We start from the raw sequence: 226,359 nt of genomic DNA on the forward strand, positions 1-226,359 counted from the left end.
CGACTTTCCAGCCGAGGCCGTACGCGTCGACATAGCTGCGGTAGTTCTGGATCGCGGGCGAGGCGGTGAGGGCGGCGCTCAGCTTGCCCCGGTCACCCACGGCGGTGACCTTGTAGGGCGGTGAGTAGACCTGGCCCTGCAGGATCAGGGTGTTGCCGACGCAGCGCACCGCGCTGGTGGAGATCAGCCGCTGATCCATGACCTTGATCCCCTTGGCGCCGCCCTGCCACAGCGCGTTGACCACGGCCTGCAGGTCCTGCTGGTGGATGACGAGATCGTTGGGCTGAGGATCCGGGACGCCGGGGATCTGCGGGGTGGCGTTCGGCGGGGCGTCGGTGAGGGTGACCGTAAGGCCGGCTCCGGAGAGTTTCCTGGTGCCGGCGGTCTCCTCCAGCTCGGCCAGCTTGCGGCGCTCGGCCTGGGTGCTGCCGTTGTCCCGCCGGGCGAGGGCGTCGACGTCGGAGCGTATTTTGCCGGTGCTGTCGTCCAGGGTGCCGTTCTTACGGCTGCGTTCCTGGATGAGATCGGAGAGCCGCAGCATCGATTCATCGCTGCGGATGTTGGTGCCCTGAGCCGTGTTGAAACTGGTCCAGAAGATGACTCCGGCCAGCGCGAAGACCGCGCCGGTCAACAGTCGCACGGGCCGGAACCGGGGGCGGCGGGACGCCGGGGTGGGGGAGTCAGCGGAATTGCTCAACGTACCCTTACTCCTTACGACGCCGCGGAAGGACTACGCTAACGGACGTGTGGGGGAGGGACGTGGTCCCCGTCGCTGTCCCGCCCCGGCGCCGTCCGTACACATCCCCGCGCGGTCACGCAGCGCATCGACAGGAGAGTTCCTCGTGCCGAAGTCACGGATCCGCAAGAAGGACGACTTCACGCCGCCGCCCGCGAAGCAGGCAGCCAGCATCAACTTGAACAGCGGCCGCCGGTGGGTGGCACCACTGATGCTGGCCATGTTCCTGATCGGCCTCGCGTGGATCGTCATCTTCTACGTGACCACGGGCGATATGCCGGTCGAGTCGCTCGGCAACTGGAACATCGTGGTCGGCTTCGGCTTCATCGCCGCGGGGTTCGTCGTCTCCACCCAGTGGAAGTGACCCGGCTGTCCCCACGCCGGCCCCCAGGTTGTCCACAGAGTTATCCACAGCCGGGGAAAACTCAGAAGATCTGTGGATAACCTCCGCCGTGTTGACGCCGGTGTGACTGGCGACGGGCGTCTGTTCGATCGTTCACACCCCCGCCTTCCTGCGAAAACGCAGGTCAGTCGGGGGTCGTACGCAGGTTCTCCACAGGTTGCGTATGATCCACCACTTGCTGTGGACAACTGACCGAGCCCGGCTCGGCCCAATGCGCCGGAGATCGCCGGGAACCGTCCACGGCCCTACGGGAGGACGTCCGCGGCGGCCTGCCGAGCGTCGGCCGACCGCGCCACTCAGCCGGTGAGCTGGATCGTCCGGATCCACACCATCGCGATGATCGCGAGCAGCACCAGGGCGCAGGTCCCGCGCTGCACCAGCGCCCGCTTCTCGCGGGGCGCGTGCACCATTCCGTACGCCACCACCGTGCCCGCGACCAGGCCGCCGACATGGGCCTGCCAGGCGATTCCGGACCAGGTGAAGGTGAAGAGCAGATTCAGCGCCAGCAGCGCGATGACCGGCCGCATGTCGTAGTTCAGCCGGCGCATCAGCACGGCGGTGGCGCCGAGCAGGCCGAAGATCGCGCCGGAGGCGCCCAGCGACGGCTGGTTCTGCGCGGCGAGGAGATAGGACAGCGCACTGCCGCCCAGCCCCGACAGTATGTAGAGCACGATGAAGCGGACGCGGCCGAGCGCGGCCTCCAGCGGTCCGCCGATCCACCACAGCGAGAGCATGTTGAAGGCGATGTGGATGAGCTGCTGGTGGAGGAAGATCGAGGTGACCAGCCGCCACCACTGGCCCTCGGCGACTCCGACGATTTGCGCAGCGCCGGGGTCATAGGCCCGCCCGACCAGGTCGAGATCGTTCACCAGCCGGTCGCCCGCGGACAGCGCCGCGAGCCATACCGCGATGTTGATGGCGACCAGGATCTTGGTGATCAGCCGGGGGTCCGAGGTGATCGTGCCGCCGGCCATGGTGCGCGGCTGGGCGGCACGCGGCGGGGGACCGGCGGCCGAGGCCCCGGCCCCGGCGGGCACCCGTCCGCTGACGCACTCAGGGCAGTGGAACCCCACAGAGGCGCTGATCATGCACTCGGGGCAGATCGGGCGCTCACAGCGGGTGCAGCTGATGCCGGTCTCCCGTTGGGGGTGCCGATAGCAACAGACCGCCTGGTCCTCCATGATGTCCCCTCGCCCCTTGTCCACTTCTGATCGGGCGTTCCCCCGCCCCGCTTGTTCACACGGACACTTGTTCACACGGACAAGCGGGGCATGAAAGTTCCCCGTACGGGCTTCAGCCCTCGCGGGTCTCCACGACGACCGACTCGATGACGACGTCCTGGAGCGGACGGTCGGTGCGCGGGTTGGTCGCGGTGCCCGCGATCGCGTCGACGACCTTCTTGCTGGCCTCGTCGGCGACCTCGCCGAAGATGGTGTGCTTACCGGTCAGCCATGCGGTCGGGGAGACCGTGACGAAGAACTGCGAGCCGTTGGTGCCCGGGCCGGCGTTGGCCATGGCCAGCAGGTACGGCTTGTTGAAGGCCAGGTCCGGGTGGAACTCGTCACCGAACTCATAGCCGGGACCACCGGTCCCGTTACCCAGCGGGTCCCCGCCCTGGATCATGAAGCCGCTGATCACCCGGTGGAAAACGGTGCCGTCGTAGAGCTTCTCCTTGGCCTTCTTGCCAGTGGCCGGGTGCGTCCACTCGCGAGTGCCTTCGGCCAGTTCGACAAAGTTCTTGACCGTCTTGGGGGCGTGGTTCGGCAGCAGCCGGACCACGATGTCGCCATTGTTCGTCTTCAGGGTGGCGTAAAGCTGCTCGGCCACGATCAACCTTCCATCGTTTTCACTTCCGTCTCCTGATCCTCGCACGGACGCAAGGTCGACGAGTAGCCGCGGAGGCGGCGCCGGGCGCGCCGATCCGCGTGGTTTCAACGAGAATCCTCCGTATGACCCAGATGCCCGGTCACGCATGCTGGCCGTGGTGTGAACGGGCATGATCTCCATAAACAGGCATGATCTTTCTTGGGATGGAAACACGAAACTGGGCAAATAGAGCGCGCGACGAAAACGCACGACTCTGAACCCGGGAGCTTGACCACGCCACCGAGGAGGAGGATCCCGTGACCCGCATTGACAGCGTGCGAGCCGCGACCGGCACAGCCAAGGGCAGCGTCCTGCACGCCGCGGAGGCGGTGGGGCCCTACGCCGGCACGGCCAAGGACACCGCATCGCGCTACGCGCACGAGGCCCGCGTACGGCTGGCGCCGAAGGTGTCGACCGCCGCGCACCAGGCCCGGTGCACGGCCGGTGCCCAGTACCACGCCCATATCGAGCCCAGGCTCAACCAGGCCCGCGGCACCCTGCCGCCGAAGGTGGACCAGGCCGCCACCCGGGCCGCCAAGCGCACCCGTAAGGCCGCCCGCCACGCCGCCGACTACACCGGTCCGCGGATGGAGCAGGCGATGGCCGGGGTGCGCGCCGCCGCCGGACCGGCGCGCGAGGAGGCCGCCGTCCGTACGGCCGCGGCCATCGCGGCGCTGCGCACCCATGTGACGGCCGCGGAGATCGAGAAGCTGGCCAGGAAGCACCGCCGCCGGACCCGGGCCGCCCGTGTCGCCAAGCGCGCGGCCTTCATCGGACTGGTCGGCGCGGGCGTCTTCGCCGCGTGGAAGTGGTGGGACAAGCAGGCCAACCCCGACTGGCTGATCGAGCCTCCGGCGGCGACCGAGGTGGGCGACCGCGAGCGGCTTTCGGCGGTGGACGGCAGCGACCAGAGCGCCCTCGACCCCGAGGTGCAGGCCAAGCAGGCCGAGGCCCGCAGGGACGACGAGCGCTGAACGGCGCCGCACACGGCGTCCGGCGCGGCCCTCCGCGAGGGGCGGGAGATCGGGTGATCTCCCGCCCCTCGTCCCGTCTCCGGCCCCGGATCAGCCCGGCCCGGGTCCGGTCGTCGGCCCGGCACGACCCAGCCCGCTCCGGGCCGTGGGGCTCCGGCTCAGCCCGCCGGGTCCTCCCCCTGGGAACGGCGCTGCCGGCGCTCCAGGAAGATCTCGGTGAAGACCGAGACCTTGGCCCGCAGCGCCCAGGGGTCGAACGGCTTGGCCATGTAGTCCACCGCGCCGGCCGCATAGCCCCGCGAGGCGTTCTCGGGATCGGCGCCCATCGCGGTGAGGAAGATGATCGGGATGTCGCGGTTACGGGAACGCCGCTTGATGTGGGCCGCCGTCTCATAGCCGTCCATTTCGGGCATCTGCACATCCAGCAGGATCACCGCGAAGTCGTCATGGTCGAGCAGCGCCTTGAGGGCCTCCTGCCCGGATGTCGCGGTCACCAGCTCCTGGTCGAGCGTGGCCAGCACGGCCTCCATGGCCAGCAGATTGTTCTGCTGGTCGTCGACCACGAGGATCTTCGGCCGCGGCCCGGTGCCCCGCTTGGGCGCCGCCGGTCCCTCCGGGACCGCGGGCTCGTCCTCCGGCTGCGGCACCGCGGCCGGGGGCTGGGACTCCACCATGGCCAGCTGCCGCTCCAGGACCAGGCAGCGCTCCTCCGCCAGCCGGCCCCGCAGCCGCACATCTTCCAGCTCCTCGGTGAGCCGCCCCACCTCCTGCCGGAGCAGATTCCGCTCCTTGATCAGCTCCTTCCGGTCCGGAAGCTCCCGCTCCAGCGCGTCCGCCCGGGCGCGCTCCGTCGCCCATGCCGCCTCGGCCTGGTTCAGCCGCACCTCGAGATCGGCGATGCGGTGCTTGCGGTCCAGCAGCGCCTCGCCCAGCACGTCCTGGTGCGCCATGGACACCCGCGCGTCCCGGTCGGCGTCGGCCAGCTGGATCTGCAGGATCTCCATGGCATGCCCGGGGGAGCGGCTGGTGCGGACCGCGGCCCGGTGCAGCTCCCGCACCAGTTGGATGGCGGCGGGGGTGGGAGCGACGCCCCGCCGCGCCGCGAGATCGGTGAACAGATCGAAGACGAACTCCCACGGCGGGATGCGGGTGCCGCTCAGAAACCGCGAGATGGTGCTCGGATCCCGGTGTCTGCGCACGGCGTATCTGCGCACCGAGATCCCCAGCCCCAGGAACAGCTTCCTCAGCTCCACAGCGAAGGCCCGGCACTCCTCGGGCAGGTTCTCGCCCAGCGGATGCAGCTCACCCATCGTGTCCCCCTGTACGGCGACCCGCGCCGATCAGACGACTCCCGGGCGATCTGCCCGAGTTGTGGAAAACACCCTGGAGCATCCCGCGGGTGTTGCGCCGGGCAATGACAGGAGTGGCAACACCGATATCAAGGGCGAAACAAACCAGCCAGGGCATCGATCACGATGTCCTGGCTGGTGACGAAGGTGGAGCCTAGGAGAGTCGAACTCCTGACATCCGCCATGCAAAGACGGCGCTCTACCAACTGAGCTAAGGCCCCGTCGCCGATCAGGATACCTGCTACCGGCCACCATTCCCGACCGGGTATCGCTCGTGCGTAGCGCTCTCCGTAGGATGCCACGCAAGATTCGCGGCAGCGAAGCGAAGGGGAGAGCGAGATGGACGCAACACAGCAGGATGCCACCGCGCGCGCACGGGAGCTTCAGCGCAGCTGGTACGGGGAACCGCTGGGGGCGCTCTTTCGCCGTCTCATCGATGATCTCGGTCTGAACCAAGCCCGTCTCGCCGCCGTGCTCGGGCTGTCCGCGCCCATGCTCTCGCAGCTCATGAGCGGCCAGCGCGCCAAGATCGGCAACCCCGCCGTAGTCCAGCGGGTGCAGGCGCTGCAGGAGCTGTCCAGCCAGGCGGCGGACGGCAGGGTCAGTGCCGCCGAGGCCGCCGAGCGCATGGAGGAGATCAAGAAGTCCGCGGGCGGCTCGGTCCTCAACTCCACCCAGTCCACGGCGACGAGCACGGGCGCCCCGACCGTTCGGCGAGTGGTGCGCGAGATCCAGTCGCTGCTGCGGTCCGTGGCGGCCGCGGGGGACATCATCGATGCCGCCGACTCCCTCGCCCCGACCCACCCCGAGCTGGCAGAGTTTCTCCGTGTGTACGGCGCCGGGCGGACCGCCGATGCGGTCGCCCACTACGAGGCGCACCAGAACTGACGGGCTGAACTGCTGACGAGTCGATGACGGGGCGGGCACGGCGCGATGGGTGAGATCTTCGCGGGCCGGTACGAGCTGGTGGACCCGATCGGGCGTGGGGGCGTGGGCGCCGTATGGCGCGTCTGGGACCACCGCCGCAGACGGTACGTGGCAGCGAAGGTGCTCCAGCAACGTGATGCCCATACGCTGCTGCGCTTCGTCCGGGAACAGGCCCTGCGGATCGATCACCCCCATGTGCTGGCGCCGGCCAGCTGGGCGGCCGACGACGACAAGGTGCTGTTCACCATGGATCTGGTGGGCGGCGGCTCGTTCGCCCATCTCATCGGGGACTACGGCCCGCTGCCGCCCCGCTATGTGTGCACCCTGCTCGACCAGCTGCTCTCCGGACTGGCCGCGGTACACGCCGAGGGCGTGGTGCACCGGGACATCAAACCCGCGAACATCCTGCTGGAATCCACCGGGACCGGGCGGCCGCATGTCCGGCTGGGCGACTTCGGCATCGCGCTGACCAAGGGCGAGCCGCGCCTCACCGAGGCCAACTACGTGATGGGCACGCCGGGTTACTTCGCGCCCGAGCAGATGATGGGCGACGACCCGGACTTCCCGGCGGACCTCTTCGCCGTGGGGCTGGTGACGCTCTATCTGCTCAACGGGCACAAGCCGGACGCGGAGGCGCTCGTCAAACTCTTCGAGCAGGGAGTGCCGAACGCGCCCACGGGGGTGCCGGAACCGCTGTGGCAGGTGATCGCGGGTCTGCTGCAGCCGGACCCCGAGGACCGCTTCCGCACCGCCACGGGAGCGCGGAAGGCGCTGGCGACGGCCGTCGACCTGCTGCCCGAGGCCGACCTGGACGACGACGCCATCGAGGTCTTCGACCATCTCGGGCCGCTGCCCGCCGGGTTCGACCACAACGGACCGACCCGGCCGCGCCGCCGCCACGCGAAGACGGACCCACCCCGAGAGAACGGCGCGAACGGCGCGGCGCCCTCCCGGCCCCAGCCCACCGCCGACGCGGACCCCACCGCCGACGCGGGCCCCGCCGCCGAGGCGTCCCCACCCCAGTCGGCCGCCCCACAGCCGTCCATGTCCGACACCGGCAGCTTCACCCTCCCGCCGCCGCTCCCCCGGAACGAGCAGCCAGGGACACCGCACACCGAGCCCCCGCCCGGCCAGGCCCCGCACACCGGGGCTCCCGGGGCTCCGTCCTCCGGCGTCCCGCACGCTGAAGCCCCGCACGCCCAGACGCCCCTGAGCCGGACCCCACCGCCCCAGCCCGCGGGCCCTCCGACACCAACGCCCCCGCCGCCGACCGCCCGGCCCGCGACTCCGCCCCCGCCGGTCCAGCGGCCGTCGATGCCGCAGTCGATGCCCCACCCACTGACCCCGCCGACCCCCTCGACGGCGGCCCCGCTGCCACCGGCACAGCCGCCCGTGCACCATCCGCACCACGCACAGCAGCCCGCACACCCCGTACAGCCGGTGCACCACGCACACCCGCATACGCCCACCCCCGCTTCCGCTCCGACCGCGGCTCCCTCGCCGACACCGACGCCAACGCCGACACCCACGCCGACTCCGACCCCGACACCAACGCCGCCCCCGCGTGACTTCCCTTCTACTCGTCCATACACCGCCGAGCGGCCGCGGGTTCCCTCGACGACGCGGCGACACCCCGGGCCGTCCCGGAAAGCGGCGCTCTCGATCCTGATCGTCGCGGCGGTGTGCTTCGCCGTCGGCGCATGGGCGCTGGTGGCCGCGGGCTGAGCACGGACGGGCCCGCGAGCTGAGCACGGACAGACCGCGAGCTGACGTCGCCCATGCGCCGCGACGGCGCCCCCGCCGACGTCATCGCCACTGGCGTCACACCCCCGGCGGCTCCCCCTGACGCACCACCCAGCGAAAGCAGCGCCCCCAACTACCACCCCGGCGGCGGCCCGTACCGCTGCGCCGCCGCCCGGCGCCGGGCGGCGAGCGTCCACACGCCGAGCCCGAGCACCAGGGCCGTCCCCGTGCCGATCCCCGCGTACCCCACCACCCGCAGCGCGGTCTTCTTCGAGTCGGCGGCTCCGGAGCCAGGACTCGCCATCCGGTCGTCGTCCGCGGCGTCCGGATGGCGCTTGGCCACCTTCCGGTCGGCCGCCGTGAGGCCGAACCCCGCCTCGACCGGGTCCTTGTCGTAGCTGGGCCCGCCACGCGCGGAGCCCGCGACCCGTACCCGCAGGACGACCGGCACCGGGCCGTTCAGATGCGGTGCCACCTGCGGAGGGTTGAGGGTGACCGCCAGGAAGTACCCACCGCTGAAGCTCATCGCGCGGACCGTGGAGCCGGTGTTGGCATACCGGTTTCCGTAGGCCACCGGCGCGGTGGCCACCTGGGTGCGGGGCGATTCGCCGTCCTGCGCGGCGGGGACGCCCCGCTTGGCGAGCCCGCGCGCCGGGTTGTACGCGTGCATCGCCAGGGCGCGGTCGAGCAGACGGGTGCTCTGGTCCTTGCCGTCGGCGGACAGTTCGGCGGCGGCGATGAGGCGCTGCCCCCAGTCGACGGGCACCCGGTAGAAACGCGTCTCCCCCGGCGTGATCTCGTCCTCCCACACCCCGCTCCCCAGGGTCGGCGCGTCGGTGAAGCCGCGTCCGCCGCGCCGCGGCCAGGGAGTGCCGTCCGGCGGCTTGGGGGACGGAGTGCTCCAACTCCCCTCCGGAGCCGCTCCCGTGGCCCCGCCCTTCACCGGTGGCTCCACCATCACCCGGAGCTCCACAGGCCAGCGCTCCGGGTCCGGTGACCCGTCCTGGCGCTCCACCGTCACCACATAGCGCCCCGCTTCATGGCAGGAGGCCGGGCCGGAGTCGATCTGGCGGGAGGCGTAGTCGGCGAGGGGATAGGCGACGCCATTGGTTTCGATCTTCGGAGCGGCGGTGCCGCAGATGCCCCCGTCAGGGCTCTCCAGCGTCACCTTCACGCCATCGCGGTACGAGGTCACGTCCGCACCCGGCCTGGGCGCGGCGACCGCTGAGACATAGGCGGCTGACTTCGTGTCGAGCGTCACGCCGTAGTACCGCTTCTCGCCCGGCCCGACGCTGTCGACATAGGTGCGGCCGGCCGCCAGGGACGGGGCGCCCGAGTCAGCGTCGGCGCCGGATATCCGGGTGCCGCGGGTCTCGTACGCCCGGGCTCCGGCGGCGCCGTCGGCGAGGGACGTCCCCGGTGCCGCGGCCACCGCGCACAGTGCCGCCACCGCGGCGAGACCGGCCCTGCCCTTGCGGCGGTCCTTCATCGCGCGTCACTCCTCGTCGTACCGGCCGGTCGGCCCGTTCAACTTTGCCTGTGCAAGCTATTCGTTTGCGAGAGTGAAACACGAAGGCCCCCCGTCATCCCATCCCCCGACGCCCCTGCCCCTTCCCCGCACGGCGCCAGTAAAGCCGACGGGGCCCCGACCGCTCCAGCGGTCGGGGCCCCGTACTGGGACTGTCTTAGGAGCTAGGAGCTCATACACCCGAACCTGCGGGCACGGAGTCGGTCGCCTCCGTCCACAGATCCTGCTCGGCGCGATCCGCCTGGATCTGGCGGTACACGAGGAGCCCGCCGATGGCGGCCAGTGCGACCAGGAGCAGCTTCTTCACCGCGCTACCTCGTCTCTTTCTTGACGTAGGGGACCTCTGGCGCCCGATGATACACACCGACCGATACCGATCGGTGACCTATGACCGGCATTGGCCGATGAGAAACCGGGCAGGAACCGGGGATCAACTCCCGGCCCCCCATACGACATCAGCCTGGACGAAGAAAATCTCCATCCAGGCTGATCGCGACGGTGGGGCTAACAGGACTTGAACCTGTGGCCTCTTCCTTATCAGGGAAGCGCTCTAACCGTCTGAGCTATAGCCCCGCGCTGCACCGAAAGATTAGCGCACGACCTGCCCCGTCCCAAAATCGGTAACGGCGGGCCGCTACTCGTCCTCGGCCAAGGTCAGCTCGACGCCACCCACGAAGCCCGCCGACAGGTTGTAGATGAAGGCACCGAGCGTGGCCAACGCGGTGGCCAACACCACGTTGATCACGGCGATGATCCCGGTGAACCCGAGGACACGCGGAAGCGACAGGAAAGACTCCAGGTCGAACCCGCTGCCCTCCTGCGACTCCGTCGCATCGCTGATGGTGCCGCCGACCGCGCTGAAGACGCCCATGGCGTCCATGACCATCCACAGCACCGCCACCGCGATCACGGTGCAGATCCCCAGCGCGATCGCGAGCAGGAAGCTGACCTTCATGACCGACCACGGATCGACCCTGGCGACCCGCAGCCGCGCCTTACGGGTCCGCGGCGCCTGACGGGCCCCCGCGGGCGTACGGGGGCGGCGGACGGCCGTGGCGGCCTGCTGGTGCCCCGACTGGGCGGCCTGGCCCGGCTGCCCGGGCACCGCGGAGCCGACCTGTCCGGCCCCGCCGCCGGGCGGCGGGGCGTAGGCCTGCGGCGGGTGGTACGGCTGCGCGGGCTGGGAGGGGGCCGGACGCTCGTTGGGGAGCGGGCTGGAGTACTGGGGCTTCGGATGCGGATCGCGCTGCGGCCGCAGCTTCCGGGTCTCGGTCACCGACGCGGGGGCGGAGTCCCCGGCCGGGCCACGGGCGCTTTCCCCAGCGGTGGTGCCGCCCGCCGAAGTCGGGGCTCCCGACCCCGGACGCCCTCCGGCGTCCGCACCGCCGCCCCCGGCACCCGTGGCTCCACTCACGACTTACTCCTCGGTCTCGTCGGCCGGGGGCGGTGTGCCCTCGACCGCCTCGGACGCGGCCTCCTCGGCTGGCGCGCTCCCGGTCGCGGAATCTTCCTCGACCTCTTCAGCCTCACGACCGGCCTCGGCGTTCCGGGCGATGCCGACGACGGCATCGCGCTTGCCCAGGTTGATCAGTTGGACGCCCATGGTGTCACGGCCCGTCTCCCTGACCTCATTGACCCGGGTACGGATCACGCCACCGCTGAGCGTGATGGCGAGGATCTCATCGGTCTCCTCGACCACCAGCGCCCCGACCAGGGAACCACGGTCCTCGACGATCTTCGCTGCCTTGATCCCGAGGCCGCCGCGCCCCTGGACGCGGTACTCGTCGACGTTGGTCCGCTTCGCGTACCCGCCGTCGGTGGCGGTGAACACGAACGTACCGGGCCGGACGACATTCATCGAGAGGAGTTCATCGTGCTCGCGGAAGCTCATGCCCTTCACACCGGAGGTCGCGCGCCCCATCGGCCGCAGCGACTCGTCCGTCGCGGTGAACCGGATCGACTGGGCCTTCCTGCTGATCAGCAGCAGATCGTCCGCGGAGGACACCAGCTCGGCACCGATCAGCTCGTCCTCGCGGCCGTCCTCCATCTCCCGGAGGTTGATCGCGATCACGCCACCCGAGCGGGGCGAGTCGTAGTCCTTCAGCGGGGTCTTCTTCACCAGGCCGGACTTGGTGGCGAGCACCAGATACGGCACCGCCTCGTAGTCCCGGATGGCCAGGATCCGCGCGATCTTCTCATCGGGCTGGAACGCCAGCAGATTCGCGACATGCTGGCCGCGCGCCTCCCGGCCGGCGTCCGGCAGCTCGTACGCCTTCGCCCGGTAGACCCGGCCCTTGTTGGTGAAGAACAGCAGCCAGTGGTGGGTGGTCGAGACGAAGAAGTGGGAGACGATGTCGTCCTGCTTCAGCTTCGTCCCGCGCACGCCCTTGCCGCCACGCTTCTGGGAGCGGTAGTCCTCGGTCTTGGTGCGCTTCACATAGCCGCCACGCGTGATCGTGACGACGATGTCCTCCTCGGCGATCAGGTCCTCGATGGACATGTCACCGTCGAAGGGCACCAGCTTGGTGCGCCGGTCGTCGCCGAACTTCTCGACGATCGCGGTCAGCTCCTCGCTGATGATCTGCCGCTGCCGCTCGGGCGAGGCCAGGATCGCGTTGTACTCGTCGATCTTGGACTGCAGCTCGTCATGCTCCTGGATGATCTTCTGACGCTCCAGGGCGGCCAGCCGCCGCAGCTGCATCTCCAGGATCGCGTTCGCCTGGATCTCGTCGATCTCCAGCAGGCCCATCAGGCCCCCGCGCGCGGTGTCCACCGTGTCGCTGCGCCGGATCAGCGCGATGACCTCGTCGATCGCGTCCAGGGCCTTGAGCAGACCGCGCAGGATGTGCGCCCGCTCCTCGGCCTTGCGCAGCCGGAAGCGGGTCCGCCGGACGATGACCTCGATCTGGTGGGTCACCCAGTTGCGGATGAACGCGTCCAGCGAGAGGGTGCGCGGCACACCGTCGACCAGCGCCAGCATGTTGGCGCCGAAGTTGGTCTGCAGATCGGTGTGCTTGTAGAGGTTGTTGAGGACGACCTTGGCGACCGCGTCCCGCTTGAGCACGATGACCAGGCGCTGGCCGGTGCGCGAGGAGGTCTCGTCGCGGACGTCGGCGATGCCTCCGACCTTGCCGTCCTTCACCAGGTCGGCGATCTTCTGCGCGAGGTTGTCCGGGTTCACCTGGTACGGCAGCTCGGTGACCACCAGGCACTGCCGGCCCTGGATCTCCTCGACCTCCACGACCGCGCGCATCGTGATCGAGCCGCGCCCGGTGCGGTACGCCTCCTCGATGCCCTTACGGCCGACGACCAGCGCGCCGGTCGGGAAGTCCGGGCCCTTGATCCGGTCGATCAGGGCCTCGAGCAGCTCCTCCTGGGTGGCCTGCGGATTGGCCAGGAACCACTGGGCGCCCTCGGCGACCTCGCGCAGATTGTGCGGCGGGATATTGGTGGCCATGCCGACCGCGATCCCCGCCGAGCCGTTGACCAGCAGGTTCGGGATACGAGCCGGGAGGACCGTCGGCTCCTGGTTACGGCCGTCGTAGTTGTCCTGGAAATCGACGGTCTCCTCGTCGATGTCCCGGAGCATCTCCATGGCCAGCGGGTCCATCTTGCACTCGGTGTACCGCATGGCCGCCGCGGGGTCGTTGCCCGGGGAGCCGAAGTTGCCGTTGGAGTCGACCAGCGGCATCCGCATGGACCACGGCTGAGCAAGCCGCACCAGGGCGTCGTAGATCGACGAGTCGCCGTGCGGATGGTAGGTGCCCATGACGTCGCCGACGACGCGGGCGCACTTGTAGAAGCCCTTCTCGGGCCGGTACCCGCCGTCGTACATCGCGTACAGCACCCGGCGGTGCACCGGCTTGAGGCCGTCCCGGACGTCGGGCAGCGCACGGCTGACGATCACGCTCATCGCGTAATCGAGGTACGAACGCTGCATCTCCGTCTCGAGGCCGACCGGCTCGACGCGGAGTGCGGCGCCTTCGGCGACCTCGTCGGGGGTCAGTTCATCGGGCGTGTTCGGGGTGTTCTCGTCGGCCATTGCTGGTCAAAGTCCTTCTGTCGTCTGCGGCTGGGGGCCGACTCAGATGTCGAGGAAGCGGACATCCTTGGCGTTGCGCTGGATGAACGAGCGCCGTGCCTCGACGTCCTCACCCATCAGGACCGAGAACAGGTCGTCGGCCTGCGCCGCGTCGTCCAGGGTGACCTGGCCCAGGACGCGGTGGTCGGGGTCCATCGTGGTGACCCGCAGCTCTTCGGCGTTCATCTCGCCCAGACCCTTGAAGCGCTGGACCGAGTCGTCCCTGATGCGCTTGCCCTGTTCACGGCCGACCTGGATCAGCGCGTCCCGCTCCCGGTCCGAGTACGCGTACTCGAAGTCGTCCCGGCCCCACTTGATCTTGTAGAGCGGCGGACGGGACAGGAAGACATGCCCCGCCTCGACCAGCGGGCGCATGAAGCGGAAGAGGAAGGTCAGCAGCAGGGTGTTGATGTGCTGGCCGTCGACATCGGCGTCCGCCATCAGAATGATCTTGTGATAGCGGAGCTTGTCGATGTCGAAGTCCTCGTGCACCCCGGTGCCGAAGGCGGAGATCAGCGCCTGGACCTCGTTGTTCTGGAGGATCTTGTCGACCCGGGCCTTCTCGACGTTCAGGATCTTGCCGCGGATCGGGAGGATCGCCTGATACTGCGGGTTACGGCCGGACTTGGCCGAGCCGCCGGCGGAGTCACCCTCGACGATGAAGATCTCGCACTTCGACGGGTCATTGGACTGGCAGTCGCTCAGCTTGCCCGGCAGCGACGCGGTCTCCAGCAGCCCCTTACGGCGGGTCAGATCCCGCGCCTTACGGGCCGCGACCCGGGCCGTCGCCGCCTGGATCCCCTTGCGGACGATGTCCGCCGCCTCATTGGGGTAGCGGTCCAGCCAGTCGGCGAGATGCTCGTTGACGATCTTCTGGACGAAGGTCTTGGCCTCCGTGTTGCCCAGCTTGGTCTTGGTCTGGCCCTCGAACTGCGGCTCGCCCAGCTTGACCGAGATGATCGCGGTCAGGCCCTCGCGGATGTCCTCACCGGTGAGGTTGTCGTCGCGCTCCCGGAGCAGCTTCTTGTCGCGCGCGTACTTGTTGATCAGGTACGTCAGCGCGGCGCGGAAGCCCTCCTCGTGGGTGCCGCCCTCATGGGTGTGGATGGTGTTCGCGAAGCTGTAGACACCCTCGGTGTACTGGGTGTTCCACTGCATCGCGATCTCGAGGGAGAGCATCCGCTCCTTGTCCTCGGCCTCGAACCCGATCACCGTGGGGTGGACCAGCTCACCCTTGCGGGAGTTGAGGTAGGTGACGAAGTCGACGATGCCGCCCTCGTAGTGGTACTTCACGGAGAGCGGCTTGCCCTCCTCGTCCACATGGGCCTCGCGCTCGTCCTTGAGCGAGATCGACAGGCCCTTGTTGAGGAACGCCATCTCCTGGAAGCGCCGGGCCAGCGTCTCGAAGGAGTACTCGGTGGTCTCGAAGACGTCCGGGTCCGCCCAGAAGGTGACCGTGGTGCCGGTCTCCTCCGTGGCCTCGTTCCGGGCCAGGGGCGCGGTCGGCGCTCCCGTCTTGTAGTCCTGGGTCCAGCGGTAGCCGTCCGTCTTGACCTCGACCGACACCTTCGAGGACAGGGCGTTGACGACGGAGACGCCGACGCCGTGCAGACCGCCGGAGACGGCGTAGCCGCCGCCGCCGAACTTGCCGCCCGCGTGCAGCACGGTCAGCACGACCTCCACGGCCGGCTTCCCCTCCGAGGGGACGATGCCCACCGGGATCCCGCGGCCGTTGTCCACGACGCGGACGCCGCCGTCGGCGAGGATCGTGACCTCGATGCTGTCCGCGTGACCGGCCATGGCCTCGTCGACGGAGTTGTCGACGACCTCCTGGACGAGATGGTGCAGGCCGCGCTCACCGGTGGAACCGATGTACATACCGGGTCGCTTGCGGACCGCCTCCAGCCCCTCCAGAACGGTGATCGCACTGGCGTCGTACGACGGCGGAGCCAGGGCCTCGCTGTCGGGCGTGGACGGGATGTTTTCGATGGGGTTGCCGGAATCGGCCACGAAGCGCCCTTTCTGGCACAGCACAAGCCGTCTCCGGGCAGGCAGGAGCGGCTGCGTCGTTCAACATGTGTCCGCAAGCGCTCGGTGCGCCGGCGGCGACGGTGTACGGCCCCAGTCTACCGGTAGCGCCGACAAGAATGGGGGCTTGCTGGCGCCTGAGTCCGCATGTGCCGCCCTGAACCGGCTGCCAGCGACTCCCCATATGCGGGGACGGGCTCCAAGAGGCTCACACCGCCACTCAGCGCTTCGAGCTGTCAACCACCGGCAACCGTGACCGGGGTCTCAGCAGTCACCCTGTTACCCCCGGTTAACACCGGGGCGCACAAGCCCCCGGTCAGCCGTAGGTATCGCCCGGGCCGGTGGAGCCCGGGGAGCGCAGCGGGCCGTAGCGGCGGGCCGGGCCGCCGGGGCCCAGGACCTTGATCATCTTGACGGTGCCATGACCCAGATCCGCGTTCAGCCGGGCCACGAGCTGCGGGGCGAGCAGCCGGAGCTGGGTCGCCCACGCCGTGGAATCACAGCGCACCGTGAGCACCCGGGCGTCCTCGTCGTACCGCTGGGGCTCGCAGTGCTGCGCCACCTCGGGCCCCACCATCTGGGGCCAGCGGCCCATCACCCCGCCGACCGCGGCCGGGGCCTCCCAGCCGCGCTCGGTGATCAGCCGGTTGATCGCCGCACCGAGCGGAAGCGGATCGCGGCCATCGGCGCGCGCGCCGGAGCGCAAGCCCCCTCTGCGCGCCTGCTTCTTCTGCTGGGCCGCGGCTCCCCGGGCGCGCGCCTGCTCCTTGGCGGCGCGCAGCGCCACCCGCGCAAGATCGACCCCCGAGGGCTCGGGCACCGGCGAGGGCCCCGCCGGCTGGTCCATTCCGTCGGTCATTCCGTCGGTCATACGCGCCGCACCTCGCCCTCGGACACCGCATAGCGCGTGCCGGACAGCACCTGCGGAACGTCATCCTCCACCGCCGCGGTCACCAGCACCTGCTCCCCGGGGGCGACCAGCTCGGCCAGCCGCTCCCGGCGCCGCTCGTCCAGCTCCGCGAAGACGTCGTCGAGCACCAGCACCGGCTCGCCCGCCTCGGTGCGCAGCAGATCGTAGGAGGCCAGCCGCAGGGCGAGGGCATACGACCAGGACTCGCCATGGCTGGCGTAACCCTTCGCCGGGAGCCGGCCCAGCTTGAGGACCAGGTCGTCGCGGTGCGGGCCCACCAGCGTGACCCCGCGCTCGATCTCCTGCTTACGGGCCTCGGTGAGGGCGGCCATCAGCAGCTCGTACAGCTCCTCGCGGCTGCCCGCGTCGGTCAGCCCCTCACCGGCCGAGCCGCGGTACTCCAGCAGCACGGGGCCGCCGCCCGGGGCGAGTTGCTCGTACGCCTTGTCGGCGAGCGGCTGGAGCACGGCGATCAGATCGAGCCGCTGGGCGAGCAACTCGGCACCGGCCCGGGCCAGATGCTGGTCCCAGACGTCGAGCGTGGACAGGGCCGCGTCGCCGCCGCCGCTGCGCGAACCGTGCCGCCGGGCCAGGGCCGCGGTCTTCAGCAGGGTGTTGCGCTGCTTGAGCACCCGGTCGTAGTCGGAGCGGACCCCGGCCATCCGGGGCGCCCGCGCGGTGATCAGCTCGTCGAGGAAGCGACGGCGCTCGCCCGGATCGCCCTTGACCAGCGCCAGATCCTCGGGCGCGAACAGCACCGACCGCAGGATCCCCAGCACATCACGCGGTCTGACCTGCGAGGACCGATTGATACGGGCGCGATTGGCCTTGCCCGGGTTGAGCTCGAGCTCGATCAGCTGCTGCCGGTCACCCTGGACGACCGCGGCCCGGACCACGGCCCGCTCCGCACCCATGCGCACCAGCGGGGCGTCCGAGGAGACCCGGTGGCTGCCGAGGGTGGCGAGATAGCCGACGGCCTCGACGAGATTGGTCTTGCCCTGGCCGTTGGGCCCGACGAAGGCCGTGACGCCCGGGTCGAGCGCCACCTCGGCCCGGGTGTACGAGCGGAAGTCGGCGAGCGAGAGATGCGTGACGTGCATAGTGGGCTGCGCCGACCTCCCCCGGCTGAACTGCTTGCACCACCCCGTGGGGTGGTTACTTGTCGCTGCTCTCGACCGCGTGACCGCCGAACTGATTACGCAGCGCGGCGATCATCTTGATCTGCGGCGAGTCCTCCTGACGGGAGGCGAACCGGGCGAAGAGCGACGCGGTGATCGCGGGCAGCGGCACGGCGTTGTCGATCGCCGCCTCCACGGTCCAGCGGCCCTCACCGGAGTCCTCCGCGTAGCCACGCAGCTTCGCCAGGTGCTCGTCCTCGTCCAGGGCGCGCACGGCCAGGTCCAGCAGCCAGGAGCGGATGACCGTGCCCTCCTGCCAGGAGCGGAAGACCTCGCGGACGTCGGTGACCGAGTCCACCTTCTCCAGCAGCTCCCAGCCCTCGGCATACGCCTGCATCATCGCGTACTCGATGCCGTTGTGGACCATCTTGGCGAAGTGACCCGCGCCGACCTTGCCGGCGTGCACGGCGCCGCCCTCGCCCTCGGGCTTGAGCGCGTCGAAGACCGGCTGGGCCTGGGCCACATGCTCGGCGGCGCCGCCGTACATCAGGGCGTAGCCGTTATCCAGACCCCAGACACCGCCGGAGACACCGCAGTCGACGAAACCGATGCCCTTGGCGTTGAGCTGCTCGGCATGCTTCTCGTCGTCGGTCCAGCGGGAGTTCCCGCCGTCCACCACGATGTCGCCGGGCGACAGCAGCTCGGCCAGCTCGTCGATGGTGATCTGAGTGGGGACGCCTGCCGGGACCATGACCCACACCACGCGCGGGCCCTTGAGCTTGTTGACGAGCTCATCGATGCTGTGGACATCGGCGACGTCCGGGTTCCGGTCGTAGCCGATGACGGTGTGGCCTGCGCGGCGAATGCGCTCGCGCATGTTGCCGCCCATCTTGCCGAGGCCGATGAGACCGAGCTCCATCAGTGATCCTTCATGCCGTAGTGCGTTGCGTTTCGCGGTGAGTCCGAGCCTACGCCCGCGGGTAGCCGCACAGATGTGGGCTACACCTGCTCATTCGCTCGCTCTCAGCCGCTGAGTCGCACCGGCATGATCAGGTACTTGTACGCCTCGTCCGCCTCGGCGTCCATGGCGGGCTTGCCACTGAGCAGCGCGGGCTTGGTCGAGGTGGTGAAGGACAGCTGGGCGACCGGCGAGTCGATCGCGCTGAGGCCGTCCAGCAGGAACGTCGGGTTGAAGGCGATCGAGATGTCGTCGCCGTCGAGCTGGGCGTCCACCCGCTCCACAGCCTGTGCATCGTCGCTGGACCCGGCCTCCAGGATCAGCACGCCCTGCTCGAAGGTGAGCCGCACCGGGGTGTTCCGCTCGGCGACCAGGGCCACACGCTTGACGGCCTCGACGAACGGGGGGGTCTCGATCACCGCGACCGAGTTGAACTCGGTGGGGAAGAGCGTGCGGTACTTCGGCAGGTCGCCCTCGAGCAGCCGGGTGGTCGTACGGCGCCCGGCGCCCTCGAAGCCGATCAGGCCCTCGCCCGCACCCGAGCCGGAGAGCGCGAGCGCGACGGTGTCACCGCTGGTCAGCGACTTGGCGGTGTCGAGGAGCGTCTTGGCGGGCACCAGCGCGACGGCGGAGATGTCGGGGGTCTCGGGCTTCCACAGGAACTCGCGAACCGCGAAGCGGTAGCGGTCGGTGGAGGCCAGCGTGACGGTGTCGCCCTCGATCTCGATCCGCACACCCGTGAGCACCGGCAGGGTGTCGTCACGGCCGGCGGCGATGGCGACCTGGGCGGCGGCGGCGGCGAAGACCTCACCGGGGACGGTGCCGGTAGCGGTCGGCATCTGCGGCAGCGCCGGGTATTCCTCCACAGGCAGGGTGTGGAGTGTGAATCGCGAGGAGCCGCAGACGACGGTCACCCGCACCCCGTCGCTGGAGATCTCCACAGGGCGGTTGGGGAGGGCGCGGCAGATGTCGGCGAGGAGCCGGCCGGAGACGAGGACCGTGCCGTCGTCCTCGATGTCGGCCTCCACGGAGACGCGGGCCGAGACCTCGTAGTCGAAGCCGGAGAGGCTGAGCGCGCCTTCCTCCGCCTTCATGAGGATGCCCGCGAGGACGGGCACCGGCGGTCGGGCCGGGAGGCTGCGGGCCGTCCAGGCCACCGCCTCCGCGAGTACATCGCGCTCCACCCGGATCTTCACCGTAAGCCGCCTCCTGCTGTTGCTGGCTCGCCCTGCTGGCCTTCGTCGTCGGCTGAGTAGCCGGAGACCAGTCTGACGCACGTCGCCGACAGTCGGTGCGGCTCGGGGTCAAGTCGGTGCGCGGGGTGTCGGGCGGCTCGGCCCGAGGTTGTGCACAGGCCCCACTTCGAAGCGATTTCCTCGCTATAACTCTGTGGTCGTAGTAGTAGGGCCTGTGGAAACCGTGGAAAACTGACTTTTCCCTGGTCAGCGGCGGTTTTTTGTCCACCGGGCCTGTGGGCGACGGCGGTGGACAACCAGGGTTGTCTGTGGATGCCGAAGAGTTCTGCACATGCGATGCACAGACATCGCCCGGTTCTCCCCAGCGCCGTCCCCAGTTTTACCCACCTTCCCCACAGCCCAACCCGCCTCCTTGGTGTGACGCCTTTCACTCGCGCCGGTGACCGTGGCCATTTCGTTGCCGAACAGTGGACAGCGGTGTGGAGAAGCTGTGGGCAACGGGTCTTCGGCTGTGGGTTGCCGGTGGACAAGCTGATGCGCGGCCTGTGGGCATCTCGATCATCCACAGTCTGTGGACTCCCGATAGCCACAATTCCACAGCCACCTGACCTCGGCGGATGCCCTTCCCGCCAGCCACCCTGTGGACGCGATCGGGACAACTCCCACGTCCCCAGGGTGTGGACGGTGGATAGGCCGCGTATCTGTGGAGAACCGGGCCGGCCGGGCCGAGAATCGAACAGCGCGTAGGGATGAACGACGAAGGGCGCCCCGGGAGTTGTCCCTCCCGGAGCGCCCTTCAGCGGTTCGCGGTGGCCCTGCGGGCCCCTCTCAGCCGTTCTTGATGCGGTTGGTCAGCTCGGTCACCTGGTTGTAGATGGAGCGCCGCTCGGCCATCAGCGCCCTGATCTTGCGGTCGGCGTGCATGACCGTCGTATGGTCGCGGCCGCCGAACTGCGCGCCGATCTTGGGCAGCGACAGATCGGTGAGCTCCCGGCAGAGATACATCGCGATCTGCCGCGCGGTGACCAGCACCCGGCTGCGGGAGGCGCCGCACAGATCGTCGACCGTATGCCCGAAGTAGTCGGCGGTCGCGGCCATGATCGCGGTGGCGGTGATCTCCGGGGCCGCGTCCTCGCCGCCGGGGATCAGATCCTTCAGCACGATCTCGGTGAGCCCGAGATCCACCGGCTGCCGGTTCAGGCTCGCGAAGGCGGTGACGCGGATGAGCGCGCCCTCCAGCTCACGGATGTTGCGGGAGATCCGTGAGGCGATGAACTCCAGCACCTCCGGCGGCGCGTTCAGCTGCTCCTGCACCGCCTTCTTACGGAGGATCGCGATACGCGTCTCCAGCTCCGGCGGCTGCACATCGGTGATCAGGCCCCACTCGAAGCGGTTGCGGAGCCGGTCCTCCAGGGTGACGAGCTGCTTGGGCGGCCGGTCGGAGGAGAGCACGATCTGCTTGTTGGCGTTGTGGAGCGTATTGAAGGTGTGGAAGAACTCCTCCTGCGTCGACTCCTTGCTCGCCAGGAACTGGATGTCGTCGACCAGCAGGATGTCCATGTCGCGGTAGCGCTTGCGGAACGCGTCCGCCTTGCCGTCGCGGATGGAGTTGATGAACTCGTTGGTGAACTCCTCCGAGCTCACATAGCGCACCCGGGTGCCGGGATACAGGCTGCGCGCGTAGTGACCGATGGCGTGCAGCAGGTGGGTCTTGCCGAGCCCGGACTCCCCGTAGATGAACAGCGGGTTGTACGCCTTGGCCGGCGCCTCGGCCACGGCGACCGCCGCGGCGTGCGCGAAGCGGTTGGACGCGCCGATGACGAAGGTGTCGAAGAGGTACTTGGGGTTCAGCCGCGCGGTCGGCTCACCGGGGCCGGACGCGGGCGCGGGCTGAGCGGCGAGCGGGCCGGGGGCGCCGGTCTGCGAGGGCAGGACGGGCGGTCCGCCGCGGGCGCGCTCGAGCGGGTCGGGCAGGTCGTGGCGCTGCTCGTACGGCGGGCGCTCGGGGCCCGGACCGGGGCGTTCGGCGCCCGGACCGCGGTAGTCGCCGCGCCGGTGCTGGTCGTACGGCTGCTGGTCATAGCCGGACGGAGCGTGCTGGGAGGCGTAAGGATCGCCCTCGGGGAAGCCGCCGAGCCGGGGCTGCTGCCAGCCGTAGTCGTCACGGGGCCGCGGCCAGGCGCCCGGTTCGGGGCGCGACTGCTGATAGCCGGGGTAGGCGGGGCGGGCCGACGGCAGGTCGTCCGGTGCCTGGCGGCCATAGCCGTCCCGGCCGTCGTAGCTCTCGTAGGACTCGCGCCGCTCGCGGCTCTCGTAGGACTCGCGCTGTTCGCGCTGGACCTGCGGCGGGACGACCGGTTCGCCGGCGGACTCGTCGACGGTGATCGCGATGCGGATCGGGCGGCCGCACTCCCGGCTCAGCGTTTCGCTGACGACGGGGGCCAGCCGGCCCTCCAGCACGCCCTTGGCGAATTCATTGGGGACGGCGAGCAGCGCGGTGTCGGCGACCAGCGCGAGGGGCTGGCACCGCTTGATCCAGTGCTCGTCCTTGGCCTCGACGCCTTGTCCGCTCTGTCCCGAGCCCTCTCCCAGCAGCCGCTCGAGCACGCGTGGCCACACTGCGGCAAGATCGGCAGGTACGTCAGCCACAGGGCACGCTCTCTCAGCTCGCTGGGTGGGGGACGCCGACAGGTCCCACGAATGCGTGGTTCTCGGGACGGGCGTGAAGGAATCGGAGCCCAGCCACGGTAGTCAGGCCGGGGTACGCGGTTCAAGTCGTTGTCCACAGGGTGTGTACAAATGTGCCATGCGATGTCGCCGGGCGTTCCCTTGCCCCTAGGCTGGGAGGGGAACCGCGCTGTCTTGGTGTCGGCCACCGGTTTGACCGGATGGCGTAACCGCGCGTACCGTAACCAGGTCGAGTTGTCGATGGCTGCTGCCGCCTGCCTCCGATGGGCAAGGATCACGGGCGAGATGACCTGTGGTCGTGAAGCGGTGCACTCGGGCGTATTGCGAGCTACTCGTGGGCGCACGGTGACAGCCAAGCGATAGACCGCCACCATCCGATTCATTTCTGGAGCCCCCGAGTGAGCAAGCGCACTTTCCAGCCGAACAACCGTCGCCGCGCGAAGACCCACGGCTTCCGGCTGCGTATGCGCACCCGTGCCGGCCGCGCGATCCTCGCGTCCCGCCGTAGCAAGGGTCGCGGACGCCTGTCGGCCTGAGCAGCCTGATCCAAGGTCCATGACGTGCTGCCTACCGAGCATCGGCTGAGGCGGCGCGAGGACTTCGCGGCCGCGGTACGCCGAGGACGCAGGGCCGGTCGCCCGCTCCTTGTCGTGCATCTTCGCACCGGCCTCACCAGCGGTGATACGGACCCGCACGCATCCGGGGAGAGTGCTCCTCCGGCGCGTGCGGGTTTCGTCGTAAGCAAGGCGGTCGGCGGCGCCGTCGTCCGCAATCTGGTGAAGCGGCGACTGCGTCATCTGATGCGGGACCGCATCGATCGTTTTGGCGCAGGTAGCCTTGTGGTCGTACGGGCGCTGCCCGGCGCGGGTGAGGCGGGTCACGACCAGCTGGCCCGCGATCTCGACACGGCAGTGCAGCGGCTACTGGGAGGGGTGCCGCGATGAAGTACCCGCTGCTGTGGTTGATCAAGCTGTACCAGTGGACCATCAGCCCGATGCTGGGACCGGTCTGCAAGTACTACCCGTCGTGCTCGCACTATGGCTACACGGCCATTGACCGGCACGGCGCGGTAAAAGGAACGGCGCTGACGGCCTGGCGCATCTTGCGCTGCAACCCATGGTCGCTCGGTGGCGTCGACCACGTTCCGCCCCGGAAGCGTCCGGTGTGGCACCAGCGGCTGCGGAACCGCCTCGGCGGGCATCCGACTGTGGAGCCTGCCGCACAGCCCGAGACCCAGCCCAACGCCCAAGGAGCCTGATTCGTGGACACGATCCTCGGTCCTCTTTATGACGTAGTTTCCTGGATCATCGTCCAGTTCCACTCGTTCTACAGCCTCATTTTTGATCGAGACAGTGGCTGGGCGTGGGGTCTGTCCATCGTTTCGCTGGTGGTACTGATCCGTATCTGCCTGATCCCGCTCTTTGTGAAGCAGATCAAGTCGACGCGGAACATGCAGGCGCTCCAGCCCAAGATGAAGGCGATCCAGGAGCGCTACAAGAGCGACAAGCAGCGTCAGTCCGAAGAGATGATGAAGCTGTACAAGGAGACGGGGACCAACCCGCTCTCCAGCTGCTTGCCGATCCTCGCCCAGTCGCCGTTCTTCATTTCGCTGTACCAGGTCCTCAACCACATCGCGAACAACAAGACGGTCGGCGTCATCGACCAGACGCTGCTGGACAGCGCCCGTAACGCCCATATCTTCGGTGCTCCGCTGTCGGTGAAGTTCATGGACTCGGCCTCGAAGGTCGAGTCCCTCGGCGCCTCGCTGACCGATGTCCGCATCGTGACGATCACCATGATCATCCTGATGTCGGCGTCGCAGTTCTTCACCCAGCGCCAGCTGATGACCAAGAACGTCGACCTCACGGTGAAGACGCCGTTCATGCAGCAGCAGAAGATGCTGATGTACGTCTTCCCGGTCATGTTCGCCGTCTTCGGCATCAACTTCCCCGTCGGTGTCCTCGTGTACTGGCTGACCACCAACGTCTGGACGCTGGGCCAGCAGATGTTCGTCATCCGCCGTAACCCGACCCCGGGCAGCATCGCCTTCAAGGCCCGCCAGGAGCGGCTGCGGGCCCAGGGCAAGCTGAAGGAGGAGCCGGCCGAGGTCGTCGCGAAGCAGGCGGCCGAGACGGCGCGTGCCAACCGTCAGCAGCCCAAGCGCCAGACCAAGGCGCAGCGCTCCACGACCGGCCACAGCAGGGCCGGCGCGCAGTCGGATTCCTCGGCCTCCATCGAGAAGTCCGCTGAGGCCAAGCCCGACGAGAAGCAGGGCGCGGGGCAGAAGAAGGGCGCGCAGGGCGGCAAGCCGGCCGGTGGCTCGGCTTCCGGCTCCTCCCGTGGCGCGAAGTCCGGCCAGCGCAAGGGCCAGCAGCGCCCCAAGCACCCGTCCAAGAAGTAACGAAGGAGTCCATCCGTGACGGAAGGCACCACCCCGGCCGCCGAGGGTGTCGACACCCTGTCCCGCCTTGAGCAGGAAGGGGAGATCGCGGCCGACTACCTCGAGGGGCTGCTGGACATCGCGGACCTCGACGGCGACATCGACATGGACGTCGAGGCCGATCGCGCAGCGGTGTCGATCATCAGCGACTCGACCAGCCGCGATCTGCAGAAGCTGGTCGGTCGCGACGGTGAGGTGCTGGAGGCCCTTCAGGAGCTGACCCGCCTCGCGGTGCACCGGGAGACCGGCGACCGCAGCCGGTTGATGCTCGACATCGCCGGATACCGGGCCCGTAAGCGTGCCGAGCTGACCGAGCTGGGCACCAAGGCCGCGGAGGAGGCGAAGGGCACCGCTCAGCCGGTGAAGCTGAAGGCGATGACGCCCTTCGAGCGGAAGGTGGTGCACGACGCTGTGGCCGCCGCCGGGCTGCGCAGCGAGTCCGAGGGCGAGGAGCCCCAGCGCTGCGTGGTCGTGCTTCCGGTCTGAAGCGGTTCCGCATCGTGATCCACACGGCCCCGTCTGTACGCAGACGGGGCCGAATCTTGTCAGCCTTACATCATCGTTCAGCACAGTGTTCGGTACGGAAGGACGGTCCCCGTGACGGAAGCAGCGGAGCTCCCCCCGGCGCCCCCCGAGGCAAGGGACGTATTCGGTGACCGCTTCCCGGAGGCCGTGCGCTACGGCGAGCTGCTGGCCGATGTGGGAGTGACGCGCGGGCTGATCGGCCCGCGCGAGGTGCCGCGGCTGTGGGAGCGGCATCTGCTGAATTGCGCCGTGCTCTCCGAAGTGGTGCCCGAGGAGGTCACCGTCTGCGATGTGGGGTCGGGGGCCGGGCTCCCCGGTATCCCGCTCGCCCTGACCCGGCCGGATCTGCAGATCACGCTTCTGGAGCCCTTGCTGCGGCGGACGAACTTTCTGCGGGAAGTGGTCGAGCTGCTGGGGCTGGAGCATGTGACGGTGGTGCGCGGCCGTGCCGAGGAGGTGCTCGGGAAGCTGACCCCGATGCATGTGGTGACGGCTCGGGCGGTGGCTCCGCTGGACCGGCTGGCCGGCTGGGGGGTTCCGCTGCTGCGCCCGTACGGCGAGATGCTGCTCCTGAAGGGCGACACCGCCGAGGAGGAGCTGAAACAGGCCCGGGCCGCGTTGGGCAAGCTGGGTGTGGTGGAGACCTCGGTACTGCATGTCGGTGAGGGAGTGGTCGACCCGCCCTCGACGGTGGTGCGGGTCGAGGTCGGGGAGAGCCCCGGGGGTGTGCGCTTCGCCGCGAAGAGGGCCAAGGCTGCTCGCCGGACGCCGCGCCGTCGGCCCTGAGTCGAGGGCATTGCTCCATACAAGCTGGCAAAACTACGCATACCGGAGTGTCGCGACCAATCGGCGAGCGCTCCCGTGCATCGTGTTTCACGTGAAACGTCGCTCCCTCCTGCATGGAATCATCAGTCGCGGTCGTGCGGCGGCCTCGCCCCGCGACCGCCGACCCCGTATGAACGTGGATTCATCCACAGGAGAACGGACCTCGCTGGTTCACGACCCCAAAAGCATGGCAGGCTCTGCTTATTGCGAGCCTGATGTCGAGGAGAGTGAATCCTTGCGGTCCGACGCCAACATCGCGGGGCCGATGACCGATCCGGTCCCCGGCCCCCGTACCGAATCGCCGGGGGAGGATGTTTCACGTGAAACGCCACCCCCGATGGACGACACCCCTATTGGCCGTGCCGCTCAACTGGCGGTAGAAGCTCTGGGCCGTGCTGGTGAGGGGCTGCCCCGGCCTGAGCAGACCCGGGTGATGGTGGTCGCCAACCAGAAGGGCGGGGTCGGAAAGACCACGACCACGGTCAACCTGGCCGCCTCGCTCGCCCTGCACGGTGGTCGGGTGCTGGTGATCGACCTCGACCCACAGGGCAATGCTTCGACGGCGCTGGGGATCGACCACCATGCCGAGGTCCCATCGATCTATGACGTGCTGGTCGACAGTAGGCCGCTGTCCGATGTGGTGCAGCCGGTCCCGGATGTGGAGGGGCTCTTCTGTGCCCCGGCCACGATCGATCTCGCCGGTGCCGAGATCGAGTTGGTCTCTCTGGTGGCCCGGGAAAGCCGGCTGGAGCGGGCCATCCAGGCATATGAGCAGCCGCTGGACTACATCCTGATCGACTGCCCGCCCTCGCTGGGGCTGCTGACGGTCAATGCGCTGGTGGCCGGCGCCGAAGTGCTGATCCCGATCCAGTGCGAGTACTACGCGCTGGAGGGACTGGGGCAGCTGCTGCGGAACGTGGATCTGGTGCGGGGCCATCTCAACCCCAAGCTCCATGTCTCGACGATCCTTCTGACGATGTACGACGGCCGCACCCGGCTGGCCTCCCAGGTCGCGGATGAGGTGCGTAGCCACTTCGGCGGTGAGGTGCTTCGGACGAGCATTCCCCGATCGGTGCGCATCTCCGAGGCCCCCAGCTATGGGCAGACCGTCCTCACCTATGACCCGGGGTCCAGTGGGGCGCTCTCCTATCTCGAGGCGGCCCGCGAGATCGCCCTCAGAGGCGTCGGCGTGCACTACGAGGCCCAGCACGTTCATGCCTTGCCCGAGCTCAGCCAGCACGACCAGCACAGTATGCAGGAGGGGATTCAGTGAGTGAGCGACGCAGAGGACTGGGCCGTGGGCTCGGTGCCCTGATTCCTCCCGCGCCGAAGGGGGCGGACAACGCCGCGTCCTCGGCGGGGGCGGGAACGGTCACGACGACCGGGGCCACCACCTCGCCGACCGCGGTCCCGGTGCTCACCCAGGAGCGCGGAGTGGCGGCGGCCAAGGTGGCCGCACTGTCGACGCACAGCGTTCCGCAGGAGCCCGAGCCCGCGCCGCGGGAGGCGGAGCCCGAGGCCGCACCGGCGGTGATGCCGGAGGAGGTGGCCGGGGCACACTTCGCCGAGCTGCCGCTGGACTTCATCACCCCCAATCCGCGGCAGCCCCGTGAGGTCTTCGACGAGGACGCGCTCGCCGAACTGGTCACCTCGATCCAGGAGGTCGGTCTCCTCCAGCCCGTCGTCGTACGGCAGTTGGCGCCGGAGCGCTATGAGCTCATCATGGGCGAGCGCCGCTGGCGGGCTTGCCGTGAGGCCGGGCTGGAGAAGATCCCCGCGATCGTCCGGGCCACCGACGACGAGAAGCTCCTGCTCGACGCGCTGCTGGAGAACCTGCACCGGGCCCAGCTGAACCCGCTGGAAGAGGCGGCGGCGTACGACCAGTTGCTGAAGGACTTCAACTGCACGCATGACGAACTGGCCGACCGCATCGGGCGCTCACGTCCGCAGGTCTCCAATACGCTGCGGCTGCTGAGGCTCTCCCCGTCCGTTCAGCGCAGGGTGGCGGCGGGGGTTCTCTCCGCGGGCCATGCGCGGGCGCTGCTCTCCGTGGACGACGCGGAGGAGCAGGACCGGCTGGCTCATCGCATTGTCGCCGAGGGGCTCTCGGTGCGTGCGGTGGAGGAGATCGTCACCCTGATGGGATCGCGATCGGGCGGTACGACGAAGACCAAGAGCCCGAGGGCGGGTGCGAGGGTGTCCCCCGCGCTCACGGATCTGGCGTCACGTCTCTCCGATCGGTTCGAGACGCGGGTGAAGGTCGACCTCGGTCAGAAGAAGGGAAAGATCGTCGTCGAGTTCGCCTCGATAGAGGATCTCGAGCGGATCCTCGGCTCGCTGGCTCCCGGTGAGGGGCCGGTGCTGGAGCAGCCGCTCTCCTCGGAGGGCGGAGCGGAGGACGAGGACGAGTGAGGCGCTGTCCGTGCGGCCATGCCGCACGGAAGGGCAGTGCGGGGCGGGTCGTGTTCCGACATGGTCGGAACACGACCCCCCGTTTTCCCACGGGCGGGTATGGGGCAAAATCCGCCCGGATACGATGCGATCAGGCAGGGCGGATCCAGGTGGAGGCGCCGCATGTGGAGGGCAGGGCCATGCGATCGGTGAGCCGCACCGGACTGGTGGCCACAGGATTGGGCCTGGGAGCTGTCGGCGGCTTCGTCGGCAGTCTGCTCAGGGAGCGTAGTGCGCTGTCAGCCGCCCGTGGCGCGGCTGGCCACGGAAGTGAAGGACTGGCTTCATGGGGCGTCGGCTCGTACCGCTCACGTTGGACAACCTCCCGGACATCCCCAAGCGCTGTCGCGCCTGTGTCTTCTGGGAGCTCGATCCGGTCAGCGGCGAGGCAGCCGTAAGGGCCGGCCGGCCGGAGCTGGAGAAGGAGGCATGGATCTCGGCCGTGCTGTTGGAGTGGGGATCCTGCGGCCGGGTGGTCTATGTCGATGAGGTTCCGGTGGGCTTTGTGCTGTACGCGCCTCCGGCGTATGTGCCGCGCTCCACGGCCTTCCCGACCAGTCCGGTCGCGGCGGACGCCGTCCAGCTGATGACGGCGTGGTTGATGCCCGGATACCAGGGGCAGGGGCTGGGCCGGGTGATGGTGCAGACCGTCGCCAAGGATCTGATGCGCCGGGGCTTCAAGGCGGTGGAGGCGTTCGGCGACGCCACCTGGAAGGAACCGGCGTGTGTGCTGCCCGCCGATCATCTGCTGGCCGTGGGCTTCAAGACCGTCCGGCCGCATCCGCGCTATCCCCGGCTGAGGCTTGAGCTGAGGACGACGATCTCCTGGAAGGAGGATGTCGAGCTGGCGCTGGACCGGCTGCTCGGCGCCGTCCAGAAGGAGCCCGCGCTTCGGCCGCTGTAGAGAGTTCCACGTGAAACACGAAAGGGGCTGCCCCATGGGCAGCCCCTTCGCGCATCAGCGCGACGCGTGGTTCGCTCAGCCGATGAAGTCGGCCAGGTCGCGCTCGATGGCGGCCTTGGGCTTGGCGCCGACGATGGTCTTGGCGACCTCGCCGCCCTGGTAGACATTGAGCGTCGGGATGGACATCACGCCGTACTTGGCGGCCGTCGCCGGGTTCTCGTCAATGTTGAGCTTGGCGATGACGATCTCGTCGGGGTGCTCGGCCGCGATGGCCTCCAGCGAGGGGGCGATCTGGCGGCACGGACCGCACCAGGCGGCCCAGAAGTCGACGAGTACCGGCTTGTCGCTCTTGAGGACCTTCTCCTCGAAGTCGGCGTCCGTCACGGTGACCGTGGCACCGGCCATGGCAATCTCCTTAGTGAGTTGGTGCAGGGGTGGGAAGCGAAGTCAGACGGTGGCGTCGCCCTGGCCCAGCGAGGCGAGGTACCGCTCGGCGTCCAGCGCCGCCGAGCAACCAGTGCCGGCCGCGGTGATCGCCTGACGGTAGGTGTGGTCCACGACGTCGCCCGCGGCGAAGACACCCGGCAGGTTCGTCCGGGTGGTGGGCGCATCCACCTTGAGGTAGCCCTCGTCGTCCAGGGCCAGCTGGCCCTTGAACAGCTCGGTGCGCGGGTCGTGGCCGATCGCGATGAACAGTCCGGTGACCGGCAGCTCCGAGGTCTCGTCCTTCTTGACATCGCGGAGGGTGAGACCGGAGAGCTTGCCGTCGCCGTGGATCTCCTCGACCGCGCTGTCCCAGACGAACGAGATCTTCGGGTCGCCGAAGGCCCGCTCCTGCATCGCCTTGCTGGCGCGCAGGGTGTCCCGGCGGTGGACCACCGTGACCGACTTGGCGAACCGCGACAGGAAGGTCGCCTCCTCCATGGCCGTGTCGCCGCCGCCGATGACGGCGATGTCCTGGTCCTTGAAGAAGAACCCGTCACAGGTGGCACACCAGGAGACACCGCGGCCGGAGAGCTCGTCCTCGCGCGCCAGACCCAGCTTGCGGTGCTGAGAACCGGTGGTCACGATGACGGTCTTGGCGCGGTGGACCGTACCGGCGGAGTCGGTGACGGTCTTGATCTGCTCGGTGAGGTCGACCGCGACCACATCGTCCGGGATGAGCTCGGCGCCGAAGCGCTCGGCCTGAGCCCGCATGTTGTCCATCAGGTCGGGGCCCATGATCCCGTCCCGGAAGCCGGGGAAGTTCTCCACATCGGTGGTGTTCATCAGGGCACCACCCGCGGTCACGGAGCCTTCGAAGACCAGCGGCTTCAAGGAAGCGCGGGCGGTGTAGAGCGCGGCCGTATAGCCCGCGGGCCCGGAACCGATGATGATCACGTTGCGGACGTCGCTCACGGATGTCTTCCTTGTCTCTGCCGACTGCCGGACTGCTGACTGGGCGGGCGGCTCCGGGTTCCCCCGGAATTCCGCTGCCACCCCACCCAACGGATCCTACGGGTCAGGCATTCCCGAGCGCTGTCAGGCAGGGCCCCGGGGCGCGCGGTGTGCCTCAGGGCCGCGGATAGGTCCGGGTCACCAGAAGCTCCCCGGGAGACGACGGAGACGCCGAGACGCAGGACGCGTCGATCACAAAGGCATCGACGAGCGAGCTGTCGGAGGGGTGCGGGAGGACGACGATAAAGGCGGTCTGGCCGTCGTAGGTGTCCTGCTGCGCCGCGAGAGCCGGTTCCTTGCGGCCGGTGCCGCTCTGTACACAGGAGGGCACATTCGGGTCGTCGTCGGCGCGCAGCGGCACATCGGGTGAGTTGCCCTGCCCGGTGACGCCGTTCGACGCGGTGGACTTCCGGTCGGCCAGCAGCTCGTGCACGCGGTCCTTGAGCGTGCCCGAGGAGAGGGTGGACTTCCCGGAGCTCTGGCTGGCATGGGCCTGGGTGCCGCTGTCGCCGTGATCGCCCGAGGAGCCGCCCTGGATGAAGAAGGAGCCGATGCCGATCACCGCCGCGGCGCATGCGCCGCCGAGGACGACCTTGGGCCAGCGGCGGCTACGGCCCGGGCGGGCGCCGGGTCCGGTGGACCCTCGTCCCGGTCCGGTGGCCCCACGCGGGCGCCCAGCGGGCCGATCCGCCGCGGTGGAGGACTTGGATGGGGGCTTCACGGTGTCAGAGGCCGGGATGCCATTGGCGGTTTCACGTGAAACCGGCGTGGGTGCCGGGTCCGGATCCGGAGTTTCACGTGAAACATTGGCCATCGCCTCGGGGGCGGTCGCGTCAAGGAGCGCTTCGGCGGCCAGCGCCGCGTCGATACGGCCCGCGATATCGGCGGGCATCCGCACCGGCCCTGGCAGGGTCCCGAGCAGGGAACGGATCTCTTCCAGGGACGTCGATACGTCCGCGCACAGCTCGCAGCTCGCGAGGTGAGTGCGCACATCGACGGCGCGGGACGGAGAGAGCAGACCCTCGGTGAGTGCGGAGATCTCCGCGACTTCAGGGTGCTCGTCCGTGTCCGTCGAGGATGTCACGCTCGCCCACCTCCGCCCTTCACGGCATCTGTGTCGTTCGGTCCTGCCGTCGGTGGGACGGACGTCCCCTGCGTCCGGTTCCTTCCCACGCCCGAGGGTGAGCTACCCCTCCCGCTGGGGTGGAGATGTGAGAGCAGTGGCAGCAGTCGTGCGCGGCCCCGGGCACAGCGGCTCTTCACGGTGCCGGTCGGCACGTCCAGGACCTTCGCCGCCTCCGCGACGGGATAGCCCTGCATGTCGACCAGCACCAGGGCCGCGCGCTGCTCGGGAGGGAGGGTGCGCAGCGCCCGGAGCAGTTCGCGGTGGAGATCACCGCGTTCGGCGGGAGCGGCGGCTGATTCATGGGGTTCCAGAAGTTGCTCGAGCCGCTCGGTGTCGTCCACGGGGGAGGTGCGACGGGAGGCGGCCTTGCGGGCCCGGTCCAGACAGGCGTTGACCGTGATCCGGTGCAGCCAGGTCGTCACGGCGGACTGGCCCCGGAAGGTGTGCGCGGCGCGGTAGGCGGAGACGAGCGCGTCCTGGACCGCGTCGGCCGCTTCCTCACGGTCGCCGAGGGTACGCAGCGCCACCGCCCAGAGTCTGTCGCGGTGGCGCCGCACTATTTCGCTGAAGGCGTCCGGGTCGCCGTCGACGTGCCGGGCAAGGAGCTCGCCGTCGCTCGCCCCGCCGATGGTGGCGTCGTCCAACGTTGAGCCCCCTGCCCGATCATCCGGCTCAGCCGGTGAACTTCACTTCGGTGATGGCCTGCTTGTAGCCGGGGTCGCTGTACGTGTCACCGGGCGCTTGGGGCATCGCGGTCATCCACACGACGACGTACCGGGCCGATTCCGGCCGATTCACGGTGAGCTTGGCCGTGGTGTCCGAGGTCGTGGTCGTTGCGAGCTTCTTCATTGAACCCAACGGTGCGGAGAAGGAAAGCGAATCCGCCGCGTACAGCGACACCGTGGTGTGGTCGCCGCCGTACTTTAGCCCGAGAGTGGCCGTCGTGGGCTTGTGGCCCTCACCAAGGTCGTACACCAAGCCCACACCCTTCTTGAAGGCCGGGTTGAGATCGGGGCCTTCGTCATAGGTCTTGCTGCGCCACACGGTGTCCGGGTTGTTGTCGTAGGTCAAGGGCACCTGGTTGGTGTGCTGGGGAAGCCCGTCGGGGTAGTACTCCACGGCGTCCTGAATCCTCAGCGGTTTGCTGGCAACCTTCGAGCCCTTGCCGTCGTCCTTCTCGCTGGAGGACTTGCCCGGGTCGGACTTGTTCTCCTCCTTGAGGAGCGTGTCCGCGAGCTGCCAGCTGCCGAGGCCGAGGGCGGCGATCAGAAGGGCGGAGACGGTCCACTTGAGGGCCTTGCCCGTGCGGCTCTGCAGCGGCGGCGGAGGCGGCATGGGAGCGGCCGGGCGGGCCGTGTGCGCGGCGCCGCCACGGTTCGGCGGCTGGCCGTATACGCCCTGTTGGTACGTCGTGCGCGAATACGCCGGCGAAGGGGTGTAGGCGGGCTCGGGCGGCCGGATGCGCGGCATGGCCGCGACGGCCTTGGCCAGCTCCTCGGGGGTGGTGCAGGGCTGGTCCTGACGAGAGGCGGTGGCCCCGTCGTTGACCAGGGCGCGCATCGCGAGCTCGGACAGACCGCGGTGCACTCCCGCGCGGACCTGGTCGGGGGCGATCAGGCCCACGCCCTTGGGCAGCCCGGAGAGGCCATAGGCATCGGTGTCGTACGGCCAGCGCTGAGTGAGCGCCGCGTACAGCAGCGCGCCGATCGCCTCGGTGTCCGTGCGCTGCGGGTGGTCGACGCTGATACCGCGCAGGGCGGCCATGACGGCGAGTCCCCGGATGCGGTACTGGCCGGACTCGGTGCGCAGCACGGAGCCGGGGTTCAGCCGCAGATGGGCCAGGCCCTCGCGGTGAGCGGCGGCCATGGCCTGGGAGACCTGGCTGACCAATTGGTACGCGTCGTGCGGCTCGAGCGGCCCGGCGGCCAGCACGGCGGTGAGTTCGGTGGCGTCTGGAAGCCACTCATGGACGACATAGACGAGATCGTTCTCCTCGACGGCGTCGAGGACCTGGACGAAGCGGGGATCGCCCAGCAAGGCCGCCGAACGGGCGGCGGCGAGCACCGGCCTGGCGCGCGGATGGTCGGCGGGCAGAACATGCACACCGACGGCACGCCGCAGTTTCTCGTCCACGGCACGCCAACTGCTGAATCCGTCCAGACGGGTGACGCACTCCTCCAGACGGTACCGTCTGGCCAACTTGTGACCGCTGTGCAGCTCGAGGGGGCTCGCTTCGGCCGCGGCGCCCACCTCTTCGGTGACCGCGGCCTCCGTCCCCTTACCGACCTTCTCTTTCGTCCCCGCCCCGTCGGCCGTGGCCTTGCCCGCCTCGGCGGTCAGCGGCTCCTCTCCACCGCTGTCGGCCACGTCGACGGCAGCCGTGCTCCGTTCCGCCACCGTCGTTCCTGCCTCCCCATCCGTTGCGCCTACTCCGAGCCAAGACAATTGTGCCCACAGTCCGCCGCTATGCACGACACACGGTGGCGGACGATGGTTGTGCTCAATGATCAGCGTCCGAGTCGTCCGCGCACCATACCGACCATGGCCGTCAGCTCCTCAACGCGCATCCGTTTCGCAGCAATGTAGAAGACCGCGATAAGAACGAGACCGCCGCCCAGCAAACCCGCTACAGAGCCGGCGATGCCCATTCCGAGGGTTTGCATGATGGTGTAGGCCGAGCCGCCGCCCAGGATGGCGGCGGGGATGCTGGCACCCGCGAGGCGGGTGTAGGTGCGGACGACGCGGGGGCCGTCCAGATCGCCGCCCAGCCGGTCGCGCAGCCGCTTCCAGGCCACTCCCACGCCGGTGGCGTAGGCCAGGCCGTAGGCGGCCGCCATACCGGCGACGGCCCAGCGGGCGGGGAGTACGACATAGGCGAGTGCGGAGCCGGCGGCGTTGACGGCGGCGACGATCACCGTGTTGTAGAAGGGGGTGCGGGTGTCCTCGTAGGCGTAGAAGCCGCGGAGGACGACGTACTGCACGGAGAAGGGGATGAGCCCGAGGCCGAACGCCATGAGGATGTAGCCCATGGCTTGGGCCGTTTCGGTGCCCGAGGTCCCGAAAAGCAGGGTGCAGAGGGGGATACCGAGCGCGATGAAGCCGAAGGCGAGGGGGACGATGGCGACGGCGGAGGTGCGCAGGCCCTGCGAAATGTCGTCGCGGACCGCTCCGGGGTCGCCGTCGTGGGCCGCCCGGGAGAGCCTGGGGAGCAGAGCTGCCATCACCGACACGGTGATGATGGCCTGCGGCATGTTCCAGATGAGCTGAGCGCTCGTGTAGCCGACGTAGCTCGCTCCTGGGTGGCCTCCGTTGTCGGCGTCCGTACCGGCCGCGGTGGCGAGCTGGGTCACCACGATGTTGCCGGCCTGGTTGGCGAGCACGAACAGCACGGTCCACTTGGCCAGTTTGGCGGCCTTGCCGAGTCCGTGGCCACGCCAGTCGAAGCGTGGCCGGAAGCGGAAGCCGGCTGCCCGGAGATAGGGGAACATCGCCAGGGCCTGGACGGTGAGGCCGAGGAGTGTGCCGATGCCCAGCAGCCGGATGCCTTCCGGCGTGATGGTCGTGACACCCATGTTGGAGTTGCTGGAGGTGCCGAACACCCAGATGAAGAGGCCGAAAGTGGCGATGACGACAATGTTGTTGAGGACCGGGGTCCACATCATCGCGCCGAACTTTCCCCGGGCGTTGAGGATCTGACCGACCACGACGTGCACGCCCATGAAGAAGATGGTGGGCAGGCAGTAGCGGGCGAAGGTGACCGCAACCTCGTTGGAGGGGGGATCGCTGGCGATGTCCGCAGAGAGCATCCGGATCAGTGCCGGAGCCGCGAACAGCGAAACCGCGACGAGGCTGCCGAGCGCGACCATCGTCAACGTGAGCAGACGGTTGGCGTAGGCCACTCCGCCGTCGTCGTCCTCCTTCATCGCGCGCACGAGCTGTGGGACGAAGACGGAGTTCAGGCCGCCGCCGACGGTGAGGAAGTAGATCATCGCGGGCAGCTGATAGGCGACCTGGTAAGCCTGGCCGAGGCTGGCGGCGCCGAGGCCCGCGACGATCACCATCTGTCGGACGAAGCCGGTCAGGCGGGAGACCAGGGTGCCTGCGGCCATCAGCGCGCTTGACTGCAGCAGACTCCCGGCCCGGCCCGCTGAGGGCTTCTTCGGCTCAGGCTCGGCCGCAGGGGCGGTCACGACGGGAGCGGCCACCGTGGGAGCGGCGGCCGTGGCATGGGCGGACTCGGATCTCGACGGTCCGGGAACCGGTGCCTGCCCCTGTGCGGGCGCCTGCCCGTGCGGGTAGTTCTCCGGGCCCTGCGGGTAGCCCTGGCCCTGGGCGGCCCGGGGGTCGTAGGGCTGCTGATCGCGGTAGAGATGCGCGAAGGCGTCCTGCTGCGGCTGCTGTGGCGCGCCGTAGCCGTCGCCGGGCCCCGGATAGCCGGGGCCCGGCTGACCGCCGGTGTACGGCTGCTGTGCCGCGCCCTGGTGGCCGGGGGCGGCGTCGGAGTGCCATGCGCGCGGGTCGGGGCCCTGCGGTGTGGGGGGCTGCTGGTAGTGCTGCTGCTGGTAGCCCCCCTGCTGGGGTGTGTGGGGGGCGTGCCGGTCGTACAGCGGATCCGTCAGCGGGTCGTGGGCGTAGCGATCCTGTGTCGGATACGGGTAGGGCGTGAAGCTGCCCGTCGCGTACGTATCGTCGAGATACGGATCCGGTGCGTAGTACTGCTGGCCGTACGACCTGCGCGGATCGGCCTGGGGGGCCTGGTGGGCGTCGCCCAGATACGGATCGCGCTGGTGCGGTTCCTGTCCGTAAGGGTCGTGGGAGCCGTGAGGGGAAGGCTGCGGCGGTGGTGGCACTCGGCCATCACCGTCATACGGCGCGTTCATCGCTACCCCACCTCATCGTCCGCTGCGGCCGACCGGCCCCGGCTTTGCTCAACGCTCCACTTTCTCACCCGAGCCGGACGGGCCAGCGCTTTGCGATCCGGTGTCCGCCGCCGGGTCACTCGGCTGCTCGGGCACGAGGGCGTGCGCGGGGTCACGCCGGTCGGTCTCCGGGGCCTCGCTGTCGTCCTCATCCTGCCCGTGCGCCGTCTCGGCGTCTTCCCCGTCTCCGCCGTCCTCACCGCTCCTGGCGGCCGCGCGCTTGCGCTGGACGTAGATCCGGACACCGGCGAGGACCAGCAGCAGCACACCGCCGGCGATCACGAGAATCACGGTCGACGTGATTTCGGTGACATTCACCTCGAACAGCATCTCGCGGCCGTAAGGCTGCCCGTCCGGGGTGTAGAGCTGGGCCGAGACCCACACCGGGCCGTTCGCGTTGGCCGTGGTCCCGAACTTCACGGACTGGCTGTGGCCGCCCTCCACATTGACCAGCTGAGGGTCGCTGATCGCCAGCCGGTTGCCCTGCTGGGAGCGGAGGACGAGCCGTAGCTCGACACCCTGCACCAGGTTGTTCTGCAGGGTCACCGGGACGGTCGCGCTCCGCCCGGAGAGGGTCATGTCCGTCTTGGGGACCAGGCGCACCTTCTTGGTGAGCCCGGACAGATAGGTCTGCACGTCGTGCCGGAAGCCGGCCGCGTTCTGTGCCTCGCTGCGCCATGAGGTCGACATCTCGCGCCTGATCGCGTTCCCGAAGGGAGTGACCACCCGGTACTTGGCGGTCAGAATCGGCTCGAAATTGTCCAGGGTCTTCTGGGTCTCCTGGATCCTGTCGAACGCCTCGGTGGGCAGTTCCCGCGCGCGCAGCGACCGGGGGTAGGAGCGGGTGCTCGGCACCCGCTGGGTGGCGCTCGGGTCGGGCTTCGCCTTCGCGGCCTGTCCCAGGCTCAGCGGCTGCGTCCACTGTCCGGAGAGGCCCTCCAGGGCCGCCGCCATCGCCTGCGCCTGGCTGGTGGTGGGCGTCCGCTGGGGGGCGACCACGATGCTGCGCTGCTTGTCCGGCGCCTGCAGGTTGAACATCTGGCTCTGGGCCAGGAATGTCTGGATGGCGAGGGTGGAGTTCTCCGCCTTGGACATGTCGCCGGTGAAGGCCGTCGACAGCCGTGCGTCGGCGACCACCGCCGTATTGCCGCCGCCGATCTGGCGGGCCGCGGTGGGGGTGTAGGGGAGCCCGCCGGTCTCGCGCAGGCTGTCGCTGCGGGCGATGACGTTGTGCGCGCCGGCGGAGGTGGCGACGTCCACGATCGAGGAGTCGATCGCGCCGTCCACGGGCCAGGCGAAGTCCGTGCGCGGCCTCACCCCGAGGATGGTCTCCACGGTCGTCGAGGCGAGCTCGGTGGCGCCCTGGAGGTGGCTGAGGGTGCCGGTGACGTTCTTACCGCGGTGGGCGAGCGAGGCGAGGTCGGGGTCGGCGAACGGCAGCGCGACCACCTGCTTGCCGTCCACGGCCTTCTGCAGGGCGTCGAGCCACTGCTTGGCGACCGTCTGGCCGCGGCCCGCCTTGGTCCCCTTGCCCGAGGGGTTCTGGACCTCGTACTTCTTGGTCATCGCGTCGACCGTGGCGAGCAGGTCGGGGTCGATCACCCAGGTGATGGGGAGGTTCTTCCCCAGGGCGACCATCTGCTGGAGACGGCCGCCGGGGGCCAGCTCCTTGGCGAGGCGGTCGTCCCGGAAGATCGGGGTGCGGTCCTCGTCGTTGTCCGTGCGCGCGGTCACATGCGTGGCGGAGATCAGCGGCCACAGATAGGTGAGCTGGGACTTCTTCGTGGCCGTGCCGGACTGCCAGGGCAGGAAGGTCCGCTCGATGCCCAGCACCTGGGGCCAGGGCTGACTGGAGGTGCCACCGGTGAGCGAGACGCCGAGCTGATAGACGCCGTTCTCCCCCAGGTGCAACTGGTCCACCGGTATGGAGAGGGAGAAGTCACGGCTGGTGCCGGCGGACAGCTTGCCGATCTTCTTGGCGTATTTGCCGTCCACCTCGGTGCCGTCGAGGCCCTCCGTATAGCCGGTGCGGTGGGCGGCGGTGTCGATCGCGCTGCGGCCGTCCATGGTCGGACCGACGCGGAGGCCCACCCGGGCCCCCGACACCGTGTTCTTGGTGTCATTGGTGACGGTGCCGCTGACGGTGAGGGTGTCGCTCTTCTTCGGTGCGGTGGGGGTCAGCGAGGTGATGGAGACGTCCACCGAGCGTGAGCCGGTGGCCTTGCTCTCCGCGTGGGCGGCGGGCGCCGCCGGAATCTGTGTCAGGCCCGCGAGCATCGGCGCCGCGGCGAGCAGGGCCGCTGTGCGCCGCAACCATCGTCGGGCGCGAGCGGAAGTTGTCCCCCGGAGGTCTGCCGCATCGGCCACGCGCTCGCCCGTCCCTTGTCGTCAGTAGGTCGTCAGTGGTCGTCGCAATGTGCGTCCACGAAATGGTAACGATGCCCGCTGTGGCGAAGTGCTGTGGATGGCTCCACAAGATCGTTACGCAGTGGTGGTCCGCGTCGGGTGTGGAGTCCGCGGGGCGCACGGCCACGTACCCTGTTCTGTTGTGCCGAACGCCAACAATGACAGCCGACCCCCGCAGCCGACCAATGAGCTCAGCCAGGTGCAGCGCCGCGCCGTGGGCGAGCTTCTGCGGGTCTCTCCCGTCGCCGACGATCTTGCCCGTCGCTTCCAGCAGGCCGGTTTCCGCCTGGCTCTGGTCGGTGGCTCGGTACGGGACGCGCTGCTCGGCCGGCTCGGTAACGATCTGGACTTCACGACGGACGCTCGGCCGGACGAGGTGCTGAAGATCGTACGGCCGTGGGCGGACGCGGTGTGGGATGTCGGCATCGCCTTCGGCACCGTCGGCTGCCGTAAGGACATGGCCGCAGGAAGCGGGTCGGATCAGAGCTTCCAGATTGAAATCACGACTTATCGGTCAGAAGCCTATGACCGGACATCCCGGAAGCCCGAGGTGTCGTACGGCGACTCCATCGAGGAGGACCTGGTCCGTCGGGACTTCACGGTCAACGCGATGGCGGTGGCGCTTCCGCAGAAGGAGTTCATCGACCCGCACCACGGTCTGGAGGATCTCGCCGCCCGGGTGCTGCGCACCCCCGGGACGCCCGAGGAGTCCTTCTCCGACGATCCGCTGCGGATGATGCGTGCCGCGCGCTTCGCCGCGCAGCTGGACTTCGAGGTGGCCCCCGAGGTGGTCGCCGCGATGACGTCGATGGCCGACCGTGTCGACATCGTCTCGGCCGAGCGGGTACGTGATGAGCTCAACAAGCTCATCCTGGCCGACCACCCCCGCGAGGGGCTGCGGCTGCTGGTGGAGACCGGGCTCGCCGACCGCGTCCTGCCGGAGCTCCCGGCGCTGCGCCTGGAGCGTGATGAGCACCACCGCCACAAGGATGTGTACGAGCATTCGCTGACGGTGCTGGACCAGGCCATCGACCTGGAGGCCGAGGGGCCCGATCTGGTGCTGAGGCTGGCCGCGCTGCTGCATGACATCGGTAAGCCCAAGACGCGCCGCTTCGAGAAGGACGGTCGGGTCTCCTTCCACCACCACGAGGTGGTGGGAGCCAAGATGACCAAATACCGGATGGCGAAGCTCAAGTACTCCAATGAGCTGATCAAGGACGTCTCGCGCCTTGTCGAGCTGCATCTGCGCTTCCACGGCTATGGCACGGGGGAATGGACCGACTCGGCCGTCCGCCGCTATGTCCGTGACGCCGGGCCGCTGCTGGACCGGCTGCACAAGCTGACCCGCTCGGACTGCACCACCCGCAACAAGCGGAAGGCGACGGCGCTCTCGCGTGCCTACGACGGCCTCGAGGAGCGCATCGCCCGGCTGCAGGAGCAGGAGGAGCTGGACTCGATCCGCCCGGATCTGGACGGCAACGAGATCATGAAGATCCTCGGCATCCCCCCGGGGCCGCAGGTCGGCAAGGCGTACAAGCATCTGCTGGAGATGCGGCTGGAGCACGGTCCGATGGAGCGGGACACCGCGATCGCCGCGCTCCAGGAGTGGTGGGACGCTCAGTCGGAGGGCTGAGCCCCTCCGGTTTCACGTGAAACATCGATCCGCTGGGCGTGGTCCCGGTCATGTTTCACGTGAAACCTGACCAGCAGCGCGGTGGCCGCATAGATCAGCGCCACGCAGATCAGCAGCGGGGCTGACCTGCCGTCTGGTGGCAGTATCACCGCGGCGACCGCCGCGGCTCCCACGAAGGCGACGTTGAACAGCACGTCGTAGAGGGAGAAGATCCGGCCGCGGAAGTCATCGGCGATGGCGGACTGCACGACGGTGTCGGTGGCGATCTTGGCGCCCTGGGTGACGAGCCCGAGGACGAACGCGGCGATCAGCATGGGGGCGGGCTCGAAGGGCAGCCCGAGCCCCGGTTCCAGAAGGGCCGCGCTTCCCGCGCACACCATCACCCAGGAGAGCCGGCCGTCCGGCCGGGAGGACGCAGGGGTCCTGAGCCGGGCCACCGCCCATGGCGTGATCACCGCCGCCGCGAAGAAGCCCGCGCCCGAGACGCCGACGGCCAGCCCCAGAAGCGCGAGCCCCTCGGACTCGGTGTCGGCCCATGCGTAGCGGCAGAGCATCAGCACCGTCACCGTGAGCGCCCCGTAGCAGAAGCGCATCAGCGTCATCGCGGCCAGCGCCACAGTGGGGTCCCGGCGTTCCAGTAGATGGCGTACACCCGCGACCAGACCCCGCGCGGTGCTCGTCAGGGCCGCGGGGAGACGGGGCTGAAGGGCCGCGGGATCCGGCCCCAGCAGGCCCGGTGCCATCGACAGAGCCGTGAGCCCGGCGATGAGATAGAGCGCGGCGCCCAGCAGGACGACCAGCGCGTCCGACGAGGTGCCTCCCGGGCCCGACAGCCGGACGATGAAGGCGAGGCTGCCCCCGGCCGTGGCGGCGAGCGTTCCGGCGGTGGGCGAGAGGGAGTTGGCCATGACCAGACGTTCCTGGCTGTCGACGACCCGCGGCAGGGCCGCCGAAAGACCGGCCAGCACAAAGCGGTTGACGGCCGTCACCGACAGGGCCGAGACGTAGAAGAGCCACTCCGGCACCTGGCCGAGGACCAGCACGGCGGTTCCGGTGGCCAGTCCCGAGCGCAGCAGATTGCCGTAGAGCAGCACCTGCCGCCGGCGCCAGCGGTCCAGCAGCACACCGGCGAAGGGGCCGAGCAGGGAGTAGGGGAGCAGCAGGACGGCCATGGCGGAGGCGATGGCCGCGGCGGAGGTCTGCTTCTCCGGGGAGAAGACCACATACGTGGCGAGTGCGACCTGGTAGACGCCGTCAGCCGCCTGGGACAGCAGGCGGATGGCCAGAAGGCGCCGGAAGTCACGCAGTTGCAGCAGTACGCGGAGATCACGCACAACAGGCATGACATCAGCCTCACACACCACACGGGCCTCCGGGTGTATTACCCGAAGGCCCGTGATCACGCGGCGGGAAGAATCAGCGCATGGCGCGTCAGCGCTCGACCTCGCCCTTGATGAACTTCTCCACGTTCTCCTGCGCCTCGTTGTCGAAGTACTGCACCGGCGGCGACTTCATGAAGTACGAGGAGGCGGAGAGGATCGGGCCGCCGATGCCGCGGTCCTTGGCGATCTTCGCGGCGCGCAGCGCGTCGATGATGACACCCGCGGAGTTCGGGGAGTCCCACACCTCGAGCTTGTACTCCAGGTTCAGCGGGACATCGCCGAACGCGCGGCCCTCCAGGCGGACATAGGCCCACTTGCGGTCGTCCAGCCAGGCCACGAAGTCCGAGGGGCCGATGTGGACGTTGTCGGCGCCCAGATCGCGGTCGGGGATCTGGGAGGTGACGGCCTGGGTCTTGGAGATCTTCTTGGACTCCAGGCGCTCCCGCTCGAGCATGTTCTTGAAGTCCATGTTGCCGCCGACGTTCAGCTGCATGGTGCGGTCCAGGACGACGCCCCGGTCCTCGAACAGCTTGGCCATCACGCGGTGCGTGATGGTCGCGCCGACCTGCGACTTGATGTCGTCACCGACGATCGGCACCCCGGCCTCGGTGAACTTGTCCGCCCACTCCTTGGTGCCGGCGATGAACACCGGAAGGGCGTTGACGAAGGCGACCTTGGCGTCGATGGCGCACTGGGCGTAGTACTTGGCGGCGTCCTCGGAGCCGACCGGGAGGTAGCAGACCAGAACGTCGACCTGCTTGTCCTTGAGGACCTGGACGACGTCGACCGGGGCCTCGTCGGACTCGTCGATGGTCTGGCGGTAGTACTTGCCGAGTCCGTCGAGCGTGTGGCCGCGCTGGACCGTGACACCGGCCGTCGGCACGTCGCAGATCTTGATGGTGTTGTTCTCGCTGGCGCCGATGGCGTCCGCGAGGTCCAGGCCGACCTTCTTCGCGTCCACGTCGAAGGCGGCCACGAACTCCACGTCGTTCACGTGGTAGTCGCCGAACTGCACGTGCATCAGACCCGGCACGCGGGTGTCCGGGTCGGCGTCCTTGTAGTACTCGACGCCCTGTACCAGCGAGGCGGCGCAGTTGCCCACGCCGACGATGGCTACACGAACCGAACCCATTCCGGTTGCTCCCTGTGTGTACTGGATGAGGCCCCGCGGCTGCCGGGCCTCACTTGGCGGTGTCATCGGACGGATCCGGCCGGGATCCACCCCGGTGCCGGGGCGGGCCGTCCGCATCTCCTGACTGGTCCTGCTCCTGCTGTGGCGGCCGGTCCTCATCCCGCTCGATCGCCCGGTCCTGCCCGGCGGTGCCGTCGCGCTGGTCGCGCCCGGACCGCTCGCTCTCGATCAGCTCGTTCAGCCAGCGGACCTCGCGCTCCACCGACTCCATCCCGTGCCGCTGCAGCTCGAGGGTGTAGTCGTCCAGCCGCTCGCGGGTGCGGGCCATGGCGGCGCGCATCTTGTCCAGGCGCTCCTCCAGGCGGCTGCGCCGCCCTTCGAGCACCCGCATCCGAACGTCTCGTGACGTCTGGCCGAAGAAGGCGAAACGGACGCCGAAGTGCTCGTCCTCCCAGGCGTCCGGCCCGGTGTGGGAGAGAAGCTCCTCGAACCGCTCCTTCCCCGCCGCCGTGAGCCGGTAGACGATCTTGGCCCGGCGGCCGGAGAGGGGCGCCGCGAGGGCGTCCTGAGAGGCGCTGCCGGATTCCTCGATCAACCAGCCGTTGGAGACCAGCGTCTTGAGGCAGGGATAGAGGCTGCCGTAGCTGAACGCCCGGAACACCCCGAGTGACGTGTTGAGCCGCTTGCGCAGCTCGTATCCGTGCATCGGGGACTCGCGCAGCAGGCCGAGGACGGCGAACTCCAGGACGCCGGAGCGTCTGCTCATTCCCCGCCTCCCCTCTCCTCCGAGCCGACTATGTCGAGCTGATGTATCGACTCGATACATCAAGACGATAGATCCGTGCCCCCGGCGGGACAAGAGGGCCCACGGTGAACGCCGTCACATCATCAATTCGTGGCATTCAATCTGACGGTTATGGAGTGAAGGTGGCGGCTGGGCGGGTTTTGACCGTGCGTACTCTGTTCGCCATGCAGACCTATGGGAACCAAGTGACGCCGCGATGCGTCCTCGTCCCGGATGCAGTGCGTCCGGTTGCCTGGTGCGACCGGACCGCACATTGGGGGGACCGGAAGCCATCTGCCGCTTTCAGGCGATAGCGCCTGCCCGAGGAGAAGTCGTTCCATGAGCGAGCACCGTCGCAAACCGCCGCAGCCCCAAGGCGGCGGACGAGCAGCGGCCCGGCGAGCCGGACAGCAGTCGTCCGGCCGCCGCGCAGCACCGACGCACAACGCCGCAGCCGGGTCGGACGCCACCCCCCAGGGGGAAGAGCGTCCTTACGGCGGCCGCGCGGCGGCCCGCCGGGCCGCACAACGCGGCGGCGGCCGTAGACGAGGAGCCGATCCGGGCGCGGGCGGCGTGGGCCACGGCGGTCGCGGTGGCGGCCGGCGGGGGGCCGGCGGCGGCCGCGGGCATGACTCGGGGGGCGATGGGCACCCCGGCAAGAAGCGCTTTATCGACTACCCGCGTGGGGGAAGGTCGGGTTTCCGGCGCTGGGTTCCGTCCTGGAAGCTGGTGACGGGAACCTTCCTCTTCTTCTTCGCGGTGCTGCTCGGCGCCGTCGGCATAGGGCTGTGGCTGGTGCAGGTGCCGACCGCCCAGGCCGCGTCCCAGACCCAGAAGAACGTCTACTACTGGGCGGACGGCAAGCAGATGGTGGTCTCCGGCGGTGGTGACCTCAACCGTCAGATCGTCCCCCTCAGCAAGATCCCCAAGTCCATGCAGAACGCGGTGATCTCCGCGGAGAACGCCAGCTTCTACCAGGACTCCGGCGTGGACCCGATGGGTATCGCGCGCGCGGTCGTCAACATGGCGCGGGGCGGCGCGACCCAGAGTGGGTCGACCATCACCCAGCAGTTCGTGAAGAACACCTACCTGGACCAGTCGCAGACGCTCACGCGCAAGGTCAAGGAACTGTTCATCTCCATAAAGGTGGGCGCGACCAAGGACAAGGACTACATCCTCGGGAGCTACCTGAACACCGCCTACTACGGACGTGGTGCCTACGGCTGCCAGGCGGCGGCCCGCGCGTACTACGACCGTGACTGCTCGGCCCTGACGCCCAGCCAGAGCGCCTTCCTGGCCTCGACGCTGAACGGCCCCAACCTCTACGACCCCAACGGCGGCTACGGCGCCGCGGCCACCAAGGAGGCCAACACCAAGCGGGCCAAGCAGCGCTGGGAGTGGATCCTGCGGCGTGAGGTCGCCGTGCACAGGTTGAGCAGGACCGAGGCCCAGGAGTGGATCGGCAAGGGTTTCCCGATGCCGCAGGACCCGAAGGTGGCCACGAACAAGCAGGGTCAGATCGGCTACCTCACCGACCTCGCCGACAACTACATCATCGCCAACACCGGCATCAGCAAGTCGAAGCTGGACAAGGGCGGCTATCAGATCCACACCACCTTCGACCGGAAAAAGATCAGTGAGCTGACCCGGGCGGTCGAGAAGGTCTCCAAGGAGAACATCAAGCCGAAAGACCGCGACGTGGACAAGCACGTCCAGTTCGGCGGCGCCTCGGTGGAGCCCAAGACGGGCAAGATCCTGGCCATCTACGGCGGCAAGAACGCGCTGGAGCACTACCGCAACAACGCCGACTACACCGGTGTCCAGGTGGGCTCGACCTTCAAGCCCTTCGTGATGGCCGCCGCGATGACCAATGGCGTCCGCGATCCGAAGGGCACCCGGGAGCAACCCGATTCCGAGCGCACCCTGGTCTCGCCGAGCAGTGTCTACAACGGCGACAACAAGTTGACCCTGCGGGACTACGACGGCACCGTCTGGCACGACAAGGACGGCAAGGAGTGGCACCAGCGGAACGACGGTGACGAGGACAAGGGCCCGGTCAGCCTGCGCACCGCGATGCAGTACTCGGTGAACACCCCGTTCATCCAGCTGGGCATGGACGTCGGCACCGACAAGGTGCGGGACTCGGCCCTGGCCGCGGGCCTCAGCAAGGAGCAACTGGCCTCGATCACCCCGACGTTCTCGCTCGGCACCTCCGCACCCAGCGCCATCCGGCTCGCCGGGGCGTACGCCACCTTCGCGGCCAGCGGCGAGCAGGCCGACCCGTACTCGGTGGAGCGGGTCGAGGACAAGAACGGCCCCATCTACGACCACAAGCAGGACGCCCAGCTCAAGCGGGCGTTCGACTCCAACGTGGCGAACAACGTCACCGACGTCCTGGAGAACGTGGTCCAGCACGGCACCGGCACCTCGGCGAAGATCGGCCGACCGGTGGCGGGCAAGACCGGAACCACCGACGAGAACAAGTCGGCCTGGTTCTCCGGCTACACCCCGCAGCTGTCCACCGCGATCGGCATGTGGCGGGTGGACGACCAGGCCAAGAGCCAGAAGTTCCTGTCCATGCGCGGTGTGGGCGGTCAGAAGACGATCCACGGCGCGTCCTTCCCGGCGGAGATCTGGGCCGACTACATGCGCGGTGCCCTGCAGGGCAAGCCGGTCAAGGACTTCCCCGCGGCCACCCCGATCGGCCAGAAGGTCTTCGGCGAGGACGCGAGCCCGAGCCCGACCAAGACGACGGAAAAGCCTTCCGAGTCCCCGTCGGAGTCCCCTTCGGAATCTCCGTCGGAGTCGCCCTCGGAGTCGCCGTCCGGCAGCCCGACCCCGACGGACACTTGTGACCCGCTGGACTTCGACTGCAACGACGACGGCGGGAACCAGAACGGCGGCAACCAGAACGGAGGCCAGAACGGCGGTCCGGGCGGTCCGACCACTTCGCCGACCTCGGATCCGCCGGGCGGGCCCGGAGGCATATTCGGCGGCCCGTCCGGGGCCCGGCGGGAGGACTAGCCCGTAGCCCCGTACGACCCGTTCACCACTCGCCGGCCGCGCCGGAGCGAACCCCGCTCCGGCGCGGCCGGCGCCGTTCCGGGCCCTGGACGGCCCTCTGCGCCCCTCGCACCCTGCTTCCCGCCCCGAGGACCCGCCGAGCCGTCCGCGGCGCGCTCAGCGCCCGCTGGGGCGGTCCTGACTCCTGCCGCCAGGCTCGTACGGCAGGATGGGGGCCATGAGCGTGCGCGAGGACCCACAGGCCGAGCCCGTCAGGCCGACCGCCGAGGACCCGCTGGCCGCGGCCGGCAGCGAGCTGATCGGTGGGCCGGCCGGGCGCCGGGCTCTGCTCGGCACGAGCTGGTGGACCCCGGTGCGGATTGTGGCGATCGCCGCCATCGGCATGTTCGCCCTGGGCATGGTGCAGAAGCTGCCGTGCTACGACGGCGGCTGGTTCTACGGCGCCACCGCCCAGTACACCCACGCCTGCTACTCCGACATACCGCACCTCTACAACGGCCGCGGCTTCGCCATCGACCTCGTCCCGTACTTCGACCGCATACCGGACAGCGTCTCGGGCGGGATGCAGTACCTGGAGTACCCGGTCCTCACCGGCCTCTTCATGGAGGTCGCCTCCTGGCTGACCCCGCACGGCGGCTCCGTCCAGGACCGTGAGCAGATCTACTGGCTGGTCAACGCGGGCATGCTGATGGTCTGCACCGCGGTCATCGCGGTCTGTGTGGCCCGTACGCACCGCCGCCGCCCCTGGGACGCGCTGCTGGTCGCCCTGGCCCCCGCCTTCGCGCTCACGGCCACCATCAACTGGGACCTGCTCGCCGTCGCCCTTACGGCCGCCGCCCTGCTGATGTGGTCCCGCAGCCGCCCGCTGGCCGCCGGTGTGCTGCTGGGGCTCGCGACGGCCGCGAAGCTCTACCCCGGGCTGCTGCTCGGTGCGGTGCTGGTGCTCTGCCTGCGGGCGGGGCGGCTGAGGGCCTTCTGGACGGCGACGGGCGGAGCCGCGGCCGCCTGGCTCGTGGTGAACCTCCCCGTGATGATCACCACGCAGGGCGGTGGCCTGCACATCCGCGAGGGCTGGAAGACGTTCTACACCTTCAGCCAGGAGCGCCCTGTCGACTTCGGCTCCCTGTGGCTGATCATCTCGCAGCGCACCGGGAACCCCCTGGAGGACGTCAACACCTACGGAACCCTCCTGATGGTCCTGGCCTGCATCGGGGTGGCGGCGCTCGCCCTGTGCGCCCCGCGCCGTCCGCGCCTGGTCCAGCTCTCCTTCCTGATCGTCGCGGCGTTCGTGCTCACCAACAAGGTCTACTCACCGCAGTACGTGCTGTGGCTGATCCCGCTGGCGGCACTGGCACGGCCGCGCTGGCGGGACTTCCTGGTCTGGCAGGCGTGCGAGGTCATGTACTTCCTCGGGATCTGGATGTACCTCGCGTACACGGGCAGCGGCGACCAGCACCGGGGGCTGCCCGCGGAGGGCTATCAGCTGGCGATCGCCGTGCATCTGCTGGGGACGCTCTATCTGTGCGCCCTGATCGTCCGGGACGCGCTGGTGCCGGAGCGGGACCCGGTGCGCAAGGACGGCGCGGACGACCCCGGAGGAGGCGTGCTGGACCGGGCCCCGGACGCGTTCGTGCTGGGACGGGCGCGGCGCGCTTCCCGGTACGAGAGCGCGGCGCTGGTGGACTGGGGCGTCCACCGGGAGTGAGCCCTGGACGGGAGCCCCTCCCGGCGGCGCGCGCTCAGCGGTCGAAGAGCCGGTCGAACTGCGTCGTGGTGTGCCGCAGATGCGCCACCAACTCGTCCCCCACCTGGGGTGCCTGGACCTCACCGGGCACGAACAGGATGGACACCTGCATATGCGGCGGCTCGGCGAACCACCGCTGCTTGCCCGCCCATACGAACGGCGAGAGATTGCGGTTGACGGTCGCGAGGCCGGCGCGGGCGACCCCCTTGGCGCGGGGCATCACCCCGTGCAGCGCCTTGGGCGCCTCCAGACCGACGCCGTGGGAGGTGCCGCCCGCGACGACGACCAGATGGCCGTCGGAGGCGGACTTCTGCTGGCGGTAGCCGAAGCGGTCGCCCTTCGCGACCCGGGTGACGTCGAGCACCGAGCCCCGGTACTCCGTCGAGTCGTGGTCGCCCAGCCACAGCCGGGTGCCGATGCGCGCCCGGAAGCGGGTCTGCGGGAACTGCTGCTGCAGCCGGGCCAGTTCCTCGGCCTTGAGATGGCTGACGAACATGGTGTGCAGCGGCAGCCGTGCCGCCCGCAGCCGGTCCATCCAGGCGATGACCTCCTCGACTGCGTCCAGGCCGTCGGTGCGGTCGAGCGGGAGGTGGATGGCGAACCCCTCCAGCCGGACGTTCTCTATCGCGGCGTGCAGCTTGGGCAGGTCCTGCTCGGTGATGCCGTGCCGCTTCATGCTGCTCATGACCTCGATGACCACACGCGCGTTCACCAGGCCGTAGACGCCGTCGACCGACGAGACCGAGCGGATGACCCGGTCCGGCAGCGGCACCGGCTCCTCACCGCGCCGGAAGGGGGTGAGTACGAGCAGGTCACCGCTGAAGAAGTCCTTCATCCGGGCGGCCTCGTAGGTGGTCCCGACCGCGAGGACGTCGCTGCCCATGCGGGCTGCCTCCTCGGCCAGGCGCTCGTGGCCGAAGCCGTAGCCGTTGCCTTTGCAGACCGGGACTATCCCTGGGAACTGCTGGATCACCGTCTGCTGGTGCGCCCGCCAGCGCGCGGTGTCGACGTAGAGGGTGAGCGCCATTGGCCGGTCCCGGAACCTTTCTCGTTGCCGCGGTGTATTGGAAGTATGGGAAACAGCGAATCGTGGTCAGCGGCGCGACATGTAGATGTCGAGTGCCTTGTGCAGGAGCTTGTTGAGCGGGAAGTCCCACTCGCCGAGGTACTCGGCAGCCTGCCCACCGGTGCCCACCTTGAACTGGATCAGACCGAAGAGATGATCTGTCTCATCGAGGGAGTCGCTGATGCCGCGCAGATCGTAGACGGTCGCGCCCAGCGCGTACGCGTCGCGGAGCATCCGCCACTGCATCGCGTTCGAGGGCCGGACCTCACGCTTGTGGTTGGCGGAGGCGCCGTAGGAGTACCAGACATGGCCTCCGACGATCAGCATCGTGGCCGCGGCCACGACCTCGTTCTCGTGCATCGCGAAGTACAGCCGCATCCGGTTGGGGTCCTCGGTGTTGAGGGCCGTCCACATGCGCTGGAAGTAGCTGAGCGGGCGGGGCCGGAAGTGGTCGCGCTCCGCGGTGATCTCGTAGAGCCGCTGCCACTCGGGCAGATGCTCGTAGCCGCCCTGGACGACCTCGACACCGGCCTTCTCGGCCTTCTTGATGTTGCGGCGCCACAGCTGGTTGAAGCCCTTGTGGACATCCTCCAGGGAGCGGTTCTCCAGCGGCACCTGGAAAACGTACCGCGGCTGGACGTCACCGAAGCCGGCCCCGCCGTCCTCGCCCTGCTGCCAGCCCATGCGCCGCAGCCGCTCGGCGACCTCGAAGGCGCGCGGCTCGATGAAGGTGGCCTCGACATCGCGCAGCCGCTTGACGTCGGGGTTCTGGATGCCCGACTTGATCGCGGTGGAGTCCCAGCGGCGGATGATGACCGGCGGGCCCATCTTCACGGAGAACGCGCCCTGCTGCTTCAGATGCGCGAGCATCGGGCGCAGCCAGTCCTCGAGGTTGGGCGCGTACCAGTTGATGACCGGGCCCTCGGGCAGATAGGCGAGATAGCGCTTGATCTTGGGCAGCTGCCGGTAGAGCACGAGGCCGGCGCCGACGAGCTGGCCCGTGGCGTCGAACCAGCCGAGGTTCTCCGAGCGCCACTCCGACTTGACGTCAGCCCATGCCGGGACCTGCATGTGGCTGGCCGCGGGCAGGCTCTGGATATACGCCAGATGCTGCTCTCGGCTGATCGTCCTCAGGGTCAGGCTCATGCGGGGCGCTCCTCGGCAGGTGTGTCCCCAGGGTCGGGGCTCCGGCTCTCGCGCCGAAGCCTACTGCGACCGGGACGCGCCCCGTTCGGGCCTGGGGCAACCAGGCTCCGGGCGGGCTCAGCCCAGCAATCCGCCGAAGAGCCCTCCGTGTGCCATGCCGAGGTAGAAGCCGACCCCCGCGGCACCGAGTCCGATGATCAGCACGAACCGCTCACCGGTGGTCGCGGAGATCAGTTGGCCCCAGGCGCCAGTGATCATTCCGACCAGCCCGGTCCATGAGCTGACCAGGTGGAGCTGGGTGAAATGCGCCGTGACGAAGGCGATCGCCCCGATCACCAGCGTGGTCACGGCGAAAGCGTTCTCAACGGGATGCGACTTGCCATCGGTGTCCAGGAAGGAGAGCAAGCCGTGATGGGGTCGTGCTGCCTGTGCCATGGGGCACCTCCAGGTAGGCACATAGAGCAAAGCGGCGAACTGTAATGCCGCTCACACCCGATGTGTACAGATTGCGGGCTAAGACGCCCGGATTTCAAGCGGGAGGCCGTAGCCGGGTACTGTGTACCGTCCGCGGTGGTGTCTGCACAGGCGCCGAAGCGGATACGCATCACGACCCTCCTGCCACGGAACGACCGTGGCCGCTGAGTCCAAAGGAGGTGGGTTCCACATGCGTCACTACGAGGTGATGGTCATCCTCGACCCCGATCTCGAGGAGCGCGCTGTCTCCCCGCTGATCGAGAACTTCCTTTCCGTCGTCCGTGAGGGCGAAGGCAAGGTCGAGAAGGTCGACACCTGGGGCCGTCGTCGTCTCTCGTACGAGATCAAGAAGAAGCCCGAGGGCATCTACTCGGTCATCGACCTGCAGGCAGAGCCCGCGGTCGTCAAGGAGCTCGACCGCCAGCTGAACCTGAACGAGTCGGTCCTCCGGACCAAGGTCCTCCGTCCCGAGACCCACTGACGCGTAAGCGTTCAGCGGTCATCGGGGCCGTATCGCAACGAGTAGCAAGCAGCCCAGCAGTACCCGCCGAGAGGTTCCCCCAATGGCAGGCGAGACCGTCATCACGGTCGTCGGCAATCTCGTCGACGACCCCGAGCTGCGTTTCACCCCGTCCGGTGCGGCGGTCGCGAAGTTCCGCGTCGCGTCCACTCCCCGTACCTTCGACCGGCAGACCAACGAGTGGAAGGACGGCGAGAGCCTCTTCCTCACGTGCTCGGTGTGGCGGCAGGCCGCGGAGAACGTGGCCGAGTCCCTTCAGCGCGGCATGCGCGTCATCGTGCAGGGTCGTCTGAAGCAGCGGTCCTACGAGGACCGTGAGGGGATCAAGCGCACGGTCTATGAGCTGGATGTCGACGAGGTCGGCGCCAGTCTGCGCAACGCCACAGCCAAGGTCACCAAGACCACCGGTCGCGGTGGTCAGGGTGGTTACGGCGGCGGCGGCGGCCAGGGCGGCGGAGGCGGTTGGGGCGGCGGCCCCGGCAACTCCGGCGGCGGCCAGCAGGGCGGCGGCGCTCCGGCCGACGACCCGTGGGCGACCGGCGCACCGGCCGGCGGCCAGGGCGGCGGCGGCGGTGGTGGCTGGGGCGGCGGCTCCGGCAACTCCGGCGGCGGCTACTCGGACGAGCCGCCCTTCTAGGCCCGGAGCGCTGTTTCACGTGAAACCACGTGAAACAACAGCGCTCGGTCTGGTCAGGGCGACCAGCACATACTTCTTGATCACACTGGAGAGAGACAATGGCGAAGCCGCCTGCTCGCAAGCCTAAGAAGAAGGTTTGCGTGTTCTGCAAGGAGAAGATCTCCTACGTCGACTACAAGGACACGAACCTGCTGCGGAAGTTCATTTCCGACCGCGGCAAGATCCGTGCCCGCCGGGTCACCGGCAACTGCACCCAGCACCAGCGTGACGTCGCCACGGCTGTGAAGAACAGCCGTGAGATGGCGCTGCTGCCCTACACCTCCACCGCGCGATAAGGGAAGGGTGACCCAGTCATGAAGATCATCCTCACCCACGAGGTCTCCGGCCTCGGTACCGCCGGTGACGTCGTGGACGTCAAGGACGGTTACGCCCGTAACTACCTCGTTCCGCGTGGTCTGGCGATCCGCTGGACCAAGGGCGGCGAGAAGGACGTCGAGCAGATCCGCCGCGGTCGTCGCATCCGCGAGATCGCCACGATCGAGCAGGCCAATGAGGTCAAGGCTCGGCTCGAGGGCGTCAAGGTGCAGCTGAAGACCCGTGCCGGCGACGCCGGCCGGCTGTTCGGCTCCGTCACCCCGGCCGACATCGCTTCGGCGATCAAGGACGCGGGTGGTCCGGACGTGGACAAGCGCCGCATCGAGGTGCAGTCGCCGATCAAGACCCTGGGCGCGCACCAGGTCTCGGTCCGTCTGCACGCCGAGGTTGCCGCCAAGGTCGGCGTCGAGGTCGTCGCCGCCTGACGACCGTGACGGTCGCCTTTGGCACCGTGCACCGGAGGGCCGCACCCTGTGGGGTGCGGCCCTCCGTCGTGCCGGGGGACCGGTGGCTCTGGTTTTGTCCGGGGACGCGCGTGCTGTGGTCCGGCGGGCTCAGCCTCGTACCGCGCCGGTGACGATCCAGCGGCCGGAGCGGGTGCGCAGCCACAGGGTCGCCAACCGGACCGACATCATCAGCGCCATCGTGCACCACAGCGCGGTCAGCCCGCCGCCGAACGAGGGGACCAGCAGCGCCACCGGGGCGAAGGCGGCGAGGGTGACGATCATCGCCGAGGCCAGATACGGCCCGTCGCCCGCGCCCATCAGCACGCCGTCGAGGACGAAGACCAGACCCGAGACCGGCTGGATGAGGGCCGTCACCAGCAGAGCGGGCAGCAGGGCGTCCCGTACCGCGGCATCGGTGGTGAACAGGGGGATGAACAGTGGCCGGGAGGCGACCACCAGCAGGCCCAGCGCCACGCCCGAGGCGATGCCCCAGTGCACCATGCGGCGGCAGGCGGCCCGGGCCCCCTCCTCGTCGCCCGCCCCCAGATAGCGTCCGATGATCGCCTGGCCCGCGATGGCGATGGCGTCCAGGGCGAACGCCAGCAGACTCCACAGGGTGAGCACGATCTGATGGGCGGCGATGTCGGTGTCGCCGAGGCGGGCCGCAACGGCCGTCGCGATCAGCATCACGGCGCGCAGCGAGAGCGTACGGATCAGCAGCGGTGTCCCGGCATGGACACAGGCCCTGATCCCGGCGGCATCGGGCTTCAGCGAGGTGCCATGGCGCCGCGCGCCCCGGATGACCACGGCGAGGTAGACGGCGGCCATGGCGTTCTGGGCGATCACCGTGCCCCAGGCCGAGCCCGCGATGCCCAGCCCGGCCGCGTAGACCAGGGTGACGTTCAGCGCGGCGTTGGCCCCGAAGCCGCCGATGGCGACATACAGCGGGGTGCGGGTGTCCTGGAGGCCGCGGAGGACCCCGGTGGCGGCGAGCACCACCAGCATCGCGGGGATGCCGAGGGCGCTGATCCGCAGATAGGTGATGGCGTAGGGCGCGGCGGTGTCCGAGGCGCCGAAGAGGTCGATGAGGGCGGGGGCGGTGGGAAGGGCCACGGCGATGACGGCGGCGCCGAGCAGCAGGGCCAGCCAGATGCCGTCCATGCCCTGCCGGATCGCTCCGGCGAGGTCGCCCGCGCCGACGCGGCGGGCGACCGCCCCGGTGGTGGCGTAGGCGAGGAAGACGAAGATGTTGACGGCGGTGGCGAGCAGGGCTGCGGCGACGCCCAGACCGGCCAGCTGGGTGGTGCCCAGATGGCCGACGACGGCGCTGTCGACCATGACGAAGAGGGGTTCCGCCACGAGTGCGCCGAAGGCGGGAAGCGCGAGTGCGACGATCTCGCGGTCGTGGTGGCGCAGGGTGCTCCGCGCGCTCGTGGGGGCCTGTGTCATGAGGGCAATGTAATCGTCCACAGGTAAGAGACACAAGCTATCTCCAGTCCTTACAAGGCGGCGTGCGGGACGATCTTCTCTGCGCCCTTTGTCGTGATCTTGCGCCGGGGGCGGAAGTTTTTCTTCTGCACAGCTTCTGGATAGAGAAACCGCAGGTCAGGGTTGGGCTCTCGGGGTGATTGTGTGTTTGTCCACAGCACTGTCCCCCGACCCGTGCACAGGTTCGCGCGACTTACCCACAGGATGGATCCCATCATCCACATGCCCTGTGGATAACCAAGTTGGCTGGCGGTCCCGACGGGCCTAACGTGGTCCGGCGCCCGCCACCCGATTCGGCCCTGGAATCCCCAGCCTCCGATGCGCCGTGTCCGGAAAGTCGGCCGCTCAGTTGTGTCATAGCCGTGCCGTAAGAAGGACGGGCACGGCGAGGTTCGCTTCGCGGACGGGAGGAGGTGACGGGGTGAGCGTTCCCGAGCCCATGGACGACCCCTGGGCGGACTCCGGCTCGTCCGACCGGTTCCCGTCCCCCCGCTTCCGCCGCGGTGAGGGCGGCGGCCGGGGCCGCGACGGTCAGCAGGACCGCGACGGAGGGGGCGGCTCGGCCTGGGAGGGCTCCGGCTTCGAGCGCGTTCCGCCCCAGGACCTCGACGCCGAGCAGTCCGTGCTCGGCGGCATGCTGCTCTCCAAGGACGCCATCGCCGATGTGGTGGAGGTCCTCAAGGGCAATGACTTCTACCGGCCCGCCCATGAGACCGTCTACCAGGCCATCCTGGATCTCTACGCCAAGGGCGAGCCGGCCGACCCGATCACGGTCGCCGCGGAGCTGACCAAGCGCGGTGAGATCGCCCGGGTCGGCGGCGCCTCGTATCTCCACACCCTCGTCCAGTCGGTCCCCACCGCCGCCAACGCCGAGTACTACGCGGAGATCGTCCACGAGCGCGCCGTGCTGCGCCGCCTCGTCGAGGCGGGCACCCGCATCACCCAGATGGGATACGCGGCGGACGGGGACGTCGACGAGATCGTCAACAACGCCCAGGCGGAGATCTACGCCGTCACCGAGCAGCGCACCAGCGAGGACTATCTGCCGCTCGGCGACATCATGGAGGGCGCGCTCGACGAGATCGAGGCGATCGGCTCACGCAGCGGGCAGATGTCCGGGGTGCCCACCGGCTTCACCGACCTGGACTCCCTGACGAACGGTCTGCACCCGGGCCAGATGGTCGTCATCGCCGCCCGGCCCGCGATGGGTAAGTCCACCCTGGCCCTGGACTTCGCGCGGGCCTGCTCGATCAAGCACAACATGCCGAGCGTGATCTTCTCGCTGGAGATGGGCCGCAACGAGATCGCGATGCGCCTGCTCTCCGCCGAGGCCCGGGTGGCGCTGCACCATATGCGCTCCGGCAGCATGACCGACGAGGACTGGACGCGGCTGGCCCGGCGGATGCCGGATGTCTCCCAGGCCCCGCTCTTCATCGACGACTCCCCGAACCTGTCAATGATGGAGATCCGCGCCAAGTGCCGCCGGCTCAAGCAGCGCAGCGATCTGCAGCTGGTCGTCATCGACTATCTCCAGCTGATGCAGTCCGGCGGCGCCCGGCGCCCCGAGAGCCGTCAGCAGGAGGTCTCGGACATGTCGCGAAACCTGAAGCTGCTGGCCAAGGAGCTGGAAGTGCCGGTTATCGCGCTCTCCCAGCTCAACCGAGGCCCCGAGCAGCGCACGGACAAGAAGCCGATGGTCTCCGACCTCCGAGAGAGTGGATCCATCGAGCAGGACGCGGACATGGTCATCCTGCTCCACCGCGAGGACGCCTATGAGAAGGAGTCTCCGCGCGCGGGTGAGGCGGATCTGATCGTGGCCAAGCACCGTAACGGCCCGACGGCCACGATCACGGTCGCCTTCCAGGGCCACTACTCGCGCTTCGTGGACATGGCGCAGACCTGATACGAGGCGAGTGGGGTCTCACGATCGACGTCGTCCGCTCATGTCGCGGGTCGGAGTCCCGCTCTTCGTGGTTTCGGCAAAAAACTTTGTCGATTCGCCATGGGTGGGGAGAGGTTGGTGGCGGACGCGACCCCACCACGTAAGGCATGGCCATGGACACACAGTTCTGGGATGACTTGTATCGCAGCCGCGACCGGCTCTTCAGCGGCGCGCCCAACGGAGTGCTCGTCACCGAGGTCACCGACCTACCGCCGGGGCAGGCGCTCGACGTGGGATGCGGTGAAGGCGCCGACGCAGTCTGGCTGGCCCGGCGCGGTTGGCAGGTCACGGCGGTCGACATCTCCCGGGCCGCCCTGGAACGCGCCGTCGCGGCCGGCACGGACGTCGAGGGCCGCGTGGCGTGGACACGCGCCGACCTGACCGGCACGCCGCCCCCGGCCGCCGCGTTCGACCTGGTGTCCGTCCACTACTTCCCGCTCGCACACCAGCCGGACCACACCGCGCTGCGCGGTCTGCTGGACGCCGTCGCACCCGGCGGCACCCTGCTCTTCGCCACCCACGCGCTCGCAGATCTGTCCCCGGACCCCGAGCAGGGCTTCGACCCCGGCGACTACTACCAGCCCGACGAGATCGCCAGGCTCCTCGACGACGACTGGAGCGTCCTGATCAACGAAACCCGCCCACGTACCGCTCCGGCCCCCGCAGGCACCCATCACACCCAGGACACCGTCCTGCGAGCGCGACGCCTGCGGTAACGGCGGTCGTGGCGGGGTCGATCTCGGCCGTCACCCGCCCGGGGGCGGGCCGGGTCAGGGCTGCGGCTGATGGCCCAGGGCCGCCGCCTTCTCCACGCGCCGGGCGAGGACCTGCTCATGGAGGTCCGTCATCTGCCGCAGCGCGTCCTTGCGGTCGCGCTTGGAGAGCCGGTCGATGTAGAGATGTCCCGAGAGATGGTCGGCCTCGTGCTGCAGACAGCGGGCGAAGTAGCCGGTGCCCTCGATCACCAGCGGGTTGCCGTCCTTGTCGACGCCGCGGACCACGGTGCGGTCGGTGCGCGGTACGTCCATCCGCGCGCCCGGTACGGACAGACAGCCCTCGGCGTCCTCGATGAGCAGCCGCTCGGCCGGATCGGGCTGGTCCAGGACGGGGTTGATGATGTGGCCGACATGCCGTACGCCGTTGTCGTCCGGGCAGTCGTAGACGAACAGCCGCAGATCGACGTCGACCTGATTGGCGGCCAGCCCGGCGCCGTCGGCGATGTACATGGTGAGGAACATGTCGTCGATGAGGGCGCTCAGCTCGGGCGTGCCGAACTCGGTCACCTCGCGGCAGGAGCGGCGCAGAATCTCCTCACCGACCTCGGTGATCCGGCGCGGTGAGCCGCGCTCGGCCTCGGGGGGCAGCGCCGGATACGAGCCGACGGGTTTCCCCTGCACCAGGACGCGCACCGCTGACCTCACCTTTTCCGCCCCCACTGATGGCCGCCCCCACTGATGGTCATGTCCGGCCAACGTAGCAGGGGCGGTTCGGCCGCGGCTCCGGCTCAGTCAGATCGCCTCGGCGAGCTCCTCCAGCAGCCGCCGCTTGCTGCGGGCCCCGACCAGCGACCGCACCGGCTCGCCCGCCCGGAACAGCATCAGCGTCGGCATCGACAGCACCCCGTACGCGTTGGTGGTGGACGGGTTCTCGTCCACGTCCAGCTGCACCACCTTCAGCCGGTGGCCCTCTTCCTGCGCGATCTCCGCCAGCACCGGCGCGATCATCCGGCACGGCGGGCACCACGAGGCGGTGAACTTCACCAGCACCGGCAGCTCGGCCGTCAGCACCTCTTCGCCGAAGGTGGCGTCCGTGACCGTGGCCACTCCCCCGGTGTGTGTCAGCGACATCTCATCTCTCCTTCGGAGTTGTTCGGAGTCGTTCGGACCCGTTGTGGTGACGGCGGGACGGCGGGGCTCACGGCCCGGGCGGCGTCAGCTCGCAGCGCGGCTCCGGGGCCCCTGCGGGCGCCGTCGCCGCGGCCTCCAGTGCCGCGCGGGCCAGCTCCGCCTGGGCGAGCTGTGTCCCGACCCGCTCCCGGATGGCGCTCAGCCGGCCGATGCACTCGTCCAGCTCGGCCAGCTTGCGCCGGTAGACCTCCAGCGAGGCGGGGCAGGAGTCACCGGCCGGATGGCCGGATCGCAGGCATTCGACGAACGGACGCGTCTCCTCCAGCTCGAAGCCGAAGTCCTGCAGCACGCGGATCTGCTGGAGCAGCCGCAGATCGTCCTCGTCGTACGACCGGTACCCATTGCCGGTGCGGCGCGCGGGCAGCAGCCCGAGCGACTCGTAATAGCGCAGGGTGCGGGTGGTGGTACCCGCCCGTTCGGCCAGCTCTCCGATCCGCATGTCCTGACGGTAGACCTTGACCCTGACGTCAAGGCCAGACCGCGGTGCGGTCCCGGGCGGTGCCCCGGCCGTTGACGATCGGCCGGCCGATGGCTGCCCGCTGTCGGACCTCCGCCGTACAGTGCCGACATGACCACACGCGACGCGGATGAGTTCACGGAACCGCTGCCCGCCACCCGCCGTGCACTGCTGCGGCGCGTCGCCCTCGGCCAGACCGAGGGCCGTGCCCCGTCCCTGGTGGGGGCCGTGGTGCGGGAGGGGCGGCTGGTGTGGTCGGGCTCGCGCGGCCGCGTGGACGGAGCCGCACCGGACGCCGACACCCAGTACCGCATCGGCTCCTTGACCAAGACCTTCGTGGCGGTGCTGGTGCTGCGGCTGCGCGACGAGGGGCTGCTGGACCTCGGCGATCCGCTGGCCGACCATCTGGACGTGCCGGAGGCCGAGGGCGCGACCGTGGCCCAGCTCCTGTCTCACACGGCGGGGCTCGCCGCCGAGGCCCGTGGCCCGTGGTGGGAGCGCACGCCAGGGGCGCTGCGGCCCGAGACGGCCGATATCTTCGGCGAGCGCCCGCTGGTCCACCCCGCGGGCCGCCGTCACCACTACTCCAACCCCGGTTTCGCGCTGCTCGGCGCGCTGGTCGAGCGGCTGCGCGGAGCGCCCTGGGGCGAGGTGCTCGCCCATGAGGTGCTGGAGCCGCTGGGGATGGGGCGTACGTCGCTCGCGCCGCGCGCCCCGCACGCCGGGGGTTGGGCCGTGCACCCCTGGGCGGATGTGCTGCTGCCCGAACCGGCCGAGGACACCGGGCGGATGGGCCCGGCCGGGCAGCTCTGGTCGACCGCCGGGGATCTGGCCCGCTTCGCCGCCTTCCTGCTGGACGGGGACGAGCGGGTGCTCGGCGCGGAGACGCTCGCCGAGATGCGGGAGCCCGCCGTCGCCCCCGAGGAGAGGGACTGGGACGGCGGCTATGGCCTGGGGACACAGCTCGTCCGCCACGGCGGGCGGTTCCTCCATGGCCACACCGGCTCCATGCCCGGCTTCCTGGCCTCGCTGTGGGTGAGTGCCGAGGACCGGCTGGCCGGGATCGCGCTGGCCAACACCACCTCGGGGCCCACGATCGGCGCCATCGCCGCCGACCTCATAGGGATCGTGGCCGAGCACGAGCCCCGTATACCCGAGCCCTGGCGGCCGCTGACCGAGGCCGATCCGGCGCTGCTGGCGCTGACCGGCCCCTGGTACTGGGGCCCTCGCGCCTACCATCTGCGGCTGCGCGCGGACCGCGGACTGGAGCTCTCCCCGGCCACCCAGGGAGGCCGGGCCTCCCGCTTCAAGGCCGAGCCGGACGGCACCTGGACGGGGCTCGACGGCTATTACGCGGGGGAGACGCTGCGGGTGGTCGAGGGAGAGGGCGGCGCCCCCGCCCATCTGGACCTGGGCACCTTCGTGTTCACCCGGGAGCCCTACGCCCCGGACGGCGTGGTGCCCGGCGGGGTGGACCCGGAGGGCTGGCGGGCGCTCTGAGGGGCGGGGGCGGGGGCGGGGTGCGGTGATTCGGGGGACGCGGGTTCCGGCGGTGCGCAGGCTCCGGCGCTCGTAGCCTGCCCCCGCCAGTGGTACGCACGGCCGGGGGCTGGGTCGGCGGTGCGGCGGGCGGCAGGTTGGTCTCCGGTACTCGGTACGCCGGTACTCCCGTGCTTCGGTGCGCCGGTACTCAGGTGCTCTCGTACTCCCGTACTTCGGAACTTCGGTACGGCGGCGCTCAGGTGCTCCGTACTCCGTGCCCCGTACGGGAGCGGCCTGGTCCGCCCTTCCCCCGCCCTCCCTCAGGAGCCCCGCCATGCGCTCGTCCACACTTCGCCTCAGCGCTTCCCTGCTCGCCCTCACCACCGTCATGGCCGCTTCCGGGACGGCCATCGCCCGGCCCGGAGGCCCGGCGGCCGGCCGCGACCGGCCGGAAACGGTCTGGTCGGCCGGGTGGGCCGCCCCCGTCCAGCGCCCCAGCTCGGGCTTCGAGAAGAACTGGGCCGAGAGCGGCTTCGCCGAGCGCACCGCCCAGACCTTGCGTCAGGTCGTCCGGGTCACCGGCGGCGGCACCGCTGCCCGGATCAGGCTGTCGAACCGCTATGGCACCGCGCCGCTGCGGATCGCGGGCGCGACCATCGCCCGTACCGCGCACGGCGCCTCCGTCCAGGGCGCGAGCCTGCGCGCGCTGACCTTCGGGCACCGGCGGCCGGTGGAGATCCCGGCGGGCGGTGAGACGGTGAGCGACGCGGCCCCGCTGCGCGTGGCGCCTCGTCAGCCGGTGACGGTCACGCTGTACTTCGACCGCCCTACTGGCGCCGCCACCTTCCACGCCCAGGCATACGCCCGCAGCTACCGCGCGGACGGCGACCACCGCGCCGATCGCACCGGGACGGCCTTCACCGAGACCACCCACTCCTGGTACTACCTCTCCGATGTCGAGGTCACCGGGGGCCCCGGCCACCCGGGCACGGTGGTGGCCTTCGGCGACTCGATCACCGACGGCTTCGGCTCGACCGACGACGCCGACCACCGCTGGCCTGATCTGCTGGCCGAGCGCCTCGCGGCCGCGGGCACCCCGCGTCCCGTCCTCAACTCCGGGATCGGCGGCAATCTGCTGCTGCACGACTCGGCCTGGTACGGGGACCGGCGGGCGCCCGCTTCCGGCGCGATGTCCTGGACAAGCCGGGCGTACGGTCGGTGATCCTGCTCGAGGGGCTCAACGACATCGGCTTCAGCGAGGTCGATCTGCCCACCTACAAGCCCAATCCGCAGGTGTCGGCGGAGGAGGTGATCGCGGGTTACCGGGAGCTGATCGCGCTGGCTCATGCCCGCGGTATCAAGGTCATCGGCGGAACGATCCTCCCGTTCAAGGGCGCTGAGTACCACACCCCGCGCTCGGAGGCGAAGCGCGCCGCGATCAACGAGTGGATCCGCACCTCGGGCGCCTTCGACGCGGTCGTCGACTTCGCGAAGGTCATGGCCTCGCCGTCCGATCCGCTGCGGCTGGACCCGGCGTACGACTCGGGCGACTTCAAGCACCCGAACGACGCGGGCTACCGGCGGATGGCCGAAGCCATCGACCTGGGGACGCTGTGAGACCGCCACGGCGATGAGGCCGGGTCATGTCAGCTCAGACAGGTCGGGCCCGGGCGGGCCGGGTCAGGCCAGCGGCAGCTTGAAGCCGACGTGGCTGGCCTCGAAGCCGAGCCGCTCGTAGAAGCGGTGGGCGTCGATACGGGTCGCGTCCGAGGTGAGCTGCACCAGTGCGCACCCCTCGCGGCGCGACTCCTCGACGGCCCACTCGATCAGTTGGGTGCCGAGCCCGCCGCCCCGCTCCTCCGAGTGGATCCGGACCCCCTCGACGATCGAGCGGGTGGCGCCGCGCCGCGACAGCCCGGGGATCACGGTCAGCTGGAGCGTGCCGACGGTGCGGCCGTCCCGGACCGCGACGACCAGCCGCTGCTGGGGATCCCGGTCCAGCCGCTCGAAGGCGGCGCGGTACGGGGCCGGGTCGTCCAGGGACTCCCGGTGGGCGCCGAGCGGGTCGTCCGCGAGCATGGCCACGATCGCCGGGATGTCGTCGGCGGTCGCGCGCCGTATCTCGAAGTCGCTCATGCGGTGAGCCTACGCCGGGGCCCGCGAGGCCCTGACGGGCGGCGGGGAGGGCCAGGGCCAGGGCCAGGGCCAGGGCCAGGCAGCATCCCCGGCTGGTGGCGATCCGCGTGCGGCGATCAGTACGCCGCGATCAGTACGCCGCGATCAGTACGTGGCGGTCAGCCTCTCGACGGCGGTGACCAGCGGTGCCAGCTCCGGCCGCCGGGCGGCGTCGCCCAGGGCCTCGCGCAGCGCCGCGTCGTGCGTCGGCCGCGCCTCCTCCAGGAGCTTGAGCCCCTCGGCGCTGACGTTGGTGTAGATGCCGCGGCGGTCGCTTGGACAGATGTAGCGGGAGAGCAGCCCGCGGTCCTCCAGCCGGGTGACCAGCCGGGTCGTGGCGCTCTGGCTGAGCACGACGGAGTCGGCGAGCTGCTTCATCTGCAGATGTCCGCCGTCGCCGTCATGCTGTCCGCTGAGGACGTTGAGCACGGAGAATTCGCGGACGCTCAGATCGTGCCCGGCCTGCAGCGCACGCTCGATATGCGTCTCTATCCGGCCGTGCAGGGAGGACAGGGCGCACCAGCCCTGGGCTAGGGCCTGCCCCGCGGGCGGGGCGACGGCGCAGTGCGTCTTCTCCGGCATGGAACCCCTCCTTGGTGGGTGAGCGGATTCCAGGATAGTCCAGCGATGAAAAAGACCGCGTATGCAATTATCGGCGCTTTGTCGCCCGCAGTCGACGCCCCCGGGCGGTCAGCCCCCAGGGCTTGATCACCGAGATCGCGGTGAGAAAGGTATAGACGCTCAGGCTGACCGACGGCGCCACGACCAGATCCGTGGTCGCCCCGACCGCCTGGCCCGCCACCACATCGGCCATCGCGGCGTTGATGCTGGCGCGCAGGGCGAACGCCGTGGCGGCGGTGGTGAGCAGCGTCAGCCAGAACTTCACGTACACCCACCGGTGGCGCGCCAGCCCCCAGGGCGTCCCCAGCGACAGCACGATCCCGCTGGCCAGCGCCAGCAGGCTGATCGGAATCAGCAGCCAGTCGCCCAGCACATTCATGGACCGGTACACCGCCCCGGCCTCTTCGGCCGAGTCGGCCACGGCCCCGGTGATCCCCAGGGCCAGCATCCCGAGGGTCAGTCCGAGCCATCCGACGGAGACGACGACATGCACGACGAGGAGGCCCCGGCGGATGGGGCGGGTGAGCTGCTGCATGCCCTCACCGTGGCGGCGCCGCGGCCCCCGCGGCGTCTGACGGCAGGAGTATCCACACGTACTCCCGGCGGCAGGCGAGGGCCGTGACGGCGGTGCCGGCCAGAGCAGGGCAGGGCCGAGGCGGCGGCAGGGCAGGACCGGGGCGGCGGGGCCCGGAGGGTTGCCTCTACGCTCGGCTGATATGACCAGACTGCATTTGTTCGATCTGGACGGCACACTCATCCACGGCTCCGCCGCCGCGATCGAGATCTCCCGGCAGCTCGGTCTGGAGCGGGAGATCGCCGCGCTGGAGCGGGGGTTCGCGGGCGGGGAGATGACGACGGCCCAGTTCGCGGAGCGGGCCTGCGCGCTGTGGGAGGAGCTGACGGAGGACCATGTGGCGGCGGCGTTCGAAGGGGCGCCGTGGCTGGCGGGGATCCGTGAGGTGTGGGCGGACATCCGGGCGCGGGGCGAGCGCTGTGCGGTGATTTCGCTCTCGCCGGGTTTCTTCGTCTCGCGGCTGCTGGAGTGGGGCGCGGACGCCACCTACGGATCGGCCTGGCCCGCCGTGCCGTTCCGGGAGCCAGTGGATCCGGCGGGGATTCTGACCCCGGCCGCGAAGGTCCGGATCGCCGATGAACTCTGTGCGAAGTTCGGGTTGACCAGGGATCACTGCGTGGCCTATGGGGACTCACTCTCGGACGCGGAGCTGTTCACGGTGGTGCCGGTCTCGGTCGCCGTTAACGCCGACCACCATGTGAGCGAAATCGCATCCCACGCCTATGCCGGTCGTGATCTCCGAGAGGCTTACGAATTGATGGGTAACCGCACGTAACTATCGGTAATTACGCGAGTTGGCAGGTGTAACGAGTGCGATGTGCTTGGGGCTTGTGAATTCATCCGGGGCCGGTAGGGTCGAGTCCGGTTCCGTGCGGCGTGCTGTAACGGGGTCAGAACGGGCATCCCAGGCCAACCAGCATAACGGGAACGCGGCCCCCGTTCTCCGGACTTCGGGCTATGTGCCCGGGGCGGGGAACGAGCGTGGCATGCTGCCCGGAAGAGAGTCACGGAGAGGGTCGGTACGACCATTCTCGCTTGAACCAGGGCACCAGGACGGGGAATTGCGGGCACATTCCGGCAGCGGAAGTGCGAAGACCGACAGAAAGATGTTCGAGGCGAGGCAACCATGGACGCTCCGACCACCACATCGTCGGCCGGCAGCGACGGCTCCGGCGGAAACAGTGGCGACTGGGGCTGGTTCACCCCGAGCAGGCGACCGGCCGAGGAGCAGGGGTCCCCGGACCGGCAGAGCGATGAGCGTGCGCCCAGCCGCCCGGTGAGTCCGATACGGCCGGTCGGCACCGGAGCCGACCGCCGTACGCCCGTGGAGCCGCCCCCCGCACCCGGTCCGGGGGCATCCGGTCCGCGAGCGGGCGACCGCCGGGTGGACGAGCGTCGAGTGGATGACCGCCGGGTGGACGAGCGCAGGGCCCCTGGCCCCGCGGCCCCTGGCCCCGCGGCCCCCGGCCCCCCGGCCCCCGGGCGCGAGGAGCATCAGCGTCCCGACGAGGCGGCCCCGGCCCCGCAGGACGTCCGGCCCGGCCCCGACTCGCCGTTCGCCGTACCCGAGACCGCCTCGCCCGACGCGATCCTGCTGCGCCGCACGATGGCCGAGGTACAGCCCGTCAGCGACAAGGTCACCTCGTACTTCTACGCGCTGCTCTTCGTCCAGCACCCCGAGCTGCGGCCGCTCTTCCCCGCCGCCATGGACGCCCAGCGCGACCGGCTGTTCAAGGCGATACTGACCGCCGCCCGGCTCGTCGACGACCCCGACATCCTCACCGACTTCCTCTCCCGGCTCGGCCGCGGCCACCGTAAGTACGGCACCCAGCCCGAGCACTACCCCGCCGTCGGCGAATGCCTGATCGGCGCGCTCACCCGTTACGCGGTCACCACCTGGAGCGACGAGGCCGAGGCCGCCTGGGTGCGCGCCTACACCGCGATCTCCCAGATCATGATCGACGCGGCGGCCGAGGACGAGCTGCGCGCCCCCGCGTGGTGGCAGGCCGAGGTGGTCGGGCATGAGCCGCGCACCCACGACATCGCCGTGATCACCGTCCGCCCGGACCAGCCGTACCCCTTTCTGGCGGGCCAGTACACCTCAGTGGAAACGCCCTGGTGGCCGCGGGTGTGGCGGCACTATTCGTTCGCCTCGGCGCCGCGCTCCGACGGGCTGCTCTCCTTCCATGTGAAGGCCATCCCGGCCGGATGGGTGTCCTCCGCGCTGGTGCACCGGGCCCGCCCCGGCGATGTGATCCGCCTCGGGCCCCCCGCCGGGTCCATGACGGTCGACCACTCCAGCGACAACGGGCTGCTCTGCCTGGGCGGCGGCACCGGTATCGCGCCGATCAAGGCACTGGTCGAGGACGTCGCCGACTACGGCCGCCACCGTCCGGTCGAGGTCTTCTACGGCGCCCGCAATGATCACGACCTGTACGACATCGACACCATGCTGCGGCTGGCGCGGAGGCATCCGTGGCTCGCGGTCCGCCCCGTCGTCTCCGACGGCCCGACCAACGGCCTCAGCGGTCGGCTGCCGGACGCCGTGCGGCAGTACGGCCCGTGGAACGCGTTCGACGCGTATCTCTCCGGGCCGCCCGGGATGATCCGCAGCGGTGTCGACGCCCTGGTGGGCATCGGCATTCCGTCCCACCGCATCCGGCACGACTCCATCGAGGAGCTCGCCGCCGCCGCGGAATAGGGCGCGGACGGCAGACGGCGAAACACCGACATGAGGCAGGCATTCCGGCGATTCCGGACGGCGAATCAGTAGGACGGGGACGAGAACCGTGGACAGTGCGGAGCACCTCGACGATCGCGCGTGGCGTCCGGGGAGCGACGGCGAACACCTTCTGCAGCGGCGACTGGACACGGTGGACCGCGCCGACCGCTTCTACGACGAACAGGTGCTGGACCACCTCAACGTCCGGATGCGGGAGTTCATCGACCGCCAGGAAATGTTCTTCCTGGCCACCTCCGACGGGCACGGGGAGTGTGACAACACCTTCCGTGCCGGCCCGCCCGGCTTTCTGCGGGTACTCGACGCGCGCACGCTGGCCTATCCCGAATACCGGGGGAACGGCGTCCTGGCCAGCCTCGGCAATATCCAGGAGAACCCCCACGTCGGCATTCTCATGGTCGACTTCTTCCGGGACCGGATCGGGCTGCATGTGAACGGCCGGGCCCGGGTGGTGGAGGACGCCGAGATGCGCGAGGCGCACCCCGGCCTGCCGGTGGACCCGGTACGGGGGCGGCGCGCGCTGGTGTGGGTCGAGGTGACCATCGAGGAGGCGTATATCCACTGCGCCAAGCACATCCCGCACCTCCAGAGGGTCCCGGCGCAGCGACGCACCGGCGGCGGCGACAACCGGCACCACGGCCCGTCCGGTGACCAGGCCCTGGAGCACGACCGGGAGCGGGACTGGGGGACGGACGACGTCAAGCGGAAGGGCGGCGACTTCTTCGGTGCCGCCGCCGAGGCGCGCGACGGCCGCAGGAACCCGCCTGCCCCGCCCACCACCGCCCCAACGACCCCACCGACCCCGCGACCGGCAGAGCTGCCCGGCCAGCCCGCCCCGGTGGCCCCGGCGGTCCGGGTGCTGCCGGCCCCGCCTGTTCCGTACGCCCCGGTGGTCCCGGGTACGCAGACTCTGGCCATGGCAGCCGTCTCGGGCCCTCAGACCCCGGTCACCCCGGCGGCCCCGGCCGTCCCGCACCTTCAGGCCCCGCCTGTCCCGTACGCCCCGGTGGTTCCGGGTGCTCGGCCCCTGGCCGCGCCGGCCGTCTCGGGCTCTCGGACCCCGGCAGCGCCGGTGGTCCCAGGTCCTCAGGCCCTGGCCACCCCGGCGGTCTCGGGCCCTCACATCTCAACCGTCCCCGCTGCCCCGGGCCTTCAGGCCCCAACCGCCGCCCCGGCAGTCTCGGCTGCCCTGGGTCCCCAGATCCCGGCAGCCCCGGCGGTCTCGGTGGGCCAGGACCCTCAGACCCCGGCGGTCCCGGTGGTCTCGGGACCCCAGGCACAGGCGGCTCCGGCCGCCCTGGGCCCCGCCCTAGCCGTACCGCCCGTCCCGGCCGCTCCACCGGCGTCGCGGCCGGTGGACCTTCCTGGCGAGGCCGCGCAGGCCGCCCAGGCCGTCTCGGCCTCGCAGGCCTCGGCCGCCCCACCCGCCCTGCGGCCGGTGGACCTTCCCGGCCAGACCGTTCCGGCCGACCCGGGCCCGCAGATCCCGGCCGCCCCCGCAGTCTCGGACGCTCAGACCTCAGGCGTCCCGGACCCTCAGACCCCACCGGCGGCGCAGGCCGAACCGGCTGACTCGGCTGGGCAAGCGCCGCAGCCCTCGGTGGCGCGCGCCGATCTCAGCCCGGCCATCCGGCCGGAGGTCCGCCCCGACGCGGGGCCCGAGACCTGGCGTGAGGAGGCCGAGCGGGTGCTGGCCGAGGCACGTCAGAGGGCGGCCCGGAAGACCCAGCAGCCGTTCGGCGGCTGGTTCCGCTAGGTCCTGCCCCGCGAAGACCCGCCCGGCAGTCCCTAGCCGAGGTCGTCCGCGAGCAGGGCCAGCACGCCCTCGATGTTGGCGTCGAGGTAGGCCCGCAGCGAGGGCGGCACCACCCCGACCGAGGCGATCCCCTCGCGGGTGAACGGGACGCTCACCACCTCGTACTCCCCGCACGGCTCGTCCACCTCCGGGCCGTGCCGCCGGGTGAGGTCCATCGAGGCGAGTCTGCAGACGAAGAAGTGCTGCACCTTCACTCCGCCAGAGCCGCCAGAGCCCTGGGCGCCTTCGGCGCCCTCATCGGGATGGGGGACGGTGTCCACGAACGCGGGCACCACATCGGTCACCTTCGCCCCCAGCTCCTCGTCCACCTCGCGGTGCAGGGCCTCGACGACGGTCGCGTCCTCGGGCTCCATCCCGCCGCCCGGAGTGATCCAGTACGGCGCCTGGCCGGGCTTGGTGCGCTTGATCAGGATCATCCGGGGCGCGGCCTCGCCCTCGAGGAGAATGGCGCGAGCGGTGCGCTTGACCACAGGTCGTTCGGTCATGCAGGACATCTGCCGCACCCTTGGCCCCGCGAAACCACTTACTCACCAGTCGACAGCCGCGCGCAACAGCCATTCGTGCGCCCGCGCGATATGCGGCAGCGCGAGCGCCCCCGTCCGCACCACCAGGAAATAGGTGCGCAGCGGCGGCACCGGCGGGTTGAGCAGCGCCACCACCTCCCCCGCGTCCAGCGCGTCCATGCACAGATAGCGCGGCAGGACGCCGAGCCCGGCGCCCTCCGCGACGCAGGCGAGCACCGCGCGCAGATCGGGCGCGATGATCGTGCCGGCGGTGACCGGCGGGGTGTCGAAGACGGCCGACCAGTAGCGGGTGACCAGCGGCAGGCTCTCGTGCACCTCGACGACGGGCAGCGCCTCCAGCGCGCGTACCCCCTTGACCTGGAGCACCGCGGGACCGCCGAGCCGGGCCGCCCAGCGCGGGGCCGCCACCAGCACATGCTCCTCGTCGCACAGCGGGGTGGCGGCCAGCAGCCGGCCCCGCGGCCGGGCGGTGGTGATGACCAGGTCGTGATGGCCCGCGCCGAGCCCCTCGAACAGCTCCTCGGCGCTGCCGAAGGCGCAGCGCACCGCCAGTCCCTGGGTGACGAGGGTGGTCAGCGCGGGCAGGGCGCGCAGCGCGGTGAACTCCGGAGGGCCCGCGAGATGCAGGGTGCGCAGCGCCGAGCGGTCGTCGTCGAGACCAGCCTCGGTGATCTCCACGAGGGCGTCGAGATGCGGCGCGGCCTTGTGGGCGAGTTCGTCCCCGACGGTGGTGGGGACGACGCCGCGCGCCGTACGGAGGAACAGGGGGCGGCCCAGCTGCCGCTCCAGGGTGCGTATCTGGCCGGTGACGGCGGGCTGGGAGAGCCCGAGCAGCCCGGCGGCGCGGGTGAAGGACCCGGCGCGGTGAACCGCGACAAAGGTGCGTAAGAGGGCCAGATCCATGGGGTTCCCCTCGCCTCGGCGCGCCCCGAACGCATGCCGACTATAAATATGCCGATAGGTCCATGTCGCTACTGTGATTGGACACTGACGCTGAGTCAACTAGCCTTGTTCGAGCGGTTCTCCACGAGAAGAACCGGGGCGTCTCAAGCCACGAGGGGGGAGGCTTGAGACGCCCGCACAGGCGTACCCGCCCGCTTTCAGCCACCCGTCGCGGCGCAGGCCGCGTCGAGCGCCCGCAGTACATCGGCGATCAGATCGTCCGGGTCCTCCGCGCCCACCGAGAACCGGATGAACCCCTCCGACACCGCGTCGCCGCCCCACCGTCCGCGCCGCTCCGCCGTGGAGCGCACCCCGCCGAAGCTGGTGGCGTCGTCCACCAGCCGCAGCGCGTCCAGGAAGCGCTCCGCGCACTCCTTGTCCGGCAGGGTGAAGGAGACCACGCAGCCGAAGCGCCCGCCGCGCATCTGCCCGGCCGCGATCCGGTGGGCGGGATCGGTCGGCAGACCGGGGTGGCGCAGCCCGGTGATCTCGGGGCGCTCGCGCAGCGCCTCGGCGAGGGCCAGGGCGGTCGCCGCCTGGCGGTCGACGCGTAGCTGGAGGGTGGCCAGGGAGCGGTGGGCGAGCCATGCCTCCATGGGGCCGGGGATCGCGCCCACCGTCTTGCGCCAGGCCCGCACCTCCGCGGCGAGCCGCGGATCACGGCAGGTCACATAGCCGAGCAGCACATCACCGTGGCCGGTGAGCGCCTTGGTGCCGCTCGCCACGGCGAAGTCCGCGCCGAGCTCCAGCGGGCGCTGGCCGAGCGGGGTGGCGAGGGTGTTGTCGACGGCGACCAGCGTGCCCCGGGCGTGCGCGGCTTCGGCGAGCCGGCGGATGTCGCAGACGTCCAGTCCGGGATTGGACGGGGTTTCCAGCCACAGCAGCTTCGTCCGGTCGTCCAGGGCGGCCAGCTGGGCGTCCTCGCCGGTCGGGGCGGTGCGCACCGTGACCCCGTAGCCCTCCAGCCGCTCGACCAGCGCCGGGAGGAGCTGATAGCCGTCCGACGGCAGTACGGCCGCGTCGCCCTGGCGCAGCTGGGACAGCAGCACGGCCGAGATCGCGCCCATCCCGGAGGAGAAGACGACCGTCTCGGCGTCGGTGCCCGGTGACTCCAGCTCGCTGATCGCCCGCTCCAGCAGGGACCAGGTGGGGTTGGCGTCCCGGCCGTAGGTGTAGGGGCCGACGGGGTCGCCGGGGAGGTGGTAGTGGGCGGCGAAGACCGGGCCCGGCAGCGTCGGCTCGTACGCCTCGGCCTCGGGCAGCCCGGCCCGTACGGCGCGGGTGCCATCGCCGGTCACGCGGACTCCTTCCCCGCGTCGGGGCCCTTGGCGGCCGACGCGCTCTTCTTGCTCTCGGCGCTCTGGGCGGCCCTCTCCGGGGTCTCCTCGGCGGCGCTCCCCGCGGCGTCGATGGCCTCGGTGACCGCGTCCAGCAGCCCGCCGCCGGCGGCCTCGATCATCTCCAGGCACTCCTCGAAGTCGTCCGTCCCGCCGAAGTAGGGGTCCGGTACATCGAGGCCGCCCAGCGCGTTCTGGTCCGCTTCCGGGTCGTAGCTCCGCAGCAGCCGTACCTTCGCGGCGTCGTGCGGGGTCGGCGCGAGCGCGCGCAGCTCATGCAGATGACCGCTGTCCAGGGCGATCACCAGATCGAGGTGGTCGAACCAGTCGGCCCGGAACTGCCGCGCGATGTGATCCTGCTCATAGCCGTGGGCGGTGAGCACGTCGATGGCGCGGCGGTCGGCCCCGTCGCCCTCGTGCCAGGGCCCGGTGCCCGCGCTGTCCACCTCGACACGGCCGTCCAGCCCGGCCTCCGCGGCGTGGGCGCGGAAGACGGATTCGGCCATCGGCGAGCGGCATATGTTGCCGGTGCAGACAAAGCAGACACGGTAGGGCGACGGGTCTCTCATGCCTCTCATCATCCCCGGCCGGGATCAGTCCTTGTCATCGGGCAGCACGACGTGCAGGGCCCACGCGACTATGGAGACGATCAGGCCACCGAGCACCGCGGTGCCGAAGCCGTCGACGTCGAAGCTCAGATCCAGCTTTCCGGCCAGCCAGGAGGTCAACAGCAGCATCAGGGCGTTGATCACCAGCGTGATCAGCCCGAGGGTCAGGATGAACAACGGAAAAGCCAGGAGCTTGACGATCGGCTTGACCACCACGTTCACCACGCCGAAGACCAGCGCGACGAGAATGAGGGTGAGCGCTTGGCGGCCGGTGTTGTCACCGGTGAGCGTGATGTCCTTGAGTAGCCAGATGGCGACGCCGAGGGCACCGGCGTTCGCGATCGTCTTGACGAGAAAATTCTTCATGGTTGAGATCGTCGCAGACAGGCCCCGCGGCAGGCAGGGGCCCCGTAGGCAGGGGTGGAGAGCGAATGAAGGCGTTCCGGCTGGATGAGCTGGAGGCGGAGCGGGCCGCGAACAACGGCGCGTATCTGCAGTTCCTGCGGGAGCGGAACATGTCCGTGGGGCTGTACGCGCTGGACGCGGGCCAGCCCGACCCGCAGTCGCCGCACAACCAGGATGAGGTCTACCTGGTGGTGAGCGGCCGGGCGTCGGTCACGGTGGGAATGGAGACGACGCAGGTGGCGCGGGGCAGCGTGGTGTACGTACCGGCGGGCACGGCGCACAAGTTCCACCACATCACCGAGGACCTGAGGGTGCTGGTGGTGTTCTCGCCGCCGGAGGGCTGATGCCGTCCGAGGACTGACACCGGCCGAGGGCTGACACCGGCCGGGGGGTGGTGCTGCCCGAGGGCTGGTGCCGCCTGAGGCTTGTCCACCGTGGAGCCGATGCGTGGTGGGACGGTCCCGTAGGGGTCCGCTCAGGGGAGGACGGGGGGCGAGGGGCGCCCGCGCGCTTCCGTCCCGTCCTAGCATCGAGGCAGGGAAGACCGGCCGTCGGCGTCCGGACCCACGGCTCGGAGAGAAAGCAGGGAGTTACGTGACCACGAAGGGGATATTCCGGGGCCTGCCGTGGTGGGTGACCTGGATCGCGATACCGGTCCTCATCCTCGCCGTGTTCGGCGGCCTGATCATGAGCGTGATCGGGTTTCTGGTGAGCTTCGTCTTCAAGGCGCTGCTGCTGGTGGCGCTGATCGCCGGGCTGATCTACGTCGTACGGAAGTTCACCGCCTGACCCGCCCCGCGGCGCTCGCCGCGTCGCCCAGGGCCTGACGCATCCCCGCAGGCCCTGCGGCCCCCACCGCGCGTGGATACGCCGCGCGAGGGATACCGCCGGGGCGGGAGCGCGGTCCGGCGCCACCCCTGCCGTTAGAGTGCGAGACCTCGGCGTTCTTCCTCTCGGCGTCTGCCTCGCAACAACACCCCGGGGGTGCCTGTTGACGACAGCGATCTTCGATACGGCCGGTGCGCCGGCCCCGATCTCCCGCCCACCGGGCCCACGTCGTCCGGCCCCGCGGGTCTCCCCATGGCAACACTGGCCATTTTCGTTCCCTCACACGAGGCAAACCGACTCCGCACAGCAATCGAGTCGCTACGCTCCAGAGTCGGCCATGCGCAAACAACCCGGGGCGGCGAACGATGCGTGACATGCGTGACACAGTTCAGGCGGAAGTGACGATGACCTTCCTGGTCTCGCAGGATCTCTCCTTCCGGATCCCGGTCGAGCTGTCCTACGACAGCAGCGACCCCTATGCCGTCGAGATCACCTTCCATTTGCCCGGCGACGCGCCGGTGAGCTGGTCCTTCGCGCGGGAGCTGCTGCTGGACGGACTGAGCAAACCCACCGGCGAGGGGGATGTGCGCATCGCTCCAGCCTCCCCCGAGGGGCTCTCGGACGTCTTCATCAGACTCCAAGTCGGCTGTGAACGGGCCCTGTTCCGGGCCGGGGCCGCCCCTCTGGTGGCCTTCCTCGATCGGACGGACCGGGTGGTGCCTTTCGGCCAGGAGCCGGCGGCCTGCGATCCGGTCGGCGATCTCGACGCCGAACTCCACCGCATCCTGGCCGAGGACCGGTACGCGGGCTGAGCGCCGGATACGCGGCGGCGGGCCGAAGGCCGGTGTGCCGCGGCTGAACCGGCCGCCATTACCGAACCGGCCGTCACCACCGAACCGGCCGGATAACCGAGCCAGCCGGGCGGCGTGCCCGGTGGCTGAGCGGCTCGTCGCCCAGCGGCTCGTCGTGTCCCCGCCCGGCGGCCCAGCGTGCCGTCCCCGATGGCTCGTCGTGCCCTCGCCCAGCGGCTGTGTCCCGGCCCGGCGGCTCAACGTGCCGTTGCCCGGCCGCTCAGCGCGTCTTGGCCCGGCGCCGCCGCCCGCGTCCGCCCCGGCCGGTCCTGGCTCCCTGGGCGCCGCCCGCGTCGGCCCCCCGCTCCGCGCCGCCGTCCGCCGCCGGGGCGCCGTCCGCCGCCGGGGCGCCGTCCGCCGCCGGGGCGCGGTCCGCGGAGACCACGAGCACGGCCAGCGCCGTGGTCACCGGCACCGAGGCGACGAGCCCGATGCTGCCCACCAGCGTCCGTACGATCTCCTCCGCGACGATCTCGCTCGTGGCGACCGTGCCCACACCGCTGTCCGCGATGGAGAACAGCAGCAGCAGCGGAAGCGACGCGCCCGCGTACGCCAGCACCAGCGTGTTCACGACGGAGGCGATGTGGTCCCGCCCGATCCGCATCGCCGCCCCGTAGAGCCTGCGCCGGGACGCGGTCGGGTCCGCGGCCCTCAGCTCCCACACCGCCGAGGTCTGGGTGACCGTCACATCGTCCAGCACACCCAGCGAGCCGATGATCACGCCCGCCAGCAGCAGCCCGCGTATCTCGATGTTCGGATAGAGGCCGTGCACCAGCCCGGTCTGGTCGTCCGTATTGCCGGTCAGGCTCGCCCAGGCGATGAACAGCGAGCCCAGCACCCCGATCAGCAGCAGTGACACCAGTGTGCCGAGCACGGCGACCGATGTACGGGCCGTCAGCCCATGGCACATATAGAGCGCGAGAAGCATGATCGCGCTGCCCCCGACGACCGCGACCACCAGCGGATTGGAACCCTGGAGTATCGCCGGGAGGATGAACAGCGTCAGCACCCCGAAGCTGATCGCCAGCGCCACCAGCGCGAACACCCCGCGCAGCCGCCCCACCACCACGACGGCGAGCGCGAACAGCCCCGCCAGCAGCGCCATCGGCATCGACCGGTCGACGTCGGACACGGAGTACTGCAGGTCCTTGGGCGCCTTGGGGGCGTACGCCAGCTTCAGCTCCTGCCCGGCGCTGAACTGACGCGAGGCGTTGGGCTGGACGATTTCGGGGAAGGTGCGACCTTTGTCCTTGCCCGAGGTGACCTCGATGGTGGCCTTCTCGCAGACGCTCTTCTTCCCGCCCTGCCCGGGGGCGCCGTTCTGGGCGGCGCTGTCCTGGCCGGGCTCGGTGGGCGCCTGCGGCTGGGCGTTGACATCGGCGCAGTTCACCTCCTCGACCTTCACCACCCGTCCGGCGACGGTCTGCTGGTCGAAGCCGAGACCGCTGCGGCCGCTCGCCTTGTGGTCGGGCGTGCCGCCCGGCCAGAGCACGATCAGACCGGCGACGACGGCGACCGCGAAGGGGATGAGCACCGTCGCGATGATCTTGCGGAGGCGGGCGGAGACGGGAGCGGCGGGGCCATGACCGTGGGAGTGGCCGTGTGAATGGCCGTGGCCGTGGTCGTGCGCCTGATCGGAGGGGCGGGGCTGCTCGGGCGGGTGGTCCTGCTGGATGGCGGTCACGGTCGCATCATCGCAAGAGGAGTGGGCCCCCTGTTCAGCACTGTGGATAAACCGTTAGCGTGGGCACGAACCTTTGCAATCGCGGGAGCTCGGAGCACCGGGCTGAGAGGGCGCTGACGCTGACAGCTGCGCCGACCGCTGAACCTGTTACCGGGTAATGCCGGCGTAGGGAGTGGGTCTCATGACTCAGCAGGATGCATCATCGCGCGCCGAGAAGGCCGAATTCGGCTGGCATAAGGGATATGTCGCGGGTTCGCGCCCGGACCTCCACGTCCCGGTCCGCCGAGTGCACCTCACCAACGGCCAGGATGTGACGCTGTACGACACCTCCGGCCCGTACACCGACCCCACCATCGAGACGGATGTCCGCCGTGGCCTGGCGCCGCTGCGGCAGAACTGGATCGTCGCCCGCGGCGACACGGAGGAGTACGCGGGCCGTCCCGTCCGCCCCGAGGACGACGGGATCAAGCACACCTCGCCCCGCGGGGGACTGCGCAACCTCGACGCGGTCTTCCCCGGCCGCCCGCGCCAGCCGCGGCGCGGCCGAGCGGGCGGCCCCGTGACCCAACTCGCCTATGCGCGGCGGGGCGAGATCACGGCGGAGATGGAGTACGTGGCGATCCGCGAGAACGTCTCCTCCGAGGTGGTCCGGGAGGAGATCGCGGCGGGCCGCGCCGTCCTCCCGGCCAATGTCAACCACCCGGAGATCGAGCCGATGATCATCGGCAAGCGGTTCCTGGTGAAGGTCAACGCCAATATCGGCAACTCCGCCGTCACCTCCTCCATCGAGGAGGAGGTCGAGAAGATGACCTGGGCGACCCGCTGGGGCGCCGACACGGTGATGGACCTCTCGACCGGCCGCAACATCCACACCACCCGCGAATGGGTGCTGCGCAACTCCCCGGTCCCCATCGGCACCGTGCCGCTCTATCAGGCGCTGGAGAAGGTCGACGGCAGGGCCGAGGAGCTGACCTGGGAGATCTACAAGGACACGGTCATCGAACAGGCCGAGCAGGGCGTCGACTACATGACCGTCCACGCCGGCGTCCGGCTGCCGTACGTCCCCCTGACCGCCCGCCGCAAGACCGGCATCGTCTCCCGCGGCGGCTCCATCATGGCGGCGTGGTGCCTCGCCCACCACCAGGAGTCCTTCCTCTACACCCACTTCGAGGAGCTCTGCGAGATCCTCGCGGCGTACGACGTCACCTACTCGCTGGGCGACGGGCTGCGTCCCGGGTCGATCGCCGACGCCAACGACGAGGCGCAGTTCGCGGAGTTGCGCACGCTCGGCGAGCTCAACCGGATCGCCAAGGAGCATGGCGTCCAGACGATGATCGAGGGCCCGGGCCATGTCCCGATGCACAAGATCAAGGAGAACGTCGACCTCCAGCAGGAGATCTGTGAGGAGGCCCCGTTCTACACCCTGGGCCCCCTCACCACCGATATCGCCCCCGCCTACGACCACATCACCTCCGGCATCGGCGCCGCGATGATCGCCTGGTGGGGCACGGCGATGCTCTGCTACGTCACGCCCAAGGAGCACCTGGGCCTGCCGGACCGCGATGACGTCAAGACCGGCGTGATCACCTACAAGATCGCCGCCCATGCAGCCGACCTGGCCAAGGGCCATCCGGACGCCCAGGCATGGGACGACGCGCTTTCCGACGCGCGCTTCGAATTCCGCTGGGAGGACCAGTTCAACCTGGCCCTGGACCCGGACACGGCCCGCTCCTTCCACGACGAGACCCTCCCGGCGGAACCGGCCAAGACGGCACACTTCTGCTCGATGTGCGGGCCCAGGTTCTGTTCGATGAAGATCAGCAGAAGCATCACAGAGCAGTTCGGCGGCGACGCCGACGCGACGCCCGAGGAGATCGAGGCGGGGATGCTCCAGAAGTCCAGGGAGTTCGCGGAGGCGGGCAACCGCGTCTATCTGCCCATCGCGGACTGAGGCGCGGACGCGTAGGCCGAGATCGCCGGTGAAGCCCGGCAAAGCAGCGCCTGCGGGGTGAAACAGGCGATACGCTGCGGGACGGGTCCGAAGCCGCAACTTGGATTTGCGACTTCGGACCCTCAGCGTGCCGCTACGCGGGCGGAAGCTCAGCCACGTAGATCGGATGTCCGCTGTCCGCCAGCCCGTTCTGACGGATGCAGCGGTGCTTCTGGAGGAACCGCAGACAGGCGTGCACCCGCTGCCGAGTGAGCCCCGTCTTGGCCGAGAGCGTCTCCAGCGAGTGGCCGATCTGTCCGGCTTCGGCCAGCGTGGGGAGGATGTAGACGGCCACCGCCCATACGTCCTCGGTGATGCTCAGCCGGTCCTTCCACTGTGCGAACAGGTCCTCCGTCCTGAGCCTCAGCTCCCGCTTGTCCGCCTCGGGCTCCTCGCCCGGTCGGCAGCCCAGCGCATCGAGGATCTGTGACCACGCCTGCTCGGACCGATGCAGGGAATCCAGTACCTCCGTATGGAAGCGTTCGGCCCGCGTCTCCAGTCGGACGATCGCGTCCATGAGCTCGCTCGGTGGAGTGGGGCGGGAGATCTCGGAGACTTCCAGCGCGTATGAGCCCTCGCGTTGGACGGTGGCGATCACTCTCGAGACCCACTGTTTGAAGGGCAGGCACGCGGGCTTGGTGCAGCCGTTCACGAGGAGGATAAGTCCTTCGAGATCGACGAGCTGCAAGTCTCGGCGCCATTCCCTACCTGCGGGAATGCTGAGACTGTGACTGGAAGTCACAGTCTCAAGAGACTCTCGCCGCTCCTCCGGCACATGATCGAGCAGAGCCTTCCGCGTCGTGGTGTAGCCGAGCTCTCGGCACACATCGGCAGCGGGGAACCAGTGCTCTCCGTTGGGCAGGGTCAACCTTCGGACCCGGGCCCCCGTGGCCGCGTAGACGAAATCGTTGACGTCCATGGCGTCGTGCCGGGCGGATGGGCCCGGCGGTGTGTTGTGTTTGCGCATCGCGCATCACCTCCACCGATGGACGCTAAACATCACCGCCCATCAATTCCCCCGAATAGGCGGAAGTTCCCTCGATCGGTGGATAATTGATCGATTTGAGGACAAACCGTGCACCAGCGCCAAGCCGGCTGGTGCTCGGCGCCGCTGGACCCCGAGCCCGGGATCCGGGGTCCGGCGGCCTCGCCAGGTGGCGACAGTGCCGCCCGGCACAGCAGTATGCGAGGCATGGGAACCGACGCGGAGCCGATGGCGGACTGAGGCGGACTACGGACATGGGCCGCACTTCACTGCTGAGCAGCGGACGCGGGCGCTTTCCTCTTCTTCCTGTTGGCCCGTTTCACGTGAAACATCCCTTCGAGCGTTGGTCCGTGCTCCGAGCCGTCCTTGGGCCGGTCCGGAGCGCGGGCCGCTGGGTGGTTCACGCGGTGAGTGCGGCGACGACCCGGTTGGTCATCTCCTCCTGGGTGGTCAGCGGCGTCGGGGCGTAGGAGAGGACGAAGCGGAGCGCCTGGTCGCGGGTGGCGAACATGCGGGTGCGGTAGCCGTATGTCTCGCCGGTCTTTCCCCAGAACGTCACGCCGTTCACCGTGGCCGTCTGCAGCCCGAGGCTGTAGCGGGCCGGGGTGCCGTCCAGCATCCGTACGGAATCCGGGGGCAGGGTGAAGAGCTTGTCCAGCGCGTGGGGCGGCAGCAAGGCGCCGGAGAACAGGGCTCGCTGAAAGCGGGACAGGTCGTCGAGGGTCGAGACCAGCTCGCCTTCGCCCCAGGCGCTGGACTGGTTGTACACGGTGATATCGCGCAGCGACCCGTCGGTCATCCGCAGATAGCCGTGCACATGAGGACCGTGGAGGCGGGGGTCCTGGCCCGGCAGCAGGGTCCGGGTCAGGCCCAGTGGGCGTAGGACGCGGGACTCGATCGCCTGGCCGTAGGGGCGGCCGGTCAGCTTTTCGATGATCAGGGCGAGCAGGACGTAGTTGATGCCCCGGTACTCCTGTGTGGTCCCCGGATCGAACTTCAGCGGGTCGTGCGTCACCGTTTCGACCCACTCCCGCGGTGTCCACCGGTCCCATCGATGCCGCAGGACCCCTTCCGGAGTGCTGTCGTCCGGCAGCCCTCGATGGTCGGGCAGTCCGCTGGTGTGGTTGAGCAGCTGGGCCACGGTGATGCGGCGGGAGAAGGCGGAGGGCAGCAGATCCGGGAGGTACCGCCCGATGGGGGCGTCGAGCTCCACCCTGCGCTCGGCCCACAGTTGCAGGACCACGGTGGCCACGAACGCCTTGGTGACGCTGCCCGCACGGAAGCGGTCGTCCGGGCGTACGGCACGCCCGCTCCCGAGGTCCGCCGCCCCGGCCGTGCCGTACCAGTGGTCGCCTTGGCGGTCGACGCGCAGTTGCGCGGAGGTGGCGGGTGGATGGGAGAGATCGCTGATAGCTGCCTGCAGGGCGGCTTCGTCGGGCGCCGTGGTCGACGCGGTGGTCCCCGCCGCCGCGCGGGCCTCGGTGTTCCCGGCCACGGCCAGCAGCGTTCCGGCCGCGCAACCACCCATGAAGGTACGTCGGGTCAAGGAAGTCATGGTCAGCCATGCTGCCGAGGCAGCCGTGCCCCGCCATCCGGGATGACCCCACGTGCACCCTCACGCGCGCCCGGAATGACCCCGGGGTGGCCCCGGACGCGGGCTAGTCCGGCTGGTGCTCAGGCCCGCCGTAGTCGGGGCTGGTGAAGTCCGGGCTGCTGTAGCGGGGGCGGGCCTTGGGGCCTTCGCCGTCGGTGCTGAAGCCGGGGCGGCTGTAGCCGAGGTGCGGGGTGCGGCTGACCGTTTCGGGGTTGGTCGGGACGTAGGCGGAGGGGGACGGGGCCGAGGGGTTGGCCAGGGCCTCGCGGAGGAACGGCAGGATGCCGCGCTCCAGCAGGGCCTGACGCCAGACCTCTCTGGCGCGGTCCACCTCCTCGAGCTGCTCGCTGCGCGCCTCGCCCCGGATCGCGCTGGAGCCGTTGCGCAGCGCGGTCAGGAGCAGTCCGACGGCGGCGATGAGGATGCCCGCGGCGGTCAGCGCGGCGAAGAACCAGCCCGCTGTGACCATCGGCTGGGCGATGGAGGGGGCCGGGTCGAGCACGTTGAGGACGTAGCCGACGATGAGGAAGATGATCGCGGCGGTTCCGGCGAGCACCGGCGCCAGCACCGCGAGCATGGCGACGAGCCCGGCCCCCGCGGCGTCCTGCATCGCGTCGGCGAGCCCCACCGTGCCGTCCGGGTGCTCGCGCTCGCTCACATTCCCGGCGAGCGGGAAGAGCGGCGCGGGCTCGCGCAGTTTGGCGCGAGTTTCGCGGTAGTCCTGATATTCGGCGGCCGCGCATGCCGCTATCGCGGCCGAGGCGCCGAGCGCCATCGTGCGCAACTGCTCGGCAGTGAGCCGCTGCCCGACACCGGTGAGGTCCGGGCGATGGTCGGCGGTGCGCAGTGCCTCGTCGAGAACCCGCTCGAACTCTGGGCGGTCCTCGGTCAGCAGGTGCGGAGCGCTTTTCATGGTGCATCCCCCGATGCTCCGTAGGGCCGTGACGCCGGCTTGCGCCGGGCGGTCGGGCGGAAACGGAGGAGAGCCTGCGACGGATAAGCCGATGGTAGAGCCGATCCGGCGCGGGGTGACAGCAAGTTTCGCGAATTGCTCCCGCGCCGGTGAAGCTCTCTATCTGCCCCGGGCAGCGTCCGCTGAACCCTCAGTCGGTCAGGGGAAGTTGAACGACCAGCAGTTTTCCGGCCATGGTGACGCCGCCGTCCATGGCCACGGCGAGATTGTCCGCGTAGACATGCGGGCCCTCGACGGCGGGCGTGCCGCCGTCCTCGCCGTCCTCGGATCCGACCTCGCCGAGCAGATACGGGATGGGGCTGTGGCCGTGGACGATGCGCTCCCCGCCGTAGGTGTCGAGCAATTCGCGGGCCGCCATGGGCCCGGCGTCCTCGTCGCGGAAGGCGAACCGCTTGGTGAATTTGCGGAACAGGTCCCAGCACTCGTCGGCGTCGCTGCGCTGCAGCGTCTCGGTGACGGTGTCGTTGACGGCCTCGATCGAGTCGCCGTAATCCAGATAGGCGGTGGTGTCGGAGTGGACCAGCAGATGCCCGTCCTCCTCCGCCATCGCGTCCAGCCGGGACATCCACTGGAGGTGGTGGTCCTCGAGCCGCTCCATGTCACTGCGCTGGCCGCCGTTGAGCAGCCAGGCGGCCTGGAAGGAGGCGGTTCCGGCACCGGAGTTGACGGGCGTGTCGCCGAACCGCTTGGCGCCGATCAGCAGCAGCTCGTGATTGCCCATCAGCGCCTTGCAGTAGCCGCCCGCGGCCGCGGCCTCGGCGGAGAGCTGCATGACCAGGTCGATGACGCCGATGCCGTCCGGGCCGCGGTCGGTGAAGTCGCCGAGGAACCACAACCGGGCGTTGCCCGCGGCCCAGTTGCCCTTGGGGTCGATCAGGCCCTCGGCGGCGAGCGCCTCGCGCAGCTCGTCGTGGTAGCCGTGGACATCGCCCACGACGTACAGCGGGCCGGGCCCCTCGTCCTCGGCGAGCGGGCCGTGCTCGGGCTCGGGCAGTGAGGTGAGCGCGACGGTGGGGCTGTCCTGCGGCGGGACGAGCGGAGTGTCCGGGATGGTGTGCCCGGGGCCCAGGACCGGGAGCCGCTCGGTCGGGGTGTACTCGGCGGGCGGCGGCGTGGCGGGCGCGGGCGGCGCATCAGGAGCCGGAGCCCCTGGTGCGGGCACCCCCGGTGCGGGCACCCCTGGAACCGGCGCCCCGGGCGCGGGAGCCCCTGGTGCGGGCGCGGGTGGTGGCACGGGCGCGGCGGGGCCCGGCGCCGCGGGCGCGGGCCCGGGCGGTACGGCTCCGGGCGCGCCCAAGCTGGGCGGGGTGAACGCCCCGTACGCGGGCGCGGGCGGGGCGGGCACCCCGTACGCGGGCACGGGTGGGATCGCAGCCGTGGTCCCTGCCGTGGCTTCCAGACCGGCCCCCTGAGTCATCGACCCCTCCACCATCACGCCGCCGTCCCACCTTGTGGACCTTGCCTGGTCGACGGCGGTCCGCGGTGTCGTCCGCCCATCATAGGAATGACCGTGAGGGCTTGTGACGCACCAGGGTGCCGTCAATCGGTGCTCGCTCCTGCTTGGTCGGACTTTTATCCCGGATTGGCCCGGTAGGGGAAGCCCATTGGGCTCAGGTCCTCCTCGGGTCATCCTTGAGTCGCCCTCAGGTCAGCCTCCGGCGCGGCTGCGCGGGGCGCTGACCGTCGTACGCGGCGGACGGCGCTGTGACGACGTCCGCACGATCAATTCGGTGGGTATGACCTGCTCGACGGGGTGGTCGGTATCAAGTCCCTCGATGGCGTCGATGAGCAACTGTACGACCGCCGTGCCGATCCGGCGGGGTTTGAGTGAGAGGGTCGTGATGGGCGGCTCGGTGGTGCGGTAGACGGTCGATTCGCTGCAGCACACCAGCAGCAGATCGTCCGGGACGCGCAGTCCGTAGCGGCGGGCGGCGGCGAGCAGATCGGTGCCGTTGGGGTCGAAGAGGCCGTAGACCGCGTCGGGCCGGTCGGGGCGGGCGAGCAGCCGGTCGGCGGCGACGGCACCGGCACAAGGGTCGTGGGCCGGGTACGCCTCATAGACCGGATCCTGTCCCACGCGTTCGCACCATCGCAGGTACGCCGTGGTGGACAGTCGGGTGTAGGTGTCGGTGGACGTCCCGGTGAGCAGTCCGATCCGGCGGGCGCCGGCCTCGGCGAGATGGTCGAGCAGTCCGATTACCGCCGCCTCGTGGTCGTTGTCGACCCAGGCCGTGACGGGGAGGGCGCCGGCCGGGCGGCCGTCGCTGACCACGGGGATGCCCTGGCGTAAGAGCTCGGTGACGACCGGATCGTGGTCGGAGGGGTCGATCACCACGGTGCCGTCGAGGGCGACGTTGGACCACACGTCGTGGCGGGAGGTGGCGGGGAGGATGACGAGGGCGTAGCCGCGGGCCAGCGCGGCGGAGGTGGCGGCTCGCGCCATCTCGGCGAAGTAGGCGAACTCGGTGAAGGTGAAAGGTTCATCCCCGTACGTGGTCACGGTCAGGCCGATGAGGCCGGACTTGCCGGTACGGAGGGTGCGGGCCGCTGCGGACGGGCGGTAGCCCAGCCGCTCGGCGACCTCGCGAACATGGCGGCGGGTGGCCTCCGGGAGCCGGCCCTTGCCGTTGAGCGCGTCGGAGACGGTCGTGATCGAGACCCCGGCGGCGGCGGCCACATCCCGGATGCCCGCCCGCTCTAACCGGCGGCCGGCCGACCGGCTCACCTGGTGCTTCCCTGCTGCTGTCATGGCCAGCCGATAGTAGGGCTCGGGTGGGAGGGTTGCGCGATTCCGCCATCGGTATTCGGAAGGCACGTTTCTGCATGAACGCCCCCATCAATTCCCTTGGAAGTGAAGCCAGTTGGAGGATTCACCGGGCCTCTGGTCGCCCCTGGCATATCCACGCCTGCTGATTGATACATGTCTCGAAGAGGTCTCAACTCACCTGCACGGGTGATGCGCGCCACGGCGCTCGCCACCGGCGCGCGCGGAAAAGTGGGGCGCTCCCCCCGGTGGGCACGCGGGCGCCGGGGGCGGGTACGCGGCGGCGCCCGGCGGGTACGCGAGACGGGGGAATCCTCATAAGGTGTGCAGTATTGCCGTGTGCGAACGCTGTGCACGGCCCGGGACAGGATGGGTCGAGGAGGACTGTCGGTGACCGAGAAGAGCCCCAAGCTGCGTGCCGCGCTGGATGGCATTCCGACGTACAAGCCCGGCAAGCCGGCCGCCACGGGGGGTCCCCTGGCCTTCAAGCTGTCCTCCAACGAGAACCCCTATCCGCCGCTGGCCGGGGTGCTGGAGACCGTGGCGGACGCCGCCGCGTCCTTGAACCGCTACCCGGACCTCGCCTGCACCGCGCTGATCGCCGAGCTCGCGGAGCGCTTCGAGGTGCCGCTGGAGCATCTGGCCACCGGGACCGGTTCGGTCGGCATGGCCCAGCAGCTGGTCCAGTCCACGGCGGGGCCGGGCGATGAGGTGATCTACGCCTGGCGGTCCTTCGAGGCATATCCGATCATCACTCAGATCGCGGGCGCGACCTCGGTACAGGTTCCGCTGACCGATGCCGAGGTCCACGATCTGGACGCGATGGCCGATGCGATCACCGACCGCACCCGGCTGATTTTCGTCTGTAACCCCAACAATCCGACCAGCACCGTCGTGCGCCGGGCCGAGCTGGAGCGGTTCCTGGACCGGGTGCCGTCCGATGTGCTGGTGGTGCTGGACGAGGCGTACAACGAGTTCATCCGGGACGAGCGGGTCCCCAACGGCGTCGACCTCTACCGCGACCGGCCGAACGTCTGTGTGCTGCGCACCTTCTCCAAGGCGTACGGCCTGGCCGGGCTGCGGGTCGGCTTCGCGATCGCCCATGAGCCGGTGGCGGCGGCGCTGCGGAAGACCGCGGTGCCGTTCGGCGTCAGCCAGCTCGCCCAGGACGCGGCGGTGGCCTCGCTGCGCAGCGAGGACGCGCTGCGGGAGCGGGTGGACGCGCTGGTCACCGAGCGGGGCCGGGTGTGGGAGGCGCTGACCGCCCAGGGGTGGACGGTCCCGGACTGCCAGGCGAACTTCGTCTGGCTGCGGCTGGGGGAGCGGACGCTCGACTTCGCGGCGGTGTGCGAGGCGGCGGGCGTGGTGATCCGTCCGTTCCCGGGTGAGGGAGTGCGGGTGACAATCGGCGAGCGCGAGGCGAACGAGATCTTCCTGCGGACCGCGGAGGAGTTCCGCAAGGAGCTCTGAGCCCGGCCTGAGCCCCTGGGCGCACAAGGGGCCCATCAGCCCCTCCGTAAGGTGCGCAGCATACCCAGACGTGCCCCATTCGCCCCCTCCCACCCCCTGTGGGAGGGGGCGAAGCCATGTGCGTATCATAGCTTGTGAATGTGAATACGTTCACAAGCTCGTTCGCGGGCAGGCACGACCGTAAGGAGAGATTCAGGTGAATCTGGCTCTGGCGCCGGAGACGCTGGCCCGATGGCAGTTCGGCATCACAACCGTCTACCACTTCCTCTTCGTGCCACTGACGATCTCCCTTGCCGCGATCACGGCAGGTCTGGAGACCGCCTGGGTCCGCACGGGCAAGGAGAAGTACTTCCACGCCACCAAGTTCTGGGGCAAGCTCTTCCTGATCAATATCGCGATGGGCGTGGTCACCGGCATCGTGCAGGAGTTCCAGTTCGGCATGAACTGGTCGGACTACTCCCGCTTCGTCGGTGATGTCTTCGGTGCTCCGCTCGCGATGGAGGCCCTGCTGGCCTTCTTCTTCGAGTCCACCTTCATAGGTCTGTGGATCTTCGGCTGGGACAAGCTGCCCAAGAAGATCCACTGCGCCTGCATCTGGATCGTCTCGATCGGCACGATCCTCTCGTCGTACTTCATCCTGGCCGCCAACTCCTGGATGCAGCACCCGACCGGCTACACCATCGACAAGGCCACCGGAAAGGCCCAGCTCACCGACATCTGGGCGGTGCTGACCCAGAACACCACCCTCGTCGTGGTCTTTCACACCCTGACCGCGGCCTTCCTCACCGGCGCCGCCTTCATCATCGGCATCTCCTCCTTCCATCTGCTGCGGGCCAAGCGCCGCCGGGAGCGCGGCGAGGAGCTGGGCGAGCAGCGGAAGAAGCAGATCGGGGCGATGCGGACCTCGCTGCGGGTGGGCCTGGTCGTCGCGGTCATCGCGGGGATCGGCACGGCGCTCAGCGGTGACCAGCTCGGCAAGGTGATGTTCGAGCAGCAGCCGATGAAGATGGCGGCGGCCGAGGCGCTGTGGGACACCCAGGCGCCCGCACCCTTCTCGATCTTCGCCGTCGGCGATGTCGGCAAGGGCCACAACAGCGTCGAGCTGGAGGTCCCCGCCGCGCTCTCCTTCCTGGCGCACAGCAACTTCACCGACGCCGTCCCCGGGATCAATGACATCGCCCAGCGGGAGGCCGACGCCTACGGCGGTCAGCCCGATGACTACATCCCCAGCATCTTCATGACCTTCTGGGGCTTCCGGCTGATGATCGGCTTCGGCATGACCTCGTTCGTCGCCGGGCTGATCGGGCTGTGGACGACCCGGCGCAAGCGGTGGCTGGCACCCGCCTTCCGTACCGGCGAGGACGAGGTGCCCCGGCTCATGCTCACCAAGAAGCGCGAGATGAGCCCGCTGCTGTCCACCTGGTCCTGGCGGATCGGCATCCTCACCATGGGCTTCCCGCTGATCGCCAACTCCTTCGGCTGGATCTTCACCGAGATGGGCCGGCAGCCCTGGGCGGTCTACGGGCTGATGAAGACCGCCGACGCGGTCTCCCCCGGCGTCAGCCAGACCGAGGTGCTGATCTCCCTCGGCGTCTTCACGCTGCTGTACGGGGTGCTCGCGGTGATCGAGGTGCGGCTGCTGACGAAGTACGCCAAGGCCGGACCGGACACCGACGAGAAGCCGCCCGCCAAGGACCCGAAGCTGCGGCTGCCCTCGGGCGGTCCGGGCGGTCCGGGTAGTCCGGACGGCGGGGCCGCCGCCGAGGACGAGGACGCCGACAAGCCGCTGACCTTCGCGTACTGACGGCCGGAGAGAATCATGAACCTTCACGACTTCTGGTTTCTGCTGATCGCCTTCCTGTGGACGGGCTACTTCTTCCTGGAGGGCTTCGACTTCGGCATCGGCGTGCTGACCAAGCTGCTCGCCCGCGACCGCACCGAACGCCGGGTCCTGATCAACACGATCGGGCCGGTGTGGGACGGCAATGAGGTCTGGCTGATCACGGCGGCCGGGGCGACCTTCGCCGCCTTCCCCGACTGGTACGCGGCGCTCTTCAGCGGCTTCTATCTGCCGCTGCTGGCCATCCTGGTCTGCCTGATCCTGCGCGGTGTCGCCTTCGAGTACCGGCACAAGCGCCCCGAGGACCGCTGGCAGCGCAACTGGGAGCATGCGATCTTCTGGTGCTCGCTGCTGCCCGCGTTCCTCTGGGGCGCGATCTTCGCCAATCTGGTGCACGGGGTGCCGATTGGTCGGGACGGGAACTACGCGGGCGGTCCGCCGGACCTGATCACGCCGTACGCCCTGCTGGGCGGGGCGGTCACGCTGGTGCTGTTCACGTTCCATGGCGCCGTCTTCGCCGCGCTCAAGACGTCCGGGGACATCCGGACGAGGGCGCGGCGGTATGCGACCGGGCTCGGACTGGCCACCGTCGTGGTCGCGGTGCCGTTCCTGGTCTGGACGCAGAGCGACAGCGGGAACGCCCGCAGTCTGGTGGCGGTCGTCATCGCCGTCCTGGCGCTCGCCGTGGCGCTGGTCATGAACCGGCGGGGGCGTGAGGGGTGGGCGTTCGGGCTGTCCGGGGTGGCCATCGCGGCGGCCGTCGCGATGCTCTTCCTCGTCCTGTTCCCCGACGTCATGCCCTCCTCGCTGAACCCGAAGTGGAGCCTGACGGCGGCGAACGCGGCCTCCAGCCCCTATACGCTCAAGATCATGACGTGGGTCGGGGCGATCATGATGCCGCTGATCATGGCCTACCAGGCGTGGACGTACTGGGTCTTCCGTAAGCGCATCGGTACCCGGCACATTCCCGCCGCCCACTGATGCTTCGGGTGGTGTGTTTCACGTGAAACCAATCGACCCCCGGCTGCTGCGGTACGCACGGGCCACCCGGTTCTTCCTGGCCGCCTCCGTGGCGTTGGGCCTGGCCGGAGCGGGTCTGGTCATCGCGCAGGCGATGCTGATCGCCGAGATCGTGGTGGGCGCCTTCCAGCGGGGCGAGGACGTGGGGGCGCTGACGCTCCCGCTGGGGCTGCTGGCGCTGGTCGCCGTCGGCCGGGCGGTCGTCTCCTGGCTGACCGAGCTGGCCGCCCATCGGGCCGGTGCGGCGGTCAAGTCGGAACTGCGGCTACGGCTGGTGGAACGGGCCGTGCGGCTCGGGCCGAGCTGGCTGGACTCCCAGCGGACCGGTGAGCTCACCACCCTCGCCACCCGGGGCATCGACGCGCTGGACGACTACTTCGCGCGCTATCTGCCCCAGTTGGGGCTGGCCGTGGTGGTGCCGGTGGCGGTGCTCGCCCGGATCGTCACCGCGGACTGGATCTCCGCGCTGATCATCGTCGCCACGCTGCCGCTGATCCCGCTGTTCATGATGCTCATCGGCTGGGCCACCCAGTCCCGGATGGACCGCCAGTGGCGGCTGTTGTCCCGGCTGTCCGGGCACTTCCTCGATGTCGTCGCCGGACTGCCGACCCTCAAGGTCTTCGGCCGGGCGAAGGCCCAGGCCGCCTCGATCCGCGCGATCACGGCCGACTACCGGCGGGCCACGCTCAAGACGCTGCGGCTGGCCTTTCTGTCCTCCCTGGCCCTGGAACTGCTCTCCACCGTGTCGGTCGCCCTGGTCGCGGTCGACATCGGAATGCGGCTGGTGCACGGCGAGATGGATCTCTTCACCGGGCTGGTGGTGCTGGTGCTCGCCCCCGAGGCGTATCTGCCACTGCGCCAGGTGGGCGCGCAGTACCACGCGGCGGCGGAGGGGCTGGCGGCGGCGGACGAGGTGTTCGCGGTGCTGGAGCGCGAGCCCTCGAACACGGGCGGTGCGCCGGTCCCCGATGCCCGGAGCGCCGCGCTCACGCTGGACGGGCTGGTGGTCCGCCACACCGGGCGCAGCGAACCGTCCCTCGCCCGGACCTCGTTCGAGATCCGCCCGGGGGAGACGGCCGCCGTCGTGGGCCCCAGCGGTGCCGGAAAGTCGACGCTGCTGAACGCCGTGCTGGGCTTTGCGGCACCGGACGAGGGCCGGGTGCTGATCGGGGGCCGCGACCTGGCCGCGCTGGACCCGGAGAGCTGGCGGCGCCAGATCGCCTGGGTGCCCCAGCGCCCGTATCTCTTCGCCGGGACGATCGCGGAGAACGTCCGGCTGGCCCGGCCGGACGCCGATGACGCGGCGGTACGGGCCGCCCTGCGGGACGCGGACGCGCTGCGCTTCGTCTCCGCGCTGCCGGACGGGATCGAATCCCGGCTCGGCGAGATGGGTGCCGGGCTCTCCGCGGGCCAGCGGCAGCGGATCGCCCTGGCGCGCGCCTTCCTGGCCGACCGGCCGGTGCTGCTGCTGGACGAGCCGACGGCCAATCTGGACGGTGAGACGGAGGCGTCGGTCGTCGAGGCGGTGCGGCGGCTGGCCGAGGGCCGCACGGTGCTGCTGGTGGTCCACCGCCCGGCGCTGCTTCCCCTGGCCGACCGCGTGCTGCGGCTGCCGGGGCCGGACCGCGGCCCCGGGGCCGCCGCCCTTGGTGGACCGGCCTCGCTGCCCGTGGCTCGGCGCGAGTCGGCGGTGGGCGGCGTGCGCCCGGGGCCGACCGTCTCGCTCCGGCCCGCCTCCGATGAGGGCGGCGCCCACCTGTCCGTCGCGTGTGCCGCCGGGCGCCCGCGTGCCGAGGTACACGGATCTGCGGTGCGCGGATCCGCGGCGGGCGCGGTCACGGAGGCGGGGTCGGCGCCGTCTCCGTCGGCCTCACCGGCCACGGATGGGCGTGCCGACGTGGCGCGGGTGCCGGGCCGTGGGGGCTCGGCAGCGGGTGGGCCCGCCATCGGTCTCGACGGCGGGCTCCTCCGCTCGGGGCCCGGTGCGGACCTTCCGCCCATGTGCTCCGCGCAGGACGCTGACGCGGGCTCGGAGCGATCACCGGCTGTCGTGTCCGGTGGCGCGCGGGAACCGGCGGCGGACGCCGAATCCGGCGGGCGGCTGGGCGAGGCGCGCACGGGGGCGGACGGCGCGGGCTCGGACACGCGGGATGGGTTGGCCGCGTCGCAGGGTCCGGCCGCGGGGGACGGCTTGACCGCGCGGGATGGCTTGAGCACGCGGGATGGCTTGAGCACGCGGGACGGTTTGACCGCGCCGGTCGGCCTGACCGCGCCGGGCGGCCCGGTCGCGTCGCGTAGCTCGGCTGCGTCGCGCAGCTCGGCCGCACGTCCGCGCCGGGGCGCGCTGGCGCGGGTGCGGGGCGCCGCGCATGGCGGGCGGGGGCGGTTCGGGCTGGCGCTGCTGCTCGGGAGCCTCGCCCTGCTGAGCGCGGTCGGGCTGATGGCCGTCTCCGGTTGGCTGATCTCCCGGGCCGCGCAGCAGCCGCCCGTGCTCTATCTGATGGTGGCGGTCACCGCGACCCGGGCGTTCGGGATCGGCCGGGCCGTCTTCCGCTACGCCGAGCGCCTGGTCTCCCATGACGCCGTGCTGCGGGTGCTGGCCGAGCTGCGGGTCGCCGTCTACCGGCGGCTGGAGCGGCTGGCGCCCGCGGGGCTCGGCCGGACGCGCCGCGGCGATCTGCTCTCCCGGCTGGTGGCCGATGTGGACGCCGTCCAGGACTACTTCCTGCGCTGGCTGCTGCCCGTCGGCACCGCGCTGACCGTCGGCGCGGCCTCGGTGGGCTTCCTCACCTGGGTGCTGCCCGAGGCCGGGGCCGTGCTGGCGGCGGGACTGCTGGTGGCGGGGGTCGCGGTGCCCGTCGTGTCCGGGGCGCTGGCGCGGCGGGCGGAGCGTCGGCTGGCACCGGCGCGCGGGGCCCTGTCGGCGCAGGTTGTCGATCTGCTGGCCGGGGCCGCCGAGTTGACCGTCGCGGGCGCGCTGCCGCGTCGGCTGGACGCGGTGCGCCGGGCCGATGGGGTGCTCACCCGGATCGCCCGGCGGACGGCGGCTGCCGCGGGCACCGGTGCCGGGCTGTCCGCACTGGTCTGCGGGCTGACCGTGGCGGCCGCGGCGTGGGTGGGGGTGCCGGCCGTGGCCGACGGCCGGATCCACGGGGTGTGGCTGGCGGTCGTGGTGCTGACCCCGCTCGCCGCCTTCGAGGCCGTCGCGGGGCTGCCGCTCGCGGTGCAGCACCGGCAGCGGGTGCGGCGGGCCGCGGAGCGGGTGTACGAGGTACTGGACGAGCCGCTTCCGGTGCGCGAGCCCGACGAGGCGCGGCGCGAGGAGGCGCCCGGTGCGCCGTATCCGCTGGTGCTGAGCGGGATCACCGCCCGCCACCCCGGGCAGTGTGCCCCTGCGCTGGACGGATTCGGCCTGGAGCTGCGGCCGGGCCGCCGGGTCGCGGTGGTCGGCCCGTCGGGGGCGGGCAAGAGCACGCTCGCCCAGGTGCTGCTCCGCTTCCTGGACACCGACGGCGGCACGTACACCCTGGCGGGCCGGAACGCCGCCGCCCTGGACGGGGACGCGGTGCGGCGGCTCGTCGGTCTCTGCGCCCAGGACGCCCATGTCTTCGACAGCTCGCTGCGCGAGAACCTGCGGCTGGCCCGCCCCGCCGCGAGCGATGACGAACTTCGCGCGGCGCTGGCCGCGGCCCGGCTGCTGGACTGGGTGGACGGGCTGCCGGACGGCCTGGACACGCTCGTCGGCGAGCAGGGCGCACGGCTCTCCGGCGGTCAGCGGCAGCGGCTGGCACTGGCCCGCGCGCTGCTGGCGGACTTCCCGGTGCTGGTGCTGGACGAACCGGCCGAACATCTGGACCTGCCCACGGCCGACGCGCTGACGGCCGACCTGCTGTCGGCGACCCGGGGGCGCACCACCGTCCTGATCACGCACCGGCTGGCGGGCCTGGACGCGGTGGACGAGGTGATCGTGCTCGACGGGGGCAGGGCCGTCCAGCGCGGGACGTACGGGGAACTGGCCTCGGCCGACGGGCCGTTCCGCCGGATGCTGGAGCGCGAGGCCGTGGAGGACGGAGTCCTGGTGGGCGCCGGACACCCGGGCCCTGCGCACATGGGCGGGCACCCGGGCGCTGGCTAGGCGGCTCTGTCCGGCGGATCCTCGCGGGCCCCGTGATGTCTGGCACTGCGGCCCCGGCTACGGCTGGGAGGCGCCTCCCCCGGCACCGCAGGGAGGCGCCCCGGCAGCAGAACAGCGCGGGCCACGGCCGCCAGCCCGCCGTGGGCTGCGGCGCTAGCTGTCGCGGGCTCCGGCACTAGACGGGTGCGGGGCGCGGCATCGGACGGCGCGGTCCGGGGCAACGGCTGCCGTGGGCTGCGGCACGAGTTGCCGTGGGCTACGGCACTGGACGGGCGGGGCGCGGCACCAGACGGGCGCTGGCCGCGGCACCGGCCGCAGCGGGCCTCGCGGTGTCAGTCGACTGATGTCGCAGGCGTCGGCCGACCGATGCACAGGCGACGAAGATCCACCGGACCGGGCCCAGCGCGAGCAGCGGCGTTCATCTGCGCCATTCATTAGGCTCGACGGCATGGCGGCCGCTGCGCCCTCCCCCGACCCCCTGGACTTGGCCGCGGAGGCGACCCGGGGTCTGCGTGGGCTGTCCACCGAGCTCACGGCGCGGCTGCCGCGGCTGCTGGAGGCGATGCGCTCGCTCGGCGACGGGCCGGACGCGCACACCGTCCTCGATCGGATCGTTCGCACCGCGGCCGAGCTGGTGGGCGCCCGGCGCGCCGCGATCGGGGTGCACCACGCCGACGGGGACGCCGCCGGAGGGCAAGGCGGCCTGGCCGATGTGGTCACCTACGGCGACAACGACAACGACAACGACAACGACAACGACACCGACCGGGAGCGGTGCGCGGCGCTGCTCGCCGACGCACGGCGCACCGAAGCGCCCTCGGCCGCCCAGCCGCCGGGCTCGTATCTCAGCGTTCCGCTGCGGGTCGGGGAGGAGGTCTTCGGCACCCTCTGCCTCGCCGGGAAGCGGGACGGCGGTCCGTTCACCGAGTCCGACCGGCATCTGGTCGAGGTGCTGGCGACGGAGGCGGGGATCGCCATCGGCCACACCCGCGTCCAGGGGGCCACTCGGCAGCGCGAGCGCTGGATTGAGGGATCGGTGGCCGTCACCCAGACGCTGTTGTCCGGCGGCGCCGGGGAGGGGCCGGCCGTGGTCGCCGAGAAGGTCCGGGAACTCGCGGACGCGGTGGTGGGGATCGTGCTGCTGCCGGAGGAGGGCGATGGCGGGCTGAAGGTCGCGGCGGTGGCGGCCGATGAGCGGTCGGGGCTGCTCGGCGCCGTACTTCCGGCCCGCTCCCCGGCCGTGCCGAGGCTGCTGGCCGGGCAGCCGGTCGTCATCGAGGATCCGGCCGCCGACCCGTTGCTCGGTACTGGCGTCCCCGGGCGCTACGGGCCGAGTCTGATGGTCCCGCTGAGCAGCGGGGACCGGGTGGTCGGCGTGCTGGCCACCGCGCGCGAGCCCGGCGCCCGGCCGTTCACCGACACCGAGCGCACGCTGGCCGCCCAGTTCGCGGCGCAGGCGGCGGTCGCGCTGGTGCTCGCCGAGGCACAGCGCGACCGGGAGCGGCTCGCGGTCCTCGAGGAGCGCGACCGGATCGCCCGCGATCTCCACGACCTCGTCGTCCAGCGGCTTTTCGCGACCGGGATGCTGCTGGAGCGTGCGGAGCGCCAGTCGGACGCGCCGGAGGTGCGGGAGCGGATCGAGCGGGCCGTCGAGGAACTGGGCGCCACCATCCAGGAGGTGCGGACGGCGATCTACGCGTTGCAGCAGTCCCCGCCGGAGACGCCGCCCGGGCTGCGCGGCCGGGTGCTGCGGGAGGTCAGGGCGGCCGCCGTGCCGCTGGGCTTCCAGCCGTCCCTGACCTTCGTGGGACCGGTGGACTCCAGGGTCGGCACGGCGACCGGCGCCCATCTCGTCGCGGCGCTGCGCGAGGCGCTGTCCAACGCCTTCCGGCATGCGCGGGCGGAGCGGATCGAGGTGGTCGTGGACGCCACCGGGCGGCTTGCGGACGGGCGACCGTCGGTGCGGCTGACGGTCGCGGACGACGGGGTGGGCGTGCCCGCGGGCGGGCGGCGCAGCGGTCTGACGAACCTGGTGCGGCGGGCCGAGGCGCTGGGCGGGTCGAGCGGCGTCGAGCCCGGGCTCGGGGAGGGTGGGCGCGGTACGGCGGTGGTGTGGGAGGCGCCGCTGCCGAGCGAGGGCGCCTGACGCTGCTGTGCGCCTGACGGCGGTCGTGTGCCTGACGCTGCTGTGCGCCTGACGGCGGTCGTGCGCCTGACGACGGCGGTGCGCCTGCGTCTGCCGCACGCCTAACGCCGCCGTATGCCTAACGCCGCTGTGCGCCTGACGGCGCCGTACGTCTGACGCCGCTCTATGCCTGACGCCGCCGTATGCCTAATGCGGCTGTGCGCCTGCGTCTGCCGTGCGCCTCGCCGCTGTGCGCCGCTGTCCGCCCGACGGCGGCTGTGCGCCTGACGCCGCCGTACACCTGACGCCGCCATAGGCCTGACACGTCGCCGCCGGGCGAGGGTGATGCCCGGCGGGCCGCTGTGTGTCCGACACGCTGCTGTGGGGCGCTGGTCGTCGCCCGGCCGGCCCAACGCCTCACCTACGCGGGCCAACTAGCGCGCCGTCGGAGTGCGGGTCGTGGTGGCCGACGGTGGGATGAGCCTCGCGGGCCGTTCGGACTTTCGTATCCCATCGCACTCCGCGACAGATGTTGGCCCGACCGCGGGGAAGGAAGTCATGACGTGAATAGCCAGAGTCCCACTCCCAAGCGATCCCGGACGCGCCGCCGGGTCCTCTTCGCCACCCTTGCTGCGGCGAGCCTCACCGGCCAGGTGCTGACCATGTCCCCCGCTGCTCAGGCGGACGACACCCTGGGCGGAGGCCGTCCCAAGCCGCCTCGGCCGCCGTCCATCATCCACGGGGTCCAGGAGTTCACCGCGGACGGCACCTTCACGCCTCCCGCGGGCGTCACCTCGGTGCACATCCAGGCGTGGGGAGCGGGCGGCGGTGGTGGCGGCGGTGGTGGCGGCGCCAGCGCCACGCTGACCGGCACCGGCGGCACCGGCGGTGGCGGCGGATCCGGCGGCTTCACCTGGTGTGTCATCCCGGTCACGCCTTTCGCCACCTACTCGGTGGACCTGGGCACCGCCGGCGGCGCCGGTGGTGCCGGTGGCGGTGGCCCCGCGGGCGGCAACCCGGGAGGGGCTGGCGGTGCCGGCGGGCCGGGCACCGCGACGACGCTGACCTCCAGCAGCGGCGTCCAGCTCGTCGCCGGTGGCGGCACGGGTGGCACGGGCGGTGGCGGCGGTACGGCCGCTCCGGGCATTCCGGGCAACGGCGGCACCGGCGGCACCGGCGCCTGCAACAGCCTCTCTGCGGTGAACCGCACCGGTGAGAACGGGGCGTCCGGTGCCGACGGCGGCGCGGGCGGCGACGCGGTCGACGGCATCGTCGAGCTGCCTCCGACGAACACCAGCGCGGGCGGCGACGGCGGCATCGGCGGCCCCGGTGGCAACACCCCGGGCAGCGCGGGCGCGCCCGGTACCGTCGGCGGCAACGGCTACCTGGTCTTCTTCTGGTAAACGCGGTCGTGCGAACCGCCGCCCCCCGGCCCCACGGCCGGGGGGCGGTCGCGTGCGCTTCAGCCCGCCAGGATCCGCTCGACGATCCGCTCGATGACGGCGGCAACGCCGTCCTCGGTATTGCTCGCCGTGCGGTGGGTGGTCGCGGCGAGCACATCCGGATGGGCGTTGGCCATCGCGTAAGAGGTGCCCGCCCACATCAGCATCTCCAGGTCATTGGGCATGTCGCCGAACGCCACGACCTCCGCGGCGGAGATCCCGCGCTCGGCACAGCACCGGGCCAGCGTGCTGGCCTTGCTGACCCCGAGCCCGCTGACCTCCAGCAGGGCGGACGGGCTGGAGCGGGTGAAGTCGCCGTGGGCCCCGGCCACCGAGCGGGCCAGCCGGAGGAAGGCGTCGGGCGCCAGCTCGGGGTGGTGGGCGAGCAGCTTGAGGACCGGCATGTCGGCGTGCGCGAATCCGTCGTGGAGCAGCTTCTCGGCGGGGGCGACGATCGCGCCCGGGTCGAGGTGGAAAGGCGGGTACTCCGGTTCGTAGAAGATCCCGCCGCTGCGCTCGACCGCGAAGGACGTGCCGGGGGCCGCCTCGCGCAGCGCCTCTACGACGGCGAGGGCCTGGTCGGCGGCGAGCGGGCGGACCTCGATCGGCAGCCCGCCCTGGTGCAGATCGACCACGGCGGCGCCGTTGGCGCAGATCGCCAGGCCGTGGCCGTGCACATGGGCGCTGACGACGTCCATCCAGCGGGCCGGGCGGCCGGTGACGAAGAACACCTCGATGCCCGCCCGCTCGGCCGCCGCGAGCGCCGCCACAGTACGGTCGGAGACCGTCTTGTCGTCCTGCAGCAGGGTGCCGTCGAGGTCGGTGGCGATCAGCCGGGGCCGGGCCGGGGCGGGGCGGGAACGCTCTGGGGCCGGGGTGTTCGGCCGCTCGGTCGCAGGAGTCACGGCAACCATCCTCCCGCATATGCCGCTCATCAGTGCCGGGGCTGCGCTCGGGTGGGTCCTCGGGAGCCTACGGCGCTGATATCGGTGCGGCGTTGTCACACCCACCGCTTAGGCTCGCCCTATGCGAGTGAGCACCGTGATCCTGCCCGTCTACCGCTGGTCCGAGCGCGGCCGGGAGATATGGCAGCGCGCCGAGGAGCTGGGTTTCCACGCGGCGTACACCTATGACCACCTGTCCTGGCGCAGCTTTCGCGACGGGCCCTGGTTCGGGGCGGTCCCGACGCTGACGGCGGCCGCGGCGGCGACCTCCCGGCTGCGGCTGGGCACCCTGGTCACCTCCCCGAACTTCCGGCATCCGGTGACGCTGGCCAAGGAGCTGATCACGCTGGACGACGTGTCCGGCGGGCGGATCACCCTCGGCATCGGCGCGGGCGGCTCCGGCTTCGACGCGACGGCGCTGCTGCGGGGCGCCGAGGAGCCGTGGTCGCCCCGGGAGCGGGCGGACCGCTTCGGCGAGTTCGTCGAGCTGCTCGACCGGCTGCTGACGCACGAGGTGGTGACGCACGAGGGCACCCACTACAGCGCCCACGAGGTGCGCAACATCCCCGGCTGTGTGCAGCGGCCGCGGCTGCCGTTCGGGGTGGCCGCCACCGGTCCGCGCGGGCTGCGGCTCGCGGCGCGATACGGCCAGGCGTGGGTGACCACGGGCGACCCGAAGATCGCCGAGACCGGCACCCCGGCCGATTCGGTGGCCGCCATCGCCGGCCAGATCGAGCGGCTGGGCCAGGCGTGCGCGGAGGCCGGACGGGACACCGGCGACCTCGACAAGATCCTGCTCACCGGTTTCACCCCGGAGGCCACCGGGCCGTTGAGCTCGGTGGACGCCTTCGTGGACTTCGCCGGACGCCATGCCGAGCTGGGCATCGACGAGATCGTGCTGCACTGGCCGATCCCCGATTCGATCTTCGCGGCCGACCTCGAGACCTTCGAGAAGATCGCCACGGAGGGCGCGGCACAGATCGCCGGATAGCGGGCGGCATGAATCGCCGGATAGCGGGCGGCACAGATCGCCGGATAGCGGGCGCGGCACGGATCGCCGGATAACCGAATAAAGGGCGCGGCGCAGATCGCCCTATAAGCGGCAGAATCGGGTATAGAGCCTTTGGTGTCGCGTCACTCGGGAGGCATCCCATGCCGCATACCCGCTATCCCCCGGACCGGGGGCTGACCACCCGCATGGTCACGACGATGTTCTTCATCGGGCTGCTCTATGTGGTCTTCATCGGTGTGCTGCTCGCCGTGTTCAAGGGCGCCTGGCCGCTGATCGTGATCATCGCGGGAGGGCTGTTCGTGGCGCAGTTCTGGTTCAGCGACCGGATCGCGGCGTTCAGCATGGGCGCCCGGGAGGTCACCCCGCAGCAGGCGCCCGAGCTGCACGGTGCGGTGGACCGGCTGTGCGCGCTCGCGGACATGCCCAAGCCCCGGGTGGCCATCGCCGACACCGATGTGCCGAACGCCTTCGCCACCGGCCGCAATCAGCGCAACGCGCTGGTGTGCGCCACCACGGGGCTGCTGCGGCGGCTGGAGCCGGAGGAGCTGGAGGGTGTGCTCGCCCATGAGCTCTCGCATGTGGCGCACCGCGATGTGGCGGTCATGACCATCGCCTCCTTCCTCGGCGTGCTGGCGGGCATCATGACCCGCGCGGCGCTGTGGGGCGGTCTCAGCCGGGGCAGCCGCAACAACAACGTGGGCATCGCGGTGCTGCTCATCCCCCTGATCAGCGCCGTGGTCTATGCGATCAGCTTTCTGCTGACCCGGCTGCTGTCCCGCTATCGCGAGCTGTCCGCCGACCGCGCCGGCGCACTGCTGACCGGGCGGCCCTCGGCGCTCGCCGCCGCGCTGACCAAGGTGACGGGGCAGATGGCCCGGATCCCGACCCGGGATCTGCGCAAGGTCGAGCCGTTCAACGCCTTCTTCTTCGCGCCCGCGCTCTCCGGGGAGAGCGTCAGCCGGCTGTTCTCCTCGCATCCGACGCTGGAGCGGCGGCTCGACCAGCTCGCCCGCATCTCCACCCAGCTCGGCCAGGCGGGAAGGGGCTGAGCGTGAGGATCTTGGACGCCATCCTGGGCCGCAGCAAGCCGGTGCGCCCCGACCTCGACCGGCTCTTCGGGCTCCCGGGGGCCGCGGTCAGCCTGGAGGCGGGGGCGGGGTTCACCCCGACCGGGCGGGGCTCGGTCTGTTTCGCGAGCGTGGAGGGCGGCGCCTTCTCCCAGCTCCAGCGGGATGTGCGGGAGCTGCTGGACGCGGACACGGACCGGGGCGGGGTGCCCGTGGAGTTCAGCCAGGACGCGTACGGCTACACCTGGCTGCTGGCCCGGCAGCCGTCGGACGATGTGCCCGCCCTGGTGAACGATCTGCACGCGGTCAATTCGCTGCTCCAGGACGGCGGGTTCGGGCCTCAGCTGCTGTGCTCGCTGATCGGCTTCCAGGACCCGGCAGGGCGTTCGCTCGCGTTGGTGTATCTCTACAAGCGCGGCACCTTCTACCCCTTCGCGCCGCTGCCGGGCGCCGCGGAGAAGCGGGACAACGCGCTGGAGCTCCAGATGCGGGCGCTGCTCGGGGACGATCTGCGGATCGAGGAGGACCTGAGCCGCTGGTTCCCGGTCTGGGGCGCACCGGGTCTCTAGCGGTCCGGTTCCCCGGCCGACGGACGGCCCGACCCCCCCCCAAGTGAACCGGCCCCAACTCCCCCCGGGCGAAGGGGAATCCACGGATCGGACAGGGCCTCAGGCATAGGAATGGGCTCGCGGGGCACCTTCTACCTTCGACATCGCATGCCGGAAGGTGACCTGACGCCCGGGGGAGGGCCGAATGAACTACTTGCGCGGCTTCATCCCATGGATCGCCCTCGCGGTCCTGTCGACACTGGGCTGGCAGTGGGGCGCCCTGGCCGGGCTGGTGCTGGGTGGCGCGATGCTGGTGCGGGCCCGTAAGGCGGGCATGGCGGCCGACGCCCTCATCCTGGAGTGCAGCACGGTGGCCTTCTTCACCGCGCTGACGATCTGGGCCTTCGCCCGGCCGGACAGCGTACTCAAGGACTACGTCGGGGCGCTGGCGCTGAGCTGGCTCGCCGTCACCGCCTGGACGACGCTCGCCGTGGGGCAGCCCTTCACCACCGGTGTCGCCCGCCGCCAGGCACCGCCCGAGGTGTGGGACACCTACGTGTTCAAGCGGATCAATGTAGTGATCACCCGCGCCTGGTCCACCGCCTTCACGCTCTCCGCCGCGGCCATGGTCGTGGTGATCTCCGCGGGTCTGGGCGTGGCCGCGGCGCTCGCGGTCCAGTTCGCGGGGTTCGTCCTTCCGGCCCTGTTCACCGCGTGGTACCCAGGATGGGCGCGGTCGCGGCTCACACCGGCCGCACACCGGGCATAAGCCCCCGGAATATCTGTGGATACCCGGGGTAACCCCCGCCCATCGGGGCCCGTCCCCTACGGGCGCGTCAGACCCGAGGACGAGGGGAATCCCACCGTCTGGAGTGACGCCGCCTGTGGCTCACACCACTACGGTCGAACACGTGACTGTGATCGCCACCGAAAGTCTGAGCAAGCGGTTCTCCCGCGTCACCGCGCTCGACCGGCTGTCCGTCGACATCGCACCAGGCGTAACTGGCCTGGTGGGTGCGAACGGCGCCGGTAAGTCCACGCTGATCAAGATCCTGCTCGGGTTGTCCCCCGCCAGCGAGGGCCGCGCTTCCGTGCTCGGTCTCGATGTGGCCAAGGACGGCAGCGCCATCCGCGAAAGCGTCGGCTATATGCCTGAGCACGACTGTCTGCCGCCCGATGTCTCGGCGACCGAGTTCGTCGTCCACATGGCGCGCATGTCCGGGCTGCCGCCCTCCGCCGCCCGTGAGCGCACGGCCGACACGCTGCGCCACGTCGGCCTGTACGAGGAGCGATATCGCCCCATGGGCGGCTACTCCACGGGCATGAAGCAGCGGGTCAAGCTGGCCCAGGCGCTGGTGCACGACCCCCGCCTGGTCCTGCTGGACGAGCCGACCAACGGCCTGGACCCGGTCGGCCGCGATGAGATGCTCGGTCTGATCCGCCGCGTCCACACCGACTTCGGCATCTCGGTCCTGGTCACCTCGCATCTGCTCGGCGAGCTGGAGCGCACCTGCGACCACGTCGTGGTCATCGACGGCGGCAAGCTGCTCCGCTCCAGCTCCACCAGTGACTTCACCCAGGCGACGGCCTCGCTCGCGGTCGAGGTGACCGACACCACCGACCACCCGGACGGCACCAAGGCGCTGCGCACCGCCCTCGACCGGGCCGGGCTCACCGTCCAGCCCGCCGGCCGCGACGCCGACGGGACGCCCGGCTCCGACCATGTGCTGCTGGTCGACGTCGCGAGCGAGGAGACGTACGACACGGTCCGCGACACGATCGCCGACCTCGGCCTCGGCCTGGTCCGCATGGAGCAGCGCCGCCACCGCATCGCGGAGATCTTCCGGTCCGACGACGATGCGGACGCCCCGGACGCACCGGACGGCACGACGAAGCCCGCAGGACCGGCCGGCGCAAGCGCACACGGGAACGGAGGTGCCGTCGATGCCGCCTGAGACCGTGACCCAGCAGCGTGCCGACGTCATTCACAACATCGGCTACCGCCATTACGACGGCCCGCGCCTCGGCCGCGCCTACGCCCGTCGCTCGCTCTTCTCCCAGAGCCTGCGCGGCGCCTACGGCCTCGGCCGTTCGGCGAAGTCCAAGGTCGCGCCGATGCTGCTGTTCGCCGTGATGTGCATGCCCGCCGCGATCATCGTCGCGGTGGCCATCGCCACCAAGGTGGACGAGCTCCCCGTCGAGTACACCCGCTACGCGATCATGCTGCAGGCCGTGATCGGCCTGTACACCGCCTCCCAGGCGCCGCAGTCCGTCTCCCGGGACCTCCGCTTCAAGACGGTCCCGCTCTACTTCTCGCGGCCCATCGAAACGATGGACTATGTGGTGGCCAAGTTCGCCGCCATGGCCTCGTCGCTGTTCATCCTCACCGGCGCGCCCCTGCTGATCCTCTACGTCGGGGCACTGCTCGCCAAGCTGGACTTCGCCGATCAGACGAAGGGCTTCGCACAAGGACTGATCTCCGTGGCTCTGCTCTCGCTTCTCTTCGCAGGCATCAGCCTGGTCGTCGCCGCGCTCACCCCGCGCCGCGGCTTCGGCGTCGCCGCCGTCATCGCCCTGCTGACCATCTCCTACGGTGCGGTGTCCGCAGTCCAGGCCATCGCGTGGGACCAGGGCAGCTCCGGCCCGGTGAGCTGGATCGGACTGTTCTCGCCGATCACCATCATCGACGGGGTGCAGACGGCCTTCCTCGGTGCCACCTCCTCCTTCCCCGGCGGGGTCGGCCCCGGCACCGGAACCGGGCTCGTCTACATCCTCGTTCTCCTCGGCCTGATCGCCGGCTCGTACGGGCTGCTGATGCGCCGCTACCGAAAGGTCGGCCTGTGACCACGATCGCCATCGACAACGTCTCCCGCTGGTTCGGGAACGTCGTGGCCGTCAACGACGTGACCATGAACATCGGCCCCGGTGTCACCGGGCTCCTCGGTCCCAACGGCGCGGGCAAGTCCACCCTCATCAACATGATGGGCGGCTTCCTGGCCCCCTCCACCGGGTCCGTGACCCTGGACGGCGACCAGATCTGGCGCAATGAGCAGGCTTACCGCCACATCGGCATCGTCCCCGAGCGCGAGGCGATGTACGACTTCCTCACCGGCCGCGAGTTCGTGATCGCCAACGCCGAGCTGCACGGGCTGCCCGATCCGCGTGGTGCCGCCCGTAAGGCGCTCGACACCGTCGAGATGGACTACGCGGGCTCCCGGAAGATCGCCACGTACAGCAAGGGCATGCGCCAGCGCGTGAAGATGGCCTCCGCGCTGGTGCACGAGCCCTCGGTGCTCCTCCTGGACGAGCCGTTCAACGGCATGGACCCCCGGCAGCGGATGCAGCTCATGGATCTGCTGCGGCGGATGGGCGCGGAGGGCCGCACCGTGCTGTTCTCCTCGCACATCCTCGAGGAGGTCGAGCAGCTGGCGGCGCATATCGAGGTGATCGTCGCGGGCCGCCACGCCGCCTCCGGCGACTTCCGCAAGATCCGCCGGCTGATGACGGACCGTCCGCACCGCTATCTCGTACGGTCCAGCGACGACCGCGCGCTCGCGGCCGCCCTGATCGCCGACCCGTCGACCACCGGTATCCAGGTCGACGCGAGCACCGGCGCCGACGGCGGACTGCACATCCAGGCGGTCGACTTCACCCGCTTCACCGAACTGCTGCCCCGGGTCGCCCGTGACCAGCACATCCGGCTCCTCACGGTCTCGCCCTCCGACGAGTCCCTGGAAAGCGTCTTCTCCTACCTCGTCGCGGCCTGAAAGGAGCCCATAGCGATGTCCTCGCTCTACCACCCCACCGTCGCACGGCTCACCTACCGGGCCCTGCTCGGCCGCCGCCGGGCGCTGATCCTCTTCTCACTCCCCGGTCTGCTGCTGTTGATCTCGCTCGCCGTACGGCTGCTCACCGGAGCCGACGACGAGACGGCCGACGCGATCCTCGGCGGCTTCGCGATGGCCACCATGGTCCCGCTGATCGGCGTGATCGCCGGTACGGGCGCGATCGGCCCGGAGATCGACGACGGCTCGGTCATCTATCTGCTGGCCAAGCCGGTGAAGCGGCCGACGATCATCTTCACCAAGCTGATCGTGGCGATCGGCGTCACGGTCGCCTTCTCCGCCATCCCCACCCTGCTCGCGGGCTTCCTGCTGAACGGCAACGCCAATCAGCTTGCCGTCGGCTACGCCGTCGCCGCCGCCGTGGCCTCGGTCGCCTACAGCGCGGTCTTCCTGCTGCTGGGCACCGTGACCCGGCATGCGGTGATCGCGGGGCTGGTCTACGCCCTGGTGTGGGAGACGTTCTTCGGCAGCCTGGTGGCCGGGGCCCGCAAGCTCAGCGTTCAGCAGTGGGCGCTGGCACTCGGGCAGAAGGTCGCGGACGGCGATGTGATCTCGTCGGATGTCGGCCTGACGACCGGCGTCATCCTGCTGCTGGCCGTGACCGTGGGCGCGACCTGGTACGCGGGCCGCAAGCTGCGCACGCTGACCCTCGCGGGGGAGGAGTGACCACCGGCGCGATCTGCGCGACCCGCGCGAGGTGACGCCCGGCGCCCGGGGGTTCGTGCACGTCTTACGGGCGGCGCCGGGGGCTCGTGCGCGCCTTATGGCGCCCAGGAGTTCGTGCGCGCCTTACGGCCTCCACCGCGCAGGGACGGCGGAGCGGCCGCCGGTTGTCTCCGCGGTGGCGGCGGTCGTCGTGACGGCCGCCGCCGCGGCGTGTCCGGGGGCCGCGTTGGCCTGGCCCAGGGCGGAGGCCACGGCCGCGGACGAACCGAGCAGAACGGTCGCCGCCACACAGGCCACCGTCCAGGGGGCCCGCAGCACCCTCCGCCATGGCCGCCGGGTGCCGCCTCCCGCCGTGGCCCGCGTGCCGTGGGTGGTCTTCGCCTCGGCCATGCCGCTCGTACCGCTCGTACCGCTCGTACCGCTCGTACCGCTCGTACCGCTCGTACCGCTCGTACCGCTCGTACCGCTCGCACCGCTCATGCCGCTCGCACCGCTCATGCCGCTCATGCCGTCCTCCGGTCCTCGTCGATGCCGATGACACCGAGAGTGGCGGCGGGAGTTGTCGGCCGGCCCTCCGTGGCCTGAGGGCCGGCTGTGAAGGCGTGAGGCCGCTCAGGCTCAGGCCGTTCGGCCCTCCGGGCCGCTCACGACCGGATCTTGCGGTCGCGTCCCGCGCCCAGGCCCAGCACCGCCAGCACCCCGCACACCACCAGCATCAGCGTGAGCGGCAGCCCCCAGCCGCCGATGGTCTGGTGCACCACGCCGAGCGCCAGAGGGCCCACCGCGGCCAGCAGATAGCCCCAGGTCTGCGCCATTCCGGACAGCCGCGCCGAGGTGTGGGCGTCCCCGGTCCGCAGCACCATCATGGTCAGCGCGAGCCCCACGGCCCCGCCCTGCCCGACGCCGATCAGCGTCGCCCAGACCCACGCCCCGGCGACGGGAGCCACCAGCAGGCCCGCGATACCGGCGCCCATCAGCGCCGCGACCGCGACGGCCAGCGTCCGCTGGGAGCGCATCCGCCCGGCGAGGGTGGGCACCACGAACGAACCGACCATCTGCAGCATGGTGCTGAACGCGAACACCAGCCCGGCCGTGTTCTTGCTCATGCCGTGGTCGGTGAAGATCGTCGGCAGCCATGCGATGCAGACGTACGCGATCGACGACTGCAACCCCATGAACAGCGTGACCTGCCAGGCCAGCGGGGAGCGGCCCAGCCTCGGCCCCGCGTCCGGCGTCGCCCTTACGGGCGTCGCCGCGGGCTCACCGTGGTGCGTTCCGCGCCGTGCGAGCACCGTCTGGGGTATCCAGACCAGCGCCGCGACCGCCGCTAGCAGCGACCAGGAGGCGAGTGAACCCCGCCAGCCGCCGAGCGCGTTCTCCAGGGGCACGGCGGAGGCGGCGGATACCGTCGCCCCACCGATCATCGAGGTGGTGTAGAGCGCGGTCATCCCGGCGGCCCGGTGCGGGAAGTCACGCTTGACCAGGCCCGGCATCAGCACATTGAGGAACGCGATCCCGCTGCCGACGAGGGCGCCCCCGGCGAAGAGCGCCATCACCGGCGGTGCCACGCGCAGCAGGATGCCACCGATCAGCAGCGCAAGCGCGCTCAGCAGCACCGCCTCGGTGCCCCAGCGCCGGGCGAGCCGGGGCGCGAAGGGCGAGGCCAGGCCCATGAAGATCAGCGGAATGGTCGTGACCAGGCTGCCCATGGTCGCGGACAACCCGAAGTGGCCGCTGATCTCACCGAGCAGCGGGGAGACCCCGGCGAGCGCGGCCCGCATGTTGAGCGACGCCAGCACGATGCCGATCAGGAGAAGGGCGGGGTGGGCCCGCAGGGTGCGCCGCGCGGCGGCCACCTCGGGGGTCGGCCGCAGATCCGTCTCGGCGTCCACGAGCAGGGGTTCGGCCTCGGGGCCGGGGGTGTGCGGGCGTGGCAAGAAGAGCTCCGTTCCGGTCGTGGTGGGGGCGGTGTGGTTGGGGTGGCCCGGGTCGCGGTGAGGCCCGCCGAGAGGGGCTCAGCCGGTGGCGAGCAGGGCTTCGATGGCGCGTTTCGGCGCCTCCAGCAGCGCCCGCGCCGCCGCCTCCGCGGCAGCCGGGTCGCCGGAGGCGATGGCGTCGACCAGGGCGCGGTGGTCGGCGGGGACGATGCTCGGCACCTCGCGGTCGCCGAGCGAGGCCACCAGCGAGTCGCGCACCGAGCTGCTGAACCAGCCGTAGGTCGCGCTCAGCGCGGCGTTGTGCGCGGCCTCCACCACGGCGGTGTGGAACTCCAGGTCATGGGCGGCGTGCAGCTCATGGTGGCCGTCCGCGGACCGCTCCCCTGCGTGCCCGAACGCCTCCAGCGACTCCAGCGCCGCCCGCATCCGCCGCAGATCGTCGGGACTGTGCCGGAGCGCCGCCAGCCGCGCGCCCTCCGCCTCCAGCGCGATCCGCAGCTCCAGCACATCCCGGATCCCGGCGCGCCGCACACCCCGCATGACCTCGGCCGGGTCGGTCGTGGAGACCACGAAGGTGCCCTCGCCCTGCCGGGACTGCAGCATCCCCGCGTGCACGAGGACGCGGACCGCCTCCCGGACCGTGTTCCGGCCGACCTGGAGCTGCTCGGCGAGGGCATGCTCGGTGGGCACGCGGTCGCCGACCTTCCACTCACCCTCGGCGAGCTGCGCCCGCAGCTGCTCCACCACGGTGTCGACCAACGACTGCCGCCCAGCCGCCCGCAACGCCATCCCTCTCGGCTCCCTCACTCGATTCACCCGGTTGCCCAGTCATCCTACAACTCCGACTGGAAAGCCCGGTGGGCAGGGCGCCACCCCGCCCACCGAGCTCCTCCGCTCCGCTACCCGCGCTGCCGCTTGGCGCGCCGCGCCCGCCGCTGGACCGACTCGGCCTTGAGCGTGGCGACGTCCCTGCGGACCTCGGTCATGTCGTCACCGAGATCGCAGAGCCGCTCGCTCATGGCGCAGATGACCCGCCCGTGCGCGTCGAGCCGCCGGTCCATCCCGTCCAGCCGAGCGGAGACCCTGGCCATCCACGGCGCCAGCTCGCGCAGCGTGGAACCGACATCCGCCAGACACGCCTCGACGGCGTCGAGGCGGCCGCCGATCGGCCCGGCCAGCATCCGCTCGGTGAGGATCCGTTCGAGCGGGAGCTGCTCCGTCCCGGCTTCCGCTCCGCTCCGGGTCGACTCCTCGACATCGAGGAGATAGGCGCGTACCCGCCTGGCGGTATCGCTGTCCCGCAGCAACATCGCGACGTTGAGCACCGCCCGGCGGGGGTAGAGGGTGAGGTGGGCGCGGCCCTGTGGATAACTCGAATCTGAAAGGTCCAAGTTGGACCTTTCAAAGACTTGCAGGTCAGCGCCTCGAAGGATGTGCATCCCGTTGCTGTGGAACTCCTCCCGGTGTCGTTTGGCCAGGCTCTTGACGGCTTCTTCCCCAACCTCGAAGTACTCCGCGACCATGCGCGTGGTGATATGCAGCCCATCCGGCAGCATGGTCAAGATCTTGACCTTGTCGAGGACATCCGTCCGTTCGATGACACTGTCGCGCAGCGCGCGCGACTCCAGTAGCGCGATCTCAGGTGGCATAGGTGTGCCTTCCGGTCTGAAATTCGGGTGATGGTCACGCCCCACCAGCCAGGGGCTAGGCCGCCCGTATCCAGGGACCAGGAGCGGAGGCTGCCGACCTCTTTCGGACCCAACCGCCGTGACATCGCTGCCCGTCGATCCGTCGCCCGGCCGAGGCTCCAACTCGCGTTGCCGCCGCGCATAACGCGTATATGGAAGAACGATCCGATCGCGTAAGGGTTACTCGCACCGCGTGCGTTGACGGACGTCGGCCTCACGCAGCGAGGGGCGGGCGCCATCGGGCGCCCGCCCCTTGTGACTTGTCGTCCACCGCTCAGGCGTGGACCGGCTCCGCCGGGGATTGCTCCGGGGTCGGCTTCGGGGGTGCTCCGCCGGGGCCGCCGCGGACGACGGCGAGGACCAGCAGGCCCGCCGCCAGGGCGGCGATGCCGGAGATCAGGCAGATGCGGTCGAGTCCGGCCGCGAACGACTCGTGGACGAGTGTGCGCGCCGCGTCCGCGTGGGCCGGGGGCGCGGTGGCGATGACGGCGTCGGCGTGGCCGCCGCTGATGGCCTCGGCGGCCTGTCCGGCCGCCCGGGCCGGGACGGTGCCGCTGTCGTCGACCATGTCCCGCACCCGCGTCGCGAACACCGTGCCCAGGACGGCGATCCCCAGGGCGTAGCCCAGCTGCCGGAAGGTGTTCACCGCGCCGCTGGCCATGCCCGCCCGCTCCGGCGGGGCCGAGCCGAGGGCCGCCGAGACCAGCACCGGCATGGCCAGGCCGATCCCCAGACCGGCCAGTGCCAGGCCCGGGACGAAGGCCGTCCAGTCCGCGTCCGGGGTCACCATCGCCGCGTTCACCAGCGCGCCCGCGCCCACCATCAGCAGTCCGCCGCCGAGCGCCCGCCCGGGGGCGACCCGGTCCAGCAGCCGTCCGCCCGCCGCGCCGACGACCAGCGAGACGCCCGCCATCGGCGTCACCGCGAGCCCCGCCTGCACCGGGCTCATCCCCAGCACCGACTGCAGCCACAGCCCGGCGTAGGTGAGGTACGGGAAGGCCCCCGCCTGCAGCAGCAGGGCCGCGGCCATCAGCACCGCGAACGTCGGGCGGCGCAGCAGCCCCAGGTCCAGCAGCGGCTGCCGCTTTCCGCGCTCCACCAGGGCGAAGGCGAGCAGCGCGATCGCGGCCGTCACCAGTGCGGCGACCGTGCCGGTGTCGGCCCAGCCCTCCTCACCCCCGCGCATCAGCCCATACGTCAGCGCCCCGGCGCACACCGTGAACGTGGCGGCGCCCGGCCAGTCGATCCGTACGCCCGGCGCGCCGCGCGACTCATCGATGGAACGGAGCGTGATCCACACCGCGATCGCCGTCAGCGGCAGATTGACCAGGAAGATCGCCCGCCAGTCGACGTACTCGGTCAGCACCCCGCCCAGCACCGGGCCGATCGCCGCGGCCGCCCCGCTCGTACCGCCCCACACCCCGAAGGCGATACCGCGGTCGCGGCCGGAGTATGTCGCCATCAGCAGCGGGGTGTTGGTGGCGAACATGGCCGCCGCCCCCGCCCCCTGGACGGCGCGGGCCGCGATCAGCACCCCGGCGTCCGGTGCCAGACCGCAGACCAAGGAGGAGACCGCGAACACCGCGAGGCCGACGACATACAGCCGCCGCCGCCCGAAGAGGTCCGCTGCCGAACCGGCCACCATCAGCAGCGCGGCCAGCGCCAGCGCGTAGATGTCCATCACCCACTGGAGGGAGGTGAAGGACGCGTCCAGTCCCCGCGCCACCTGGGGCAGCGCGGTGTTCACAATCGTGACGTCTATCAACAGCATGAAATTGCCGAGCGTGATGGCGGCGAGCGGCCACCATGATCTGCGCATGACTGACTCCGGGATTCGGAACGTGCCGGCAAACGTGCCGACAAGGGGACGCGAGGGCCGATCCCGATGACGGTCCGGCGGTCCCCGCGGCTCTTACGGTCGTCCTGACCGGTCCGCTCCTCCAGCCGGCACCGCCCCGGTGGCGATATCCGACGTCCGCTAGCTTTGTGCGGTGGAATCCGACGCGTACGACGACCTGGACCGGGCGCTGGTGCATGCCCTTCAGCTCGACGGCCGGGCCCCCTTCAGCCGGCTCGCCGAGGTGCTGGGCGTCTCCGACCAGACCGTGGCCCGCCGCTACACCCGGCTGCGGACGACGGGAGCGGTCCGGGTGCTGGGGCTCACCGACCCGGCGGCGGTCGGCGATGTGGTCTGGCTGGTGCGGGTGCGGTGCCTGCCGGACGCCGCGCTGCCGGTGGCCGAGGCGATGGCCCGGCGGACCGACACCTCCTGGGTGCATGTGCTCTCCGACGGCACCGAGGTCGCCGCGTCGACACGGGCGGCGTCCGGCCTGGACAGCGACGCCCTGCTGCTGCGCAAACTCCCGCAGACGCCACGGGTGGTGGGGGTGAGCGCGCACTGCGTGCTGCATGAGTTCTACGGCGGCGAGCGGGGCCTGGTCAACAAGACCGAGGCGCTGACGGCCGAGCAGGTGGGTCGGCTGCGCACGCCCGCCGCGGACCGGTCGAAGGGGCCGCGCGGACCGGTGGGCGCCGAGGACGGCAAGCTGCTGGACGTCCTCGCGCGGGACGGGCGGGCGCCGCTGGCCGAACTGGCCGCCGCCACCGGCTGGTCGCAGTCGACGGTGCGCCGCCGGCTGGCCGATCTGCGCGCCGACGGCACCCTGTACTTCGACGTCGACTACACCCATCGGATGTTCCATCAGAGTGTCACCACCACGATGTGGCTGTCGGTAAGGCCGTCGGATCTCGCCGCCACCGGGCAGGCACTCGCGGACCACCCCGAGGTGGCGTTCGCATGTGCGACCACCGGAACGAAGAATCTGATGGCGACCGTGGTCTGCGCCGATGTCCCGGCCCTCTACACCTATCTGACGACCCGCATCGCCGAACTGTCCTCCGTGCTGGACATGGAGACCGCCCCGATCCTCCGACGGGTCAAGGGTCCGGGGCCGCTGTTCACCCCGCCCTCCCGGGCGTCCCGGCGCACCTCCTGAACGACCCCCGCAGCGGCGCCAGTTGGAGGAAGCTCCGAAACTCTGCTGGTCGAACTCTGTTCATCTCTACGTCGGTGTAGATCTTGACGGTTGTCAGGGACCTGCCCAACTCTTGGCGTGCGCTGGATCACACCGCGCCGCCCCCCGCGCCACAAGCCTTTTGAGGGGGTGTCAGAGGTAAAAACGGAGGGAACCCGAATGCGTCGTCTCGTCACGAGTCTCGCGGCCACCGCTGTCACCGCGGCCACCGCCATCGCCCTGGCCGCACCCGCCCAGGCGGCCCCCGCGGACAAGCCGCAGGTCCTCGCCAGCTGGACGCAGACCAGCGCCAGCAGCTACAACACCTGGGTCGCGGCGCGGAACAACCAGGGTGCCTGGGCCGCCTACGGGTTCGACTGGTCCACCGACTACTGCAGCAGCTCCCCCGACAACCCCTTCGGCTTCCCCTTCCAGACCGCCTGCGCCCGCCATGACTTCGGCTACCGCAACCACAAGGCGATGGGCATCTTCGACGCCAACAAGGCGCGCATCGACAGCGCCTTCTACGAGGACCTCAAGCGGGTGTGCAGCGCCTACAGCGGTGCCACCAAGACGTCGTGCGACGGCACGGCGTGGACCTACTACCAGGCGGTCAAGATCCTCGGCTGACCCCTCCTGGACCGGGATCCCTCGGCGGCGGCCGAGGGATCCCGATCACCGCTGCCGGGCCCGGATGCCGGGCGGTCCGCCGAGGCGGCCGCGCCGGCATCCGGCCGGTTCACCGGTGCGCTGCCGTTACCGGCGCGCCGCCGGGAAGAGCCGTTCCAGCACCACGGCGATGCCGTCCTCCGCGTTGGAGGCGGTGATCTCGTCGGCGACGGCCTTCAGATCCTGGTGCGCGTTCGCCATCGCGACAGCGTGCTTCGCCCAGCCGAACATCGGAATGTCATTGGGCATGTCGCCGAACGCGATCGCGTCGTCGGCGGTCATCCCCAGCCGGCGCGCGGCCATCGAGAGGCCCGTGGCCTTCGTCAGCCCCAGCGGCAGCAGCTCCACCAGCCCGGTGCCGGCCATCGTGACCCCGACCAGGCCCCCGGCGGCCGTCCGGGCGGCGTCCGCGAGGGCGTCGTCGTCCAGCTCGGCGTGCTGGATATAGAGCTTGCTGATGGGCTGCGACCACAGCTCGGCCGGGTCCGTGAACGGCACCAGGGGCATCCCCTCGTGGCCCATCCGGTAGCCCTCGCCGAACAGCACCTCGCCGTTCAGCCCGTCGCGGGCCGCGGCCAGCGACAGCGGGCCGATCTCCGCCTCGATCTTCTCCAGCGCCAGCAGGGCCACCTGGCGGTCCAGCGTGACGGAGGTCAACAGCCGGTGCTCACCCGCGTGGTAAAGCTGTGCGCCCTGACCGCACACCGCGAGCCCCTGGTAGCCGAGGTCGTCGAGTATGTGCCGGGCCACCGGGACGGTCCGCCCGGTGACCACGATGTGCGCGGCGCCCGCCGCGGTGGCCGCGGCGAGCGCGTCACGGGTCCGCGCCGAGACGGTGTGGTCGGGGCGCAGCAGCGTGCCGTCGAGATCGGTGGCGACCAGTCGATAGGGGAGCTCGTCCGTCGCTCCGGCGAGTTCGTCCGTCGGTCCGGCGTTCGTCACCGTGCGACCGGTTCCAGGACCTCGCGTCCGCCCAGGAACGGCCGCAGCGCCTCGGGCACCCGCACCGAACCGTCGGCCTGCTGGTGGTTCTCGAGGATCGCGACGATGGTTCGGGTGACCGCGCACAGCGTGCCGTTGAGCGTGGCCAGCGGACGGACCTTCTTGCCCTCGCGCATCCGGATCGACAGCCGCCGCGACTGGAACTCGGTGGTGTTGGAGGTCGAGGTCAGCTCGCGGTACTTGCCCTGCGTCGGGATCCACGCCTCGCAGTCGAACTTCCGCGTCGCCGACGAGCCCAGGTCACCCGAGGCCAGGTCGACCACCCGGAACGGCAGCTCCAGCGAGGTCAGCCACTGCTTCTCCCAGTCCAGCAGCCGCTGGTGCTCGGCCTCGGCGTCCTCCGGGGTCGTGTAGACGTACATCTCGACCTTGTCGAACTGGTGCACCCGGAAGATCCCCCGGGTGTCCTTGCCGTACGACCCGGCCTCACGGCGGAAGCAGGAGGAGAACCCGGCGTAGCGCCGCGGCAGTTGGGCCGCCTCCAGGATCTCGTCCATGTGGTACGCGGCCAGCGGGACCTCGGAGGTGCCGACCAGGTAGAGGTCGTCCTTGTCGAGGTGGTAGACGTCCTCGGCGGCCTGGCCGAGGAAGCCGGTGCCCTCCATGGCCTTCGGCTTGACCAGCGCCGGGGTGAGCACCGGGGTGAAGCCCGCCGCGGTGGCCTGTGCCATCGCCGCGTTCACCAGTGCGAACTCCAGCAGGGCGCCGATGCCCGTCAGGTAGTAGAAGCGGGAGCCGGAGACCTTGGCGCCGCGCTCGGTGTCGATCGCGCCGAGCAGCTCGCCGAGCTCCAGATGGTCCTTGGGCGCGAAGCCCTCGGCATCGAAGTCGCGCGGGGTGCCGATCGTCTCCAGGACGGTGAAGTCGTCCTCGCCGCCGACCGGGACCTCGGGGTGGACGAGATTGCCCAGCTGGAGCAGGAGCTGCTGGGTCTCCTCCGCGGCCGCGTCCTGCTCGGCGTCGGCCGCCTTGACGGCGGCGGACAGCTCGCCCGCCTTCTTCAGCAGCTCGGCCTTCTCGTCACCGGCGGCCTTGGGGATGAGCTTGCCGAGCGCCTTCTGTTCGGCGCGCAGCTCGTCGAAGCGGACACTGGAGGACCTGCGCCGCTCGTCGGCGGTCAGGAGGGCGTCGACGATGCCGACGTCCTCTCCACGGGCGCGCTGGGAGGCGCGCACACGATCGGGGTCCTCACGGAGCAGGCGAAGGTCAATCACCCCACCAGGTTACCGGTGTGACCTCGGGTGCTCGACGCGATATTCCTTTGCGTCCCGTTTTGCCCTCTTTTGGGGCTGTGGGTAAACCGGGGAATTCCTGTGACGGCCGCCGTCAAGGAATGCACGCGCAATCCCCGAAAAGGGGCAAAGGGGCGGCATCGAGTCGACCTTCTTCCCTTGTGCACAGGGTGAGTTGAGGCCCGGTTGTCCACAGGGGTGAGGGGGATCCCCGAAGTTATCCACAGGCTGTGTGTGAGATCTGTGGATGTCGCGGTGATCGCTTGGGCCCCCCAAGTGCTCGGCGATGGATTCCCCTATCAAACCGCGTTCACACACCCCACAAGAGAGGAATCCCTCACTCCAAAGAGTTGCTCGAGGGAATTGGGGTGGCAGGTGAGCGATGTTCGGTGATGGGGGTGAGTGCGGCTTATGTCGTGATGCGACCGTCTCGCCGGATTGATGATGTCGACTTATCCCCAGCATGCCGCATCAGCCTGTGGATAACTTTTCCGCAGCGATTCCGACGATCCCCAGCACCCGGCGGCGGCGCTCAGCCCCGGACCCGGCTCCAGCCGCCCGGCCGCCCGCCACCGGAGTGCCCCCGGCGCACGCTCACGGCCAGTCGCTACGGCCGGTCGCTACGGCTGGGCTCGGCTCAGGCCCGGCCGTCCTGGCAGCGGGCCAGCCACTCCGCCGCCTCCGTGAACGCCTCGTCCGAGGTCCCGTGCCGCAGCTCCGCCAGGTCCTCCGCCGTCACACCCGCCCGGGGATATGAGCCCAGGAACCGCACCTTCGGGCAGATCCGCTTCAGCCCCATCAAGGCCGAGCCCACCCGCCGGTCGGTGATGTGCCCCTCGCAGTCCACCGAGAAGCAGTAGCGGCCGATGCCCTCGCCGGTCGGGCGCGATTCGATCCGCATCAGGTTGACCCCGCGCGCGGAGAACTCCTGCAGCAGCTCCAGCAGCGCGCCCGGGTGGTCGTCCCCGAGCCAGATCACCACGGATGTCTTGTCCGCGCCCGTCCGGGCGGCGGGCCGGGCGGGGCGGCCGGCCAGGACGAAGCGGGTCATCGCGTTCTGCGCGTCGTGGATGTCGGTGACCAGCGGCTCAAGACCGTACCTGGACGCCGCGAACTCGCCCGCGAACGCCGCGTCGTACCGCCCCTCCTGCACCAGCCGCGCGCCGTCCGCGTTCGAGGCGGCCGATTCCCACAGGGCGTCCGGGAGGTTCGCCGCCAGCCAGTTGCGGACCTGGGGCTGGGCGACCGGATGCCCGGTCACCGTCTTGATGTCCGCGAGCGCGGTGCCCGGCCGTACCAGCAGCGCGAAGCTGATCGACAGCAGCACCTCGCGGTAGATCATCAGCGGTTCGCCGGTGGCCAGCTCGTCCAGGGTCGCGGTGACCCCGCCCTCGACCGAGTTCTCGATGGGGACCAGCGCGGCCGCCGCGGCACCGGAGCGCACCGCGTCGAGTGCCACCGGCACCGAGACCATCGGCACCAGCTCCCGGGTGGCGGCCTCCGGCATGGACCGCAGGGCGGCCTCGGTGAAGGTGCCCTCGGGGCCGAGGTAGGCATAGCGGCTGGCCGACATCACGGTCGCTCCCTGTGATCAGACGAGACCGCCACGATACTCGCGTCCGCGAAGCCGGCGGACTCGCCGGTCACCTCTTGGACGCGGGCGACCGGGGGCGGCTCGTCCCCGTCTCCTATCCCTCCAAGAGTGCCTGACCCACATACTCTCCCGGGGCGCAGCCCGGGGGCACCGCGAACAGCGCGCTGGCCTCGTGCCGCAGGAACCGTGACAGATCGTCGCCCAGGTCCAGCTTCCGCTGCACCGGGACGAACCCCTTCATCGGATCCGCCTGCCAGGCGATGAAGAGCAGTCCGGCGTCCGGCGCCCCGTCGTCGCGGAAGCCGTCGTGGTACGAGAAGGGCCTGCGCAGCATGGCGGCGCCCTGGTTGGACGCGGGCGCCGCGACCCGCACATGGGCGGCGCCCGCGATGGCCAGCGCACCGTCCCCGTTGATCTTGTCGAGCCGGACCGGGGTGGTCTCCGTGCCGCCGGACAGCGGGGCGCCGTCGGACTTGCGGCGGCCGACCACCTTCTCCTGCCGCTCCCGGGAGAGATGGTCCCAGGTGTCCAGCAGCATCCGGATGCGCCGGACGACCGCGTAGGAACCGCCCCCCATCCACGCGGGCTCGCCCTTCTCCGGTACGAAGATCCGCCGCTCGAAGTCGTCGTCGGCCGGCTTGGGGTTGTTGGTGCCGTCGATCTGTCCCATGAGGTTGCGGGTGGTCATGGGGCGGTCGGTGGCGCCGGGGGTGCGGTTGAAGCCGTTCATCTGCCAGCGCAGCCGGGCCGTGCCCGCGGCCTCGCGCTGCAGGGCGCGCAGCGCGTGGAAGCCGACCAGCGCGTCATCGGCGCCGATCTGGATCCACAGATCGCCGTTGCTGCGCTTGGGGTCGAGGGCGTCCGAGGCGAAGTCGGGGAGCGGAGCGAGTGCCTCCGGCAGTTGGTCGTCGAGTCCCGCCTTGCCGAAGAAGGTCCGCCCGAAGCCGAAGGTGACCGTAAGGGACGAGGGACCGGCGTCCAGCGCGATCCCCGTGTCGTCCGGTGGGGCCTCGCCCGCCATCAGCTCCTGGGCCGTTCGCGACCAGCGGCGCAGCAGTGCGGCGGCCGCCTTACGGTTCGCACCGGGCGCCAGGTCGAAGGCGAGGAGATGGCCATGGGCCTGGAGGGGGGTGGTGATGCCCGCCTGGCGCCTGCCGTGGAAGGGCACGGCGGTCGCGCCCAGGGAGCTGAGGGGTTCGGGTGCCTCCCGCGTCGCCTCGGACGCGTAGGCTCCGGCGGCTCCACCGGCGACCAGTCCGGCCGCTCCGGCGGCGCCCGCCGAGCCCAGCAGACGCCTCCGCGAGATGCCGGACGAGGGTGCTTGCTCTGTCGTCATTGAGCGACTTTCACGTTCCTGGTCTCCGTCACCTGGTCGATGTCGGAGGTTCGTACGGTCAGGGAGAGCTGCCAGGTGCCGGCCATGGGGAGCTGGACGGTCTTGGCGCTCCAGTGCCCGGTCGAGAGGCGCTCGAGCGGGATGCGCAGCGGCCCGATCCCCTTCGACTTCAGCGTCAGCGACAGCTTGACCTCGGGGACGTCCACGGGACGGTCGGCCAGGTCGGTGGTGAAGACATGCAGCGCGTTGTCACCCGGCAGAGCGGGTTCGATCATGACAACGGCCTTGCCGCGGCCGCTCTTGGGGCCCGTGTTGTAGGGGACCAGCACGCTCACCGGGTCGACGTTCAGCTGGCCGCCGGGCTTCGTGGCCGAGGCGCTCGCCTGCTCGGTCTCGGCCCGGCCGGGCTGGGTGCCGCTCAGCACGGTGGCCACCGCGAGCAGCACGACGGCCACGATGGTCTCGGCGATCACCGACCGGCGCAGAGCGCTGCGCTCGCGGTCGGCGTCGCGCTCCCGCAGCGTGGCGGTCTTGTCCTTGGCGGCCCGCTGACGGGCGAGCTGGGCGGCGCGTTCGGGATCGTCGTCGGCGGCGTCCGAACCGGCGCCGTCACCGGGCCCGTCACCGGACTCGGTCTCGGCGTCGGCCGGGGTGCCGACCGCCGCGTCGGCCGCGCCGGTACGGACCGGCTGCGCGGCCTTGACCGCGGCCTTGGCCTCGGCCTTGGTCCCGGACTCCGCCTTGGCCTCTGCCGTGGTCTCCGCTTCCGAGGCCGTCGGAGCCGCCTCCGAGGTGCTCTCCGCCTCGGCCTCCGCGTCCGTCTCCTCCGCCGTGTCCGCCGTGGCATCCGTAAGGCGGCCGGTCCAGCGTCGCGAGATGGCCGCGATGCCCAGGAGCACCGCCACCAGACCCACCTTGACCAGCAGCCATCGCCCGTACTCGGTGTCGGTCAGCGCGCCCCAGGAGCCCACCTGCCGCCACGACTGGTACAGCCCGGTGACCACCAGGGCGACGACCGAGCCGAAGGCCAGCCGCGAGAAGCGGCGCACGGCCGTCCGCCCGATCGGCTCACCCGCCCGGAGCGTCACCGCGAGCGAGGCCAGGCCGCCGAGCCACACCCCGACCGCGATCAGATGGATCATGTCCACCGGCATGGCCAGTTGCCGCTGGAGGCCGACCGAGGCGTGCTCGGCCATCGCCCAGGTCGCGGAGAGGCCCACCGCCATCACCGTGCCGCCGAAGCCCAGCCCGAAGGCGAGGTCCTGGCGGCGCCGCGCGTCCGCCTCCCGCTCCCCGGTGCGACGGGTGTACGAGCCGAAGAGGACGGCCAGGAAGACCGCCGCCGCGCCGAGCAGCAGCAGCCGGGACAGCAGCGCCGCGCCCGGCTTGGTGGACAGCACATCGCCCAGCCTGCCGAGATCGAGGATCCCGCCGATCCCCTCGCCGTCGGTGTACGGCCCGCGCAGCAGCAACAGCAGCAGGCTGGCCGTGAAGACCGTCACCCAGCCACCCACGGCGATCTTCCGCACCGGTCGGGAGGACCGGCAGAGCCCGGCGAAGACACTGCCGCCCACCAGGGCCGCGAAACCGCCGTAGGCGGCGTACCGGCCGATCCCGTAGAGCGTGCTGACGGTGCTGTCGGACGCCTCGCCCGTGGGCACCTTCGCCGTGGTCTTGGACGGGGCGCCGATGGAGAAGGTGAACGCGCCGCTCACCGGGTGGCTGTCCTCCGAGACCGCCTTCCACGCCACCGTGTAGGTGCCGTCCGGAAGCCCGGAGTGCAGCCCGGCGGCGGCGGTCGACGACTTGCCGCCGACATGGGCGGTCTTCCCGGTGTCCACGCGCTTGCCCTTGGGGTCGAGCACGCGCACCGAGTCGCCGGAGAGCAGCACGCCCTCCGAGAAGTTCAGCGTGACCTCCCTGGGCGCGGTCTTCACCACCGAGCCGTCGGCGGGGTCGGTCGAGGTGAGCGCGGCATGCGCGGACGCGGAGCTCGCGCCTACGCTCAGCGCGCACAGCAGCGCGGCGAGCAGGGTGCCGCAGATCGCCATCAGGCGCCGGGCGGTCGCGGTGGTCCGGGAGGGGGCCGCGGTGGGCCCGGCGGGGGCCAGGGAGGTCAGCGAGGGCATCGGGTGTCAGTCCTTGGGGCGGTACGTCGTCGGCTCGACCGGGACTTTGATCTCGATGGGGGCGGATGTGGCGAAGTGCAGGGTGAAGCTGACCTTCTCACCGACCTTCGGCCGGTGGGAGAGGTTTGTCAGCATCAGATGATCTCCGCCGCTGGACAGCTCGAGCCGGTTGTCCGCCGGAACATCGAGCGAGCTCACCTGCTTCATCCGGGTGCCCTTGGTGGTGTGCAGGGTGACCTCGGAGGCGAGCGGGGTGGTGACGGACGTCAGCTCGTCGGCGCCGCCACCGGCGTTCCGTACGGTCAGATAGCCCGCCGCCATGTCGGTCATGGGCGGCTGGGAGACGTAGGCGCTGGTCACGGACAGCTTGGGGTCGCCCCCGCCCTTCCCGCCGCCGTCGTCGTCGCCGTCGCCCGAGCAGGCGGCGAGCGTGGCGCACAGACCGAGGGCGAGGACCACGGCGGCCGCCTTACGGACGCCAGGAATGCCAGGGGCTGCCGCCGTCACGGGTTCCGCCCCTCGATGATCTTCGGCAGGTCCTTGGCGTAACGATCCGCCGTGGCCTCCGTCGTGTAGATCCAGTGACCCTTGTCGTCCTTGGGTGAGAAGCCGACCACCTCGGCGCCGTGGCTGACGGTGATGCTGCCGTCCTTCTCCTTCTTCGGCTTCTCGATGAAGATGCCCAGCGGCCGCGCGGCGGCCTCGATGGTGTCGAAGTCGCCGGTCAGGCCGACGAAGTCGGTGCCGCCCTGGGCGTCCAGCCAGGAGCGCATCCGCTTGGGGGTGTCCCGGGCCGGGTCGGTGCTGACGAAGACGACCCGCAGCTTCTCCCGCTCGGCCTTGGGCAGCTTCTTCACGGCGAGGCCGACGTTGCTCATGGTCAGCGGGCAGACGTCCGGGCAGTGGGTGTAGCCGAAGAAGAGCAGGGTGGGCCGGCCCTTGGTCTCCTTGAGCAGGTCGTACTTCTTGCCGTCGGTGTCGGTGAGGGCGAGGTCCGGCTTGGCCTTCGCCTGGTCGAGGACGATGGCCTGCCCCGACCTCTGGCCGCCCTTGACCTCGGCGGCGGCCGTGTTGTCGCCCTTGCCGCCGCTGTCCGAGCCGCCGCAGGCGCTGAGGGTGAGTGCGGCGGCGGCGACGATGGCGGTGGCCAGGATTTTGGTGCGCATGGAGCTGTTCTCCAAAGAGAGAAGTGGTTCGGTGGCGCGCGGGGGCGGCGGACACGGGGGCCCGCCGCCCCTGCCGGGATCACGCGGTCGGTTCAGGACCGGCGGTCACCGGCGGTACACGCGTCTCGGTCGGGTGGCCGGCGGTCAGGCGGAGCGGCGGCGGCTGGCGACCACGCCGTAGGCGACACCGGCGGCGCCGATGACGATGCCCACGATGCCCAGCACCCGGGCCGTGGTGTCGCTGCTGTCCTTGTCGTCGGAGGAGTCGGCCGAGGCGGAGTTCTCGGCTCCGGCCTTCTCGGAGCCGCTGTCCTTGCCCTGTCCGGAGGCCGCGGCGGCGTCATGGCCGTCCGAGCCCTCGGCCGGGGCGACCAGCTTGAGCACCGGCGCCGGGTTCTCCGGTTCGGCGGCGCCCTCCTTGGGCTCCTCGATCCAGCGCACGACCTCCTTGTTGTCGTACGTCTGGAGCGCCTTGAAGGCGAGCTGGTCGGCGTCGTCGGGCAGCTGGCCGACCGACAGCGGGAACTGCTGGAACATCCCCGGTTCGATCTTGCCGCCGGACCAGGTGACCTTGGTGACCGCCTCGCTGATCTTCTCGCCGTGCATCTCCATGGGCTTGGGGAGCTTGGACTTGGTGACCTTGACGTCCCAGCCGGGCACCGGCTGCGGCATCACCGAGGCGAGCGGATGGTCGGCGGGCAGGGTCACCTCGAGCTTGACGGTGGAGGCGTCGTCGCGCTCGTTCGGCACCTTGAAGCTGATGGTGCTGTAGCCGCCCTTCTCGGCCTGGCCGGGCTGCACGCTGACGTGCGCGAAGGCGGGGCCCGCGGTGAGCAGCACCAGGCCGCCCGCGGTGAGGGCTCCGATGACCGGCAGACGGCGGAGACGCATGGCGTTCATGTCAACACTCCAGGGACAGGAATGATCAGATGGGTTGGCGCGCGTGCGGCGACGTCGCGGCCACCCTCCGGTCCCGCTGGAGGAGCGTCGCGTCGGTCAGGCCGCGAGGTCGCAAGCCGGCGGTCCCCGCCTGATCACGCTGTGCTGGAGGGCGAGGGCCGTCGTCCCGCCCTCGTCCCGCTCGGCCGTGCGCGGACGGCACGGCCCGCCGTAAGGCGCCCCCGAAGGGGTAAGGAGTACCCGTACGAGCTTCAGGGCGGCGCGCAGCGCCCGTACGAGCGCGGCCTCCGCGACCCCGCGCGCCCCGTCCACCGACAGCCGTACCGCCCGCCATACGGCCATCTCGCCCCGGCGCAGCAGCCAGCCGATGGTGAGCGCGGCGAGCAGATGGCCCAGGGTCATGGGCAGCGACGGCAGCAGGCCCGCCATTCCGGCCGCCTGCTCCGCCGGGGCGGCGGACGACGGCATGGCGTGCGGGCTGTGCGCGGCGGACGGGTCGATGCCCGCGTGCGCGACGATCCGATGCGCCGTGGCGGCGTCGAGCCGTCCGGGGCCCGACGCGCACAGCAGCCTGGCGGCCAGGCCGATGACGTGGCCCTGGGCGGCGTCGGCCCGCTGGGCGGCCTCCTCGGCGGCCGTCGCCCGGTGCTGCCCGAGCGCGAAGAGCGCGTGCAGCGCGAGCTGCCCGATGGCCAGCAGGGCCGCGATCCCGGGCAGCGACCGCTCCCGCCCGGCCAGCGTCAGCGCCACCGTGAACATCGCCGCGCAGCCCACGCCCACCGTCCACAGCGGCACGGTCGCGCAGGAGGCCAGCACATGCCCCGCCGCGGACAGCACGACACAGACCGCGGTGAAGACCGCGGCCCGCAGCATTCGCAGATCGGCGCCGGCACGGGCGACAGGGGAAGCCATGGCGGCGACATCATCCCACTGGGCGGGCGCGTTCCCTACGGCGGGTGGGGCGTACCGGCGCACACCAGGACAGGCCCATACACCGGTTCGCGCATCGAGCGCGTCCGCCGAATGAGCGGAGTCACGTTGATAAGACGCTTACGGACCATGGACCCAGGCAATACGTAACGGTATGTCGAGCCGCGGCCGGGAGGCTGGAGCATGAGCATCTGGTGGTCACTCCATTTGCCCCGCGAGGCGGCGAGCGTTCCGCTCGCACGACGACTGCTCCTCGGCACCATGGAGACGGCCGGAGTCGATCCGGAGATCTCCTACGATCTGTCGGTCGCCCTCTCCGAGGCGTGTGCGAACGCGGTGGAGCACGGGGGCCGCGACGGCACGGGCGGGGATTACCGAGTCACGGCCTATATCGACGGCGACACCTGCCGTATCGAGGTCACCGACTCCGGCCCCGGCTTCGCCGGACGCGGTGCCGTCCGCCGCGAGGGCCGCACCCGGAACGAGCGGCGTCCGGCGGGCGCGCCGAGACCACAGCAGCCGCGCAGTCCGGCTCCGCCCCAGGCGGAGCACGGGCGGGGGCTTTTTCTCATCGAGGCTCTCACCGACCATGTCCGCTACCGGGACCGTCCGGGGCGCGGTGGGGTGGTGGTGAGCTTCGACAAGATCCTCAAGTGGCGTGAAGGAGCGCTGCTGAGGGCGTCGTAACCGCGTCGCAGCCCTTCAAGGAACTCAGGGACCTCACGGACCTCGGGAACCCCAGAAGGCCCAGGAAAGCTCAGGGCGTCAGGTGGCCGTCTGTTCGGTCTTACTCGGGCTGTTCGGGCGGCAGGGCGCGGCACAGCGCGTCCAGCGCTCCCGCGAAGGAGTGCTCGGGCGGGGTCGCGTAGCCCACCACGAGCCCGTCGGGGTGGGGTGTGGTGGCGTCCGGGTGGCGGTAGCCGCCGAGGCCGTCGAGTGCCAGCCCCTGCCAGGCGGCGGCGCGCAGGGCGGACCGCTCGGTGCCGGGCGGCAGTTCCAGCACCGCGTGCAGACCGGCCGCGATCCCCGAGACGCGGACATGGGGCGCGCGTTCGGCGAGGGTGGCGACGAGCTGGTCGCGCCGGCGGCGGTAGCGCTGGCGCATACGGCGCACATGGCCGTCGTAGCCGCCCGATTCGATGAAGTCCGCGAGGGTCAGCTGGTCGATGACGCCGGTCCAGCCCTCGCGCTCCCCCTTGGCGGCCAGCACGCGGTCGACCAGCTGGTCCGGCAGGACCATCCAGCCCAGCCGCAGGGCCGGGGAGAGGCTTTTGCTGACCGAGCCGAGGTAGAGCACCCGGTCGGGGTCGAGGCCCTGGACGGCGCCCACCGGACGTCGGTCGTAGCGGAACTCCCCGTCGTAGTCGTCCTCCAGGACCAGACCGCCGCTCTCCCGCGCCCAGGCGACGGCCGCGGCCCGCCGCTCGGGGTGCAGTGGACCGCCGGTGGGGAACTGGTGGGCGGGGGTGAGCAGGGCCGCCCGTAGGCCGTCGAGGGCGGCCAGTCCATCGGTAAGGGCGCCATCGGCGTCCAGCGGAAGCGGGATCGTACGGATCCCGGCGGAGCTCAGAAGCGAGCGGTGGAACGCCAGGCCGTAGGACTCGACGGCCATCCGGGGACGCAGCAGCCGGGTGCCGCTCAGCAGCCGCAGGGCGTGCGCGAAGCCCGAGCAGACGACGATCCGGCCGGGGTCGGTGCGGACGCCGCGGGCGCGGGCGAGGTAGTCGGCCAGGGCGCGGCGCAGCTCTGGGCGGCCGCGCGGATCACCGGGGCCGAACGCCTCATGCGGCGCGGCGGTCAGCGCGCGGCGGGCCGAGGCGAGCCAGGCGGTGCGGGGGAAGGCGGCGGCGTCCGGCTGGCCCTGCAGCAGGTTGTGCACCGGCCGCGGGGCGGGCCGGGGCGTGCGATGGCCCCCGGTCGCCCCGGTCGGCCGCCCGCCGAGCCCCCGCCCGGCCGTGCGCCGCCGGGGCGTGGGCGGTGCGGGGCGGGGCGCCACTCGGGTCCCGGAGCCCTGGCGGGCGGTGAGCCAGCCCTCGGCGACCAGCTCGGCATAGGCATCGGCGACCGTGTTCCGGGCGATGCCCAGGTCGGCGGCGAGCGAACGGTAAGGCGGCAGCCGGGTGTCCGGGGCGAGCCGGCCGTCGCGGATGGCCTCGCGCAGCGCGGCCATCAGGGCGGTCCTGCGGCTGCCCGCGCGGGTGAGCTCCAGATGGAGGTCACTGCCGAGGATCTCCGCCGAATTGACCCATGAATCCGCCATGGAAATGCACCCTACAGAGGGTCGCTTAGCGGCCTAATTTCATTCCCATGACGACTACGACAGCGACAGCGGCGACGGCGGAGACGACGACCACAACGGCGACGGCGACGGTGGCGCGGCAGACCGGCCGGGTCGACTTCGCGAAGGCCGCCCCCAAGGCGTTCAAGGCGCTGATCAGCCTGGACGCGGCCGCCCGCGAGGGCCTGGACCCGGCCCTGGTGGAGCTGGTGCAGATCCGCTCCTCCCAGCTCAACAACTGCGCCTACTGCCTCCATATGCACACCGCCGACGCCCATAAGGCGGGCGAGAGCAACGAGCGCATCGCCCTGGTGGGGGTCTGGGAGGAGGCCGGTAAGGGCGGGTTCTTCACCGAGAAGGAGCAGGCCGCCCTGGCGCTCACCGAGGCGGTCACGCTGCTGCCGGGCGGTGTCCCGGACGAGGTCTACGAGCGGGCCGCCCGGCACTTCGAGGAGCGGGAGCTGGCCCAGCTCATCGCCCTCATCTTCACGATCAACTCCTGGAACCGGATCGCGGTGACCACCCGCAAGGTGCCGGGGCAGGGCTGAGAACGGACTGTGGGGAGCGGCGCCGCCGCTCCCCACAGGACCACGTGATCACACGATGAGCCGCCGCCTCACGCGGTGAGGCGGGCCATCCACGCCTCGACGTCGTCGGCGGTCCGCGGCAGCGCGGCCGACAGCACGCGGTTGCCGTCCTCCGTCACCAGGATGTCGTCCTCGATGCGGACGCCGATGCCCCGGTACTCCTCGGGCACGGTCAGATCGTCGGGCTGGAAGTACAGCCCCGGCTCGACCGTCAGGCACATGCCGGGCTCCAGGGTGCCGTCCACATAGGTCTCGGTGCGGGCCACGGCACAGTCGTGGACGTCCATGCCGAGCATGTGGCCGGTGCCGTGCAGCGTCCAGCGGCGCTGCAGCCCCAGCTCCAGCACCCGCTCCACCGGGCCCTCGACAAGGCCCCACTCGACGAGCCTGGTGGCCAGCACGTGCTGGGCGGCGTCGTGGAAGTCGCGGTACTTCGCACCCGGCCGGACCGCGGCGATGCCCGCCTCCTGCGCCTCGTACACCGCCTCGTAGATCTTGCGCTGCAGCGGGCTGTAGGTGCCGTTCACCGGCAGAGTGCGGGTCACATCGGCGGTGTAGAGGGTGGTGGTCTCCACGCCCGCGTCCAGGAGGAGCAGATCGCCGGAGCGGACCGGGCCGTCGTTGCGCACCCAGTGCAGCGTGGTGGCGTGCGGGCCCGCGGCGCAGATGCTGCCGTAGCCGACGTCGTTGCCCTCGACCCGGGCGCGAAGGAAGAACGTTCCTTCGATATAGCGCTCGGAGGTCGCCTGCGCCTTGTCCAGAACCTTGACGACGTCCTCGAAGCCGCGGGCCGTCGAGTCGACGGCCGCCTGCAGCTGCCCGATCTCGAACTCGTCCTTGACCAGGCGCTGCTCGCTGAGGAAGACCCGCAGCTCCTCGTCGCGCTCACCGGTGACCTTGTCGGTCAGCGCGGCCTCCAGAGCGGCGTCGTGACCGCGCACGATACGGACCGGCCCGGCCGCGGCCCTGAGCTCGTCGGCCAGCTCGCGGACGTCCTTGGCGGCCAGGCCCAGCCGCTTCTCGGCCTCCGTAAGGCTGAGCCGGCGGCCCACCCACAGCTCGCCCTGGCCGTCCAGCCAGAACTCGCCGTTCTCCCGGTTGGAGCGCGGCAGCAGGTACAGCGTCGCGGTGTGGCCGCCGCCCGCCTCGGGCTCCAGCACCAGCACACCGTCCTCGGTCTGGTCGCCGGTGAGGTACGCGTACTCGGTCGAGGCGCGGAAGCCGTAGTCCGTGTCGTTGGAGCGGGTGCGGAGATTGCCCGCGGGGATGACCAGGCGGTCGCCCGGGAAGCGCGCGGAGAGCGCGGCGCGGCGGCGGGCGGTGTGCGGAGCCTGTTCGACGGGCTCCAGGTCGTGCAGCTCGGTGTCCGCCCAACCGGACTGCATGTTCGCCGCAAGCTCGTCGGAAACGCCTGGGTAGAGGCCGTTCTTCCGCTGCTTGATGGGCTCCTCGCCTTCCGGGTTCTCCGGGGCTTCGGGAGTGGGCTCCTCGGTCACGTCTTCCTCCTCGAACTGGACCCCACCCATCGTATGTGCGGGGGCGCGGCGGCAGGGAGGGCCCGAAGCGCGGGGCGACCACGGCTCCAGCGGGTGCCGTGGTCCCCCTCGAGCCTCAGTCGAACTCGAGCCTCAGTCGAAGTGGGCCACGAGCAGGACGAGGTCCTCGGTGCCGTCCTCCGAGGGCCGCCCCACGGGGGCCGCCGGGCCGTCGGGGAGGACCGTACGGAGCACATGGTCGGCGAAGGCGTCCGGATCGCCCCGGACGCCCTTGGGAGCGCTCGCCGCGGCCGTGTGCAGCCGGGTGAAGGCCCGGTCCATCGGCTCACCGGTGCGGTGGAGCAGCCCGTCGCTGTAGAAGAGGAGGGTCTCTCCGGACGACGGTTCGATCTCGACGCTGGGCGCCTCCCAGCACGAGAGCATCCCCAGCGGTGCGGACAGGGTGGTCTCCACGAACTCGGTGCGCCGCTCCCCGGTGAGCAGCGGCGGGCAGTGCCCGGCCCCGGCCAGCACCACCTTGCGCGTCCCGGGCTCGCAATAGGCGAAGAGGGCGGTCGCGGAGCGGGCGGGCTCGGTGAGCCGCAGCAGCAGCTCCAGATCGGACAGGACGGCGACCGGGTCCTCGCCCTCCATCACCGCGTACGCCCGCAGCGAGGCCCGCAGCCGCCCCATCGCGACCACGGCGCTCGGCCCGGAACCGGTGACTCCGCCCACCGAGAGCCCGAGCGCCCCGTCCGGCAGCGGCAGCGCGTCGTACCAGTCCCCGCCGCCGTGCGGACCTGGGTGGTGGCGAACGGCCAGACGCACCCCGGGGACCCGGGGCAGCCGGGTGGGCAGCAGCTCCTCCTGGACGGTCGCGACGGCGGCGCGGGCGCGGGAGAGCTCGATCAGCCGGGCGATGTGCGCGGCGGCGTACTGGCAGTACAGGCCCACGAGATGACGCTGGCGCTCCCCGGGCTCCGCGGGCTCGTCGTAGAGCCAGGCGGCTCCGCCGAGCCGCCCGGAGGGGCCGTCGGCGCCCATGGCGGCGGCGATACCTGGCGGGGCGGCGGCGGCCGGTACGGCATCGCGCCCGTGGCCGGTGTCAGGAGCGCTCGCCGTGCCGGGGGCGCCGGGGGCCGGGCGGTCGCCCGCGCCCGCCGGGGAGCCGGTGCCGGACCCGTCCGTGTCGGGGGCGGGCGAGGGGATGACGGTGAGGCCGGGCGCGGTACAGGGGGTGGTCCGGAACGGGTCCAGCGGCACCGCGTAGCTCGCGGCGAAGCCGAGCCGTGCGGCCACCTCGCGGTGGCGCGGGTCGAGGTCGGCTTCCCCGGCGATATCGGGGTGGGTCACATCGGCACACCGCTCACCACCCGGCTCGGGCAGCCCGTCGAGGAGATGACCGGCGGAGGCGGAGCCGCGCGGGATGGTCTCGATCTGGCCGAGATCGGCGTGGCCGAGGCCGAGCCCCACGGTGGTCACCGGGCCGAATCCATCGGCCGGTTCGAGCGCCACCAGCCCGCGCCGGGCGCCGACCAGGGCCGCGCCCGCGCGCAGCAGTTCACGCAGCGCCTCGTCGAGCGTCCCGGTCCTGACCAGCCGCTCGGTGAGCTCATGAAGGGTGGTGAGATCCGAGACCCAGCTCGCGAGCCGGTCCTGGACAGCGGAGTTGGTATCGGTCAGGGGCGAGGGAACGGGGACCGGGACGGGGTCCGCAGTCTGCGTGGGCGAGGGGAGGGAAGGATCGATTCCAGCCACTTTCGGCGCGTGGGGCGAGTTCATGGCCCGCTGCCTTCACCCGCCGGGTCCGGCTCGCTCAATAGCATCGCAAACCCCCTGTCGTGCTGCGCCGCTACTGTGCCGCTACTGTCTCCAGATGTACACGGAGCGGAGATGCGATGTCCAGCATCGTCCCGGTGGTCTTGTTGGTGTCTGGGGGGAATTGAACTTGGCTGAAAAAAAGTCGTTAGGCTGTCCCTTCGAGGTCGACTGACGTCAGTTCGACAGCGCGTCGTCTCCATCGCGGCGGGTACACATTCGGAGATGGGGCAGGGGCAGTTCGGATCGCCCCGGAACCCCGCGGCCGGTCCAGGCGTCATAGACCACAACGGCCGCGCCCATCCCCGAGTGGCGAGGAACGCACCAACCGGACGGCAAGCGCCATGCGCGCGCCACCCCTCGCCACGTTCCACGCTCGGCCCGCGGCATGATGCGCTGCCTTGTACGCGCAGTGACTTGTGATCCACCTGCTGTGACGGGCCGAACGATGCCGTACAGCGCCACGTAGTGCCAAGTGAAGTGCCATCTGAAGTGCGATGTAGTGCGACGGACAGCCCTCGGCGTTAACGGAAAGGAACGAGCGCTCATGCGCGAGATCCTCGGAAGGCGACGCAAGTTCTCGCTGCGGCGCGGCGCGCGATCGCCGCTGCTGCGTGCGGCGCTCACCTGCGCCACCGAGTGGCAGTGGCCCGTGGTCCCGGGCGTCGGACTCCGGTCCGGCGGCGGACGGCCCCGGGTATGCGGCTGCCCTGACCCGGAATGTGCGGTTCCGGGTGGTCATCCGTTCGACCCTGTTCTCCTTGCCGCCACCACCGACCCGCGCATGGTGCGCTGGTGGTGGGGCAACCGGCCCACCGCGCCCCTGCTGCTGGCCACCGGCGGCCTCGCGCCCTGCGCGGTGAGCCTGCCGGCGGTCGCCGCAGCGCGGGCGCTGGCGGTCTTCGACCGGGCGGGGGTGCGGCTCGGCCCGGTGGTCGCCACACCCACCCGCTGGTCGCTGCTGGTGGAGCCGTATTCCCTCGAAGACCTCGGCGAGCTGCTGAACCAGCAGGACTGGGTGCCCAGCTCGCTGCGGTTCCACGGCGAGGGCGGCTATGTGGTGCTGCCGCCGTCGCAGACGGGCCTCGGGCGGGTGCGCTGGGAGCGGCCGCCGCTGCGCCGCTCCGGGCGGCCCTGGCTGCCTCAGGTGGCCACGGTGGTGAACGCCTTGGTCGAGGCGAGCACCAGCGCGCCCGACGGAGGCAGCCGGCTCGCCTATTGAGGGCGGGCCCCGGGTGCGGGGGTTCGGGGGCCGCTGAGCGCGAGGCTCAGGGGCAGGGGTGTGTGGGGCTCGGAGGCCGGGGCGGTGTTTGCCCGGGCTCCGAGCCCGCTCTTTTCCGGCGGTGGTACAGCGCTCTCAGGGCAGGATGCCGAAATTCAGGGCGCTGGGGTTCCGGGCTCCGAGGTCAGGGCTCCGCGCTTCGGTTTTCGGGCTCAGGCGCTGGGCTCACCCTTCGGGCTCAGGCTCCGAACTCACGCTTCGGACTCGGACTCGGGCTCCGGGCTCCGGGAGCAACTCCCGTGGCGCCGAAGGCAATTGGTCCGTACCTTCTCCCGGCTGCCTCGTGCCGCCCCGCCCGTCTCTCGCGCCGGCGTCCGGACGCGGACATGGAAGCGCCCGGTCGCTGGCGACGGGGGATGCACCAGCGACCGGGCTTTTAGAACCGTAACAAGAGATCGGCCGATAGCAAATTCGATCGCGGATTTCCGGACGCCTATTTGCAGGGCGTAACGGTGAGTTGTGAGCAGCGTCACGTCACCCGGTGGCGCCCTCCGGCCGTCCGGCGACCGTCAGCTCAGCGTCACCTGACGGTTGGTGAGACCGCCCCGGGCGCGCCGCTGCTCGGGCGTCAGCGGGGCGTCGGAGGCGAGCGCCTCCGCGAGCCGCTCGGCGAGGTCCACGGCCGGCTTCTCGGTGTCCTCGGCGCTCATCCCACGGGGCAGATCCCACACCGGCACCGTGAGCCCATGCGCCCGGAACGAGCCCACCAGCCGGGTGTTGTCGCCGAGCGAGGAGGCACCCGCGGCGTGCAGCCGCGCGAGCGCGTCGAGCAGCTTCTCCTCGGGGTGGGACATCACCCAGCGCAGGTGGTTCTTCTCCGGCGTCTCGCACCAGTAGGCCGCCTCCACGCCGGTGAGCCGGGCGGTGGGGATCGCGGCCGCGTTGGCCCGTTCCAGGGACGCGGCGACCTCTCCGGTCGCGTTCGCGGCGTCGTCGACCCAGAACTCGAACCCCTCGTGCAGGGTCGGCGAGAAAGTGCCCTTCGGGTCGAGCAGATCCTGCAGCCGCGGACCGTCGCCCGGCGCCCGCTCGGCGGCCACCGGAGTGCCCGGATCGGCGGTCAGCGCCCGGCGCAGGGTGTCGGCCAGGTCGCGGCTGATGTCCCCGGTGGGCGTGTCGTTCTGCAGACCGAGCAGCACGGCGCCGCTGTCTCGGCGCAGCGCGGGCCACGCCATGGGCAGCACGGTCGCCAGGGTGACCGACGGAACCCCCTCGGGCAGCCCGTCGGCGAGGGCCAGCTCGACGGTCGCGGCGGGCACCAGCTCGCGCAGGGCCACCCAGTCGCATTCGTTGGGGAGCCCCTCGAAGGGGCGCTGCACCAGCTCGGTGGCGGCGTGTGCGGCTTCCCTGCCGTGACAGGCCTTGTAGCGACGGCCCGAACCGCACGGGCAAGGCTCCCGCGCGCCCACCACAGGGATCTCGCCGTTCGCGACCTGTGGGCCTGTGGCCTTCGTCTGGGGGCGGCGCTTCTTGGCCATGGTGAGGCTGTCTCCCGATCTGCGGCTCAGGGCTTGCTCGTACGCCCGTGACGGTCTGCGTACGGCCGTGGCAGTGCTCTCTTACGGCGCGTACGACTGGTACGGGCGCGAGCCTAGCCCTTTGGCCGAACCGCGTCGGCTCCATGAGCCGCGTCGGCTACGCGAGCTCGTCCAGATCGGCGAAGTCCAGCTCGCGATCGAAATCGGGGTCGATGTTCGCCTCGACGTTCGGGCCCAGGTTCGCGTCGAGGTCAGCCTCGAGGTTCGCCCCGAGACTCGGCCCCAGGTTCGCGTCGAGATTGGCGTCGAGCCGCGCGTCGAGATTCGCGTCGAGGCTCGGACGCAGCCCGGAAGCCAGCTCTGTCCCCAGGTCGGGGGAGAGATCCGAGGGAAGCACGACACGACGGGCGAAATCGTCGTCAGGCGGAAGAAGGGCCCATACGGTGACCTCGCCGACTCCGTCCCGCACGCCCCATTCCTCGGCCAGCGACATGATGATGTTCAGCCCGCGACCGCCGCGTGCGGTCACCGAGGGATTGGCCGGAAGTGGCCTTGTGGGTCCTCCGCCGTCCGTCACCTCGACCGTCAGCCGGTCGTGCTCGTCGACGCTCCATGCAGCCCGGACCGTGCCGCCACCATGGCCGGAACGCCAAGGGCGGCCATGTCGCCATGCATTGCTGAGCAGTTCCGAAAGGATCAATACAGCGTCGTCTATGACCGAATCCGATACCCCAGTCCTGCCCAAATCGACACGCATCCGCTGTCTTGCCGCGCGGACACCCGCAGGACCATGGGGTACGGCCATGGTCGACGACGTCGGCACCTGCCGTGCCACCACCAACGCCACCCCCGAGACCTCCTTCGCCCCACGCCACGGGATGAATGCCCCGCGGTGCTGGAGCGGAAACCGGCCAAGTGGCATCGCGTGACGCACTCGTCACGATTGAATACGTACCGAACGCGCCGGTGCACGCCTTGTAATGCCCATTATGAGCGTCCGAGTTGGGACAGTACCTGTTTGGGGCGATTGGTGATCAGTGCGTCGACGCCGAGGCGGACGCACAGGTCGACGTCCTCCGGTTCGTCGACGGTCCACACGTGCACTCGGTGCCCCTCACGCTGCAGTCGCGCCACATAGCCGGGATGGTTCCGCACGATCCGGATGCTCGGCCCCGCGATCCGCACCCCGGCCGGCAGCTGCCCGTCCCGGTGGCGCGGCAGTATGAATTGCATCAGGTAGACGGTCGGGATGGCGGGGGCCCCGCTGCGGATCCGGTGCAGTGAGCGCGCTGAGAAGCTCATCACACGGACGGGTGAACGTTCGCCGGGCGGCGGCGCGTCCAGGCCGTAGCGGCACAGCAGCGTGAGCAATCGCTCCTCCACCTGGCCCGCCCACCGGGTGGGGTGCTTGGTTTCGATCGCCAGTTCGATGCGGCGTCCCGCGTCGGCGATGAGCGCCAGGAGCCGTTCCAGGGTGAGGACGGAAGTGCTGTCCCGGCTGTCGCGGTCCGGCTCCTCTTTGTCGGTGGCCCGGCCCTTCCAGGAGCCGAAGTCCAGGGCCGCCAGATCGGACAGCTCCAGCGCCGAGACCGCGCCCCGGCCGTTGGAGGTGCGGTCGACGCGGCGGTCGTGGACGCAGACGAGATGGCCGTCGGCGGTCAGCCGGACATCGCACTCCAGGGCGTCGGCGCCCTCCTCGATTGCCTTACGGTAGGCGGCCAGGGTGTGCTCCGGGGCATCCTCGGAGGCCCCGCGGTGGGCGACGACGGAGACGGTGGGCGGCCCGGGGTGGCCGTCCCGGGCAGGGCGCGCATAGGTCACCGCGTTATGGTGCCACCGCCCGGCGATAGCCGGTGGACACGGCCCCTCCGTACGTTCGCACGGAATGGCGGTGGGTCGAATTGTCCGGGATAAAGGGTGGTAGTCCGCAGGACCGCCGCTCCTTACGGCCGTCTGACGCGCTGTGGGAAAAGCTGATGACGGTAAGACGTACACGTGGGCCGTCGAGGAAATCTGTCGTGCACCTGAGGAGATTGCTGTGAGCACCGAGAACGAGGGCTCTGCCGTTCCGCCCGCGCCCGGGCCGCATCCGGCCCCTCCGGCGCCGCACCCGAACCCGGCCGTGCCACCCGCGCCGGACTATGAGCCCACCGCGGGGCGGCCGACCGCACCCGACGCGCCAATAGGCCAGTCCGACGCGGCAGGGCCGCCGGGAGCGCCCGGCGCCTCGGGCCCCGGCGCGGACGCCGGCCAGTCCAGCACGTGGTGGTCGGCCGACGGCGGACAGCAGCCCGGCGGCCCGGGCGAAGGACAGGGTGGGCAGGGCGGCCCGGGCGGACCGTGGGGGACCGCTCCCGTGCCGCCCTCCGGCCCCTCCGAGCGCAAGCCCCGCGGGCTGGTCGCCGCCATGCTGGCCGCCGTACTGGTCGCGGGCGCCATCGGCGGCGGTATCGGCTTCTGGGCCGCCGACCAGGAGAGCGACGGCAGCGACACCACCACGGTCTCCGCCTACGGCAACCCCAAGACGGAGAGTCGCGCGCCCGGCTCGGTGTCGAGCATCGCCAACAAGACCCTGCCCAGCGTCGTCACCATCGAGGCCCAGGGCAACAACGGTGAGAGCGGCACCGGCACCGGCTTCGTCTACGACAAGCAGGGCCACATCCTCACCAACAACCACGTCGTCGCCTCGGCCGCCGACAACGGCAAGCTGACCGCCACCTTCTCCAACGGCAAGCGGTACACCGCCGAGGTCGTCGGCCGCGCCCAGGGCTACGACGTCGCCGTGGTCAAGCTCAAGAACGCCGCGGGCGCCAAGCTCGACCCGCTCCCGCTCGGCAACTCCGACCGGGTCGCCGTGGGCGACGCCACCGTCGCCATCGGCGCCCCCTTCGGCCTCTCCGGCACCGTCACCACCGGCATCGTGAGCGCCAAGAAGCGCCCGGTCGCCTCCAGCGACGGAGGCGGCGGCAACGCCTCGTACATGAGCGCCCTGCAGACCGACGCCTCCATCAACCCGGGCAACTCCGGCGGCCCGCTGCTCAACGCGGACGGCGGCGTCATCGGCATCAACTCCGCCATCCAGTCCGCCGGCAACGGCAGCGGCCTCGGCGAGTCCCAGCAGTCCGGCAGCATCGGCCTCGGCTTCGCGATCCCGATCAACCAGGCCAAGAACGTCGCCGAGCAGCTGATCAAGACCGGCCAGCCCATCTACCCGGTGATCGAGGCCACGGTCAGCACCAAGGACTCCGCCAACGGCGCCACCATCGCCTCCAACGGCACCGGCGGCAGCCCCGCCGTCGTCCCCGGCGGCCCGGCAGACAAGGCGGGCCTCAAGTCCGGCGACGTGATCACCAAGCTGGACGACATGGCCATCGACAGCGGCCCGACCCTCATCAGCGAGATCTGGACCCACCAGCCGGGCGACAAGGTCACTCTCACCTACAAGCGCGGCGGCAAGGTGTCGAAGGCGGACGTCACCTTGGGGAAGCGCAAGGGTGACAGCTGACACGCTAGGCTGATCCCCGCGCCACCGCGAGTGGCGCGGGGAGGCTTGCCCGAGCGGCCTAAGGGAACGGTCTTGAAAACCGTCGTGGCAGCGATGTCACCGAGGGTTCAAATCCCTCAGCCTCCGCGCAGGTCAGCGAACTAGCTGGTCAGAAGGGGTGCCCCTGGTTCAGGGGCACCCCTTCTGCGTGTCCGCCGCCTCGCCTTGACCTGCCGGGCTCCCACCGTTGACCAGGGCGTGTGGGCCAGGCGTGGGCCAGATCGCCCAGGGAATCTGGCTGCTTCTGGACCGGCCGGGCCCCCAAGTCCTGTCCATGGGCATGGAACCGATCAGCACTCTCGGAGTTGCCCGACTGAAGTACTTCGTGCCGTAGTCAACAGGCCCGCTCGTATTCGATCTGGTTGAGGGGGTTGCCGTCGCCGTAGTCGGAGGCGCGCGGCGCCGGACTCGGTGAAGCCGCACTTGGTGTAGAAGCGGCGGGACTGTGGGGTGTCGCGCAACGTCCACAGGTGTACCCGAGCGAACCCGTCGTCGTGCAGGTGGCGCAGCGTTTCGGTCATCAGCGCTGCGGCGACGCCGCTGCCCCAGCCGTCGGGGTGACAGTAGAAGCTGAAGATCTCTGCGAGACCTGGCCGAGTCGGGGACGGGAGTAGGGAGGACAGCGCCATGGGGCGGCCGTCCAGCTCGGCGAGGAGGATCGTCCTTGTCCCCTCTGCGATCCGCTCATGCCACCTTGTACGCCTGCTCTGGACGGCATGCGCTGCGAACTCCGGCTGGAAGAAGGGGGCATGAGACGCCTGCCAGGCTGCGGCGTGTATCTCGCCGAGCGCGTCGCCGTCGTGCGGGCGGGCACAACGAATCTCGATCATCCGATCACCCTAGGGGCGCCCCAGTTCAGGAGGGCGCGCCTTCCGGACACGGGTGTGCCCCTCAACTTCACATCGGGTCGGGCTCTTCGTCGGCCGTGTTCAACGACAGCTCAATCTGTTCGTTTGAGCGTTGCTGGTTACGGTGGATCACTTTGGCGTAGAACCGGAACAGGACGGCGATGCTGTGCCCGGCCCGCCGGGCGACCTCGGCGGGAGCCACGCCCGATTCGAGCCAGAGGGAGACGCCAGCCGCCCTGGCCGAGTACGGCCTCTCGGCCAACGGAGTCTTGGCCTCTTCCTCTGACAGCACCACGGGGCGCGCAGCCTGCCAGATCTCGCCGTACTCCTTGGAAAGGACGTGACTGCCCCGGTGAGCCCGGAACAAGCGGCCGTCCTCGGCCGTCCGTACGTCTCTATGTGTTCTCGCAGCATGCGCACCAGCACGGGAGGGATGGGCACCGCGCGGGGGGTCAGCGGGCAGCTGGGCGGCGCGGTGCTCGGTCAGCTCGGCGTAGGACGCGCGGCGCGGACACGTGGCCGTCGCGGGACCGCGCGGTGGCTTTTGAGGCGGGCTGATTCGGCACTTGACCGCGTGTCGCCGCTTGTAGTCGATCTTGTCGAACGTCGGCGGCCGTCGGCCGCGGGAGCCGAGCTGCTACCGGGTGCGGACGCGGTCCGCGGGGATGTGAACGATAGAATGATCATGGTCTTGCGTACCAGAGCGTGACCTATAGCACCACACAACAGGGGGACATTCACATGAAGAGTTCCATACGCACCGCCACCATGGGCACGACCGTCGCGGCGGTCACCCTGGCCGGTCTCGCCATGGCTCCCGCCGCGCACGCGGGCAACACCACGTGTTCTGCTGACAGCACCACAAGCAGCTACTTCGGGGACTGCAACCGCGATGCCGACGACGGGGACGCCGGTGGGGTATCGGGAGACGCGGGCGTTGTCCGGCACAACGCCTCTGGCGTGGAAGCCAGCGCGTACTTCAGCGCCAAAAGCGAGTGGTTCTACGGCTACAACCAGGACATGGACCGCAAGATGCGTTTCCGGCTGTACTGGAAGGACAGCTCCGGGAGGATGCACACCGCGGTTGACCAGTACCTCGGTGCCGGCGTGAACGAGGACTGGCACGTTTCGCTGCCTGAAGGCGTCAAGGTCGGCATCGATGTCAGCAGTTCCAGCACGGGGCGTGCGGCCTTGAACAGCCTTCGCGCGTAAGGACATTGGGCGGGGCTGACTACCGCGAGCCCAGCGTGGTCGAGTGTGGGGGCATCACCTCACGCATCACAGGGCCGCGGCCACGCGGTAGGAGAGGTCCGCCGTCCGTCGCAGGGTGATCGTGCTGGTCGCAGCGCTCAACGAGCACCGTGACCAGCACTTTCGCAACGCCCTGGTCGATCGCTCGAGGCTGAGCGCGAGACGGCCCTGGGGCGTGGACTTGAACCAGGCCGCCGCGCCGGGGTGGACCTCGGGGTCGTAGACCGTGGGATCTGCGGTCGAGGGTTGGGGTAGGCGGCGTTTGTGTCAGTCATTGTTGGCCAGCCTGAAGCGTTCTTGCTCGGCGGTCAGCTTTCCGCTCCGAGGGCAGATCTGGCCGAAAAGCTATGGGTGGGGTGTTGGTGCAGGTCAGGGCGGGGGATTGGGCAAGTGGGGGTGGTCTGGCTGGCGGGGATCGGGGAAGTGGGCTTTTAGTTGTAGCTAAAGGTGGGATCCTGTCGCCGAGGGGTGTGAAGCCCAACGGTCGGCACCATGCGCTGGGAGAGTGATGAGTGTGCCGTGGAAAGGCAAGGGTTCGAAGGGGGAGGCCGCGGACTGTGCGGGGGCCCGGCTGGCACGTCAGGCCACCGTGGAGGTCGCGGGGTTGCTGGGGAAGCGCGACATGAGCCGCGCCGACCTCGCCCGGCTCATGGATGTCAGCCCGGGACGGGTGAGCCAGATACTTTCCGGAGACGAGAATCTGACGCTGCGGAGTCTCGCTGCCGTGGCCGAGGCCCTGGATCTGGACATCAAGATCAGTTTTGTGGAGCCCAAGGAGGACGGGGCTCGTCGGACGCGTGGGCTGGGCGATGGGTCCGATGCCTTTGTCTACGCTCCTTGAGCGTGTCGGTGTGCGTCCCTGACGGGTGTTGTGGTGTGCGGCGTCGCGTCAGGGGTGCGGGGTGCCCGTCGTGGCCATGGGGCGCGCGGCCAGCGCCTCGTCCCGGAGCCGCGTGAGCTCGCGGTCGCCACTCCGCTTGCCGGTGCGGTAGCCGAACTCCAGCATGCGCGCGCACGCGTCCATGGCCATCGCCAGGGCCTGACGGCGGTCCTCCGCCTCCTCCCGGGTCGGGGTGTGCAGCTCCGGCGGGAACTCCTGGACCTCCCGCTGCCGGCACCTCGCCTCGATATCGGCCTCGACCTTGGTCGCGTCGTCCAGGAGTTGGTCCACCTCCTCGTACAAGGTGTTGATCGTCGTCCTGTCCTTGGTCGCGGCGGCGCAGCCGCGCAGGTGGCGGCGGGCCTCGAAGGCGAACATGCGCAGCTGGGCCACGTTCTCGAAGTCGCGGACCAGCCGGTGGCAGTGGATGTACATGTCGTGGACCAGCCGCCGCTCCAGCTCGCTCAGCAGCACCGCGATGCCCAGCGTGATCACGGCCACGAAGGGCGGTGTGGACTGCTGGTTCTGCTGCTGACGGACGCGAGGCGCCAGGGCCCCGCCCGCGGCGGCAGCGGCCACGGCGGGGGGCACATCGGCGGCGTGCGGCAGCAGCAGGGCGATGGTGAGCAGGGCCGCCGCGCAGGTGCAGGCGATGATGCCGCAGCACAGCGCCGCGGACCTTACGGTTCCCAGCAGGCGGCCTTTGTCGGAGAAGCGGTGGACCAGCGAGATCCAGGTGACCAGTGCGCAGACGCCAATGGGTAACGCGAAGTCCGCGAACCACCCCTGTGCGTAGAGCTCGTGCAATGCTCCCCCTGCTCGCGCCTTGGTACCGGTGCGCCGGAGGCGGTCGGACGGTCACCGGTCGGCCGGTCAGCGGTCACCGGTCGCCGATCACTGGTCACGGGGAGAGCGGGAATCCGTTCACGGTCCGCCTCGGGGCGGAAGCACCGGCGAACGGGCCTGGTTCCTGCGCCGCCTGGTCACCGCGCCATGCGGTCCCTGCGCCTTTCGGTTCCTGTACGGAGCGCCTCGTCGCATGGTCACGATAGTGCTCCTCGTTCACGTAACGCACGGCTCACCGTCCGTATACCGCTGGATCGCGCCGCCTCTGGCGTCCTGCCGTACGGCTGCCGCCACTGCTCTGTTCATCCGGCCCGGGCGTATGCGTCAGGCCCACGCGTCCGGGGGCTGGAGGTGGCGGGCGGCGCTGCGGGCCGCGGAGGCGACGGTGGCGCGGGCCTCGCGGGGGGCCAGGCCGGTGTCGAGCGCGGCCTCGATCAGGGCGGGGGCCAACTCCGGCCCGGCGCCCGTCTCGTAGGCGCGGCAGGCGGCCCAGAACAGGCGGTCGTTGCGCTGGCCCTCCCGTGAGGCGCGGACGAACCGTACGAGCCCCTCCAGGGCGGCGGGATGCGGCCCGGGGGACGGCGGGCCGGGGCGGTATGAGCGGTGCGGGGCCGGGCGCGGGGGTGTGAGCAGGCGCAGCAGGGCGGCCGGGGCGGGCGCCGGGGCCCAGGCGGGGGAGCCCGGCGCGAGGCGGTAGCTGCCGTGCGAGCCGTATGAGCCGGGGCCGACCAGATAACCGTCCAGCCCGCGGATGTCGATGCCGGGGGCCAGACGTCCGGCGGAGTTGGGTACGGCGAGGCCGGGTGGGCCGCACAACCAGAGATGGCGGCCGCCGCTCGGGGTGAGCACGGTGACCGTAGGGGGGATGGCGAAGGCATGCTCGCGGGCCAGCCGGGCGAGGGCGGCCAGACCGTCCGCGGCCAGACCGTCCGTGCTGTCCGTGCCGTCCTTACGGTTTGCACAGGGCTTTCTGGTTCTGGTCCGACCGTCCGTGGCGCCCGCTCCCCCGGGTCCTCGGGGTCTTCCTGGCCTTCCGCCCTTGAGGTCGAGGTCGAGGCCGATGAGGTGGTACGGGGCGCGTCCGCAGGCGATGCCGTAGCCGGTGGCCCAGGGGGCGGCGGCGAACAGGGCGCGGATCGCCTCGGGGTCCGCCGACGCGTCATGGACTCCGTGGCCCAGCCGGCCGCATTCGCCGCGGCATGGCAGAGGCGCGGGGTCGTGGTGGTGAGGGGAGCGCACGGCGGGCAGTTTCGCGCGGGTCAGCGGGATCACGCGGAAGCCGTGGGCCGCGGCGGTCAGGGCGTGGGCAAGAACATGGGCGAGTGCGGGATTCGCCATGTGACCCATTTTCGGACAAGTGTTCGGTAATGGGAAGAGGGCCCGGCAAGTCGCCGAGGATGGCCGAAACTATGCGGAACCGGTTCCCTCGTAAGGCCCACCCTGCGGCGGGGCGGGGTGGCGCGCCCCGTACCGCCGTACCGCCGCACCCGGCGCATCGGCGCGGTGAGGGGAGCGGGGGTGTGTCGGGCGTTTAAAACAGGTTCATCATGCTTGCGTGGTAATTCCCATGGCCCGTGCGCATCGTCCGGGAATCGGTGGGCAACTCTGCTTCCGCGACACTTCCCGAGCGTCGGAGGATCGGAGGAATCGAGATGGTGGGCACAAGGACGGGCTCCGGGCGCACCTTCGCCGCACCGCCGTTCTCCGCGTCCAGGGCGGGGCGCGGCTCCTGGGATCTGCCCCGATCACACGGGGGCAGGTCGCCGCCATCGCGGGCGCCCGCAAGGGAACGCAGGGGTAACGCAGGGGTGGGGCAATGTCCGATCGATCTGAGTGAGCTGTGGTGATTCATTGAGCGAAACGGGACGGGTGAGGTCGTGCGGTCGCGCGGTGGCGTATCGACGCCATCGCGCGATCGTGCGTGGTGGGCCTGGGGGCGGGTGGCGGGTGGCGGGTGGCGGCGTGCTTCAGCATTCTTGACGGCGTCCACTTATCTGACGGATAGTCAGGTTGCTTTCTACGGCAGACATGCGGCAGGGGCAGCGATGACGCGCGATGAGCTGCACGACCTGGATGACCTGGATGACCTGGATGACCTGAATGAGCTCGGTGAGCTGCACGGACGGCTGAGAGCGTACGAGGGGCGAACGGCCGCGAGCGGCGGCGCGGGCAGGGACCCGGTCAACGAGCCCATGATCAGGCACTGGTGCGAGGCGATGGGCGACGCCAACCCCGCCTATCCGGGTATCGCTCCGCCGACCATGCTGCAGGCGTGGACGATGGGCGGGCTGGCCGGGCACCCCGACGGTTCGGCCCGCTCCGAGGCGTACGACGAGCTGCTGGCGTTGCTCGACGACGCGGGCTGCACCTCGGTGGTCGCCACCGACTGCGAGCAGGAGTACGTGCGGTCGCTGCGCCCCGGCGACGAGATCACCTTCGACGCGGTCATCGAGTCGGTGTCGCCGCGCAAGACCACCAAGCTGGGCACCGGATACTTCGTCACGACCCGGATGAACGTCCGTACCGGGGACGGGGAGCTGGCCGGCACCCACCGCTTCCGCATCCTCAAGTACGCACCCGCGCGGTCGAAGGCGGAGCCGAAACGGGAGCCGGAGCGGGAGCCGGAGCCGAGACGGCAGCGGGAGTCGGAGCGGGCGGCCGACCGCCCCCGTCGCCCTCGCCCCGTCATCAACCGCGACAACGCGGGCTTCTGGGAGGGCGTCGCCCGGCATCGGCTGCTCATCCAGCGCTGCCTGGACTGCGCCGTCCCGCGCTTCCCCTGGCTGCCGGGGTGTGGGGCGTGCGGTTCCCAACGTTGGGAGGCGGTCGAGGCGTCCGGCGCGGGCACCGTGTTCAGCTATGTGGTCATGCACCATCCGCCCTTCCCTGCCTTCGACCCGCCCTACGCGGTCGGCCTGGTCGAGCTCGCGGAGGGGGTGCGGATGGTCAGCGGCATTACCGGGGTGCCGTACGACAAGGTGCGCATCGGCATGCCCGTCGAGCTGGAGTTCCTGCGCGTGGACGAGGAGCTGGAACTGCCCGTTTTCCGGGGCGCCGAGGCATGAGGGACGGACGAGGCGAACCCTCCGGCGGGCGCGGCCGACCCGGCAGACCCGGCAGACCCGGCGGAGTTGGCGGAGTTGGCGGACGGTACGGACGAGGAGGCGGCCCTATGACGGTGCGTACGGGCGATGAGCTGCCCCCGCTGCGTATCCCGATCACCCGGACCCTGATCGTCGCCGGCGCCCTCGCCTCCCGGGACTACCAGGATGTGCACCACGACGCCGAGGCGGCCAAGGAGAAGGGCTCCCCGGACATCTTTATGAACATCCTCACCACCAATGGGCTGGTCGGCCGGTACATCACCGATCACTTCGGGCCGCGGGCCCGCCTCCGTAAGGTCGCCATCCGGCTCGGGGCGCCCAACTACCCCGGCGACGAGATGGTGCTGACGGGTGAGGTCACCGCGGTCGCGGAGGGCACGGCGGAGGTCGCCGTCACCGGCAGGAACGGCATCGGCCACCACGTGACCGGCAAGGTCACGGTGCAGCTCCCCACCGACGCCCCGGGAACCGGTGACGCCAGTAAGGGGACCACCGACACCCCAGCGACCACCGACGCCCCCACCACCACCCCGGACACCCCCCGATGAGCGCCCGTAAGGCGGACACGCTGGGCGGTCGGGCCGCCGTCGTCGGAATCGGTGCCACCGAGTTCTCCAAGGACTCGGGCCGCAGCGAGCTGAAGCTAGCGGTGGAGGCCGTGCAGGCGGCCCTGGACGACGCGGGGCTCACCCCGGCCGATGTGGACGGGCTGGTCACCTTCACCATGGACACCAGCCCCGAGATCACCGTGGCGCAGGCGTGCGGCATCGGCGATCTCACCTTCTTCTCGCGCGTCCATTACGGCGGGGGCGCGGCCTGCGCCACCGTGCAGCAGGCCGCGCTCGCCGTCGCGACCGGCGTCGCCGAGGTCGTCGTCTGCTACCGCGCGTTCAACGAGCGCTCCGGGCGCCGCTTCGGCTCCGGCGTACAGCACCGCGAGCCGTCCGCCGAGGGCGCCGCGCTCGGCTGGTCGCTGCCCTTCGGGCTGCTGACCCCGGCCTCGTGGGTCGCCATGGCCGCCCAGCGCTATCTGTACGCCTATGGGCTGACGCCCGAGGTTTTCGGCCATGTGGCCGTCACCGACCGCCGCCACGCGGCCACCAACCCGGCCGCGTATTTCCATGGCAAGCCGATCACCCTCGCCGATCACGCCGCATCGCGCTGGATCGTCGAGCCGCTGCGGCTGCTCGACTGCTGTCAGGAGACGGACGGCGGCCAGGCGCTCGTCGTCACCAGCGTGGAGCGGGCGCGCGACCTGCCGCGTCCGCCCGCCGTAATCACGGCCGCGGCGCAGGGCGCGGGCCGAGGCCAGGAGCAGATGACGAGCTTCTACCGTGACGACCTGGCGGGCCTTCCCGAGATGGGGGTGGTCGCCCGGCAGCTGTGGCGCGGCAGCGGGCTGACCCCGGCCGATATCGACGTGGCCATCCTCTACGACCACTTCACGCCGTTCGTACTGATGCAGCTGGAGGAGTTCGGCTTCTGCGGGCGCGGTGAGGCGGCCGGATTCGTCGCCGAGGACGCGCTGCCGCTCAATACGCACGGCGGTCAGCTCGGTGAGGCGTATCTGCACGGGATGAACGGGATCGCCGAGGCCGTCCGGCTGATCCGCGGCACCTCCGTCAACCAGGTGCCGGGGGCCGCCCGCGCCCTGGTCACCGCGGGCACCGGGGTACCGACATCCGGGCTTCTCCTCGGCGCAGACGGCTGAACCGTGCGCGTGTCGGCGGTATCGGGCCGCCGAGGTCCACCTTCACTCCTCATATGACCCGAAGAAAGCAGAGCAGGCGGAGCAGGCCGAGCAGGCGGAGCAGCTCGAGCAGTCCGAGTAGCTGGCAGGCCACGGGCTGGACCGCCGGTCTGGCCGCGGCGCTGGCCACCGCGATCGCCGGTACCACCCCCGTCGCCTCGGCGGAGGTCTTGCCCGACCCCCGCCCCCCGGGCGCCAAGGTCTTCCAGGGCTGGGCCTTCGACACCTGCCACGCGCCGTCCCTCGCCACCCTGCGGGCGTGGAACAGCTCCCGCTACCGCGCCGTCGGCGTCTATTACGCCGGCCGCGGCCGGGCCTGTGCGAGCCAGCCCAATCTCACCGTCTCCTGGATGCGCGGCGTCAAGAGCATGAAGTGGCGGGTGCTGCCCATCTTCGTCGGATCCCAGGCCCCCTGCGTCCGCAGCGCCAACAAGAAGCATGTGCCGATCGGCAGCAAGCCCTTCTCCCAGGGGCGCGCGGAGGGCAAGGACGCGGTCGCGCGCGCCAAGGCGCTGTCCCTGAAGAAGCGCAGCGCGCTGTACCTCGATATGGAGGCGTACGACCTGACGAAAACGAGCTGCGCCGCCAAGACGCTCTCCTTCATCCGGGGCTGGAACCGCGAGGTCCGCTCGCGCGGCTTCTTTCCGGGCTTCTACAGCAGCGCCGAGTCCGGGGTGCGCCATGTGGAGCAGGCCCGCCGGGCCGGGGTCCATGACCTGCCCTCCGCCATGTGGTTCGCGCGCTGGAAGGGGAAGCCGTCGCTGTACGGTGAGCCGGTGCTGGCCAAGAGCGCGTGGAATCCGCACCGCCGCATCCACCAGTACAAGGGCAACGTCGATGTGACGCACGGCGGCCGGACGCTGCGCATCGACCGCAACAAAGTGGACGCACCGGTCGCGATCATCAAGTGACCCACCGCCACCGGCCCGCGTCCGGGACACCCTTGGATCCTCGGAGGCATCCTCGGAAGCGTCCTCAGGGGCGTCTTCGGAGGCATCTTCGGGGAATCCTCGGGAACTCTCCCGGAGCGCCTTCGGGGACGCTCTCGGGGAACCCTCGGGAGGAACCCTGACCCTCGGCTTGCCCCCTCCCCCCGGAGGAGGTGGTGCCAGCGCTACCCGTACAACCTGAGGCTGATCCCTCTTCGGCACTTATGGCCGATCCGCTCCGACCTGCCCGCTCCTAGCGTTAAGCCATGACCACGACCGTGTGCACAGGCGTATCCGCCGCCGCGTTCCCGTCGTTCACTTCGTATGTACGGGCGCGGGGGCCGGTGCTGTTGCGCACCGCCCGCTCGCTGACCTCCAACGTGTGCGACGCCGAGGATCTGCTGCAAACCGCGCTGACCAAGACGTACCTGGCGTGGGAGCGTATCGAGGACCACAACGCGCTGGACGGCTATGTGCGGCGTGCGCTGGTCAACACGCGGACCTCGCAGTGGCGCAAGCGCAAGATCGACGAATTCGCCTGCGACGAGCTGCCCGAGCCCGAGACGGTGCCCGCCCCGGACCCCGCCGAACGGCAGGTCGTCCGCGACGCGCTGTGGCGGGCCGTACTGCGGCTGCCGGACCGTCAACGGGCGATGGTCGTCCTCAGGTACTACGAGGACCTGAGCGAGGCGCAGACGGCGGAGGTACTCGGAGTGTCCGTCGGCACCGTCAAGAGCGCGGTCTCGCGCGCCCTCAGCAAGCTCCGCGAGGACCCGGAACTCGACTACGCGGCGTGACCGGCCCAGCGGCGATCGACGGGGGCCGACCGGGGCACCGACGTATGGGGCAGCAGGGGGACCGCCGGGGCGACCGACGGGGCGACCGACGAGGTCCGGGGGTAGTGACATACCGAGCGGTCGGCTGCAGAATCGGCGGAACCTCAGCCCGCGCGTAACCGGAACCCTGGAGGCCCCGGTGCTCAGCACGATGCAGGACGTACCGCTGACCGTGACCCGCATCCTCGTACACGGGGCACTCGTGCATGGCCGTACGGCCCATGTGACCACCTGGACCGGTGAGGACGAGCCCCGGCGCCGCAGCTTCCACGACGTGGGCATGCGGTCGATCCAGTTGGCGAACGCGCTGCGCGATGAGCTCGGGGTCGAGCCGGGGCAGGCCGTGGCCACCTTGATGTGGAACAACGGCGAGCATCTGGAGGCGTATCTCGCGGTCCCCTCCATGGGCGCCGTGCTGCACACCCTCAACCTCCGGCTGCCCACCGAGCAGCTCGGCTGGATCGTGAACCACGCCGCCGATCGCGTGATTATCGTCAACGGCTCGGTGCTGCCGCTGCTCGCCCCGCTCCTCCCCGGCCTCACCACCGTGAAGCACATCGTGGTCGCGGGGCCCGGCGACCGTTCCGTCCTGGACGGCTGCGCCGCCCGGGTCCATGACTACGAGGAGCTGATCGAGGGCCGGCCGCGGCACTACGCCTGGCCGGAGATCGACGAGCGCCAGGCCGCCGCGCTCTGCTACACCTCGGGGACGACCGGGGACCCCAAGGGCGTGGCCTACAGCCACCGCTCCATCTACCTGCACTCGATGCAGGTCAACGCCGCCGAGTCGTTCGGGATGTCCGGGGGCGACACCCTGCTGCCGGTGGTGCCCATGTTCCACGCAAACGCATGGGGCACCGCGCATGCCGCCTTTATGGCGGGCGCCTCGATACTCATGCCCGACCGCTTCCTCCAGCCCGAGCCGCTCGCCGAGATGATCGAGCGCGAACGTCCCACCATCGCGGCCGCCGTCCCCACCGTCTGGCAGGGGCTGCTCGCCGAACTCGACGCGAGGCCACGGGAGGTGAGCTGTCTGCGGGACGTCTTCATCGGCGGCTCGGCCTGCCCGCCCTCCCTGATGAAGGCGTACGAGGAGCGCCACGGCATCCACGTCGTCCATGCGTGGGGCATGACGGAGACCTCGCCGCTCGGCTCCGTGGCCCATCCGCCGGGCGGGCTCTCGGCGGAGGACGGTTGGCCGTACCGGCTGTCGCAGGGCCGCTTCCCGACGTCCGTCGAGTGCCGGTTGATCTCGGCGGACGGCGAAGTCGTGCCATGGGACGGGAAGACGCCGGGTGAGCTGGAGGTACGCGGGCCGTGGATCGCGGGCGCGTACTACGGAGGGGCGGACGGCGAGCCGTTCCGCCCCGAGGACAAGTTCACCGAGGACGGCTGGCTGAAGACCGGCGATGTCGGCACCATCAGCCCCGAGTGCTATCTGACGCTGACCGACCGGGCCAAGGACGTCATCAAGTCGGGCGGCGAGTGGATCTCCTCGGTCGAGCTGGAGAACCAGCTGATGGGCCATCCGGAGGTCGCGGAGGCGGCGGTGGTGGCGGTGCCGGACGAGAAGTGGGGCGAGCGGCCGCTGGCCACGGTGGTGCTGACGGACGGCGCCACGGTCGACTACGAGGGCCTGCGGGCCTTCCTCGCCGAACGGGTCGCGCGCTGGCAGCTGCCGGAGCACTGGGCGCTGATCCCGGTGGTGCCGAAGACGAGTGTGGGGAAGTTCAACAAGAAGGTGATCCGCAAGCAGTACGCGGACGGGGAGCTGGATGTGACCACACTGGGCTGAGGAACACCCGGGTCGGGGGCGCGGGCCGAGCGGGCCCGAGCCCTTGTCGGTCGGTGACGCGGCCACCGTAAGGAGCCGAGTGCCTCCTTACGGGCCGCGCGTCACCGCATGGACAGCAGGCGTGCCCTTACGGGCCGCATGTCACCGTAAGGACCGCGCGCGTCAGTTGGTGCCGATCTTCGCCAGCAGGTCCACGATCCGCGACTGCACCTCCGCGCTCGTCGAGCGCTCCGCGAGGAACAGCACCGTTTCGCCCGAGGCCAGCCGCGACAGATGCGCCGGATCGATGTCCGCGGAGGTGTAGACGACCAGCGGGGTGCGGTTGAGCAGTCCGTTGCCGCGCAGCCAGTCGACGATCCCGGCCCGGCGGCGGCGTACCTGCATCAGGTCCATCACCACCAGATTCGGCCGCATCTGCCCCGCGAGCGAGACCGCGTCCGCGTCCGTCGCCGCGCGGGCGACCTGCATCCCGCGCCGCTCGAGCGTCGCCGTAAGGGCCGCCGAGATCGGCTCGTGCTCCTCGATCAGCAGAACGCGCGACGGATGCTGCTCGCTGTCGCGCGGGGCGAGCGCCTTGAACAGGACGGCCGGGTCGGCGCCGTACGCCGCCTCCCGTGTCGCCTGGCCGAGCCCCGCGGTCACCAGCACCGGTACCTCGGCGGCGACCGCGGCCGTGCGCAGCGACTGCAGCGCGGTCCGGGTGATCGGCCCGGTCAGCGGATCGACGAACAGCGCCGCCGGGTACGCGGCGATCTGCGCGTCGACCTCCTCGCGGGAGTTCACGATCACCGGACGGTAGCCGCGGTCGCTCAGCGCCTGCTGGGTGGACATGTCCGGCGCGGGCCACACGAGGAGGCGGCGCGGGTTGTCCAGCGGCTCCGGCGGCAGTTCGTCGTCGGGCGGCGGGGTGCGGTCGTCGACGATCTCGACGGCGCCGTTGGGCCCGTCCAGCGGCTCCGGCCCCTCCGCGCCCTCGTCCGGCGCGCCGATGGCGAACGCACGGCCCGAGCTCTGCGACGCACTCGCCGCACGCTGCGGCTGCGCCCCCGGCCCGGGCTGGGGGCGGGGCTGCGCGCCGGTCTGTGCCCCGGGGTGCGGTTGCGAACGGCTGCCGGCCGGCTGTAGTTCGGCCGAGGTGCCCTGGTCCGCCATCTCGGGCCGGGCGGCCAGCTTGCGGCGCCTGCCGGAGCCCAAGCTGGTGCCTCCGGAGGGCGTCTGGGGCTGGCCCTGCTGCGGGCGTCCCTGGGGCTGGCCCTGCTGCGGCTGGCCCTGGGGGTGCTCCCCCACCTGCTGGGCGAACGGCACCCCCTGGCCCAGGGTGCGCACACTGATCGCACGCCCCTGGGCGGCGTCGGCGCTCTGCGGGGCCTCGGCGGGCAGCGGCTGCGGACGGGGCTGCGTGGGCGCGTCCGGCCACTGCGTCGGCTGCTGGGCCGGCGGGCGCCCGCTCGCCTCCACGGGCTGCGGACCACCCGGGCCACCTGGACCACCCTGGCCTCCTGGACCACCCTGGGGCGTACCACCCGGATTACCCGGACCACCCTGGGTCGCCTCCGGCTGCTCCTCGGCCAGTGGCCGCCGGGCGCGGCGACGTCCGGTGGGCGGGACGTCCTGCGGCTGGCCCGCGCCGGTGTCCTGGCCCCAGTTGGGCTGCTGCTCCTCGGGCGTACGGGCGGCGGGCAGCGCGGGCCTGCCCGATCCGGCGGGCTGAGCGGCGCCGGAGCCCTGGGCCTGCGGTTGCGGGTGGGGCCGACGCGGGTCCTGGCCCGGTGCCTGACCGGGGTCGGACGGCCAGCCCCCGGGCCGTGCGGCGCCGTTGGGGGGTACGGGCTCGCCTCGTACGGCCAGGCCCCCGCCCGGCTGCGGCTGCGGCTGAGGCGCGCCGCCCCGCGCCTCGCGGGCGCCGTGCTGCGCGGGGACGAGCCCGGCCGGGCCGAGCTCCGGCGGCAGCGCGCCGGGCTGCGCCCGGTCGGCGGCGGCCGGGGGCAGCGCGAAGGGAGAGCGGACGAGACCGGGCTCCCCCGCGGGCTGCGGCTGCGACTGGGCTTGCTGCGGCTGAGCTTGGGGCTGGGCCTGGCCCTGGCCCTGGCCCTGGGGCTGTGCCTGGTCGGGCCCCGCCGGCTCCGACGCCTCGGCCAGCGTGCGGCGGGCGCGGCGACGTCCGGTGGGCGGGACTTCTTCTGGCTGGCCTGCGCCGGTGTCCTGGCCCCAGTTGGGCTGCTGCTCCTCGGAGGCACGGGCGGCGGGCAGCGCGGGCATGCCCGATGCGACCGGCTGGGCGGGCCGCTGGGGCGTGTCGGAGGCGCCCGCGGGCAGGGCGAGGGCGGGCCGACCGCCCGCGCCCTGAGCGGGGGCACCGGCAGCCTGAGGGCTGCCCTGCTCCTGCGCCGGGGCGCCGCGCCGGGCGCGGCGGCCCTGGGGCTGCTGCTGGGCCGGAATGCCCTGAGGCGGCACAACGCCCATGGCGGCGGCCCCCGTCGGCTGCGGACCGGCCGCTTCCGGTGCGTCGCCGCGAGCATGGCGATGACTGCCGGTCGCGGCTTGCTCGGCGTTCTGGGCGGGGTGCGCGGCCGTGGCCGCGGCCGCCGCCTCGTCGGGGTGGGGGCGCGCCCTGCGCCGCCCGGTGGGCCGTGGGGTGTCCTCGGCCTCGGCCGCGCCCTGCTGCTGGGCCGCGGTGTCCTCGCCGACGACCGCGGGAAGTGCGGCCGGCGTGCCCGGGGGGCCCTGCTGAGCGGCGGTGCGCGGGTCGGCCGTACGGGGATCGGCTGCATGAGGGTCGGCCGTATGCGGGTCGGCCTTACGGAGGTTGGGCGGAGGCGTACCGCCCTCTGTGCCGCTGCCCAGCGTGCCGTTGCCCTGCGTACCGCCGCCGCTGGTGTCGCCTGACGTGCCGCCGGGGGCCGCGCCGTGTCGGGCGCGGCGTCCGGTCGGGGTCTGGCCGGTGGCGTTCCCGCCCGCGGTGCCCGTACCCGTGCCCGTACCCGCGTCGGTGCCCGCGCCGGAGGTGCCCTGTCCCTGCGTACCGTCGCCCTGACCGGCGGTGTCGCCGTCCGCGCGCTCCTGCTCGGCCGCGGCAGCCGCCGAGATCGGCACCTCCAGGACATAGGCGTGCCCGCCCATGCCCGGCATCTCATGGGTCTGGAGCACGCCCCCGTGCCGGCGCACGATCCCGCGCACGATCGGCTCGTGCACCGGGTCGCCGCCCGCGTACGGTCCGCGGACCTCGATCCGTACGACATCGCCGCGCTGCGCCGCCGCGACCACGATCGTCGAGTCGCTCGCCGAGCTGCCCGCGGCGGTGTTACCGGTGGAGTCGACCCCGGCCACGTCAGCGATCAGATGGGCGAGCGCCTGGGCGAGCCGCTCCGGGTCCACCTCGGCGTCGATCGGCGGCGCGTGCACGGCGAACTGCGCGCGCCCCGGGCCGATCAGCTCGACCGCGCCCTCCACACTGGCCGATACGACCTCGTCCATCGAGACCGTACGGCGGGCCAGCTCCTCGCTGTGCGCGTCGAGCCGCTGATAGCTCAGGACGTTGTCGACGAGCGTGGTCATCCGGGTGTAGCCGGCGGCGAGGTGGTGCAGGATCTGGTTGGCCTCGGGCCACAGCTGCCCGGCCGGGTCGTCGGCCAGCACACCGAGCTCACCGCGCAGCTGCAGCAGCGGTCCGCGCAGCGACTGGTCCAGCACGGCGAGAAGCTGGCTGTTCCGGGCGGTGACGGACTCCAGTTGTGCCGTGTACCGCGCGCGCTCCTCGGCGAGCTGCGTCCGCAGCTCCTCCACGGTCTTCGTGTGCTGGGCGGTGAGGTTCTCCACCTTCTCCGTGTGCTCGGTGGTGAGGCTCTCGACCTCCTCCGTGTGCTGGGTCGTGAGGCTCTCCACCTCCTCGGCGTGCTTGGCCGCCATGGCCTTCTCGGCACGCCGGTCGGTGAAGGTCATCACCGCGCCCACGAGTTGCTCGCCGTCGCGGACGGGCGCGGTGGTCAGATCGACCAGGACCTCGCTTCCGTCCTTCGCCCACAGCACCTGGCCGCGCACCCGGTGCTTGCGGCCGGAGCGCAGGGAGTCGGCGAGGGGCGATTCCTCGTACGGGAACGGGGAACCGTCCGGGCGCGAGTGGTGTACAAGAGAGTGAAGCTCCTGACCGCCCATGTCGCTGGCCCGGTAGCCGAGGATCTGCGCGGCGGACGGGTTGACGAGGACCACCTTGCCCTCGGTGTCCACGCCGACCACGCCCTCCGCCGCCGCGCGCAGGATCATCTCGGTCTGGCGCTGCTGACGGGCGAGTTCGGCCTCGGTGTCGAGCGTCCCGGTCAGGTCGCGCACGATGAGCATCAGCAGCTCATCGCCGGTGTAGCTGTACTGATCGGCGTAAGGAGTCCGCCCGTCCTCCAGATTCGCGCTGGTCACCTCGACGGGAATCTGCGCCCCGTCGGTGCGCCGGGCCATCATCCGGGTCGGCTTGATGCCGTCCCGCTGTGCCGACTCGGGGCGCCGCATCGACCCGGGAATGCGATTGGGATCGAAGGAGGGGAGCAGATCGAGCAGACCACGGCCGACCAGGGCGGTGCCCGGAGCCTCGAAGGACTCCAGCGCGATGTGGTTGGCGTTGACGATCGTGCCGTTGCAGTTGACGAGCAACAGCGCGTCCGGGAGGGCGTCGAGTATCGCTGCGAGGCGAGCAGCGCCTCGGGATGGCCTGCTGCTCACGACGACGCTTCCTCCCTGACTACTGCATCTTGCTGACACTCGCGGTCATTCTGCTGTCCCGTCTGCGGAGTGTCTCTAGGGGAGTCTACGGCCACCGAAGCTGGACGTGACGGCGGATGAGAGGGAGGTCGCAGCACGACGTACGCGTCTCGACGCACGCCCGGACAAACCTCTCCGTGCTCTCCTCTTCTCACTCCCGTCCCAATCCCCAGGTCAGCTCCCAGGCGTGCGCAAAACGACGGAGAACCGATTCCATCGGGCGATTTCACACCCGTTGGTGCGGTTGAACCACGCGTTGACGGGACGCCCCGTCCAGTGACCCGTCACCCGAGCCATGGCCGGCCCGCCGTACTGCCCGGTGCACATCGCATCGGGCGACACCGGCGCGAACGGATCCCGACCCCACACGGTCTGCGAGTCCAGCTGCGCACACGCGGCCCGGGCCCGGGGGTGCGTACCGCCGGTCGGATGGCAGGACAGCACAAAGGTCGAGGCGTCGTCGGGATCACCGTTCTGGCTGACGGTGATCACGAGTCGGTCGGCGCTCTCCCCGTCGAACGGCAGCGGCAGTGGCAGCGGCGTGGCCCCGGCGGGGGCCATCGCGCCCGCCATGGCGGCGGTCGTCAGAGCGGCGGTGACGACGAGGCGGTGCAGCAGGGGCATCGGGGCACTCCTGAAGTGATCAGACGGGGGCGCGCTGCCCCTGCCCCGTCTAACGCGCCGCCGCCGCGCGCGTTGCGCCGCCATAAGGGCTGCGCTCGGCCGTAAGGGCTGCGCTCGGCCGTAAGGGCTGCGCTCGGCCGTAGGGGGCTGTGCTCCGCCGCGTACGCTCCGCCGTAAGGGCTGCGCTCCGGCATTGGGGCTGCGCCCCGGGCGTTAGGGCTTTGCGATGGGCCCCGCCCGCCGAGTACCGTAGTCCGCGATTGGTGACATCCCGCTGGGCTGTGACATCATCTGCACACACCACATCGCGCTCGCGCGAGCGAAACCGGTGTGCTGGAGGCTTCGCCTAGTCTGGTCTATGGCGCCGCACTGCTAATGCGGTTTGGGCCCTAAAGCCCATCGAGGGTTCAAATCCCTCAGCCTCCGCTCTCTGATCAGGGAGCCCGTGCCTATGGCATGGGCTCCCTGTGTCGTTTCCATGCGACGCCGCAAACGATCACGGAAGCGGCCCGGCACGACGATGCCCGCCCACCCTCCCCTTACTACGGTGACGGCGACTGCGACACCGGACGACCGCGGCCGCATAACCCTGCCAAGCCCGGACTCTCATCGGAGCGACGCAGAGCGATCAGCCTGTAGCCTTCCGTGACGCTGGCTGTCACTCCTCAGACGCCTAGCGACGCGAAGGCCCGCTCCCCGATGTCTCGCGACGGCCGCTCCGGCAACCCCTGAAAACGGAGTTTTCGCAGCTCAGTGGGGGTGTGGGAAACGGATTTCGCCTGGCGGCAGAGGTCATGTAATGTTGTCCCCGCAACGCCGACCGGCAAGAAAAACCGCCGGGAAGCCAAGCGCTCGTAGCTTAACGGATAGAGCACTTGACTACGGATCAAGAGGTTGCAGGTTCGAATCCTGCCGAGCGCGCACCAGCTCAGAGGCCCCTTCCAGTGATGGAAGGGGCCTCTGGCGTATGCGGTGACATCAGTTCTGACATCAACCGTCGGACATTGTCGTGTCAGATGCTCGACAGGAGGAGTCGCAGGCCGAGGGTCACGATGCCTGCTCCGGCTGTGTAGGCGGCGCCCTGCAACGCCTGCCACGACAGCGAGCGCGCGCGGCTCTTCCATGAGTTGACTCGAGGGCTGATGGGTGCAGGTCCAGTAGGCTGTTGCATGAAGTCTCCCTGTCTTCAGGCGTGGACTTTGCGACGAGCCCCCGCCGGACCTTGGTGCCAGCCGACGCTCGGCGTGGGGCTTGTCTGCGCGCAGCCTACCTTTGATTCCTTCCTCGTGCATGCAACTCGATGTGCATACGCAAGGCGTTGTGCTAATTCTGCCTTATAATCGAAGGCGTGTGGAGGTTGGTGTTTGCTGGTCAGTGGCCTCGCGGGCCTTTCGCCCCGCGAGTCAATGCGTGACGCACGACACATGATGCAGTGTTATGGCGCACGGGCTCTTCACGTCTCGCGTAGTGCGTTGCCGACGCGATCGAAGGCGGACCGCTGCGAGTCCAGCCGGACGAAGGTGTAGATGTCCATCGTCACGCGGATCGAACTGTGCCCGAGCACTTCCATGATCATCCGAGCGTCGGCCCCCTGCTCGTGGAGTAGGGACGCGCAGGTATGCCGGAGATCATGAAACCTGACACGCCGGACCCCTGCCTTGTCGCACAGCAGGGTGAAGGCGCGGTTCAGGTTGCGCGGTTCGATGGGCGTTCCGTTCTTCGTGGTAAAGACGAGATCACTGCCGTCGTCTTTCCACTTGTCTCCGGCCGCAAGCCGGTCTCCGTGCTGCTGGGCACGGCGAGCCCGGAGCGCCGTCACGCACTCGGCAGGCAGGGCCACCCGCCGGGCCGACCGCTGGGTCTTCGGGGCCGCGATCAGCAGTTCCCCGCCAACGCGCTGGAGCGTCTGGCGGACGGTGACCGTGCCGCCCGTAAGATCCACGTCCTTCCACCGGAGGCCGAGGACTTCGCCGCGACGCAGGCCGATCCGTACGGCCAACTCGTACGCCGCCCAGAGCCGGTTGCCGCGCGCCGCCGCCAGGAGCTGACGCCCTTCCTTCACGGTCAGCGGCTCTATCTCTCGCTTGGTGCCCATGCTCAGCTCTACGTTCTTGGCCACGTTGCGCGGCAACTCGTCCTCGCGTACCGCGTGCTCCAGAGCGGCCCGCAGCAGCACCAGGAGGAACCGCACGGTCCGATCGGAGGGGTACGACTCGCAGCACTTGCCCAGCGCGCAGCAGCGGCGTTTCCGCTCCGGCCGTGCCTTGTCCTTCCCCTGAGCGCAGCACTGGCAGGTACGCGCCGTTGTGGCGAGGAAGGCCCGGATGTCGCGTGCGGTGAGCCGGGCCAGCTTCTTCTTCCCGAGACCCGGAGCGAGGTAGATCCGAACGAGCGTTTCGTAGGCCGCGTACGTGGACGGACGCACCTTGATTCGGGCGACGTTGGTCAGCCAGTACGTCAGGAAGTCGCCCAGGCTCAGCTTGCTCGTGACGACGGGAATCCCGCTCTGCGAGTCCGCCTTGAGCCGGGTCAGCTTGTCGTGCACCTCATCCCAGCTCTTGCCGTAGACGAAGCGCCGTTTGTACGTCCCGTCTGGCGTGAGGACGTACGCGGCTCCGTGCCAACGGCCGTCCTTGCGCTGGACGATCGTGCCCTCTCCGTTGACGTTCCTCCCGGCCATCAGGCGGCCTCTCCTTCGGTCTGACGGGTGATGTAGTCGTGCACTGCGGATTCGGTGATGCGTCGGCAGCGGCCGATGGTCAGGGAGGCCAGCTCCCGCGAGCGGATGAGGTTGTAGACCGTCCAGCGGCTCACCTGGAGACGAGCCGCGACCTGGTCCACGTTGAGCAGTCCCGGAGTCACAGCCACGGGTCTCCCTCTGTCTTGCGGCGGTTGGCGTGGTCGCGTGCTTGGGCGATGTCGTGGCGTACCTGGGCGGCGAGGAGTTCTTCGCCGGGGCTGTAGCCGGAGGCCAGGTATTGCCAGTGGGAGACGACGAGGGTGGTCGCGTCGTCCAGCTCGGCCTGGTCGTCTGCGGTGCGTGCTTGTTCGGTGCGCCAGGTGCGGCGGATGTTGCGCAGCGCGCTGAGGGTGGTGGAGTAGCGGCGGGATTTGCTGGAGAAGTGGCCTCGGAAGCCGAGCATGTGGGCCCACTTCCAGAGCTTGAGTTCGGCGAACTCGGGGAGGTGGCCGAGGTTCCAGGCGGTGCGGATCATCTGGCGGACGTGGCTGTGCACGGGCAGGTCCGCGATGGGTTCGGACTGGCCGGTGCCCTCGCACGGGCCGCACAGGTCCCGGAAGCCGTCGGGGCCGCGCTGGTAGCCGCGTCCGGTGCAGTGGGGGCAGCGCAGGGAGCGGTCTACCGTGCCGGAGTCCTCAGCGCTCTTGGTGGCGTACTTCGCGACGTAGGCCGCCACCTTCTGATCCGTCAGTTCACCGTCTCCCAGAGCTGTGATCTCGCGGATGTCGAGCTGATCGCCCCAGGTGAGTCGGCGTTCGCCGATGGCGTTGGAGGTGACCGTGAGCACGGCGCGTTCGGCCGCCTCGGTGACCGCGTGGGTGAGGGCTTCGGCAGTGGCCCACTGGGGCGGGGGCTCGTTGCTGCCCTCGGGGCCGTCGAGGCGGATCACGGCGTGGAAGTGGACCAGGCCGCGCCGCTGGTACTCGGCGACCTTGGCGAAGGAGACCCGCAGCGCCGCATTCAGAGCCTTCTGCGTCATGCCGAGGTGCGCGGCCAGCTCACGGCGCAGGTAGGTGGTGAAGCGTGCCCACAGGGCTCCCGCGTGGGCGTTCCAGAGCACGGCGCCGGTGTAGTCGTAGGTGGCCGGGGACAGCGGCGTGCCCAAGGCGGGGTCGTCGGCGGGGTGGCGGGTGCCGCAGCGGCAGGCCAGGTTCTCGCCCGCGTCGGTGGTGCGGCGGTTGTGGACCGGCCCGAACGACGGAGCGGTCAGCGTGACGAACAGGCGCGGGTGCGTGCGCACGGTCTCCGGCACGTTCTTGCCGCCGGAGAGCCCGGCCTTGATCAGGTGGTAGGTGTCGGCCGCGTACAGGCGCGAGCAGGACGGGCAGCGGGAGGACCGGCGATTGCCGCAGGCGGTCAGCAGCCGCCCAGTGGGCTCGTCGGCAGTGCTGTACGAGCGGACAACGGTGTCCGTGGCCGTGTCGCGGGTCTCGGTGGAGCCGACGAGCTGAACCGGCCGGGTGCAACCGCGGATTCGGTTGATCTGGTCGTGGACGCGGTCGAAGTCGGGGTAGTGGGCGAGGTGGATGAGGTCCCGCAGGGCCAGGCTCGCCACGTGGCGCAGGTCCAGAGGGGCTATCACGGGTGAGATGTCCTTTCGAGGAAGAGGAGCCCCGGGCAGCACTCGGCGGGTGCTGCTCGGGGCATGACGAATCCGGCCCGGTCGGGGCGGGGTTTCTGGATTGCCGGGACGGCCGGCACGGGGTCAGAGCTGGGCGTGTGCGGCGGTGGCCAGCGGCAGCGCGACGCCGAGGCGGGCCCGGAGCTGCGCCGGGCTGATGGGCTCGCCGTGCTCGGCCCGGTAGGTGGTGGCGATGGTGCGCGCCGCGTTCAGCAGCGGCACCGGCACCGTGACCGCCAGGGAAGTCTCCGGCTTCGGCGTGGCCAGGGGCGGGACCGACTCGGCGGTCGGAGCGGGCTCCGGCGCGGGGGCCGGTGCGTCAGGCGCGGCCGGGGCGGGTGCCGGGGTCTGGGTGGTGTGGGCGACGGTATGGAAGTGGCGCAGGAGTTGCGGGCCGACGGCTCCCCAGCCCAGGAGGAGGAGCGGGGCGACCGCGTCCACGGCCGCCCGGCCGTAGTGCCCGGCAACGATCGGTTCAGCGACGTTGAGAGCCAGGGTCAGCAGCCCGGACAAGTGCATCAGCCGAGTGGCGCCCTTGATCTGCTCGGCCGGGACGCCGCGCAGGGACAGATACCGCAGGGCCACCAGGAGGCCGACGACGGACAGGTCCACCATCGGCGCGATCAGCGGTGCCACGGGGGCGGGGACGCCGAGGCGCAGGGCCAGGGCCCAGACGTTGCCGAAGGAGAAGACGAAGGCCAGGGCCGCGATGATGCCCATGACCACGGTCACGGTGCGCTGAGTGATCCGGTCCTCAGACATAGAGGATTCACCTCCTTCCAGGTCTCGTGACGAGCGGGTCGGGGAGGGAACGGGTCAGGCCGCCTCCCGCTTGGTGAGCGGGTCGTCCACGCGCATCGCGGAGGCCGCCAGTTCTTCCAGCAGTTCGGCGGGGTCGCGGGTCAGGTGCGCTGTGTCGGTGGCGATGCGGGCCGCGTCCGCGTCGGCCACGTAGGGCGTGCGGATGCGGGCGAAGCCGGGCCGCCCCTGGTGAGCCATTGCGGCCACCCCGACATAGGCGGGGTCCTGGAGCGCGGTGGGGCTGGCGTCCGGCCAGTTGCGGATGTCCTCCCCGAGCGCGACGACGGCTGCTTCGGCGGTCTTCTGGGCGAAGGACAGGCCGACCGGGCATACGTCGCGGATGAAGGTGGGGATGGCGTCCCCGGTTGCCTTCTGCGTCGCGATGATCAGCAGGATGCCGACGTTGCGGCCCTTCTTCACCAGGTCCTCCACCAGCCGCGCGTTCTCAGCGGCCAGCGCGGCGAGCTTCTTCGTCCGCGTGTCCGACCCCTTGTAGTCGCGGAAGTAGGTGTGCGCTTCGTCCACGATGAGCACGGTGAGCGGCCAGGTGGCTGAGGGCCCGACGTGCCACATGTTCTTCACGCCCAGCAGGGCACGGATGGACGCCGACCGGTCCCGCCGCAGCTTCACCAGCCGCGTGAACAGCGCGTTCGCCTCTTCGAGATCGTCACCGACGAATGCGAAGATCCGCTCGGTCAGATCGGCGTAGTCGCCTTCATGGGACGAGGTCACCTTGCCGTCCGCCACCGCGTACTGCACCGCATCGGACGGCGCCGTATCGCAGATGAACCTGTTGACCAGGGACGTCTTGCCGAAGCCGGGCAGCCCGGCCACGGTGACCCCGGGCACGTTGGCCAGGCTCACGCTCACCGGCAGCGCGTACTCGTCCAGACCCAGATCCCACACCGCCAGATCCTCCGGCACAGCCCCAGACGGCGTGTGCTCGGTGGGAACGATCAGCGGATCAACCCGCACCCCACGGATCACCAGCTGCCCCGGCTTGTCCGGCAGGACCGAAACCCGGGTACACCGCCAGGCGTCGGCCAGATACGGGGCGGCCCGCTGGAACTCCGCCAGCCCCACCTTCGGCAGGCACACCGCGTGCACCAGCACCCCGTACCGGTCGGCGGCCACCCTGATCTTCGGGATCAGGACCCGGGGCTTGGGCACCTTCCCGTCCGGGGCCACGATCACGGCCGGAGGGGTCTTGTCGGTCACCGACAGTCCCACCATCGGGGCCAGCCGACGCCAGCGCCGCCGTACGCCGATGGCCTGCCGCATACTCGCCCGCGTCATCTTGTCGGCACGCACATAGCGCACCAGCCACCACAGGGCCCATATGCCGATCAGGGCCAGGGCCGCCCCGGCAACAGCCGGGGCAGACCCGAACACCTCCTGCACAGTCACAGCACGTCCTTGTTCGTGTAGAGGAATCGGTACAGGGATATCCGCAGTTCCAGCAGGTCACGGCCGGATGCGAGCTTGGGGTAACCGTGCGACTCGATCACCTTGGCCACGTCGAAGAGCAGGCCGTTCGTGAACCGCGAGTCGTCATCCCCGCTCTCAGGTGCCACCGGATAGACCGGCTCAGGGGCAGCGGCCGTCACTTGACCAGCTCCAGCGACGCCGCCCGGTAGGCCACGCCATCGGACAACTGGCCGTTGAAGAGCCGCGCCCACGGAGTGGCGAACAGCTCCGCCACCCGCACCGGCATCCCCGGCTGGAGACCGCCCGGCAGGCCGCTCTCGGGAACGGTGATCTTCATCTGCTCGGCGCGGCCCTCTTCCATGAGGAAGACGGTCAGGGTGTGCAGGGTCTCCCCGGTGTCCCGGTCAGTGGCGACCTCCCCCGTGTTGGGGTCCTTGATCTTCGGCACCGGGAGGGTGCCAGCGATGAACTGAGTGGAGGGCAGCAGCCCCACACGAATACGGGTCATAGCCATGGTTGAACTCCCTTTCGTGGCCGACTGCTTGTGCGATCGGGCCACCACTATGACCTAGCCAGGCTAGCTAGGTCAAGCGAGCTAGCTATGAGAGTTCAGGGGTCTGGGTGTGTTAGGTGAGCTAACCCGGCTACCCTTGGACTATGACGCCGTCGACGCACGACGCCCGCCCGCCGTATCAGCAGGCAGCCGAGGCCATCCGGAGCGAGATCAAGGCGGGCAAGCTCAAGCCGGGGGAACAGCTCCCCTCGCATCGGGAGCTGCAAGAGCGGTTCGGCATTGCCAACATGACCGCCCGCAGCGCTCTTCGTGTGCTTCGAGAAGAGGGCTTGATCTACACAGTGCAGGGGCGCGGCAGCTACGTAGCCGACGTGATCGGCCCCGGTGGCGAGCTGATCGAGGCCAAGCGCTACACGCCTCCCCAGACGACGGCCGGAACGGTCGAGGCCCCGGCGAGCACAGAACCCACCGGGACCATCACCGAAGCCCTCCTAGAGGTCCGGGACCAGCTCCGCACCTTGAACGCGGAGGTCCAGACCCTCAAGCGGGAAGTCGCCGAACTGAAGGCGCAGCAGCACCCGTAGCCCGCCCTTCCTGGATCTCCATCACCTCCGCACGAATGTCCTCCAGCTCACCGCGCAGGCGCTCAGTCATGGCCGCGATCTCGGCCAGCAGCGCCCGCTCCTGCTCGGTCAGCACCAGTTCCCCCTTGTCGTCTGCGCGTTGGTCGCGCGCACCCCGCATTGCGATCCTCCGGCGATCTTCTGGTGAGCTGTTCAGAGTTTCCTTACTGGATCAAGGCGGCCCGCTTGCGCGGGCCGCGCGCGCTGGCGGCCCGTGGCCGCCGCCCGCTCCTGTCTACCGCCCCGCTCAGCGGCGCCCCCGGACCACTCAGCGCGCCACCCCACACCAGCAGCCCACCGACCGCAGTCAGCACTCGGAACAGCTCCCACGGAGCGCCTGACGATCGCTGCGAACCCGCCGACGCAGCGGCACGGCCAGGACCACGGGCCCGACCTGCCAGCCGTCGAGGGACGGCTACGCAGAGCGGTTTACATGACTGGCCATCTGCCGACTGCGGCCATCGTCGTTGTGCGCGTAGCAACGGCCAGCGGGGAGGGGAGGGGTGCCCGGCCGGGGGCATGTCGGTCGTCGGCCCCGGCTCGATACGGCCGGCCGCCGTACTGTCGCCGTCACGGATGCGGGTGCGTGAGCAGACCGAACTGCCCGGTCCTGGCGGGCGGGGAGCAGCTGCTGCCGCGCGGTGGCTCAGGCCGTCGTGGTCGCTCCGCGTCGGTTTCCGTATCGCGGTGGCTGACCAGCGTGTCGTAAACGCTCTGACGGTCGCCACCACCGAGCCCACCGGCTCGCATCTGCCTCGCACTCGTCACCATCCCTTTCCTGCGTCTGAACTCATCTGGGGACGGGCAGAGTCGAAGCGAGCACGACAACCGCCCCGGTACCATCGGCACCGGGGTCCTGATCATGGACTCTCCGCCGGACCACCCCGCGCCTGCCAGGGTTTGAGGGGTGGTCCGGCTTCAGGTCTGAAGTTGTTGAGGGCGGGGGCCGCCGGTCCCTCCACGACTGCGACCCCCGCCCAGCCTTGAGGGGCTACGCGTCAGGCGTCGCCGTTCGGCCTCGCGCAGCCGTCGCGGAAGAGCCCGCGTTCGCCATGGACGCGCGGAAGAAGCTCGTGATGATCATCCGGAATCCGGTGTGGCCCGTCTGGTTCGCGTGACGCAGGCACCACACTTCCGGCTGCTTGGCCTCTTCAGTCGCCCCGGATGAGTCGTCACACGTCGTGCATTCGGCCTCCAAGATCGGAGGACTCCCGGTGACGTCTGTGCTCAGGGTCCACAGGGTCCAATCGCCCTGCCGTATTACGGAGTTTCCGGCGGTCGTCACGACTGCCCCTCTCTACGCTCTCCACTGGCCAGTGAGGCCCGTTCGTCGGCAGGAAGTGCGAGGACCGCCCAGACCGCCTTGCCCACCGCTGGCCGTGGGGTGACGCCCCACTGATCGGCGAGCGTTTCCACCAGGACCAGCCCTCGGCCGCGTACCGCTTCGGGGGTCGGAGTCCTCAGCTTGGGCAACTGGTCGGCCGCGTCGTGAACCTCGATCCGCACCTTGTCGCCCTGGTGCAGATAGTGCGTCTCGATCTGGCGTCCCGGCACCCGCGCATGTCGCACGGCGTTCGTTATCAGTTCAGACAGCACCAACAGCGCGACCTCTTCAACCGCGACCAGCCCCCAACCAGCCAGAGCCTTGCGCAAGTCGGCTCGGGCCAGGGCGACACAACGGGGGTGGCGGGTCCAACGCCTCACCACCACGCGTCCATCCGGGCCTGTCAGCTCTGGCTTCATGGCCACAAGCGTGCAGGTGAGACGCCCTCATCGGGACAGCCAACGGGGTACTCCAGGAGGCGAAATGGGGTACCCCAATCCATGGCGCGATCTACGCTGGACTGGACGCACGTCCCTACACCTCGTGAGCGGCCCATGAGTGAACGTGAAGCCAGGCGCAGCGGATACCCCCTCACTATCCCGGACCGCTTGCTCCTGAGCGAGGACATGAAACGGGCATGCAGGCGAAGGGACTTCGGCGAGATCTTCCGTCTCGTCAACAGACGAGCCCCAGCGAGCTACGCGGCGATCGCCGCCGCCGTCACCAAGATGACCAGCGCGCGTGTCGGCGACGTCATCCGAGGTGATCGGGGCATTCGCAGCGTCGCCGTCATGGAACGCATCGCTGATGGACTGGGCATTCCCGGCCACATGCTCGACCTGCCCGAACGGCCCTGGGAGGGTACCCCGTCACCGGCCGCCGCTGCCCAGAACCAGGCTTACGCTCGCAGTAGCCCAGACGGCCCGAACGAACCCCCGCCCTTACCCACAACGGGGGCGATTCCTGGTCTGCCGATTGTGCACGTGGACCCTTCGAATTCGGCGGACGCGGATGCGCTACCCGAAATCGTTTTGGTTTCGGTGTACGTCGATGGAAGAGAGCAGATCGTGCCGATAAATCGCCGAGCCCTTCTCGGGCACGCAATTGGTGTCGCCCTGCAAGGAAGCGGACCCCTCCGTGCCGTCAACGCTTCCGCCGAGATCGTGAGCCCCCAGCCCACCAGACCACACCGACTCCCCGCCGGACGCGGCGAAGCAGCCATCGGGCACTTCCGCGACATGTGGCACACCCTGGTCAGGGCAGACAACCTCTTCGGCCCGCGTCACGCACTCGCGGGAGTCCATCAGCAGCTCGACATGTTGCAAGGTCTGCTGGAGGACAGCCGGGGTGAGCACCGGCAGGAGCTGTTGAAGCTCTCGGCCCAGTACGCCGAGTCCGCCGCATGGCTTCACGAGGACTCCATGGACGTGCCCAGCGCGGAGACCTGGACGAGCCGAGCCATGGAGTGGGCCATGGAAGCCGGAGATGAAGCCATGCTCTCGTGGACCCTCTTCCGGCGCAGCCAGCTCGCGGCCGGGAAGAAGAACGCAGGCCAGGCGATCGGACTCGCCCAGGCCGTACAGCGCCACGAACGAGCGCTCTCCCGACCGATGAAGGCGGCCGCCATCCAGCAGGAGGCGCAGGGACTTGCGCTCGACGGAGACGAGATCGCCTGTCATCGGAAACTGGACGAGGCCCATGAGTTCGCCGCCACCGCCGAATCCTCCGGTGACGCCCGGTCCGGGCACGGGGATTTCTGTACGCCCAGCTATATCGAAATCCAGCGCGCGAATTGCTGGCTCAACCTGTCCCGGCCGGACCGGGCGGTCTCCACCTTCCAGACCGCATTGACCGAACTCCCGGACGTCTATCAGCGCGACCGGGGATTCGCCCAGGCGCGGCTCGCCATGGCCTACGTCGGAATCCAGGAGTACGAGCAAGCCGCCGCCGAGGCCGCAGCCGTACTCGACATGGCCCGCGGCTCCGGTTCCGGCCGCACTCTTCAGGAGGCAGTCACGGCGGTCAACGCTCTCGCGGCGGCGAGTAATGTTCCTGCCGTGCGGGATCTACTCGACGCAGTCAAGGAGAATGCGGGGTTCTGATGGCCACGCCGAACGAACTGACGGCCATGCGGCGAGCAATCGCCATCTCTGCCCAGGGCCTCGGGACGACGAGCCCCAACCCGCCCGTCGGGTGCGTGATCCTCGACCGCGACGGCGTTCCGGTCGGCGAGGGCTACCACCTCCGCAAGGGAGAACACCACGCCGAGGTGAACGCGCTCACCGCAGCGGGGGAGCGGGCCGAGGGCGGCACGGCAGTGGTGACCCTGGAGCCCTGCAACCACCACGGCCGGACCCCGCCGTGCCGACAGGCCCTGATCGACGCGAAGGTGTCCCGCGTCCTGATGGCCGTCATGGACCCCACCTCGCGCGGAGAGGGCGGCGCGGCGGTGCTGGAACAGGCCGGCGTTGAGGTTGAGCGTGGCGTCCTGGAGCAGGAAGCGCTGCTCGTCCTCGGCCCATGGCTGCACTCACTGCGCACGGGAAGGCCGCACATCACCTGGGCGTATACCCTCGGCGCCGACGAGGACGACGACCAGGCCGTGAGGGAGCTCCGCTGCACGCACGATCTGGTAATTCGACAGAACGGGGCGATTGAGGAAGGCGTACCGGACGGCCATGGTAAAGACGCCTTCCGCATCCCTCTTCTCCCGCTCAGTGACGAGGCCGAGAAGGCACTGCACGCCTTGGCTGAGGCAGGCGCGCGGACGGTGCTGATCGAAGGTAGCTCCAACAAGGCGGCACGGTTGCTCGCGGAATTCGTGGATCGCATGATCATCGACGTGTCTGCTACTCCGCCGTCCTCTTCACCAGCTGCAGCTAGCAGGCTCGGAGTCATAGTCCAAGCTGGGTTCCAACTAGTCGACGTGTCGTCCTTCGGCCGGTATGCGCGCCTGACAGCGAAGCGAGCCGACCCAAAGCATTAACCACCGCCGCGGAGATACGCCCCCCCCGAGCAGAACACCAAGCTCTTGGCAGGCTTGGGAGGAGACTTGAGTTTCTGGATCAGCCGGGCCTGACGGTCGGTCAAAAGATACTTAACTGCGGCAACGGATGGGAGGCGAAGTGTAGCTGGACCTTCCCCGAGGAACCCGGTTCGCAGCCTGATCGGGAACAATGGTGGGTTGGATGCCGCTTATGAACCCCTTGAGCCGCGCCACAACTGGTGCTGATGCGGCAAGGCCCCATTACTGGCATCCCCTGAGGGTATTTTCTAGCCGACGGGCAAGAGGTGCGAGGTGCTCTCCAGCCAAAGGTACTAATTGATGCAAAGTGCTCATAACTGTAAGCAGTTCAATGATCTGTCCATGCGTTGGGCCGCTATTCGTGAAGGCGTCCAGATAGTGTTCTGCTTTCTCCCAATCCGATATTAAGCAACGGGAAAGAAATAGATTACCCAGATTGCTGACCACTGCTGGGGTCGACTCGCCGGAATGAGGGGAGCAAATCTCTGTAACGCGCGCAAGATGAATTCTGTAATTCGGGTTCTGGGTGGCATATAATGCAACTGCTTTCTCGTAGTGAGTCCAACCGTCGTTTGGGTTGAGCTCGATGGCATGGTTTAGGTCGACCAGGGCTTCATCGTACTTTCCTAAAACGCGGTATGTCACGCCACGATTGGTGATGGCAAAGGAGCCTTCGGGGTTGAGTTCGATAGCGCGGTTGAAGTCGGCCAGGGCCTCCTCGTATCGACCTGCAAGGCGACGGGCGCAGCCCCGGTTGGCGATAGCCCACACGTAGGATGGGTCGAGTTCGATGGCGCGGGTGAAGTCGGTTATGGCCTCCTCGTGTCGACCCAAGGACTCATAAGTCCGACCGCGGTTGGCGATGATCCAGTCGCTGCTTGGGTTGATTTCGATGGCGCGGGTGAAGTCGGTTAGAGCCTCCTCGTGCCGACCCAAGGACTCGTAAGTCTGACCGCGGCTGGCGATAGCCCATGCGAACTCAGGGTTGATTTCGATGGCGCGGGTGAAGTCGGTTAGAGCCTCCTCGTGTCGGCCTGCAAGGCGATAAGTCTCGCCGCGGCTGGCGATGTACCAGGCGAACTCGGGGTCGAGTTCGATGGCGCGGGTGAGGTCGGTTAGGGCTTCCTCGTGCCGTTCCAAGGAGCGGTACGTCTGACCGCGGTTGGCGATGGCCCACGCGTAGGCGGGGTCGAGTTCGATGGCGCGGTTGAAGTCGGTTAGGGCCTCCTCGTGCCGTTCCAAGGAGCGGTACGTCTGACCGCGGCTCTCGAAGGCCAACGCGTAGGCGGGGTCGAGTTCGATGGCGCGGTTGAAGTCGGTTAGGGCCTCCTCGTGCCTTTCCAAAGAGCGGTAAGCCTCGCCGCGGCCACGGAAGGCTCGGCCTCTCGGCTCGAATTCCAGCGCCCTGGTGTAGTCAGCCAAAGCTTGTTCGTAGTCGTCGGCCTGGCGGTGCTCCCATCCGCGGAGTATGTAGGCAAGACACTTCCCCGACGTGTCAAGTCCGCCGCGGGACAGAAGCAGTGTGAGCGTGGCGATGCCGGGGTGAGAACCCTCCAAGGCGGTCAGGAGCCCCCGCCCCCAATTGCGCACAGAGGAGGCGTCAGCGTCCTGACCAGCCTGGATGAGTGTTTGGACCCATCGCCGCAGGGTGGTGATGTCGTGATCGTGGGCGTCGAGCAGCTCACGCAGGGCCTGGGGGAGCGCGGTACGGTGATCCGCGCACACTTGGTGGTAGGTCTCCTGTAGCCGGTAGCTGCGCCACCGCTCGTCTTCCCACCAGCCGTCGGCTGGAGCGGTGCCGTCTTCCAACTGGGCCCGCCGTTGCTGGAAGGCGTCTGCCAAACGGGTGTGTTGTTCCTTCCAGCGCAGGGGGGATTGCTGGCGTTGTAGGCGAAGCATCGCAGAACGTACGACGTCGTGGTAACGGCTACGGCCTGCGCGGTCGATGACGAAGGGCATTGATCGAAGCCAACTGAACTGTTCCCTGGCCTCCTCATCGTCCACTAGCGCGCGGTATACGTCCTCGTCAAGCTCCTGTGGGAGAGCGCAGGCCAAGGCAGCAGCGCGGCGGGCTGGGTTCGTCTCCCACTTGAGGAACCGCTCGACGGCGGTGCCGCTGGGATCCCCCACATCCGCAGCGCTGGAGGGACGTGCTTCGGCAAGGGTCGAGACCAGTACCGGTAGCCGCCCAGACAAGTCGAGAATCACCTCGATGACCTTTTCATCGGTGATGCCTTTGGTGGCGAGGAGTTGGCGTGCCTCCGCATCGGTGAACACTTCCAGTGGAAGATCGGTGACCAGGTCTAGCCAATCACCCCAGTGTCGGACATCCAGCCGAGACTGCCCCGCCAGGACTACCAGTACGTTGGCTGGCAGTTGCCCGTACCGGTCACTGACCAAGATGTCCCGCAGCCACAAGTCCAACAGCGGCCCGGTCCGCTCGTAGGTATCGAAGAACAGAACCACCCAAGATCGGCGTCCCGCTGCCTCGGCCAGACCCTCCAGGAGAATTGGAGTGAGGATCTGCAGCGGAGACAGGACGAGCTGAACGTCCTCGTGACTACGCAACCGGGCACTCACCAGCGCCTTGAACCGGTCAGCACCCGCCGCTACCTGTTGGGGGTCAACTGCACCGGCGAACGCCCCGACCCCGGGGATCAGACCCAAGCCCGCCAGGCCGAGTTGGGAGGCAATCACCTTTGATGGTAATAAACCCTGCTGCTCTAGTCCTTGGCCTGTTTCTGCCGTCGCGCCGGACGCACCGGTCGTGGCCGCGCTGACATCGGCTTCGTGTCGCCGCTGCCTGTAGTTGGCCAGCAGCTTGTCGAGACCTTTGAGTTCCACGTTCTGTTGAGCGAACTGCGAACTGATGGTTTCCATGGTCTCGACGATGTCTGCTGCCGACTCATCCACGTAGGCTGTGATGGCTTGCGCCTCGCGGGCAACTGATTCCAGCTGCCGTACCAGGGTGGACTTACCGACGCCAGCTGGGCCACGGATGTGGAAGAGAAATTGGGTAGCCTCTTCCGGCGACTGCTGCAGAGCATCCTTGAACGCAGTCAGCTCCCCCTGGCGTCCGACTAGCCCGCTCCGACGCCGTCGTCGGATCAGCTCCTGCCGTGAAAGACTCCGCCGCGCCACCTTATAACCCCCATAGACACAAAGGCAGATCGTCTCTGCCATACTCCCGCACGGCGACAGTCCCTGGACAGCCCACGGGGGAGGCCCGCATCGCTCAGATGACCCACAAGCCAACGTGACATCAGCGCTGACATCAACGACGGCCTACGACGCCTGTCACTGGCTCGCTGTGAGCACCAGACTGGACCGCGGCCGAGGCCCGCACCAGCCCCCTGCCCGAACCTACGGATCAAGAGGTTGCAGGTTCGAATCCTGCCGAGCGCGCAGTTCAGAGGCCCCCTTCCAGTTGTGGAAGGGGGCCTCTGGTGTTGCTGTGTGACTGGCTACGGGGGCCGGGGCATGGGCCGAAGGGCTTGTTCAGGTCGTCGTGCCGGTCTGGGCGACCGGCCGGATCCGTGTCCGGGGTCCGTCCAGAGTTGATGTTTTCCCAGCTCAGCGGGCATGGCACCCATCGGCGCAAGCGTTCTGTTATGCGCCGCTGGGTTCCATTAGGCGTCTGTTAGTCGAACGCCAACGCGATCTTCGAAGCTGATTGTCGTCCGGGAGCGAGACAAGACAACGCAGCAATGGGAGACACGATGAGCACCACCACCAACCGCTTCCGCGGCCGTGCCGGCCGCCGCATCGCCGCCACTATCGTCGCCGCCGCGGCGCTGGGCCTGGGGGCCACGGCCTGCGGGCCTGACTCCGATGCGGCGGACTCCGGCGGCTCCTCGGCCTCTTCGACCGCGTCCCCCTCGCAGCAAGCCTCGAGCCAGCCCACGAGCGGCTCCTCCTCGGGCAACTCTGGCTCGCAGGGCCAGGACGGGGGCGGTGCCGCCAACGCGGGTAAGAGCCTCACGATCGTCGGCACGATGGAGTACCTCGCGCCCGGCAAGTTGATCGTCAAGCCCGAGGACGGCGGCACGGACCAGGCGTTCCTGGTCGCCAACGCCACGAGTATCCGCGGCGCGGCTGCGATCTGCACCGCCCCCGACGGCAGCGTGGCCATCGGCGACGACGGCTACGGCACCGCGAAGTGCACCGTGGACGAGCTGGAGAAGGCTGCGAAGACCAACAGCGTGACCGTCCGCGTCACCATGGACCGCAAGTCCGGTGGTGCCGATACGGTCGAGGAGAAGTACCACCCGTAAGCCCTCGCCTTGGGCGTGAACGCCCTTGCCGCGCCCCGGTGTGGCCATCTGCGGCGAAGCAGCTAAGAGGCCCCTTCCAGAGATGGATGGGGCCTCTTGCGTTGCCCAGTGACGGTGGTCGTCCCCTGCGGCACCTGTCGGGCTAATTCCTGCGACGGCGCCGTTGTCCATAGGGGCCGCGGCGATCGTGTGCGCGCCACTCCTCCTCATGGATGTCGCGGTCTTCGTTGCCCGCGGTGCCTCCAGGAGTCGGGATTGTCTCCCCGGCGTCGATCCTGGCCTGCGTTGAGGCGAGTTGGCGGTCGGAGCGCTCGTCGTCCGAATGCTTGCGCTCAGGCAGCGGTCCCGGGGACGGCGGTGTGTGCGCTATTTGCTTGATCTTGTGGCGCTGCGGCTCGGGGGTGGCGTTCCCTGCCTCCGCGCCGTTCTGATGCGATCGTGACGTACTGCTCATGAGCAGGCCCCCGCCTCACTGAAATTCTCTGACAGTGTGTATGGATCATTCTCTGGAAGGGCTGCGAGGAAACGGAGTTCAGCACGTGGGTGCTGCCCATGTGCCTTTCAATCCTGCCGGGGCTAGCAGGGTCTGGGGCGTATTTATTGGCAGCCTTACCCGTCGGACACTTCCTGGCATGCAGAGGGGCTGATGACGGAGCAAAAGAAAGGCCCTCAAGAGCTGAGGAACGCTCTTTCGGGCATGGCTAAAGGACGTCGCTCATGAGGTCGGGACGCGGACCTGGGCGACGTCGCTTGGACGATCTACGGATCAAGAGATGTTTGTGTGTCGGAGCCGGACTGCCGGGTGCTGCGACTCCGCGACTGGGCACTTCAGTTGGGCAGTGGGGCCTCGGCTTGGGCCATCTCGGTAGTGATGGCCCAGCGCTCGTGGTCCCTCCACTCGCCGTTGACGAACTGGAAGGCTGTCGAGTAGCCCTCGCGCTGGAATCCCAGGCGCTTGACGAGGTTCAGCGAGGAGGTGTTGTCAGGCTGGATGTTCGCCTCCAGCCTGTGCAGCGCCAGCTGACCGAAGGCGAGCTGAAGCACGAGCCTCAGTCCTTCGGTCATATAGCCACGGCCGGTGGTGGAGGCGTAGGCGGTATAGCCCACGGTCCCACTCTGGAGGGCGCCCCTGACGATGTTGTTGATGTTGATGCCGCCCACGATCGCGCCAGTGCCGTTCAGACAGATCACGAAGCCTTTGTGGGTGGGCTGCTCGATCCGCTCAAGGTAGCTCTCGAAAGCTTCCGACGTGTGATCGCGGGCGCCCAGCCAGGGGCGATGCATCTCGGCGCTTTCTTGGGCCAGCGCTGTGAGTTCGTCGTAGTCCTGACGGCGGACGCGACGTAAAGCCACTCGCGGCCCTTGCAGGAGGTAACTGGTGATTGCCATCCGGGGATCCTATGCAGCCTGCTCGTGGACCCCGGAGGCGGGAATTACTGCGAGCACTCACTGGTGCTGGACCGGCGGGCAGTAGCCGGTGTCTGCGCCGATACTGTTGATTTCGGCATTGGACCTGGAGTCGTCCGCGTAGTTGATCTGGTCGGTGCAGCTCACGTCGGGCTGCTTGGGGGTGCCGGACGGGGTGCCGCCCTTTTGCGGCTCCGGGCAGTAGCCGGTGTCCGAGCCGATGCTGTTGATCGTGGCGTTGTCCCTGGGGTCGTCTCCGTAGTTGATCTGGTTGGTGCAGCGCATGCCGGGCTTCCTAGGGGTACCCGACGGGGTGCCCTTGGCGGAGTCCTGGTCCGAGCCCTGGCTGGGCTTGGCCGCGGAGGTGGGGGATTGCGTGGCGCTCGCGGAGGGGGATGAGGACGAGGAGTTGGTGTCGCCGTCCTGGCAGGCGGTGAGCCCGAAGGCGGCGATGGTGATCAGCATGGCGGCGGCGGCCTTGCGGGCGTGGCGGACTGTGGTGCGGTGCGACATCTTCATTCCCGTTCGCTCGACGTGGTGTTTCGGCTTCGTGAGAACAAGACTGTCGGGCACCGCTGATGAACTATCGCTGTACGGCTAACGCCCCGCTAACGTCCGAGGCGGACCGTCGTGGTGTCGGGCGGGTGAGGGGGTGACGACCCGCCTGGGCTGCGATGTCGGGCCTGCCTGTCTTCGGGGTGACCATGTGTCTGGCCGTTGATGCTGTGCCGAGGGCTCGGTGGTGGGGCAGCGGCGGAGTGTGCGTGCATGCCGCCACTCGCCGCATCACTCCAGCGGTCCTGCGCCGTCGTGAGCCCAGGGAGTGACGACCACCTGGTCCGGGTCCTCGTAGATGATCTTTCCTGGGTTCGATGATTCGATTCGCTCGCAGGCGACTTCATGCAGGGCGAGGATCTTCAGGTAGCCGTCCACCCGGGCGATCAGTTCCAGGGAGGCGGCTTTGAACCATGCCACGGCTCCTGGATTCAGTGCGGGGTCATAGACCGAGGGATCGACCTCGGAGGGGTTGGCGAAGTTGGCGTTGAACCAGTCGTTGCCCGCTCGCCAGAATCGATGTTCCTCGTCACTCAGTTGGCCGGCCCGTGCGAAGACACCGGGGAAGTGGCCTCGCGGGCTTCGGACGGTCCCCTGGAACCTCACGTATAACGCGTCACTCACGGCCGCATCTGCTTGGGCAAGGTGAGGATTTCGGCTCCGTCGTCGGTGATGGCGATCGTGTGCTCACTGTGCGCCGTCCGGCAGCCTGTCGCGCTGCGGAGGGTCCAGCCATCGGCATCGGTGACGAGCTGGGCGGTGTCCGCCATGACCCACGGCTCCAGTGCCAGCAGCAGCCCAGGGCGCAGTTTGTAACCGCGGCCGGGCCGTCCGGTGTTCGAGACGTGCGGGTCCTGGTGCATCGTTGATCCGATGCCATGACCTCCGAACTCGGTGTTGATCGGGTACCCCGCCTCGCTGAGGACCGTGCCGATGGCATGGGAGATGTCGCCGATGCGAGCCCCGGGCCCGGCGGCGGCGATCCCCGCGGCCAGTGCGCGTTCGGTCGCGTTGATCATGGCGACGCTCTCCGGGGGCTTCGCGTCGCCCACGATGAAGCTGATGGCGGCGTCTGCGGCGACTCCGGCTTTGGAGACGGCGAGGTCGAGTGTCAGCAGGTCGCCGTCGGCAAGCGGGTAGTCGGACGGCCGCCCGTGGAGCACGGCGTCGTTGACGGCCGTGCAGATGTAGTGGCCGAACGGGCCGCGTCCGAAGGACGGCTCGTAGTCGACGTAACAGGACAGCGCCCCTGCCTCGACGATCATGGTCTTGGCCCACCGGTCGATGTCCAGAAGGTTCGTGCCGACCGTGCTACGGCTCTTCAGCGTCTGCAGGATGTCGGCGACCAGAGCGCCTGTGTCCTTTGCTCGGGTCAGTTCGGTGGGGCTCAGGATTTCGATCATGCGGCGTCCTTCTCACGTACTCACGTACTCATGTAACCAATAACTATACCGGGCTTACTATACCGGTATTAGAATCGGGGCCATGGTCAGGTTGCCGCTCACTCCCGCAGAGGTCGAGCGCGGGCAGCGCCTCGGCGCCCTTCTACGTCGGGCCAGGGGGGAGCGCTCGATGCTCGATACCGCGCTGGACGCAGGTGTCTCACCAGAGACCCTTCGGAAGATCGAGTCCGGTCGCGTAGCCACCCCTGCCTTCCCGACCATCGCGGCGATCGCCGATGTCCTCGGCCTTTCGCTCGATGAGGTGTGGGCCGAGATCAACCAGCCTGACGGCGAGGTCGAACCCACGGGGTCAGGTCGCACCGCACGCGAGCGATTGGCCTCCTGAGTCTCGGGCCCCGCAGTGCCGTTGCACCGACCGGCTCTCTCAGTGCGTGCCGACCCAACGCTGGATGGCGGTGTCGAGCTCCTTGAGGACGGCGTCGTCGGACGAAGCGGTGTCGCGTGAGGCGGCCCAGATGACGACGCCGTCCGGACGTACGAACAGGCTGGGCGGCGATGTGTCGGAGGCGGGGTCGGCGACGTAGGCGATCCTGTGCTCCAGCGGGCGCACGGCCTGGGCGAAGCGGCCGTCGGGGGAACGGTCGACGAGGACGAAGCGGCCGTCGTGGGCGTGGTCGGCGAGCCGGTCGCCGGAGGCCAACGCCACATCCCCGGCGATCGATCCGACCGGTGCCGCCGCCTTGTCGGCGATCTCGGCGGCGATCTTGGCGGTGCCCTCGGCGGTGAGGTTGTCGGCGATCTCGGCGGTGATGTCGTCAGCGACCTTGTCGGCGAGGGTGTCGGTGACGTCGTAGTGCTGGGTGATCCCCGACGTCAGCGCGACCACGCGGTTCATCACGCCCGGCACCGTGAACAGTTCCTCGCCGACGACCTTGCGCAGTTGCGCGGTGCGTTCGTCGCCGCGCATCAGGGCGACCTGCGCTCGCGTCCAGTCGAGAACCCACGCCGCGATCGGGTGGCGTTCGCTCTCGTAGGTGTCGAGCAGTCCGGCCGGAGCGTATCCGTGCACGGTCGCGGCGAGCTTCCAGCCGAGGTTGACGGCGTCGCCCAGGCCGAGGTTCAGTCCCTGGCCGCTGAACGGCGAGTGCACGTGCGCGGCATCGCCCGCGAGGAGCACTCGGCCGTGCCGGTAGGACTGGGCCTGCCGGGCATTGTCGGACCAGCGGGTCGCCCGGCCGCGAAGGCCGTTGAGCGTCACGTTGACGCCGGTGACGTCGCGTACGGCCTGCTGCAGTTCCTCGAGCGTGACGGGGGCGTCGCGGTCCTGCGGCTGCGGGCCGAAGCGGGCGACGAGAACGCGCCCGGGAATCGGGCCGTAGGCGTAGATTCCGCGGGGCGTCCAGGTCCAGCCGCGGCTCAGCTCGCTGGGGTCATCGAAGTCGGCGACCGCCTGGTATCCCACCATCTGCGGATCGGTGCCGACGAAGCCGATGCCCAGTTGCCTGCGGATCGCGCTGCGGCCGCCGTCGGCGGCGACGACCCATCCCGCCGACAATTCACCCGCGCTGGTCTCCACCACGACATCGGCGTCGACGTCGTCGTCGTCCGTAAGGTTCGCGTCCGCGCCGCGCACGCCGTGGACCTCGATACCGCGGCGAACCTCTACGCCGAGACGGGCGCAGTGGTCCCCGAGCAGCAGTTCGAGGTCGTGCTGGGGGACGAGGATGCCGTTGGCCGCCGCGGTGTGCCTGGCCAGTACCGGGTCGCCCTGATCGACCAGCTCATTGCGGAACAGCATGCCCGCGAAGTGTCCGGCGACCGGGAAGCGGTGCGCGGCGCGTTCGTGCGAGCCCCGCTCGTGCGAGCCCTCCTCATGCGAGTCCGGCTGGTTCACGAAGGCGTTCTTACGGCCGACGAAGGCGCCGACGGATGCGAGCAGCCGGCGCTGTACGTCCTCCGCGGCCGGGAGCAGCCCGCGCCGGTCGAGGATTTCGGCGCTGGCGACATTGATCGATCCGGCCTTGATCGTCGGGTCGGGCTCCTGGAGCCGCTCCAGAACCGTCACCCGCACGCCCAGGAGGGCCAGTTCGCCGGCGAGGAAGAGGCCCGTGGGACCGGCTCCGACGACGATCACATCGGTGCGCTGCATGGCAAGCTCCTGACCTTTACTTAGTAAGCTTACCGGGTAAGGGTAGCGGGGAGGGTTAGCGTTGTCACATGCCGAATCGAGGGGACCGCGGCGGAGCACAGACCCGGGCTCGCATCGCGTCCGTCGCAACCGAGCTGTTCCTGGAGCGCGGGTTCGATGACGTGACCATCAACGAGGTCGCCGCAGCCGCCGGAGTGTCGAAGGTGACGGTCTTCGCCCACTTCGACCGCAAAGAGGACCTCCTGTTCGACCGTTTTCCGGACGCCCTCGACACCATGCGGACCGTGATCCGCGAGCGCGCGGATCACATCGACCCCGTCGAGGCGATTCGCCAGGCCGCCCTCGCGCTGGCCACGCAAGGCCATGTGCTGTCCGGGCTGGGGGAGGGAGTCGAGCCGTTCATGCGCACCCTGATGGCGTCTCCCGCGCTGATCGCCCGACTCCGCCTCTTCGCCTCCGAGATGGAGGATGCGCTTGCGGCCGAACTCGACGCCGACGCTCGCTTCTCCGGCGACAGCGCGCTGACCGCGGCCCTGCTCGTAGCCGCATACCGCACGGTTGCCGTCGAAACGGTGCGGCGGCGGCTTGCCGGAGGGGATATCGAGGAGATCGGTGCCGCGCATCAACGTCGGCTGACGTTCGCCTTCGATGCGCTGGCCGGCGGCCTGCCCAGCGTCGGGTGACGAACTTCAGGGCCGGTGAGGCCGGCCGGGGCGATTAGCTTAGGCAAGCCTAAGTTTCTGCTCTATGCTGCGGTGTCATGAGCTGGTGGCAGCTAGTCGCGGTGAGCCTTTCCTACGCTCTTGTGCTGGTGGTGCTGTTCGCCGGGGTAATCGTCGGCGGGCTGCTGGTCGCCAGGGACGCGCTGGTCGATGACTATCCGCCCACGATCCGCGAGCGCCATGGCCCGCAGGGCGCGCGGGGGAAGCGGGCGGCCGGGGTCATGGGCGCGTTGAACGCGGTGATCTTCGTCGCTGTGCCGATCGTCGGCATGGTCGATCTGCACGGTCGGGCCGATGGCGGGCTCGGGTTCTGGCGCGCGTTCGTCTTCGGGGCGCTGGTCTGGCTTGCCCTCGTCCTCTTTGACTTGGTGATTCTGGACTGGTGGCTGTTCTGTACGGTCCAGCCCCGGTTCATGGTGCTGCCCGGGACGGAGGGCATGGCCGAGTACCGGGACTACGGCTTCCACTGGCGGGTGCTCGTTCCCCGGCCCGTGCCCTGGCCGCTGCTGACGATCTTCGGTTACGGGGCGGTCGTCGGAGCCGTCTCGGTCGTGGTCGAGGTTCTTCGCTGAGTCGGTGTGGGGAGAGTGGATTTCCCTTAGCGGGGAGAACGACGTAGAGTTACGTTCATCGACGCGGGGTGGAGCAGCTCGGTAGCTCGCTGGGCTCATAACCCAGAGGTCGCAGGTTCAAATCCTGTCCCCGCTACTCAGGTATCGAGGGCCCGGCACTTTTCCAGTGCCGGGCCCTCGGTCGTTCGGCCAGGTCGTGGTTCGAGCGGCGGGACCGGAGCGTCCCGCCGCCGTCACCCCGCTGCCGTCAGTGCTTGACCTTCCAGCTCACCGGCCGCTTGGTGTCGTCGCCTGTGCTGTACGTCACCACCGACGGCCGTATGCCGTTCGGCACCAGGAACACCTTGCACAAGGAGACCTTCGCCCCCACCGCGAAGTCGTCCGGGTCCTTGCCCGGGCACGCCGCCACCTCGGTGTCGCCGGTGATGAGCGGCTGGTCGTCCACACCGTTGGTGTCCTCGAGCCCGGTGGGGGTGTTGAGGAAGGGGTAGTGGAGGGAGTTCTCGCCGATGTTCTCGAAGGTCATGGTGACGTAGTACGGCTGGGTCGTCCGTACGTCGGACGGTTCCGTGCCCGCCTTCTTCAGCTCCGCATGTGTGCCCTTGCGCACGCTCATCGCCGTGACCCGCAGGGCGCCCTGTATGTGGTCCGAGCCGCTCTTGTAGGTGATCGACGTGGGCTCGCCGAGCCGGAGCGTCTTGCCGCCGTCGCCGTCGGTCGCCAGGTCGGCGCGGGTCGCGGACTGCCGTTGGCCGGAGCCGGACGCGGCGGTGTCGTCCTCACAGCCGGCGGTGGCGAGGCCGAGGAGGGTGACGCCGAGGGCGCAGACGAGAGCGGTCCGGAATCGGGTGGTGCGAGGCGGGCGGTTGGGCATGGATGGTCCCCCGTGGCTGGTCGTGGTCGGTGACGACGTCGGGCGGGCGGCGCCGGCCTGAGGTGGTGGCCCTCAGGCGGTGGTCTTAGGCGTTGGCCTCAGGCGTTGGCCTCAGGTCGGTCCCAGGGCGGTCCCAGGTGGATACGCCGGTGCCGGAGCGTCAGTTCACCGTGTCGGTTCCCCTGTGGTGATCTTGTCACTGCAGATCATCATGGCCGTGACAAAACCACTGGTTGAGGCTGTGATCAACTCGCAGCGGCCCTGAGACGAGGCTGTAGCACACACGCCCGGGGCAACTACCGTGACCCGCATGGACGATCCCGCCGTGGTGTCGGTGCAGCGGTTCTGGCAGGAGCTCGGGCTGCCCGGACTCATCGATGTGCACACCCACTTCATGCCGCAGCGCGTACTGGACAAGGTCTGGGCCTACTTCGACGCCGTCGAGCCCCGCTGGCACATCACCTACCGCGAGGAGGAGGACGAACGCCTCGCGGTGCTAAGGGCGTTCGGGGTGCGGGCCTTCACCTCGATGCTCTATCCCCACAAGCCGGACATGGCCCGGTGGCTGAACGACTGGTCGGCCGGGTTCGCCGCCCGTACGCCCGACTGTCTGCACACCGCGACCTTCTTCCCCGAGCCTGGCGTCGAGGGGTACGTGGGCGCGGCGATCGAGGGCGGGGCGCGGGTGTTCAAGGCCCATGTGCAGGTGGGGGCGTACGACCCGGGCGACGCGCTGCTCGACCCGGTGTGGGGCACGCTCGCCGAGAGCGGGACGCCCATCGTCATCCACTGCGGATCGGGGCCCGACCCGGGCAAGTACACCGGACCGGAGCCGGTGGGGCGGGTGCTGGCCCGTCATCCTCGGCTGCGCCTGATCATCGCGCATATGGGGCTGCCGGAGTACGCGGACTTCCTGGCGCTGGCGGAGCGGTACGAGGGGGTGCATCTCGACACCACGATGGCCTTCACCGACTTCACCGAGAGCCGGTGGCCGTTTCCGCGGGCGGAGCGGGGAAGGCTGGCCGCCCTGGGGGACCGGGTGCTGTTCGGGAGCGACTTCCCCAACATCCCGTACGGGTACCTGCATGCGCTGGACGCGCTGACGCGGATCGGGCAGGACGAGGAGTGGCTGCGCGCGGTGTGCTACGGGAACGCGGCGCGGCTGTTCGGGATATCCGGGATATCCGGGATATGAAACGGCCCGCCCGGCGCCAGGTCGGCGCCGGGCGGGGGGAGTGAAGGGCTGAGGGGGCTGAGGGGCTGAGAAGAGGCTCAGCCCTTGTCCAGCGGCAGTGCCTCGGCCAGCGTGCGCCACTGCGCGCGCGGGACGTCGGCCAACGGGCTGTCGGTCACCGCCTGGATCGCGACATGGTCCGCGCCCGCGGCCAGGAACTCGTCGACGCGTGCCCGGATCACGTCCGCGTCACCGAGGGCGAACATGGCGGAGATGAGACGGTCGCTGCCACCGTCCGCGAAGTCCGCGTCCTCGAAGCCCAGCCGCAGGAAGTTCTTTGTGTAGTTGGGCAGCGCCAGATAGCGGGCGAGGTAACCGCGGGCCGTGGTGCGGGCGCGGTCCAGATCCGTGTCGAGGACGACCTTCAGCTCCGGCGCGAGCACGGAGTCCTTACCCAGGATGTCGCGGGCCTCGGCGGTGTGCTCCGGAGTGACGAGATACGGATGCGCGCCGGTCGCACGGTCGCGGGACAGCTCCAGCATCTTGGGGCCCAGGGCGGCCAGGACCCGCTGGGAGGCGTGGACCGGGGCCGGGGCGGAGTCCAGCGCGGTGAGGTATTCCTTCATCGCCGTGTACGGACGTCGGTAGCGCTCACCGGCGAGCGCGCTGTGGCTCACGCCGAGGCCGAGGAGGAAGCGGCCGTCGTGGGCCGCGTTGAGCGCGGCGTGCCGCTCGGCCACATAGGCCGCCTCGTGGTCCCAGATGCTCAGGATTCCGGTCGCGATGGTGATGCGGGAGGTGGCGTCCAGTAGGACACCGGCCTGATCCGGGCTGGGGCTGCCGCCGAGCCAGATGGCGCCGTATCCCAGCTCGTCCAGTTCGGCCGCCACCTCGCTGACCTGCTCTGATGGTAGGGAATCCGTCTTCAGGGCCGCGGTCCAGACGCCGATCTTGCCAAGTGCGGGACGAGAACTCATACAGGGGGAAGCCGGAGAGTCCTTCCGCTTATTCCGTGGCCCCCGGTTATTCCGTGGCGCTCCGGTTGTTCCTCGTTCCTCGCCGTTGCTCCGTGTCCCCACGGGTGCTCCGTGTCGCCACAAGATTCTCAGGTAATTCACAGGTAGCCGAAAGCGACCTCTCAGGACCCGCCCGGAGGGTAGGGCCCATGATGCCGACCTCGCCCCATGGGCGTACCGAGCTGCTGCGCCCCGACGGGAGCCCCGTCCGGGTGCTGGTCGTGGACGACGAGTCGGCGCTCGCCGACCTGCTGTCGATGGCACTGCGCTACGAGGGCTGGGAGGTGCGCACCGCGGGCGACGGCGCGGAGGCGATCCGGATCACCCGTGAGCTGCGCCCGGACGCGGTGGTCCTGGACATCATGCTGCCCGATATGGACGGGCTCACGGTGCTGGGACGGCTGCGCCGCGAACTGCCCGATATCCCGGTGCTGTTCCTGACCGCGCGGGACGCGGTGGAGGACCGGATCGCGGGGCTGACGGCGGGTGGCGACGACTACGTCACCAAGCCGTTCAGCCTGGAGGAGGTCGTCGCCCGGCTGCGGGGCCTGCTGCGCAGGTCGGGGGCGGCGGCCGCGCGCAGTGAGTCGGTGCTGGCCGTCGGCGATCTGATCCTGGACGAGGACAGCCATGAGGTGTCGCGCGGGGGCCGGGAGATCCATCTCACCGCGACCGAGTTCGAGCTGCTGCGCTATCTGATGCGCAATCCGCGCCGGGTGCTCAGCAAGGCGCAGATCCTCGACCGGGTCTGGAGCTATGACTTCGGCGGCCAGGCCAACGTCGTCGAGCTCTACATCTCGTATCTGCGGCGCAAGATCGACGCGGGGCGCAGCCCGATGATCCATACCCGGCGTGGCGCCGGGTATCTGATCAAGCCCGGGGACTAGACACCGTGGCGCACCCCCCGATCCGGCCGTCCGGTGTCCCTGGGACGCCTGGTGTCCCTGAGATGCCTGGTGTCCCTGAGATGCCTGGTGTCGCTGAGGCGTCCGGTGCCCGCGAGACGTCCGGCGCTCCCGAGCCACCCGGCGCGCCCGGGCCGCCCGGTGCCCCCGCGCCGCCCCGGGGCGCGGGGGCGGCGCAGGGGCGGGCGCACGCCCGGCGCGGTCAGCGGGGCGGGCGCCGTCCCTGGTCCCTGCGCACCCGCCTGGTCGTCTCGGCCGTCGCGCTGATCGCGGTGGTCTGCGCGGTGATCGGCACGGTCACGACCCTCGCCCTGCAGTCGTACCTCCAGGGCCAGGTGGACGGCGATCTGCGCGCATCCGTCGGGCGCTTTCTGAACAAGCCGGGCCCGGCGCGCGAACTCCCCCGGGACGATGTGCTCTTCGTCGCCTCGCCCGGTCAGCCCATCGGCACGGTCGGGGCGCGTATCGGCCAGGACGGCGAGATCTCCATGTCCGGCAAGAGCAATGACTCGCCCATGACGAACGACATGGATGTCGAGGGCCGGGTGGACTCCCTGACCAGCGGTCAGCGTAAGGCGCTCGCCGCCGTCCCCCTGGACGGACAGGTGCACACCATCGATCTGCCCGGCCTCGGCGGCTATCGGGCCGTGGCCCAGTGGGACCACCGGGAAGGCGGCATCATCCTCGCCTTCCCGCTCGACCAGACCCAGGAGACGGTCAACACCCTCATTCTCGTCGAGTTCTGTGTGGCCGCGGCCGGGCTGGTCGCGGCCGGGATCGCCGGGGTCGCGATGGTCGGCATCTCGCTGCGCCCGCTGCGCCGGGTGGCCGCGACCGCGACCCGGGTCTCCGAACTCCCCCTGCACAGCGGCGAGGTGGCGCTGCGCGAGCGCGTCCCGGCCTCGGAGGCCGATCCGCGCACCGAGGTCGGCCAGGTGGGCGCGGCGCTCAACCGCATGCTCGGCCATGTGGAGTCGGCGCTCGCGGCCCGCCAGGAGAGCGAGACGCGGGTGCGGCAGTTCGTCGCCGACGCCAGCCATGAGCTCCGTACGCCGCTCGCCTCGATCCGCGGCTACGCCGAGCTGACCCGGCGCGGCCGGGAGGAGATCGGGCCCGACACCCGGCACGCCCTCGGCCGGGTCGAGTCCGAGGCCGGGCGGATGACCGGGCTGGTCGAGGATCTGCTGCTACTGGCCCGGCTCGACGCGGGCCGGCCCCTGGAATGCGCGGAGGTCGATCTCTCCCCGCTGGTCGTCGACGCCGTCAGCGACGCGCGAGCGGTCGGCTCGGACCACGAGTGGCGGCTGGAGCTGCCCGATGAACCCGCGGTCGTCCACGGTGACGACGCCCGGCTGCATCAGGTGCTGGTCAACCTGCTCGCCAACGCGCGTACGCACACCCCGGCCGGCACTACGGTCACGGCGCGGGTGCTGTGGGGCGGCCCGCAGGCATCGCCGTACCCCTCGCCGTATCTGGCGCCGTACGGCCTGTCCTACGGGGTGTCCGCAGGCATGTCCCCCGGGACCGGTGGCCCCCGTGGGCACCGTAAGGGCGGCGGCTCGCCATATGCCCCGCCGTACGGATCGCCGTACGCCCCGCCGTACGCCCCGCCATACGGTTCGCCGTACGCGGCCGCCCGCGCCGCCGCCGGGGCCTTCGGCCCGCCCCAGCCGCCCTCGTACGTCTCGCTGGAGATCGAGGACGACGGTCCGGGCATCCCGCCCGAGCTGCTGCCGCATGTCTTCGAGCGGTTCGCGCGCGGCGACGCCTCGCGCTCCCGCGGCGCGGGCAGTACGGGGCTCGGCCTGGCCATCGTGCACGCGGTCGTGGCCGCGCACGACGGGCAGGTGACGGTGGACAGCGTTCCCGGGCGCACCGTGTTCGGCGTCCACCTGCCGGTCCACCCGCCCGTCCACCGAGGCGTTCACCAAGGCGTTCACCAGGCCGTAACGGACTCACAGGCAGGCCACAGGCTGACCACACAGCCGTGACAGCGCGGCTCGCGACTGTCGACCTCATGCGAACCGACACCCCTCTCGGGGCTCCGCCCGAGACACCCCTGCAGACCTTGCCCGTGCGCGGGCCGGTGATGGCCGAGCTCGGCCGTCCGGTGCTGGACGTCGTCATCCCCGTCTACAACGAGGAAGCGGACCTCGAGCGGTGTGTGCGACGGCTCCACGACCATCTGGCCCGCACCTTCCCGTACGGCTTCCGGATCACCATCGCCGACAACGCCAGCACGGACCGCACGCCCGAGCTCGCGGCCTACCTGGACGAGTCCATCGAGGAGGTGACGGCGGTCCGGCTGGAGCAGAAGGGGCGCGGGCGGGCGCTGCGCACCGTGTGGTCGCTGTCCGAGGCGCCCGTGCTCGCCTATATGGACGTCGATCTGTCCACGGACCTCAAAGCGCTGCTGCCGCTGGTCGCCCCGCTGATCTCCGGTCACTCCGACCTGGCGATCGGATCGCGGCTGGCGCGCAGCTCACGCGTGGTGCGCGGGCCCAAGCGGGAGTTCATCTCGCGGGCGTACAACCTGATCCTGCGCGGCAGCCTGGCCGCCCGCTTCTCCGACGCCCAGTGCGGTTTCAAGGCGATCCGTAAGGACGTCGCGGAGCGGCTGCTGCCGTTGGTCGAGGACACCGGGTGGTTCTTCGACACCGAGATGCTGGTGCTCGCCGAGCGGGCCGGGCTGCGCATCCACGAGGTGCCGGTGGACTGGGTCGACGACCCCAACAGCACGGTCCACATCGTGAAGACGGCCACGGAGGACCTCAGGGGTGTGTGGCGGGTGGGGCGCGCGCTGGCCACCGGTGCGCTGCCGCTGGACCGGGTGCGCCGTCCGTTCGGCGACGATCCGCGCGACCGCGAGCTGAGCGGGGTGCCGAAGGGCCTGGCCCGCCAACTGGTCGGGTTCTGTGTGGTCGGCGCGCTGAGCACGCTGGTCTATCTGCTGCTGTACTCCCTCTTCCGGCTGGGCACCGGCCCGCAGGTGGCCAACGCGCTGGCGCTGCTGCTGTCGGCGCTCGGCAACACCGCGGCCAACCGGAGGCTCACCTTCGGGGTACGCGGCCGGGACCGCGCGATGCGCCACCAGGCCCAGGGGCTGGTCGTCTTCGGCATCGGCCTCGTGCTGACCAGCGGCTCCCTCGCCGCTCTGGACGCCGCCCCCGGCACCGCCTCGCACGGCACCGAACTGGCCGTGCTGATCGCGGCGAACCTCGCCGCGACCGTTCTGCGCTTCCTGCTCTTCCGGGCCTGGGTCTTCCCGTCGGACAGCGGGGCCACCACCGACGACTTGAGGAACGACAACCGATGACGACGTACGACCACGGCACCCGGGACGTCGGACCGCCGCCCTCGCAGCCCCCGGCGGCCCCGGCAGGCCCGATGGCTTCGACGACACCGGCGGCCTCGCAGCCTCCACAGCCCCTGGCGGCCTTGGCAGGCCCGGCGGCCCCAGAGGGGCGGCAGGCGGCGCGGCCCCAGGCCACCGGCGGTGCGCGCCTGGCGCGGGCCTGGCGGGGGCGGTCGGAGGACCCGCGCTGGGCGCGACCCGCCCTGTGGGCCCTGCTGGCCGTGACCACCGTGCTCTACCTGTGGAGCCTGGGCGCGTCCGGCTACGCCAACCAGTTCTACTCGGCCGCCGTGCAGGCGGGCAGCGAGAGCTGGAAGGCGTTCTTCTTCGGCTCCTCCGATGCCGCGAACTCCATCACCGTCGACAAGCCCCCGGCCGCGCTGTGGCCGATGGCCCTGTCGGTGCGGCTCTTCGGCCTCTCCTCCTGGGCGGTCCTCGTCCCTGAGGCGCTCATGGGCGTCGCGACAGTCGGGGTGCTGTACGCGGCCGTACGCCGCAGGTTCAGCGCGGCCGCCGGGCTTATCGCGGGCGCGGCGCTCGCGGTCACCCCGGTCGCGGCGCTGATGTTCCGCTTCAACAACCCCGACGCGCTGCTGTGTCTGCTGATGGTCTCGGCGGTCTACTGCGTGCTGCGCGCGCTGGAGGACGCCCGCACCAAGTGGCTGCTGCTCGCGGGGGTCTGCTTCGGCCTCGGCTTCCTCACCAAAACCCTGCAGGCGTGGCTGATCCTGCCGCCGCTCGCGGTGGTGTACGCGGTGTGCGCCCCGGCGAAGTTCGGCCGGCGGATCGGGCAACTGCTGCTCGCGGGGCTCGCGATGGTGGTCTCCGGCGGCTGGTGGGTCGCGATCGTCGAGCTGTGGCCGGCGTCCTCGCGTCCGTACATCGGCGGTTCGCAGCACAACAGCTTCCTGGAGCTGACCTTCGGCTACAACGGTCTGGGCCGGATCAACGGCAATGAGACCGGCAGCGTCGGCGGGGGCGGCCGGGGTGGCGGCGGTGGCGGTGGCGGCAGGTGGGGCGAGACCGGGATCGACCGGCTCTTCGGCTCCGACATGGGCGGTCAGATCGCCTGGCTGCTGCCCGCGGCGTTCATCCTGCTGGCGGCCGGGATCTGGCTGACCTGGCGGGCGGGGCGCACCGACACCCGGCGCGCGGCCTTCCTGGTGTGGGGCGGGGCGCTGCTGATGACGTTCGCCACCTTCAGCTTCATGTCCGGGATCTTCCACCAGTACTACAACATCGCCCTGGCGCCCTATATCGCGGCGGTCGTGGGCATGGGTGCGGCGCTGCTGTGGGAGCGGCGGAACGAAGGCGGCCGGGCCGGGTCGGCCGCCTCGGCGGTGCTGGCCGTCACGGTCGCGGTCACCGCCTATATGTCGTACGTCCTGCTGGGGCGGTCGGCGGACTGGCACGCCTGGCTGCGCTGGGCGGTGCTGATCGGCGGGCTCGCGGCGGCGGCCGGACTGCTGCTGACGGCGCGCCTCGGCCGGAAGGCGGCGCTGGCCGCGGCGGGCCTCGGCCTCGCGGCGGGGCTGGCCGGGCCGGTCGCGTACACGCTCAACACGGTGGACACCCCGAAGCGCGGCTCCATCGTGACGGCCGGTCCGTCGGTGGCGGGCGGTATGGGCGGCCCCGGTGGCGGCTTCCCGGGCGGCGGCCGGATGGGCGGCCCGCCGGGGATGCAGAACGGACGCCAGGGCGCGGGCCAGCAGGGGCAGGGCCAGGGCGGCAATCAGCAGGGTGGCCAGGCCCAACAGGGCCAGGGTCAGGGCCAGGGCGGTGGGCAGGGCATGCCGGGCGGGGGCACCGGCGGCGGTCAGCCGGGCGGTCAGAACGGCTTCCCCGGCGGCGGCCAGTCCCCGCAGAACGGTAAGGGCAACGCCCAGGGTCAGGGGCAGGGGCAGGGGCAGAACGGCCGACCGGGCATGCTGCCCGGTGGCGGCATGGGCGAGGGCGGCCGGCGCGGCGGCGGCATGGGCGGACTGCTCGACGGTCAGCAGGTCGACGCCAAGACGGAGGCGAAGTTGGAGAAGAACGCCGACGACTACACCTGGGCGGCCGCGGCGATCGGCTCCCAGAACGCCGCGAGCTATCAACTCGCCACCCAGAAGCCCGTGATGGCCATCGGCGGCTTCAACGGCAGCGACCCGTCCCCGGCGCTCGCCCAGTTCAAGGAGTATGTGAAGCAGGGCAAGATCCACTACTTCATCTCCTCGGGCACCGGTATGGGCGGCGGGCCGGGCGGCGGCCAGGGGACCTCGTCCCAGATCACCTCCTGGATCGAGGCCACCTACAAGAAGGTCACCGTGGGCAGCACCACGCTCTATGACCTGACACAGAAGTCCTCGGCGTCCTCGAAGTCGTCGGCGTCCTCGAAGTCCTAGACGTCCTCCGACTGACGCCCGAGTCCCGTACGTACGGGCCGGTGGCCGGGTTTCCCCCTGGCCACCGGCCCGTACGCGCGTGCGGCGCGGGGACGATAATTCGCTGTACGCCGTAGAGCGATACTTGTACGGTGTATAGCGACCACATCGTCATACACCGTAGAAGCCCTGCCTGGAGTCCCCATGACGGTCTCGACCGCCGACGCCGCCTCCGCTCCACCCGGCCAGTCCCCGGGTGGTCATCCACAGCGCTGGCTGATCCTCGCCGTGATCTGCCTCGCCCAGCTCACCGTGTTGCTGGACAACACGATCCTCAACGTCGCGGTCCCCTCCCTCGCCCGGGAGATGGACGCGAGCACCGCCGAGATCCAGTGGATGATCAGCGCCTATTCGCTGGTCCAGTCGGGGCTGCTGCTCACCGCGGGCAACGCCGCTGACCGCTACGGCCGTAAGAAGATGCTGGTCGCGGGGCTCGCCCTGTTCGGTGTCGGCTCGCTGTTCGCGTCGCTGGCGCAGGGGGCCGGCCAGCTCATCGCCGCCCGCGCGGGCATGGGGATCGGCGGAGCGCTGCTGATGACCACGACGCTCGCCGTCGTGGTGCAGATCTTCGACGCGGCCGAGCGGACCAAGGCGATCGGCCTGTGGGGCGCGGTCAGCTCGCTCGGCATCGCCGCCGGGCCGCTGATCGGCGGCTCGCTGCTGGAGCACTTCTGGTGGGGCTCGATCTTCCTGATCAACATCCCGGTCGCGCTGCTCGGGCTGATCGCCGTGATCTGGCTGGTGCCCGAGTCCAAGGACCCGGTCGGCGACCGGCCCGATCTGCTGGGCGCGGTGCTCTCCACCATCGGTATGACCGGAGTCGTCTACGCGATCATCGCCGGGCCCGAACACGGCTGGACCTCGGTCCGGGTCCTGTTGTCCGCCTTCGTCGGGGTCGTGGTGCTGACCGGTTTCGCGCTGTGGGAGCGTCATATTCCGTATCCGATGCTGGACATGCACTTCTTCAGGGACCGCCGTTTCGTGGGCGCCGTCGCGGGTGGCATCCTCGTCGCCTTCGGCATGGGCGGTTCGCTCTTCCTGCTCACCCAGCATCTGCAGTTCGTGCTCGGCTACGACGCGCTGGACGCGGGGCTGCGCACCGCGCCGCTCGCGCTGGTGATCGTGGCGCTCAACCTCACCGGGGTCGGCGCCCGGCTGCTGCCGAAGCTCGGGACGCCGCTGACGATCGTCAGCGGTATGGGGCTGCTCGCGGCCGGTCTCGCGCTCATCGCGGTCCTCGGCGCGGACGGCTACGGCGGACTGCTGCTGGGACTGGTGGTGATGGGGACCGGGATCGCGTTGGCCATGCCCGCGATGGCGAACGCCATCATGTCGGCCATCCCGCCGGAGAAGGCGGGGGTGGGCGCGGGTGTCAACGGCACCCTCACCGAATTCGGCAACGGGCTCGGTGTCGCCGTCCTCGGCGCCGTGCTCAACTCCCGCTTCAGCTCGCTGCTGCCCGCGGCCGCCGCCGGAGCCGGCTCGCTCCCGGCCGCCCTCGCCGCGGCCCGTACCCCCGGGGACCGGGCGGCCGTCACGGACGCCTTCTCCTCGGGCCTGGAGACCAGCCAGCTCGTCGGCGCGGCGGCCGTGCTGGCGGGCGGGCTGCTGGCCGCGCTCCTGCTCAGCAGGGCCGAACGATCTTCACAGGAGGCCCCGGCGGCATAGCATCTGCAGGTAGTGAGGTGTCGCGTGCCGGGTCCCGGGACACGTGGTGCCAGCGCATCGGAGAAAGAGAGGCGCCGCCATGGCAACCGGCAGCCGTACCGTCCGCCCGCGGTCCAGCGTCTGGCTCTCCGAACGCAAGGCCCCCAAGCGCAAGGGCGATCAGCAGCCCGTCGGGCTCGACCATCTGAAGATCGTCGCGGCGACGATGCGGCTGCTGGACGCCGAGGGTCTGTCGGGCTTCTCGATGCGGCGGCTCGCGGCGGAGCTCGGGGTGACCGCCATGTCGGTCTACTGGTACGTGGAGACCAAGGACCATCTGCTCGAACTCGCCCTCGACGCCGCCATGGGCGAGATAGCGCTGCCCATCGAGGCGGTCGGCCCCGTCGAGGGCCATGAGCACTCCCCGGCCGAGCCGCGGGACTGGCGTGAGCAGCTACGCCAGCTCGCCGCCGAGTACCGCCAGGTGATGGTCCGCCACTCCTGGCTGCCGGCGCTGCTGGGCGAGTACCTCAACATCGGGCCCAACGCGGTGGTCTTCAGCAACGCCGCGCTGGCCGTGATGCGCAACAGCGGACTGCCGGACGACAAGATCACCAGCGCGCTGTCCCTCGTCTACCAGTTCGTCTACGGCTTCGGCACGATCGAGGGCCGCTTCGCCGCCCGCTGCCGGGCGGCGGGAGTCACCCAGGACGAGCTGTTCCACGAAACGATGAGCTCGGTCGCGGACCGTATGGAGTTCGACGAGTCGCGGAAGATCATGAAGGCTCGGGGCGGCAATACGGTCGAGGAGATGCGGGACCGCGACTTCACCTTCGCCCTGGACCTCGCGATCGCCGGTATCGAAGCCCTGCGGGACCGGTAGCGCGCGCCCGGCGGGCCGGGGCGCCGCCCTGGGACATCAGCCGCCGGACGGTCAGGTCGCCGGACGGTCAGGCTGCGGGGCGATCAGGGCGCCGACCGGTCAGGCTGCGGGCCGGTCAGGGCGCTGACCGGCCAGGCCGCCGATCGGTCAGCCTGCCGCCCGGCGGTCAGGCCGTGGGGAGTTCCTCGCCCTGCACCGCCTGTATGTCCAGCTCCACCCGTAGGGTCGTGCCGATCGCCGCGATGCCCGCCGCGACCACCTGGTTGTAGTTCATCGCGAAGTCCTCGCGGCGCAGCTCGGCGATGGCCCGGAAGGCCGCCCGCACCCCGCCCCAGGGGTCGGGGCCCGTGCCCAGGTACGTCAGGTCCAGGTCCACGTCCCGGACGACGCCGTGCATCGACAGCTCGCCATGGACCGTCCAGCGGTCGGCCCCGGCCGCGCTCAGATGCGTGCTCCGGTACGTCAGCTGCGGGAACTCCTCCACATTGAGGAAGTCGGGCGACTTCAGATGGCCGTCCCGCATGGCGTTGCCGGTGTCGATGCTGGCGGCCTGGATGACCGCCTCGACGCGCGACTTCTCGATGTCCTCGCCGACCTCGATCCGCCCGCCGAACTCCGTGAACCGGCCGTGCACGCTGGAGATCCCCAGATGCTGGGCGACCGCGGCCACCGTCGAATGCGCCGGGTCGAGCGTCCACACACCGGGCGGGGGAAGCTCCACCCCGCCCTGACGCGCCAGCACCACCGTGCCCACGTCGGCCCGCCCGGAGGCCGTGACGATCGCCGTGGACGCGACCGGGGCATAGCCGACGGCGGTGGCGATGATCGTGTACGGCCCCGGCGGCAGCGGCTCGTCGGTCCGCACGGCGCCGTCCGCGTCGGCCTGCGCGCGCAGCACCTGCGCGCCCGTCATATCCGTGACGGTCAGCACCGCGTGCTGGACCGCCCAGCCGTCGCGGGTGTGGATCCGGGCCCGCAGTCCCGCTCCCCCGCCTGCTCCTGCTCCTGTGGTCGTCATGCCGCGTTTCGCTCCCGCTCGGGTGTCGCTCGTGTTGCTCGTGCTGCTGGTCGTGCTGGTGTTGCTGGTCGTGTTCGGGGTACTCGTCGAGCTGGTCGTGCTCGACCTGCTGGTCGTGCTCGGCGTGTTCGCCGTGTACGTCGTGCCGGTGCGCCGGATCCAGGCGGCGGTGTAAGGCCGTCCCCTGCCTTCACTACACCGCCGCCGGGATCCGGGTTCCGGGCCGGCGGAAAAATCCGCCACCCGGACCGGGCCCGGGGCGCGTCTCCGCTTTTACGCGCCCCGGGCCCGGAGTTCCGTCACTCGCCCGGGTGGGCGAGCTCGACGTCGTGGCCGTCGACGCCCGGCCCGGAGACCGTCAGCGCCCCCGCGACCGGCGGGTAGCCGCTCGCGATGACCGTGTAGTCGCCCGCGTCCAGGTCGGTGAAGGCGTACGCGCCGTCCTCGCCGGTGGTGGAGGTGGCGACCACGTTCCCGGCCGCGTCCACGAGGGTGACCCGCGCGTCCGGCAGCGGGCGCCGGTCGGCACCGGCCCGGACTATGCCCAGCACCCGGGCGCCGGCCTGCAGGGCTATCTCCACCCGGGTCAGACCCTGGGCGCCCACCTCGACGGGCAGGGCCGCGGGCCGGTAGCCCGGCGCGTTCACCGCGAGCGTGAAGGTCCCGGCGACCAGCTCCTCGAAGCCGAAGTCGCCCTGCTCACCGGTCTTCCCGGTGGCCAGCACCTCGCCTCGGACATCGGTGACCACGACCATCGCCGCGTCGACCGGACGGCCGTCGGCGGCGCCGCGCACGGTGCCCACCAGACCGCTGGTGCCCGACAGGACGATGTCGAAGCCGAGCGGGTCGTCCCCGACCACGATCGTGGACGCCTGCGGCTGGTGGCCGTCGGCCGCCGCGATCAGGACGTACGAGCCGGAGCTCGGCGCGTCCAGGGCGTACGAGCCGTCGGGGTGGGCCACCGAACGGCCCAGTTGCCGTCCGGCGAGCGAGATCAGCGTCACCGCGGCGCGGGCGACGGGGCCGCCGTCCGCGTTCCGCACGAAGCCGTGCACACCCTGCCGGGGCTGATGGTCCGCGCCGTCGCCCCCGGCGGAGGCGAAGGCCGCCAGGCGCTGCGGGGCGGCGGCCGCGAGGGCACCGTAGGAGTCCGGCTCGGGCATCCCGGCGGCCGGGGCGCCCACGAGCGCGGGCTCGAGGTCGGCGACCTGCCCGGTGGCGGCCGTGGCCGCCATCGCGTCGGCCGGGGTGGCGTCGGTGGCCGGGGCGTCCGAGGTGGCCGCGGCGGACTGCTGGGAGCCGGAGTTGGTCTTCAGGGCGACCTCCTTGATGAACAGGGTCAGCAGAAGGCCGAGCAGCGCGGCCGGGGCGGCGAAGAGGAAGACGTCCCCGACACCGTGGCCGTAGGCGCTCTCCGTGATCGTGCGCAGCGGCTCGGGCATCGTCTTGACGTTGGGGATGCCACCGCCGCCGGTGCCGGCGTGGCCCAGCGCGGCGCCCTTGGGGCCGAGGTCGGCCAGGCCGTCCTTGACGTAGTGGGTGACGCGGTTGGCGAGCACCGCGCCGAGCGCCGAGACGCCCACCGCACCGCCCAGGGAGCGGAAGAAGGTGACGACGGCACTGGCCGCGCCGAGGTCCTGCGGGGCCACCTGGTTCTGGGTGGCCAGCACCAGGTTCTGCATCATCATGCCGATACCGAGGCCCATGAGCGCCATGTAGATCGCCATGTGCCAGTACGGGGTGTCGTACCGGATGGTGCCCAGCAGCCCGAGGCCCGCCGTCACCAGCACACCACCGATGACCAGCCATGCCTTCCAGCGACCGGTCTTGGTGATGACCTGACCGGAGACGGTCGAGGAGATGAACAGGCCACCGATCATCGGGATGGTCATGACGCCCGACATGGTGGGCGTCTCACCCCGCGCCAGCTGGAAGTACTGGCTGAAGAAGACGGTGCCGGAGAACATCGCGATACCGACGAAGAGCGACGCCAGCGAGGCGAGGGTGATCGTCTTGTTGCGGAACAGCCGCAGCGGGATGATCGGCTCGCGCGCCTTGGACTCGATCAGGATGAAGATCAGACCGAGCGCGATCGAACCGCCGACCATCGCGTAGGTCTGCCACGAGATCCAGTCGTACTTGTCGCCCGCGAAGGTCACCCAGAGCAGCAGCAGCGAGACCGCCGCGCTGATGAAGAAGGCGCCGCTCCAGTCGACCTTGACGTCCCGCTTGACCACCGGGAGCTTCAGGGTCTTCTGCAGCACGATCAGCGCGATGACGGCGAACGGAACGCCGACGTAGAAGCACCAGCGCCAGCCCAGCCAGGAGGTGTCGGTGATCACGCCGCCCAGCAGCGGACCGCCGACGGTCGCGACGGCGAAGGTCGCGCCGAGGTAGCCGCTGTACCGGCCGCGCTCACGCGGGGAGATCATCGCCGCCATGACGACCTGGGCCAGGGCGGACAGACCGCCGACGCCGACGCCCTGCACCACACGGCAGGCGATCAGCATGCCGGGGTTCTGCGACAGACCGGCCACCACGGAGCCCGCGACATAGATCAGCAGGGCTATCTGGACCAGCAGCTTCTTGCTGAACAGATCGGAGAGCTTGCCCCACAGCGGGGTGGCGGCGGTCATGGCCAGCAGGGTGGCGGTGACGACCCACGTGTAGGCGGACTGGCCGCCGTGGAGATCGGCGATGATCTCGGGCAGTGCGTTGGAGACGATCGTCGACGACAGGATCGCGACGAACATCCCCAGCAGCAGCCCGGAGAGCGCCTCCATGATCTGCCGGTGGGTCATCGGCGCCGAGGAGTCCGCGTCGTGGCCGTGATGGCCCCGGTGCCCTCCTCCGCCGTGCTTGGCGTGGGCGGGGTGCCCCGCGGGTCCCCGCACACCGCCGTCCGGTGTGGTCGTTGCCATGAAGTTCCTTAACGTTGCGAAGGTGTACGGGTGATGCTGGTCTCGGCCTGATGCGGCACGGCCCGGGAACGTGTGTCCCCGAAACTCGTCCGCAAGCGGTCGAGAAGTTCGTTGAGGTGGTCGACGTCCTCGTCCGACCAGTCGCTCAGACAGCTGGCGAGCGCGTCCGTGTAGCGCTCGGACACCTGGCCGAGCAGGGTTCGTCCGCTGGCGTTGATGCTCAGCAGCCGCGACCGCCGGTCGAGCGGGTCGGGCTTGCGGTCCACCCAGCCGCGGTCCGCGACATGTGCCACATGCCGGCTGGTCACCGACATGTCGATGTCGAGCAGCTCGGCGAGCTTGCTCATGCGCATCTCGCCGTTGCGGTCGAGGAGCATCAGCACGATGGCGGCGCCCGATGGGCAGTCGGCCGGCAGGACGCGCCCGAGGCCGCGCTTGACGGTGCCGATGGCGCTGAGCTGCCGGGCCAGCTCCTCGTAGTGGCGCTGTGTGGCCACGGCACCCCCCCAGAGGGATTGGTCAGTTGCTTGAGGCAACCATAGAAGAAGTTAGTTGCAACAGGCAAATGAAAGGGCGGTCTGGGCGGTAAATTGCCGTTAAAGAGTCGTTCTGGAGTCGGTCAAGTGGGGTGGCTGAGGCGTGCGGTGCCGCTGAGACCCGGGGGTGTCCCGGAATCCGCTCGTTCGCTAGGGTCGGGGCCCATGGCGAACAACCCCCAGAGCCCCAACGGCAACCAGGACCCGTCCGGTTCCACTCAGATGTTCCGCGCCTTCGTCGACGAGGGCACGCGGCAGCCTCAGGCGTCCACCGGATCGAGCGGCGGTTCGCGCGTCGGTGTGATCGTCGGCGTGATCGCGGCGGTCGTGATTGTCGCCGCGGTGGCCTGGCTGGCGCTGGGCTGAGCCCCGAGGCCCTGACGCTTCCAGCGGGGGCATGAGCTCCCGCGCACCTTACGGCTGCCGGGCCGGCCTTACGGCTTCCAGGCGACCGAGACGTCCCTGGTCTCGATATGCATGCCCAGCGGCACCCGCCAGTCGTCCACGCACACCGTCCAGGTCTTCTCCTTCTTCTGACCCGCGCCGATCGGCGCGGGCAGCTCTTCCTCGGACTCGAGCGTCGCCCAGTCGATGCCGAGGAGGTCGATCACATGTGTCGAGAAGGTGACGGTGCCCGAGGCGACAGCGGATCCCCCGGTGTTGTGGAACTCGACCTTCACCTTCTCGCACCAGCGCTCATCGGTCGCCGTGCGCTCCGGCTTACCGACTTCGAGGACGGCCGGTCCGGTGGGCGTGGGGGAGCCGGAGGGGTCCGAGGGGTCTGAACCGGGCCCGGAGGGCGAGGGCTCGCCCGGCCCGTCGCCATCAGGTCCGTCGCCCTTGGGTCCGTCGTCGCCCTTGGGTCCGTCGTCCGTACGCCCCGGGGTCCCGGAGCCGCTCTTCCCGCCGCCCGGGCCGTCCGTACGGACGGGGGCCTGCGGCGATGCCGAGGGTGCCCGCGAGGCCGGTCCGTCCGTTCTGCCGTCCCCGGTGGGGCCGGACGCGCCCCGATCGCGCTTCCCGCCCGTGCCGCCCTTACCGTCGCGATCGTTCCCTGTGCCGTCCTCGTCCAGGGGCACCAGGTCGACGCCACCCTTGGGCGGTACGGCCTTCGCGCTCCGCTGGCCGTCGGGCCCGGCCGCCCCGGCGGCGACATAGCCGTCGCCGCCTCCGCCGCAGCCGCTGAGCAGGGCCCCCAGGCACAGCGCGGCCGCCGAGGAGGCAAGCGCCGTGCCTCGGCGGCCGGTTGTCCGGCTCGATGCGTATCGCATCGGGCCAGTGTGTCTGACGGCCCGTCAGGTGTACAGGGATCCGACAGGGCGACCGGTCGGTCCGGCTCAGTCCGAGATCAGGCCCTCGCGCAGCTGGGCCAGGGTCCGGGTGAGGAGCCGGGAGACATGCATCTGGGAGATCCCGACCTCTTCGCCGATTTGCGACTGCGTCATATTGGCGAAGAAGCGCAGCATGATGATCTGGCGCTCGCGCGGCGGCAGTTTGGCCAGCAGGGGCTTGAGCGACTCGCGGTACTCCACGCCCTCCAGCGCGCTGTCCTCGTACCCCAGCCGGTCGGCGAGCGACCCCTCGCCGCCGTCGTCCTCGGGGGACGGGGAGTCCAGCGAGCTGGCCGTGTAGGCATTGCCCACCGCGAGCCCGTCGACCACGTCCTCCTCCGAGACGCCCAGCGCCGTGGCGAGCTCGGGGACGGTCGGGGAGCGGTCGAGCTTCTGTGACAGCTCGTCACTGGCCTTGGTGAGTGCCAGCCGCAGCTCCTGCAGCCGCCGCGGGACCCGCACCGACCAGCTGGTGTCACGGAAGAACCGCTTGATCTCGCCCACGACGGTCGGCATGGCGAACGTCGGGAACTCCACGCCCCGTTCGCAGTCGAAGCGGTCGATCGCCTTGATCAGGCCGATGGTGCCGACCTGGACGATGTCCTCCATCGGCTCGTTACGGCTGCGGAACCGGGCCGCCGCGTAGCGGACGAGCGGGAGGTTCAGCTCGATGAGGGTGTCACGGACGTAGCCGGCCTCCGCACTGTCCTTGTCGAGTGTGGCGAGCCGCAGGAAGAGGGAGCGGGAGAGGGTGCGGGTGTCGATGGCGTCGCAGTCGTCAGGCATCAGCGGTGCGTCGTTGTTGAGCACCTTCGAGCTGCCCAGTTCTACGGACATGCCACCCCCTAGAGGTCGCGGACGGATCCCAGCTGCGCGGTTCGCGTCCGACGCAGCCTCCCCCTGAATACCGGAGGTCGGGCCCCGTCAAACGCGGTTCCTGCAGAATGTCACATGTCGGCAACACGCTGTAGCGCCAAGTCGACATTACAGCCTTGAGGTGCCGGGGCGCAGGTCCCTCGCAAGGATCAGGACTCGATCCGATTTGCGGACCTCAGCCTGGCGAAGCTGCGGGACAGCAGCCGGGACACATGCATCTGGGAGACGCCGAGCTCGGCGCTGATCTGAGATTGCGTCAGATTGCTGTAGTAACGCAGCAAAAGGATACGCTGCTCGCGCTCGGGCAGTTGTACGAGGAGATGGCGCACCAGATCGCGGTGCTCGACTCCGGCGAGCGCCGGATCCTCGTAGCCGAGCCGGTCGACCAGCCCGGGAAGTCCGTCGCCCTCCTGGGCGGCCTCCAGGGAAGTGGCGTGATAGGAGCGGCCCGCCTCGATGCAGGCGAGCACCTCCTCCTCGCTGAGCTTGAGCCGCTCGGCGATCTCGGCCGTCGTCGGGGAGCGGCCGTGCAGCACGGTCAGGTCCTCGGTCGCGCCGTTGACCTGCACCCACAGCTCATGCAGCCGGCGCGGCACATGGACGGTGCGGACGTTGTCGCGGAAGTAGCGCTTGATCTCGCCGACGACGGTCGGCATGGCGAACGTCGGGAACTGCACCCCGCGGTCCGGGTCGAACCGGTCGATCGCGTTGATCAGGCCGATGGTGCCGACCTGGATCACGTCCTCCATGGGTTCGTTGCGGCTGCGGAAGCGGGCCGCGGCGTAGCGGACCAGCGGCAGATTGGCCTCGATCAGCGCGGCGCGCACACGGGTGTGCTCGGGGGTTCCGGGGGTGAGGCCCGAGAGCTCGGCGAAGAGCACCTGGGTGAGCGCTCTGGCGTCAGCCCCGCGGCTTCTGCCGCTTTCGCTGCCGCCATCGCCCTGGGGCGGGGTTCTGGGCGCGGTACGGGCCGACACGGTCACGCCACCCCTTCACGATTACTCGCCCGGCAAAAGCGGTCATAGCATCACAAGACATGTGCACTGTGTGCAAGCACCGCTTTACCACGTGTTGGTGGAGGAATCGCCTAATAATGGGCTAAATGGGGTGGCAGTTCGAGAGGTGGGAGCGGGGTGGATCGAGGCTATTTGGTCAGTTCCGTCATGAACTCGCCGACGCTCGTGGCGGCGTCCGATATGCCCTCGAAGCCGACCTGCACGAGGTCGGCGGCCCTGGCCGGCGTCTTGATGATCGTGTACAGCACGAAGACGATCAGCATATAGAGCACGATTTTCTTCGCCTGGGCCATCTGTGCTGCCTCTCCCGCTGTGCCCTTGTGCAGTCGCGAGAGTCTATCCACACCTCTGGCGCATCAGTCGTATCAGTCGGATGAACAGACTGGTGTTGTGGAAACGGTCCTTCGCCGGTGTGGGCGCCGCGCTACAAATGGGTGGATTCTGGAGAAAGAGGGGGGTGGCATGAGTGGCACCAGAAGGAGCGGCGGCAGAAGGAGCGGCGGCAGCGGCTCGGGGTGTCGGCGGAGGGAGCGGAGATGCGTGTCGGTGTGCTGACCGGCGGCGGTGACTGCCCCGGGCTCAACGCCGCGATCCGCGGCATCGTCCGAAAGGGCGTGGAGGTGCACGGCTTCGAGTTCGTCGGCGTGCGGGACGGCTGGCGCGGCGTGCTCGAAGGAGCCATCGTGCCGCTGGACGTGCCGGCCGTGCGCGGCATCCTGCCGCGCGGCGGCACCATCCTCGGCTCCTCCCGGACCAACCCCCTGGCCAGCGAGGACGGCGTCGGCCGAGTGCGGGAGACCCTCGCCGAGTACGAGGTGGACGCGCTCATCGCGATCGGCGGCGAGGACACGCTCGGAGTCGCCGCGGCGCTGGGCGGCGAGGGCATCCAGGTGGTCGGGGTGCCCAAAACGATCGACAACGACGTGGCCGGCACCGACTACACCTTCGGCTTCGACACCGCCGTCAATATCGCCACCGAGGCGATCGACCGGCTGCACACCACCGCCGAATCCCACACCCGCGCCCTGGTGGTCGAGGTGATGGGGCGGCACGCCGGCTGGATCGCGCTGCACTCGGGGATCGCGGGCGGTGCCAACGTCATCCTCATCCCCGAGCAGCCCTTCGACATCGGCCAGGTCTGCGCCTGGGTGGAGAACCGCTTCAAGATCAGGTACGCCCCGATCGTGGTGGTCGCGGAGGGGGCCGTGCCGAAGAAGGGGCAGATGGTGGTCAAGGACTCCAGCCTGGACGAGTTCGGCCATGTCCGGCTGTCCGGTATCGGCGAGTGGCTGGCCCATGAGATCGCCGATCGCACCGGCAAGGAGGCCCGCACCACGGTCCTGGGCCATATCCAGCGCGGTGGCACGCCCAGCGCCTTCGACCGCTGGCTGGCCACCCGCTTCGGGCTGCGCGCGATCGACACCGTCAAGGACCAGGACTTCGGCACGATGGTGGCGCTGCGCGGCACGGACATCGTGCGCATACCGCTCGCGGAGGCCACGGCGGGCACCAAGACCGTCGATCCCGCGCTCTACTCCGAATTCGGGGTGTTCTTCGGCTGAGCGCTCAGAGCGCGGGATGCGGCACGACCGCCACCGGGCAGTGGGCGTGGTGCAGTACGGGGTGGGCGACCGGCCCCAGCCGCAGCTCGGTCGGCCGGGTGGCCGCACGGCGCCCGATCACCAGCAGCCCGGCCCGCTCCGAGGCCCTCACCAGCGCCTCCGCCGGATTGAGCAGAATGACGTCCGGCACCACCGTGACCTCCGGATATCTCTCCCGCCACGGCCGCAGGGCGTCGGAGACCACCTGGCTCTCCTGGTCCTCCCATATCGCGCGGTCCTCCTCCAGTACCGTGAGCATCCAGGCCGACGGGGAGGCCGGGGGCAGCGCCCACGCATGCACGACCCGCAGCGGCACGCCCCGCTCCTGGGCGGCGCGGAACGCGAAGTCGGCCGGTGCCTCCGCCGGGGCATGCGTGTCGAAGCCGAGCTGCACCTCGTCCGTATGCGCACCGTCCCATCCGCCGCCCGTACGCCGCGCCTCCGGGACCGTGACGACCGGGCACTGAGCCATCGCCGCCACCCGCAGCGCCACGGAGCCCACCGCCAGCCCGTCGAAGCCTCCCCAGCCCCGGGCCCCGACCACCAGCAGCCCGGCGCCCGCGGCGGCCGTGAGCAGCGCTTCGGCCGGTTCGGCGGCGGTGTGCTCTCCTTCGACCTCGAGGTCCGGATCGCGTGCCCGGAAGTCGGCGACCGTCTGCCCGAGCATCTGCTCGCCCACGTACTGCCAGGCGTCCGCCCCGGGCACCGGCGAGACTCTGCGCGGCAGTGGCGGACTGGCGTGCACGAGCCGCAGCCCGCGCCCGCGCCGCGCCGCCTCCCGCGCGGCCCACTCGGCCGCCGTAAGGCTGCGCTGCGATCCGTCGACCCCCGCCACGACAGCGCCGCTCATCCGGGTCCTCCTCGGCTGCCGTCCGTTCTCCGGTCCGTTCCCCTGCCAACTGGAGCAGGTCCGTTTAGTCTAGATACGCGGCGAACATCCGACATGGTCGGAGGGGGCGCCGTACACAGACCGCGAGGGGTAGCGACCGCCTCCGGTCCGGGCCACCGGACCGGGGGCGGTTCTGCGAGCAGCGGCGGGCAAACACGGGCCAAGTCCCCCAAAAGTGGGGTGAGATGTCAAGGATTCGGGGGAAGCGGGAGCGTGCGGAGCGAGCGCAGGATGGGGGGGCGAGGTAAGGGAAGGAGAGGGAAATGCGCTCGATCTCATGGCACCTCACCTCACGTCGCTCAGCACTCTTCGTCGGTTTCGTCGTCGTGGTGGCCGTCGTGGTGGTCCTTGGGATGGTCTCCTCCTCCGAAAAGGCCTCCGGGAAAGCTTCCGGAGAGGCTTCCGGGGAAGCCCCCCGATTCGCCTCGACGGTCGAATACCGGCGCGAACCCGTAGGAAGGACCTCGGTCCCCGCGTTCACCTCCTCCGTCGGCCATGACCGCAAACGCGTGGTCTCGCCGTCCAACGGAGGCCGGGCCTTCCGCGGCGACACCCCCGGTCTCTACGCCGGCGTCCGGAACCGGCAGCCCTGCGACCGGCAGGGACTGACCCATGACCTCGACGCGGACAAGAAGAAGGGGGCCGCCTGGAGCCGGGTCCAGAACATCGGCCAGGACGACATCCCCGGCTTCGTCCAGCGGCTCACGAGCGTCACCCTGCGCTCCGACACCTATGCGAAGACCTACGGCTACCGCGGCGGGGTGAAGCCGGTGTCCGCCGTCCTCCAGGCCGGAACGGCGGTTTTCGTCGATGAGCACGGCGCGCCCGTCGTGAAGTGCGACTCCGGAAATCCCGTAAGGGTCTCGGCCCCGCCGCGCAACGCCAAGCCGACCTTCACCGGGCCCCAGTGGAACGGTTTCTCCCGGACCACGGTGACCGTCATCCGGCCGTCCACGAAGGACGTCAAGCACCTCGTCCTGGTGGGGACCGGCAAAACCGAGCTCCTGAAGCGCCCGCTCGGCGACGGTGACGGCAGCGGGGACCCGCGCGACACCGTGCTGGCACGGGCCGACTACCCGTCCACCCTGGCGATGCCGGGCGAGCAGCACGCCCCGCGCCTGCGGGAAGCGCCGAAGGTCAGCCTGAAGCCGTCCGACCGGTTCACCCCGCTGGAGACCGATCGCCCGTCCGCGACCCCCTCGCAGCAGTCGCAGCCCTCCGACCAGCCGTCGGATCCGGGTCAGCAGCCGCAGGACCAGCCCACGGATCCGGGCCAGCAGCCCCAGCCGCAGGACCAGCCCACGGATCCGGGCCAGCAGCCCCAGCCGCAGGATCAGCCGTCGGATCCGGGTCAGCAGCAGCCCCAGGACCAGCCCTCCGACCCGGGTCAGCAGCAGCCCCAGGACCAGCCCACGGATCCGGGCCAGCAGCAGCAGCCGCAGCCCCCGCCGAACCAACCCCCGCCCAATCAGCCGCCCCCGAACCAGCCCCCGCCACCGCCGCCGCCCAACCAGCCCCCGCCCAACCAGCCCCCGCCGAACCAACCGCCTCCGAACCAGCCTCCGCAGGACCAGCCACAGCAGCAGCCCGACCCCAACCAGCAGCAACCCCCGCAGCAGCCGCCCCCGTCCGGCCCCTGACGGGAGGGGACGACCCCCGCACACACGTAGGGCCCGGTTCGTACGAACCGGGCCCTACGTTTTTCGCGGCGGTAGCGGTGGGATTTGAACCCACGGAGGAGTTGCCCCCTCACGCGCTTTCGAGGCGCGCTCCTTCGGCCGCTCGGACACGCTACCGAGGGAGAGCCTAGCGGACGGGTGGCCGGTAACCGAAATCGGTTCCGGGATGGAGCCGGGACGGGACCGGGCGCAGGGGTCAGGACTTGCGGAAGAAGGTGGTCAGGGGGGCCGCGCACGCCTCCGCCAGGACGCCCGCGATGACCTCGGGGCGGTGGTTGAGGCGGCGGTCGCGGACGACGTCCCAGAGGGAGCCGACCGCGCCGGCCTTCTCGTCCACGGCGCCGTAGACCAGCCGGTCCAGGCGGGACAGGACGATCGCGCCGGCGCACATCGTGCACGGCTCCAGGGTGACCACCAGGGTGCAGCCGGTCAGCCGCCAGCCGCCGAGGTGGTGGGCGGCGGCTCGGAGGGCGAGGACCTCGGCGTGGGCCGTGGGGTCGCCGTGGGCCTCGCGCTCGTTGCGGCCGCGGCCGAGTACCGAGCCGTCCGGGCCCAGCACGACGGCGCCGACCGGCACATCCCCCGTCTCGGGTGCCCGTACCGCCTCCTCCAGCGCCAGGCGCATCGGGGCGCGCCAGGGATCGCGCAGGGGGTCGGGTTCGGGGCCGGGCAGGAGGCCGGTCAGCGGATCGGTCATGACGTCAGTGTGGATCGGTTCGTGCGGATCGGTTCGGTTCGCGATTCGTGTGGATCACTTGGATCAGTGCGGTGACGGGGTGGGTGGCATGGCTGCGGCGGTCAGCGCACCGCCTCCAGCCCCTCCATGCTGCAGCCCAGCATCTCGGCGATCGATTCGAGGGCGTCCCCGTCGAGGGACTTCAGCTCCTTCTCGTCCATGCCGTAGTCGGCCAGGATGTCGGCGTCGCCGAGCGGGCCGAGCGGGACCGGGGCGTCGTCCGCGTCCTCGTCGTCCCGGTCCGGCTCGCCGTCCTCGGTGCCGTCCAGGTCGACCAGGCTGTCCAGATCGTCGTCGGGGTCCCGGCCGAGCAGCTCGTCGGTGAGCATCGAGCCGTACGAGGTGCGGGCGGCCGCTGCCGCGTCCGATACGTAGATGTGCGGGTCGTCCTCGCCGTCCACACGGACGACGCCGAACCACGCGTCTTCGTGCTCGATGAAGGCCAATACCGTGTCGTCGTCCTTGGAGGCCAGACGGGCCAGTTCGATCAGATCCGTCAGGGTTTCCACGTCATCGAGCTCTGTGTCGCTCGCTTCCCACCCTTCTGCGGTGCGCGCGAGCAATGCGGCGAAGTACACCGTGACTCTCCCACTGGTCATAGGCGTGCCGGGGCGGGCGGGACAGTGTCCCGCCCCAATCGGAATCGTGGCAGAAACCGTCGCGTCGCGAGAGGTCTTCCACGCTGCGTCGTGCACCAGTCCAAAGAGATGTGGCTCACGCGGACGGAATCGAAACGCGCGGAAACCCCCTCCGGCGGTTCGGTGGAAGCCCACCAGAGATCACCAGGAAAAGGTCCGCATGTGTATCGCCCGGCGCATCCGGGCAGCGCGGGCCTGGCGGGGACGCACCCGGTTCCGCACCGCTCTGGCTTCGTTCAGCGCGCGCAGGAAGCGGTCGCGACGGCGGCGGCGTTCCGCGGAGGTTTCCTTCGCGGTCGCGTCGGCCATGGTCAATCACTCCTCGGGGCCGAGGTGTCGCCCGGGGGCACCCCGGGCGCTGCTGCCCACTTTCCCCCGAAACGGCGGTTTGATTCCAGTGCGGCGGCAGACGGTTGAGCGCGAGGGAGACGCACGGAGGGGGCGGACGGGGTCACCGGCGGCAGCCGGGCTCCGGAGGCTCGGTTAGTGTCGTTGCCATGCGGATCCACGTCGTCGACCACCCGCTGGTGGCGCACAAACTCACCACGCTGCGCGACAAGCGCACCGACTCCCCCACCTTCCGGCGGCTCGCCGACGAGCTGGTGACCCTGCTCGCGTACGAGGCCACGCGCGATGTGCGCACCGAGCAGGTCGACATCGAGACCCCGGTGACGGCCACGACCGGAGTACGGCTGTCCCATCCGCGCCCCATGGTCGTGCCGATCCTGCGGGCCGGTCTCGGGATGCTCGACGGCATGGTGCGGCTGCTGCCCACCGCGGAGGTCGGCTTCCTGGGCATGATCCGTGACGAGGAGACGCTCCAGGCGTCCACCTACGCCACCCGGATGCCCGAGGACCTCTCCGGCCGTCAGGTCTACGTCCTGGACCCGATGCTGGCCACCGGCGGAACGCTGGTCGCGGCGATCAGGGAGCTGATAGCGCGGGGCGCCGACGATGTGACCGCGCTGTGTCTGCTGGCGGCGCCGCAGGGTGTCGAGCTCATGGAGCGCGAGCTGGCGGGCGCGCCGGTGACGGTGGTCACCTCGTCCATCGACGAGCGGCTCAACGAGCAGGGGTACATCGTGCCCGGGCTCGGCGACGCGGGTGACCGGATGTACGGGAGCGCGGGCTGAGCTCCGCTCGAAGGCGCTGTGGGCTGAGCACCGCTTAAGGGCACTCCTCGGCGGTCAGCGGCCCAGGGTGCTCGCACGCGAGTGGTCGGGCGCCGGGTCAGTGGCAGGGCTTTCCGGAGGGCGCGGGCGAGGGCTTGGCCAGGGCGGCCAGCGCCTTGTCGGCGTCCTTCTGCTTGACCAGGTCCTTGAAACTGTTGCCGATGATCAGATCGATGTCCTTGCCGTTGCGCGCGTCGTTCTTGGTCTGGGCGCCGCTGAGCTGAGTGCCGAGCACATTGAAGGCCCCGTCGCCGGCGCCAGGGGCGCCGAGCAGCATCCCGGCGGTCTTGACCTTCTTGTCGTACTCGGCCGGGGCGTTGCCCACTTTCCCGATCTTGAAGCCGCGCTTCTCCAGCTCCTTCGCGGTGTCCTTGGCGAGGCCGGAGTGCGTGGTCGCGTTGTAGACGTTGACCGTGATCTGGGAGGGCTTGGGCAGTTTCCCGCCCGTACGGCCCTGTCGGCCGCTCTGACCGCTCTGGCCGCTGTCGGACTGGCCGGACTTCGCCTTCTCGTCGGGGCGCTTGTCGCCGCGCTCGCAGTCCCCGGTGCCGTGCGCCGCGCGGACCGTCTGGTCGTCGCGGCCGCCGGAGAAGACGTCGATGAGCTGAAGTGTTCCCCAGCCGACCAGGCCGAGCGTCAGGACCGAGCCGAATGCGGCGAACATCAGCCGCCGGCGGCTCCGGGGTCGGCTCATCCGCGGGTAGCGATCGCCCGTAATGCGGTACTTTCCGCCCATGCCGGGAGGGGTCAGCATGCTCATGAGCGCAGCGTAGTGCGACCAGGTGGCGATGCCTACTAAATGATCAATGGTTGGTGCTCAGACCAACCCGAAAGGGTCAACAGAGATCGGAAGTCGATCAGCGACGATCGGTCACCGGGGGCGCGGGCGCGGTCAGCTCTCGAGCTCCAGGACGCGCGCGTGCAGCACTTGGCGCTGCTGGAGCGCGGCGCGCACCGCCCGGTGCAGCCCGTCCTCCAGATAGAGGTCGCCCTGCCATTTCACGACATGGGCGAAGAGGTCCCCGTAGAACGTCGAGTCCTCCGCGAGCAGCGTCTCCAGGTCGAGCTGCTGCTTCGTCGTGACCAACTGGTCAAGACGTACCGGGCGTGGGGCGACATCCGCCCACTGGCGGGTGCTTTCCCGTCCGTGGTCGGGATAGGGCCGACCGTTTCCGATGCGCTTGAAGATCACACGGAAAGCCTACCGGGCAAGCCCCTCCCGGCGCAGCCAAGGCGCCCGAGTGCCGGGTCGGGGCCGATCTTCGCCGGGCTCGGAAAAACGGAAAAAATACTCTAAAGGGGCTAGGCGCTCAAAGGGGGTCGGAGTAACGTAAATAACAGCCTGCGGGGCGAGCGAGGGAGCTCGACCGGAGAGGCGCTCAGGACAGAGGACGTAAGTCCCCCGGAGCGTTTCCTAGATGGCCGTGCTGAGAGGCTCGAAGGTCGGGGAGACCGGAGAGCGACCTCCACTACCTGATACGGACAATGCCGCCGAAGGGAGCCCACCTCGCAGGTTTTGTCCTGCCCGCGCACCATGGCCTCATGGCTGTTCCCGAGCGTCCGCCGGAGCCGGATCAAGCGGTGGATGGTGCGCCTGACCGCGCGCCGGAGCCGCGCCGCTGTCTGGTCACCGGGGCCACCGGCTATATCGGCGGCAGGCTGGTCCCCGAGCTGCTGGCCGCGGGGCATCAGGTGCGGTGTGTGGCCCGCTCGCCCGAGAAGCTGCGCGATCACCCCTGGGCGGGGCGGGCGGAGACCGTACGCGGCGATGTGACCGACGAGGAGTCCATCGGCGCCGCCATGGAGGGCGTGGACGTCGCGTACTACCTGGTCCACGCGCTGGGCACCGGACCCGGCTTCGAGGAGACCGACCGCCGCGCCGCCCGGATCTTCGGCGACCGGGCCCGGGCCGCGGGGGTCCGCCGGATCGTCTATCTCGGCGGGCTGACCCCGGGCGGGGTCCCCGAGCGCGCGCTCTCGCCCCATCTGCGCTCCCGGGCCGAGGTGGGCCGGGTGCTGCTGGACTCCGGGGTGCCGACGGCCGTTCTGCGGGCCGGGGTGATCGTCGGCTCGGGCTCGGCCTCGTTCGAGATGCTCCGCTATCTCACCGAGCGGCTGCCGGTGATGGTGACGCCCCGCTGGGTGCACACCCGCACTCAGCCGATCGCCGTCCGCGATGTGCTGCGGCTGCTGGTGGGCTGCGCCACGCTGCCGGACGAGGTGCACCGGACCTTCGACATCGGCGGCCCCGACGTCCTCACCTACCTCGACATGATGCGGCGATTCGCGGAGGTGACCGGGCTGCGGCGGCGTCTGGTCGCACCGGTGCCGGTGCTCACCCCCAGGCTGTCCAGTCTGTGGGTCGGCCTGGTCACCCCCGTACCGGGCGCCATCGCCCGCCCGCTGGTGGAGTCGCTGCGCCATGAAGTGGTGTGCGCCGAACGGGACATCGTCCGCTATGTGCCGGACCCGCCGGGCGGGCCGCTCGGTGTGGACCGGGCGCTGGAGCTGGCCCTGCGGCGGGTCCGCGACGCGAAGGTGGCCACCCGCTGGTCCTCCGCCGCCACCCCCGGCGCGTCCAGCGATCCGCTGCCCACCGACCCCGGCTGGGCGGGCGGCAGCCTCTACCAGGACCGCCGCGCACGCGCGGTGGACGCCTCGCCGGAGGACGTCTGGCGGGTGGTGGAGGGGATCGGCGGGGAGAACGGGTGGTACTCGATGCCCCTCGCCTGGGCGCTGCGCGGCTGGATCGACACCCTGGTGGGCGGCGTCGGGCTGCGCCGGGGCCGCCGCGACGCGGCGCGGCTCAGGGTGGGGGACAGCCTCGACTTCTGGCGGGTGGAGGAGGTCCTGCCGCCCCGGCTGCTGCGACTGCGGGCCGAGATGCGGCTGCCGGGCCTGGCCTGGCTGGAGATGACGGTCGACCGGGGCGCGCGGGGCGGGACGGTGTACCGGCAGCGGGCGCTGTTCCATCCACGCGGCCTCGCCGGACATCTCTACTGGTGGTCGGTCGCGCCCTTCCACGCCCTCGTCTTCGGCGGTATGGCCCGGAACATCGCCGCCCGGGCCGAGAAGGACGTGGCCGGGACGGACAGGGGCGGGACGGACGCGGCCGGGACGAGTGCGTCCGCGTCCCGCTCGCGGTGAACCCCGCCGTCGGCCCGGCGGGTCCCGGGCTGCTGAGCCCCGCCGTCACCGGGACCCGTTCGAGGACCCGTTCGGGGATGCCTTCGGCCGCAGTCCCTCCAGGGCGATCGGCAGATGCCGGGGCCCGCGCAGCACCGCGTTGCGACGGTAGGTCGGCGGGTCCTCCAGCAGCCGGGGCTCATCCAGCCGCCGGGCCAGCTCGGTCAGCGCGATCTGCGCCTCCAGCCGGGCCAGCGGGGCGCCGAAGCAACTGTGGATGCCGCTGCCGAAGCCGAGGTGCTGGTTGTCCCTGCGCTGCGGATCGAACCGGTCGGGGTCGAGGAAGCGCTGCGGATCGCGGTTGCCCGAGGCCAGCAGCAGCCAGACGGACGCCCCCTTGGGGATGGTCACGCCCGCGATGTCGATCTCCGAGAGCGGGGTGCGCTGGGGAAGCATCTGCACCGGCGGATCGAACCGCAGCAGCTCCTCCACCAGCGGGACGACCAGATGGGGAGCCTTGCGCAGCCGGGCGAGCACATCGGGGTTGCGCAGCAGGGTCAGCATTCCGTTGGTGATGAGGTTGACGGTGGTCTCATGCCCCGCCACCAGCAGCAGCGCCGCGGTGCTCAGCAGCTCCACACGGCTCATCCGCCCCTCCGGGCCCTGCCCGTTGACCAGGTCGGAGAGCATGTCGTCGCGGGGTGCGCGGCGGCGCTCCTCCATCAGCTCGGACAGGTACATCGCCAGTCCCGTACGGGCCTGCCGGGTGATCCGCCGCCGCTCGGCGGCGTCCGCGTCCGGGTCGGGGTCCAAACTGACGGCGAGGGTCTCGGCCCAGGCGTGGAAGCGCGGCTCGTCCTCCCGTGGCACCCCGAGCAGCCGGCAGATCACGGTCACCGGGAAGGGGTAGGAGAAGTGGTCGACGAGATCGATCCGGTCCCGGCCCTCGAAGCCGTCGATCAGCTCGCCGACGATACGGGTGAGTTCGCCGCGCATGGCGTGGAGCCGGCGCGGGGTGTGCGGCGGGCCGAAGGGCGCCATCGCGAGCCTGCGCAGCCGGTCGTGCTCGGGCGGGTCCAGCCGCAGGAAGCTGGGCGGCAGCCCCGGGTCGTCCTCCTCGACCAGCTCCGGGGCGGCCTCGGGATCCAGATTGCGCGCCTCGGAGCTGAGCCGGGGGTCGTGCAGCAGACCGTGGATCTCCCAGTAGGTGGAGACGATGTACGGGCCCCCCTCGTCGTGCACCACGGGCGTCTTGCGCAGCTCGGCGTAGATCGGGTACGGGTCGGCACGATGGGCGTAGTCGGTGATCTGCCGCGCGAGTGAGCCTTGCGTCTGCGTCATGGCTGAGTGAGTTCCTTCGTCGGGGTCGTCCCCCTGCTCAGCATCGGTGAGGCGGCCCGGGCCCGCGCGTACAGCCCGGCCAAAGGGGCGAACGCACGACCGGGGCCCGGGGAAGAGGGCGGCGGCCCGTCGCTCGCTACCATGTAGCGCCACGCGCCGGGCGCGTGCGGTGTGGAAGGAGACGGTGTGACGGACCACGACCGGACCGGCGGGCCCGGCTGGCCCCGCCGCCCCCGTCGGCGTGGCCAGGGCGAACTGGAGGCGCAGGTGCTCGCCGCGCTGCGCCGGGCGCCGGGGCCGGTGACCGCCGCATGGGTGCAGGAGCGGATCGAGGGCGAGCTCGCCTACACCACGGTCATGACGATCCTGTCCCGGCTGTACGCCAAGCAGGCCGTGACCCGTGAACGCGCGGGCCGTTCCTTCGTCTGGCGGGCGGCGTCGGACGAAGCGGGGCTCGCGGCGCTGCGGATGCGCCGGGTGCTGGACGGCCAGGACAACCGTGAGGCGGTCCTGGCCAGCTTTGTGACCGGGCTGACCCAGGACGACGAGCGGCTGCTGCGCGACCTGCTGAGCGAGGTGGCGGAGGAGCCGGAGGACTGACCGATGGGTGTCTTCGTCTTCCTCCCGCTGGTTCTGCCCTTGACGGCGCTGCCGATCGCCCGGCTCGCCGAACAGCATCTCCACCCGCGCACCGCCACCCGGCTGCTGACGCTCGTCGGCACCGTCCTTACGGTGTGCTCCACGCTGTGCCTGGGGCTGCTCATGGTCGTCGGCACGGCACAACTGCCGGGCAATCCGCTGCCGGACAGCTGGTCGGACCCCGAAGTACGGGCGGCGGTGCCCTGGGACGCGGTGGCCGGAAAGGCGGCGATCGGCGCGCTGGTGGCGGTGGCCGTGTCCGGTACGGCCACCTGTCTGCGCCATGTACGGGTGCGGCGGGACGCCCGGCTCGCGCTCGCCGGGCTGCCGGAGTCACCGGTCGCGGTGCTGCCCGACGACAAGGCGTACGCGTACGCGCTGCCCGGCACGTCCGGGCGGACGGGGCAGCCGGGCCGGATCGTGGTCTCCACCGGGATGCTGGACAGCCTCAGCCCCCACGAGCGGCGGGCCCTGATCGCGCATGAGCGCGCCCATCTGACCGCGCACCACCACCGCTATCTGCTGGCCGCACAGCTCGCGGCGCGGGCCAACCCGCTGCTGCGGCCGCTGCGGACCGCGGTGGAGTACTGCGCCGAGCGCTGGGCGGACGAGGAGGCGGCCCGGGAGGTCGGTGACCGCCGGGTCACGGCGCGGGCGGTCGGCAAGGCCGCCCTGGTCTCCCAGGGCACGCCCGGGCCGGCCCTCGCCGGGTTCGCCGCGCCGGGGCCGGTGCTGCGGCGGGTCGCGGCGCTGCTGGGGCCGGTGCCGCCGTCCCGGCACTGGCCGCCGACGTGGACGGCGGCCGGGCTGGCCCTGTGGATCGCGGCGGTGGGCACGGCCGCGTCCGCCCTGTCGTCGGCGAACGCGGCGGTCGCCCTGGTCCTCGTTCTGCACGCCGCGACGCCGCTGTAGGACGCGCCTTACGGCTTATGCCCAGCGGCTTACGGCTTGGCGCTGACGACGTGCGGCTTATGGCATGCGGGGCCGCTATGGCATGCGGAGCCGCCTTACAGGTCGAACTCGGCCGGCGGGAGGTCCAGCGCGTAGCACGCCTCGCGGACCATGGCCTGCTCGGTCTTGTCGAAGTCGCCGTCGGCGCCCCCGATGACGATGCCGATCTGGATCACGGCGCGCGCCTCGGCGGGCTTCTTCTTGGCCTTGGCGACCTCCTGCATCACGCTCACCTTGCCGAAGTCGAAGTCGGTGGTGAGCTTGTTGAGGTAGTCGTTGAAGCGCCGCTGCAGATCGTCGGCCGGGAAGTTCTGCAGCACGTCATTGGTGGCGATCAGCTGGGCGACACGCTGCCGCTCGGACGGCTCGACCGAGCCGTCCGCCGCCGCCACCAGGGCACACATCGCCATGCTCGCGTCGCGGAACGCGCCGCTCTTCAAGTCGTTCTTCTTCTCGGCGAGCTGAGTCTGCATCGTCTGGGCGGATTCCTTGATGCGGTCCCACAGGGCCATGGCCACTCACACTCCATAGGGTCGTTAGCATCTACAGTTGTGTAGAAGTTAGCAGGCGGGGTCGGTCAAGGCCGGGCGGATCGGCCCTCTTCATCGCTCTCTGAACTTCCCGGAGGGGTAAACAAGTTCCCAAGTTGAGGAGGTGAAGGATGCGCTGGGCTGGGCGTAAACCGTCGTACGCGAGAGCTGAGCCTTTTCGGGCGAGGCGCGGCGGGCGCCACTATGGTGCGTGGAATGTTCCACTCCGCAACCCTCCGCCGAAACCTGGAAAGAGGCGGGATTTTCCCCGCAGGTTCCCCGGGAGGCAGCATGTGATGAACGTCTCGTCCTTACTGTCGGCGCGGCGGGCACCGGCGACCCCGCCCCCCGAGGCGGTACCAGCCTCGCCCCCCGCGCCGAAACAACGTGACGCGTTCTTCGACAACGCCAAGTACCTGGCGATCGTGCTGGTCGCGATGGGACATGCGTGGGAGCCCCTGCGGGGCGGCAGCAGAGCGGCGTCCGCGCTCTATATGACCGTCTACACGTTCCATATGCCGGCGTTCGTTCTCATCTCCGGCTACTTCTCGCGGAGTTTCGATTTCCGGCCGGACCGGCTCAAGCGCCTGATCACGGGTGTCGCCGTCCCGTACCTCCTCTTCGAGGTCGCGTACACCTTCTTCAAGCGGTGGGCGGGCGACGATCCGTCCTATCCGATCACCCTGCTCGACCCCTGGTACCTGACCTGGTTCCTGATCGCGCTCTTCGTCTGGCGGCTGACCACGCCGCTGTGGCGGATCGCGCGGTGGCCGGTGGCGCTGGCTCTCCTCGTCGCCGCGCTCGCCACCTGTTCACCGGATATCGGTGACGACCTCGATCTGCAGCGGGTGCTGCAGTTCCTGCCCTTCTTCGTGCTGGGGCTGCATCTGCGGCCGGAGCACTTCCGGATGATGCGGCGACGCGAGGTCAGACGGCTGTCCGTGCCGATGGCCGCCGCCGCGGTGATCTTCGCCTACTGGGCCGTGCCGCGGATGAACCCCGCGTGGCTCTACCGCCGGGACAGCGCGCAGGAGCTCGGCGCGCCGTGGTGGGCCGGGCCGGTGATGACGTTCGCCCTCTTCGGCTGCTCCATGGTGCTCACCGTGTGCTTGCTCGCATGGGTGCCCCGGCGCCGGATGTGGTTCACGGTGCTCGGCGCCGGGACGCTGTACGGCTATCTGCTGCACGGCTTCCTGGCCAAGGGCTCCCGCTTCTGGGACTGGTACGACCACCCATGGCTGCACCGGCCGCTGGGGGAGATCGCGGTGACGGCGGTGGCGGTGGCCGTGGTGACCGCCCTGTGCACACCGCCCGTCCAGCGGATGTTCCGGTTCGCGATGGAGCCGCGGATGGAATGGGCCTTCCGGCCGTCCGCGCGGTCCGTCGGCGGAGCCGCCGCCGACCGGCCCGGCAGCACCGAATCGGCCCGTACGGCGACCGCGTCCGCCTCCCGCTAGGCGCGGCGTCCGCCTCCCACTAGGCGTGCTCACGTGCCCCGTCAGGCGCGCTCACCGCGCCCCGTGGTGACCCGGCCGACGGCCCTTGCCACGGGGTGGTGGGCGGTGAGCGGCGCGGTGAGCGGTGCAGGGTACCGGTCGCGGCAGCGCATTCGTGTGACTAATGAGGCTTTCGGATAGGCCGAGAGTGGCATGGGTAGCCCGTAGCCGACCCCGGTCCGTAGCCGACGGCTACGGGCCACCGTCGCACGGAGAGGCGCCGGCCCAGCAGTGACACAGCCCTTTCAACTCCCCGAGTTCTACATGCCGTATCCGGCCCGGCTGAACCCCCATCTCCAGGAGGCACGGGAGCACTCCACCCAGTGGGCCCGCGCGATGGGAATGCTCGAGGGCTCGGGGATCTGGGAGCAGAAGGATCTCGACGCCCACGACTACGCCCTGCTGTGCGCGTACACCCACCCCGACTGTTCCGGCGCGGAGCTCTCGCTGATCACGGACTGGTATGTGTGGGTCTTCTTCTTCGACGACCACTTCCTGGAGACGTTCAAGCGCTCCCAGGACCGTGAAGCCGGTAAGGCGTATCTCGACCGGCTGCCCGCCTTCATGCCGATGGATCCGGCCGCCGGGACTCCCGAGCCCACCAACCCGGTCGAGGCGGGGCTCGCGGATCTGTGGGCGCGGACGGTGCCCTCGATGTCGTCGGACTGGCGGGCCCGGTTCCGGGAGAGCACCGAGAATCTGCTCAACGAATCGCTCTGGGAGCTCTCGAACATCAACATCCACCGGATCCCCAATCCGGTCGAGTACATCGAGATGCGCCGTAAGGTCGGCGGCGCGCCCTGGTCGGCCGGGCTGGTCGAGCATGCGGTGGGGGCCGAGGTGCCGGCGGTGATCGCCGGGTCGCGGCCGATGCGGGTGCTGCGCGACGCCTTCGCGGACGCGGTGCATCTGCGCAACGACCTGTTCTCCTACCAGCGGGAGATCGAGGACGAGGGCGAGCTCAGCAATGGCGTCCTGGTCCTGGAGACGTTCCTGTGCTGTACCACCCAGGAGGCGGCCGACTCCGTCAACGAGCTGCTCACCTCACGGCTGCGGCAGTTCGAGGACACCACGCTCACCGAGCTCGGCCCGCTCTTCGCCGAGCACGGCCTGGACCCGGCGGCCTGTGCGGGCGTCCTCGCCTACGTCAAGGGGCTCCAGGACTGGCAGTCCGGCGGCCATGAGTGGCATATGCGCTCCAGCCGCTACATGAACGGGGCACATGGCGCGGACGAAGCGGGCGGCGCGGGCGGCGCTCACGGCGCCGACGAGGCGGGCGGCACCGGCCAGGTGGCCAAGGCCCCGGCGTGGTCCCCCTTCGCGCTCAGCGGCCTCGGTGTCTCCGCGGCGAGCCTGCCGCTGACCACCGGCCGGGCGGAGGCGGCCAGGGCGCGCACGTTCAGCCATGTCCCGTTCCAGAAGACCGGGCCGTCCCTGCTGCCGGACTTCTTCATGCCGTTCACCCTCCGGCTCAACGCACATCTGCCCGCCGCCCGCCGCCATCTGACCGACTGGGCACACCGGATGGGCATCCTCGAACCGCAGCCCGGCATCCCCGGTTCGCGGGTCTGGGACGAGGAGCGGCTGCTCGCCGCCGATCTCCCGCTGTGCGCGGCGGGCATCCACCCGGACGGCTCCCTGGACGAGCTCGACCTGGCGTCGGGCTGGCTGGCCTGGGGCACCTACGCGGACGACTACTACCCGGCGGTCTTCGGCCGCACCCACGACCTGGCCGGAGCCTGGGCGTGCAACGCCCGGCTCGGGGCGTTCATGCCGCTCGACGCGGGCCCCACCCCGGTCCCGGCGACCGCGCTGGAGCGCTCGCTGGCCGATCTGTGGGGCCGTACGGCGGGCCCGATGGAGGACTCGGCGCGCCGCGATCTGCGGCAGTCCGTCGAGGACATGACCGCCAGTTGGCTGTGGGAGCTGGCCAACCAGACGAAGAACCGGATCCCCGACCCGGTCGACTACATCGAGATGCGCCGGCACACCTTCGGCTCCGACCTCACCATGAGCCTGTGCCGACTGGCGCGCGGACGGCGGGTGCCGCCCGAGATCTACCGCAGCGGCCCGGTCCGGTCGCTGGAGAACGCCGCCATGGACTACGCGACGCTGCTCAACGACGTCTTCTCGTACCAGAAGGAGATCGAGTTCGAGGGCGAGGTCCACAACGGCGTCCTCGTCGTCCGGAACTTCTTCGACTGCGACTATCCGACCGGGGTCGCCGTCGTGAACGATCTGATGACGTCCCGGATGCGGCAGTTCCAGCATGTCGCGGAGCACGAGTTCCCCGTGCTCTACGAGGACTTCGGCCTGGCGCCGGAGGCCCGGAAGGCGATGGACGGCTATGTGCGGGAGCTGCGCCACTGGATGACCGGGATCATGAACTGGCACCGGGAGGTCCCGCGCTACCGGGAGGCGGAGCTGCTCCGCGTGCACCGGCAGCCGATGGGGGCCGGGGCCGGATCGGCGGCGCGGCCGGTGGCCCCGTGGCACGGGCCCACCGGGCTCGGCACTTCGGCCGCGCGGATTCCGGTGCCCGCCGGGGCAGTCGGAGCACGTCCGTAAGGATCTCGGGGCCGTATGGGCCCCGGGTCCGTAAGGGCCTTGAATCGGCCGCCCCGCCTTGTCCGTCGGGACATGGCGGGGCGGCCACTTGTCGGACTGACCGGACTGACCGGACTGACCGGACTGACCGGGCCGTCCGGGCCGTCCGGGCCGATGCCCCGATGCCAGGTGCTCTTCCCTCGACCGTCCGCTTCCCGAACCATGGGTTCTGTCCCTGGGCCCCTAAGGAAGGCGAGCGACCGTGACCACGACGGATGACGACCTCTGCTTCAGGACCGCGCTGGACCTCAGCCGCCTGCTGCGCACCCGCGAGCTGTCCGCGCGCGAGCTGCTCGAGGCCCATCTGGCCCGTATCGAACGGGTCAACCCCGCCGTCAACGCGATCGTCACCCTCGTCGCGGACCGTGCCCGCGAGGCCGCCGAACGGGCCGATGAGCGGATCGCGGCGGGGGAGGAGCTCGGGCCGCTGCACGGGCTGCCCATCGCCCACAAGGACACCCACAACACCGCGGGCATCCGCACCACCCATGGCTCGCCGCTCGCCGACGGCGTGCCCGACCAGGACGATCTGCTGATCGAACGGATCCGGGCCGCCGGGGCGATCACCATCGGCAAGACCAATGTGCCGGAGTTCGGGGCCGGTTCGCACACCTTCAACCCGATTTTCGGCGCCACCCACAACCCGTACGACCTGGGGCGCAGCGCGGGCGGCAGCAGCGGGGGCGCGGCGGCCGCGCTGGCCTCCGGCATGATCCCGATCGCGGACGGCAGCGACACCGGCGGCTCGCTGCGCAACCCGGCCTCGTTCTGCAATGTCGTCGGTCTGCGCCCGTCGCCCGGGCGCGTCCCCGCCTGGCCCGCCGCGACCGCCTGGAGCACCCTGGGCGTCAGGGGGCCGCTGGCCCGTACCGTGGCCGACGCCGCCCTGCTGCTGTCCGCCATCGCCGGACCCGACGCGCGGTCGCCGATCGCCCTGGAGGAGCCCGGCGCCCGCTTCGCCCGCCCCCTGGACCGCGATCTGACGGGGCTGCGGGTGGCCTGGTCGCCGGATCTCGGGGGGCTGGTGCCGGTCGAGCCCGAGGTGGCCGCGGCGGTCGAGTCGGCGGTGGAGGTCTTCACCGACCTCGGCTGCGTCGTGGAGCGGGCCTGCCCGGACCTGGCCGAGGCCGAGGAGGTCTTCCGTACGCTGCGCGCCTCGATGTTCGAGGTCGCCTTCGGCACGCTCATGGACCGCCACCCCGACGGTCTGAAGCGGACGATCCGGGAGAACGCCGAGGAGGGGCGCAAGCTCAGCGGACCGGATGTCGCCCGCGCGGAGGTGCTGCACACCCGGCTCTACCACCGCGTCCGGGAGTTCTTCGGCCGCTATGACGTGCTGCTGCTCCCGGTGAGCCAGGTGCTGCCCTTCGACGTCGGCATCGAGTACCCGACCGAGGTCGCCGGGGTGGCCATGGACGACTATCTGGACTGGATGCGCTCGGCGTATCTGATCAGCTCGACCGGCAGTCCGGCGCTGTCCGTACCGGCCGGGTTCACACCCGGCGGGCTGCCCGTCGGACTGCAGATCGTCGGGCCGCACCGGGCGGACTTCGCGGTCCTCCAGGTCGGCCACGCCTTCGAGCAGGCCACCGGGCACTGGCGGCGGCGCCCGGCGGGCATCGGGTGACCAAGGGAGCACACCAGGGCGGCGGGACGGTGCCGCGCCCGGCCGCTACCGCCGATGATCGCGTTCCACCCATGGGAAGGAGCACATCCGTGCCCGCTGCCACCGGCCCGTCCCGTGTCACCGGCCCGTCCCGCCCACCCCGCAGCGCCATCGTCATCGGCGCGGGCATGGTCGGCCTCGCCACCGCCTGGTCGCTGCGGAACCACGGCGTCGAGGTCACCGTCGTGGAGCGGCGTCACCCCGCGGCCGGGGCGTCCTGGGGGAACGCCGGCTGGCTGTCCCCGGCCCTGACGCTGCCGCTGCCCGAACCGGCCGCCCTCCGCTACGGGCTGCGCAGCCTGGTCTCCCCCGAGTCGCCCGTCTACATACCGCCCCGGCCCGATCCCCGGCTCGCCCGCTTCCTGCTCTCCTTCACCCGGAACTGCACCCCGCGCCGCTGGCGGGTCCTGGCCGCCACCTTCGCCACGCTGAACCGCCATGCGCTGGACGCGTACGACGCCCTCGCGGCGGACGGCGTCGCCGAGCCGACCCGGCCTGCCGAACCCTGCCTGCTCGCCTTCCGCACCGCGGCCGGGCGCGCCGCGATGGTGGAGGAGCTGGAGCAGGCCCGCGCGGCCGGTTTCTCGATCGCGTACGAGCAGATCGACGGGGACCGGGCCCGCGAGCTGGAGCCGACGCTCGGCGACGGCATCGGCGCGGCCGTCGAACTCCACGGCCAGCGCTATCTGAACCCGGGGAACTTCGTCCGCGCGCTGGCCGACGCGGTGCGCGAGCGCGGCGGCGAGATCCTGGAGCGCACGGAGGTGTCCGGAATCCGGGACCTGGGGCGGGGCGTGGCCGTCACCACCTCCCGGGGCCGACTCCGCGCGGATGTCGCCGTCGTTGCCACTGGCGCCTGGCTGGACGGGCTGGTCCGGCCGTTCGGGGTCCGGGTGCCGGTCCAGGCCGGACGCGGCTACAGCTTCAGCGTGCCGGCCGAGGGCGCCCCCACCCGTCCCACGTATCTGGCCGCCCAGAAGGTCGTCTGCACCCCGCTGGGCGAGGGCCGGGTGCGGGTCGCCGGGATGATGGAACTGGCGCCCGTGGAACGGCCGGTGGACCCGCGCCGGATCCAGGCGATCATCGCGGCGGCCCGTCCGCTGCTGCGCGGTATCGACTGGGACGCCCGTACGGACACCTGGGTCGGTGCCCGTCCCTGCACCCCCGACGGACTGCCGCTGGTCGGCCCGACCGCCTCCCCGCGCGTCTATGTCAACGGCGGCCACGGCATGTGGGGTGTGGCCCTCGGCCCGCTCAGCGGACGGCTGCTGGCCGACGCCATCGCGACCGGCACCTCGCCGGCCGAACTGGCCCCGCTGCATCCGCTGCGCTGATCCCCGGCTGTCCCCGGCTGTCCCCGGCTGTCCCCGGCTGTCCCCGGCTCTGTTCCTGTCGTCGCGCCGATCGTCCGGTCCTGTCGTCGGGCGCGCCGATCGTCCGGGCGGAGGTTTTGGCCCAGCGCTCTCGGAAACCCGCCGTGGTGAGCGACACGACCACATCGAAAGGAGTCACCGATGAGCACCGTGCGGGAGTCCGTCGAGGTTGGGGTTCCGCTCCACACCGCCTACAACCAGTGGACGCAGTTCACCGAGTTCCCGAGGTTCATGGAAGGTGTGGATCAGGTCACCCAGGTGGACGAACGCCACAACCACTGGGCGACCTCCATCGCCGGTGTGCACCGGGAGTTCGACACCGAGATCGTGGATCAGCTTCCCGATGAGCGCATCGCATGGCGCACCACCTCCGGTGAGGTGCGGCAGCAGGGCCTGGTGACCTTCGAGCCCCTCGACGAGCGCCACACCCGGGTCAATCTGGCCCTGGTCTTCCAGCCGAGCGGGATGGCGGAGAAGGCCGCGGACCTGACCGGGACGCTCGACCGGCAGGTGAAGGGGGACCTGCGGCGGTTCAAGGACTTCATCGAGCGGCGCGGCGAGGCGGAAGGCGCCTGGCGCGGCCGGATCTCCCCCGGCTGACCACACCGCGCGGCCGGCTCTCCCCGGCCGACCGCACTGATTCCATACGTCCGTGAGGGGCGCCGACCGCACCGGTCGGCGCCCCTCACGCGGGTCCGATCTCTCAGATCTTGCCCATCCGGTCATACCGGGAGCAAGCTGGATGTATGGGTGTTCAAACAGCGCCTACGCTGATCACATCCGTACAGCGGGCCTTCCGGCTGATGGAGGCGGTGGGCGCGCATGAGGGCGGTGCGCCGGCCAAGCGGCTCGCACGGGAGACGGGGCTGCCGCTGGCGACCACCTACCACCTGCTGCGGACGCTGGTCCACGACGGCTATGTGCACCGGCTGGACGACGGCGGATTCGTGATCGGCGACAAGCTGCGCACCCTCGAATCCGGAAGCCGGGATCAGGCGCTGCTCGCCCGGGTCCGGCCCACCCTGACCGCGCTGCGCGACGAGCTCTCCGCCGCCGCCTACCTCACCTTCTACGAGGAGGGCGAGATCCGGGTCGTGGACATCGTCGACGGCCCGCAGGCGCCCCGGGTCGATCTATGGGTGGGGTGCGAGGAGGCCGGGCACGCCACCGCGCTGGGCAAATGCGTACTGCGCGAGCTGGACGACGACGCCCGCTACGAGTACCTGTCCCGCCATCCGCTCGTCGATCTCACCCCGCGCACCGTCACCCGCTCCGACGATCTGCTGCGCCGGCTGGACTCCCCGACCGGCAGCCCGCTGGTCGCGGACCTGGAGGAGTACGCCCTGGGCACGGTCTGCTTCGCGGTGCCGGTCCACTGCGGGGACCGGCTCGGCTCGCTCGGGATCTCGCTGCCGGTGGACCGGCTGGCCCGGCTGGCGAGGATGGATCCGCACCGTGAGCTGTTCCGGACCCGCCTGGTCCCGACGGCGAACCGGGTGAGCAGACACCTCTCGCTCACTATCTGAAAACGCGGCCCTTGCCGAACCTATGGAATCGCTGTTTCTCTGGATGTAACGGACATCTCCGGTATCACTTGTCCCCAGTGGAAGAGAGCAGCGAAGCAGGTCATGTTCCCGGCCCGACTCCGCCCATCCGACCCTGACCAGCTGGTCGGCCGTCGGCACTTCGTTCCCGCGGTCCCCGTCATCATCATTTGTGGGGTGGCCCTGCTGGCCCTCGTCACCTCGGAGGGGCTGGCCTGGCTGCCACTGCTCGCCGTTGGTCCAGCGCTCGCCGCCGCCCAGTGCGGACCGTACGGGGTGATACGCATCGGGCTGCTCGCCGTGGCGGTGGGCGCGTTCCTGGGCACCCAGGGCGTGGAGCCGATGCGCACCCAGGCGATCCTGCTGGCCACGCCCGCCGCCGTGGCCCTGGCGAGCTGCGGGGCCAGTGCCCTGCGCAGACGCCGTGAGCGGGTGCTCGCCGACGTCCGCTCGGTCGCCGAGGCCGCCCAGAACGCCCTGCTGAAACCGGTGCCCGCGCGGGTCGGCCAGTTTCAGGTGGCCGTCCGCTACAGCGCCGCTGCCGCGGAGGCACGGGTGGGCGGCGATCTCTATGCCCTGCTGCCCACGCCGTACGGGGTCCGGCTGATCGTCGGCGATGTGCGCGGCAAGGGGCTGCCCGCGGTGAGCACCGCCGCGCTGGTGCTCGGTGTCTTCCGCGAGGCCGCCTACGACGAACCCGACCTGCTCGACGTCGTCGCCCGGATCGAGCGCAGCCTGTCCCGCAACCTGGCGCCCGACGACTTCGTCACCGCCGTGGTCGCCGGATACCCCAGCGACGGCCGGATGGAGCTCGTCAACTGCGGACACGCCCCGCCGCTGCTGGTCGGCGAGTCCGGCGTCATCGCCGTCGAGCCCACCCGCCCGGCCCCGCCGCTCGGTCTGGCCTCCCTGGGCGGCGATCTGCCGAGCCTCCAGGTGGTGCCGTTCGCCGGCGGGGACCAGCTGCTGCTCTACACCGACGGGGTCATCGAGGCGCGGGACCGCGGCCGGGAGTACTTCCCGCTGCTGGAGCGGGTGCCGCGGCACGTCTGCGACGAGCCGTCCCGCACGCTCGCCTCGCTCCACGACGAACTGCTGACCCATGTGGGCGGGCGGCTCCACGACGACGCGGCGCTGCTGCTGCTGCGTAAGCCGGTGCTGGGCGCGGTGCGCGCGGCGGCCGACATGCCGTCGGCGTGAGCTATATGCCGTCGGTGTGAGCTGCGCCGCATGGCGCGACCGGCTCAGACGACGCCCTGGGCGGCCATCGCCTCCGCCACCCGCACGAATCCGGCGGCGTTCGCGCCCAGGGCGTAGTCGTCGGGAGAGCAGTCGTAGCGGTCGGCGGTGGTGCGGCACAGGGTGTGGACCTCGGTCATGACGGCCGCGAGGCGGGCCTCGGTCTGGGCGAAGGTCCAGCGCTCGCGGGAGGCGTTCTGCTGCATCTCCAGGGCGGAGGTGGCCACCCCGCCCGCGTTGGCGGCCTTACCGGGGCCGAAGAGCACATCGGCCTCCCGGAAGATCTCGATCGCCGCCGGGGTGCAGGGCATGTTGGCGCCCTCGGCCACGGCCAGCACGCCGTTCTTGACCAGGGCGATCGCGCTCTGCTCGGTCAGCTCGTTCTGGGTCGCGCAGGGCAGGGCGACCTCGCAGGGCACCTCGAAGACCGAACCGCGGCCGGAGAAGACGGCGCCCGGCTTGGCGGCGGCATAAGCGGCGATCCGCTCCCGGCGGACCTCCTTGATCTCCTTGAGCAGGGCGAGGTCGATTCCGTCCGGGTCGACCACATGGCCGGTGGAGTCGGAGCAGGCCACCACCCGTCCGCCGAGGGAGTGGACCTTCTCGATGGCGTAGAGGGCCACATTGCCGGACCCGGAGATGACGACCGTAAGGCCGTCGAGATCCTTCTTACGGGTGCGCAGCATCTCCTGGGCGAAGTGGACGGTGCCGTACCCCGTGGCCTCGGTACGCGCGGGTGAACCGCCCCAGCCGACCGGCTTACCGGTCAGCACACCGGCCTCGAAGCGGTTGGTCACCCGCTTGTACTGGCCGAAGAGATAGCCGATCTCGCGGGCGCCCACCCCGATGTCCCCGGCGGGCACGTCCGTGTGCTCGCCGAGGTGGCGGTACAGCTCGGTCATGAAGGACTGGCAGAACCGCATGACCTCGCCGTCCGAGCGCCCCTTGGGGTCGAAGTCCGCACCGCCCTTGCCGCCGCCGATGGCCAGGCCGGTCAGCGCGTTCTTGAAGATCTGCTCGAAGCCGAGGAACTTCACGATGCCCAGATTGACGCTGGGGTGGAAGCGCAGGCCGCCCTTGTAGGGGCCCAGCGCGCTGTTGAACTCCACCCGGAAGCCGCGGTTGACCTGCACCTCGCCGTCGTCGTCCACCCAGGGCACCCGGAAGACGAGCTGCCGCTCCGGTTCGCACAGCCGCTCCACGATCCGGGCGTCCAGATACTCCGGATGCGCGCCGAGCACGGGGGCGAGGGTCGGCAGCACCTCGCGCGCCGCCTGGTGGAACTCGGACTCCCCGGGGTTGCGGTGCACGATCTGCGCGTAGACGGCCTCGATGCGGGCGCTGACATCCATGGGTGCCTGATGCCTCTCTGTTGTCTTCTGTCTCATATGCCGGTCCTGTGGGGATGTCCAGGATCTTGTCCCCGGCGGGGTTCACCACGGCGGCGCGCCCAGGGAGTCGCTCGCGGACCGGGAAGATCAGGCGATGGTGGAGCCTGCTCCACCCCGGGGTGGGGGCCGTACCACCTGCAGGTACGGGACTGTGCTCTCTCCCGCGCGTCCGCGCCCGTTTCTAGCGTTCTCGGTGACCGGCGGACCCGTTTGATCCGCCCGGAGCTGACGGAGGGGCGGACCGATGAAGAGGCAGTGGCGCGGCCGTACGACGGCCACCGCGGAGCAGGCGGGGACCTGGCACCACGCGCTGACCCTGGACGGGGTCACCCGGGAGTACCGGCCGGGGGTCGTGGCGCTGCACCCCATCCATCTGACGGTGCCGCGCGGACGGTTCCTCGCGGTGATGGGCCCTTCGGGGTGCGGGAAGTCGACGTTGCTGCAGTGCGCCGCCGGGCTCGACCGGCCGACGGCGGGCACGGTGCGCATCGGCGGCACCCAACTGTCCTCGCTGAACGAGGCGGCGCTGACCCGGCTGCGGCGGGAGCGGATCGGCTTCGTCTTCCAGGCCCACCACCTGGTGCCCTCGCTGAGCGTCGCGGAGAACGTCGCCCTGCCGCTGATGCTCGGCGGCGAGAGCCCCGGCGACCGGCATCTGCGGGCCCTCGCGGCGGTCGGGCTGGGGGACCGGGGCGGCGCCGTGCCGTCGGAGCTGTCCGGTGGGCAGTGCCAGCGGGTGGCGATCGCCCGCGCGCTGGTGACCACGCCCGACATCGTCTTCGCCGACGAGCCGACGGGGGCGCTCGACCCCGCCGCCGCGGAGGAGGTGCTGACGCTGCTGCGGCAGGCCGTCGACCGTGAGGGCCATACGGTCGTCATGGTCACCCATGACCCGTTCGCCGCCGCCTGGGCCGACGAGGCGCTGTTCCTGATGCGGGGGAAGCTGGTCTGGCGGCAGGAGCGGCCGGAGGCGGCCGACATCCGCCGCATCCTCAAGGAGCTGGGCGGGCGGACGGCATGAAGGTCGCCGCCCTGCTGGCCGCACGCGCCACCCGTGCCCACCGTAAGGCGTGGACCGCCGTCTTCGCCGCGCTCACCCTCACCTCCCTGCTGCTCGGCGCGTTCGGGCTGACCCTCGCCTCGGCCTGGAGCGCACATCCACGGGTGGAGCGGTACGCCGGAGCCGACCTCGTCGTGGCCGGCGACCAGACCACCCGCTTCAGCGCGGCGTCGCTGGGCGACCGCGAGACCGCGAGCGCCGGGCTCACCGAGCGGGTCCGGATCCCCCGTACGGCGCTGACCGCGGTGCGCGGGGTGCCCGGGGTGCGGACGGCCGTCGCCGACCTGGAATTCCCGGTGGGCCGCGCGGGCCGGTCCGCCACCGGACGGCCCTGGGAGGCCGCCCAGTTGGCGCCCTACGCGCTACGGACGGGGCGCGCCCCGCAGCGCGCGGACGAGGTCGTGACGGGCGGCGGCGCGGGCCGCGTCGGGGCGCGGCTGACGCTGCGCGTGGGCGGCCGCGACACGGCGTACACCGTCGTGGGCGTCGCCGAGGGCCCCGGCTCCGCCGTCTGGTTCACCGGCGCCGAGGCCCGCCGCCTGGCCGGCCACCCGGAGGCGCTGGACGCCGTCGGGGTCGTCGCCGAATCCGGCACGGTCCCGGGGGAGTTGGCCGGGCGGGTGCGGAAGGCCCTCAAGGCGGCCGGTGTCACCGACGTCGGGCACCGCGCGGACGGTGACCCGGCCGCCGTGCGCGTCCTGACCGGGGGCGAGCGGGGAGAGGCCGAGTTCCTGGCCGCCGCGCCCGCCCGCGGCGAGCTGCTGGCGGCGCTCGGCTCCGTGGCCGGTGCCGTCGTCCTGGTGGCGCTGCTCGTGGTCTCGTCGACCATCGTCCAGGCGCTGCGGCAACGCTCCCATGAGCTGGGCCTGTTGCGGGCGGTCGGCGCCACACTGGGACAGTTGCGCGGTGCCGTGGGCCGGGAGGTGGGGCGGGTCGCGGCCTGGGCGGCGCTGGCGGGCGCGGCCGGGGCGGTCCCCGCGTACCTGGGGCTGCGCGCACTGCTGGACGCCCGGGGCGCGCTGCCCACCGGACTCGAGCTGACGCTCCCCCCGCTGCTGTGGCCCGTGCCCCTGGTCACCGCCGCCGTCACCGTCCTGGTGGCCGGGATCGCGGCGCTCATCGGCTGCTCCGGGACCGCCAAGCTGCGCCCGGCGGAGGCGCTGCGCGAGCGGGCACCCGGCAGTGCGCGCCGCATCACGGGGCTGGTGCTGCTGTTCGTGGGCGCGAGTTCGGCCGGGACGGCCGCCCTCCAGCAGGGCGCGACCGCGGCGGCCGCGGCCGGTGGGGCGGCGGTGACGATGGTGATCGCCTGCGCCGTGCTCGGACCGTGGATCGCCGAGGGGGCGATGCGGCTGCTCGGCGCTCCGCTGCGGCTGTTCGGCCCCGGTGGCCGACTCGCCGCCGCCAACTGCGCCGCGTCCGCCCACCGGCTGGGCGCGGCGATCACCCCGATCGTGCTGGTCACCGCGTTCGCCGGGGTCCAGCTCGCCGGGGGCGCGACCATGACCCACGCGGGGGACGCCCAGGCTCGCCAGGTGCTGCGCGCCGATCTCGCGGTGCGCGCGGACGGCGGGCTCCCGGCCGGTGCGGTGAAGCGGATCCGCGAGGTCCCGGGGGTACGGGCGGCGACAGAGGTCGTCCCCGGCACGGTGCTGCTGGCGCGGAGCCAACTCGGTGCGCCCGAACTGGAGCGGCTGCCGGTCTTCGGCGTCACCCCGGAGCGGCTGACCCACACCCTCGACCCGGGCGTGCGGGACGGGGACCTCGCCCGGCTCCGGCCCGGCACGGTCGCCGTCGGCGCCGACCGGGCGGACTCCCTGGGCGCACGGCCCGGCTCCACGGTGACCCTACGGTTCGGGGACGGTCAGGAGACCCGGCTGCGGGTCGTGGCGACGTACCAACGCTCGCTCGCGCTAGGGGACTTCCTCCTCTCCCGGGAGGATCTGCTGCGCCACACGTCCCTGCCCGCCGCGGGCCGGGTCCTGGTCGCGACCGTGCCCGATGCCGACCGTAAGGCGGTCACGAAGGCGCTGGCGCGGGCGGTGCCCGGGGCCCGCGTGGAGCGGGACCCGGCGCCGGTGCGGGGCGAGGCGGCGGAGCAGGCGCTGGCCGAGGTGGTATCGGTGGCGGTCGTCGGGGCGGTCGGCGGCTTCACGGTGATCGCCGTCCTGAGTACCCTCGCGCTCATCGCCACCGGACGCCGCCCCGAGCTGCGGCTGCTACGGCTGGCGGGCGCGGGCCGCCGCCAACTGCGCCGGATGCTGCGCCTGGAGGCGGCGGCCACGGTGGTGACCGGGCTGGTGGTGGGGGCGGTCGTGGCGTCCGTACCGCTGCTGGCCTTCAGCATGGCCATGGCGGGCACGCTGCCGTACCTGCCGCCGGTGCAGGCCGCGGTGATCGTCTCGGTGGTCGTGGTGACGGCGGCGGCCGGGTCGCTGCCACCGGTATGGACGACGCTGCGGGGACGTTATCCGCGGTCTTTCAGCCCCTCCGGCGATTGAGGAGCGGGGTCCGGGGCGGAGCCCCGGTGGGGGTGAGAGGGCGGAGCCCCCTCTTTCGGGAAGGGGCGGGGTGGTGAAAGCCACAGCTCACGCGGCCGCGAACGCTGCCGGAGCCGAGATCTCGGTGGGGCCGGGGACCCGCACCGGACGGGGGACCCGCACCGGGCCCGGGACCCGCACCCGGCCCGGGACCCGCACCGGGGCCGGGACCCGCACCCGGCCCGGCCCTACCGCTTGTCCGCCGACTCCCCCTTGCCCGCCCCCTTGTTGAGATACGCCAGGACCGCCAGCACCCGCCGGTGCCCGCTGTCGCTCGGCGGCAGGCCCAGCTTGGCGAAGACATTGCCGATGTGCTTGCTGACCGCGCGCTCCGATACCACCAGCGTCCGGGCGATCGTGGTGTTGTCCCGCCCCTCCGCCATCAGGTGCAGCACCTCGCGCTCGCGCGGCGTCAAGGCGTCCACCGGATCGTCGCGGCGCCGGGTCATCAGCTCCTTGACCACCTCAGGATCCAGCGCCGTACCGCCCGCGACCACCCGCTCCAGCGCGTCCAGGAACTCCTCGACCCGCCCCACCCGGTCCTTCAGCAGATAGCCGAGCCCGCCCGCGCCATCGGCCAGCAACTCGGTCGCGTAGGTCTCCTCGACGTACTGCGAGAGCACCAGCACCGGCAGACCGGGGATCTCCCGCCGCGCCGCGAGCGCCGCGCGCAGCCCCTCGTCGCGGAAGCCCGGCGGCATGCGGACGTCGAGTACGGCCGCGTCCGGACGGTGTTCGAGGAGGGCGGGCAGCACCTCGGGGCCGCTGGAGGCGACCGCCACCACCTCATGCCCGGCGGAGTTCAGCAGCAGGACCATGCCCTCCCGCAGCAGAGCGTTGTCCTCGGCGATCACCACACGCACGGCAGCTCCACTTCGATCAGCGTCGGCCCCCCGGCGGGGCTGGTCATCTCCACGGTCCCGTCGAGCGCCGCGACCCGGCGCCGCATGCCGAGCAGCCCACTGCCGCCCGCGGGATCGGCCCCGCCCCGCCCCTCGTCCCGTACCGCGACCCTCAACCTATCCCTCATCCGCACGAGCTCGACCGACGCCCGCTCGGCCCCGCTGTGCTTGGCCGCGTTGGTCAGCGCCTCCGCGATCACGAAGTACGCGGCCGCCTCGACCGCCGCCGGTGCCCGGGGCCCGTCTTCCACCCCGTCGTCGTCCACGGACACCTCGAGCCCGCTGCCGGCCGCGAGCGCCCTTACGGCGCCCACGAGTCCGCGGTCGGTGAGGATCGGCGGATGGATGCCGCGCACGACATGGCGCAGCTCGGTGAGGGCCTCCTCGGCCTGGTCCTGTGCGTCCTCCAGCAGCTTGTGCGCCGCGTCGGGGTCCTTGTCGTACGCGCGCCGCGCCAGTCCCACCCGCATCGAGAGCGCCACCAGACGGGCCTGCGTACCGTCGTGCAAGTCCCGCTCGATGCGCCGCAGTTCGGCCCCGTGCGCGGCGACGGCGCCCGCCCGGGTCTCGGACAGCTCCTCCACCCGCTCGGCGAGCCGGGCGGTGCGCAGTGCCTCCGGCGACGGCAGCAGCAGCGCCCGCGACCACGCCGCGTCGAGGTCGACGAGCCGCTCGATCAGCGGCAGCACCACGGCCCGCTGCTTCAGCAGCCCGCACCACACCCCGTCGACCATCAGCCCGATGACCCACACCGGCATGGCGCAGCAGGCCAGCAGCCAGCCGTAGACCGCGTGGGCCGCGAGCCAGCGCAGATCGCGGTACGTGCCCGGATCCCCGACCGCCGTCCGCACCCGCGCGAACACCTCACCGTTCAGCGGCTGGTACGCCTCGGGCACGGGCTCCCCGGTCCAGGCGCCCACCCACCGCCGCTTGTACCCGGCCGTCCTGCGCACCAGCAGTACGGACTCGGGCAGCACCCCCGCGCCCACGACGGTGACCATCGCGACGGCGGCGAAGATCGCCACCCCGATGAACAGATACGAGGCCAGGGCGATCCCGGCCCCCCGCAGCAACTCCACCGAGGCCCGCCCCGCACGCCACACCGTCTCCCGCATGGCGGTCAGGCTAAGTGAAGGAGCGGGTTCACGGCAGCGGGGTGTAGCGCGCTACACCCCGGATTCGGGGGCGCGGCCCATCGAGGCGGCGGCGCGGAAACGGGATCGTAGACCTCAGACAAGGAACGGCCGCGACACCGGCGGCCGACGCCACGGCCCACCAAGGGCCCTCCGAAAGGAACCCCCAATGAAGTCCCTGCTCTGGCTGGTCCTGACCCTCGCCGCCATCGTCAACGTCGCCTCCAGCTTCGCCTTCAGCGGCACCGAGCAGATCGTCATCAGCGCCATCACGGGCCTCACCGCCATCGGGACCGCCACGGGCCTGTACATGACGCGCGACCGCCGAGCCGCCTGAGCCCTTGCGACGGCGCTACGTCATCTCAGACATGGCCCGCCACCACCGGCTGTCCGGAGCGTCCACGGGAATGACCCGGGCCCTCGCCGCGATCTTGGCGTCGAGGGCCCGGACGAGCACCCGCAACTCGCGTGCGCTCTTCTTGGGCAGGGCATGGAGTGCCGTCTCGAGGCAGTCGCGGTAGTACCCCGGATCGCAGCCACACTCGTACATGCCGCAAGAAGGCGTCCAGAACACATTCGCCACGGATCTGAGCGGACCGT

General features: G+C 70.5%; 197 protein-coding genes, 7 tRNA genes, 2 pseudogenes and 1 riboswitch (1 of these 207 only partly in view). Of the genes and pseudogenes, 95 read left to right on the plus strand and 111 right to left on the minus strand.

Going from position 1 to position 226,359, the window contains the following annotated elements; all coding sequences use genetic code 11:
* Nucleotides 1-697, minus strand: partial view of a DUF881 domain-containing protein gene (locus J5X86_RS01525; protein ID WP_208515025.1) — the 5' portion only. The gene continues 74 nt to the left of window position 1, outside the view; only the first 697 of its 771 coding nucleotides appear in the window; the start codon lies at nucleotides 695-697; the stop codon falls past the left edge of the window.
* A 145-nt stretch (nucleotides 698-842) separates the two neighbouring features.
* Here J5X86_RS01525 and crgA point away from each other — a divergent pair, with 145 nt between their 5' ends.
* Complete coding sequence (gene crgA, locus J5X86_RS01530) at nucleotides 843-1,100, plus strand: cell division protein CrgA (RefSeq protein ID WP_030827826.1); 258 nt, start codon at nucleotides 843-845, stop codon at nucleotides 1,098-1,100.
* A gap of 335 nt (nucleotides 1,101-1,435) precedes the next feature.
* Here the strand turns inward: crgA and J5X86_RS01535 are convergent, their stop codons facing one another.
* Together J5X86_RS01535 and J5X86_RS01540 are read right to left on the minus strand one after the other, a co-directional pair.
* Entirely contained in the window at nucleotides 1,436-2,320 is an 885-nt protein-coding gene (locus J5X86_RS01535) for a rhomboid family intramembrane serine protease (protein ID WP_208515026.1), read from the minus strand.
* Between the two features lie 112 nt (nucleotides 2,321-2,432).
* Complete coding sequence (locus tag J5X86_RS01540; protein ID WP_059143818.1) at nucleotides 2,433-2,966, minus strand: peptidylprolyl isomerase; 534 nt, start codon at nucleotides 2,964-2,966, stop codon at nucleotides 2,433-2,435.
* Nucleotides 2,967-3,262: 296 nt separating this feature from the next.
* Between J5X86_RS01540 and J5X86_RS01545 the strand changes: the two genes are divergently transcribed.
* Nucleotides 3,263-3,979: a DUF5324 family protein gene (locus tag J5X86_RS01545; protein WP_208515027.1), complete on the plus strand. Its 717-nt coding sequence runs from the start codon at nucleotides 3,263-3,265 to the stop codon at nucleotides 3,977-3,979.
* Between the two features lie 158 nt (nucleotides 3,980-4,137).
* On the opposite strand, the gene J5X86_RS01550 is transcribed toward J5X86_RS01545, so the two are convergent.
* Together J5X86_RS01550 and J5X86_RS01555 are read right to left on the minus strand one after the other, a co-directional pair.
* Entirely contained in the window at nucleotides 4,138-5,289 is a 1,152-nt protein-coding gene (locus J5X86_RS01550) for a two-component system response regulator (RefSeq protein WP_208515028.1), read from the minus strand.
* 187 nt (nucleotides 5,290-5,476) lie between these two features.
* Nucleotides 5,477-5,549, minus strand: a tRNA-Ala gene (locus J5X86_RS01555).
* 118 nt (nucleotides 5,550-5,667) lie between these two features.
* Here J5X86_RS01555 and J5X86_RS01560 point away from each other — a divergent pair.
* Nucleotides 5,668-6,216, plus strand: a complete 549-nt coding sequence (locus tag J5X86_RS01560; protein ID WP_208515029.1) for a DNA-binding protein — start codon at nucleotides 5,668-5,670, stop codon at nucleotides 6,214-6,216.
* Nucleotides 6,217-6,261: 45 nt separating this feature from the next.
* The gene (locus J5X86_RS01565) at nucleotides 6,262-7,980 is read left to right on the plus strand and encodes a serine/threonine-protein kinase (RefSeq protein ID WP_208515030.1); all 1,719 of its coding nucleotides are present in this window, start codon (nucleotides 6,262-6,264) and stop codon (nucleotides 7,978-7,980) included.
* 151 nt (nucleotides 7,981-8,131) lie between these two features.
* Here the strand turns inward: J5X86_RS01565 and J5X86_RS01570 are convergent, their stop codons facing one another.
* The 11 genes from J5X86_RS01570 to dnaA form a co-directional block, all read right to left on the minus strand.
* Nucleotides 8,132-9,487: a hypothetical protein gene (locus tag J5X86_RS01570; RefSeq protein ID WP_208515031.1), complete on the minus strand. Its 1,356-nt coding sequence runs from the start codon at nucleotides 9,485-9,487 to the stop codon at nucleotides 8,132-8,134.
* 211 nt (nucleotides 9,488-9,698) lie between these two features.
* Nucleotides 9,699-9,833, minus strand: a complete 135-nt coding sequence (locus J5X86_RS50330; RefSeq protein ID WP_003958712.1) for a DLW-39 family protein — start codon at nucleotides 9,831-9,833, stop codon at nucleotides 9,699-9,701.
* A 192-nt stretch (nucleotides 9,834-10,025) separates the two neighbouring features.
* A tRNA-Ile gene (locus tag J5X86_RS01580) sits at nucleotides 10,026-10,099 on the minus strand.
* Nucleotides 10,100-10,160: 61 nt separating this feature from the next.
* Nucleotides 10,161-10,940 (minus strand): DUF3566 domain-containing protein, encoded by a 780-nt coding sequence (locus J5X86_RS01585; RefSeq protein ID WP_208515032.1) that lies wholly within the window; start codon nucleotides 10,938-10,940, stop codon nucleotides 10,161-10,163.
* A 3-nt stretch (nucleotides 10,941-10,943) separates the two neighbouring features.
* Nucleotides 10,944-13,568, minus strand: coding sequence for a DNA gyrase subunit A (gene gyrA, locus J5X86_RS01590; RefSeq protein ID WP_208515033.1), 2,625 nt, complete (start codon nucleotides 13,566-13,568; stop codon nucleotides 10,944-10,946).
* 42 nt (nucleotides 13,569-13,610) lie between these two features.
* A complete protein-coding gene (gene gyrB, locus J5X86_RS01595) occupies nucleotides 13,611-15,641 on the minus strand; it encodes a DNA topoisomerase (ATP-hydrolyzing) subunit B (protein ID WP_308124418.1) in 2,031 nt (676 codons plus the stop codon).
* A 310-nt stretch (nucleotides 15,642-15,951) separates the two neighbouring features.
* Nucleotides 15,952-16,506 (minus strand): DUF721 domain-containing protein, encoded by a 555-nt coding sequence (locus tag J5X86_RS01600; protein ID WP_014053568.1) that lies wholly within the window; start codon nucleotides 16,504-16,506, stop codon nucleotides 15,952-15,954.
* Entirely contained in the window at nucleotides 16,503-17,645 is a 1,143-nt protein-coding gene (gene recF, locus J5X86_RS01605) for a DNA replication/repair protein RecF (protein ID WP_208515034.1), read from the minus strand. Before recF ends, J5X86_RS01600 begins: the two co-directional genes overlap by 4 nt.
* A gap of 55 nt (nucleotides 17,646-17,700) precedes the next feature.
* The gene (gnd, locus tag J5X86_RS01610) at nucleotides 17,701-18,582 is read right to left on the minus strand and encodes a phosphogluconate dehydrogenase (NAD(+)-dependent, decarboxylating) (RefSeq protein WP_208515035.1); all 882 of its coding nucleotides are present in this window, start codon (nucleotides 18,580-18,582) and stop codon (nucleotides 17,701-17,703) included.
* Between the two features lie 104 nt (nucleotides 18,583-18,686).
* Complete coding sequence (gene dnaN, locus J5X86_RS01615) at nucleotides 18,687-19,817, minus strand: DNA polymerase III subunit beta (protein WP_059143747.1); 1,131 nt, start codon at nucleotides 19,815-19,817, stop codon at nucleotides 18,687-18,689.
* An 828-nt stretch (nucleotides 19,818-20,645) separates the two neighbouring features.
* The gene (dnaA, locus tag J5X86_RS01620; protein WP_208515036.1) at nucleotides 20,646-22,466 is read right to left on the minus strand and encodes a chromosomal replication initiator protein DnaA; all 1,821 of its coding nucleotides are present in this window, start codon (nucleotides 22,464-22,466) and stop codon (nucleotides 20,646-20,648) included.
* A gap of 437 nt (nucleotides 22,467-22,903) precedes the next feature.
* On the opposite strand from dnaA, the gene rpmH reads away from it, so the two are divergent.
* The 9 genes from rpmH to J5X86_RS01665 all read left to right on the plus strand — a co-directional run bounded on the left by rpmH (nucleotide 22,904) and on the right by J5X86_RS01665 (nucleotide 29,650).
* Complete coding sequence (gene rpmH, locus J5X86_RS01625; RefSeq protein WP_009716483.1) at nucleotides 22,904-23,041, plus strand: 50S ribosomal protein L34; 138 nt, start codon at nucleotides 22,904-22,906, stop codon at nucleotides 23,039-23,041.
* Nucleotides 23,042-23,065: 24 nt separating this feature from the next.
* The gene (gene rnpA, locus J5X86_RS01630) at nucleotides 23,066-23,449 is read left to right on the plus strand and encodes a ribonuclease P protein component (RefSeq protein WP_079059322.1); all 384 of its coding nucleotides are present in this window, start codon (nucleotides 23,066-23,068) and stop codon (nucleotides 23,447-23,449) included.
* Nucleotides 23,446-23,763, plus strand: a complete 318-nt coding sequence (gene yidD / locus J5X86_RS01635) for a membrane protein insertion efficiency factor YidD (protein ID WP_014061973.1) — start codon at nucleotides 23,446-23,448, stop codon at nucleotides 23,761-23,763. The genes rnpA and yidD overlap by 4 nt, the downstream gene beginning before the upstream one ends.
* Before the next feature lie 3 nt (nucleotides 23,764-23,766).
* Nucleotides 23,767-24,906, plus strand: a complete 1,140-nt coding sequence (gene yidC, locus J5X86_RS01640) for a membrane protein insertase YidC (RefSeq protein ID WP_208515037.1) — start codon at nucleotides 23,767-23,769, stop codon at nucleotides 24,904-24,906.
* Between the two features lie 15 nt (nucleotides 24,907-24,921).
* Nucleotides 24,922-25,431, plus strand: a complete 510-nt coding sequence (locus J5X86_RS01645; protein ID WP_059143744.1) for a R3H domain-containing nucleic acid-binding protein — start codon at nucleotides 24,922-24,924, stop codon at nucleotides 25,429-25,431.
* Between the two features lie 111 nt (nucleotides 25,432-25,542).
* Nucleotides 25,543-26,256, plus strand: coding sequence for a 16S rRNA (guanine(527)-N(7))-methyltransferase RsmG (gene rsmG / locus J5X86_RS01650; protein WP_078642436.1), 714 nt, complete (start codon nucleotides 25,543-25,545; stop codon nucleotides 26,254-26,256).
* Nucleotides 26,257-26,482: 226 nt separating this feature from the next.
* Nucleotides 26,483-27,568, plus strand: a complete 1,086-nt coding sequence (locus J5X86_RS01655) for a ParA family protein (protein ID WP_078642435.1) — start codon at nucleotides 26,483-26,485, stop codon at nucleotides 27,566-27,568.
* A complete protein-coding gene (locus J5X86_RS01660) occupies nucleotides 27,565-28,707 on the plus strand; it encodes a ParB/RepB/Spo0J family partition protein (protein ID WP_208515038.1) in 1,143 nt (380 codons plus the stop codon). Before J5X86_RS01655 ends, J5X86_RS01660 begins: the two co-directional genes overlap by 4 nt.
* Nucleotides 28,708-29,032: 325 nt before the next feature.
* Nucleotides 29,033-29,650, plus strand: a complete 618-nt coding sequence (locus J5X86_RS01665; protein WP_078642433.1) for a GNAT family N-acetyltransferase — start codon at nucleotides 29,033-29,035, stop codon at nucleotides 29,648-29,650.
* A 75-nt stretch (nucleotides 29,651-29,725) separates the two neighbouring features.
* Here J5X86_RS01665 and trxA (J5X86_RS01670) read toward each other — a convergent pair whose 3' ends face one another.
* The 7 genes from trxA (J5X86_RS01670) to J5X86_RS01700 form a co-directional block, all read right to left on the minus strand.
* Nucleotides 29,726-30,055 carry a thioredoxin gene (trxA, locus tag J5X86_RS01670; protein WP_078642432.1) on the minus strand — a complete coding sequence of 110 codons (330 nt, stop codon included), beginning with the start codon at nucleotides 30,053-30,055 and terminating at the stop codon, nucleotides 29,726-29,728.
* Between the two features lie 42 nt (nucleotides 30,056-30,097).
* On the minus strand, nucleotides 30,098-31,048 hold the full coding sequence (gene trxB / locus J5X86_RS01675; RefSeq protein WP_059143740.1) for a thioredoxin-disulfide reductase: 951 nt from the start codon (nucleotides 31,046-31,048) through the stop codon (nucleotides 30,098-30,100).
* Nucleotides 31,049-31,202: 154 nt separating this feature from the next.
* Nucleotides 31,203-32,171 (minus strand): anti-sigma factor, encoded by a 969-nt coding sequence (locus J5X86_RS01680; RefSeq protein ID WP_208515039.1) that lies wholly within the window; start codon nucleotides 32,169-32,171, stop codon nucleotides 31,203-31,205.
* Nucleotides 32,168-32,857 carry an RNA polymerase sigma factor SigM gene (gene sigM, locus J5X86_RS01685; RefSeq protein ID WP_014061963.1) on the minus strand — a complete coding sequence of 230 codons (690 nt, stop codon included), beginning with the start codon at nucleotides 32,855-32,857 and terminating at the stop codon, nucleotides 32,168-32,170. The genes J5X86_RS01680 and sigM overlap by 4 nt, the downstream gene beginning before the upstream one ends.
* 28 nt (nucleotides 32,858-32,885) lie before the next feature.
* Nucleotides 32,886-34,610 (minus strand): protein kinase family protein, encoded by a 1,725-nt coding sequence (locus J5X86_RS01690; protein ID WP_208515040.1) that lies wholly within the window; start codon nucleotides 34,608-34,610, stop codon nucleotides 32,886-32,888.
* A 110-nt stretch (nucleotides 34,611-34,720) separates the two neighbouring features.
* On the minus strand, nucleotides 34,721-37,093 hold the full coding sequence (gene murJ / locus J5X86_RS01695; protein WP_208515041.1) for a murein biosynthesis integral membrane protein MurJ: 2,373 nt from the start codon (nucleotides 37,091-37,093) through the stop codon (nucleotides 34,721-34,723).
* Nucleotides 37,094-37,141: 48 nt separating this feature from the next.
* Entirely contained in the window at nucleotides 37,142-39,499 is a 2,358-nt protein-coding gene (locus J5X86_RS01700; protein ID WP_208515042.1) for a DUF6049 family protein, read from the minus strand.
* A gap of 181 nt (nucleotides 39,500-39,680) precedes the next feature.
* On the opposite strand from J5X86_RS01700, the gene J5X86_RS01705 reads away from it, so the two are divergent.
* Complete coding sequence (locus tag J5X86_RS01705) at nucleotides 39,681-41,171, plus strand: CCA tRNA nucleotidyltransferase (protein ID WP_208515043.1); 1,491 nt, start codon at nucleotides 39,681-39,683, stop codon at nucleotides 41,169-41,171.
* Here J5X86_RS01705 and J5X86_RS01710 read toward each other — a convergent pair.
* The 3 genes from J5X86_RS01710 to J5X86_RS01720 all read right to left on the minus strand — a co-directional run bounded on the left by J5X86_RS01710 (nucleotide 41,156) and on the right by J5X86_RS01720 (nucleotide 44,451).
* The gene (locus tag J5X86_RS01710; RefSeq protein WP_208515044.1) at nucleotides 41,156-42,514 is read right to left on the minus strand and encodes an MFS transporter; all 1,359 of its coding nucleotides are present in this window, start codon (nucleotides 42,512-42,514) and stop codon (nucleotides 41,156-41,158) included. The two genes, J5X86_RS01705 and J5X86_RS01710, sit on opposite strands and share 16 nt — an antisense overlap.
* A gap of 88 nt (nucleotides 42,515-42,602) precedes the next feature.
* The gene (locus tag J5X86_RS01715; protein ID WP_208515045.1) at nucleotides 42,603-43,685 is read right to left on the minus strand and encodes an inositol-3-phosphate synthase; all 1,083 of its coding nucleotides are present in this window, start codon (nucleotides 43,683-43,685) and stop codon (nucleotides 42,603-42,605) included.
* Nucleotides 43,686-43,734: 49 nt separating this feature from the next.
* Nucleotides 43,735-44,451, minus strand: a complete 717-nt coding sequence (locus tag J5X86_RS01720) for a PadR family transcriptional regulator (RefSeq protein ID WP_078642423.1) — start codon at nucleotides 44,449-44,451, stop codon at nucleotides 43,735-43,737.
* A 357-nt stretch (nucleotides 44,452-44,808) separates the two neighbouring features.
* On the opposite strand from J5X86_RS01720, the gene J5X86_RS01725 reads away from it, so the two are divergent.
* Together J5X86_RS01725 and J5X86_RS01730 are read left to right on the plus strand one after the other, a co-directional pair.
* Complete coding sequence (locus J5X86_RS01725) at nucleotides 44,809-47,493, plus strand: transglycosylase domain-containing protein (protein WP_208515046.1); 2,685 nt, start codon at nucleotides 44,809-44,811, stop codon at nucleotides 47,491-47,493.
* Between the two features lie 217 nt (nucleotides 47,494-47,710).
* Nucleotides 47,711-49,198, plus strand: a complete 1,488-nt coding sequence (locus J5X86_RS01730; RefSeq protein WP_208515047.1) for a glycosyltransferase family 87 protein — start codon at nucleotides 47,711-47,713, stop codon at nucleotides 49,196-49,198.
* Nucleotides 49,199-49,232: 34 nt separating this feature from the next.
* On the opposite strand, the gene J5X86_RS01735 is transcribed toward J5X86_RS01730, so the two are convergent.
* The 3 genes from J5X86_RS01735 to J5X86_RS01745 form a co-directional block, all read right to left on the minus strand.
* A complete protein-coding gene (locus tag J5X86_RS01735) occupies nucleotides 49,233-50,264 on the minus strand; it encodes an alanine racemase (protein WP_208515048.1) in 1,032 nt (343 codons plus the stop codon).
* Nucleotides 50,265-50,330: 66 nt separating this feature from the next.
* Nucleotides 50,331-51,449 (minus strand): peptidoglycan bridge formation glycyltransferase FemA/FemB family protein, encoded by a 1,119-nt coding sequence (locus J5X86_RS01740; RefSeq protein ID WP_014061952.1) that lies wholly within the window; start codon nucleotides 51,447-51,449, stop codon nucleotides 50,331-50,333.
* 117 nt (nucleotides 51,450-51,566) lie between these two features.
* Nucleotides 51,567-51,884 carry a hypothetical protein gene (locus J5X86_RS01745; protein WP_208515049.1) on the minus strand — a complete coding sequence of 106 codons (318 nt, stop codon included), beginning with the start codon at nucleotides 51,882-51,884 and terminating at the stop codon, nucleotides 51,567-51,569.
* Between the two features lie 229 nt (nucleotides 51,885-52,113).
* Between J5X86_RS01745 and rpsF the strand changes: the two genes are divergently transcribed.
* The 4 genes from rpsF (at nucleotide 52,114) to rplI (ending at nucleotide 53,880) form a co-directional block, all read left to right on the plus strand.
* The gene (gene rpsF / locus J5X86_RS01750) at nucleotides 52,114-52,404 is read left to right on the plus strand and encodes a 30S ribosomal protein S6 (protein ID WP_014061950.1); all 291 of its coding nucleotides are present in this window, start codon (nucleotides 52,114-52,116) and stop codon (nucleotides 52,402-52,404) included.
* 82 nt (nucleotides 52,405-52,486) lie between these two features.
* The gene (locus J5X86_RS01755) at nucleotides 52,487-53,080 is read left to right on the plus strand and encodes a single-stranded DNA-binding protein (protein WP_208515050.1); all 594 of its coding nucleotides are present in this window, start codon (nucleotides 52,487-52,489) and stop codon (nucleotides 53,078-53,080) included.
* A gap of 98 nt (nucleotides 53,081-53,178) precedes the next feature.
* Nucleotides 53,179-53,415: a 30S ribosomal protein S18 gene (gene rpsR / locus J5X86_RS01760; protein ID WP_003978893.1), complete on the plus strand. Its 237-nt coding sequence runs from the start codon at nucleotides 53,179-53,181 to the stop codon at nucleotides 53,413-53,415.
* Between the two features lie 18 nt (nucleotides 53,416-53,433).
* Nucleotides 53,434-53,880: a 50S ribosomal protein L9 gene (gene rplI / locus J5X86_RS01765; protein ID WP_014061948.1), complete on the plus strand. Its 447-nt coding sequence runs from the start codon at nucleotides 53,434-53,436 to the stop codon at nucleotides 53,878-53,880.
* Nucleotides 53,881-54,009: 129 nt separating this feature from the next.
* Here the strand turns inward: rplI and J5X86_RS01770 are convergent, their stop codons facing one another.
* Nucleotides 54,010-55,350, minus strand: a complete 1,341-nt coding sequence (locus J5X86_RS01770; protein ID WP_208515051.1) for an MATE family efflux transporter — start codon at nucleotides 55,348-55,350, stop codon at nucleotides 54,010-54,012.
* A gap of 460 nt (nucleotides 55,351-55,810) precedes the next feature.
* Between J5X86_RS01770 and dnaB the strand changes: the two genes are divergently transcribed.
* Entirely contained in the window at nucleotides 55,811-57,292 is a 1,482-nt protein-coding gene (gene dnaB / locus J5X86_RS01775) for a replicative DNA helicase (protein ID WP_208515052.1), read from the plus strand.
* A gap of 152 nt (nucleotides 57,293-57,444) precedes the next feature.
* Entirely contained in the window at nucleotides 57,445-58,047 is a 603-nt protein-coding gene (locus J5X86_RS01780) for a bifunctional 2-polyprenyl-6-hydroxyphenol methylase/3-demethylubiquinol 3-O-methyltransferase UbiG (protein WP_208515053.1), read from the plus strand.
* Nucleotides 58,048-58,101: 54 nt separating this feature from the next.
* Here J5X86_RS01780 and def read toward each other — a convergent pair whose 3' ends face one another.
* From def to J5X86_RS01795, 3 genes are all read right to left on the minus strand, one after another.
* Entirely contained in the window at nucleotides 58,102-58,740 is a 639-nt protein-coding gene (gene def / locus J5X86_RS01785) for a peptide deformylase (RefSeq protein ID WP_208515054.1), read from the minus strand.
* Between the two features lie 99 nt (nucleotides 58,741-58,839).
* Nucleotides 58,840-59,178: a thioredoxin gene (gene trxA / locus J5X86_RS01790; RefSeq protein ID WP_093463167.1), complete on the minus strand. Its 339-nt coding sequence runs from the start codon at nucleotides 59,176-59,178 to the stop codon at nucleotides 58,840-58,842.
* Nucleotides 59,179-59,245: 67 nt separating this feature from the next.
* Nucleotides 59,246-59,677, minus strand: coding sequence for a MerR family transcriptional regulator (locus J5X86_RS01795; protein WP_014061942.1), 432 nt, complete (start codon nucleotides 59,675-59,677; stop codon nucleotides 59,246-59,248).
* 129 nt (nucleotides 59,678-59,806) lie between these two features.
* On the opposite strand from J5X86_RS01795, the gene J5X86_RS01800 reads away from it, so the two are divergent.
* Nucleotides 59,807-61,195, plus strand: a complete 1,389-nt coding sequence (locus J5X86_RS01800; RefSeq protein ID WP_208515055.1) for a serine hydrolase — start codon at nucleotides 59,807-59,809, stop codon at nucleotides 61,193-61,195.
* Between the two features lie 316 nt (nucleotides 61,196-61,511).
* Nucleotides 61,512-62,794, plus strand: a pseudogene (locus tag J5X86_RS01805) (SGNH/GDSL hydrolase family protein).
* 63 nt (nucleotides 62,795-62,857) lie between these two features.
* On the opposite strand, the gene J5X86_RS01810 reads toward J5X86_RS01805, so the two are convergent.
* The 3 genes from J5X86_RS01810 to J5X86_RS01820 all read right to left on the minus strand — a co-directional run bounded on the left by J5X86_RS01810 (nucleotide 62,858) and on the right by J5X86_RS01820 (nucleotide 64,508).
* The gene (locus J5X86_RS01810) at nucleotides 62,858-63,313 is read right to left on the minus strand and encodes a GNAT family N-acetyltransferase (RefSeq protein WP_208515056.1); all 456 of its coding nucleotides are present in this window, start codon (nucleotides 63,311-63,313) and stop codon (nucleotides 62,858-62,860) included.
* Nucleotides 63,314-63,457: 144 nt separating this feature from the next.
* The gene (locus J5X86_RS01815; RefSeq protein ID WP_078642405.1) at nucleotides 63,458-63,934 is read right to left on the minus strand and encodes a MarR family winged helix-turn-helix transcriptional regulator; all 477 of its coding nucleotides are present in this window, start codon (nucleotides 63,932-63,934) and stop codon (nucleotides 63,458-63,460) included.
* Nucleotides 63,935-64,001: 67 nt separating this feature from the next.
* Nucleotides 64,002-64,508 carry a DUF2269 domain-containing protein gene (locus J5X86_RS01820; protein WP_208515057.1) on the minus strand — a complete coding sequence of 169 codons (507 nt, stop codon included), beginning with the start codon at nucleotides 64,506-64,508 and terminating at the stop codon, nucleotides 64,002-64,004.
* A gap of 181 nt (nucleotides 64,509-64,689) precedes the next feature.
* On the opposite strand from J5X86_RS01820, the gene J5X86_RS01825 reads away from it, so the two are divergent.
* The 3 genes from J5X86_RS01825 to J5X86_RS52775 all read left to right on the plus strand — a co-directional run bounded on the left by J5X86_RS01825 (nucleotide 64,690) and on the right by J5X86_RS52775 (nucleotide 69,043).
* Nucleotides 64,690-65,322, plus strand: a complete 633-nt coding sequence (locus J5X86_RS01825; protein WP_208515058.1) for an HAD family phosphatase — start codon at nucleotides 64,690-64,692, stop codon at nucleotides 65,320-65,322.
* Nucleotides 65,323-65,673: 351 nt separating this feature from the next.
* Complete coding sequence (locus J5X86_RS01830; RefSeq protein WP_208515059.1) at nucleotides 65,674-67,248, plus strand: globin domain-containing protein; 1,575 nt, start codon at nucleotides 65,674-65,676, stop codon at nucleotides 67,246-67,248.
* An 88-nt stretch (nucleotides 67,249-67,336) separates the two neighbouring features.
* On the plus strand, nucleotides 67,337-69,043 hold the full coding sequence (locus J5X86_RS52775; RefSeq protein WP_374229209.1) for a pyridoxamine 5'-phosphate oxidase family protein: 1,707 nt from the start codon (nucleotides 67,337-67,339) through the stop codon (nucleotides 69,041-69,043).
* A gap of 32 nt (nucleotides 69,044-69,075) precedes the next feature.
* Here J5X86_RS52775 and J5X86_RS01840 read toward each other — a convergent pair whose 3' ends face one another.
* From J5X86_RS01840 to J5X86_RS01860, 5 genes are all read right to left on the minus strand, one after another.
* Nucleotides 69,076-69,588 carry an NUDIX domain-containing protein gene (locus J5X86_RS01840; protein WP_208515060.1) on the minus strand — a complete coding sequence of 171 codons (513 nt, stop codon included), beginning with the start codon at nucleotides 69,586-69,588 and terminating at the stop codon, nucleotides 69,076-69,078.
* Nucleotides 69,589-69,630: 42 nt separating this feature from the next.
* The gene (locus J5X86_RS01845; protein ID WP_208515061.1) at nucleotides 69,631-70,530 is read right to left on the minus strand and encodes a LysR family transcriptional regulator; all 900 of its coding nucleotides are present in this window, start codon (nucleotides 70,528-70,530) and stop codon (nucleotides 69,631-69,633) included.
* Nucleotides 70,531-70,727: 197 nt separating this feature from the next.
* Nucleotides 70,728-71,867, minus strand: a complete 1,140-nt coding sequence (locus tag J5X86_RS01850) for a cystathionine gamma-lyase (RefSeq protein WP_208515062.1) — start codon at nucleotides 71,865-71,867, stop codon at nucleotides 70,728-70,730.
* Nucleotides 71,864-72,475 carry a low molecular weight protein-tyrosine-phosphatase gene (locus J5X86_RS01855; protein ID WP_208515063.1) on the minus strand — a complete coding sequence of 204 codons (612 nt, stop codon included), beginning with the start codon at nucleotides 72,473-72,475 and terminating at the stop codon, nucleotides 71,864-71,866. Before J5X86_RS01855 ends, J5X86_RS01850 begins: the two co-directional genes overlap by 4 nt.
* A gap of 24 nt (nucleotides 72,476-72,499) precedes the next feature.
* The gene (locus J5X86_RS01860; RefSeq protein WP_020870012.1) at nucleotides 72,500-72,880 is read right to left on the minus strand and encodes a phage holin family protein; all 381 of its coding nucleotides are present in this window, start codon (nucleotides 72,878-72,880) and stop codon (nucleotides 72,500-72,502) included.
* A gap of 65 nt (nucleotides 72,881-72,945) precedes the next feature.
* Between J5X86_RS01860 and J5X86_RS01865 the strand changes: the two genes are divergently transcribed.
* From J5X86_RS01865 to J5X86_RS01875, 3 genes are all read left to right on the plus strand, one after another.
* Nucleotides 72,946-73,263: a cupin domain-containing protein gene (locus J5X86_RS01865; protein WP_078642398.1), complete on the plus strand. Its 318-nt coding sequence runs from the start codon at nucleotides 72,946-72,948 to the stop codon at nucleotides 73,261-73,263.
* A 250-nt stretch (nucleotides 73,264-73,513) separates the two neighbouring features.
* Nucleotides 73,514-73,708 (plus strand): DUF5326 family protein, encoded by a 195-nt coding sequence (locus tag J5X86_RS01870; protein ID WP_059143705.1) that lies wholly within the window; start codon nucleotides 73,514-73,516, stop codon nucleotides 73,706-73,708.
* Between the two features lie 413 nt (nucleotides 73,709-74,121).
* A complete protein-coding gene (locus J5X86_RS01875) occupies nucleotides 74,122-74,559 on the plus strand; it encodes an SsgA family sporulation/cell division regulator (RefSeq protein ID WP_208515064.1) in 438 nt (145 codons plus the stop codon).
* Between the two features lie 259 nt (nucleotides 74,560-74,818).
* On the opposite strand, the gene J5X86_RS01880 is transcribed toward J5X86_RS01875, so the two are convergent.
* Entirely contained in the window at nucleotides 74,819-76,282 is a 1,464-nt protein-coding gene (locus J5X86_RS01880; RefSeq protein WP_208515065.1) for a YibE/F family protein, read from the minus strand.
* Between the two features lie 71 nt (nucleotides 76,283-76,353).
* A riboswitch (TPP riboswitch) is annotated at nucleotides 76,354-76,471 on the plus strand.
* On the opposite strand from J5X86_RS01880, the gene thiC reads away from it, so the two are divergent.
* Nucleotides 76,464-78,233 (plus strand): phosphomethylpyrimidine synthase ThiC, encoded by a 1,770-nt coding sequence (thiC, locus tag J5X86_RS01885; RefSeq protein ID WP_208515066.1) that lies wholly within the window; start codon nucleotides 76,464-76,466, stop codon nucleotides 78,231-78,233. (Overlaps the previous riboswitch by 8 nt.)
* 133 nt (nucleotides 78,234-78,366) lie before the next feature.
* Here the strand turns inward: thiC and J5X86_RS52375 are convergent, their stop codons facing one another.
* The 6 genes and pseudogenes from J5X86_RS52375 to J5X86_RS01910 form a co-directional block, all read right to left on the minus strand.
* Entirely contained in the window at nucleotides 78,367-78,924 is a 558-nt protein-coding gene (locus J5X86_RS52375; protein ID WP_308124450.1) for a DNA-binding protein, read from the minus strand.
* Nucleotides 78,925-78,933: 9 nt separating this feature from the next.
* Nucleotides 78,934-79,239, minus strand: a pseudogene (locus J5X86_RS52380) (Bro-N domain-containing protein); the annotation flags it as partial.
* Nucleotides 79,240-79,657: 418 nt separating this feature from the next.
* On the minus strand, nucleotides 79,658-80,812 hold the full coding sequence (locus J5X86_RS01895) for a serine hydrolase (protein WP_208515068.1): 1,155 nt from the start codon (nucleotides 80,810-80,812) through the stop codon (nucleotides 79,658-79,660).
* 103 nt (nucleotides 80,813-80,915) lie between these two features.
* Entirely contained in the window at nucleotides 80,916-81,764 is an 849-nt protein-coding gene (locus J5X86_RS01900) for a hypothetical protein (protein ID WP_208515069.1), read from the minus strand.
* 190 nt (nucleotides 81,765-81,954) lie between these two features.
* The gene (locus tag J5X86_RS01905) at nucleotides 81,955-83,256 is read right to left on the minus strand and encodes a metallophosphoesterase (protein ID WP_208515629.1); all 1,302 of its coding nucleotides are present in this window, start codon (nucleotides 83,254-83,256) and stop codon (nucleotides 81,955-81,957) included.
* A 216-nt stretch (nucleotides 83,257-83,472) separates the two neighbouring features.
* The gene (locus J5X86_RS01910) at nucleotides 83,473-84,573 is read right to left on the minus strand and encodes a LacI family DNA-binding transcriptional regulator (RefSeq protein ID WP_208515070.1); all 1,101 of its coding nucleotides are present in this window, start codon (nucleotides 84,571-84,573) and stop codon (nucleotides 83,473-83,475) included.
* Nucleotides 84,574-84,978: 405 nt separating this feature from the next.
* Between J5X86_RS01910 and hisC the strand changes: the two genes are divergently transcribed.
* The 6 genes from hisC (at nucleotide 84,979) to J5X86_RS51885 (ending at nucleotide 96,581) form a co-directional block, all read left to right on the plus strand.
* Nucleotides 84,979-86,058 carry a histidinol-phosphate transaminase gene (hisC, locus tag J5X86_RS01915; RefSeq protein ID WP_208515071.1) on the plus strand — a complete coding sequence of 360 codons (1,080 nt, stop codon included), beginning with the start codon at nucleotides 84,979-84,981 and terminating at the stop codon, nucleotides 86,056-86,058.
* Nucleotides 86,059-86,254: 196 nt separating this feature from the next.
* Nucleotides 86,255-87,862, plus strand: coding sequence for a cytochrome ubiquinol oxidase subunit I (locus J5X86_RS01920; RefSeq protein ID WP_208515072.1), 1,608 nt, complete (start codon nucleotides 86,255-86,257; stop codon nucleotides 87,860-87,862).
* A 15-nt stretch (nucleotides 87,863-87,877) separates the two neighbouring features.
* On the plus strand, nucleotides 87,878-88,879 hold the full coding sequence (gene cydB / locus J5X86_RS01925) for a cytochrome d ubiquinol oxidase subunit II (protein WP_208515073.1): 1,002 nt from the start codon (nucleotides 87,878-87,880) through the stop codon (nucleotides 88,877-88,879).
* Nucleotides 88,880-88,901: 22 nt separating this feature from the next.
* Complete coding sequence (cydD, locus tag J5X86_RS01930) at nucleotides 88,902-93,053, plus strand: thiol reductant ABC exporter subunit CydD (RefSeq protein WP_208515074.1); 4,152 nt, start codon at nucleotides 88,902-88,904, stop codon at nucleotides 93,051-93,053.
* 448 nt (nucleotides 93,054-93,501) lie between these two features.
* Nucleotides 93,502-95,199 (plus strand): GAF domain-containing protein, encoded by a 1,698-nt coding sequence (locus J5X86_RS01935; protein WP_208515075.1) that lies wholly within the window; start codon nucleotides 93,502-93,504, stop codon nucleotides 95,197-95,199.
* A 542-nt stretch (nucleotides 95,200-95,741) separates the two neighbouring features.
* Nucleotides 95,742-96,581 (plus strand): hypothetical protein, encoded by an 840-nt coding sequence (locus J5X86_RS51885; protein ID WP_208515076.1) that lies wholly within the window; start codon nucleotides 95,742-95,744, stop codon nucleotides 96,579-96,581.
* 59 nt (nucleotides 96,582-96,640) lie between these two features.
* Here the strand turns inward: J5X86_RS51885 and J5X86_RS01945 are convergent, their stop codons facing one another.
* Entirely contained in the window at nucleotides 96,641-97,534 is an 894-nt protein-coding gene (locus J5X86_RS01945; RefSeq protein ID WP_243979197.1) for a Cof-type HAD-IIB family hydrolase, read from the minus strand.
* A 112-nt stretch (nucleotides 97,535-97,646) separates the two neighbouring features.
* On the opposite strand from J5X86_RS01945, the gene J5X86_RS01950 reads away from it, so the two are divergent.
* From J5X86_RS01950 to J5X86_RS01985, 8 genes are all read left to right on the plus strand, one after another.
* Nucleotides 97,647-98,555, plus strand: a complete 909-nt coding sequence (locus J5X86_RS01950; RefSeq protein WP_208515078.1) for an LLM class flavin-dependent oxidoreductase — start codon at nucleotides 97,647-97,649, stop codon at nucleotides 98,553-98,555.
* Nucleotides 98,556-98,716: 161 nt separating this feature from the next.
* The gene (gene htpX / locus J5X86_RS01955; protein ID WP_208515079.1) at nucleotides 98,717-99,625 is read left to right on the plus strand and encodes a zinc metalloprotease HtpX; all 909 of its coding nucleotides are present in this window, start codon (nucleotides 98,717-98,719) and stop codon (nucleotides 99,623-99,625) included.
* 2 nt (nucleotides 99,626-99,627) lie between these two features.
* Nucleotides 99,628-100,212, plus strand: coding sequence for a hypothetical protein (locus tag J5X86_RS01960; protein WP_208515080.1), 585 nt, complete (start codon nucleotides 99,628-99,630; stop codon nucleotides 100,210-100,212).
* Between the two features lie 184 nt (nucleotides 100,213-100,396).
* Nucleotides 100,397-100,960 (plus strand): hypothetical protein, encoded by a 564-nt coding sequence (locus J5X86_RS01965; protein ID WP_208515081.1) that lies wholly within the window; start codon nucleotides 100,397-100,399, stop codon nucleotides 100,958-100,960.
* A gap of 115 nt (nucleotides 100,961-101,075) precedes the next feature.
* Nucleotides 101,076-102,146, plus strand: a complete 1,071-nt coding sequence (locus J5X86_RS01970) for an ABC transporter ATP-binding protein (protein WP_208515082.1) — start codon at nucleotides 101,076-101,078, stop codon at nucleotides 102,144-102,146.
* The gene (locus tag J5X86_RS01975; protein WP_208515083.1) at nucleotides 102,136-103,035 is read left to right on the plus strand and encodes an ABC transporter permease; all 900 of its coding nucleotides are present in this window, start codon (nucleotides 102,136-102,138) and stop codon (nucleotides 103,033-103,035) included. The genes J5X86_RS01970 and J5X86_RS01975 overlap by 11 nt, the downstream gene beginning before the upstream one ends.
* Nucleotides 103,032-103,958, plus strand: a complete 927-nt coding sequence (locus J5X86_RS01980; RefSeq protein WP_208515084.1) for an ABC transporter ATP-binding protein — start codon at nucleotides 103,032-103,034, stop codon at nucleotides 103,956-103,958. The genes J5X86_RS01975 and J5X86_RS01980 overlap by 4 nt, the downstream gene beginning before the upstream one ends.
* A gap of 15 nt (nucleotides 103,959-103,973) precedes the next feature.
* Entirely contained in the window at nucleotides 103,974-104,702 is a 729-nt protein-coding gene (locus J5X86_RS01985) for an ABC transporter permease subunit (RefSeq protein WP_078642375.1), read from the plus strand.
* A gap of 123 nt (nucleotides 104,703-104,825) precedes the next feature.
* Here the strand turns inward: J5X86_RS01985 and J5X86_RS01990 are convergent, their stop codons facing one another.
* The 5 genes from J5X86_RS01990 to J5X86_RS02010 form a co-directional block, all read right to left on the minus strand.
* Entirely contained in the window at nucleotides 104,826-105,209 is a 384-nt protein-coding gene (locus J5X86_RS01990) for a hypothetical protein (RefSeq protein WP_374229210.1), read from the minus strand.
* Nucleotides 105,210-105,346: 137 nt separating this feature from the next.
* Nucleotides 105,347-106,639: an MFS transporter gene (locus J5X86_RS01995; protein WP_208515085.1), complete on the minus strand. Its 1,293-nt coding sequence runs from the start codon at nucleotides 106,637-106,639 to the stop codon at nucleotides 105,347-105,349.
* A 78-nt stretch (nucleotides 106,640-106,717) separates the two neighbouring features.
* A complete protein-coding gene (locus J5X86_RS02000) occupies nucleotides 106,718-107,428 on the minus strand; it encodes a FadR/GntR family transcriptional regulator (RefSeq protein ID WP_208515086.1) in 711 nt (236 codons plus the stop codon).
* 110 nt (nucleotides 107,429-107,538) lie between these two features.
* Nucleotides 107,539-108,288: a hypothetical protein gene (locus J5X86_RS02005; protein WP_208515087.1), complete on the minus strand. Its 750-nt coding sequence runs from the start codon at nucleotides 108,286-108,288 to the stop codon at nucleotides 107,539-107,541.
* A 313-nt stretch (nucleotides 108,289-108,601) separates the two neighbouring features.
* Nucleotides 108,602-110,146 (minus strand): MFS transporter, encoded by a 1,545-nt coding sequence (locus J5X86_RS02010; protein ID WP_208515088.1) that lies wholly within the window; start codon nucleotides 110,144-110,146, stop codon nucleotides 108,602-108,604.
* 172 nt (nucleotides 110,147-110,318) lie between these two features.
* On the opposite strand from J5X86_RS02010, the gene J5X86_RS02015 reads away from it, so the two are divergent.
* Both J5X86_RS02015 and J5X86_RS02020 read left to right on the plus strand, forming a co-directional pair.
* Entirely contained in the window at nucleotides 110,319-111,323 is a 1,005-nt protein-coding gene (locus J5X86_RS02015) for an Lrp/AsnC family transcriptional regulator (protein WP_208515089.1), read from the plus strand.
* Between the two features lie 198 nt (nucleotides 111,324-111,521).
* Entirely contained in the window at nucleotides 111,522-111,971 is a 450-nt protein-coding gene (locus J5X86_RS02020) for a phospholipase (RefSeq protein WP_208515090.1), read from the plus strand.
* Nucleotides 111,972-112,097: 126 nt separating this feature from the next.
* On the opposite strand, the gene J5X86_RS02025 is transcribed toward J5X86_RS02020, so the two are convergent.
* The 9 genes from J5X86_RS02025 to J5X86_RS02065 form a co-directional block, all read right to left on the minus strand.
* Nucleotides 112,098-112,952, minus strand: coding sequence for an HAD family hydrolase (locus J5X86_RS02025; protein ID WP_208515091.1), 855 nt, complete (start codon nucleotides 112,950-112,952; stop codon nucleotides 112,098-112,100).
* Entirely contained in the window at nucleotides 112,949-114,226 is a 1,278-nt protein-coding gene (serS, locus tag J5X86_RS02030; RefSeq protein WP_208515092.1) for a serine--tRNA ligase, read from the minus strand. The genes J5X86_RS02025 and serS overlap by 4 nt, the downstream gene beginning before the upstream one ends.
* A gap of 655 nt (nucleotides 114,227-114,881) precedes the next feature.
* The gene (gene pheA, locus J5X86_RS02035; RefSeq protein ID WP_086705870.1) at nucleotides 114,882-115,817 is read right to left on the minus strand and encodes a prephenate dehydratase; all 936 of its coding nucleotides are present in this window, start codon (nucleotides 115,815-115,817) and stop codon (nucleotides 114,882-114,884) included.
* A 115-nt stretch (nucleotides 115,818-115,932) separates the two neighbouring features.
* Complete coding sequence (gene efeB / locus J5X86_RS02040; RefSeq protein ID WP_208515093.1) at nucleotides 115,933-117,174, minus strand: iron uptake transporter deferrochelatase/peroxidase subunit; 1,242 nt, start codon at nucleotides 117,172-117,174, stop codon at nucleotides 115,933-115,935.
* Entirely contained in the window at nucleotides 117,171-119,303 is a 2,133-nt protein-coding gene (locus J5X86_RS02045) for a copper resistance CopC/CopD family protein (protein WP_208515094.1), read from the minus strand. Before J5X86_RS02045 ends, efeB begins: the two co-directional genes overlap by 4 nt.
* Nucleotides 119,304-119,309: 6 nt before the next feature.
* Nucleotides 119,310-119,810 carry a copper chaperone PCu(A)C gene (locus tag J5X86_RS02050; protein WP_208515095.1) on the minus strand — a complete coding sequence of 167 codons (501 nt, stop codon included), beginning with the start codon at nucleotides 119,808-119,810 and terminating at the stop codon, nucleotides 119,310-119,312.
* Entirely contained in the window at nucleotides 119,807-120,469 is a 663-nt protein-coding gene (locus J5X86_RS02055; protein ID WP_208515096.1) for an SCO family protein, read from the minus strand. The genes J5X86_RS02050 and J5X86_RS02055 overlap by 4 nt, the downstream gene beginning before the upstream one ends.
* A 144-nt stretch (nucleotides 120,470-120,613) precedes the next feature.
* Nucleotides 120,614-121,369, minus strand: coding sequence for a YcnI family protein (locus J5X86_RS02060; protein WP_374229211.1), 756 nt, complete (start codon nucleotides 121,367-121,369; stop codon nucleotides 120,614-120,616).
* A 96-nt stretch (nucleotides 121,370-121,465) separates the two neighbouring features.
* A complete protein-coding gene (locus tag J5X86_RS02065; RefSeq protein ID WP_208515097.1) occupies nucleotides 121,466-122,281 on the minus strand; it encodes a hypothetical protein in 816 nt (271 codons plus the stop codon).
* A gap of 201 nt (nucleotides 122,282-122,482) precedes the next feature.
* On the opposite strand from J5X86_RS02065, the gene J5X86_RS02070 reads away from it, so the two are divergent.
* Nucleotides 122,483-122,986, plus strand: coding sequence for an ATP-binding protein (locus tag J5X86_RS02070; protein ID WP_014061889.1), 504 nt, complete (start codon nucleotides 122,483-122,485; stop codon nucleotides 122,984-122,986).
* A gap of 100 nt (nucleotides 122,987-123,086) precedes the next feature.
* Here the strand turns inward: J5X86_RS02070 and J5X86_RS02075 are convergent, their stop codons facing one another.
* Nucleotides 123,087-124,559 carry a PLP-dependent aminotransferase family protein gene (locus tag J5X86_RS02075; RefSeq protein WP_208515098.1) on the minus strand — a complete coding sequence of 491 codons (1,473 nt, stop codon included), beginning with the start codon at nucleotides 124,557-124,559 and terminating at the stop codon, nucleotides 123,087-123,089.
* 47 nt (nucleotides 124,560-124,606) lie between these two features.
* On the opposite strand from J5X86_RS02075, the gene J5X86_RS02080 reads away from it, so the two are divergent.
* A complete protein-coding gene (locus J5X86_RS02080; RefSeq protein ID WP_208515099.1) occupies nucleotides 124,607-125,125 on the plus strand; it encodes a carboxymuconolactone decarboxylase family protein in 519 nt (172 codons plus the stop codon).
* Between the two features lie 68 nt (nucleotides 125,126-125,193).
* Here the strand turns inward: J5X86_RS02080 and J5X86_RS02085 are convergent, their stop codons facing one another.
* Together J5X86_RS02085 and J5X86_RS02090 are read right to left on the minus strand one after the other, a co-directional pair.
* The gene (locus J5X86_RS02085) at nucleotides 125,194-126,690 is read right to left on the minus strand and encodes an aminopeptidase P family protein (RefSeq protein ID WP_208515100.1); all 1,497 of its coding nucleotides are present in this window, start codon (nucleotides 126,688-126,690) and stop codon (nucleotides 125,194-125,196) included.
* A gap of 102 nt (nucleotides 126,691-126,792) precedes the next feature.
* The gene (locus J5X86_RS02090; RefSeq protein WP_208515101.1) at nucleotides 126,793-128,421 is read right to left on the minus strand and encodes a GAF domain-containing SpoIIE family protein phosphatase; all 1,629 of its coding nucleotides are present in this window, start codon (nucleotides 128,419-128,421) and stop codon (nucleotides 126,793-126,795) included.
* A gap of 583 nt (nucleotides 128,422-129,004) precedes the next feature.
* Here J5X86_RS02090 and J5X86_RS02095 point away from each other — a divergent pair.
* Nucleotides 129,005-129,679 (plus strand): bifunctional DNA primase/polymerase, encoded by a 675-nt coding sequence (locus J5X86_RS02095; protein ID WP_208515102.1) that lies wholly within the window; start codon nucleotides 129,005-129,007, stop codon nucleotides 129,677-129,679.
* Nucleotides 129,680-130,248: 569 nt separating this feature from the next.
* Here J5X86_RS02095 and J5X86_RS02100 read toward each other — a convergent pair.
* The 3 genes from J5X86_RS02100 to J5X86_RS02110 form a co-directional block, all read right to left on the minus strand.
* Nucleotides 130,249-131,217 carry a DUF5926 family protein gene (locus J5X86_RS02100; RefSeq protein WP_208515103.1) on the minus strand — a complete coding sequence of 323 codons (969 nt, stop codon included), beginning with the start codon at nucleotides 131,215-131,217 and terminating at the stop codon, nucleotides 130,249-130,251.
* A gap of 157 nt (nucleotides 131,218-131,374) precedes the next feature.
* Nucleotides 131,375-132,064: an ATP-binding protein gene (locus J5X86_RS02105; RefSeq protein WP_308124421.1), complete on the minus strand. Its 690-nt coding sequence runs from the start codon at nucleotides 132,062-132,064 to the stop codon at nucleotides 131,375-131,377.
* Between the two features lie 140 nt (nucleotides 132,065-132,204).
* Nucleotides 132,205-133,038, minus strand: a complete 834-nt coding sequence (locus tag J5X86_RS02110) for a glycerophosphodiester phosphodiesterase (protein ID WP_208515104.1) — start codon at nucleotides 133,036-133,038, stop codon at nucleotides 132,205-132,207.
* 217 nt (nucleotides 133,039-133,255) lie between these two features.
* On the opposite strand from J5X86_RS02110, the gene J5X86_RS02115 reads away from it, so the two are divergent.
* Together J5X86_RS02115 and J5X86_RS02120 are read left to right on the plus strand one after the other, a co-directional pair.
* On the plus strand, nucleotides 133,256-134,722 hold the full coding sequence (locus J5X86_RS02115; RefSeq protein WP_208515105.1) for a S1C family serine protease: 1,467 nt from the start codon (nucleotides 133,256-133,258) through the stop codon (nucleotides 134,720-134,722).
* Nucleotides 134,723-134,761: 39 nt separating this feature from the next.
* A tRNA-Ser gene (locus J5X86_RS02120) sits at nucleotides 134,762-134,848 on the plus strand.
* Between the two features lie 203 nt (nucleotides 134,849-135,051).
* Here J5X86_RS02120 and J5X86_RS02125 read toward each other — a convergent pair.
* Both J5X86_RS02125 and J5X86_RS02130 read right to left on the minus strand, forming a co-directional pair.
* On the minus strand, nucleotides 135,052-135,591 hold the full coding sequence (locus J5X86_RS02125) for a GNAT family N-acetyltransferase (RefSeq protein ID WP_243979199.1): 540 nt from the start codon (nucleotides 135,589-135,591) through the stop codon (nucleotides 135,052-135,054).
* A 67-nt stretch (nucleotides 135,592-135,658) separates the two neighbouring features.
* Nucleotides 135,659-135,976 (minus strand): hypothetical protein, encoded by a 318-nt coding sequence (locus tag J5X86_RS02130; protein ID WP_308124422.1) that lies wholly within the window; start codon nucleotides 135,974-135,976, stop codon nucleotides 135,659-135,661.
* A gap of 401 nt (nucleotides 135,977-136,377) precedes the next feature.
* Here J5X86_RS02130 and J5X86_RS02135 point away from each other — a divergent pair, with 401 nt between their 5' ends.
* Complete coding sequence (locus tag J5X86_RS02135; RefSeq protein ID WP_208515106.1) at nucleotides 136,378-136,821, plus strand: hypothetical protein; 444 nt, start codon at nucleotides 136,378-136,380, stop codon at nucleotides 136,819-136,821.
* Nucleotides 136,822-137,368: 547 nt separating this feature from the next.
* Complete coding sequence (locus J5X86_RS02140) at nucleotides 137,369-137,701, plus strand: helix-turn-helix domain-containing protein (protein WP_228053110.1); 333 nt, start codon at nucleotides 137,369-137,371, stop codon at nucleotides 137,699-137,701.
* Between the two features lie 48 nt (nucleotides 137,702-137,749).
* Here J5X86_RS02140 and J5X86_RS02145 read toward each other — a convergent pair whose 3' ends face one another.
* Both J5X86_RS02145 and J5X86_RS02150 read right to left on the minus strand, forming a co-directional pair.
* Complete coding sequence (locus tag J5X86_RS02145; RefSeq protein WP_208515107.1) at nucleotides 137,750-138,547, minus strand: hypothetical protein; 798 nt, start codon at nucleotides 138,545-138,547, stop codon at nucleotides 137,750-137,752.
* Between the two features lie 363 nt (nucleotides 138,548-138,910).
* Nucleotides 138,911-139,924 carry a bifunctional DNA primase/polymerase gene (locus J5X86_RS02150; protein ID WP_208515108.1) on the minus strand — a complete coding sequence of 338 codons (1,014 nt, stop codon included), beginning with the start codon at nucleotides 139,922-139,924 and terminating at the stop codon, nucleotides 138,911-138,913.
* Nucleotides 139,925-140,631: 707 nt separating this feature from the next.
* Here J5X86_RS02150 and J5X86_RS02155 point away from each other — a divergent pair.
* The 6 genes from J5X86_RS02155 to J5X86_RS02180 all read left to right on the plus strand — a co-directional run bounded on the left by J5X86_RS02155 (nucleotide 140,632) and on the right by J5X86_RS02180 (nucleotide 147,000).
* Complete coding sequence (locus J5X86_RS02155; protein ID WP_243979201.1) at nucleotides 140,632-141,651, plus strand: bifunctional MaoC family dehydratase N-terminal/OB-fold nucleic acid binding domain-containing protein; 1,020 nt, start codon at nucleotides 140,632-140,634, stop codon at nucleotides 141,649-141,651.
* 107 nt (nucleotides 141,652-141,758) lie between these two features.
* Nucleotides 141,759-142,238, plus strand: a complete 480-nt coding sequence (locus J5X86_RS02160; RefSeq protein WP_208515109.1) for a MaoC family dehydratase — start codon at nucleotides 141,759-141,761, stop codon at nucleotides 142,236-142,238.
* Nucleotides 142,235-143,401 carry a lipid-transfer protein gene (locus tag J5X86_RS02165; RefSeq protein ID WP_208515110.1) on the plus strand — a complete coding sequence of 389 codons (1,167 nt, stop codon included), beginning with the start codon at nucleotides 142,235-142,237 and terminating at the stop codon, nucleotides 143,399-143,401. The genes J5X86_RS02160 and J5X86_RS02165 overlap by 4 nt, the downstream gene beginning before the upstream one ends.
* A gap of 53 nt (nucleotides 143,402-143,454) precedes the next feature.
* Nucleotides 143,455-144,351: a DUF1906 domain-containing protein gene (locus tag J5X86_RS02170; protein ID WP_208515111.1), complete on the plus strand. Its 897-nt coding sequence runs from the start codon at nucleotides 143,455-143,457 to the stop codon at nucleotides 144,349-144,351.
* Between the two features lie 284 nt (nucleotides 144,352-144,635).
* Entirely contained in the window at nucleotides 144,636-145,166 is a 531-nt protein-coding gene (locus tag J5X86_RS02175) for a SigE family RNA polymerase sigma factor (protein WP_208515112.1), read from the plus strand.
* A 178-nt stretch (nucleotides 145,167-145,344) separates the two neighbouring features.
* Nucleotides 145,345-147,000 carry a long-chain fatty acid--CoA ligase gene (locus J5X86_RS02180; protein WP_078642343.1) on the plus strand — a complete coding sequence of 552 codons (1,656 nt, stop codon included), beginning with the start codon at nucleotides 145,345-145,347 and terminating at the stop codon, nucleotides 146,998-147,000.
* A 162-nt stretch (nucleotides 147,001-147,162) separates the two neighbouring features.
* On the opposite strand, the gene J5X86_RS02185 is transcribed toward J5X86_RS02180, so the two are convergent.
* Together J5X86_RS02185 and J5X86_RS02190 are read right to left on the minus strand one after the other, a co-directional pair.
* A complete protein-coding gene (locus J5X86_RS02185; RefSeq protein WP_208515113.1) occupies nucleotides 147,163-151,710 on the minus strand; it encodes a PAS domain-containing protein in 4,548 nt (1,515 codons plus the stop codon).
* Between the two features lie 213 nt (nucleotides 151,711-151,923).
* On the minus strand, nucleotides 151,924-152,373 hold the full coding sequence (locus J5X86_RS02190) for an SSI family serine proteinase inhibitor (RefSeq protein WP_208515114.1): 450 nt from the start codon (nucleotides 152,371-152,373) through the stop codon (nucleotides 151,924-151,926).
* Between the two features lie 335 nt (nucleotides 152,374-152,708).
* On the opposite strand from J5X86_RS02190, the gene J5X86_RS02195 reads away from it, so the two are divergent.
* Both J5X86_RS02195 and J5X86_RS02200 read left to right on the plus strand, forming a co-directional pair.
* Nucleotides 152,709-152,799 (plus strand) — tRNA-Ser (locus tag J5X86_RS02195).
* Nucleotides 152,800-153,221: 422 nt separating this feature from the next.
* A tRNA-Arg gene (locus J5X86_RS02200) sits at nucleotides 153,222-153,294 on the plus strand.
* A gap of 532 nt (nucleotides 153,295-153,826) precedes the next feature.
* Here J5X86_RS02200 and xerC read toward each other — a convergent pair.
* From xerC to J5X86_RS02235, 7 genes are all read right to left on the minus strand, one after another.
* Nucleotides 153,827-155,053: a tyrosine recombinase XerC gene (gene xerC, locus J5X86_RS02205; protein ID WP_208515115.1), complete on the minus strand. Its 1,227-nt coding sequence runs from the start codon at nucleotides 155,051-155,053 to the stop codon at nucleotides 153,827-153,829.
* Nucleotides 155,053-155,241 carry a helix-turn-helix domain-containing protein gene (locus J5X86_RS02210; protein ID WP_374229212.1) on the minus strand — a complete coding sequence of 63 codons (189 nt, stop codon included), beginning with the start codon at nucleotides 155,239-155,241 and terminating at the stop codon, nucleotides 155,053-155,055. Before J5X86_RS02210 ends, xerC begins: the two co-directional genes overlap by 1 nt.
* Nucleotides 155,232-156,692, minus strand: coding sequence for a replication initiator (locus tag J5X86_RS02215; protein WP_208515635.1), 1,461 nt, complete (start codon nucleotides 156,690-156,692; stop codon nucleotides 155,232-155,234). Before J5X86_RS02215 ends, J5X86_RS02210 begins: the two co-directional genes overlap by 10 nt.
* Before the next feature lie 126 nt (nucleotides 156,693-156,818).
* Nucleotides 156,819-157,496, minus strand: a complete 678-nt coding sequence (locus tag J5X86_RS02220; protein WP_208515116.1) for a DUF2637 domain-containing protein — start codon at nucleotides 157,494-157,496, stop codon at nucleotides 156,819-156,821.
* A 54-nt stretch (nucleotides 157,497-157,550) separates the two neighbouring features.
* On the minus strand, nucleotides 157,551-158,942 hold the full coding sequence (locus J5X86_RS02225; RefSeq protein WP_208515117.1) for an FtsK/SpoIIIE domain-containing protein: 1,392 nt from the start codon (nucleotides 158,940-158,942) through the stop codon (nucleotides 157,551-157,553).
* The gene (locus tag J5X86_RS02230; protein ID WP_243979203.1) at nucleotides 158,939-159,109 is read right to left on the minus strand and encodes a hypothetical protein; all 171 of its coding nucleotides are present in this window, start codon (nucleotides 159,107-159,109) and stop codon (nucleotides 158,939-158,941) included. The genes J5X86_RS02225 and J5X86_RS02230 overlap by 4 nt, the downstream gene beginning before the upstream one ends.
* 29 nt (nucleotides 159,110-159,138) lie before the next feature.
* Nucleotides 159,139-159,477 (minus strand): hypothetical protein, encoded by a 339-nt coding sequence (locus J5X86_RS02235; RefSeq protein WP_208515119.1) that lies wholly within the window; start codon nucleotides 159,475-159,477, stop codon nucleotides 159,139-159,141.
* Between the two features lie 143 nt (nucleotides 159,478-159,620).
* Between J5X86_RS02235 and J5X86_RS02240 the strand changes: the two genes are divergently transcribed.
* Nucleotides 159,621-160,061, plus strand: coding sequence for a GntR family transcriptional regulator (locus J5X86_RS02240; RefSeq protein ID WP_208515120.1), 441 nt, complete (start codon nucleotides 159,621-159,623; stop codon nucleotides 160,059-160,061).
* Nucleotides 160,062-161,381: 1,320 nt separating this feature from the next.
* Here J5X86_RS02240 and J5X86_RS02245 read toward each other — a convergent pair.
* Nucleotides 161,382-161,843, minus strand: coding sequence for an ATP-binding protein (locus J5X86_RS02245; RefSeq protein ID WP_208515121.1), 462 nt, complete (start codon nucleotides 161,841-161,843; stop codon nucleotides 161,382-161,384).
* A gap of 135 nt (nucleotides 161,844-161,978) precedes the next feature.
* Between J5X86_RS02245 and J5X86_RS02250 the strand changes: the two genes are divergently transcribed.
* Entirely contained in the window at nucleotides 161,979-163,526 is a 1,548-nt protein-coding gene (locus tag J5X86_RS02250) for a hypothetical protein (RefSeq protein ID WP_208515122.1), read from the plus strand.
* A complete protein-coding gene (gene ribD / locus J5X86_RS02255) occupies nucleotides 163,526-164,410 on the plus strand; it encodes a bifunctional diaminohydroxyphosphoribosylaminopyrimidine deaminase/5-amino-6-(5-phosphoribosylamino)uracil reductase RibD (RefSeq protein ID WP_208515123.1) in 885 nt (294 codons plus the stop codon). The genes J5X86_RS02250 and ribD overlap by 1 nt, the downstream gene beginning before the upstream one ends.
* A 261-nt stretch (nucleotides 164,411-164,671) precedes the next feature.
* On the opposite strand, the gene J5X86_RS02260 is transcribed toward ribD, so the two are convergent.
* Nucleotides 164,672-167,632 carry a tetratricopeptide repeat protein gene (locus J5X86_RS02260; RefSeq protein WP_208515124.1) on the minus strand — a complete coding sequence of 987 codons (2,961 nt, stop codon included), beginning with the start codon at nucleotides 167,630-167,632 and terminating at the stop codon, nucleotides 164,672-164,674.
* A gap of 536 nt (nucleotides 167,633-168,168) precedes the next feature.
* On the opposite strand from J5X86_RS02260, the gene J5X86_RS02265 reads away from it, so the two are divergent.
* A complete protein-coding gene (locus J5X86_RS02265; RefSeq protein WP_208515125.1) occupies nucleotides 168,169-168,723 on the plus strand; it encodes a hypothetical protein in 555 nt (184 codons plus the stop codon).
* Nucleotides 168,724-169,551: 828 nt separating this feature from the next.
* Here the strand turns inward: J5X86_RS02265 and J5X86_RS02270 are convergent.
* From J5X86_RS02270 to map, 4 genes are all read right to left on the minus strand, one after another.
* A complete protein-coding gene (locus tag J5X86_RS02270) occupies nucleotides 169,552-170,112 on the minus strand; it encodes a GNAT family N-acetyltransferase (protein ID WP_208515126.1) in 561 nt (186 codons plus the stop codon).
* 57 nt (nucleotides 170,113-170,169) lie between these two features.
* Entirely contained in the window at nucleotides 170,170-170,643 is a 474-nt protein-coding gene (locus J5X86_RS02275; RefSeq protein WP_208515127.1) for a hypothetical protein, read from the minus strand.
* 273 nt (nucleotides 170,644-170,916) lie between these two features.
* Complete coding sequence (locus J5X86_RS02280; RefSeq protein WP_208515128.1) at nucleotides 170,917-171,309, minus strand: hypothetical protein; 393 nt, start codon at nucleotides 171,307-171,309, stop codon at nucleotides 170,917-170,919.
* Nucleotides 171,306-172,088, minus strand: coding sequence for a type I methionyl aminopeptidase (map, locus tag J5X86_RS02285; RefSeq protein ID WP_208515129.1), 783 nt, complete (start codon nucleotides 172,086-172,088; stop codon nucleotides 171,306-171,308). The genes J5X86_RS02280 and map overlap by 4 nt, the downstream gene beginning before the upstream one ends.
* An 82-nt stretch (nucleotides 172,089-172,170) precedes the next feature.
* On the opposite strand from map, the gene J5X86_RS02290 reads away from it, so the two are divergent.
* Entirely contained in the window at nucleotides 172,171-172,473 is a 303-nt protein-coding gene (locus J5X86_RS02290) for a helix-turn-helix domain-containing protein (protein WP_208515130.1), read from the plus strand.
* 39 nt (nucleotides 172,474-172,512) lie between these two features.
* Here the strand turns inward: J5X86_RS02290 and J5X86_RS02295 are convergent, their stop codons facing one another.
* The gene (locus tag J5X86_RS02295) at nucleotides 172,513-174,237 is read right to left on the minus strand and encodes an FAD-dependent oxidoreductase (RefSeq protein WP_208515131.1); all 1,725 of its coding nucleotides are present in this window, start codon (nucleotides 174,235-174,237) and stop codon (nucleotides 172,513-172,515) included.
* A gap of 68 nt (nucleotides 174,238-174,305) precedes the next feature.
* Between J5X86_RS02295 and J5X86_RS02300 the strand changes: the two genes are divergently transcribed.
* From J5X86_RS02300 to J5X86_RS02310, 3 genes are all read left to right on the plus strand, one after another.
* Nucleotides 174,306-174,920, plus strand: coding sequence for a TetR/AcrR family transcriptional regulator (locus J5X86_RS02300; protein ID WP_208515132.1), 615 nt, complete (start codon nucleotides 174,306-174,308; stop codon nucleotides 174,918-174,920).
* 77 nt (nucleotides 174,921-174,997) lie between these two features.
* Entirely contained in the window at nucleotides 174,998-175,531 is a 534-nt protein-coding gene (locus tag J5X86_RS02305) for a hypothetical protein (RefSeq protein WP_208515133.1), read from the plus strand.
* Nucleotides 175,532-175,593: 62 nt separating this feature from the next.
* Nucleotides 175,594-175,667: transfer RNA gene (locus J5X86_RS02310), tRNA-Met, on the plus strand.
* A gap of 111 nt (nucleotides 175,668-175,778) precedes the next feature.
* Here the strand turns inward: J5X86_RS02310 and J5X86_RS02315 are convergent.
* Complete coding sequence (locus tag J5X86_RS02315; RefSeq protein ID WP_208515134.1) at nucleotides 175,779-176,405, minus strand: hypothetical protein; 627 nt, start codon at nucleotides 176,403-176,405, stop codon at nucleotides 175,779-175,781.
* A 310-nt stretch (nucleotides 176,406-176,715) separates the two neighbouring features.
* On the opposite strand from J5X86_RS02315, the gene J5X86_RS02320 reads away from it, so the two are divergent.
* Complete coding sequence (locus J5X86_RS02320; RefSeq protein WP_208515135.1) at nucleotides 176,716-177,600, plus strand: amidohydrolase family protein; 885 nt, start codon at nucleotides 176,716-176,718, stop codon at nucleotides 177,598-177,600.
* 77 nt (nucleotides 177,601-177,677) lie between these two features.
* Here J5X86_RS02320 and J5X86_RS02325 read toward each other — a convergent pair whose 3' ends face one another.
* Nucleotides 177,678-178,556 carry an LLM class F420-dependent oxidoreductase gene (locus J5X86_RS02325; protein ID WP_208515136.1) on the minus strand — a complete coding sequence of 293 codons (879 nt, stop codon included), beginning with the start codon at nucleotides 178,554-178,556 and terminating at the stop codon, nucleotides 177,678-177,680.
* 188 nt (nucleotides 178,557-178,744) lie between these two features.
* Between J5X86_RS02325 and J5X86_RS02330 the strand changes: the two genes are divergently transcribed.
* The 6 genes from J5X86_RS02330 (at nucleotide 178,745) to J5X86_RS02355 (ending at nucleotide 187,808) form a co-directional block, all read left to right on the plus strand.
* The gene (locus tag J5X86_RS02330; RefSeq protein WP_243979206.1) at nucleotides 178,745-179,482 is read left to right on the plus strand and encodes a response regulator transcription factor; all 738 of its coding nucleotides are present in this window, start codon (nucleotides 178,745-178,747) and stop codon (nucleotides 179,480-179,482) included.
* Nucleotides 179,483-179,562: 80 nt separating this feature from the next.
* Complete coding sequence (locus J5X86_RS02335; protein WP_243979208.1) at nucleotides 179,563-181,491, plus strand: cell wall metabolism sensor histidine kinase WalK; 1,929 nt, start codon at nucleotides 179,563-179,565, stop codon at nucleotides 181,489-181,491.
* Between the two features lie 26 nt (nucleotides 181,492-181,517).
* On the plus strand, nucleotides 181,518-182,816 hold the full coding sequence (locus J5X86_RS02340) for a bifunctional glycosyltransferase family 2/GtrA family protein (protein WP_078642325.1): 1,299 nt from the start codon (nucleotides 181,518-181,520) through the stop codon (nucleotides 182,814-182,816).
* On the plus strand, nucleotides 182,813-185,239 hold the full coding sequence (locus tag J5X86_RS02345; protein WP_208515138.1) for a glycosyltransferase family 39 protein: 2,427 nt from the start codon (nucleotides 182,813-182,815) through the stop codon (nucleotides 185,237-185,239). Before J5X86_RS02340 ends, J5X86_RS02345 begins: the two co-directional genes overlap by 4 nt.
* 183 nt (nucleotides 185,240-185,422) lie before the next feature.
* Nucleotides 185,423-186,946 carry an MFS transporter gene (locus J5X86_RS02350; RefSeq protein ID WP_208515139.1) on the plus strand — a complete coding sequence of 508 codons (1,524 nt, stop codon included), beginning with the start codon at nucleotides 185,423-185,425 and terminating at the stop codon, nucleotides 186,944-186,946.
* A 79-nt stretch (nucleotides 186,947-187,025) separates the two neighbouring features.
* Nucleotides 187,026-187,808: a TetR/AcrR family transcriptional regulator gene (locus J5X86_RS02355; protein WP_078642323.1), complete on the plus strand. Its 783-nt coding sequence runs from the start codon at nucleotides 187,026-187,028 to the stop codon at nucleotides 187,806-187,808.
* Nucleotides 187,809-187,974: 166 nt separating this feature from the next.
* Here J5X86_RS02355 and J5X86_RS02360 read toward each other — a convergent pair whose 3' ends face one another.
* Nucleotides 187,975-188,826: a YceI family protein gene (locus J5X86_RS02360; RefSeq protein ID WP_208515140.1), complete on the minus strand. Its 852-nt coding sequence runs from the start codon at nucleotides 188,824-188,826 to the stop codon at nucleotides 187,975-187,977.
* Between J5X86_RS02360 and J5X86_RS02365 the strand changes: the two genes are divergently transcribed.
* The gene (locus J5X86_RS02365) at nucleotides 188,825-189,001 is read left to right on the plus strand and encodes a hypothetical protein (RefSeq protein ID WP_208515141.1); all 177 of its coding nucleotides are present in this window, start codon (nucleotides 188,825-188,827) and stop codon (nucleotides 188,999-189,001) included. The two genes, J5X86_RS02360 and J5X86_RS02365, sit on opposite strands and share 2 nt — an antisense overlap.
* Before the next feature lie 124 nt (nucleotides 189,002-189,125).
* Here the strand turns inward: J5X86_RS02365 and J5X86_RS02370 are convergent, their stop codons facing one another.
* Both J5X86_RS02370 and J5X86_RS02375 read right to left on the minus strand, forming a co-directional pair.
* A complete protein-coding gene (locus J5X86_RS02370; protein WP_208515142.1) occupies nucleotides 189,126-191,747 on the minus strand; it encodes an MFS transporter in 2,622 nt (873 codons plus the stop codon).
* An 8-nt stretch (nucleotides 191,748-191,755) separates the two neighbouring features.
* Nucleotides 191,756-192,244 carry a MarR family winged helix-turn-helix transcriptional regulator gene (locus tag J5X86_RS02375; protein ID WP_078642320.1) on the minus strand — a complete coding sequence of 163 codons (489 nt, stop codon included), beginning with the start codon at nucleotides 192,242-192,244 and terminating at the stop codon, nucleotides 191,756-191,758.
* Between the two features lie 204 nt (nucleotides 192,245-192,448).
* On the opposite strand from J5X86_RS02375, the gene J5X86_RS02380 reads away from it, so the two are divergent.
* Nucleotides 192,449-192,649, plus strand: coding sequence for a hypothetical protein (locus J5X86_RS02380; protein WP_059147250.1), 201 nt, complete (start codon nucleotides 192,449-192,451; stop codon nucleotides 192,647-192,649).
* A 68-nt stretch (nucleotides 192,650-192,717) separates the two neighbouring features.
* Here J5X86_RS02380 and J5X86_RS02385 read toward each other — a convergent pair whose 3' ends face one another.
* The 4 genes from J5X86_RS02385 to J5X86_RS02400 all read right to left on the minus strand — a co-directional run bounded on the left by J5X86_RS02385 (nucleotide 192,718) and on the right by J5X86_RS02400 (nucleotide 195,799).
* Nucleotides 192,718-193,554, minus strand: a complete 837-nt coding sequence (locus J5X86_RS02385; RefSeq protein ID WP_208515143.1) for a hypothetical protein — start codon at nucleotides 193,552-193,554, stop codon at nucleotides 192,718-192,720.
* A 66-nt stretch (nucleotides 193,555-193,620) separates the two neighbouring features.
* The gene (locus J5X86_RS02390; protein WP_078642318.1) at nucleotides 193,621-194,451 is read right to left on the minus strand and encodes an RNA polymerase sigma factor SigF; all 831 of its coding nucleotides are present in this window, start codon (nucleotides 194,449-194,451) and stop codon (nucleotides 193,621-193,623) included.
* 188 nt (nucleotides 194,452-194,639) lie between these two features.
* Nucleotides 194,640-195,473 carry an RNA polymerase sigma factor SigF gene (locus tag J5X86_RS02395; RefSeq protein ID WP_059147253.1) on the minus strand — a complete coding sequence of 278 codons (834 nt, stop codon included), beginning with the start codon at nucleotides 195,471-195,473 and terminating at the stop codon, nucleotides 194,640-194,642.
* Nucleotides 195,474-195,634: 161 nt separating this feature from the next.
* Entirely contained in the window at nucleotides 195,635-195,799 is a 165-nt protein-coding gene (locus J5X86_RS02400) for a hypothetical protein (RefSeq protein WP_165449176.1), read from the minus strand.
* Between the two features lie 243 nt (nucleotides 195,800-196,042).
* Here J5X86_RS02400 and J5X86_RS02405 point away from each other — a divergent pair, with 243 nt between their 5' ends.
* Complete coding sequence (locus J5X86_RS02405) at nucleotides 196,043-197,068, plus strand: 6-phosphofructokinase (RefSeq protein ID WP_014061835.1); 1,026 nt, start codon at nucleotides 196,043-196,045, stop codon at nucleotides 197,066-197,068.
* A 4-nt stretch (nucleotides 197,069-197,072) separates the two neighbouring features.
* Here the strand turns inward: J5X86_RS02405 and J5X86_RS02410 are convergent, their stop codons facing one another.
* Nucleotides 197,073-197,957: a universal stress protein gene (locus J5X86_RS02410; RefSeq protein WP_208515144.1), complete on the minus strand. Its 885-nt coding sequence runs from the start codon at nucleotides 197,955-197,957 to the stop codon at nucleotides 197,073-197,075.
* Nucleotides 197,958-198,259: 302 nt separating this feature from the next.
* Here J5X86_RS02410 and J5X86_RS02415 point away from each other — a divergent pair, with 302 nt between their 5' ends.
* Nucleotides 198,260-199,636, plus strand: coding sequence for a DUF6777 domain-containing protein (locus J5X86_RS02415; RefSeq protein WP_208515145.1), 1,377 nt, complete (start codon nucleotides 198,260-198,262; stop codon nucleotides 199,634-199,636).
* A 69-nt stretch (nucleotides 199,637-199,705) separates the two neighbouring features.
* On the opposite strand, the gene J5X86_RS02420 is transcribed toward J5X86_RS02415, so the two are convergent.
* From J5X86_RS02420 to J5X86_RS02435, 4 genes are all read right to left on the minus strand, one after another.
* Nucleotides 199,706-199,792: transfer RNA gene (locus J5X86_RS02420), tRNA-Ser, on the minus strand.
* Nucleotides 199,793-199,871: 79 nt separating this feature from the next.
* Nucleotides 199,872-200,372: a tRNA adenosine(34) deaminase TadA gene (tadA, locus tag J5X86_RS02425; RefSeq protein WP_059148221.1), complete on the minus strand. Its 501-nt coding sequence runs from the start codon at nucleotides 200,370-200,372 to the stop codon at nucleotides 199,872-199,874.
* A 101-nt stretch (nucleotides 200,373-200,473) separates the two neighbouring features.
* Nucleotides 200,474-201,010 (minus strand): hypothetical protein, encoded by a 537-nt coding sequence (locus J5X86_RS02430; protein WP_185930066.1) that lies wholly within the window; start codon nucleotides 201,008-201,010, stop codon nucleotides 200,474-200,476.
* A gap of 180 nt (nucleotides 201,011-201,190) precedes the next feature.
* Entirely contained in the window at nucleotides 201,191-201,358 is a 168-nt protein-coding gene (locus J5X86_RS02435; RefSeq protein WP_014061828.1) for a hypothetical protein, read from the minus strand.
* A 188-nt stretch (nucleotides 201,359-201,546) separates the two neighbouring features.
* Here J5X86_RS02435 and upp point away from each other — a divergent pair, with 188 nt between their 5' ends.
* Complete coding sequence (upp, locus tag J5X86_RS02440) at nucleotides 201,547-202,182, plus strand: uracil phosphoribosyltransferase (protein WP_208515146.1); 636 nt, start codon at nucleotides 201,547-201,549, stop codon at nucleotides 202,180-202,182.
* Between the two features lie 97 nt (nucleotides 202,183-202,279).
* Here upp and J5X86_RS02445 read toward each other — a convergent pair whose 3' ends face one another.
* A complete protein-coding gene (locus J5X86_RS02445) occupies nucleotides 202,280-202,981 on the minus strand; it encodes a LytR C-terminal domain-containing protein (protein WP_208515147.1) in 702 nt (233 codons plus the stop codon).
* Between the two features lie 132 nt (nucleotides 202,982-203,113).
* A complete protein-coding gene (locus J5X86_RS02450; RefSeq protein WP_208515148.1) occupies nucleotides 203,114-203,413 on the minus strand; it encodes a type II toxin-antitoxin system VapB family antitoxin in 300 nt (99 codons plus the stop codon).
* A 350-nt stretch (nucleotides 203,414-203,763) separates the two neighbouring features.
* Between J5X86_RS02450 and J5X86_RS02455 the strand changes: the two genes are divergently transcribed.
* Nucleotides 203,764-205,368: an SDR family oxidoreductase gene (locus J5X86_RS02455; RefSeq protein WP_243979210.1), complete on the plus strand. Its 1,605-nt coding sequence runs from the start codon at nucleotides 203,764-203,766 to the stop codon at nucleotides 205,366-205,368.
* Between the two features lie 45 nt (nucleotides 205,369-205,413).
* Here J5X86_RS02455 and J5X86_RS02460 read toward each other — a convergent pair whose 3' ends face one another.
* Nucleotides 205,414-206,688, minus strand: a complete 1,275-nt coding sequence (locus J5X86_RS02460) for a cytochrome P450 (RefSeq protein ID WP_208515149.1) — start codon at nucleotides 206,686-206,688, stop codon at nucleotides 205,414-205,416.
* Between the two features lie 186 nt (nucleotides 206,689-206,874).
* On the opposite strand from J5X86_RS02460, the gene J5X86_RS02465 reads away from it, so the two are divergent.
* Together J5X86_RS02465 and J5X86_RS02470 are read left to right on the plus strand one after the other, a co-directional pair.
* Nucleotides 206,875-207,288: a BlaI/MecI/CopY family transcriptional regulator gene (locus J5X86_RS02465; protein ID WP_208515150.1), complete on the plus strand. Its 414-nt coding sequence runs from the start codon at nucleotides 206,875-206,877 to the stop codon at nucleotides 207,286-207,288.
* 3 nt (nucleotides 207,289-207,291) lie between these two features.
* Nucleotides 207,292-208,239, plus strand: coding sequence for a M56 family metallopeptidase (locus J5X86_RS02470; protein WP_208515151.1), 948 nt, complete (start codon nucleotides 207,292-207,294; stop codon nucleotides 208,237-208,239).
* Between the two features lie 95 nt (nucleotides 208,240-208,334).
* On the opposite strand, the gene J5X86_RS02475 is transcribed toward J5X86_RS02470, so the two are convergent.
* Complete coding sequence (locus J5X86_RS02475) at nucleotides 208,335-208,790, minus strand: tellurite resistance TerB family protein (RefSeq protein ID WP_208515152.1); 456 nt, start codon at nucleotides 208,788-208,790, stop codon at nucleotides 208,335-208,337.
* 314 nt (nucleotides 208,791-209,104) lie between these two features.
* Between J5X86_RS02475 and J5X86_RS02480 the strand changes: the two genes are divergently transcribed.
* From J5X86_RS02480 to J5X86_RS02510, 7 genes are all read left to right on the plus strand, one after another.
* A complete protein-coding gene (locus tag J5X86_RS02480) occupies nucleotides 209,105-210,265 on the plus strand; it encodes an acyltransferase family protein (RefSeq protein WP_208515153.1) in 1,161 nt (386 codons plus the stop codon).
* Between the two features lie 270 nt (nucleotides 210,266-210,535).
* Nucleotides 210,536-212,872, plus strand: a complete 2,337-nt coding sequence (locus J5X86_RS02485) for a germacradienol/geosmin synthase (protein ID WP_374229213.1) — start codon at nucleotides 210,536-210,538, stop codon at nucleotides 212,870-212,872.
* 241 nt (nucleotides 212,873-213,113) lie between these two features.
* Complete coding sequence (locus tag J5X86_RS02490; RefSeq protein ID WP_208515154.1) at nucleotides 213,114-214,538, plus strand: amidase; 1,425 nt, start codon at nucleotides 213,114-213,116, stop codon at nucleotides 214,536-214,538.
* Between the two features lie 89 nt (nucleotides 214,539-214,627).
* Complete coding sequence (locus tag J5X86_RS02495) at nucleotides 214,628-215,911, plus strand: FAD-binding oxidoreductase (RefSeq protein ID WP_208515155.1); 1,284 nt, start codon at nucleotides 214,628-214,630, stop codon at nucleotides 215,909-215,911.
* 180 nt (nucleotides 215,912-216,091) lie between these two features.
* Nucleotides 216,092-216,550, plus strand: coding sequence for an SRPBCC family protein (locus J5X86_RS02500; RefSeq protein ID WP_078642301.1), 459 nt, complete (start codon nucleotides 216,092-216,094; stop codon nucleotides 216,548-216,550).
* 146 nt (nucleotides 216,551-216,696) lie between these two features.
* Entirely contained in the window at nucleotides 216,697-217,476 is a 780-nt protein-coding gene (locus J5X86_RS02505; RefSeq protein ID WP_208515156.1) for an IclR family transcriptional regulator, read from the plus strand.
* Between the two features lie 102 nt (nucleotides 217,477-217,578).
* Entirely contained in the window at nucleotides 217,579-218,694 is a 1,116-nt protein-coding gene (locus J5X86_RS02510; RefSeq protein WP_208515157.1) for a PP2C family protein-serine/threonine phosphatase, read from the plus strand.
* Between the two features lie 44 nt (nucleotides 218,695-218,738).
* Here the strand turns inward: J5X86_RS02510 and gdhA are convergent, their stop codons facing one another.
* The gene (gene gdhA, locus J5X86_RS02515) at nucleotides 218,739-220,085 is read right to left on the minus strand and encodes an NADP-specific glutamate dehydrogenase (protein WP_208515158.1); all 1,347 of its coding nucleotides are present in this window, start codon (nucleotides 220,083-220,085) and stop codon (nucleotides 218,739-218,741) included.
* A 283-nt stretch (nucleotides 220,086-220,368) separates the two neighbouring features.
* On the opposite strand from gdhA, the gene J5X86_RS02520 reads away from it, so the two are divergent.
* A complete protein-coding gene (locus J5X86_RS02520) occupies nucleotides 220,369-221,145 on the plus strand; it encodes an ABC transporter ATP-binding protein (protein WP_119989804.1) in 777 nt (258 codons plus the stop codon).
* Nucleotides 221,142-223,685 carry an FtsX-like permease family protein gene (locus J5X86_RS02525; RefSeq protein WP_208515159.1) on the plus strand — a complete coding sequence of 848 codons (2,544 nt, stop codon included), beginning with the start codon at nucleotides 221,142-221,144 and terminating at the stop codon, nucleotides 223,683-223,685. Before J5X86_RS02520 ends, J5X86_RS02525 begins: the two co-directional genes overlap by 4 nt.
* Nucleotides 223,686-223,912: 227 nt before the next feature.
* On the opposite strand, the gene J5X86_RS02530 is transcribed toward J5X86_RS02525, so the two are convergent.
* Nucleotides 223,913-224,587 (minus strand): response regulator transcription factor, encoded by a 675-nt coding sequence (locus J5X86_RS02530; protein ID WP_078642295.1) that lies wholly within the window; start codon nucleotides 224,585-224,587, stop codon nucleotides 223,913-223,915.
* Nucleotides 224,575-225,741, minus strand: coding sequence for a sensor histidine kinase (locus J5X86_RS02535; protein WP_208515160.1), 1,167 nt, complete (start codon nucleotides 225,739-225,741; stop codon nucleotides 224,575-224,577). Before J5X86_RS02535 ends, J5X86_RS02530 begins: the two co-directional genes overlap by 13 nt.
* Before the next feature lie 187 nt (nucleotides 225,742-225,928).
* Between J5X86_RS02535 and J5X86_RS02540 the strand changes: the two genes are divergently transcribed.
* Nucleotides 225,929-226,096, plus strand: a complete 168-nt coding sequence (locus J5X86_RS02540; RefSeq protein WP_208515161.1) for a hypothetical protein — start codon at nucleotides 225,929-225,931, stop codon at nucleotides 226,094-226,096.
* A gap of 15 nt (nucleotides 226,097-226,111) precedes the next feature.
* On the opposite strand, the gene J5X86_RS02545 is transcribed toward J5X86_RS02540, so the two are convergent.
* The gene (locus J5X86_RS02545) at nucleotides 226,112-226,342 is read right to left on the minus strand and encodes a hypothetical protein (protein ID WP_208515162.1); all 231 of its coding nucleotides are present in this window, start codon (nucleotides 226,340-226,342) and stop codon (nucleotides 226,112-226,114) included.
* Between the last annotated feature and the right edge of the window lie 17 nt (nucleotides 226,343-226,359).

The sequence above is a fragment of the Streptomyces sp. NEAU-YJ-81 genome, from assembly GCF_017592595.1.
Taxonomy (GTDB): Bacteria; Actinomycetota; Actinomycetes; order Streptomycetales; family Streptomycetaceae; genus Streptomyces; species Streptomyces hygroscopicus_B.

What these genes read in the sequence shown, in the direction of transcription:
- J5X86_RS01535 (WP_208515026.1), bottom strand. Translation starts at nt 2,320, where the DNA reads ATGGAGGACCAGGCGGTCTGTTGCTATCGGCACCCCCAACGGGAGACC.
- J5X86_RS01550 (WP_208515028.1), bottom strand. Translation starts at nt 5,289, where the DNA reads ATGGGTGAGCTGCATCCGCTGGGCGAGAACCTGCCCGAGGAGTGCCGG.
- J5X86_RS01560 (WP_208515029.1), top strand. Translation starts at nt 5,668, where the DNA reads ATGGACGCAACACAGCAGGATGCCACCGCGCGCGCACGGGAGCTTCAG.
- J5X86_RS01565 (WP_208515030.1), top strand. Translation starts at nt 6,262, where the DNA reads ATGGGTGAGATCTTCGCGGGCCGGTACGAGCTGGTGGACCCGATCGGG.
- J5X86_RS01570 (WP_208515031.1), bottom strand. Translation starts at nt 9,487, where the DNA reads ATGAAGGACCGCCGCAAGGGCAGGGCCGGTCTCGCCGCGGTGGCGGCA.
- gyrA (WP_208515033.1), bottom strand. Translation starts at nt 13,568, where the DNA reads ATGGCCGACGAGAACACCCCGAACACGCCCGATGAACTGACCCCCGAC.
- J5X86_RS01600 (WP_014053568.1), bottom strand. Translation starts at nt 16,506, where the DNA reads ATGACCGACGGAATGACCGACGGAATGGACCAGCCGGCGGGGCCCTCG.
- recF (WP_208515034.1), bottom strand. Translation starts at nt 17,645, where the DNA reads ATGCACGTCACGCATCTCTCGCTCGCCGACTTCCGCTCGTACACCCGG.
- gnd (WP_208515035.1), bottom strand. Translation starts at nt 18,582, where the DNA reads ATGGAGCTCGGTCTCATCGGCCTCGGCAAGATGGGCGGCAACATGCGC.
- yidD (WP_014061973.1), top strand. Translation starts at nt 23,446, where the DNA reads ATGAAGTACCCGCTGCTGTGGTTGATCAAGCTGTACCAGTGGACCATC.
- J5X86_RS01655 (WP_078642435.1), top strand. Translation starts at nt 26,483, where the DNA reads ATGGCAGGCTCTGCTTATTGCGAGCCTGATGTCGAGGAGAGTGAATCC.
- J5X86_RS01665 (WP_078642433.1), top strand. Translation starts at nt 29,033, where the DNA reads ATGGGGCGTCGGCTCGTACCGCTCACGTTGGACAACCTCCCGGACATC.
- trxA (WP_078642432.1), bottom strand. Translation starts at nt 30,055, where the DNA reads ATGGCCGGTGCCACGGTCACCGTGACGGACGCCGACTTCGAGGAGAAG.
- murJ (WP_208515041.1), bottom strand. Translation starts at nt 37,093, where the DNA reads ATGAACGCGCCGTATGACGGTGATGGCCGAGTGCCACCACCGCCGCAG.
- J5X86_RS01710 (WP_208515044.1), bottom strand. Translation starts at nt 42,514, where the DNA reads ATGCCTGTTGTGCGTGATCTCCGCGTACTGCTGCAACTGCGTGACTTC.
- J5X86_RS01715 (WP_208515045.1), bottom strand. Translation starts at nt 43,685, where the DNA reads ATGGGTTCGGTTCGTGTAGCCATCGTCGGCGTGGGCAACTGCGCCGCC.
- J5X86_RS01720 (WP_078642423.1), bottom strand. Translation starts at nt 44,451, where the DNA reads ATGAGCAGACGCTCCGGCGTCCTGGAGTTCGCCGTCCTCGGCCTGCTG.
- J5X86_RS01725 (WP_208515046.1), top strand. Translation starts at nt 44,809, where the DNA reads ATGAGCGAGCACCGTCGCAAACCGCCGCAGCCCCAAGGCGGCGGACGA.
- J5X86_RS01730 (WP_208515047.1), top strand. Translation starts at nt 47,711, where the DNA reads ATGAGCGTGCGCGAGGACCCACAGGCCGAGCCCGTCAGGCCGACCGCC.
- J5X86_RS01735 (WP_208515048.1), bottom strand. Translation starts at nt 50,264, where the DNA reads ATGGCGCTCACCCTCTACGTCGACACCGCGCGCTGGCGGGCGCACCAG.
- J5X86_RS01740 (WP_014061952.1), bottom strand. Translation starts at nt 51,449, where the DNA reads ATGAGCCTGACCCTGAGGACGATCAGCCGAGAGCAGCATCTGGCGTAT.
- J5X86_RS01745 (WP_208515049.1), bottom strand. Translation starts at nt 51,884, where the DNA reads ATGGCACAGGCAGCACGACCCCATCACGGCTTGCTCTCCTTCCTGGAC.
- rpsF (WP_014061950.1), top strand. Translation starts at nt 52,114, where the DNA reads ATGCGTCACTACGAGGTGATGGTCATCCTCGACCCCGATCTCGAGGAG.
- J5X86_RS01755 (WP_208515050.1), top strand. Translation starts at nt 52,487, where the DNA reads ATGGCAGGCGAGACCGTCATCACGGTCGTCGGCAATCTCGTCGACGAC.
- rpsR (WP_003978893.1), top strand. Translation starts at nt 53,179, where the DNA reads ATGGCGAAGCCGCCTGCTCGCAAGCCTAAGAAGAAGGTTTGCGTGTTC.
- rplI (WP_014061948.1), top strand. Translation starts at nt 53,434, where the DNA reads ATGAAGATCATCCTCACCCACGAGGTCTCCGGCCTCGGTACCGCCGGT.
- J5X86_RS01770 (WP_208515051.1), bottom strand. Translation starts at nt 55,350, where the DNA reads ATGACACAGGCCCCCACGAGCGCGCGGAGCACCCTGCGCCACCACGAC.
- J5X86_RS01780 (WP_208515053.1), top strand. Translation starts at nt 57,445, where the DNA reads ATGGACACACAGTTCTGGGATGACTTGTATCGCAGCCGCGACCGGCTC.
- trxA (WP_093463167.1), bottom strand. Translation starts at nt 59,178, where the DNA reads ATGTCGCTGACACACACCGGGGGAGTGGCCACGGTCACGGACGCCACC.
- J5X86_RS01795 (WP_014061942.1), bottom strand. Translation starts at nt 59,677, where the DNA reads ATGCGGATCGGAGAGCTGGCCGAACGGGCGGGTACCACCACCCGCACC.
- J5X86_RS01800 (WP_208515055.1), top strand. Translation starts at nt 59,807, where the DNA reads ATGACCACACGCGACGCGGATGAGTTCACGGAACCGCTGCCCGCCACC.
- J5X86_RS01810 (WP_208515056.1), bottom strand. Translation starts at nt 63,313, where the DNA reads ATGAGCGACTTCGAGATACGGCGCGCGACCGCCGACGACATCCCGGCG.
- J5X86_RS01815 (WP_078642405.1), bottom strand. Translation starts at nt 63,934, where the DNA reads ATGCCGGAGAAGACGCACTGCGCCGTCGCCCCGCCCGCGGGGCAGGCC.
- J5X86_RS01820 (WP_208515057.1), bottom strand. Translation starts at nt 64,508, where the DNA reads ATGCAGCAGCTCACCCGCCCCATCCGCCGGGGCCTCCTCGTCGTGCAT.
- J5X86_RS01825 (WP_208515058.1), top strand. Translation starts at nt 64,690, where the DNA reads ATGACCAGACTGCATTTGTTCGATCTGGACGGCACACTCATCCACGGC.
- J5X86_RS01830 (WP_208515059.1), top strand. Translation starts at nt 65,674, where the DNA reads ATGGACGCTCCGACCACCACATCGTCGGCCGGCAGCGACGGCTCCGGC.
- J5X86_RS01840 (WP_208515060.1), bottom strand. Translation starts at nt 69,588, where the DNA reads ATGACCGAACGACCTGTGGTCAAGCGCACCGCTCGCGCCATTCTCCTC.
- J5X86_RS01845 (WP_208515061.1), bottom strand. Translation starts at nt 70,530, where the DNA reads ATGGATCTGGCCCTCTTACGCACCTTTGTCGCGGTTCACCGCGCCGGG.
- J5X86_RS01855 (WP_208515063.1), bottom strand. Translation starts at nt 72,475, where the DNA reads ATGAGAGACCCGTCGCCCTACCGTGTCTGCTTTGTCTGCACCGGCAAC.
- J5X86_RS01860 (WP_020870012.1), bottom strand. Translation starts at nt 72,880, where the DNA reads ATGAAGAATTTTCTCGTCAAGACGATCGCGAACGCCGGTGCCCTCGGC.
- J5X86_RS01865 (WP_078642398.1), top strand. Translation starts at nt 72,946, where the DNA reads ATGAAGGCGTTCCGGCTGGATGAGCTGGAGGCGGAGCGGGCCGCGAAC.
- J5X86_RS01875 (WP_208515064.1), top strand. Translation starts at nt 74,122, where the DNA reads ATGCGTGACACAGTTCAGGCGGAAGTGACGATGACCTTCCTGGTCTCG.
- thiC (WP_208515066.1), top strand. Translation starts at nt 76,464, where the DNA reads ATGACTCAGCAGGATGCATCATCGCGCGCCGAGAAGGCCGAATTCGGC.
- J5X86_RS01895 (WP_208515068.1), bottom strand. Translation starts at nt 80,812, where the DNA reads ATGACTTCCTTGACCCGACGTACCTTCATGGGTGGTTGCGCGGCCGGA.
- J5X86_RS01900 (WP_208515069.1), bottom strand. Translation starts at nt 81,764, where the DNA reads ATGAAAAGCGCTCCGCACCTGCTGACCGAGGACCGCCCAGAGTTCGAG.
- J5X86_RS01905 (WP_208515629.1), bottom strand. Translation starts at nt 83,256, where the DNA reads ATGGTGGAGGGGTCGATGACTCAGGGGGCCGGTCTGGAAGCCACGGCA.
- J5X86_RS01910 (WP_208515070.1), bottom strand. Translation starts at nt 84,573, where the DNA reads ATGACAGCAGCAGGGAAGCACCAGGTGAGCCGGTCGGCCGGCCGCCGG.
- cydB (WP_208515073.1), top strand. Translation starts at nt 87,878, where the DNA reads ATGAACCTTCACGACTTCTGGTTTCTGCTGATCGCCTTCCTGTGGACG.
- J5X86_RS01935 (WP_208515075.1), top strand. Translation starts at nt 93,502, where the DNA reads ATGGCGGCCGCTGCGCCCTCCCCCGACCCCCTGGACTTGGCCGCGGAG.
- J5X86_RS01945 (WP_243979197.1), bottom strand. Translation starts at nt 97,534, where the DNA reads ATGGTTGCCGTGACTCCTGCGACCGAGCGGCCGAACACCCCGGCCCCA.
- J5X86_RS01950 (WP_208515078.1), top strand. Translation starts at nt 97,647, where the DNA reads ATGCGAGTGAGCACCGTGATCCTGCCCGTCTACCGCTGGTCCGAGCGC.
- htpX (WP_208515079.1), top strand. Translation starts at nt 98,717, where the DNA reads ATGCCGCATACCCGCTATCCCCCGGACCGGGGGCTGACCACCCGCATG.
- J5X86_RS01965 (WP_208515081.1), top strand. Translation starts at nt 100,397, where the DNA reads ATGAACTACTTGCGCGGCTTCATCCCATGGATCGCCCTCGCGGTCCTG.
- J5X86_RS01975 (WP_208515083.1), top strand. Translation starts at nt 102,136, where the DNA reads ATGCCGCCTGAGACCGTGACCCAGCAGCGTGCCGACGTCATTCACAAC.
- J5X86_RS01985 (WP_078642375.1), top strand. Translation starts at nt 103,974, where the DNA reads ATGTCCTCGCTCTACCACCCCACCGTCGCACGGCTCACCTACCGGGCC.
- J5X86_RS01990 (WP_374229210.1), bottom strand. Translation starts at nt 105,209, where the DNA reads ATGAGCGGCATGAGCGGTGCGAGCGGCATGAGCGGTGCGAGCGGTACG.
- J5X86_RS02000 (WP_208515086.1), bottom strand. Translation starts at nt 107,428, where the DNA reads ATGGCGTTGCGGGCGGCTGGGCGGCAGTCGTTGGTCGACACCGTGGTG.
- J5X86_RS02005 (WP_208515087.1), bottom strand. Translation starts at nt 108,288, where the DNA reads ATGCCACCTGAGATCGCGCTACTGGAGTCGCGCGCGCTGCGCGACAGT.
- J5X86_RS02010 (WP_208515088.1), bottom strand. Translation starts at nt 110,146, where the DNA reads ATGCGCAGATCATGGTGGCCGCTCGCCGCCATCACGCTCGGCAATTTC.
- J5X86_RS02020 (WP_208515090.1), top strand. Translation starts at nt 111,522, where the DNA reads ATGCGTCGTCTCGTCACGAGTCTCGCGGCCACCGCTGTCACCGCGGCC.
- pheA (WP_086705870.1), bottom strand. Translation starts at nt 115,817, where the DNA reads ATGTCGGCCAGCCGCTATGCCTACCTCGGCCCCGAGGGCACCTTCACC.
- efeB (WP_208515093.1), bottom strand. Translation starts at nt 117,174, where the DNA reads ATGACGACAGAGCAAGCACCCTCGTCCGGCATCTCGCGGAGGCGTCTG.
- J5X86_RS02045 (WP_208515094.1), bottom strand. Translation starts at nt 119,303, where the DNA reads ATGCCCTCGCTGACCTCCCTGGCCCCCGCCGGGCCCACCGCGGCCCCC.
- J5X86_RS02055 (WP_208515096.1), bottom strand. Translation starts at nt 120,469, where the DNA reads ATGCGCACCAAAATCCTGGCCACCGCCATCGTCGCCGCCGCCGCACTC.
- J5X86_RS02060 (WP_374229211.1), bottom strand. Translation starts at nt 121,369, where the DNA reads ATGAACGCCATGCGTCTCCGCCGTCTGCCGGTCATCGGAGCCCTCACC.
- J5X86_RS02065 (WP_208515097.1), bottom strand. Translation starts at nt 122,281, where the DNA reads ATGGCTTCCCCTGTCGCCCGTGCCGGCGCCGATCTGCGAATGCTGCGG.
- J5X86_RS02070 (WP_014061889.1), top strand. Translation starts at nt 122,483, where the DNA reads ATGAGCATCTGGTGGTCACTCCATTTGCCCCGCGAGGCGGCGAGCGTT.
- J5X86_RS02075 (WP_208515098.1), bottom strand. Translation starts at nt 124,559, where the DNA reads ATGGCGGATTCATGGGTCAATTCGGCGGAGATCCTCGGCAGTGACCTC.
- J5X86_RS02080 (WP_208515099.1), top strand. Translation starts at nt 124,607, where the DNA reads ATGACGACTACGACAGCGACAGCGGCGACGGCGGAGACGACGACCACA.
- J5X86_RS02085 (WP_208515100.1), bottom strand. Translation starts at nt 126,690, where the DNA reads ATGGGTGGGGTCCAGTTCGAGGAGGAAGACGTGACCGAGGAGCCCACT.
- J5X86_RS02090 (WP_208515101.1), bottom strand. Translation starts at nt 128,421, where the DNA reads ATGAACTCGCCCCACGCGCCGAAAGTGGCTGGAATCGATCCTTCCCTC.
- J5X86_RS02095 (WP_208515102.1), top strand. Translation starts at nt 129,005, where the DNA reads ATGCGCGAGATCCTCGGAAGGCGACGCAAGTTCTCGCTGCGGCGCGGC.
- J5X86_RS02100 (WP_208515103.1), bottom strand. Translation starts at nt 131,217, where the DNA reads ATGGCCAAGAAGCGCCGCCCCCAGACGAAGGCCACAGGCCCACAGGTC.
- J5X86_RS02125 (WP_243979199.1), bottom strand. Translation starts at nt 135,591, where the DNA reads ATGATCGAGATTCGTTGTGCCCGCCCGCACGACGGCGACGCGCTCGGC.
- J5X86_RS02135 (WP_208515106.1), top strand. Translation starts at nt 136,378, where the DNA reads ATGGGCACGACCGTCGCGGCGGTCACCCTGGCCGGTCTCGCCATGGCT.
- J5X86_RS02140 (WP_228053110.1), top strand. Translation starts at nt 137,369, where the DNA reads ATGAGTGTGCCGTGGAAAGGCAAGGGTTCGAAGGGGGAGGCCGCGGAC.
- J5X86_RS02150 (WP_208515108.1), bottom strand. Translation starts at nt 139,924, where the DNA reads ATGGCGAATCCCGCACTCGCCCATGTTCTTGCCCACGCCCTGACCGCC.
- J5X86_RS02155 (WP_243979201.1), top strand. Translation starts at nt 140,632, where the DNA reads ATGACGCGCGATGAGCTGCACGACCTGGATGACCTGGATGACCTGGAT.
- J5X86_RS02160 (WP_208515109.1), top strand. Translation starts at nt 141,759, where the DNA reads ATGACGGTGCGTACGGGCGATGAGCTGCCCCCGCTGCGTATCCCGATC.
- J5X86_RS02165 (WP_208515110.1), top strand. Translation starts at nt 142,235, where the DNA reads ATGAGCGCCCGTAAGGCGGACACGCTGGGCGGTCGGGCCGCCGTCGTC.
- J5X86_RS02170 (WP_208515111.1), top strand. Translation starts at nt 143,455, where the DNA reads ATGACCCGAAGAAAGCAGAGCAGGCGGAGCAGGCCGAGCAGGCGGAGC.
- J5X86_RS02175 (WP_208515112.1), top strand. Translation starts at nt 144,636, where the DNA reads ATGACCACGACCGTGTGCACAGGCGTATCCGCCGCCGCGTTCCCGTCG.
- J5X86_RS02190 (WP_208515114.1), bottom strand. Translation starts at nt 152,373, where the DNA reads ATGCCCCTGCTGCACCGCCTCGTCGTCACCGCCGCTCTGACGACCGCC.
- xerC (WP_208515115.1), bottom strand. Translation starts at nt 155,053, where the DNA reads ATGGCCGGGAGGAACGTCAACGGAGAGGGCACGATCGTCCAGCGCAAG.
- J5X86_RS02220 (WP_208515116.1), bottom strand. Translation starts at nt 157,496, where the DNA reads ATGTCTGAGGACCGGATCACTCAGCGCACCGTGACCGTGGTCATGGGC.
- J5X86_RS02235 (WP_208515119.1), bottom strand. Translation starts at nt 159,477, where the DNA reads ATGGCTATGACCCGTATTCGTGTGGGGCTGCTGCCCTCCACTCAGTTC.
- J5X86_RS02240 (WP_208515120.1), top strand. Translation starts at nt 159,621, where the DNA reads ATGACGCCGTCGACGCACGACGCCCGCCCGCCGTATCAGCAGGCAGCC.
- J5X86_RS02245 (WP_208515121.1), bottom strand. Translation starts at nt 161,843, where the DNA reads ATGAAGCCAGAGCTGACAGGCCCGGATGGACGCGTGGTGGTGAGGCGT.
- J5X86_RS02250 (WP_208515122.1), top strand. Translation starts at nt 161,979, where the DNA reads ATGAGTGAACGTGAAGCCAGGCGCAGCGGATACCCCCTCACTATCCCG.
- ribD (WP_208515123.1), top strand. Translation starts at nt 163,526, where the DNA reads ATGGCCACGCCGAACGAACTGACGGCCATGCGGCGAGCAATCGCCATC.
- J5X86_RS02260 (WP_208515124.1), bottom strand. Translation starts at nt 167,632, where the DNA reads ATGGCAGAGACGATCTGCCTTTGTGTCTATGGGGGTTATAAGGTGGCG.
- J5X86_RS02265 (WP_208515125.1), top strand. Translation starts at nt 168,169, where the DNA reads ATGAGCACCACCACCAACCGCTTCCGCGGCCGTGCCGGCCGCCGCATC.
- J5X86_RS02270 (WP_208515126.1), bottom strand. Translation starts at nt 170,112, where the DNA reads ATGGCAATCACCAGTTACCTCCTGCAAGGGCCGCGAGTGGCTTTACGT.
- J5X86_RS02275 (WP_208515127.1), bottom strand. Translation starts at nt 170,643, where the DNA reads ATGTCGCACCGCACCACAGTCCGCCACGCCCGCAAGGCCGCCGCCGCC.
- map (WP_208515129.1), bottom strand. Translation starts at nt 172,088, where the DNA reads ATGATCGAAATCCTGAGCCCCACCGAACTGACCCGAGCAAAGGACACA.
- J5X86_RS02290 (WP_208515130.1), top strand. Translation starts at nt 172,171, where the DNA reads ATGGTCAGGTTGCCGCTCACTCCCGCAGAGGTCGAGCGCGGGCAGCGC.
- J5X86_RS02295 (WP_208515131.1), bottom strand. Translation starts at nt 174,237, where the DNA reads ATGCAGCGCACCGATGTGATCGTCGTCGGAGCCGGTCCCACGGGCCTC.
- J5X86_RS02300 (WP_208515132.1), top strand. Translation starts at nt 174,306, where the DNA reads ATGCCGAATCGAGGGGACCGCGGCGGAGCACAGACCCGGGCTCGCATC.
- J5X86_RS02305 (WP_208515133.1), top strand. Translation starts at nt 174,998, where the DNA reads ATGAGCTGGTGGCAGCTAGTCGCGGTGAGCCTTTCCTACGCTCTTGTG.
- J5X86_RS02315 (WP_208515134.1), bottom strand. Translation starts at nt 176,405, where the DNA reads ATGCCCAACCGCCCGCCTCGCACCACCCGATTCCGGACCGCTCTCGTC.
- J5X86_RS02320 (WP_208515135.1), top strand. Translation starts at nt 176,716, where the DNA reads ATGGACGATCCCGCCGTGGTGTCGGTGCAGCGGTTCTGGCAGGAGCTC.
- J5X86_RS02325 (WP_208515136.1), bottom strand. Translation starts at nt 178,556, where the DNA reads ATGAGTTCTCGTCCCGCACTTGGCAAGATCGGCGTCTGGACCGCGGCC.
- J5X86_RS02330 (WP_243979206.1), top strand. Translation starts at nt 178,745, where the DNA reads ATGATGCCGACCTCGCCCCATGGGCGTACCGAGCTGCTGCGCCCCGAC.
- J5X86_RS02335 (WP_243979208.1), top strand. Translation starts at nt 179,563, where the DNA reads ATGCCTGGTGTCGCTGAGGCGTCCGGTGCCCGCGAGACGTCCGGCGCT.
- J5X86_RS02340 (WP_078642325.1), top strand. Translation starts at nt 181,518, where the DNA reads ATGCGAACCGACACCCCTCTCGGGGCTCCGCCCGAGACACCCCTGCAG.
- J5X86_RS02345 (WP_208515138.1), top strand. Translation starts at nt 182,813, where the DNA reads ATGACGACGTACGACCACGGCACCCGGGACGTCGGACCGCCGCCCTCG.
- J5X86_RS02350 (WP_208515139.1), top strand. Translation starts at nt 185,423, where the DNA reads ATGACGGTCTCGACCGCCGACGCCGCCTCCGCTCCACCCGGCCAGTCC.
- J5X86_RS02355 (WP_078642323.1), top strand. Translation starts at nt 187,026, where the DNA reads ATGGCAACCGGCAGCCGTACCGTCCGCCCGCGGTCCAGCGTCTGGCTC.
- J5X86_RS02365 (WP_208515141.1), top strand. Translation starts at nt 188,825, where the DNA reads ATGCCGCGTTTCGCTCCCGCTCGGGTGTCGCTCGTGTTGCTCGTGCTG.
- J5X86_RS02360 (WP_208515140.1), bottom strand. Translation starts at nt 188,826, where the DNA reads ATGACGACCACAGGAGCAGGAGCAGGCGGGGGAGCGGGACTGCGGGCC.
- J5X86_RS02370 (WP_208515142.1), bottom strand. Translation starts at nt 191,747, where the DNA reads ATGGCAACGACCACACCGGACGGCGGTGTGCGGGGACCCGCGGGGCAC.
- J5X86_RS02380 (WP_059147250.1), top strand. Translation starts at nt 192,449, where the DNA reads ATGGCGAACAACCCCCAGAGCCCCAACGGCAACCAGGACCCGTCCGGT.
- J5X86_RS02385 (WP_208515143.1), bottom strand. Translation starts at nt 193,554, where the DNA reads ATGCGATACGCATCGAGCCGGACAACCGGCCGCCGAGGCACGGCGCTT.
- J5X86_RS02390 (WP_078642318.1), bottom strand. Translation starts at nt 194,451, where the DNA reads ATGTCCGTAGAACTGGGCAGCTCGAAGGTGCTCAACAACGACGCACCG.
- J5X86_RS02400 (WP_165449176.1), bottom strand. Translation starts at nt 195,799, where the DNA reads ATGGCCCAGGCGAAGAAAATCGTGCTCTATATGCTGATCGTCTTCGTG.
- J5X86_RS02405 (WP_014061835.1), top strand. Translation starts at nt 196,043, where the DNA reads ATGCGTGTCGGTGTGCTGACCGGCGGCGGTGACTGCCCCGGGCTCAAC.
- J5X86_RS02410 (WP_208515144.1), bottom strand. Translation starts at nt 197,957, where the DNA reads ATGAGCGGCGCTGTCGTGGCGGGGGTCGACGGATCGCAGCGCAGCCTT.
- J5X86_RS02415 (WP_208515145.1), top strand. Translation starts at nt 198,260, where the DNA reads ATGCGCTCGATCTCATGGCACCTCACCTCACGTCGCTCAGCACTCTTC.
- tadA (WP_059148221.1), bottom strand. Translation starts at nt 200,372, where the DNA reads ATGACCGATCCGCTGACCGGCCTCCTGCCCGGCCCCGAACCCGACCCC.
- J5X86_RS02430 (WP_185930066.1), bottom strand. Translation starts at nt 201,010, where the DNA reads ATGACCAGTGGGAGAGTCACGGTGTACTTCGCCGCATTGCTCGCGCGC.
- J5X86_RS02435 (WP_014061828.1), bottom strand. Translation starts at nt 201,358, where the DNA reads ATGGCCGACGCGACCGCGAAGGAAACCTCCGCGGAACGCCGCCGCCGT.
- upp (WP_208515146.1), top strand. Translation starts at nt 201,547, where the DNA reads ATGCGGATCCACGTCGTCGACCACCCGCTGGTGGCGCACAAACTCACC.
- J5X86_RS02445 (WP_208515147.1), bottom strand. Translation starts at nt 202,981, where the DNA reads ATGAGCATGCTGACCCCTCCCGGCATGGGCGGAAAGTACCGCATTACG.
- J5X86_RS02455 (WP_243979210.1), top strand. Translation starts at nt 203,764, where the DNA reads ATGGCTGTTCCCGAGCGTCCGCCGGAGCCGGATCAAGCGGTGGATGGT.
- J5X86_RS02460 (WP_208515149.1), bottom strand. Translation starts at nt 206,688, where the DNA reads ATGACGCAGACGCAAGGCTCACTCGCGCGGCAGATCACCGACTACGCC.
- J5X86_RS02470 (WP_208515151.1), top strand. Translation starts at nt 207,292, where the DNA reads ATGGGTGTCTTCGTCTTCCTCCCGCTGGTTCTGCCCTTGACGGCGCTG.
- J5X86_RS02475 (WP_208515152.1), bottom strand. Translation starts at nt 208,790, where the DNA reads ATGGCCCTGTGGGACCGCATCAAGGAATCCGCCCAGACGATGCAGACT.
- J5X86_RS02480 (WP_208515153.1), top strand. Translation starts at nt 209,105, where the DNA reads ATGAACGTCTCGTCCTTACTGTCGGCGCGGCGGGCACCGGCGACCCCG.
- J5X86_RS02500 (WP_078642301.1), top strand. Translation starts at nt 216,092, where the DNA reads ATGAGCACCGTGCGGGAGTCCGTCGAGGTTGGGGTTCCGCTCCACACC.
- J5X86_RS02505 (WP_208515156.1), top strand. Translation starts at nt 216,697, where the DNA reads ATGGGTGTTCAAACAGCGCCTACGCTGATCACATCCGTACAGCGGGCC.
- J5X86_RS02510 (WP_208515157.1), top strand. Translation starts at nt 217,579, where the DNA reads ATGTTCCCGGCCCGACTCCGCCCATCCGACCCTGACCAGCTGGTCGGC.
- gdhA (WP_208515158.1), bottom strand. Translation starts at nt 220,085, where the DNA reads ATGGATGTCAGCGCCCGCATCGAGGCCGTCTACGCGCAGATCGTGCAC.
- J5X86_RS02520 (WP_119989804.1), top strand. Translation starts at nt 220,369, where the DNA reads ATGAAGAGGCAGTGGCGCGGCCGTACGACGGCCACCGCGGAGCAGGCG.
- J5X86_RS02525 (WP_208515159.1), top strand. Translation starts at nt 221,142, where the DNA reads ATGAAGGTCGCCGCCCTGCTGGCCGCACGCGCCACCCGTGCCCACCGT.
- J5X86_RS02535 (WP_208515160.1), bottom strand. Translation starts at nt 225,741, where the DNA reads ATGCGGGAGACGGTGTGGCGTGCGGGGCGGGCCTCGGTGGAGTTGCTG.
- J5X86_RS02540 (WP_208515161.1), top strand. Translation starts at nt 225,929, where the DNA reads ATGAAGTCCCTGCTCTGGCTGGTCCTGACCCTCGCCGCCATCGTCAAC.